The following is a 222,686-nucleotide window of genomic DNA, read 5'->3' on the forward strand; positions in this document are numbered from 1 at the left end:
CCCGCTCGCCACAGGTCATCGAGTTGAAATCTTATTGAACCAGGAGTTTTTTGTGGACGAGAAACAACGTTATGCCGACGGCCTGCAGGTGCGCCGCGAAGTGCTGGGCGATGCCCATGTCGACCGCAGCCTCAACGCGCTGACCGAGTTCAACAGCGAGTTCCAGGACATGATCACCCGCCACGCCTGGGGTGACATCTGGACCCGCCCCGGGCTGCCTCGCCACACCCGCAGCCTGATCACCATCGCCATGCTGATCGGCATGAACCGCAGCGAAGAACTCAAGCTGCACCTGCGCGCCGCCGCCAGCAACGGCGTTACCCGTGCCGAGATCAAGGAAGTGCTGATGCAGAGCGCGATCTATTGCGGGATCCCGGCGGCGAATGCAACGTTCCACCTGGCTGAATCAGTGTGGGATGAACTGGGGGTAGAATCCCGCCCGCCGAAGTAACAGGCTCAGGCCAGCCTTGTCGTGTAGACCCTCTTGCGCAACGGAAGCCCCATCTCTTCTTTCAGGCCGTTTTCGGTGAATTCCCGTGGATTGGTGGTGGTTTTCGCGGTGCTGGGGTCGCCGTCGAAATCAACCGGGGGGACTGCCGTTTGCAGACCGATTGCCTGCCGCTCTATGTTGGGTTCGCGTTCCTGGTGAGTGTCGGGTGTTGCAGTTTCTCCCTTTAGATTTTGACCTGTGGCACCCGCGAATGCGTGTCCCCTCTCATGAGCGAGGCTGGTGATCGGGGGAGATCTGTCGTCATACATATACATCGGGTTGTAATTGATCGTGCCCAGGTCAGCCGTTTCTCCCGGTTCACCCTCCACGATGTAACCCAACTGTGAATCGGTCAGTGATTCGACGTCGCCGCCTGCTTGAAGATACCGTTGAATGGCTTGGGTGTTGAAGCCGTAGGTCATGTCATCACGGGTGTCCAGCTCGCGCAGGGTGACTGGCGCGTTGTTGCGTGCCGCCAATTCGTCCTCTTTCTTCAACGACTGCTGGCCTATGGGCGACATTCTCAATAGCTCCAGATCGTCTTCGACCCGCTGTCTGAACTCGGCGGAACCCTCGACCAGATAGGCTGTTTTGCCGGCGTCACTGGGCGTTACATCAAACCTGCGTGAGCTGAGTGAGCGGATCACATTATCCGAAGGTTTGGCGTAGATAACCGTGTTGTCATGGTGAGACCTCACGTTGTTATGACCTCTGCCGGTGTAAATGACCGAGCTGCCAAGACTGACCATCAGGTTGTCACCACCGCCACCGTGCATCACGGTGTGGCCATTTTTGGCGATCATGAAGTCATGACCACGACCTCCATCCATATGCACGATTCGACCGACAGGTCCTTCCAGAGCCTGCAGACGGTCATTACCATTGCCGCCATAAAGCGCACTGCTACCACTGCCCGCGACCAGCGTGTCGTTGCCTTCTCCGCCCGATGCGACTCCACGGCCCTTGCCCATTTCGATAAAGTCGTCGCCCGCGCCGCCCTTGATTTGGGTGGTACCACCACCGCCACGGGCGTAGTCGTCACCGTCTCCGAGGTCGATCCTGATGGGCGTCGTCACGTCTGGAGCCACCACCACACAGTCGTTGCCGCCGTGGGTCTTGATATACAGGGGCTGGACCATGCCCAGCTCGGGGCGATTGAGCAGCTCAAGGGTGTAGGCTTTATCGTTGACGGTAGCGAGCAGCTTTCCATCGGAGGTACGGGTGATGTTCACCCGGTCTGCACGGTTGCCGGTTTCCAATACGATTTGACTGAATATTGTGCCGACGTCGCCGTTTTGTGCGGCGCTGAATTCAACCTCCTGGGAGATTTTTACGTGTTTGTCCTGAAACAGGACCTCGCTGTTTACGTAGCTTTTGTGTCCCAGGGCGACTTCGGGAGACGGCCGGGAGGAGGGAGTCAGGGCATCGGAGTCAGGGCGTTTGTATTTGATGTGGACGGGGGGTTCTGGCGTTGCCGGTGATGGGCTGTTGGTGTAGTTCGTCAGCACGGGCATGGACGCAGAGATAGCCATGGTTGGACTCGATCGTGGTTGGCGGGCGTTCCTTTGAGTGGCGGGAGGGGAAATGCTGTTCCAAGGAAAAAGCAGTCAAACGCTGTCTTGATATTGCATGCCTTAAGAACGGCCTGGAGTTAATGAGAGTCGGCGTCCCACACCCAATTCCACACGCCCGGCAGATGCACTGCTTCATTCACGTCTTTGACCGTACGCGCCAATGCCGCGCGTTGCAGGGCGGCCGTATCGGTGTAGAACGGTTCGGCTGCGGTCTTCATGCCATTGACTCGTGCGCTGTCCAGCAGGATCTGCAGGTATTCCTGCATGTGCCGGGCGGTATAGCGGTTGATGTCGTGGAAGGTCACCACCACCGGAATCACACCGTCCACCGTCGGTAGCTCCCCCAGCGCGATGCGCTCGCGCACCACCGACAGTTGTCGATACAGGTTGGCGCGGCGCCTTGGGCTGCCATTGAAGCCCCAGATCTTGCCGTCATTGGCGCTCAGGTCGGTCAGCAGGACCTGCATGCCATGGCGCTGGTAGGCGGCGAAGGTGCGCCGGTCGTAGTTCCAGAACGGCGGGCGGACCAGCACGGGCGGTGCGCCGGTGATCGAGGCGATATCGCTCGCGCCCTGGCTGAGGGTGCGTTCCAGCTCGGCATCATTCAGCCAGCGGTGGTTGGTATGAAAGGTCGTGGCAGTGTGAAAAGCCAGCACATGCCCGCCGGCGTATTCACGCTCCATCGTCTTGCGCCCCCGCGAGCTGCCGCCGGAACGCGACGATTCGGTCTGCAGGAAGAACACCGCCTTGATCCCCGGCAGCACCGGGTTGTGCGCCAGGTCGGCGATCACTGAACGGCTGGGGTTGTCGTAGCCCGAGGCGCTGGGGCCGTCATCGAAGGTCAGCAAAAAACGGATCGGCGCCTGGGCTTGCAGGCGTTGCTCGGTCTGCGCGGTCAGGGCAATGGGCGCGCCGATACAGCCGCTGAGGCTCAAGGCCAGGGCCAGCACGGCGGATGCGATGGCAAAGGATTTCATGGTGTGCGCAGGCTCGGATAAGAGGCCGCTGCTGGGCGGATCAGCAGCGGCAGGCGCGCACGATACAGTAAGTGCGGCGCCGGATTACAGCAGACTTATCGGGTAACTGACGATCAACCGGTTTTCATCGAACTCATTGTTGCTGTAGTCGCGGCGCATGCTCGAATTGCGCCAGCGCACCATAAGGTTTTTCACCACGCCGCTCTGTACGGTGTAGCCCAATTCGCTTTCGCGACCCCATTCCTTGCCGTCGGTGATGGTGCCGGTGTGCACGTTGCTGCCGCTGATATAGCGGTTCATCAGGGTCAGGCCCGGTACGCCGAGGGCGGCGAAGTTGTAGTCGTGGCGCACCTGCCAGGATTTTTCCTCGGCGTTGTCGTAACTCGAGTTGTAGCTGTCGTTGGCCAGGGTGCCGCCGCTGGTGCCGTTGACGCGCATCCACGCGCTGTTGCCGGTGAGTTTTTGCAGGCCGACGTAAAAGGTGTTGCCGCCATACTTGGCCGAGAACAGACCGGACCAGGTTTTGTTGTCCAGGTCGCCGGCGCGGGCGCTGCCGTCGTCCTTGCCGTAGAAGAACCCGAGGTTGGCGCCCAGGGTCCAGTCGCCCAGGGGCTGGCTGTGGATCAGGTTGACGAACTGCTGGCTGTAGATGTCCTTGAGCTGGGCGTTCCACACGCCGACCTGGGTGCGTTTGTCGTTGAAGGCGTACTCGCCGCCCTGGAAGTTGAAGCGGTCCGAGGTGAACGCGGTTTTGCCGACCATCGACATGTCCGACATGCTGCTGTCGTCGCGCGGGCTGTTGGCGCGGAACTGGCCGCCGTACAGGGTCAGGCCGTCGATTTCCTTCGAGGTGATCTGCCCGCCGCGCAGGGTTTGCGGCAGGGAGCGGCCATCGTCGGCACGCAGGATCGGCAGCACCGGCATCCATTCGCCGACCTTCACTTCGGTCTTGGAAATACGCGCCTTGAACGCCACGCCGAGACGGCCGAATTCATCTGCAGGGCGGCCATCGTGGTCCAGCGGCAGCAATTGGGTGCCACCGGTACCGCGCCCGCCATCGAGCTTCAACGAGTACAGCCCGAGCACATCCACACCGAAACCGACGGTGCCTTGGGTAAAGCCGGACTTGGCGTCGAGGATGAAACTCTGTGTCCACTCCTGCGCGCCACCCTGGGTTTTGGTGGGGTTGGTGAAATTGCGGTTGAAGAAGAAATTACGCAGGTTGAGGTTGGCGCTGGCGTCCTCCAGAAAACCGTGTTCTTCGGCGACGACGGGCATGGCAAGACTGGCGATAGCGGTGGCCAGCAGGAGCCGGCGCGGGTGAAAAGTGCTCATGGTGGTGGACCTGTTGTTATTGGGTTTATGCAGGTGGCGGCCATGGTGCGGGGCGGTGCGGGGGCGGTTCAATCGGGGCAGGGCGGGTTGTGGGCGATGATCGAACGCAAGTTGCCGGGCGCACAGGCCCGGCCTCGGCATTGCGGGGTTATCGCTTGGGCAGGTCGAAGTGGGTCCAGGGCACAGTCGGCAGGTAGTGTTGCGCAGCTACGATCAGCGCCACCATCACCACCAGGAACACCCCTTGCAGAGGGCTCCAGAAGGCCCAGTGCAGGCCGTTCAGCCAGGGGTAGCCTTCGGCGAACTTCTGGCTCATATGACCGATGCGTTTTTTGTGCAGCAGGTTGATCAGCAGCGCGCCGGCATAGGTCACCGCACCCAGTACACCGAGCATCAAGCCGCAGGCCACCAGCATGATCGCCTGCGGTACGCCGTGGCGAATCACCAGCCAGTAGTCGTTGGGGTTGATTCGCTTGGGGATCAGGTACTGGCTCAGCCACACATCCAGCACCCGATAGGTTGAACTCATCCCGGCCCACATTTGGGTGACGCGAAAGCCAACGGCCGCCGGCACGAACGCCATCAGCATGAAAATGACCAGCGACATCCCGTCCATTCTGTCTGGCTTATCGTGGGCGATGCTCAGGCCAAGCCCCAGGGCGAAGACGGCCCATAGCCGGATAAACACCTGGGTGTAGATCGGCCGGGGCACGAATTTGCGCCAAAAGAACAGGTCTGTTTGAGGCAGGCGCTCGACCAGTTGCGGATAGCGCCAGGTAAGTGTTTGCGCCAGGTGCTGGCAGGCGTTCCACTCGTTCTCGCCAAACCCATCGATCAGGCGTTTGTGTTGCGTGGCGGACATCGGCGTCAGCAGCAGGCGTGCGGCCAGGGCATCGGCTGATGTGCGCCGCGTGTCCTGGGCCTTGTCCTGCAAGTTGGCGTAGAAACTTTCCTGCTCGCAACGCGACACCAATTCGCGCCACATCCACGCCGGTTCCGGGTAGACGCCTTTCTGGTCGTCCCAGCCGAATGCCTGGCACACCCGCTCGAACAGCGGCACGCTCCATTGGGTGTCATGCAGCAGGTGCAGGACGATGCGCTGCCACTGCTGTTGCAGGTCGAACACCCGCAGCCAGGGTTGGTCGTTGTACTGCGTGAGCTGGGTGATGAACTCGCGCTCGGCCTTTTGCTCCAGCAGTTCCTGCAGGGTGCGGCGGTAGTCTTGCAGCAGCTCGCCGGTCAGCGCTTCGTATTGCCAGGACGTCATCGCCACCTGCTGCCAGGGGGTCAGCCATTCCAGGTGTTGCGCGGCCCAAGTGGCGATGGCGCTGCGTTCGCCCGGTGCTTCGAAACAATGGCGCAACAGGCCGGCCTGGAACGCATCGGTGCAGCCCTGTTGCCGAGCCTGGGCCCAGCGCTCGTCGAGGTTACGCGCGTTAAGGCCGTCGAGCAGTGCCTGGGCCGGGTCCGGTGTGGGGGCGTCGAAGGGCGCCGGGCTGACGGGGCTGATGTCCAGCAGTTCGGCCAGGTCATTCAGGTTGGCGTAGGCCGCTTCGGCCACGGGCGCCTGGACGGGTTCTGCCTCTTCGTTATCCGCTCGCCAGCGTGCTTCATTCAGCGCGTGTTCATAGGCCTCGCGCAGGCGTTGGAAGCCTTGGGCGTCGTCGTCCGGGCGGCAGTTTTTCAGCAGACGCGCATAGCTGCGCTTGATGGTGCGCTCGTCGGCGTCCTCCGGCAGTTGCAGTACGGTCCAGCAATCCATCGGTGTGCCCTCAGCGCCAGAACCCGTTGTCGAGTTGCTCAAGTTGACGGCTCAGTTCGCTGCGGGCGTCGCGGATGCGGCGTTCGTCCTGGGTGTCGAGTACCTGCTGGAACTGCGCCGCCCAATGGCCGAGCTGTTCGCGCAGCTCGCCGAGGTTTTCCTGGTAGAGCCGTTCGAGGCGGGCGACGAGCACGGTATTGACCTGCTGGTCGCGTGGGTGGACCTTCAATTGCGCCAGGGCCTGCAGGCGTTGCTGGATCTCCTGCGGGTTGAGCACGCCGGGGTTGTTCTCGATCACCAGCGAATGCTGCTCGCCGGTCAGCGGGATATTCACCTGGGCTTCCAGCAGGCCGTTGTTGTCGTAGGTGAAACGCACGTCCAGGGAGACTTCACCGGCCTTGCGCTTGGGCACTGGAATATCCAGTTGGCCCAGCTCGATGTTGTCTTTGACCAGGCGGCTTTCGCCCTGGTAGATCTTCAGCAGTACGTGGGCCTGGTCGTCGTGCAGGGTGACCACGCTTTTGACCCGGCTGACGGGCACGCTGCTGTTGCGTTCGATCAACGGCAGGTAATGGCCGCTTTCGATATGGCCGCCGTATTGGTTGGAGGTTTCGATGCCCAGGGTGTAGGGGCAGACGTCGGTCAGCACCACTTCTTCGAGGGCCGCGGAACGGGCCTTGAGGGCGGCCTGGATCGCCGCACCGTGGGCGACCACCTGGTCGGGATCGAGGCTGATGGAGGGAAAGCGCCCGAACAGGCCGGCGGCGAGTTTGCGCACCAGCGGCATGCGTGTGGTACCGCCCACCAGCAGGATTTCATCCAGGTCGCCGACCCGAATCCGTGCATCGCGCAGGGCGCGTTCGATCGGCGCGCGCAGGCGTTCCAGCAGCGGCGTGTAGAGCTTGGCCAGTTCCTGTTGGGTGATGGTTTTCAGCCATTGCTGGCCGTCGACACGCAGGGCGAACTCGGCGCTGTCGTCCTGGCCCAGGGCTTTGCGTACGCGCTCGGCTTCGCGGCGCAGGGCTTGCAGCACCGTGCTGGTGGGCGGGAAACCCGTGGCGTTACGTTGGCTGTCGACAAAGTGTTCGAGCAACAGGGTGTCGAAGTCTTCGCCACCGAGAAAGTTGTCGCCGGCGCTGGCACGCACTTCCATTACCCCATCGAACAGCTCGATGATCGACACGTCGAAGGTGCCGCCGCCAAGGTCGAAGACCAGGAATGAGGTTTCTTTATCCCGCTGATGCAGGCCGTAGGCCAAGGCCGCGGCGGTCGGTTCGTTGATCAGTTTCTCAACGCTGAGCCCCGCCAGTTCACCGGCGATGCGTGTGGCCTTGCGTTGGCCGTCGCTGAAATAGGCGGGCACGCTGATCACCGCGTCGGTGACGGTTTGACCGTAGGTACGCTCGATGTCCTCCTTGAGGCTCTTGAGCACCAGGGCAGAGAGTTCTTCGGGGCGGAACGAGCGGTCGCCCAGGCGCACTTCGGTGGCGCTGCCCATGTAGCGCTTGAACAGCGAGGTGGTCAGGTGCGGGTGGGTGTGCAGGCGCTCCTTGGCGGCCTGGCCTACCAGGACACGGCCTTGGTCATCCAGCCCGACCACGCTGGGGGTCAGCAACTGGCCCAGGGCATTGGGCACCATTTCGGCGGCATCGCCGCGCCAGACGGCTGCGAGACTGTTGGTGGTCCCCAGGTCGATTCCTACGATCATTACGACAAGCTCCCTCTGTGGTCTGTAAGAATCTGTTACCAATTTTACCCTGAAAGCTTGAGCGGAAAGCAAGGCGGGAGACTGTTCTTACAAGCGGGCTTATTGTAGTTGGCAGGCTTGTTGTGGTGAGCGGGGCAAGCCCGCTCGCCACAACAATCCCGCTCGCCACGGAGAGTGTCCAACCTGTCAGCCTTATGCTTAACCGCTTCTGCGTCTACTGTCAGGGTTGACAGTAGATGACCCGTTTTTGAAAGCCTATGTTCAAGGCGGTGGCAGTATTTTTGCTGGTGCTCAAGGGAGAAGTGCTCATGAGCTTTGGAACAGAAATGGGTGAGTTTTTAACCTCGTCGAATACGTTCAACGCGGACCTGATCTTTGGGAATAAAAAGAAGATCCCGATTACATTCGACACATTCGAGTTGATCTATATCGAGGGTTCTCAGTTTTTCATTCGTTTAGGGTTTGAGGGCAATCCGGGGTCCAGAAATGAACTGACTCTTGAGGCTAAAGAGTTGAAAGCAGGCCAGACCTATCCGATCCGGCCGCAAGACCCTGGAATCAGGACAACCTTTGCCTTCGGAGCACGCATCGAGTATTTCCCGGCGGAATATTCGGGGTTCCTGACCGTTGACCGTCTTGAATACAAGGACGGCCATCTGGCGCTGAGCATGCAGTTCTCCATCTACTTCGAGCCACAGGGCAAGGGCGATATGGAAGTTGTTTGCCATGCCCTTCAAATCACCTGCGCGTTAGCAAACCACCGCGCAACGGGTAAGTTTGTACCCAAGCACCGAGCGCAAGCGAAGGTTCCAGTTTTTTGTGAGATCGACGCCAGTGTCGATGGTAGTTATGACCCCATCGACCTGGGTGATGTATTTTTCGTGATCTACTCAGACTCGAGTTATTTTATTCAGTGCTTGCCCCGTCATGGAGGTGATCGTGCGTCCCTTGAGTTTGCAGGGAGTGCCTTGAAAACCTTTACTGATTATCCAATCACAGCGCCTGGGGGGGCGCCAGAAAGTGTTGATACGCTTCTTATTATGCGGCCTGAATTCTCATACGGGTTTTCTGATCCGACGGGTACATTCCGCGTAAGGCGCACTGAAGATTCAGAGGAAGGGTTCTGGTTTATCGCTGAGTTTAATTTCTCACTCACTGCCCGCAACGCCGATGGAAGAGAAATCGAATATAAAATTACGAGCCTTAGGTTTCAGGTGCAAGTCAGTGAATTGAGAACTTAACCTTGGCACCCAGCCTTTAAAATATCGCGGGCCATAAAAAACCGCCTCCTGATAAGGGAGGCGGTTTTTGTTTATTGCGGCGCTATCAGAACAACTTCAACGCCGGTGCTTCTTCTTTCAACGGCTCGTTCTTCGCGGTCTGCTCGTTCCAGCCGCCGCCGAGGGCCTTGTACAGGTTGACCTCGCTGGTCAGCTGCGCCAGGCGGTCGGTGATCAGCGATTGCTGGGCACTGAACAGTTGGCGCTGGGCGTCGAGGAAGGTCAGGTTGCTGTCGACACCGATGCGGTAGCGACGCTCGGCCAGGCGGTAGTAATCCTGGTTGGCCGCGACGAAGCCACGCTGGGCCTCCAGCTGCTGCTTGTAGGTCTCACGCGCGGCGAGGCCGTCGGAGACTTCCTGGAAGCCGGTCTGGATCGCCTTCTCGTAGTTCGCCACGTTGATCTCTTTCTGGATCTTCGAATAGTCCAGGCTGGCGCGCAGGCTGCCGGCGTTGAAGATCGGGATGTTGATCTGCGGGGCGAACGACCAGGTGCCCGAACCGCCTTTGAACAGGCCGCCCAGGGTAGGGCTGGCGGTACCGGCGCTGGCGGTCAGGCTGATGCTCGGGAAGAACGCTGCACGGGCCGCACCGATGTTGGCGTTCGCGGCCTTGAGGTTGTACTCGGCCTGCACGATGTCTGGACGACGTTGCAGCAGGTCGGAGGGCAACCCGGCTGGTACGTCGCTGAGCAGGTCATCCGACAGCGGCTTGCTGGCGATATTCGCCGGCAGGCCGGTGCCCAGCAGCAGGGTCAGGCTGTTTTCGTCCTGGGCCACCTGGCGGGTGTAGCGTGCCAGTGCCACGCGGGCATTTTCCACCGAGGTGCGCGCCTGGCTGAGGTCGAGGGCCGAAGCCACGCCGACTTCATTGCTGCGCGAGGTCAGCTTGAAGCTCTGCTCGTACGCGCCGAGGGTGTCCTGGGTCAGCTTGAGCAGTTCCTTGTCGGCCTGCCAGGTCAGGTAGGCATTCGCCACGCTGGCCACCAGGCTGATCTGGGTGCTGCGCCGTGCTTCTTCAGTGGCGAAGTACTTTTGCAGCGCTTCTTCACTCAGGCTGCGCACACGACCGAACAGGTCCAGTTCATAAGAACTGATCCCGAGGCCGGCCGAGTACTGGCTGGTGATGGTCGATTCGCCGGTCTGTGACAGCTTGGCCGGGGTGCGCGAACGGCTGCCGCTGCCCGTGGCCGATACGGCCGGGAACAGGTCGGCACGCTGGATCTGGTACTGCGCCGCATACGCGTCGATGTTCAGGGCCGCGACACGCAGGTCACGGTTGTTCACCAGCGCGGTCTGGATCAGCTGTTGCAGGGCAGGGTCATGGAAAAACTGCTTCCAGCCCTGCTCGGCAGCGGCCTGGCCCGGCGCCTGGGCCGACGAATACGCCGGCCCCTGTGGGAACTGAGCTGCCACCGGCGCTTCAGGGCGCTGGTAGTCAGGGATCAGCGAGCAGCCACTGAGCACGAATGCGGTGACGGCTAAGGAAAGTAGCGACTTGCTCATTGGCCAGCCTCTTGAGGAGTTTGCTTAGGTTCAGTCTTGTTACGTTCGCCCATGGCGGACACGCTCGCGAAGAACAGTGGCACCCAGAAGATCGCCAGCACTGTGGCCGTGATCATACCGCCAATTACACCGGTACCGATTGCGTGCTGGCTGCCTGAGCCGGCGCCCGAGGAGATCGCCAGCGGCAACACGCCGAGGACGAACGCCATGGAGGTCATGATGATTGGCCGCAGGCGCATCCGCGAGGCCTCGATGGCCGCCTCGACGATGCCTTTGCCTTGCTCGTGGAGTTCCTTGGCGAACTCCACGATCAGGATGGCGTTCTTCGCCGCCAGGCCCACCGTCACCAGCAAGCCCACCTGGAAGAACACGTCGTTGGACAAGCCGCGCATGCTGGTGGCGATCAACGCACCCACCACGCCCAGTGGAACCACCAGGATCACTGCGATCGGGATCGACCAGCTTTCGTACAGCGCCGCGAGGCACAGGAACACCACCAGCAGCGACAGCGCATACAGTGCCGGCGCCTGGGAGCCGGACAGGCGTTCTTCATACGACAGGCCCGTCCAGGCGTAGCCCACACCCGCCGGCAGCTCCTTGGCGATGCGTTCGACTTCGGCCATGGCGTCACCGGTACTGTAGCCCGGTGCCGGGGTACCGAGGATTTCCATCGCCGCTACACCGTTATAACGCGAGAGCTTCGGCGAGCCATAGATCCACTTGCCCGAGGCGATGGCCGACAACGGCACCATCTTCCCGGAGTCGCTGCGCACGTACCATTTGTTCAGGTCTTCCGGGGACATCCGGCTGGCGGCTTCACCCTGCACGTAGACTTTCTTCACCCGACCACGGTCGATGAAGTCGTTGACGTAGCTGCCACCCAAGGCAATCGCCAGGGTCTGGTTGATGTTGGACAGCGTGATGCCCTGGGCGCTGGCCTTCTCGTCGTCGACGGTGAGCTCGTATTGCGGCTCATCGTTCACGCCGTTGGGGCGCACACCGGCCAGGATCTTGCTCTGGGCAGCCATGCCCAGGAACTGGTTACGCGCCGCCATCAGCTTTTCATGACCGACACCGCCCTGGTCTTGCAGGAACACGTCGAAACCGGTGGCGTTACCGAGTTCCAGTACAGACGGCGGCACAATGGCAAACACCATGGCGTCCTGGAAGGTCTGCATGAAGTAACCCTGGGCACGCTTGGCAATCTCGAACACCGAGGTGGACGAGTCGCGCTCATCCCACGGCTTGAGCATCACGAAGGCCAGGCCCGAACTCTGGCCACGACCGGCGAAGTTGAAGCCGTTCACGGTAAACACCGATTTCACGCCTTTGCCTTCGCCTGGTTCGCCTTCCTTGTCATTGAGCAGATAGGCGCGCATGTCGTCGATGACTTTTTGCGTGCGTTCAGCCGAAGAACCTACCGGGGTCTGCACCTGGGCAAAGATCACGCCCTGGTCTTCATCGGGCAGGAACGCAGCCGGGATGCGCATGAACAGCCAGATCATGCCGGCGATGATCAGGGCGTACACCAGGAACGCCGGGATCTTGTGCTTGATCATGTTACCCACGCCGCGCTCGTAGCTCAGTACGCCACGGTCGAAGGTGCGGTTGAACCAGCCGAAGAAACCACGCTTGGGTTGGCCGTGTTTTTCCGGGTCGATCGGCTTGAGCATGGTGGCGCACAGGGCCGGGGTGAAGATCAGGGCAACCAGTACCGACAACGCCATGGCCGAAACGATGGTGATGGAGAACTGTTTGTAGATCACACCGGTGGAGCCGCCGAAGAACGCCATCGGCAACAGTACCGCCGACAGTACCAGGGCAATACCCACCAGGGCGCCCTGGATCTGGCCCATGGACTTGACCGTCGCCTCTTTCGGCGACAGGTGCTCCTCGGCCATTACCCGCTCGACGTTTTCCACCACGACGATGGCGTCATCCACCAGCAGGCCGATGGCGAGGATCATGCCGAACATGGTCAATGTGTTGATGGTGAAACCGAACGCCGCGAGGATCCCGAAGGTACCCAGCAGTACCACCGGTACGGTCATGGTGGTGATGATGGTGGCGCGGAAGTTCTGCAGGAACAGGAACATCACCAGGAACACCAGCACGATCGCTTCGATCAGGGTGTGCACCACACCGGAGATCGATTCGGTCACGACCGGGGTGGTGTCATACGGCACCACCGCCTTCATGCCAGGCGGGAAGAACGGTTCCAGGGACGCCACGGTGGCACGGATGGCCTTGGCGGTGTCCAGGGCGTTGGCGCCCGACGCGAGCTTGATCGCCATGCCGGAAGCCGGGTTGCCGTTGAACTGCGCGCTGATGCTGTAGTTCTGGCCGCCGAGTTCGATACGCGCCACGTCACGCAGGCGAACCTGGGAACCGTCGGCATTGACCTTCATCAGGATGTTGCCGAACTGCTCAGCCGTCTGCAGGCGGGTCTTGCCGATGATGGTGGCGTTCAGTTGGTTGCCGGGCAGGGCAGGCAGGCCGCCCAATTGACCGGTGGCCACCTGGACGTTCTGTGCCGAGATGGCCGTGCTGACATCCACCGGCGTGAGCTGGAAGTTGTTCAGCTTGGCCGGGTCCAGCCAGATACGCATGGCGTACTGCGAACCGAACACCTGGAAGTCACCCACACCTGCGGTCCGGGAAATCGGGTCCTGGATGTTGGAAACGATGTAGTTGGACAAGTCATCCTTGGTCATGCTGCCGTCTTCCGACACCAGGCCGATCACCATCAGGAAGTTCTTTACCGACTTGGTTACGCGGATACCCTGTTGCTGCACTTCCTGCGGCAGCAGTGGGGTCGCCAGGTTCAGCTTGTTCTGCACCTGCACCTGGGCGATGTCCGGGTTGGTACCCTGGTTGAACGTCGCGGTGATGGTCATGCTGCCGTCGGAGTTACTGTCCGAGGCCACATAACGCAGGTTGTCGATACCGTTGAGCTGTTGCTCGATGACCTGCACCACGGTGTCCTGCACGGTTTGTGCGGACGCGCCTGGGTAGGTTACCTGGATGTCGATGGCGGTTGGCGCGATGGCCGGGTATTGGTTGATGGGCAACTTCAGGATCGACAGTGCCCCGACCAGCATGATCACCAGGGCAATTACCCAGGCGAAAATGGGACGGTCGATAAAAAATTTCGACATGGATTACTCCCCTTGGCCAGGCGCGGCAGCAGGAGCAGCGGCGGAACCGGCGGGCTTGGCGTTGTCAGCCTCCTTGACCTTGACCTCCACACCCGGCTTGACGTACTGCAGGCCTTCGGTGATCACGCGGTCACCGGCGTTCAGGCCTTTCTCCACCAGCCAATAGGCGCCAGCGGTGCGGTTGGCCACCAGTACACGCTGCTCGACCTTGTTGTCGGCGTTGACCACCAGCGCCGTCGGGATCCCCTTGAGGTCGCGGGTCACGCCTTGCTGTGGCGCGAGGATCGCCTTGCTGTTCACGCCGGCTTGCAGTTGGGCGTGTACGAACATGCCCGGCAGCAGGGTGTGGTCAGGGTTGGGGAACACTGCGCGCAGGGTCACGGAGCCGGTGGTCTGGTCGACCGAGACTTCGGAGAATTCCAGCTTGCCGTCATGGCCGTAGTCGCTGCCGTCTTCCAGGGTCAGCTTGACCTTGGCGGCATTGGCGCCGGCTTTTTCCAGTTGGCCGCTTTCCAGGTCGCGGCGCAGTTTCAGCATTTCAGCCGAAGACTGCGTGACGTCGACGTAGATCGGGTCCAGTTGCTGGATTACCGCCATGGCATCGGTCTGGCCATTGCTGACCAGCGCGCCTTCGGTCACCGAAGAACGACCGATACGCCCGGAGATCGGCGCGAACACCTTGGTGTAGCGCACGTTGATCTGGGCGGTTTGCACGTTTGCTTCCGCAGTCATGCGGTTGGCCACGGCGGTGTCGTATTCCTGGCGGCTGACGGCTTGCTCATCGACCAACTGCTTGTAGCGGTCGGAGATGGACTTGGTCTGGGTCAGGCTGGCTTGTGCGCTTTTCAGCGTGGCTTCATAGACCGACGGATCGATCTGATAGAGCTGCTGGCCTTCCTTCACATCCGCGCCTTCCTTGAACAGGCGCTTGAGGATGATGCCGTTGACCTGCGGGCGAACTTCCGCGATGCGGTAGGCGGTGGTGCGGCCTGGCAGCTCGGACGTCAGGGTATAGGCTTGCGGTTGAATGGTGACCACGCCGACCTGAGGGGCTTGAGCGGGCGGAGCCGCTTCTTCCTTTTTACATCCGCTGAGCAGCGATGCCAGGGCGACGGCAGTGACCAGAGCGGTAACAGCTGGCTTAAGTTGCATGAAGATCCTCGGGTCAGGCGCGCAGGGTGCGCACAAGAAGTGTGGAAGGGTAAAAAACAAGCTGTGAGTGGATAAGTAGCTTGCTACGCAATATACTTACGTTCATGGTTGTTTGTAAACTCTTGACAGGCTTCGCGGATTGTTGACAACGCAGGCCAAAAGTCTCGATTCCATTACGTTCGGCGCCCATGACGGTGTCGTCCCACAAATATTCGGATGATCGTTAACATCTATTAACACTGCGTTAACGATAGTCTCAGGTGTCCTGATTGAGGTTGTACTGCCATGGTTCGTCGCACTAAAGAGGAAGCTCAGGAAACGCGCAGCCAAATTCTCGAAGCCGCCGAGCAAGCCTTTTATGAGCGCGGCGTTGCACGGACTACGCTGGCGGATATCGCTGCGCTGGCCGGTGTCACGCGGGGCGCGATTTATTGGCACTTCAGTAATAAATCCGATCTGTTGCAGGCCCTGCTGGACACGCTGCATGAGCCACTGGACGAATTGGCCAGGGCCAGTGAAAGCGAGGACGAGGTCGACCCGTTGGGGTGCATGCGCAAGCTGCTGATTCATTTGTTTCATCAGGTGGCCCTGGACCCGAAAACCCGGCGCATCAATGAGATTTTGTTTCATAAGTGCGAATTCACCGATGAAATGTGCGACATGCGCCGTCAGCGCCAGACCCACAGCCTGGAATGCAACCTGCGCATCGGCCTGACACTGCGCAACGCGGTCCATCGCGGGCAACTTCCGGAAAACCTCGACACCACCCGTGGCGCAGTGTGCATCCATGCCTACATCAACGGGCTGATTGGCCAGTGGCTGCTGGTACCCGACAGCTTCCAGCTACATCAGGAAGCCGAACGCTGGGTGGATGCAGGGCTCGATATGCTGCGCCTGAGCCCCAGCCTGCGCAATTGAGACAAAATGCGTAATTGCATCAGGTTGTGTCAACAGTAAAGCCTAAGGACCGTCAATCGTCCTTCTGCCTGATGGGTGGGGTGACTTTATATACGGGCTGGCGGGCGGTTGATACATAGCCGCCTAAGTATTTTGTAGGGATTTTGTTGCAAGGCTGTTAAGGAGTGTTTCCCAGGGCAACAATGTGGGAGGGGGCTTGCCCCGATGGCAGTGGTTCAGTCAACACATACAGTGACTGACGCACCGCCATCGGGAGCAAGCCCCCTCCCACATTTGGTTTCGCTTGTCGGGCGATTACAGCGGCAGCGTCGGGTAATCGATGTAGCCCACCGGGCCCTGGCCGTAGAAGGTTTCCGGATGCGCTTCGTTCAGTGGCGCATCGGCTTTCAGGCGTGCTGGCAGGTCCGGGTTGGCAATGAACGGCACACCCCAGGCCACGGCGTCCGCTTTGCCTTCGGCCAGCCAGGCATTGGCACTGTCCTTGGTGAAACGTTCGTTGGCGATGTACACGCCGCCAAAGGCTTTTTTCAATTGAGGACCGAGGCTGTCCGCACCTGCCTTTTCACGGGAGCAGATGAAGGCGATACCACGCTTGCCCAGCTCGCTGGCGACGTAGGTGAAGGTCTCCTTCAGGTTGTCGTCGCCCATGTCGTGGGCATCGGCGCGCGGTGCCAAATGCACACCCACACGGCCAGGGCCCCAGACCTCGATGGCCGCATCGGTCACTTCCAACAGCAGGCGTGCACGGTTTTCCAGGGAGCCACCATAGTTGTCGGTGCGCTTATTGGTGCTGCTTTGCAGGAACTGGTCGAGCAGGTAGCCGTTGGCGCCGTGGATCTCCACGCCATCAAAGCCTGCGGCCTTGGCGTTCTCGGCACCGGTGCGGTAAGCGTCGACGATGTCGGCGATTTCAGCGGTTTCCAGGGCGCGCGGCGTCGGGTAGTCGGCCAATGGGCGCACCAGGCTGACGTGGCCTTTAGCCTGGATCGCGCTCGGCGCCACCGGGGTTTCGCCGTTCAGGTAGGACGCGTGGGAAATGCGGCCGACGTGCCACAGTTGCAGGAAGATCTTGCCCCCTGCGCCATGCACGGCCTTGGTGATATTGGCCCAGCCGCGCACCTGGTCGTTGGACCAGATGCCCGGCGTGTCCGGGTAGCCCACGCCCAGCGGTGTCACCGAAGTGGCTTCGCTGAGGATCAGCCCGGCGGAAGCGCGTTGCACGTAGTACTCGGCCATCAGCGCGTTGGGTACGCGGCCGGCATCGGCACGGCAGCGGGTCAGCGGTGCCATGATGATGCGGTTCGACAGCTCCAGGTCGCCCAGTTTGATCGGATCGAAAATAGTCGTCATGGGAAAACACCCTTCTCTTTGAAGTTGATCAGTGGGTCGCAGGGGCCAGGTCGGCATCGCCGCCCTGACGGAAAGTAATCAGGGTTACCAGCAGCGCCAGGATCGCCAGGGCCGCTGCCGCCAGAGGCACGCTGCTCAGGCCGAAACCGTGGGCAATCACGCTGCCGCCCACCCAGGCGCCGAGGGCGTTGCCGATGTTGAAGGCGCCGATGTTCAGGGTGGACACCAGGTTCGGCGCGGCCTTGCCGAAGGTCACCACGTTGATCTGCAGCGCAGGTACGGCGGCAAATGAAGCGGTGGCCCACAGGAACAGGGTGATCTCGGTCGGGATCACGGCGATGCTGGTCCAGGTCAGCGCGGTGGACACCACCGCCATACTGATAAACACGCCGATCAGGGTGGCTGCCAGGCGTTTGTCCGCCAGCTTGCCGCCGATGATATTGCCCACGGTGAGGCCCAGGCCGATCAGCAGCAGGGTCCAGGTCACGCCTTTGGGCGACACGCCGGTGACATCGCCGAGCAGCGGCGCAACATAGGTGAAGAGGGTGAACATGGACGCGGCGAACAGCGCGGTCATGCTCAGCGACAACCAGATGCCGGCACCCTTGAGGGCGGCCAGTTCGGCGCGCATGTCGAGTTTTTCTTCGTCACGCTTGGCCGGCAGGAAGCGGATCAGGCCGATCAGCGCCACTACGCCAATCACCGTCACCGCCCAGAAGGTCGAGCGCCAGCCGGCTTCCTGGCCCAGCGCGGTGCCCAGTGGCACACCAAGCACGTTGGCCAGGGTCAAACCGGTGAACATCAGGGCCACGGCCGAAGCGCGCTTGTTGGCCGGCACCAGGTTGGCGGCGACCACCGAACCGATGCCGAAGAACGCGCCGTGGCACAACGCGGTGACCACACGGGCAAGCATCAGCACGTTGTAGTCACTGGCCAGGGCGCAGAGCAGATTGCCGATAATGAAGATGCCCATCAACGCTACCAGGGCCGCCTTGCGGGGCAACCTGGCGGTGGCCAGTGCCATAAATGGCGCACCGATGGCCACGCCCAGGGCATAGCCGGTGACCAGCCAGCCGGCGCCGGGAATCGACACGCCGAGGTCCGCCGCCACATCGGGCAGCAGGCCCATGATCACGAACTCGGTAGTGCCGATGGCGAAGGCGCTCAGGGCCAGGATGAGTAGCGAGAGGGGCATTATCGTTTCCTTGTTACAACGTCGCGCTGATTTCAGCGCTGAGTTCAGTGGTAAGCGCCGCGAGGAAGGCTTGGATCACTTCCTCATTGCGCTTGAAAAAGTGCCACTGCCCGGCCTTCTGGCTGCTGATCAATCCCGCCCGTTGCAAGGTGGCCAGGTGGGCCGACACGGTCGACTGGGACAAGCCGCAGCGCTGGTCGATCTGCCCGGCACAGATGCCGTATTCGTGGTTGTGCACTTGCTCGGGGAACTGCACTTTCGGGTCTTTCAGCCAGGTGAGGATGTCTCGTCGTACTGGGTGCGCCAGGGCTTTTATTATTTCGTCGAGGTCGATGGACATGGCAGGTGCTCGGTGTCGTAAAGCGTTATATCGCGATGAGGCGAACTTTAAATCGTTATATCCCGATATACCAATATGAATTTGCTCTGAGCTCAGGCTGAATCGGTATATCGGGTTATAACGATACGTTGGCGCCAGTGCTAGACTGCGCGGCATGAATTATCTCGCACATCTGCACCTGGGCGGCCAACTTCCTGCGCAACTGCTGGGCAGCCTGTACGGCGACTTTGTCAAAGGCCGCCTGCTGGGCCAGTTCAGCCCGCCAATCGAAGCGGCGATCCAGTTGCATCGCTCGATCGACCGCTTCACCGACAGCCACCCGTTGGTGGGCAAGGCGTTGTCGCGCTTCAGCCTGACCCGCCGGCGCTATGCCGGGATTGTCCTTGATGTGTTCTTCGATCACTGCCTGGCGCGGGATTGGGCGCTGTACGCCGACCAGCCCCTGGAGCACTTCACCTCGCAGGTGTACCGCGTGCTGGCGGCCGAACCACAGTTGCCGGGGCGGCTGGCGCAGATAGCGCCGTATATGGCGGCGGATGACTGGTTGGGGTCGTACCGCGAGTTTGCGGTGATGGAGCCGGTGTTGCGCGGGATTTCGCGGCGGCTGACGCAGCCTGAGGCATTGGGGTATGCGATGCAGGAGTTGCGGGTGTTGTATGAGCCGCTGAGTGAGGACTTCCGGATCTTCTACCCCGAACTGCAAGCCTTCGCGCATAACCACCTGACAACACAAAGCTAAAATGTGGGAGGGGCGGTGCGACCCTCCCACATTTGAACTGTGTTCACATCTCAGGCTGCAAAAGCCGGTCGAGCATGCACTTGTTCAGTCTCCGGCACCGGCCCAAACAACGCCTTCTGCACCGCCTGCTGCGCCTGGAACGCCAGCGCCGCACGCTCCTGCCCGGCGCAGGCAATCGGCTTGAGCACATGGATTTCCACATCGCCCTGGTCATTGCCGAACAGGCGCATCAGGTGCGAGAGCAAATCGTCATCGCCAATGAACGGTGCCAGCGGGTCGACCTGCCCATTGCGCAGATAACGGATGGCCACCGGTTGCAGCGACACATCCGCGTCAATCGCACTGGCCAGCAAGCGCCCGTGGAAGGTGCGCAGGCTGCGGCCGTCGGTGGTGGTGCCTTCGGGGAACATCAGCAGCGGGTGCTGTTGTTCCAGGTGGCGGGTCATCTGCTTGCGGATCAACTGGCTGTCGCCCGAACCGCGACGGATAAACAAGCTACCGGCCTTGGCCGCCAACCAGCCGGCCACCGGCCAGGTGCGCACTTCGGCCTTGGACAAAAACGACATCGGCGCCACTGCGCCCAGCAACGGAATATCGGTCCAGGACACGTGGTTGCTCACCCACAGCATGGGCTGGGTCGGCAACTCGCCGTGCACTGTCACGCGAAAGGGCAGGGCGTTGGTCAGCCGCGCCATGAAGAACCGCGACCAGCGTTGGCGCCGCACCATCGAGTTGGCCACGCCCAAGCGTTCGAACACGCCAAACACACTGGCCATGCTCAAGCCCAGCGCCACTACCACCAGCACCCGGGCGATGCGCCCGTACACGCGCAGGCGGCTCATCACATGGCCGCCTTGAAGTGGCGCGCATAGCGCGGGCATAGCTCATCGCGCTTAAGCAGGATGAACACGTCGGCGACCTGGAAATCCTCATCCCAGCACGGTTCGCCGCAGATCTTCGCACCCAGGCGCATATAGGCCTTGAGCAGTGGCGGCATCTCGGCGATTACGTTGGTCGGCAGGTCCAGCGCCGGCAGCGGTTTTTTCGGTTCGGCGCGCAGGTGTTCGTTGCACAGGTAGCGTTCGCGCAGGCGCTGCATGATCGCGTGGGCCTGGATGCCGCCGTCGTGCATCGGGATGCTCGCGCAGCCCATCAGGTAGCTGTAGCCGCCCTGGTTGAGCACTTCGGCCAACTCGCCCCACAACACGGCGATGGTGCCGCCGTTGCGGTAGGCCGGGTCGACGCAGGTGCGGCCGATTTCCAGGATCGGACCCTGCAGATGCAGCAGGCCATGCAGGCTGAATTCTTCTTCGCTGTAGAACCGGCCCAGGGTGCTGGCGGCCTGGTGGTCGAGCAAACGGGTGGTGGCGACGAGTCGACCGCTGTTCAAGTCCCGCACGCCGATGTGGCTGCAGTGAACATCATAGTCATCCATGTCCAGGCCGTGTTCCGCGCCTTTCAGCTTGGCGTTGAACTCGCCGCTGAAGACGTTGAAACGCAGGGCCTGGGCTTCCTGCAAAGCCTTGGCGCCAACCAGGCGTTCGGCTTGCAGACGGCGTTCATTGCCGGTGTCGCTGATGCGGGCGATCTGAGTCATGGCGAATCTCCGAGTGCCAGCCACGTTTCGGCCGGTCGACTTTGTTGTCCAAAGTCAGGCTATGTAGCCCCGGTGTCATCTCCATGAAGTTATGGTGACGCTTGGATGACAGGGTCTCTGTAGCAAATCTGTCATTGCCCTCGGCTAGGCTCGCGGGCTTGAATGCTCCCTTGAGTGTGTGTCCATGGTCAGAGGCCTGCTGTGCGTTTCCCTGCTGTTCGTCACCGTTACCGCCTGCGCTGAAACCTGGCCCGACAAGGAGTGGGCCAAGGGCCCGCCACTCGCAGGGCCCGCCGTCGAAGCCCTTGACGCCTATGCATTCCCGCCCCGTGACGACACTGCCCGCCAAGGCATTCGCACCGACGCGCTGCTGGTGATCCGCGACGGTGTGGTCATCTATGAACGCTACGCCGCACCGACCACGGCCAGCACGCCACACTTGACCTGGTCCATCAGCAAAAGCCTGATGGCCACGGTGCTCGGCGTGGCCTACGGCGAAAACCGTTTCAAACTGACCGACCCCGCAGCACGCTTTTATCCGCCGATGAAACAACACCCCAAGGTGACCATGGCCGACCTGCTGCACTGGGCCTCGGGCCTGGACTGGCAGGAAGACTATGAATACGCGCCGCTGAAGTCCTCGGTGGTGGCGATGCTTTACACCCGTGGTCGCGCCGATATGGCCGAGTTCGCCGCCAGCACTGAGTCCTTCAGCGCACCGGGCCAGGCCTTTCGTTATTCCAGCGGCGACAGCAATATCCTGTCCGCCGCGCTCAAGGGCATGCTCGGGCACAAGGCGTACATGAGTTACCCCTGGGACGCGCTGTTCAAGCCGCTGGGCATTCACAACGCCACCTGGGAAACCGATGCCGACGAAACCTTTGTCGCCTCGTCCTATGCGTTCCTCACCGCGCGTGACCTGGCGCGTGTCGGCCTGCTGATGGCCCGCGACGGGCGCTGGGGGGATCAACAATTGCTGCCCAAGGACTGGGTCGTGTTCAACCGCCAACCCTTCGACAAATACACCGCCGGCCAGGACGAAGCGGTCCCCGGTGGCCAATGGTGGCTCAACCAAGGCGCCCCGAGGCCCTGGCCCGACGCCCCCGCCGATACCTTCGCCGCCCTCGGTCATTGGGGACAGGCGCTGTACGTGATGCCCGACGAACACCTGGTGATCGTGCGCTATGGCGATGACCGCGACGGCAGCTACCGCCACAACGAACTGCTCAAGCGCGTGCTTGCGGCGGTGCAACCATGATGCGTCGTCGGCCGTTTACCAGCCTTTTTCTGGTGCTGTTGCTCGCCCTGTCAGGCTGGGTTTGGCACGAGCGCGTCAACCTGCAAGCCTTCCCCGATATCATCGCGGCGTATACCGCTAAGGAGTACTGCTCGTGCCGCTATGTGGCGAACAATCCGGCCGAGTATTGCCGGGGGTATGTGAAGCAGTACGTGCCCACCAGTGGGTTCAGCGATAACCCGGAACGCAGTGAAGTGACGGCGAGTGGCTTGGGGCGTACGCACAGCGCGCGGTGGTTGGGGGATCGACAGGGCTGTCGTCTGAATCCCTGACACAGCGCAAGCCACCCCGCACATTGGATTTGCGCCGTTCGTGACATTGCGCTTAAGGTTCGTGCAGGTTTTTCGCCCCACGAGTCCTTAATGTTCAACGCGTCTGTTATCAAACCCCTGGCCTTCGCCCTGCTGGCCGCTGCCGTGGTGCCCGCCCATGCTGACTGGTACCTGGACAACGAGTCCTCGCGCCTGTCGTTCGTTACCACCAAAAACACCGAGATCGCTGAAGTCCATCGCTTCCTGGTGCTGCACGGCAAGGTCGACAGCAAGGGCGCGGCGCAATTGGAAGTAGAGCTGGAGTCGGTCAACAGCGGCATCCCGCTGCGCGACGAGCGCATGCGCAACCAGCTGTTCGAGATCAAGACCTTCCCCGAGGCGCTGATCAGCGCACAGATCAACCTGCAACCCATCAATGACCTGGCTCCTGGCGCGCAACTGGAACTGCGCTTGCCCCTGAGCGTCACCCTGCATGGCAAGACCCAGACCTACAGCGCCGAGTTGTTGGCCACGCGCCTGGATGACCGGCGTTTCCAGGTGGTGACCCTGGAACCGGTGGTTTTGCATGCCGAGGATTTCGACCTGGCGCCGGGGGTGGCGATGTTGCGCAAAGCGGCCGGGCTCAAGTCGATCAGTTTGTCGGTGCCGGTGGGTGCGGTGCTGATCTTTACGGCGCGTTGACGTGAGCGGCGCAGTGTTCCCGTGGCGCAGCGCCAACCGTTTCGAGTTGTTGATCGACGGCCCGCAATTTTTTCCGCAGATGCTGGTGGGCATTGCCCGGGCCGAGCGGCAAGTGGAGTTGGAATTGTATCTGGTGGAGGCTGGTGCCTGCGCCGAAGCGATGGTGCAGGCGCTGGTGCTGGCCGCCGAGCGCGGCGTGCGGGTGCGTTGTCTGTTTGATGACTACGGTAGCCTGGCATTTACCCTGGGGCTGCGTAAGCGCCTGACCGACGCCGGTGTGGAGCTGCGTTTCTACAATCGCCTCAGCTGGCGTCGCTGGATGCGCAACCTGTATCGCGACCACCGCAAGCTGTTGCTGATCGATCAGGAAATCGCCGTGGTCGGCGGCACGGGCGTCACCGATGAGTTCTGGACGCCGGGGCAAGACACCGCTGAGTGGCATGAGGTGATGGTGCAGATCCGCGGCCCGCTGGTGCTGGACTGGCAGGCGCTGTTCGAACGGCAATGGCACGCCAATGTCGCGCGCCGGGCGTGGAAGCCCGCCACCCATTTCGGTTTGCCGCGTTTGCCCAAGGTGCCGGCGACTGGGCCAGGCCTGGGCCGAGTGGCCTATGCAGACGCCCGACAGCACCGCGATATCCTGCAATCGCTGATCCGCGCGCTGAACAGCAGCCAGCAACGTATCTGGTTTGCCACGCCGTATTTCCTGCCCACCTGGGGCGTGCGCCGCGCATTGCGTCGGGCCGCAGGGCGTGGGGTGGATGTGCGACTGCTGCTCACCGGCCCGCGCACCGATCACCCGTCCGTGCGCTACGCCGGGCACCGTTATTACCCGCGCTTGCTGCGCGCAGGCGTGCAGATCTTTGAATACCAGCCGTGCTTTTTGCACTTGAAGATGGTGCTGGTGGACGATTGGGTGAGCATTGGTTCGTGCAATTTCGACCACTGGAATCTGCGCTTCAACCTGGAAGCCAACCTCGAAGCGTTGGACCCCGAATTGACGGCGACGGTGGCAGGCAGTTTCGAACGGGATTTTGCCCAGAGCCAGGCGGTGAGCCTGGAGGCGTGGAAGGCGCGGCCGTTATGGCGGCGGGTGAAGCAGCGGGTGTGGGGGTGGATTGATCGGTTGGTGGTGAACCTTCTTGACAGAAGGAGCTAGGAACAGCGGCAAGCTGCAAGCTGCAAGTTAAAAGCAGAACTGCTCTTCCTTGCCGCTTGTAGCTTGCAACTTGAAGCTGCCTCCTATAGCAATTCGAACGTCTGCTGCTGTACGTCCTGGGAGTCCAGCCCGATCTGCACATTGAACTCACCCGGTTCGGCGGCGAATTTGAGCTGGGTGTTGTAGAACTTCAAGTCGTCCTCGGTGATGGTGAAGTGCAGCGTGCGCTCTTCGCCAGCCTTGAGCATGACCTTCTGGAAGTTCTTCAGCTCCTTGATCGGACGGATCATCGAACCCGCCACGTCCTGGATATACAACTGCACCACGGTTTCGCCATCGACCTTGCCGGTGTTCTGCACCGTGACGCTGGCGTCGAGCTTGCCGGTCTTGTTCAGGGTGGTGGACGACAGCGCCATGTCCGACAGGCTGAACGTGGTGTAGCTCAGGCCATAGCCAAACGGGAACAGCGGCCCGGTGGTGTCATCGAAGTACTGTGAGGTGTAGTTGCCCGGCTTGCCTGGGGTGAATGGCCGGCCGATGGTCAGGTGGTTGTAGTAGGTCGGAATCTGCCCCACGGAGCGTGGGAAGGTGATCGGCAGCTTGCCCGATGGGTTGTAGTCACCGAACAGCACGTCGGCGATGGCGTTGCCGCCTTCGGTACCGGCGAACCAGGTTTCCAGGATCGCGTCGGCTTGTTGTTTCTCTTCCAGGATCGACAGCGGGCGGCCGTTCATCAGTACCAGCACCAGCGGTTTGCCGGTGGCTTTCAGGGCCTTGATCAGGTCGCGCTGGCTTTGCGGGATATTCAGGTCGGTGCGGCTGGAGGATTCGTGGGACATGCCACGGGATTCACCCACGGCGGCCACCACCACGTCGGCATCCTTGGCGGCCTTGACCGCTTCATCGATCATCACCTGGGCCGGGCGGGTGTCATCCACCACTTCCGGGGCATCGAAGTTGAGGAAGTTGAGGTAGTCGACCACCGCCTTGTCGTTGGTGATGTTGGCGCCACGGGCGTAGATGATCTTGCCTTTTTCGCCGATAACCGCGTTCAAGCCGTCGAGCAGGGTCACCGATTGTTCCGGTTTGCCGGCCGCAGCCCAACTGCCCATCATGTCGATCGGTGCCTTGGCCAGCGGGCCGACCAGGGCGATGGTCGCGGATTTTTTCAGCGGCAGGGTGTTGTTCTGGTTTTTCAGCAGCACCAGGCTGCGGCGCGCAATATCGCGGGCCTCGGCGCGGTGCAGGCGGCTGTCGGCGTAGGTGTCGACCGGGTCATCCTCGGCCTTGCCGATGCGCAGGTACGGGTCCTTGAACAGGCCCATGTCGTACTTGGCGCCGAGCACTTCGCGCACGGCGTTGTCGATGTCGCTTTGCTCGATCTCTCCGGACTTGAGCAGCCCCGGCAATTCCTTGCCGTACAACGAGTCGTTCATGCTCATGTCGATGCCGGCCTTGATCGCCAGCTTGGCGGCTTCGCGCCCGTCCTTGGCCACGCCGTGCTTGATCAGCTCGAATATCGCGCCGTGGTCGCTGACGGCCAGGCCCTTGAAGCCCCAGTCCTTGCGCAAGAGGTCGTTCATCAGCCAGGTGTTGGCGGTGGCGGGCACGCCATTGATCGAGTTCAGCGCCACCATCACGCCGCCGGAACCGGCCTTGATCGCCGCGTGGTACGGCGGCAGGTAGTCCTGGTACATCTTGACCGGGCTCATGTCGACCACGTTGTAGTCACGCCCGCCTTCCACTGCGCCGTAGAGGGCGAAGTGCTTGACGCTGGCCATGATGCTGTCGGCATTCGCGGGGCTGGCGCCCTGGAAGGCCTTGACCATCACCTCGGCAATGCGCGAGACCAGATAGGTGTCTTCACCGAAGCCTTCGGACGTGCGACCCCAGCGCGGGTCGCGGGAGATATCGACCATCGGTGCAAAGGTGATGTCGAGGCTGTCGGCGGCGGCTTCGTGGGCGGCGATGCGTCCGGAGCGGCCGATGGCGTCCATGTCCCAGCTGGAGGCCAGGGCCAGGCTGATCGGGAAGATCGTGCGGTGGCCGTGGATCACGTCATAGGCGAAGAACATCGGGATCTTCAAGCGGCTGCGCATGGCCGCGTCCTGCATCGGACGGTTTTCCGGGCGGGTGATGGAATTGAACGTGCCACCGATGCGGCCAGCGGCGATTTCCTTGCGGATCAGCTCACGGGGCATTTCCGGGCCGATGCTGATCAGGCGCAACTGGCCGATCTTTTCGTCCAGGGTCATCTGCTTGAGCAGGTCGCTGACGAAAGCGTCCTTGTCCTTAAGCGCAGCAGGCTTTGTTTCTGCCCAGACGGGGTGGGTGGCCAGCGTGGCAACAAGGCCGAGCAAACACAGCTTCTTCATGAATATCCTTTTTCGGCTCACTGCACAGCGCTTGGGCTGATCGGCCAAAATGTGGGGAGCGTCTATTGTTGTTCGGGTGTTGTTCAGATAAATGCAGCACACTCTGAACTCTTTATCGCGCTGGGCATCTTTGTAGCTGATTGGCTCGATGCATTCCAGTGGTGGCGGATTATGCCCCAAGCGTGTGGTTTTTAGGGTTAGTCGTCATATTCCATCCAGTTTGGGCAGGAGAAACACCATGCAAGCAGCACAACATTCCCGCTGGGGCCTCAAGGCCGCGGCTTTGCTATTGATCAGCACAGTATTGAGCGGCTGCGGCATCAATAACATCCCGACCCTGGACGAACAGGCCAAGGCGGCCTGGGGCCAGGTGCAGAACCAGTACCAGCGCCGCGCCGACCTGATCCCCAACCTGGTGGAAGTGGTCAAGGGTTACGCCGCCCATGAGCAAGACACCCTGACCGCCGTGATCGAGGCGCGTGCCAAGGCCACCTCGATCCAGGTGGATGCCAGCACCCTGGACAACCCGGAAAAACTCAAGCAGTTCCAGCAGGCCCAGGACGGTTTGAGCGGTGCCCTCAGCCGCTTGATGGTGGTGTCCGAGCGCTACCCGGACCTGAAGGCCAACCAGAACTTCCTGGCCCTGCAATCCCAGCTCGAGGGCACCGAAAATCGCATCGCCGTGGCCCGTCGTGATTTCATCCAGGCCGTGCAGGCGTACAACACCGAGATCCGCACCTTCCCTGGTCGCCTGTGGCACAGCGTGATGTACAGCGACCTGCCGATCCGCGCCACCTTTGAAGCCACCAGTGCCGATGCCGATAAAGCGCCGCAAGTGAAGTTCAAATAAGGCTGCACTGAGGTGTCGATGCGTTTATTACGGATAGGCCTGGCGCTATGGATGCTGGCCTGCGTGGGTGTGGCCCAGGCGGCGCTGACGTTCCCGGCGTTGAGCGGGCGGGTGGTGGACACCGCCCAGATGATCGACCCGGCCACGCGCGAGCACATCACCCAGCAGTTGCAGGCGCTGGAGCAGACCCGTGGCGACCAGATCGTGGTGGTCACGGTGCCCGACCTGCAGGGCGTGCCCATCGAGGACTACGGTTACCAGCTGGGTCGCCAGTGGGGCATCGGCCAGAAGGGCAAGGACAACGGCGCGTTGCTGATCGTCGCCCGTGACGAGCGCACGTTGCGCATCGAAGTCGGCTATGGCCTTGAAGGCGTGCTCACCGATGCGCAGTCCTGGGTGATCATCAACCAGGTGATTGCCCCCAAGTTCAAGGCCGGCAATTTCAGCCAGGGCATCAGCGACGGCGTGGCGGCGATGGTGCAGGTGGTCGGCGGTGAACCGCTGGCGGTGCCGGCGCATGTGGCGGATGCCAACTTTGCCAAGGATAATCCCGGCTTTTCCATCGGCCTGTTCATCCTGCTGATCGGCGTGTTGTGGCTGTGCAATCGCATGGGCCTGCCGGTGGGCGCGATCCTTTTGGCGATCCTCAGCAGCAGTGGACGCGGCGGCGGTGGCGGGGGAGGTGGCGGCGGTTTCCGAGGCGGCGGTGGTGGCTTCGGCGGCGGCGGCGCGTCGGGCGGCTGGTAATGACAATAACTAGAGAGCAACTACAACCATGGCATTACTGACTGAACACGAGCAGCGCCAAGTCGCCGAAGCGATTGCCCGGGTCGAAAAAACCACCGACGCCGAACTGGTCACCGTGCTGGCGGCCCGCGCCGACGATTACGCCTACATCCCCCTGCTGTGGGCCAGCCTGATCGCCTTGGTGGTACCGGGCGTGGTGCATTACCTGTCGGGCTACCTGACCATGTATACCTTGCTGCTGGCGCAATGGGCGACGTTCATCGTGTTGTGCCTGCTGTTTCGCCTGCCCAAGGTGACCACCCGCCTGATCCCACGCTCGGTACGCCATTGGCGCGCCTCCAACCTCGCGCGCCGGCAGTTCCTGGAGCAGAACCTGCACCACACCCTGGGCAGCACCGGGGTGCTGATTTTTGTCAGCGAGGCGGAGCGTTATGTGGAGATCTTGGTGGACGATGGCATCTCCAGTCGCGTGGATGACAACAGTTGGGATGGGATCGTCAAGGCGTTTACCCAGCAGGTGAAACAGGGGCAGACGCTGGCTGGGTTTATTGCTTGTATCGAGGCGTGTGGTGAGTTGTTGAAGGTGCATGTACCGTTGACACAAACCCGCAATGAATTGCCAAACCGCCTGGTCGTACTCGAATAATCCAGACACCACTGAGCAAAAAATGTGGGAGGGGGCTTGCTCCCGATGGCAGTGGGTCAGTCACGGATGGATTAGCTGACACACCCTCATCGGGAGCAAGCCCCTCCCACATTTGGATCGGTGTTGACCATTGGTCAAATAACTCCGTGCCCTGGTGGGCTATCCCCCCTAAAATGCCCGGCATTCACTGCCCGAGGCGTTTTTGTTCATGTCCGTTACCGCTCAACCTGCCAGCCCCGCGCCGGATCATCACGCCCAGTTCATCGAACTGTTGAGCACAAGCCTTGCGCAGAACGCCTTTATCAAGCTGGTGCTGGCCAAATACGTCGGCGACGAAGCCGAGTTGCAGCGGCTGATCATCAAGGCGGTGACCGTCAAGGAGCAGCCGTGCCTGTCCTTCGTCTACCGCTACAAGACCCGCGACATCACCAAGAACTTGGCGCTGGCCGACGGCGTGGCGGCGATTGCCGCGTTGCTGCCGGGCTCGTTCAAGAACGCGCACCTGCTGTCGCTGACCGACGAAGCCCAATTGGAATACAGCAAGAAGAACAAAAGCTCGCTGTTCAGGAGCAAGACTCAGCAACTGCGCGAGGCGCCATCGGCTGAGCATAACCGTGAGAAGCATCGCTTCCTCGACCTGAGCCGGCCATTCCTCGCCGACCTGGGCGTGACCGACGCCAAGCAGGCGCTGATCCCGTCGATGTCGCGCAAGTGGAAGCAGATCAACAAATTCATCGAAGTGTTCAGCCATGCGCTGACCTCCTCACCGCTGAGGCTGGACCAACCGGTGCGCGTCGCCGATTTCGGTTCGGGCAAGGGCTACCTCACGTTTGCGATCCACGACTACCTGCGCAACACCCTCAAGGCCGAAGGCGAAGTCACCGGCGTCGAGTTGCGCGAAGACATGGTGACCCTGTGCAACACCGCCGCGGCCCGCCTGGAGCACCCCGGGCTGGTGTTCAAATGTGGTGATGTGCGCAGCGTGGCGCCCAGCGAACTGGACGTGATGATCGCCCTGCATGCCTGTGACGTCGCCACCGATTACGCGATCCACACCGGCATTCGTTCCGGCGCATCGATCATCATGTGCTCGCCGTGCTGCCATAAGCAGATTCGCCTGCAGATCCAGAGCCCGGCGCTGCTCAAGCCGATGCTGCAATATGGCCTGCACCTGGGCCAGCAGGCGGAAATGGTCACCGACAGCTTGCGTGCGTTGTTCCTCGAAGCCTGCGGCTACGAGACCAAGGTGTTCGAGTTCATCTCCCTGGAGCACACCAACAAGAACAAGATGATCCTGGCGGTCAAGCGTGCGGAGCCGGTGGACAACGCGCAGTTGCTGGAGAGAATCCAGGAGTTGAAGGCGTTCTATCACATCTGCGAACACTGCCTGGAAACCCTGCTGCGCGCGGATGGCTACTTGATCTGACCGCCGCCCACTGTAGGAGCGAGCTTGCTCGCGAAAAGCCTGAGAGCACCGCAGGCTTTCAGGTTTCCCGCGTTATCGTTAGCGACCTTCGCGAGCAAGCTCGCTCCTACAGGGAGCTGGTGCCGGCTGCACCGCGGTCTTGCGCCCGAGCATCACCGTGACGATGACCCCACAGGCAAACACCCAGGTAATCGGCTCGATATGTTCACCAAAGAACAGCGCCGAAAACGCGATGGTGAAGAAGATCTGCAACAGCTGAATCTGGCTGACCCGCGCAATGCCGCCCATGGCCAACCCCGCGTACCAGGCGAAGAAGCCCAGGAACTGCGAGAACAGCGACACATAACCAAAGGCCCACCAGGCGCGCATCGAGACCGCGCCTTGGTGCTGCGCCGCCAGGTACCACACCGGGCCGATCAACACCGGCGTGGACAGCACCAGCGCCCAGCAGATCACCTGCCAGCCGCCCATCTCCTTGGCCAACCGGCCGCCTTCGGCATAGCCCAGGCCACCCACGGCTATCGCGCCGAGCATCAATAAATCGCCGGCCTGGATACTGCCGGCGCCGGTGATCAATGCATAACTCAACACCAACCCGCTGCCGAGCGCCGCGCAGGCCCAGAAGGCTTTGGACGGCCGCTCATGGGACAGCCACGCCGCATACAGCGCCACGCACAGCGGTTGCAGGCCATTGACCAGTGCGCCATGGGAGGCCGGCAAGGTTTGCATGGCCCACGCCGACAGCACCGGGAAGCCCAGAATCACCCCCGCAATGACCAGGCACAAACCCCGTACCTGGCGCCAGGTCGGCCAGCGCTCGCGGCGCCACAGCAACAGCGCCGCCGCCGGGACCGCCGCGAACAAGGCACGGCCCAGGCCGTTGAGCAACGGGTGGATCTCCTGCACCACGATACGGGTGAAGGGCAGGGTCAGGCTGAAGATGATGACACCCAGCAGGCCGAGGGCCATGCCGGTGTTTTCGCGCGAGCTCATGGGCGGGATCCGAAATCCAGAGGGCTTCAAGGGAAGCCCATCTAGCCACAACCCCCGCCGATTGCGGGCCTACAGCTGGGTGCGGATTTATCCGTACAGTTTTCAGAAGAAGCGCGTGATGCTGATCTTGGCGTTGCGGCCTTCGCTGTAGACACCTTCCCCGCTGAGCGCCGGCTGGTAGCTGCGGTTGAACAGGTTGTCGACAGTGAAGTTGACCTCGGTGCCCTTTAGGCCGGCCTGCTGCGGTTTCCAGTTGGCGAACAGGCCTTGGGTGTCATAGCTGGCGTTCTCAGTCTGGTCGTAGATAAAGTCACCAATGGTCGAATTCAAGCCGCCAGCGTAGATGTCTGTAGGCACGCGGTCGGTCTTGCGCACGAACTGGCCCTGCCAGCCCACCTGTGCATCCCAGCTCGGGATCTTGGTGCCCAGCACTACCACCCATTTGGCCGGTGGAATGTCCCGCGCCCACACGTGTCGGTCGGTTGCCCACGGGTTGGTATAGGGGTTATCGCGTTTGCCCGTAGCCCAGGAGTAAGTCAGGGAGCCGAACACGTACGTTGAGTCGTAGTAGCTTTCCAGCTCCACGCCCTTGATGGTCATGCCGCCCACATTGCGATAGTTGGTCCTGGAGGCCGTGTCGTTGCACACCGTATCGATATTGCCCGGCACCGTCATTTGCCGTTCACAGCCGATGCCGGTGGCCTTCATGATCTCGTCTTCGACGCGGTTGTGAAACAGCGTGGTGCGCAACTGCAGGTCATCGCCGTGGGTTAAGACGCCGGAGAAGTGAGTCACGTTGCCCGCCGTAATCGCAGTGATGCGCTCTGGGTCGAGGTTGAGGCTTGTGGCGCTGCGGGTGCTGGCGGCGCCCTGGACTTCGTACTGTTCATCGATGACCGGCGCACGCCATGTGCGATTCCAGCTGGCGAAGAAGGCCACATCCGGGGTCAGGTTCCAGAACGCGGCCAGGCGCGGCGACCAGCCGGTGTAGGTGCGGTCGCTGTAGTCATGGCCGACGCTCGGGTCCGGGTTGCTGTAGTACGGCGCATCGTTGGCTTCGCCGCGATTGCGCACGTGGTCATAGCGCAGGGACGGGGTGATGGTCAGATCGCCGAGGGTCACGGCGTCCTGGAGGTAGAACGAGTGGGTATCGGCCTTGCCGTGGGGCATGAAATACGGCTGGAAATGCCCGTAGTTGTATCTTGCGGTGTTGTAGGTAGCGCCCGGCATCCAGCTTTCGGTTTCTCGATTGTGCTTGCGAATCTGCACGCCGGCGGTCACCGCATGTTCCAGTGGGCCGGTGGTCAGCAGACTGATATTACGCAGTTCAAGGAGGCGATCGGAGTATGAAGTTTCCATCTTGCGCCCACCGGTGCTCAGGCCAATGACTGCGTTTTCGCCCCGCTCGTCGGTCTGGTCGGTCTTGGACGCCGAGTAGCTAAGCTTCAGGTCAATCAGCGGGTTGTCCAGCGGCTGGTATTCGTACTTGCCCGACCAGGTGGTGTCCACCGTTTCGCGGTCGGCCAGAAAACGTTTCAGTGCGCCTTCGTAGCCATATCGGTTGATGGCCGATTGGTTCGGCGGCGACGGGTAGGATTTCGCTGAGAAGGGCGCCATGCGCTCACTTTTTGCACTGGAGTAGGACAGGCCCATGCTGTGCTCATCCGTAAAATACGCGTTGAATTTGAACAGCTTGCCTTCTACGTCCTGGGCACTGTTGGGCAGGCGCTTGGGGTTGATCGGGTATTCATTGCGCGGGTCGGGCGGTGTGCCGGCGAGCTTCAAGTCGCCGCCGTCGCGCTGTGTGAGGTAGATCAGGCCATTCATGCGACCGTCGTTGGTGCGGCCATACACGGCGCCGCTGTACACCTGTTCATGGGTGTTGCTGGAGTAACCGTATTTGGTCATGGCCCCGGTGTTACGCCCGTCCTTGAGCAGGTCGGGCGCATCCTTGGTGACCATGTTGACCGTGCCACCGAAACCGCCGTTGCCGGTGAAGGGCGAGTAAGGACCTTTCTCCACCTCAATGCTTTTGATCAGTTCAGGCTCGATGAAAACCGTGCCTTGCTGGTAGCGCTCAAAGCCACTTTTGGTTGCGCCATCCACGGTCATCGGCACATCTTCGGCGTCGCCCATGCCGCGAATATTCATGGTCTGCCCCCCCGGCTTGGGAGAGCCGCCCATGAATACCCCCGGCAGCGTCTGCAGCAGCGAAGGAATGTTGTCGGGCTGGTAGCGATCAATATCCGCCTGGCTCAGGGTGGAGCGGCCGACGGTGCTGGAGTCGACCTGATTGCCGGTGCCGATCACGCTCAGGGCGTCCAGCTGGATCGCGCCGCTCTGGGTGGTCTTGGCCTCTTCGGGCTTTACCACGTACGTGCTGCCGACCTTGATCAGGGTGAACGCGCCGTTTTTCAGCAGGCTGCGAATCGCAACTTCCGGTGTGAAGTCACCGTTGAGTGCAGGTGCCTGCACGTTCTTGAGCAGCTCCTCATCGAACAACAGCTGGATCTTCGCCTGCTGCGCTACTTGGCTCAGGGACGTGGCCAGCGCCTGGGCGGGCAGTTGCAAGGTGAATGACTCGGCCTGGGCGCTGAGGCTGAACGTCAGGCAGGTGGCGATGAGGGTCGGTCGAAGATACAGGTGCGAAGCGTGGCAAGGCGCGCGAAACATGGAATCCCCCGGAGCGGCCAAATGGCCAAAAAGGTGTGCTGATCAGATGCAGACCGGAGGAAGACGGGGCAGGCAAAAAAATCCACACCTGCGAATGCAAAATATTCTCAAATAAGATTTTCGCAGGTTATTTGCTCGGTTCAATCCGCACGATGCCATCGGCCGAGACCACGGTTTTCACCGGCAACAGGGCGGGCAGGGCGTTGAGCAGGGCATCCGGATCATTCACGTCCAGATTGCCCGAGACTTTCAGGTGCGCCACCGCGTTGCTGACCTGCAACGGTGCCTGCGGGCGATACAGGCCCAGTTCATCGATCAGGCTGGCCAGTTCACGGTTGCGGAATGACAAGTGCCCGCTGCGCCAATCGGCCACTTCTTCGGCCGTGAGGGTTTGCTGTTGCAAGGTGCCCTTGGCGTAGCTGTAGATGGCGCGTTGCTGGGCGCCGAGCAGGGAAACGGGGCTTTTGGCGGATGGCTCGAAAGCGACCTGGCCGTGGGCGACGCTGACCACCAGTTGCTGCTGGCTGCGGCGCACATCGAAGCCGGTGCCGACCACCCGCACATTTGCTTCGCCGGCTTGAACGAACAACGGCCGCTCTTTGTCGGCCGCCACTTCGATATACACCTGGCCCTTGTCCAGGTGCACGATGCGCTGGTGGGCGCTGAAGTCCACGCGCAGGCGGGTGTTGGCATTCACCGACAGGGTGCTGCCATCGGGCAGGTTCAGGGTGCGCACGCCCTTGGCATGGGCCGCCACCTGGCTGTGATACAACTCGCGGGGCGCACCGATGTGGGGGGCCAATACGGCGCATAGCACGGCGGCGGCTACGGCCAGGGCCGGGCGCAATACCGATGCTTTGCGCTTGGGCAGCGCCACGGGGTTGTTCAGTTGCTGCAACTGGGCCAGGTCGGCCCACAGTTGCTCGAATTCGGCATAGGCGCGGGCATGGGCGGGCGTGGCCTGCCAGGCGGCAAAGGCCTTGCGGTCGGCACGGCCTGTGTCGTTACGGTTGCGCGCAAACCAACTGGCGGCTTGGGCATCGATGGCGTCACTGGCTTCGATATCCAGGCCGTCGGTGTCGCTCAGGCGGTTCATTCTGGCTGCTCCGTGCCGGGGTCGTTTTGAAGGCGTCGCTTGCAATGCAGCAGGGCAAAAGCGATGTGCTTTTCCACCATGCTCGTCGAAATACCCATGCGCTCGGCGATCTGCGCCTGGCTCAGGCCTTCGAAGCGGTGCAGCATAAGGGCTTCTCGCCGGCGGGGCGAGAGTTCGGCGAGGACTTCTTTCAACTGTTCCAGGCGTTGCAAGCGCTGGGCGGCGGCCATGGGGTCGTTTTGCTCGTCGGTGATCGGTTCCGCGTCCCTGTCGGCCTGATCTGGGTGGACGGTCTGCCGTACCTTCTGTTTGCGCCAGTGATCACGCAGCAGGTTGCGTGCCATCTGGAACAAAAATGCCCGTGGCTGTTCGACCTTGGCCCGGTCGCGGTAGTCCAGCCACTGGGTAAAGACGTCCTGGGTCATGTCCGCCGCGTCGCTGGCGTTGTCCGTGCGTCTGCGCAGGAAATACAGAATATCTGCATAGAACCCGCGAAAGGCATCGGCCGACACCGGGTCGGGCTTGGGACGAGACATGGATATCCTTCTTGACGAAGCACGACGTTGAAAAGTCGCGAATGATATCGAGAACTATTGTCATTTGTCTCTATTTTAGACGGGCCCGGATTAAAATATAGGGAGGAGGCAAACCCCTCCCACATAAGGTCGCAGTTTTACCGCAGCAAGGTCTTCAGTTGTTCGATCCCTGCTTCACCCAATGGAAACACCGGCAAGCGAGGCTCGCCCGCCTCCAACCCGGTCAGGCGCAGCCCGGCCTTGATCGTCGCCGGCAACCCGCCCTTGAGGATGAACTCCAGCAACGGCAACTGCTGATAAAACAGCTCGCGCGCCTTGTCCAGGTCATTGGCCAGCACTGCCGCATACAATGCCAGGTTCAGGTGCGGGATCAGGTTGGGCGCCGCCGTGCACCAACCCTTGGCTCCGGCCGCAAAGGCTTCCAGGGCCAGCGGGTTGCAGCCGTTGTAGAACGGCACGTCGCTGTGGCGCCGCAGTTGATGCATGCGTTGAACGTCCCCGGTGCTCTCCTTGACCATCGTCACATTTGCCACCTGCTTGACGATACGCAGGATCAGATCCACCGACATGTCCGTACCGCTGGTGGCCGGGTTGTTGTAGAGCATGATCGGCACGCCGATGCTGTCGCCGATCGCGGCGTAGTGGGCGAGGATTTCCGCCTCGCTGAGCTTCCAATACGAGGCCGGCAGCACCATCACCACATCCGCGCCATTGGCTTCGGCGTAGCGGGCGCGGCGCACGGCCTTGGCGGTGGTCAGGTCGGAGACGCTGACCACCGTGGGCACGCGCCGGGCGATTTTTGCCAGGCTGTAGGCGCTGACTTCGTCCCACTCGGCATCGCTCAAATACGCACCTTCACCGGTGCTGCCCAGGGGCGCGATGGCGTGCACGCCGCTGTCGATCAAACGGTCGATGGAACGACCGAGGGCGTCGAGGTCGATGCGCTGGCCGTCAGCGCTGAACGGGGTGATGGTGTAGCCGATGATGCCGTGAATAGTTGGGCTGGACATGGAAAGTCTCCGGTAGAAAAAGGGCGGGTCAGTTCAGGCAATCGGCGTGCTGGCGCAGGTTCTGCCGCACGTAGTAATTGAACGCGGCGCCGTGGCGCTTGGGGCGGGAAATCCAGGCATGGGCTTCGCGCCCCAGTTGCGGCAGGATCGGCTTGATCGCACCGGCTGCCATGGCGAGCAACTGCAACTTGGCCGCGCGTTCGATCAACTGCGCGATCACGCAGGCTTCCTCGACACTCGCCCCGGTCGACAACTGGCCGTGGTGCGACAGCAGGATCGCGCGCTTGTCGCCCAGGGCCTCGGTGATGATTTCCCCCTCTTCATTGCCCACCGGCACACCCGGCCAGGCCTCCAGGAACGCGCAGTCTTCGTACAACGGGCAAAGGTCCATGTGGGACACCTGCAACGGCACTTCCAACATCGACAGCGCAGCGATATGGGTCGGGTGCGTATGAATAATGCAATTCACATCCGCTCGCCCGCGGTACACCCAGCTGTGAAAGCGGTTGGCCGGGTTGGGGATGCCGTGACCTTCCAGCACCTCAAGATCCTCGTTTACCAGCAACAGGTTGCTGGCCGTGATTTCATCAAAACCCAGGCCCAGTTGCTGGGTGTAGTAGGTGCCCTGTTCAGGCCCGCGCGCGGTGATCTGGCCGGCGAGGCCGGAGTCGTGGCCGTGTTCGAACAGGATTCGGCAAGTGAGCGCCAGCTTTTGCCGGACGGTCCACGTATTATCCGCCAGGGTGTTTTGCATCTGGACCAGCGCTTGCTTGACCAGTTGGTCTTTGGGGAGTGCTAATGTCTTGGCCATATCGGTGTCCTTTGGGTGGTTCAATGGACGTCGGATTTGCTGGTCTCCCTCTGCTCGCAAGGTCGTTGGGTGAGGCAAATGACACTAATGATGCTATATGACACAAAGTGTCATTGGCAAGCGCAGCTTATCGCTTCTGCATGGATTAACCGCAGCACATGTCTATCCGTTTGAAATTATTGAGGAAAAAACTTGGCGTAACCTTGGAGGCCCTGGCTGAAAAATCCGGGATGACCAAGAGTTACCTGTCCAAGGTCGAGCGCGGGCTCAACACGCCGTCGATTGCCGCTGCGTTGAAACTGGCCAAGGCGTTGAACGTGAAGGTCGAAGAGCTGTTCAGCGAAGACCGCGTCAGCCTCGACAGCTACAGCCTGGTGCGCAGCCATGAGCGGCCCGACACCGCGCCGGGTTACGCAGTACTGGCCCATCAGGTCAGTGAGCGCAGCTTGTTGCCGTTCATCATCTACCCGCCGGCGCAATTCTCCGACAAAACCTTCAAAGAGCACCTTGGAGAGGAGTTCTTGTTCGTGCATGAAGGGGCGGTAGAAGTGGATTTCATGAACGAGCGGGTGATTCTGGAGCGCGGCGATGCGCTGCATTTCAATGCCCAGAAGCCGCATCGGCTGCGTTCGGTAGGGCCTGTGCAGGCGCAGCTATTGGTGGTTGTACACAGCTCGCAAGAATGACCGCGCTGACGGTTTGAAATGCGATCGGTATGGGCGGGAACAAGTCCCTCCCACCGGTGGCTCAACGTTCGACAGGTACCGACAGGGCCGGATCACCCAACGGATGCGTGCGCGCGGCAAAAAACTTCAACTGCGCGCCACTGCCATCAAACAACTGCGAATACCGCCGCTTCTGCTGGCGAATAAACCCGTCGCTGCGGCCCGATACCGAGATCGCCAGGGTCGCGGGGCGGGCCTGGCGAATTGCATCCACCACGTGTTGGTCCTGCGGCCCAAGGTCATGGCCAAAGATGCACAGCGCGCCCTCATGGCTCAGCAACTGTTCATAGCAGAACGACAGGTAATCCGAGCTGCGGATGGTCTTGAGCTTCTCTTGCACCGTGCCTTCGTTGATAAACAGCGGCACATCGTCCAGGGTCTTGATCGTGTTGTTGATCGCAAAGCTGCTGAGCAAGGTGCTGTCGGTGCTCGGCAATTTGCGTGCGGTGCCGTCAAGGTTGCGCACCAGGTGCAGGCCGCCGTGCAGGTAGAGGATGCGCGTGGTATCGGTGTGGGTGTTGCGCAGGTCGAAGCTCGAGTCGGCGCTGCGGAACAGGTCGTCGATGCCCGGCGTGTGCAGGCTCGCCCAATAGTTGAGCAGGTCGTAATTGGTGGTGAACACGCTGGTGTAGTTCGCCAGTTCGCGGTTGATCGTCGCCAACGTCGACGGCTGCACCAGCCGCCACGGAATGTGCACGGCGTGGATGGTATTGATCAGCGCTTCCTTGATCGCGTAGTAGCGATTACGCGGTGCCGCCGAGCTGACCGCCAGGGCCTTGTTGACTCGGCTGGTGGTTTTCAATGCCCCCAGGGTCTGCTCGAAGCTGCGGGTCTGCAGGGCGTCGAACACGCTGAGCTCGGATGGGCCCAGGGGTTTTTCTTCGACGGTGCGTGCGTTTTCGAACAGCGAGTCGTAGGCAAAGTCTTCCCAAATCGTGCGGCTCGCGCCATTGCCGATCAGAATCCCACTGAAGACGGTGCTGCTGCGCAGGGTGCTCCAGTCTTCAAGGTGGGCGTCAATATCCTGGAAATCCTTCATTGCTGTGGGTCTACTCGAAATCGGCTGGATGGCGACTTTATCACGAGCCGGCGTTGATCCTGGTCAAGATGCCGCAGGCAAGTGAGGTTGATGCTGTAGGCATACACGTCATCCGAGGATTCGCCATGAGCAGCACCTTCTTCATTCCCGCCGTCAACATCATGGGCACCGATTGCCTCGACGAAGCCATGAATGCCATTCGCAACTACGGTTTTCGCAAAGCGCTGATCGTCACCGACGCAGGCCTGGCCAAGGCGGGCGTGGCCAGCATGATCGCCGAGAAGTTGGCGATGCAGGACATCGATTCGGTGGTCTACGACGGCGCCAAGCCCAACCCCAATGTGGAAAACGTCGAGAAAGGCCTGGCGTTGCTGCAGCAGAGCGCCTGCGATTTCGTAGTGTCCCTGGGCGGCGGTTCGCCCCATGACTGTGCCAAGGGCATCGCCCTGTGCGCCACCAACGGCGGGCATATCAGCGACTACGAAGGCGTCGACCAATCCAGCAAGCCGCAGATGCCCTTGGTGGCGATCAACACCACCGCCGGCACCGCCAGCGAGATGACGCGTTTCTGCATCATCACCGACGAAACCCGCCACGTGAAAATGGCTATCGTCGACCGCAACGTCACGCCACTGCTGTCGGTCAACGACCCGAGTCTGATGGTCGGCATGCCCAAGGGCCTCACCGCCGCCACCGGCATGGACGCCCTGACCCACGCCATCGAAGCCTACGTGTCCACGGCGGCCACTCCGATCACTGACGCCTGCGCGATCAAGGCCATCGAACTGATCAGCGCCAACCTGCGCCTGGCCGTACGCGACGGCAGCGACAAGGCCGCGCGGGAAAACATGGCCTATGCCCAGTTCCTCGCAGGCATGGCGTTCAACAATGCGTCCCTGGGTTTCGTGCATGCCATGGCCCACCAACTCGGCGGTCTCTACGACCTGCCTCACGGCGTGTGCAACGCGGTGCTGCTGCCCCATGTGCAAAGCTTCAATGCCAGCGTCAGTGCCAAGCGCTTGAGCGATGTCGGCCGCGCGCTGGGCGCGGACACCCAGGGTATTACTGTGGAAGAGGGGGCTCAGGCGGCCATCGCGGCTATTCGAGCGTTGTCCCAAGACGTTGAAATCCCCGCCGGCCTGCGCGAACTGGGGGCCAAGTTGCAGGACATTCCGCTGCTGGCTACCAATGCATTGAAGGACGCGTGCGGGCTGACCAACCCACGGCGCGCCGATCAGCGTCAGATTGAGGAGATCTTTCGCAGCGCGTTCTGATCTGTCCGGCAACTGGCGGCACATATAAATGCGCCGCCAGCCAACGCCACGCACAAGAACGCCAATGGCCATGCCTGCTGACTCACCAGCAGGCTTGCTACGCCGCCGATCAACGCCGCCATCAACTGATGCATGAAGCCGCTCAAGGCGATGGCATAGGAACCGCCGACCGGCGACTGATCATTAGCCAGTGACAAACTGATGGGGTAACTCATCGATTGCCCAAATATCGCCAGGCAATAGGGCAGCCACAACAACAGCGCGATCCCGCTGGCAAACACACTGCCCAACAGCATCAGCGCCGCTCCCGTTAACGCCAGCCCCACGCCCCAGCTCATCATCGTCAACCGCCCCATCCGCGCGACGAAGCGGTTGACCATCAACGCCCCCGCCAGATAGGCCCCGCTGATCGGCCACCCCAGCCAGCCGTACTGCGCCGCGCTCCACTCGAAACGCCCTTGCAGTATCAGCGGTGCACAGGTGTTGAAGGCAATGATCACCCCATAGCCCAGCCCACCGGCCAATGCTGCGTGTAGAAAGGGGGGATGACGCACAATCGTGGTGTAGATCCGCCAGGCTGAGTCTGGCGAATCAGCCTTCTTCGCTGACGGAAACACCACGCTTTGCAACACAGCAATCAACGTGACAGCACTTATTGCCAACCCATAGAAAATGGCCTTCCAGCCGAAGGCCACCTGCAACAGCGACCCCATGAACTGGCCGATACCTAGCGCGATCACAAACGTCATCCCCAGCCACGACAACCCCCTGGCCAAAAGCGCCCCGCTGAAACTGTCCCGCACCAACACCCTGGCCATGACCGCGACTCCACCCGCCCCCAAACCCTGAATCAGCCGTAATGACAAAAAAGATTCGACGTTAAATGCCGATGGAATCGCCGCGCTTGCCGAGGCATATATCGCCAGCGCCGCCAACAGGACCGGCTTTCTGCCAAAACGCTCCCCCAGGCTGCCCCAGAGCAACATCGGCAGCGCCATGCCCATCAGGTACACCGCCAGGGCCAGTGCGACGTAGTCCTCGGCGGCGAGCAGGGACTGGGCGATGACCGGCACAGCGGGCAAATAGCTGCTAATGCCGACTTGGGCGAGGAAGGCGGCGCAGCAAGCGAGGGCGAGACGGGTGGTGTTTTTCAAGGGGCGGCGTCCTGCGCCTTAAGTTCTGCGTACGTCATCGTAAATGGCTTCCTCTGTATAGATACGAACAATGATTAAAACTTATGCTCACTGAGATGTAAGAGTGCGTATGTGGCGGTTGGGTATAGTTGATGCGCAATTTAGCTTGCGTCTTTGTGTTCCTGTATTAAGTCTTTCAACTTTGAATAAAGCAATGATCTCCAAATGCTGACAGGTCGTGGCAGTTATCCAGATAAAGGAAGAGTCCGTAACCCGCTTTCAAATAGAGCAGGCTATCAATGTCTGCTAATCCTCTCATGCTGTATGCGCCGTCTGCGAAGTAAGCGAAATTTTTACGTTTTTTGCCTAAGTCTTCGATCCGGCACATGTCATTGTGAGGCGCTATTTTTACTTCTATTTCATCTGCGCACGAGGCTTTAACAGGCCGAGATATGACGTCGTGCAGAAGTGATAGGGTTTTCGCTCATGTTTATCGATAAGTTGGTTGTTGTCTTGAGCTTTTACATTGAGTTCGCAAATTCGACCTGACTGTGATGTCGGCCTGATCTATTGGGTTCTTGTAGTTTGTTGACTGGTTTTTTGATTGCATATTTCTCACTTGCTTTACCTGTCCTTGGGTAAGGCAGGAACAGTAAAGGGAAGTTTTTGATAGGGTAAGTCAGATATTTCCCATGCGGGCTACTCTGGGTGGACATTTTGTTGTGAGTAAGTTCCTACATTTTGTAAGTTCCAATGGGCATCCAGCCGATGGGTAAATGAAAGCAGTGGGGGGCGTTCGCGTTTTGTTGAGGTCGTATCCCGCAGGATTGAGTAAGGTGTCCACTTACCGGCCGGATGTGACGATGGCCTTCAAGGACCTGTCTCTTGGGTAGTCGAAACCAAATGGATGAAGGGAGTACTTGATGAGAGTTCTGTTATTCGGTGCCACCGGCATGGTCGGCCAGGGCGTCCTGCGCGAGTGCCTGCTGGCCGATGACGTACAGGAAGTCGTCGCCGTCGGCCGCACGCCCCTGACCCGGGAACACGGCAAGTTGCATCAGGTGTTGCACAGCGACATGCTGGATTTCCAACCCCTGGAAAACCTGCTGCAAGGGTTTGACGCGTGTTTCTTCTGCCTCGGCGTCTCCTCGGCGGGCCTGAATGAAATCAAGTACACCCACCTCACTTATGACCTGACCCTCGTCGCCGCCAGCACCCTGGCGCGGCTTAATCCGCAAATGACGTTCATCTACGTGTCCGGCGCCGGTACCGACAGCTCCGAGGCGGGCAAGTCGATGTGGGCGCGGGTCAAGGGCAAGACCGAGAATGCCCTGCTGCGCCTGCCGTTCAAGGCGGTGTACCTGTTCCGGCCGGGGATCATTCAGCCGCTGCACGGTGTGCGCTCGAAGACGCCGTTGTATCAAGCCTTCTATTCCGTGCTCGGGCCAGTGCTGTCCTTGGTGCGTCGGGTCAAGCCGGGCTGGGTGGTGAGCACGGAGACTGTCGGCCGGGCGATGCTCGCGGCGGTGCGCCATGGCGCGCCGCAACCGGTGGTGGAACAGGCCGAGATCAATCGCCTGGCGTCCGAGCGCGCCTGATGTTGCACAAGAGCCTGGTGCGTCGCCTTGACTTGATCACCCTGCAGCTGTTCGTCGCGGTGTTCGAAGAGGGCACCCTGACCCGCGCCGCCGCCCGCGAAGCCATCGCCGTGTCGGCAGCCAGCAAGCGTTTGATGGAGCTGGAGCAGGTGCTGGGGGTGAGCCTGTTCGTGCGACGGGCCAAGGGCATGGACCTCACCGCCGCCGGCGAAACCCTGCTGCATCATGCCCGGCAGATGCTGTTCAACGTGGAAAAAATGGGCCTGGAACTGGGCGAACACAGCCACGGCGTGCGCGGTTACGTGCGGATGCTGGCCAATCTCTCGGCGATTATTCAGTTTCTTCCAGAAGACTTGCGGGATTTTTCCGAGCTGCATCCCGAAGTGAAAACCGACCTTGAAGAGCGCCCCAGCAATGGCGTGGTGCAAGGTGTGCTGGATGGGGTGGCGGACCTGGGGATCTGCTCCAGTGATACCGACACCAAGGGCCTGCCCAGCGTGACCTATCGCCACGACAAACTGGTGGTATTGATGCCGGCGGATCACCCGTTGGCGCCGCGCGAAAGCCTGGCCTTCGCCGAGACCCTGGACAGTGACTACGTGGGCCTGCACGCCGCCAGCTCGATCAACATGCGCACCCACGCCGCCGCGCGCGAGGCCGGCAAGACACTGCGCCTGCGTATTCATGTGCCGGGCTTTGATGCGATGTGCCGGATGGTCCAGGCGAACATGGGCATCGGCATCCTGCCGCTGAAGGCCTATGAGTTGTTTGGCCGTGCCCTGGGCCTGCATGCCGTGCCACTGACCGATGCCTGGTCGGACCGCAGTTTGATCCTGGTGGTGCGCGATGAGGCGCAGTTGTCACCCGTGAGCCGGCTGCTGTTCGATTACCTGAGCGTTCGCATTCAGCGAACGCTCCTTGCCAACTGACGGTTGGATTTTTCCTGTCCCTGTCCTCTAGCCTTGGCTGCACATTCCAAGAATAAGAGGTACACCCCATGACGGCTCCCTTGAGCGGTATCAAGGTGATCGAGATCGGCACGCTGATTGCCGCGCCGTTCGCCGCCCGGCTGATGGCCGAGTTCGGTGCCGAGGTGATCAAGATCGAAGCCCTGGGGCAGGGCGATCCACTTCGTAAATGGCGAAAGCTGCATGAAGGCACCTCGCTGTGGTGGTACCTGCAATCGCGCAACAAGAAATCCCTGGCGCTGGACCTCAAGTCCGCTGAAGGCCTGGACCTGATCAAGCAGCTGCTCGGCGACGCCGATGTGCTGATCGAAAACCTGCGCCCCGGTGGCCTGGAAAAACTCGGCCTGGGCTGGGACGTACTGCACGCGCTCAACCCCAAGCTGACCCTGGTGCGTATCTCCGGCTACGGCCAGACCGGCCCGTACCGCGACCGCCCTGGTTTCGGTGCCATCGGCGAAGCCATGGGCGGGATTCGCTACACCACCGGCAACCCCGATTCGCCCCCGGCGCGGGTCGGCGTCAGCCTCGGCGACTCCCTGGCGTCGTTGCATGGCGTGATCGGCGCGCTGATGGCGTTGTTACGGGTCAAGACCGGCCAGGGCGACGGGCAGATTGTCGATGTGTCCCTGGCGGAAAGCGTGTTCAACCTGATGGAAAGCCTGGTGCCCGAATACGACATGCTCGGCCACGTGCGTGAGCGCAGCGGCGGTGCCTTGCCCGGTATCGCACCTTCGAATACCTACCTGACCGCCGACGGTGCCTATGTGGTGATCGCCGGTAACAGCGACCCGATCTACAAGCGCCTGATGAGCACCATCGGCCGTGCCGACCTGGCCGAAGCCGCCGAATTCGCCCACAACGATGGTCGTGCGGCGAAAAGCGCTTTGCTCGATGCCGCCATCACCCACTGGACCAGCAGCCTGCCTATCGAGCAGGTGCTCAGCGCCCTGGAAGCCGCCGAAGTGCCGGCCGGGCGCATCTACTCCGTGGCCGATATCGTCAGCGACCCGCACTACCAGGCGCGCGACATGTTGCTCAATGCCGAGCTGCCGGGCGGTGTGTCGGTGAAGATGCCCGGCATCGTGCCCAAGCTCTCGGAAACCCCCGGCGCCGTGAACTGGCAGGGCCCGAGCCTGGGCCAGCACACTGATGACATCCTCGGCAGCCTGGGCCTTACGGTTGCCGACATTCAACGCCTGAAAACCTCGGGAGTGGTGCAATGATCACTGACTATTGCGACCCGCTGATCGTGCAGGAAGTGTCCCCGCGCGATGGCCTGCAAATCGAACCGACCTGGGTTGAAACCGCTGACAAGATCGCCCTGATCGACCAGCTTTCCCTGGCCGGGTTTTCGCGGATCGAAGCCGGTTCTTTCGTGTCGCCCAAGGCCATCCCTGCATTGCGCGATGGCGAACACGTGTTCCAGGGCATCGAGCGTAAAGCCGGTGTGATCTACGTTGCGCTGATCCCTAACCTCAAGGGCGCCCAGCGCGCCGTCGAGTCGCGCGCCGATGAACTGAATCTGGTGATGTCGGCCAGCCAGACCCACAACCTGGCGAATATGCGCATGCGGTGCGAGGCGTCGTTGGCGGCATTCGACGATATCGTCAGCTTTGCCGCCGGGCACCCGGTACGCCTCAACGGCAGCATCGCCACCACCTTTGGCTGCCCGTTCGAAGGCAGGATCGATGAAGACCGCGTACTGCAACTGGTCGACGCCTATCTGCAACTCGGCATCCAGGGCATCAGCCTTGCCGACACCACTGGCATGGCCAACCCACGCCAGGTGGAACGCCTGGTCAAGCGCGTGTTGCAACGCGTGCCCGCCAGCGACCTGACCCTGCATTTTCATAACACCCGCGGCCTGGGCCTGTGCAATGTGCTGGCCGCCTACGAAGCCGGGGCACGGCGTTTTGACGCGGCGTTGGGTGGCCTGGGTGGGTGCCCGTTTGCGCCGGGGGCGTCGGGCAATATCTGCACCGAAGACCTGGTCAACCTGTGTGAAGAGGTCGGCATTCACACCGGAGTCGACCTGCCGCACCTGCTGAGCCTGTCCCGCCGCTTGCCGGCCTTGCTGGGCCATGAATTACCCGGCCAGGTGGCCAAGGCCGGGCGCAATTGCGACCTGCATCCGCCGCCGGACTACATCGCCGCCTTGTAACGCCATACCAGACAACAAAAACAATCGGACGCCTGTGAGCAGTCCGCTGGAGAGAAACCATGAGCACTAATACGTTGGAGGCCGGCGCGCGCCCGGCCGCTGAAATCGATGCCGAAAAAGCCCTGGTCAGCAAGGTCGCCTGGCGCCTGATGCCGCTGATCATGGTGTGTTACCTGTTCGCGTTTTTTGACCGCATCAACATCAGCTTTGCCAAGTTCCAGCTGCAGGCCGACCTCAGCCTGAGCGATACCGCCTACGGCCTGGGCGCCGGGTTGTTCGTGGTGGGGTATGTGATCTTTGAAGTGCCGAGCAACATGATGCTGTACAAGGTCGGCGCGCGGCGCTGGATCGCGCGGATCATGATGTCGTGGGGCCTGGCCACGGCGGCCATGGTGTTTGTCACCGCCGAATGGCAGTTCTATGGCCTGCGTTTCATCATCGGTGCGATGGAGGCGGGCTTCGCGCCCGGTGTGCTGTATTACCTGACGTTGTGGTTCCCGCAGCACTTCCGCGGGCGCATTACCTCGATGCTGTTCCTGGCGTCCGCCTTTGCCGGCCTGGTAGGTGCGCCGTTCTCCGGCCTGGTGCTGGAACACCTCGACGGCGTGCTGCAGATGCGCGGCTGGCACTGGCTGTTCCTGCTCGGCGGCTTGCCCTGCATCGGCTTGGGCTTGCTGGTGCTGACCTTGCTCAAGGACCGTATCGAAGATGCGCACTGGCTGACGCCGGCGGAGAAGACCCTGCTATCGAGCCGTATTGCCCGGCATGAGCCGAACACACATGGCGGCTCACTGCTGTCGGCGATCCGCATTCCCGGCTTCCTGATGCTCGGGTTTATCTACTTCCTGATCCAGGTGGCGTCTTACGGCCTCAACTTCTGGGCGCCGCAGCTGATCCGCAGCGCCGGCACCCAAAGCCCGGTGATGATCGGCCTGCTCACCGCGATTCCCTATGTGTGCGGCGCGATCAGCATGGTGGTGATCGGGCGGCTGTCGGACGCGACCGGCGAGCGCCGCAAGTTTGTCTGCGGCTTGGTGGTGCTGGGCGCGGTGGGCTTCTTCAGTGCCGGGATCTTTGCCGACCACACCACCTTCCTGATCATCGCCCTAGGCATGTTGGGCGCCGGCATCATCGCGTCGATCCCGACCTTCTGGACCCTGCCGCCCAAGTTGCTGGCCGGTGCCGGCGCAGGCGCGGCGGGCGGGATTGCGGTGATCAATACCCTCGGGCAGTTCGGTGGGATTGTCAGCCCGGTGATGGTGGGGCGGATCAAGGACCTTACCGGCAGCACCACCCCGGCACTCTATGTGATCGGCGTGTGCGCGTTGTTGGCGGCGGCGCTGCTGCTGTGGGGCCTGCCGCAAAAGCTGCGCACCCTCGACAAGGCCTGATCAGCCGGCGTTTGTCAGCGCTCGGGCCGGTGTGGCGCTGAACTGAATCAACGCCACGCCGCCCATCAACAACAACGCGCCAAGGATTCGGGGCGTTGTCAGTGAGCGCTCGGCCAAGCCAAACAGGCCGAAGTGATCCAGCAGCAGCGACGCGAGAATTTGCCCGGCCATGGCCAGGGCGATAAATCCCGACGCGCCCAGCTTGGGCAGCAGCGTCAACGCCAGCGCGATAAAGCACACGCCAAACGCGCCCCCGGCCCACATCCACAGCGGCGCCTTGGTGATAAATGCGAGGCCGGGCAGCGGCAGGCGCAGCGCCACGATCACCGGCAGCAGCACGAGGATGCTCACCAGCAGCGACGCCAGGGTGGCCCACAACGGATGCCCAAGGCCGCGTCCGAGGTTGGCATTGATCGCACTTTGAAACGGCACTACCGCCCCGGCGATCACCGCCAATAACAAAAAACCGGCCCAATGCAACGTCGTCATGGCGAATCTCCCAGAGGTTTTGCTGGACTCTAGGCTATTCGTCACGCAAATTTAAATTCCAAGTTTTTATATAGAACATGCAGCTGATGAATGATCTGCGCCGCATCGACCTTAACCTGTTGGTGGTCCTTGACGCCTTGCTCAGTGAGCAACACGTCACCCGCGCCGCCGACCGTTTGCACCTCAGCCAGCCGGCAGTGAGCCACGCGCTGGCGCGCTTGCGCGATTTATTGGGTGACCCGCTGCTGGTGCGTCAGGGCGGCACATTGGTGCCCACGGCCCGTGCCCTGGAGTTGGCGGCGCCATTGGCTGAAGCCCTGGCCCAGGTGCAGGCGCTGCTGGCGCCGAATCGCTTTGACCCGGCATCGGCCAAGCGCCGGTTTCGCGTGGAGATGTCGGACTACAGTGCGGCGATTTTCCTGCCGGGTCTGGTCCGCGTCCTGCGGCGTGAGGCGCCCGGTATCGACCTGCAAATCATCCAGGCCAGCCGCGAAGGCATGGTCGACGGTGTGCTCAATGGTGATCTGGACCTGGCTGCCGGTGTCTTCCCCGACATGCCCGCCGAGCTGCGCACCGCGCCGTTGTTCGAAGAGCATTACACCTGCCTGCTGGACCGCAACAGCCTGCCGCACAACGGTGCGCTCGACCTGCCCACCTACCTGTCGCGCCCCCACGTACTGCTGGAAATGCGCGGCAGCGGCGCGCCGGAAATCGAACGGGCGCTGACGGCGATTCGTGAACGACGGCACGTGGCGATCAGCCTGCCGCACTGGGGCGTGGCGCCGCAATTGATTGAGGGCACGGACTTGATTCTCACCGTATCGTCGCGAGGCTTGCTGAATATTGATCACCCGCATCTGGTCGCCGTGGCGCCGCCGTTTCATATTCCGTCGTTTACCTTTGAACTGGCGTGGCATGCGCGACGAGGCGGGGATTCGGGGTTGCAGTGGTTGATTGGGCGAGTGCAGGGAGGGTTACAGGGCTGAATGGTTGCTACCAGGATGTCGGTGGCTGGCGACGTGTATGAAAAATTCGCATCACTTGTAATCGTCCATCTCGAATCCGGTAGGGAACGATGTAAGGCCATCGAGGCACTACCCACTCCCGCGTTCCTGGCACTCGACCTTCCTTTCCCACTGCAGGAAATTCAGCGACATGTCCTAGCCCAACCATGATGGCCTGGACGAACTCATGGGCGGCTTTGGGATTTTCCTGCGCAATGTACGCGGCTTCATCATCAAGGTTCTTGAGGGCTGTCCTCAGCCACTCAACCTGCATTGGTGCGCCATTTATCGGCGACGGCTTTTACTTCCGCAGCCGTTGCGAACTCGCCTGCGTCTGCTTCTTTCAATGCTTTTTGAATTTCTTCGATTTGCCACGCTTCGCGCGTCAAATATTCGCGTAATGCATCGACTGCGAGAAAGGATTTGCTGCGCCCGGTCGCCTTGGCGAGACTGGCAAGCGTGGCGGCGATGTCTTCGGGTATGCGTAGGGACATAACAGACATGGGGAGCCTCGATGTAGTGATATGTAGTGCAACATACTACATTGTCATCTCTTCACGATTTACCCCCGTTCGTCAGGGGGGGCCGATAAGGAAAATGCTCATGCTCTCAGGCCTCAATCACTTGACCCTGTCGGTCACCGATTTGCAGCGCAGCGTCGGGTTTTACCATGAGTTGTTGCAACTCAAGCTCGAGGCTACTTGGGACTCCGGCGCCTATTTGTCATTGCCGGGCCTATGGCTATGCCTGTCGCTGGATCCGCTGCGCGAGTCGAAGTCAGGGGCCGATTACACCCACTATGCGTTTACAGTCGCAACGAGTGAGTTCGCTGCGCTGGTCTCGCGTCTGCGCGCCGCCAAGGTGCAAGAGTGGCGCGACAATCGCAGCGAAGGTGCCTCGTTCTATTTCCTCGATCTCGACGGCCATAAGCTCGAAGCCCATGTCGGCGACCTGGCTTCGCGTCTGTTGGCTTGCCGCGACAATCCCTATGCGGGAATGAGGTTTTACCCATAGCGCAGGAACGTGCAGAATCCGTCCACCTTCCTACGTTTTGTCAGAGTCGCGCCCATGACCCCCTCCTTGCTGCTCGCCGTCCTCGCTTCGGGTTTTATCTACGGTATTACGCCTGGCCCCGGCGTATTGGCGGTGTTTGGCATCGGCGCCGCCCGGGGGCGTCGTGCCGGGGCGGGGTTTCTGTGCGGGCACTTGCTCGGCGATGTGCTGTGGTGCAGTACGGCGCTGATCGCGATTGTGGGCGCGCGGGAAGTCGGCAGCAGCGCGTTCGATGTGCTCGGCGTGCTCAGTGGGCTGTACCTGTTCTGGCTCGGCTGGCGCGCGATTCGTACCCAGCGTCGCAGCAGTGAAGCCCCCCAGGGCGCGGCGCGGCATCCGTTCTGGCACGGCATCCTGTTCGGCTTGACCAACCCCAAGGCGTATCCGGTGGCCGTGGCGACATTTACTGCATTGCTGTCCAGCCGCGCCGAATTGCTGACCTGGTCGATGCTGCCGGCGTTGATCTTCCTGAGCTTCGTCGGTGGCCTGTTGGCCTACGCGATCCTGATCGGCGTGGTCGGTGCCCAGCGGGTGCGCACCGTGTATCAGCGCCATGAAATCCTCATCACCAGGCTCTGCGGCGTGATGTTTATCGGCTTCGCCATCAATGCCCTGGCCCATGCGCTGCCAGGCCTGTTCGGCAGCAAACCCGCCTGACGGGCCACGACCGTTCGTCGCACGGGTAAGTTTTTTCTAAACCTTTGCCGCCCGGAAAATTCGAATTCAGGGCGAGGTGTCTTTCCCCGCACCTATTTTTGCCCTGGAGGAACTCATCATGAGCCGCATGGCTATCCGGTTACGCACCGCCAGTTTCGCGATGCTGCTGGGCCTCGGCGCCAGCAATGCTTTCGCCCAGTCGCCTGCTGAATTCATCGAGCAGGCTTCGGCCAAAGGCATGGCCGATATCGAAACCAGTCGCATGGCCCACGCCAAGACCTCGTCCCAGGAAATCAAGGACTACACCATCGAGGTGATCAACGAGCGCACCCTGGCCAACCAGCATTTGGCGGCGATCGCCAAGAAGCTCGACCTGCCAGTGGCCCCACGGGAGAAGATCGTCGACAAGGCCGAAACCCTGATGCCCGAACTCAAGGACGGCGACTCCTTCGACGCGGCCTACACCGCGCAGCAAGTGAAGGAAAACGAAGACGCCATTGCCCTGTTCAAGCGCGAAGGGGCGGCCTCGGATGTGCCGGAAATCAAGGCACTGGTGGATGAGACGCTGCCCAAGCTGGAAGAACGTCTGCAAAAGGCCCGAGCCCTGGCCTCGACCTACGGTAAGGGCCACCAAGGCGACGGTTGAGCCCTTCGCTTGATATGAAAAACGGCGGTTGGATCATGTCCAACCGCCGTTTTTTTACGCCTGGTTCAGGTCGGTTTTGTTCGGGGCCGCGTCATCGGCCGCGTGGCCGCAACTGCTGTTCAGGCTTACGGTGCCGGTGTTGCCGATGCTGCGGTATTCCTGGCGCAGTTTTTCCAGCTCCTTGCGGTCCAGGCCATCCAGGCTCAGCACGGCGTTCTGCGCATCCTTGGAGACCCGCAGCAGTTCATCGATCTTGATGTGCAGGATGTCGTTATCGCGGTTTTGCGTGTTCTGGATCAGGAACACCATCAGGAAGGTGATGATGGTGGTCGAAGTGTTGATGATCAACTGCCAGGTGTCGTTGTAGTGGAAGTACGGACCGCTCAAGCTCCACAGGAAAATCAACGCGACCGCCGCATAGAACGTCCGGGCACTGCCTGCCCAACGGGACAGGGATTGTGAGACTGCAGAGAATTTCATGACCGTTTTCCTTAAAGGTGAGTGATGAAAATACTGACCACAGGCACGCTCTGAAATTTCTTTTTACAACTTAGGGTGTGAACAACATTGTGCGTTTTCTGCAGGGTTCTTAGGAGTGAGCCTACGGCGCTCTGCAGCGATAGGCGCAAGACTGGGTTTTTATGCGGAAATTCCCATGCACGCTGATACCGCCTGCGACCTGCCTACGCTTTATCACCAGACCGAAGATTATTATTTCGCCGCGACGTGCTCGCAGCATCGCCACTACAACGCTTGTATCAACGCTTACTTTACCGGCGAATATTTCGACCCGTGGAACCTGCTGTTTATCCGAGTCGGCAGTGCCCCGATGGGGGGGGCTATGGCAGCGCCCCTGGACCTGCTTCGTCGTATCTTTCTGGATACGCGCGTCGTGATTCATGAGGAAAAGGTCGGTGCGGTAGCCGAGGCCCTCATCGGGCTGGGTTTTCAGCCTGCCGAAAAGACCACTGCGATGGTCCTCGATCTGTCGGGCTTTGTTTCATCTACGGATGACCGCTCGGTGCAGATCAGCTTGACTCGGAACCTGGCCCACTGGGCAGTTCCCCTTGGCAATGCGTTTTCGATGGCGCCCGAGGGTGTTGCACGTTATCAAGCCCGGCACCAGCGGGCTCTTGAAGCGGGCCAATCGCTTCACCACTTCATCCTTTCCACCGAGGGGCAGGTGAGGTGTTCGTTGACTTTATCCATGTGGAATGGGGAGGCACGGCTTAGCGATTTCGGCACGCTCGTGGATTTTCGCGCAAGAGGTTATGGCACGCGATTGCTTCAAGCCGCCCTTCTTCACGCTGCAAGCCTGGGGGCCCGGCGCTGTTTTCTTGAAGCGACGATGGAGGGGATCTCGCTGTATCGCAAGCTGGGTTTCGAAGGCTTATTCGATTACCAGGCTTTTACTCGGGGGCCGGTTGCAATCGCCTGATCAGAAGCTCATTTTCACCTGGCTGCGGTCCTCAAGCGTCAACAGATACTGCTTGGCGTCGAGTCCTCCGGCAAACCCGGTCAAGGTGCCCGAGGCACCAATCACTCGATGGCACGGCGCAATGATCGAGATAGGATTGCGCCCATTGGCAGCGCCCACGGCACGTACGGCTTTCGGGTTGCCGATCTGCCGGGCGATCTGGCTGTAGCTGCGGGTTTCGCCAAAAGGAATAGTCAGCAGCGCCTGCCAGACCTGCTTCTGAAAGGCGGTACCGGTGAAATCCAGTTCCAGGTCGAATGTGTGGCGAGTCCCCGCAAAGTACTCCTTCAACTGGCGCTCGGTTTCCAACAGCACCGGGCTGTCGTTGGCTTCGTGCAATTGACCCAGGCGCACACGGTTGGCGCGCTCGACTTCCCACAGGATGGCACTGAGCTTGCCATCGCGCGCCACCAGGGTGAGCTCACCGACAGGGGAAGGCATGAGCTTGTATTCGTAAGGCATGAGCGGGCTCCTCGAGGGGCAGTTGTTAAACGCTACAGGCCTAGGGTATTGCCATCCGCCGGACTGAACACTACGTTTCTTGCGGTGGAATTCTTACTGGCCCTGGACATTCCAGTAAACCCAGTTGGAATAGTACGGGTACCAGTAGAACCAGGAAATCCTGTAGAGCCCCATGATGACTGAGGCCTCCCCGATGGCGACCAGGGAAATCAGATTGAACAGCGTGACGATTGCAGCGAATACGGTCACGCCTCGGCTGGCATGGCGCCTGGCAAACCCTACGCCGTAGACGGACGCGGCGATCGATCCGAGCGCCAGCCCCAGCCCCAAGGGATACGGAAGCCGCACCAGCGCGACCAGCAGTGGCAACACCAGCACCCAGCCGAGCACTTGGCGCAGTACAGGTGTGGATGTGGGTTGTTTGGGTTCAATCATGGCAATAACCCTGGGGTCGCAAGCTCAATGAAGCGACATCATCACGCTATGGATGCAGTGCCGCATTCAGACTTTGCTCCCGTTGCAGCTACCGATCCTGTTGCAGCACCTTGAGCGCCGCCGACGCGAGGAAGCCGGAGCGGCTTTTTTCCTCCGGGTGGTGCAGTACATATTCATCGATGCGGTTGAGCAGGTAGCCCGGCAATGTGATGTTGAGTTTTTGCGCCTTGCCCAGGTACTTGGTGACATCGATGTCTACAACCGCCCAAGTGCAGCCGGCGTACTGAGGGTTGGCGGCATGCACGGTGACCTTCTGGGCGCTCGGGATCGGCGCGCCGTCTTCCGCGAGGATTTCGAAGTGCCCTTCGATGGCTTCGCGCGCCATGGCCATGGCGTCGTCCAGATCGTCACCGGCAGAGTAGCAACCGGGAATATCCGGGACTTCCACGCCCCAGGCGTGATCGTGGTCACCAGTTGAAATTGCGATGGGGTACAGCATGTTCGTTGTTCTCCAGGGACGATTAACTCAACAGAGCTTGTTTCAAAATGCTCTTGGCGGTCTTGTCCAACAGGTCTTTCTTTGGATGGGGGATCGTCACCAAGCCAGGCTTCGTCGGGTGCTTGAAGTGGTGATGACTGCCTCTGATGCGCACCAGGTACCAGCCGTCTGCGACGATGTGACCTATCAAGTATCGGCTATCCACAGCACCTCCTTGTGGTGTGTGTTGGTGGTGACTATAACCACTGAAAATAAATTATCAACACTCTACCTACCGGTCTTCGATGACCGGCATTTCGGCAGATGGTGAATGCAGTGTAAGAGCGAGTGGGATCGGCGCAGCGGGGAGATATTGCGGGGTTTTTCGGGTCATTGCCGGATGTGTAATGCCTCTTCGATAACGGCAAGAAACGCGTCAATCAACACACTGTGTCTTTCGGTCGGCGTCAACACCAACAACTGCGCACACGCATCCGCCTCCACCAAAGGCCGATAAGTCACGCCCTTGTTCATCAAACTCCGGGTACAGGCCGGTACCAGCGCCACCCCTTGCCCGGCGGCCACCAGTGCAATGATCGAAGTGATCTGCCGTCCGGTCGGCCCGGCATGCAGGGGCACGCCATGGTGGCGGTAAAGCTGCTCGATGGACTGGTTCAGCCCCGAGCCGTAATCGGCTGGAAACAGAATCAAAGGATAGGCACTGAGCTGCGCCAGGCTGATGTCGGCCAGGCTGGCCAACGGGCTGTCACTCGACACCGCTGCCACCAAGGGTTCCTCGCCCAACGACAGCGCTTGCACTGCGTCGTTTTGTGGCAACAGCCGGCTCAACCCAATATCCAGCCGTCCATCGGCCACTTGCGCACCGAGACTGCCGGAGGCGCATTCCACCAGGGTCAGTTGCACATCGGGAAAGCGTTGGGCGAAGGCCTGGATCGATTGGCTGAACAGGTCCGACAGGGCAATCGAGCTGACGTAGCCCAAGGCCAGTTGACCCGCTGTCCCTGCTGCCAACTTCCCGGCAATCACCTGAGCCAACTCCACCTGTTCCAACACGCCACGTGCATAGGGCAAGAACGAGCGTCCCTGTGCGGTGAGGGTCACGGTGCGGCTGGTGCGATCGAACAGCTTGAAACCCAACTCTGCCTCCAGCGCTGAAATATGCCGGGTCAAAGGCGGCTGGGCCAGGTGCAGGCGCAGGGCGGCGCGACCGAAGTGCAATTCTTCGGCGACGGTCAGAAAGTAACGCAGCTTGCGTAGGTCGAGCATCCTGATCCTTGGGTATCAATCGGTCGGAATTCGGTATTGGTTCAAGACCTGCCGGCCATTCTATAAAGACCTTTCAAAATAAAACGAGAGGTTTCATGAAACTGCGCCTGCATTGTGCCCGCCTTGCCCTGTTCCTGTGTGGCTGCGCGGCGTTTCTCAACCTCTATGCGACCCAAAGCATCCTCCAGACGTTCGCCGCGCACTTTCATATCAGTGCCAAGGAGGCGGGCTGGAGCATCACCGTCACCACCCTGGCGGTGGCGATCACGGCACCTTTCGTCAGTCGCCTGACCGGACGTTTTGCACAACGCACGGTGATCTCGGTGGCCGCTGTGCTGCTGGCGGTGCCGGCATTGATGACCGCTTATGCCGACAGCTTTGCCGAAGTGCTGGTGTGGCGCTTTGTCGAGGGCATGCTGATCCCGGTGCTGTTCGCCACCAGTGTGGCCTACATCGGCGACCGCTGGAGCGGCGGCACGGTCACGGAGGTGACGAGTCTCTACGTCGCGGGCACCGTGTTGGGCGGGTTCGCCGGGCGCTTCGTCACCGGAGTCATGACCGAGTATGTGGGCTGGCGTGAGGCCTTTGAAGTGCTCGCGGTGCTGAGCTTGATGGTCGGCGGATTCATCCAGTTTCTGTTGCCGGCCAACCGCCCGCGGACCGTGCAGGTTAAAGCCTCCTCGTCAGGTGTATTTCGCAGGCCGCTGTTGGCGGCATACGCCGTAGGTTTCTGCGTGTTGTTTTCGCAAGTCGCGGCGTTTACCTACGCAGGTTTGTACTTGGGCCTGCCGCCGTTCAACCTTGGGCCTGCAGCGTTGGGGACGCTCTATATGGTGTTCCTGTTGGCGTTGATCGTGATCCCCATCGCTGGACGCCTCAGCAAAGCCCGGCCCCATGCCCAACTGCTGGGTGTCGCCGCCGTGCTGGGCGTCAGTGGTTCGGCGTTGACCCTGATGCCCTCCCTCTGGTGCATCGTAGTCGGCCTGGCGTTCAGTTCCACCGGTGTGTTCCTCGCCCAGGCGGCCGCCAATGGGTTTATCACCGCTACCGCGGGCGATAACAAGACGGGTGCTGTCGGGGTGTATCTCACCTGTTATTACCTGGGCGGCAGTGGCGGCGCCATTGTCCCGGCGCTGATCTGGGAGCGCTGGGGCTGGGTCGGGTGCGTGGTGCTGATCATCGGTTTCCAGCTGCTGACCTTGTTGATCGCCTTGACCGGCTGGAAGCCCCTTAAACCTGAGCTGATTCCTGCACCATGAACGACACCGTCGCTGTGCCTTCGCCCGAATCATCGACGCGCCGTCGCGCCTTGTTCGCCGGTTGCAGCGCCCATGCCGTGCATGATGGGCTCACTGATGTGATCTACGTTTTGCTGCCTGTCTGGCAGGCTCAGTTCGGCTTGTCCTACGCCCAGATCGGCCTTCTGCGGGGTGCCTATTCCGGGATGATGGCTGTGTTCCAATTGCTGGCCAGCCGCGCCGCCAGACGCTGGGGCCGCACACCGATGCTGGTGGGCGGCACGGCGTTGGCGGGTGTCGCCTACCTGTTGGTGGGCCAGGCGACAGGGCTGAGCGTGTTGCTGGTGGCGCTGCTGCTCGGCGGCCTGGGCGCCAGCACCCAGCACCCATTGGCCTCGTCGATGATCACCGACGCTTACGAGGACGGCGGTGGGATCAAGCAGGCGCTGTCCCAGTACAACTTCTCCGGCGATATCGGCAAAACCCTGATTCCTGGTCTGGTCGGGCTGCTGCTAACCGTCATCAGTTGGCGGGCCAGTGCCACGTTGCTGGGCCTGCTTGGCCTGGCGGCGGCGGGGCTGTTGTGGTGGCTGATTCCTGCTCAAGCATCCGAATCCACCGCCACAAAAAAAGCCGAGTTCCTCAGGGGTAGCGGCTCCGCCACGGGCCTGCGCGCGCTGATCCTCACCGGCACCCTCGACAGCGCCGTGCGCATGGGATTTCTTACTTTCCTGCCGTTCCTGCTGCAAGCCAAAGGCGCCGGTACTGCTGGCATCGGCCTCGCCCTGACCTTGCTGTTCATCGGTGGTGCCTTCGGCAAACTGTTCTGCGGCTACCTCGGCGCACGCATCGGCATGATGAAGACCGTGTGGATCACGGAAACCAGCACTGCAGTGCTGATCGTCGCGGCGGTGTACCTGCCGCTCAGCGGGTTGATGGTGATGCTGCCGCTGTTGGGGCTGGTACTGAATGGCACCTCCTCGGTGCTGTACGGCGCCGTGCCCGACCTTGCCGGCGCGGGCAAGCGCGAGCAGGCGTTTGCGCTGTTCTACACCGGCACGATTGGCGGTGGCGCGTTGGCGCCGGTGGTGTTTGGTGCAGTGGGGGATGTGCTGGGCGTGCCGGTGGCGGTGATGGTGTTGGCGGGGATGTTGGGTGTGACGTTGCCGTTGGCGTGGGTGGTGCAGAGGGGGGAGGAAAAGTGAGGTGTCAGAACGTAGAGTTGAACCTTGCGGCATTGCCTACACAACGATCAGACTCGTCCGAGTTGTGCGTCTTGGGCGACCTCTTTAAGGTTCGTCAGCCGCTGCCCATCAGCGGTCGGGTTTAGTAGCCCGATACGATCAACGGCGTACAGCTGCTCTTATGGTGGCTGCACGCAGGGCGTCTTCGGGCGCGCCGGTTTCGTTGATTCGCCGGTCTACTAACCTGCGTACAGCCGCCACCCATTGTTTAGTAGCTCTGGTATGCGGTCCCTAACGAGGATCAACAGATGTGTACTGACTCATGCAATCCATCCGTAAAACTGTTCAGCGTCCGTCCCGAAATCGACACTCAAGCGCTGCTCGCCAACGCCTACGAAACCATCGCCGGTGCAGGTGCCATGACCCACGAGTTCGTCGAAAGCCTGCCCTCTCAACAGCGCTACCTGGCCCTGGCCATTCAGCAAATGATTGAACTGGGCCTGCTGCTGGTCGAGGCTGTTCAGGACCGCGTGGACCGAGCCGCATAGGTCACCCGTACGGTGTAAACGGCTTGCCTTCCCAGGCCGCCCATACCACGGGGGAGGGGAGCCAGGATTTACAGTGTCGCCGCCAGCGAAAACGGAATGCGCAACGCACCGATAGGCCCTTCACGCGTACCGCACATTTCATCGTGAACGCAGTGTTGCACCAGTACGCAAGGAAACGGCGGAACCCGCTGCAACAGGTCGCGTAAATGCGTGGTGGACCCGATGCGCATCGGCTTGCCGTGATCGTCCAGTAACGTCGCCTCGACGTGCTCCAGCCTGACGCGAGCGATATAGAAACCGCCCTCCAGGGACAGCAACTCCAGCTCACGTATTTCGCCTTTCCCGGCCAGATCGGCCAGCATTTGCATATTCATGATTGACCCTCGCTTGGGGCTCATTGGCGACGAAAGAACAAGGTGACCTGACCCCACTCGACACCGAACTTGGACATGCTCGAGCGGTTGATCAAGGTGTCCTCGTCCATCAGGTACATCCAATCGTCAAAGCTGACTTCGTACACCGAGCCATCCACCGGCAGATTGAGCCGGTAGCGCCAACGCAGCGCATTACCCGCCACTTCGCCGATCGCCTCGCCCACCACATCCCCGGCTCGTCCGCGCCAGCGCCCTGGGCCGTCCGGCGTCAGTGTCCACACCCGTTGCTGACGCGTGCCATCGCTGTACAAGAAACGCTCATCCAGAATCAACGCGTCGCCCTCGCGCCGGCTGGCGATATCGACCTCAAAGCGCTTGGCCACTTCCCCCGAACGCTTCTGGAAGATGCCCCAGGCTTTCACGGGTTTACTGAAGAAGCGCTCCAGGTCCAGTTTCGGTTGCTGGTCGGCGTAGTGGTCGACCTCAACGTTGCTGCAACTGGCCAAGCTCACGACCAGCAACAGTGAAAACAGTAGACGTGTCATGGCCTGGCTCTTCGAAGGTGCGGGGCGAAGTGCCGCCGCTCGAAGCATGATACTTGTACAAGAAGTAAAATTTGTACAGCTTTGTGCGCACTCTATTTTTGAATCTCAAATCCCACCCATAAAAAAACCGGCCACCAAGGACCGGTTTTTTATGCATCCCCCGCCAAAACCCTGCCGGCGTGGAATCTATGTCTGAGTGGAGCGGGTGAAGGGAATCGAACCCTCGTTATCAGCTTGGGAAGCTGGAGTAATGCCATTATACGACACCCGCTCAGAGCGGCTGACTTTGTACCAGATGTGCGCCGGGATTTGAAGTTTTTCTTCGGAATTTGTGCAGCTTGCCGTGGCGAGCAGGTCCGTTCGCCACGGCAAGCCTTCATTTCAGATGGCGAATGCATGCTGCGTCTGGCCCTGGTGATAACGCAATCGGCTGGCCTGCCGTTCCGGTTTCAAAAAGCCCACCACCGCGTCCCGGCTGTCCCGGCAGGCGGCCTTGTGCTCCATATCCAGGAAATGCCCCGTCGCCTGGATGGTGCTGAAGCTGCTCTTCGTCACGTACTGCCCGAACTGCCTGGCGTCTTCGGCGCTGGTGTATTCGTCCCATTCGCCGTTCAGAAACAGCACCGGCACATCGATCTGCCGCGCGGCCTTGAGGTAGCACAGGCGGTCGTTGTGCAGTACCTGGCTGATGTGAAAATGCATCTGCCCGTATTCGTGCTCGGCCAGGCTGCTCACATGCTTGTAGTTGAAACGCTTGAACAGCGACGGCAGGTGTTTGCCGATGGTGCTGTTGATCAAGTGCCCGACGCGGTCGCGGTCGAGGTTGCCGAGGTAGTCGACGCCACGCTCGAGGTAGTCGCGCATTGGCGCGTTGATCACTGGCGAGAACGAGCTGATCACCGCCTTTTCCACACGCCGTGGCCGCTGGGCGAGGGCCACCAGGGTGGCGGCGCCGCCCCAGGAGAAGGACAGCACGTGCTCGGCGGCGAAGTGGTCGATCAGCTCCAGGAGGATCTGGCCTTCGACTTCCTTCGTCAGCATTTGCTCATGACGGTTATGGATTTTGGAGCGACCGGCGTAGGGCTGGTCGTACAAAACCACATTGAATTGCGGGTACAGGCTTTTCACGGTTTGGGCGAAGGAGGCCGTGGTGGCCAGCGAGCCGTTGACCAGGATGATGGTCTTTTCAGCAGCATCCGCGCGGTAGAACTCCGTGTAAACCCGATACTGACCCTGTATATCCAACACAGCGATTTCTGGCCTCATGTCGTAAGACTCCTGGCAAGCGGGTAGGGCGCGCAGATCACTCTGCACGAGCTTTGTGACAGGTAGGCATACGCCTGGAAGATGAGAGCCCATGTCGGTCCGATGACGGCTGGCCGACGGCTGTTGTTAGGGCGGGCTGTTTGCCTGGGAGGCCCGTGGATCAAGCGCGGGCGGGGCAAGGTGTTTCTTGGAGGTTATAGGCGACTCGTCAGTCATAATTTGGCTGACGGTTTGATTCAAGCAGTAGACCGGGGATGCCGCAAGTCACACAAATGGGTTTTTGCCATCACCGGCCGAACGGTCGTCAGACCTGTCGGATTTCTTCCTCGGACAGCGCCCGGTACTTGCCGGGCGCCAGGGCCGCATCCAAGCCCAATGGGCCCATTCGCTCACGGTGCAGGCCGATCACTTTGTTGTTGAAGTGCCCGAACATGCGCTTCACCTGGTGATAGCGGCCTTCGGTGATGCTCAGTCGTGCCAGGCGTGGCCCCAGCAGCTCCAGCTCGGCCGGTTGCGTGGTCAGGTCTTCAAAGGCGAAATAAAGGCCCGCTGCAAAGGTTGCCGCGTATTCGGGGCCGATGTCCTGCTCCGTCTCTACCCGATAGACCTTGGGCAACTTGGTCTGCGGTTGCGTCAGGCGCCGCGACCACTGGCCGTCGTTGGTGATCAGCATCAGGCCGGTGGTGTTGAAATCCAGGCGGCCGGCGATATGCAGCTCGCCTTTGTCCGGCTCATCCAGCAGGTCCAGGACAGTCGGGTGTTGTGGGTCCGAGGTCGCGCTGACGCAGCCCTGGGGTTTGTGCAGCATGAAATAGCGCGCCGCTTTACCCACCTGCAGCACGTCATCGTCCACGCACACTCGGCTGAATTCGCGCACTTCATGATGCGGGTCGTTGACTGCCACGCCATCCACCGTCACCCGCCGCTCCACCAGCAACACGCGCACTTGTTGGCGATTGAAACGCGGCAGGTTGCTGAGGAAACGGTCAACGCGCATTGCGAAGCTGCTCATCCACCTGAGCACAGCGCGGGCACAGGCAGGCTGTGTTGCGCAATGCATCGGGCAGCGCTTCAAGCACCGCCGGGTTGATGGTGACGCTGTAGCACCAGCACGGCTGGTCGGCGGTGCGTGGGTCGGCCAGGGTGCAATCGTTGCGGGCACCGCAGGCGGGGCAAAGGGTTGGCGTGGTCATGGTCGCTGGGGCAGGGTCTCGGAAGTCCCTGCACGATACAGCGCCGGTCAGTCCCGTTCCAGCACCACGACCCGTTGGCCGGCGCCAATGCCGCTGCCCGGCTGCACCGGGATTTCCCGCACCACCCCGGCAAAGGGCGCCAGCACCGGGATCTCCATTTTCATCGACTCCAGAATCACCAGCATATCCCCGGCGGCAACCCGCGCACCCACGGCCACCGGCACCTGCCAGAGGTTGCCGGCGATAGGGCTGTCGATGCTGTATTCATTGGCCTTGAGCAGCGTGTCTTGCGCCGCTGGCGCCGCGAGCTCTTCGCTGTCGAAATGCGCCTGGCCGCTGGCGATCCAGCGTTCGCGCTCGGCATTGAAGGCCTGTTGCTGTTGTTCACGAAAAGCACTGATCCCCGAGGCTTCCCGCGCAAGAAATGCCTGGTAATCCGCCAGGTTCAGGGTGCTCTCCTCGATATCCAGCTCGAAGCGTCCCAGGGGGAAATCCCGACGAATCCGTACCAGCTCATTCGCGCTCACGGGATAGAACCGAATCTGATCGAAGAAGCGCAGCAGCCACGGCTTGCCGTCAAACGCCGCCACTTCGCGATAGCGGTTCCACATCTGCAAGGTGCGCCCGACAAACTGATAACCGCCGGGCCCTTCCATGCCGTACACGCACAAATACGCGCCGCCGATGCCCACCGAATTTTCGGCGGTCCAGGTGCGGGCCGGGTTGTATTTGGTGGTCACCAGCCGATGACGCGGGTCCAGCGGCGTGGCCACCGGCGCGCCGAGGTAGACGTCGCCCAGGCCCATCACCAGGTAGCTGGCGTCGAACACGGTGTGGCGCACCTCATCGAGGTTGGCCAGGTCGTTGATGCGACGGATGAACTCCAGGTTGCTCGGGCACCACGGGGCGTCCTTGCGCACGGTGGTCATGTATTTTTCGATGGCCAGCTGGCACGCCGGGTCGTCCCAGGACAGCGGCAGGTGCACGATGCGCGAGGGCACTTGCAGGTTTTGCCGGGTGCACACGGCGGTCCACTCGTGGCTGATCAGTGCCAGCAGGTCGGCCAGGGGCAGTTGTTCGGGCTGGTAGTGGATCTGCAGCGAGCGGATCCCGGGCGTCAGGTCGATCACGCCCTTCAATGCTCGGGTTTCCAGGGCCTGCATCAGGGCATGGGCGCGAAAGCGCAGCACCAGGTCCAGCTCCGGCGCGCCGATTTCCAGCAGCAGGTGGGTGTCGCCGGCGAGGCGCGCGACCAGGCGGGTGTCGGCGTGGCCGATGTCCAGGATGATGGGGGATGCCAATTGCTCGATGCCGGCGACGGACCGAGTTGGTCCCATCGCGAGCAAGCTCTGCTCCCACAGGGTTTCGGCATTCTTTTGATCCCAGTTCAGGGCAAGGTCGCGGGCGGTCTTGAGGTCCACCGGTTCAAAGCGAATCTTGTCACCGGCCTTGAGCTGGCCGAGTTGCCAAAGGTCTGCCTCGATCACCGTCACCGGGCACACAAAACCGCCCAGGCTTGGCCCATCCGGCCCGAGGATCACTGGCATGTCCCCGGTGAAATCCACCGCGCCGATGGCATAGGGGTTGTCATGGATGTTCGATGGATGCAACCCCGCTTCACCGCCATCGGTACGCGCCCACAATGGCTTCGGCCCGATCAGCCGAACACCGGTGCGGCTGGAGTTGAAATGCACTTCCCACTGCGTGGCGAAGAACGTGTCGATATACGCCGGCAGGAAGTATTCCGGCGCGCCGTGGGGGCCATAAATCACCCGCAGTGTGCGGACCTCCGGCAGCGGTTCAGCGACTGATTGTTGCCCGGCGTTCCGGTCTTCCAACGGCAACAGATGCAACACATCGCCCGCCCGCAAGGCGCGCCCGCCATGCCCGCCAAACTGGCCGAGGGTGAAGGTGCTTTTGCTGCCCAGGTAGTCCGGCACTTGCAGCCCGCCACGCAGGCACAGGTAACTGCGCGCCCCGGCGCCGGCGAGGGTGCCCAGGCTCAGGACCGACCCGGCCTCAATCAATAGCGCGGTGTTCATCGGCACGGCTCGATCATTCAACCGCAGCGGGATTTCAGCACCGGTCACGGCGACCACCGCCGCGCAATTGAAGCGTAGCAGCGGCCCGCTCAGGGTGATTTCCAGCGCCGCTGCTCCCTCGTCGTTGCCCAGCAGGCGATTGCCCAGGCGCAGCGAGCGGCTGTCCATCGGCCCCGACGGCGGCACACCCACGGCCCAGTAGCCGAGGCGGCCGGGATAGTCCTGCACACTGGTTTGCGTGCCCGCGCTGATCACTTCAAACGTGTCGGCCACGTAGACCAGGTCTTCCAGGCACCGCGTCCACGGCCGGCCATTGGCAAAGGGCGCGGCCAGCAGGATTTGGCGCAGGTAATCGCGGTTGGTTTCCACGCCGTACAACCGACTGTCACTCAACGCCCGGTGCAGATCCAGGCGCGCCTGTTCGCGGGTGGGCGCCCACGTGATGAGCTTGGCGATCATCGGGTCGAAGTACGGCGGGATCTCGCAACCGGCTTCCACCCAGGTGTCGATCCGCAGGCCTTCGGCCAGCGGGAAATCCACACAGGTCAGCAAGCCGGGACTCGGCTGGAAATCGCGGCCCGGGTCTTCGGCATACAAGCGCGCCTGGATCGCGTGGCCCCGGGGGGTTAACTCGAGTGTGTTCAGCGGCGGCATTTCCCCGGCCGCCAGTTGCACCATCCAGCGCACCAGGTCCACGCCCCATACCTGTTCGGTGACGCCGTGTTCCACCTGCAAGCGCGTGTTCACTTCGAGGAAGTAGAAGCGCCCGTCAGCACTGTCATAGATAAATTCCACGGTGCCGGCGCTGCGGTAGTTCACGGCCTTGGCCAAGGTGATGGCGGCGGCGCACAGGGCCTCGGCCATGCCTTCGGGCAGGTTCGGCGCCGGGGTTTCTTCGAGGACTTTCTGGTTGCGCCGTTGCACCGAGCAGTCGCGCACGCCGAGGGCGATCACTTCACCGGCGCCGTCGCCGAACACCTGCACTTCCAGATGGCGCGCGTGCTCGATGTACTTCTCGATAAACACGCCGGCATCGCTGAAATTGTTCTGCCCCAGGCGTTTGACGGCCTCGAAGGACTCGCTCAACTCCACGCTGCTGCGGCACACGCGCATGCCGATACCGCCGCCACCGGCGGTGCTTTTGAGCATCACCGGGTAGCCCACGACGTCGGCGGCCAGCAACGCGCAGGCGAGGCTGTCGAGCAGTTCGGTGCCTTCCAGCAGCGCAAGCCCGTGTTGCTTGGCCAGGGCGCGGGCGGTGTGCTTGAGGCCAAATACCCGCAGTTGTTGCGGCGTCGGCCCGACAAAGGCGATGCCCGCGTTTTCACAGGCTTCGGCAAACGCTGCGTTCTCCGACAGGAAACCGTAGCCGGGGTGGATCGCCTTGGCCCCACAGGCCTTGGCGGTGGCGAGGATTTTGTCCACCGCCAGGTACGTACCGGCCGCTGCGCCTTCACCGAGGCTGTAGGCCTCGTCGGCTTGCTGGATATGCAGGCTCGCCGCATCGGCCTCGGCGTACACGGCGATGCCCTTGACCTGCAGCTCGCGCAAGGTGCGCAGGATGCGGCAGGCGATGGCGCCACGGTTGGCGATCAACAGTTTTTCGAACATGGCAAAACCCTGCGGGCCGTCCCGCAAAGTGGGGGAGCACTGCGGTCGTCCGCAGTGCGTGCAGTCAGTGTGGATCCCACATTGGCGCGCTATTGTTTGCGGATGCACTGCCCGGCTCGGGATTGGCACAGGGCAAACAGCCAACGGCGCAGGCGCTTGAGTTTCAGTTCCATACCAGCAGCTCCGCAGGGGTGGGGTTGTAGGCGTTGCATGGGTTGTTCAACTGCGGGCAGTTGGAGACCAGCACGATCACATCCATCTCGGCGCGCAGGTCGACGTACTTGCCGGGGGCGGAAATGCCGTCTTCGAAGGTCAGCCCGCCGTCGGCCGTCACCGGCACATTCATGAAGAAATTGATGTTCGGCCCGATGTCGCCTTTGCCCAGGCGGCCGTCGTGGGCACAGGCGCGCAGGTAGTTGTCGCGGCAGCTGTGCATGTAGCGTTTTTCCAGGGCGTAGCGCACGGTGTTGCTCTCTTGGGCGCAGGCGCCGCCGAGGGTATCGTGGCGCCCGCAGGTGTCATCGACGATGGTCAGCATCGGCTGGCCGAGGTTGGAATACAGCACGCTGCCGGTGCCCAGGTACACGCTGTTCTGCCGGCGCAACGTGCGCTGCACGTCGTAGCGTTCACGCGGGTTTTTCACGCTGTAGAACAACGTGTCGACGGCCTGGTTGCCCTCCAGGTCGAGGATGCGCAGGGTCTGCCCGGCCTTGACCTCCATCAGCCACGGTTCGCCGGCGGGGATGGTTGCGCGGTACACGGCCGCGTCCGGTTGTTTCAGTGCGATAGACATGGCAGCTCCTCAGGCGAACAGGCGGTCGGTGTTGATAAAGCCGCGCTCGTTTTCCGGGCGCGAGGTGCGGCAGTGTTCGGCGACGCTTTTGTCGGCGTTCATCCAGCTCAGTTTCAGCGGTTGCGGCGCGTAGTGCGGGTTCGGGTCCATGGGGTGTTGCAGAGCGGTGAGCACCACCAGGGTGTCCATCGGCGCGTAGAGCTCGATGTAGTCGCCAGCCTTGGAATGGCCCGCTACAAAGTGCAGGCCACCGTCGCCATCCACCGCGACTTTGCTGAACAGGTTGAGGGTCATCAGCAGGTCGGACAGGCCCAGCCCCCACTTGCCCAACTCCACAAGCAGGTTGTCGGTGCCGTTGCGGAAGAAGCCGTTGCGCAGCTCCTGATAGCGGCCCTGGCCGTACTTCTCGGCGACTTCGGCGGCGCACAGCACACCGCCGATGCTGTCGCTCCAGCCGCAGGTGTCGGCGGTGATCGCGGCCAGTACGCGGCCCATGTCCGAGTACAGGCAATGGCCGGTGGTGAGCTTGGCGGTGTGTTGGCATTTGAGGCTGTCGGGCAGGTTCAGGCGCTCGGTTTTTTCGTTGGCGTTGAGCAGAGTCAGGCTGACGTTGGCGCCGCCGCGCAGGTCGGTCAGGCGCAGCAGTTGGCCGCGCTTGAGCACGAACGAGCGGTGGCCGCCGCCGGGCAGCATTTCTTCGGCGAAGGGTGGGAACAGTTGGGTGGAATCGGTCATTTGGACGTGGCTCCAAGTTCGGCGGCGAGCGCCTTGCGGCGTTCGCTGTTCAAAGGGATGTCGTAGGTGATGCGCGCGCCATAGGCGCCGGGGGCGTGGGGATCGACGCGAACCTTGTCGAACACCAGCAGGCGCGTGCCGAGGCTGAAGCCTTCGCTCAGGTCATGGGTGACCATGAACACCGTCAGCCGGGTTTCGCGCCACAGTTCCAGCAGCAGCTGGTGCATGTCCTTGCGAATGCCCGGGTCGAGGGCGCCGAAGGGTTCGTCCAGCAGCAACACGCGGGGTTTCATGATCAGGGCCTGGGCGATGGCCAGGCGTTGTTGCATGCCGCCGGAGAGCTGCGCGGGGTACTTGTCCAGGGCGTGGCCGAGGCCGACCTTGTGCAGCAGCGCGGCAGCCTGTTCGCGGGCGTCCTTCCTGGCTTTACCGAACAGCCGGCCCAGCAGGCGAGAATGTGGCAGTTCCAGGCCGAGGGCGACGTTGTCGAGCACAGTCAGATGTGGGAACACCGAATAGCGCTGGAACACCACGCCACGGCTGGCATCCGGCTCGGCGGCGAGGGCCTGGCCGTCCAGCAGGATCTGGCCCTTGCTCGCGGTTTCCTGGCCCAGCAGCAGGCGCAGGAAGGTCGACTTGCCACACCCGGACGTACCCACCAGCGTGCAAAACTCACCCTCGGCGACGTGCAGGTTGAGGCCTTCGAGCACCACCTGATCGCCATAGCGCTGCCACACATTATTGACGCTGATAAAGCTCATGCCCGCGCTCCTTCGTACCAGGGGAACGCACGCCGGGTCAGGGCCTTGAGGCCCCAGTCCATCAGCCACGCCAGCAGCGTGATCCACACCACGTAAGGCAGGATCACGTCCATCGCCAGGTAGCGTCGTACCAGGAAGATCCGGTAGCCCAAACCGTCGGTGGAGGCGATGGCTTCGGCGGCGATCAAAAACAACCACGCCGAGCCGAGCATCAGCCGCAGCGAGATCAACAGGCGCGGCAGCAATTGCGGCAATACCACACGCAGCATCAGGGTCCAGGTGGAGGCGCCGAGGGTCTGCGCCTTCACCAGCAGCTCGAGCGGAATTTCCCGCGCGCGCTGTTCCAGGTCGCGGGCCAGGCAGGGGGTGACGCCGATGACGATCAGCATCACCTTGGACAATTCCCCCAGCCCGAACACGATGAACAGAATCGGCAGGATCGCCAGCGGCGGCACCATCGACAGCACCGTCAGCAACGGTGACAACGGCGCGCCAAACAGCGGCAGCGTGCCGGCGGCGATCCCCAGGCACAGGCCGGCGAGGGCGCTGATCCCCAGACCGATGGCGAGGCGCCGCAGGCTGGCAGCGCTGTCCTGCCACAGCACGTATTCGCCGGTGCGGGTGTCGGCGTTGAAGGCCAGGCGCTTTACCGCGTCAAGCATTTGCCCGGCACCGGGCAGCAGCTTGTCGTTGGGGTTGTCCGCCAGGCGCTCGGCCGAGCCCACGAAGTAGGCGAACAGCAGCAGGGCGAACGGCAGCAGCACCAGCAACAGGCGGCTGGAACGGTCCGGGTGACGGTTGATCAGGCGCATGGCCGGGTCCTCTTACAGCTTGCCGTCGGCGGCCATCTGTACGTAGCTGGGGTCGAACTGCAGCTTGAGGTTGGCCTTGTCGCCGCTGGTCACACCGTTGGCGAAGCGCATGCCCACGGCGCTGCTGTCCTTGGCGCCTTCACCCAGCAGGCCGTGTTTAAACGAGAACTCGGCGACTTTGCCCATGGTGGCGGGCAACTGTGGGCTGGTGGCGAAGGCCAGGGCTTCCTGGGGCGTGGCGAACAACTGGGTGGTGTCCAGTTGCGACTGGAAGCCCGCAAGGTCAGTGCCCGAGGCCTTGGCCATATGTTCGAGGGCTGCGGTGCTGGCGGGGCCCTTGGCGTTCATCAGCGCGACCACTTCGAACCAGGCGCCGGTCAGCGCTTTGCCCAGCTTGGGGTTGTCTTTGAGGACCTGGGTGTTGACCACCATCATGTCCATGATTTCGCCGGGTACTTTGCTCGAGTCGAACACTTGGCTCACCCCAGGCTTGGCCTTGATCTCCGAGAGCATCGGGTTCCAGGTGGTGACGGCCTGGACCTGGTCGGTGTTGAAGGCCGCCGCGATGTCGGCATCGGAGGTGTTGACCACCTTCAGGTCTTTTTCCGTCAAGTCCGCCGACTCCAGCGCGCGGGCCAGCAGGTAGTGAGACACCGAGAGTTCCACCAGGTTGACGTTCATGCCCTTGAGGTCGGCCACGGTCTTGCCGGTGCCCTTGATTACCACGCCGTCGTTGCCGTTGGAGAAGTCGCTGACCACCAGCGCGGTGCTGTCCACGCCACCGGCGGCGGGGATGGTCAGGGCGTCCATGTTGGTCATGGTGCAGCCGTCGAACTGGCCGGCGGTGTACTGGTTGATGGATTCGACGTAGTCATTGAGCTGCACCATGTCGATGGTGATGCCGTACTTCTTCGCCCACTTGTCGAGGATGCCTTGGCTGCCGGCGTACTCCCATGGCATCCAGCCGGCGTAGATCGTCCAGCACACGCTGAAGTGGTTTTTCGTGGCGGCTTGGGCCTGGACGCTCAGCACGGCGGCAAAGACGGCGGCGAGCAGGGCGGGTAAACGGATTGAGGGCATGGGGCTTCTCCAGTTGATCAAGGGCGAGCAGGAGCAACGCGGCACCGTGAACGGTGGCTTGTCTCCCGGGCTTTTATCCCGCCGTGTAACCTCAACTGGAGGTCGCCAACTCTCGGACCAGCCACTCGCTTTCGGCGAGCCGGAACCCTAGTCGGCCATTGCAAATTGTGGTGCCGCGAACCTGTTATCAATCCTGCACGCAAGAGACAAAGCGAGAGTCGTGCCAAGTGGCTTCGATGCCCGGCGGTTCAGCCGGGCGAGCGGGAGAGGAGGGTGTAGACGAGGGCGGTGTGCGCCACGCAGGTGCGCCGGCGCACTGTGATGAGGCGCTTACAGCTGGAACTTGCTGACCAGCATAGTGAACGAGGTGGCCAGGCGCGACAGGTCCTGGCTGGAGGCGTTGGTCTGGTGGGCACCGGCGGCGGTCTGGGTCGACAGGTCCTGAATGTTGAGCAGGTTGCGATCCACTTCGCGGGCCACCTGGGCCTGTTCCTCGGACGCCGAGGCGATCACCAGGTTGCGCTCGTTGATACTGGCCACGCTGGCGGTGATGCGCTCCAGCGCCTGGCCGGCGTTTTGCGCCAGGGTCTGGGTGTTGTTGGCCCAGTTCAGGCTCTTGTTCATGGCGGCCACGGCGCCATCGGCGCCTGCCTGCACTTCACCGATCATTTTCTCGATGTCGACCGTGGAGGTCTGGGTGCGATGGGCCAGCGCGCGCACCTCATCGGCCACCACCGCAAAACCGCGACCTTGCTCACCGGCACGGGCGGCTTCGATGGCGGCATTGAGGGCCAGCAGGTTGGTCTGGTCGGCAATGCCGCGGATCACATCAATCACCTTGCCGATTTCGCGCACCTGGTTGGCGAGGTCAGCGACCGATTGGGTCGAATCGTTGATCTCCACCACCATCGACGACATGCCCGACACTGCCTGCTCCACCTGCTGGCGGCCGTCCTCGGCTTCGGCGGTGGCCTGGCGCGACGCCTCGGAGGTCGACACGGCGTTGCTCGCCACTTCGTCGACCGCTGCGGTCATCTGGTTGACGGCGGTGGCCGCTTGCTGGATTTCGTCGTTCTGGCGGGTCAGGCCACGGGTGCTTTCATCGGTGACCGCGCTCAGCTCTTCGGCTGCCGACGCGAGCTGGTCGGAAGCGTTGGCGATTTCCATCAGCGTGCTTTTCAGGCCGCCCTGCATATCGGACAACGCCATCAGCAGTTGCCCGGCTTCGTCGGTGCGGTCGGTCGTGATGGCTTGGGTCAGGTCACCCTTGGCAATGCGCTGTGCGTTCTCAACCGCTTGTGCGATAGGACGGGTGATCAGGCGCGTGATCAGCACACCGATGATAATCGCAATGATGAAGGCCAGGACAATGCCGCTGATCATCCAGGTCAATGCGCTGCTGCGAAGGTCCTCGGCGGCGAGGGCGCCTTCCTTGATCTGGCGGTTATTGGACTCGATCATCACACGGATCAACTCGCGCGCCTGGCGGAACAGTTCATTGTTGGTGCTGTTGAGCTGGGCACGGGCCTGCTCGACCTGGCCACTGTCGAGCATCGACATGATGCGTTCGGAGCTGCTGGTGTAAGTTGGCCAGATCTGGTCGAGCTTGTCGCCTGCTGCCCGTTCGTCGTCTTCCTGAGGCGTGGCGCGGTAGGTGGCGTAGGCGCTCTGGCTGCGTTTGAGTTCGTTGGCGATGTCCTGGCGTACACGGTCGCGGTCTTGTTGGGATACGTCGCCGTTGCTCGCATCCATCAAACGGTACAAACCACGGTTGTGGGCGACCAGGCTGTTGAGGGTGGCGGCCGTGGTGCTGACGGACACCAGGTTATTGGAGAACGTCAGTTCCAATGCATTGGCGAGGCGGACCACGCTTTTGATACCCAGCAGGCCGACCCCGAGGGTGACCAGTGCACACAATAGAAATGAAAGCAGCAGTTTGGTTGAGATTTTCATGGCTCGGATCCGGCGAAAGTGGCGAAGGGCGCACGTTAGAGCCTCCCTGGCTTGCGCGATGTCATAGTGACATCATCGCAATCGGGAAAGTTTCGAGCCAGAAAAATTTACTGAATCGATAAACTTGGGGGTTGTTAAGTGCTATACCGCAGTGCGTCTGACGGGATGTGGCTGCCCTTGGCATTGATGTATCAAGTTGTTACCAAAACGCACCAGATTCGGTTTTTGATGTCAGATGTTTCGTCATTCAGTGAAAGCTGAATGCCGCCCCCCAGCGTCGCTGGAGGTGCTCTTCCGCGGTCCAGGAGGCCGCCATGTATCGACGACTGCTGCTCAGCGCTTTACTCGGTCTGACCCTTTGTGCTTGTGTGCCCTACTACGATGGAGGCCAGAGCTACTACCGTTCCGAGGTCTACACCTCACCGGCGCCGGCTTATTACTATGGCGGCGGCACGGCGTATCAATATCGCCGTGATTACTACCCGTCGCCGCGTTACTACGCTCCGGCACCGCGTTACTACTCGGCACCGCGTTATTACCAGCCGGCGCCTCGCTATTACCCGTCAGGGCCAAGGGCCGGTTACCGGCCTTACCCGAACCAGGGCTGGGGGGATCGTTGGAACAATGGCGGGCATGGACGCGGTGGTGATCATGACCGTGGAGGTGGCCGTGGCGGTCACCGTTGACCGGCCTGTATGACAAGCGGCGCATGAAGCGCCGCTTTTTTATGGGCGCAAAACCTCAGTAATCGGACAAGTCCGCCAGCGGGTGCCGGCCTTCCCACGCCTTGGTGAAGTGCGCCTGCACCACGGCGTCCGGGACCGTATTGATGTCTGGCCAATGCCAATGGGGCTTCTGGTCCTTGTCGATCAACCGCGCGCGCACCCCCTCGCTGAATTCCGGATGGCGGCAGCAGTTCAGGCTCAGGGTGTATTCCATCTGGAACACCTCGGCCAGGGACAGGTGGCGGGCCCGCTGGATCTGTTCCCACACCAGGTGCGCGGTCAGCGGGCAGCCTTCGCTCAATGTCTTGCCGGCGCGATTGAACAGTGGGTCCGCGTGGTCACGCAGCGGGCTCAAGGCGCGCCAGGCGCTGCGCACATCGCCGGCGTCCAGCCATTCGTCGATCTGTGCCCGGCGTGGCAGCCATTGCGCCTCGGGTTGCTGAGCCACGGCTTCCTGGGCCATGGCCTTGAGCAGGCTGTTGAGCTGTATCGCGGTCTGCTCCTGCCAGTTCAGTTGCAGCAAGCCATCGAGCAACTCGTCTTGTTGATCGTCACGCAGGAAACGGTCGGCCAGGCCCAGGTCCAGGGCGTCACGGCCGTTGATATGGGCGCCGGTGAGGCCAAGGAATAAGCCCAGCTTGCCGGGCAGGCGCGACAGGAACCAGCTGGCACCCACGTCCGGGTAAAGGCCGATGCTGATCTCGGGCATGGCCAGGCGGCTGCTCGGCGTGACAATCCGTATGGCCGCGCTTTGCAGCAGGCCCATGCCTCCGCCCAGCACGTAACCGTGGCCCCAGCAGATCAGCGGCTTAGGGTAAGTGTGCAAGCGGTAGTCGAGGCGGTATTCCGCGGCAAAAAACTGTGCGGCCAGGGCCGGCACTTCACCTGGCTGCTCGCGGCAGGCTTGGGCCAGGCTGCGCACTTCGCCCCCGGCGCAAAACGCCTTGGGCCCGTTGCCACGCAGCAGCACACAGACGATGTTCGGGTCTTTGGCCCAGGCCTCCAGGCGATCAGTCAGGGCCAGGATCATCGGCAAAGAGAGGGCGTTGAGGGACTTTTCAGCGTCGAGGCTGGCGATGCCGACGCGGGCGCCGCCACTGCCGGTCAGTTCTTCGAAGTGCAGATTCATCGTGACCTCAATCGAGAAGGTGAAGGATCAGTATGATCGCTTCGTGGGAAAGTGCCGGTGGTGTGTCAGATCAATTGACAAGCAGGGCCGGCTTTCCTAGGGTTCGCCTCATTCTTTTCTACAAGACATTTCAACTATGACCGAAGGCGACCGTATCAAACTCGAACCCAGCTGGAAACACGCCCTGCGTGATGAGTTCGATAAGCCCTACATGGGCCAGTTACGCGAGTTCCTGCGCCAGGAACATGCCGCCGGCAAAGAGATCTACCCGCCCGGCCCGCTGATCTTCAATGCGCTTAACTCAACGCCGCTGGACAAGGTCAAGGTGGTGATCCTCGGCCAGGACCCGTACCACGGCCCCGGCCAGGCCCACGGCCTGTGCTTCTCGGTACAACCGGGTGTGCCGGCGCCGCCGTCCCTGGTCAATATCTACAAAGAGCTCAAGCGCGACCTGAACATCGACATCCCCAACCACGGCTGCCTGCAGAGCTGGGCCGACCAGGGCGTATTGCTGCTCAACACCACCATGACCGTGGAACGCGCCAACGCCAATGCCCATGCGGGCAAGGGCTGGCAATTCTTTACCGATCGGATTATCGAAGTGGTCAGCGAACACCAGCCGCATTTGGTGTTCCTGTTGTGGGGCGCCCATGCCCAGGGCAAGCAGAAGCTGGTCGATGCCACCAAGCATTTGGTGCTGACGTCGGTGCATCCGTCGCCGTTGTCGGCGTATCGCGGGTTCCTGGGGTGCGGGCATTTCAGCCGCACCAACAAGTTTCTTGAGCAGAACGGCGAGACGCCGATTGAGTGGCGGTTGCCGCCGCTCTAAGGCCAGGCACATTCAAATGTGGGAGGGACAAGCCCCCCACAGGTTGAACTGTGCCGAAGGTTTAGATTTTTTCCGGCTGACGGTTCCAATGCCGAAACAACGGCTCCGCCAGAAACAGCACAAACAACAAGCGCATCACCTGCATCGCCGTCACCAACGGCACCGACAGTTGCAGGGTCTCGGCCGTAAGGCTCATCTCGGCAATCCCGCCGGGCATCATGCCCAGGGTCAGCGAGCGCAGGTCCAGGTGGGTGAGGGCGCTCAAGCCCACCGCCGCCAACGTTGCCAACGCCATGGTCAAGGCCGTGCCGATCAAGGTGCGGCCCATGAACGACGGTGCTCGACGAAAGAACTGCCGGTTGAAGTGGCAGCCCAACCCGCTGCCGATCAACCACTGGCCGATCTGGCTGCCGCCTTCGGGCAGGCCGATATGCAGGTCCCACACCACGCTGGCCGTCGCACTGACCAGCAAGGGGCCGAACAACCACGGGTTAGGCTGGCGCAAGCGCTGCCAGCCCCAGGCCACCAGTGCACCGAGTGGAAACAGCAGCGCCAGCCACGCCCAACTGACAGGCGCCGGATGAAACTGCGGCGCACCGCCGCCCAACAGATACTTGAAGATCGCCGGCACACACAGCACCACCACCAGCACGCGCAGACTTTGCCCAGCCGCGACACGGCTGAGTACCGCGCCATTGCGCGAGCCGAGGTTGACCATTTCCCCGGAACCGCCCGGCATGCTCGAGAAGAACGCGGTGGCGCGGTCTTCACCACTGCGGCGCATCAACCACACGCCCACCACGCTCGACAGGCTGGTGACCAGCGCCCCGAAGAAAATCAGGCCGAAGTGGCTCATCACCTGTTCGATCACCACCGGGGTGAAGTGCAGGCCGATGCCGATGCCCACCACCCATTGGCCGCATTTGCGCCCGCCGGGAATCTCCGCTAACTGCCAGGGCGTTAGGCAACGCACGAGGATGATCGCCAGTAAGGAGCCGACCATGTACGGCAAAGGCCAGCCAACCAGGCTGGCCAGGTAACCGCCGGCCAGGCCGACCAGCGGTGTTCCCCACCAATGTTTAAAGGTGACCTCAGACATCGGCCACGGCACGACGCTGTTGGGCACGTTTACGCCAGATACGCAGCAACGGTACAAACAGCATGATGGCGGTCAGCACCCAGACGCCAAAGGTAATCGGGCTCGACCACAGGATTTCCAGCGCACCGTTGGAGATCGACAGCGCACGGCGCAGGTTTTGTTCCATCAGCCCACCGAGGATAAAGCCCAGCAGCACCGGCGACAGCGGGAAGTCCAGCTTGCGCAGGATGTAGCCGAAGATGCCGATACCGACCATCAGGAACAGGTCGAAGGTGGTGGCGTGCACCGCGTACACACCGATCGCGGTGATGATCGCGATCACCGGCACCAGCGCCCAGTTCGGCACGGCGAGGATGCGCGTGAAGATGCGGATCATCGGGATGTTGAGGATCACCAGCATGATGTTGGCGATAAACAACGAGGCGATCAGGCCCCAGACGATGTCCGGTTGCTGTTGGAACAGCAGCGGGCCGGGGGTGATGTTGTACAGCGACAGGGCGCCGATCATCACGGCGGTGGTGCCCGACCCGGGAACGCCGAGGGTCAGCATCGGTACCAGGGCACCGCAGGCGGACGCGCCGATGGCGGTTTCCGGTGCAGCCAGGCCGCGCATGTCGCCCTGGCCGAATTTGCCGCTGGCACCGGCCAGGCGTTTCTCGGTCATGTAGGCCACCGCCGAGGCCAGGGTCGCGCCCGCGCCGGGCAGCACGCCCATGATGAAACCGAGCAGGCCGCAACGAATGTTCACCACGAACACCGAACCTGCTTCTTTCAGGTTGAACATCATCCGCCCGGTGGCTTTTACCGCTTCCTGGCCACGGTGGGTTTTTTCCAGCAGCAACAGGATCTCGCTGATGGAGAACAAGCCCAGCACCAACACCACAAACTGGATGCCGTCGGTGAGGTGGATGTTATCGCCGGTGAACCGGTACACGCCGCTGTTGGCGTCGATGCCCACGGCGGAAAGGAACAGGCCGATCAGCGCCGCCACAAAGGTCTTCAACGGTTTGTCACCGGCCATGCCGCCCAGGCAGACAATCGCGAACACCATCAGCACGAAATATTCCGCCGGGCCGAAGGCAATCGCCCATTTGGCCAGCAGCGGCGCGAACAGCACCATGCCGCAGGTGGCGATAAACGCGCCGATGAACGAACTCCACGCGGACAACGACAGCGCCACACCGGCCAAGCCTTTGCGGGCCATCGGGTAGCCGTCGAGGGTGGTCATCACGGTGGAGGCTTCGCCCGGGATATTCAGCAGGATCGAGCTGATACGCCCGCCGTATTCGCAGCCCAGGTACACGGCGGCCAGCAGGATCAGCGCCGATTCCGGCGGCAGGCCCAGGGCGAACGCGATGGGGATCAACAGCGCCACGCCGTTGATCGGGCCCAGGCCCGGCAACAGCCCGACCACGGTGCCGATCAAGGTGCCGCACAGGGCGGTCACCAGGTTGTAGGGGGACAGTGCAACGCCGAAGCCCTGGCCCAAATAGCCGAAAGTATCCATATCAGTTCTCCAGAACGTCGAGCAGGCCGAGGGGCAGCGGAACATCCATGGCTTTATCGAACAGCAGATAAAGACCGATGGCCATCAGGCTGACGATCACCACACTGGGCACCCAGCGGCCGCCATACAGGCGCGCCATGGGGATGCCGATCAGCATGCTGCTGAGGATGAAACCCAGGGGCTCGAAGGTGCCGGCAAACACGATCAACAGCGCCACGCAGATGCTGATCTTGACCAGTGTCTGGCGGTCCAGCGGCGGTTCTTCTTCGGTGTGTTGGGTGGGTTGCGGGCGGAACAGCATGTAGAGCAGCGCCAGGCTCATCAGCCCGAGCATCAGCAATGGGTAGGCCCGAGGCCCCACGGGCTCGTAGGAAAACGCCGCCTGATACGGCCAGGCCATCAGTGCCAGGCCGGCGCAGGCCAGCAACAGCACAGCGGCAAAAACGCGTTGTAAGAGCATAGGAAACTCCAAGGCCCCTCTTGTAGGAGCGAGCTTGCTCGCGAAAAACGTCAACGATAACGCGTGCTGTCTGGATGCACGTGGATGTCCTTGGGTTCTTCGCGAGCAAGCTCGCTCCTACAGGGGCATTACACAAAAGAGGGGCGATTACTGGATCAGGCCGAACTCTTTGGCCAGCACTTTGTAGTCAGCCACCTGTTTCTTCACGTAGGTGTCCAGCTCCGGGCCAGTCATGGCGAACGGGAACAGCTCGCGCTGGTCACGCAGCTTGGCGAACTCGTCGGAGGCCAGCAGTTTATCGAAGGCCTCCTTCCACCAGGCGTAGTCGGCATCGCTGACTTTTGGCCCGAGGTAGAAGCCACGCACCACCGGCCAGACGATGTCGTAGCCTTGCTCTTTGGCGGTCGGAATATTCTTCATTTCCGGCTCGTCCAGGCGCTCCTCGGAGAACACCGCCAGCAGGCGCATGTCACCGCTGAGGATGTGCGGCATGGAGTCGGAGATGTCGGTACTGCCGACCTGGATATGCCCGCCGAGCAGGGCGGTGGCGATTTCACCGCCGCCTTCGAGCGCCACATAGCGCAGCTCGCGCGGGTTGATCCCGGCGGCCTTGGCGATCAGGGCGGTTTGCATCCAGTCCTGGCTGCCGACGGTGCCGCCGGAACCGATCACCACGCTGCCCGGATCTTTCTTCAGGGCTTTGACGAGATCGTCGAGGGTCTTGTAGGGCGAATCGGCTTTAACGGCGATGGCACCGTAGCTGGTACCCACGGCGGCCAGCCAGCGTACGGCGCTCTCATCGAAGCGTCCGAACTTGCCCTGGGCCAGGTTCAGCAGCGAACCGCTGGACCAGGCCACCAACGTACCGCCGTCCGCAGGACGCTGGGCCACCACGGCATTATAGGCCACCGCGCCCACGCCGCCCGGCATGTAGGTCACGCGCATTGGTTTGCTCAGCAGTTTCTCGTTGACCAGCGCGCTTTGCGCCAGTTTGCAGGTCAGGTCAAAACCACCGCCGGGGGAGGCCGGGGCGATGCATTCCGGGCGCTTGGGTTCGTCGGCGGCCAGCAGTTGGCCGGCGAACAGCATGCAGCCGGCGGCGAGGGCCAATTTACGCAATGAAGGGGTCATGGTGATCTCCGTCTTTGTTGTTATGAGTGGCTTACCAGAGCGCAACGCTGTAGCTGACCAGCAGGCGCATTTCATCCGCATCACGGGCTGAATAGTTGGAACGGTAGGTGGCATTGCGCAGACGCACGGCGACATCCTTGAATGTGCCGCTTTGCACCACGTACTTGATCTCGCTGTTGCGCTCCCATTCCTTGCCGGTGTCGCCGTTCCTGAGCTTGATATTGTCACCCGAGAGGTAACGGCTCATGAAACTCAGGCCGGGAATGCCCAGCTTGGCGAAGTCGTAGTCGTAGCGCGCCTGCCAGGAGCGCTCTTCGGCGCCGGCAAAGTCGTTGATCTGCACGAAGTTGACCAGGTACGGGTCGCTGCCATCCACATAGGGAAAGGCGCTGTCGCCGGACATATGCTGGTAGCCGGCGCTGAGCTTATGGCCATTGAGGGCATAGCTGAACAGGCCGTTGAGGGAGGTGTTGTCGATCTTGCCGCCACGGGCTGCGCCTGCGTCATCGCTGATCGCCAGGCGCAGGTCGGTGGCGAAGGTGCCGGGGCCCATCGGGCGTGCGGCGACCAGGCCGAGGAAGTGCTGGCGGTACACGTCGTCGAGTTGGGCGAAGTGGTAGCTGCCGGTGATCTTGTCGGCGAACTTGTAGTCGACCCCGCCGAAGTTGAAATGCTTGCCGGTGGCACCGCTGAGGAAGCGGCTGTTCTTGTTGTTGAGGGCGATGTCCTCGTAGTTGCTGTCGTCGCGGTCCTTGGCTTTGTCGAGACGGCCGCCGGTGAAGACCAGGTTCTTGAATTCCTTGGAGGTGATCAGGCCACCGTTGAAGGTCTGCGGCAGGATACGACCGTCGTTGGGCTTGAGGATCGGCAGCTCGGGCATCAGCGAACCGATCTTCAGCTCGGTAGCGGAAATCTTCACTTTGCCGGTCAGGCCCAGCTTGGAGTACTCGTTGGCGGCGCGGCCATCGTCGTGGGTAGGCAGCAGGCCGGTGCCGGTGCGGTCGGGGCTGGAGTCGAGCTTGACCCCGAGCATGCCCAGCGCATCCACGCCAAAGCCGACGGTGCCGTCTGTGTAGCCCGATTGCAGGTTGAGCATGAAGCCCTGGGCCCACTCGTCGCGCTTGGACTGCTGGGCGCTGGTGCCGTCGCGAAAGTCGCGGTTGAAGTACATGTTGCGGGTTTCCAGGGTCGCGCTGCTGTCTTCGAAGAAGGCAGCCTGGCCAAGCGGCGAAAAGCCGGCAAGGGCAGCGGCACTGGCAAGGGCGGTGTGGGTCAGGCGGGAAATACGAACAGGCGGGCAAGCCTGGGGCTGTGTCGACAGCATCGTGGTGCACTCCGTTATTGTTCTTATTTTGGCGAAAACGCTTCGAGGCGTTTTTCGGGCGCGACCCATCAGGTCGCTCGGCAGGCATGACCTACCGTGGCTGGATGCTAAAGGGCGAAGCTTTCACTAACCTTTCAGCTGTCTTTCAATGTTTTCAGGCTTCACAGGGCAGTCGGCGCCTGTAAACTGCCCGGCAAAGCGTGGCGCCGACCACGTCCGAATAAGGTGGAAATCCATGCGTGTCCTTCTGGTTGAAGACCATCTGCAACTCGCCGAAAGCGTCGCCCAAGCGCTCAAGAGCACAGGTTTGACCGTTGACGTATTGCATGACGGCGTGGCCGCCGACCTGGCCTTGAGCAGCGAGGATTACGCGGTGGCCATCCTCGATGTGGGCCTGCCGCGCATGGACGGTTTCGAGGTACTGGCGCGCTTGCGGGCGCGTGGGAAAAACCTGCCGGTGCTGATGTTGACCGCGCGCAGCGATGTGAAGGACCGCGTGCATGGCCTGAACCTGGGCGCCGATGACTACCTGGCCAAACCGTTCGAACTGACCGAGCTGGAAGCCCGGGTCAAGGCGCTGCTGCGCCGCAGTGTGTTGGGCGGCGAGCGTCAGCAGGCGTGTGGTGTGCTGGTTTATGACCTCGACACCCGTCGTTTCACCGTGGGCGGCGAGTTGATGACGTTGACCTCCCGCGAGCAAGCCGTGCTTGAAGCGCTGATTGCCCGCCCAGGCCGGGTGATGAGCAAGGAGCAACTGGCTTCACAGGTGTTCGGCCTGGACGAAGAGGCCAGCCCCGACGCCATCGAAATCTACGTGCACCGCCTGCGCAAGAAGCTCGATGGCCAACCCATCGCCATCGTGACGTTCCGCGGTCTCGGCTACCTGCTGGAAGCCCGCGATGCATAAGCCCAGCAGCCTGCGCTGGCGCCTGCTGTGGAACCTGGCGCTGCTGCTGGTGCTGTTGATGCTCGCCAGTGGCATGAGCGCCTACTGGAACGGTCGCGAAGCGGCCGACACCGCCTATGACCGCACGTTGCTGGCGTCGGCGCGTACCATTGCCGCCGGCCTGACCCAGGTGGACGGCACCCTCAGCGCCAACGTGCCCTATGTCGCCCTCGACACCTTTGCCTACGACAGCGCCGGGCGCATCTATTACCAGGTCAATGACATTGATCAGAAGCTGATTTCCGGCTACGAAAACCTCCCCGGCCCGCCCCCCGGCACTCCGCGCACCGACGACTACCCGGCGCTGGCGCGCTTCTACAACGCCAAGTACCAGGGCCAGGAAGTGCGGGTGGTCAGCCTGCTCAAGGCGGTCTCCGAACCGAACATGAACGGCATGGCGGAAATCCGCGTGGCCGAAACCGATGAGGCACGGGTGAGCATGGCCCGCAGCCTGATGGCCGACACCTTGCTGCGCCTGGGCATGCTCGCCATCGGTGCCTTGTTGCTGGTGTGGTTTGCCGTCAGCGCCGCATTGCGCCCGCTGGAGCGCCTGCGCACCGCGGTGGAAGAGCGCCAGCCCGACGACTTGCGGCCGTTGCCGTTGGTGGAAGTGCAGCATGAGTTCGGCCCGCTGGTGCGTTCCCTCAACCACTTCACCGAACGCCTGCGCGGCCAGTTCGAGCGTCAGGCGCAGTTTATTGCCGATGCATCCCATGAACTGCGTACCCCGTTGGCGGCGCTCAAGGCACGCCTGGAGCTGGGCCTGCGTGCCGAAGACCCCGCGACCTGGCGCAGTACCCTGGAAACCGCCGCCCAAGGCACCGATCGGTTGACCCACCTGGCCAATCAGTTGCTGTCCCTGGCGCGCATCGAAAACGGTGCCCGGGCGATTGCCGAAGGCGGCGCGCAGTTGCTCGACCTCAGCCAATTGGCCCGTGAGCTGGGCATGGCCATGGCGCCGTTGGCCCATGCGCGTGGCGTGGCACTGGCGCTGGAGGCGGATGAACCGGTGTGGTTGCGTGGCGAGCCGACGCTGCTCAACGAACTGTTGAGCAACCTGGTGGACAACGCCCTGGCGCACACGCCACCGGGCGGCAACGTGATCCTGCGGGTCACGGCGCCGGCGGTACTGGAGGTGGAAGATGATGGCCCAGGTATTCCGCAGGAGGAGCGCGACCGGGTGTTCGAGCGCTTCTACCGCCGTAGCCAGCAAGGCATGGGCTCAGGCCTGGGGTTGGCGATCGTGGGCGAAATCTGTCGTGCGCATCTGGCCCAGATCAGCCTGCATGACGGCGAGCACGCGGGGTTGAAGGTGCGTGTGAGTTTTATCGCCGGTTGATCAATCGAACATGGCGCGCGCTTCATCCAGCTCTGCGCGCAGTTTTTCGCTGTAGGGATCAACCCGCAGTTTTTTCATCGCAGGCACGCTGGAGACGTCCACCTTGGCCAGGGGGTGATCGGTGCCGTGATGGCAATACAGCATGGCAATCTGCACCACGTCGATGTAGTCGAGGCAGGCTGAGTCCCGGTCCAGGTTCAGGTACTGGCCCGGCAGTTTCGCCAGCATTTCCGGGAAGTCCCAACCACTCAGCAACTTGTCGCCCAGCACCGGGTGGATGCTGTCGATCACGTGGTTGAGGCTGACCGGATCTGACAACAGCTCGTAGTGGTCTTCGGCGTAGGTCAGGATCGGCAGCACGCCGATCTGGTGCACCAGGCCGCCCAGCGCTGCCTGGTCCGGCTTGAGCTGGCTGTGGTTGCGGCACAGGGCGTAGCTGACGCCCGCCACTTCCAGGCTGCGGCGCCACACATCGCGCATTTTCTGTTCGACCACTTCGGAACGGGCGTGGAAGATCTGTTCCATCACCAGGCCGATGGCCAGGTTGCTGCTGTAGTTGGTGCCCAGCCGGGTGATGGCGGTGTGCAGGTCGGTGACTTCCTGGGTGGCGCGCAACAGCGGGCTGTTGACCACTTTGATCAGGCGCGCCGACAACGCAGTGTCGCGGCCGATCACTTTACTCAAGTGGCTGATGCTGATTTCCGGGTCTTCAGCGGCCTGACGGATGTTCAGGGCCACTTCCGGCAATGTCGGCAGAACCAGGTCATCGTTGTCGATGGCCTTAACCAACGCCTGTTGGACTTTTTCCGCCAGTTTGTTCATTCATGCTCTCTAGGGTGTTGCAGGAAAATACGGCGACTAACGCTGGATCTCACGATCGCGGTCAAGGGTGTAAGGCAGGTCAAGCAGTTGCAAACCGGGGCCTTCCAGCGTGCCTAGGTGCACATCGCCACTATCGGCAGCTTCGGCTTGCAATACCGCCAGAAGTTCAATCACCTGGTCAGCTTTTGCTGCAATCACCACTTCGCCGATCGAGCTGTTGTGGCTGGGGGAAAACAACGGGGTGCCTGGCTCGGGCATTTCAGCCGCGTTCAGGCTCAAGCGGTACAGGCGACGCTTGAGTTTGCCCAGGTACTGCATGCGCGCGACGATTTCCTGGCCGGTGTAGCAGCCTTTCTTGAAGCTGACGCCGCCCACGGCCTGCAGGTTGAGCATCTGCGGGATGAACAGTTCGCGGGTCTGGGGCATGACCTGGCCGATACCGGCGCGGATCTGGCCCAGTAGCCAGTGATTCAAGTCGGTTTGTGTCAACTGTGCGGCCAATTGGCCGCGCACGCCGTCGGCTTGCTCGGCAGGTACCCAGAGTTCGGCGCGGGCGGGAGACACGCGGACGGCGATCAGGTGTTCGGTACGGGCAACGCTGTCCGTTTCGGTGGGCAGCTCAAGGCCAAGGCCGGTCAGTGCCTGATCGCCATCGATCACACCGAAACGCACCCAGGCGGCGCTTTCGTCGGTGAGCTTGGACTTGGAGAACACTGCATATTTCTTCAGGTCCGCCAGTTGCGGTTCGAGCAGCTCGGTGGCCATGGCCAGGAGTACGCCGTCGCCCTGCAACAGGATGCGGAAGCTCGACTGCATGCGGCCTTTTTGTGTGCAGCGCGCACCGAGGCTGGCCTGGGTGTCGCTCAGGTAATTGAGGTTGCAGGTGAGTTGTCCCTGCAGGAACTTGGCAGCGTCGGAGCCGCGGACGGCGAGAACGCCTTCGTGGGACAGGGGGCAGAAGAAAGCAGAGTCAGCCATGGGTCATCGCAGGTCAAAAAGTCATGGGTGCATCATAGAGGGGCGCCCGGCAAATGGATAGTTTCCGTAGGGGCGACCAAAGCCGACTGTTCCGGTGCCGTCGGGCCTGTATACTTGCGCTCTATTTGAGGAGCGCTCCATGGTCGAAGATGTAGAAATCAATCGTCTCTACTGGCACAGCCGTCGTGGCATGCTTGAGCTTGATGTGTTGCTGGTGCCTTTTACCAAAGAGGTGTATGCGACGCTCAATAAGGAAGATCGCGATCTCTACGTCAGGCTGCTGACTTGCGAAGATCAGGACATGTTCGGCTGGTTCATGGAGCGGGCCGAATCCGAAGATCCTGAACTGCAGCGCATGGTCCGGATGATCCTGGATCGTGTCCAGCCCAAGTAATCGTTTCGAATGCCGCTGGCAGGCCTCACGGCTGCTGCTGGCGGCGTATCTCCTCGCCCAGCTGTTCGCGCTGGGTGCGCTGATGGTCCTCGACTCTCCCTTTGCTGTCCTCGGCGTGCTGGCGTGCCTGGCCCATGCTGCCTGGGTATTGCCGCGTTATGTCCTGCTGACTCACCGTTCGTCGATTCGTGGCCTGCGACGGGATGAAGAGGGCTGGCAATTATTCAGCAGTGAGCGCGGCTGGCATCGCGTGCAGCTGCGGCCCGACAGCCTGGCGTTGCCGCTGATTGTGGTGTTGCGCTATCGCGTACCGGGGGAATGGCGGGTGCGCTCGGTCTGCGTGCCGACGGATTCGCAGGCCGCCGATGTGCACCGGCGCCTGCGGGTTCGCTTGAAGTTCAGCCGCCGTAGGTGGTTGGCACCAGAATAGTGTCGCGGGCCTCGGGCAACATCTGCGGGTAGTCGAGGGTGTAGTGCAGGCCCCGGCTTTCCTTGCGTTCCATGGCTGAACGGATCATCAACTCCGCGACTTGGGCAAGGTTGCGCAGTTCGATCAGGTCACGGCTGACCTTATAGTTGCTGTAGAACTCGACCCTATGAGGCTAAACCCAATGGATACAGGGGTTTCAGCCGATGACCGTCAACCACCGCTCCCAAAGTGGGACAAACCTGTTACAAACTGCGCTCGCCAAGCCGTACCACTATCGCCGGTCTGGTCGCTATTACCTTCGCCTTCGCCCTCAAGGAACCGTTAAGGGCTTCTTCACGCTGTCACTCAGGACTACCGACAAGGCCACCGCAATGACCATCTCAGAAGACATCCTCTCGACCCTCAAGGCCTACCACTTGGACAACCCTGAGGCGTCATGGGACGAACTTCGTGAGCGCTTGATTGAGTTCGCTGAGTACAACCTGACGATGGCACACGGTGACAGCTCACTGGTCGCTTACGAGATGATCAACGATGAGCATCACTTGGCGCTTCGTAAGGCCTCCGCAAAGCTACCCCTGAGCATCAATCAGCAACGGGCAGTGAGTAAGGCACTGGAGATCCTTGAGGCCTCACAGGAGCGTATGCGGGGTCGGTCGGGGAAGCTGGTCGAGATCGTGAAGGACCTCAATGGGGAACCTTGTGGCACGCCTTTGGCCCTCTCCCTGCCTATATCTGTAAACGCTTCCCCAGCTTTGACCTTCAAGTCCCTTTCTGCGCTGTACATGGAGGAACGCAAAGACAGCATTGAGGCCAGCACCATGCGTGACGTGAAGTCATCGTGTGAGGCTATCAGCGTGATCCTGGGCGACTTGGACATGCGGGGTCACACTCGGGAGGACATGAAGAACCTTCGGGACAAGCTCCTTGAGGACCGCAAAGGTTCCACTGTGAACAAGCTAATGACCCGGCTATCAACGGTTATGGATTGGGCTGTTAATAACGGCTACCTCACCAAGGGCTTCGATAAGGGATTGAAGCTATCCAAGGATGCTGACAGCTCGCGTGAGGCGTTCTCTACGGATCAAGTTAAGGCCCTGATGGCTCACGCCAATTCGCTACCAGTGGACGCTTGGCAGCGCTGGGCATTGTCCCTTGGGGTGATCACTGGGACCCGTATTGAAGAGCTCAGGCAGTTGACCAAGGCTGACGTTAAGCAGGTTGGGGGCGTGTGGGTCATCGACATCAATAGGAACGATGGCAAGACGGCCAAGACCAAGAATGCTCTGCGTGTCATACCGCTAACTGACGGTGCCTATGGCTTCGACCTTCAGGCCTTCCGCGAGTTTGTCGATAGCTCAGACTCCCGGCTGTTCACGTTGGGCGCTGGTCAGTTCTCAAACGTGCTTAATGGGGCCCTACGAGATGTCCTGAGCTTGAACGCTGATCGGACCCAGACCTTCCACTCATTGCGTCACTCTCTGGCCGGTGCCTTGAAGGCCGCTGAGGTGCCTGTAGGGACCGCTGAGTCCATCTTGGGGCACGCTTCGGGGTCCATCAGTTATGACCTTTATGGGGCGGGCAGTGGTGTGGCTATTGAACGGATGGCGGAAGCTCTGGTAAAGGCATTGAGGCATGTGCATTAAACGTCAAGCAATTCCGGAAGGCTTGTTTGATGGCTTATTGACATGTGTTGGTAGGGTCATGGAGACTGCAAAGGCGATAGATTCTCAACTAACTTATTTTAGTGGGTGTGTTGGGGTTTGGATTTATATATTTTAGGAAGATAAAATGCACAAGTACGTTGCCCCTTGCTTTCGTTTGAGCGCTTTCAGTTGCCCACTTTGTAATGCTTATGCGACATTTGAATGGTCTCCGACAAAAAGTAATATTTGGATTGATGATAGCTATGTAACAGCGATTGAGTTAGCCCAGTGCAACCATTGTCAGGCGCAGACTTATTGGGAAGTTACTGAGCGCGCGAGCGAATATGAACCTTTGGCTGGACGTATGCTAATACCCAATCACTCTATCGCTCCACTTCCACATTTGGAAATGCCGCAAGCAGTTATGAAGGACTACATGGAGGCGAGAAGTATTATAAACTACTCTACTCGCGGTGCAGCCGCTTTGCTACGTCTGGCTGTGCAAAGGCTCTGTGGTGAATTGGGTGAAAAATCTAAGGATATTAACGCGGATATTGCCAGTCTGGTAAGTAAGGGTCTGCCTTTGCCCATAAAAAACTCTTTGGATGTTGTAAGAGTTATTGGTAATAACGCTGTCCACCCCGGGAAACTGAGTGATGAAGATATGGCCGAGGTCGCGGTTTCCCTCTTCCATTTAGTTAATGCTATCGTCGAGGACCGCATTGCACGGCCTAAGGCTCTTGAAGAGTTGTATATGCGCTTACCTGAAGGTGCTCGGAAAGCGATAGAAGAGCGTGATGCTAAAAAACCTGCGTGATTGAAAGCGCCTTTGCATCTGGGCAACGATAAACGCTTAGTGGCTAATTTTTGAGCGGGATTAAAAACCCTCACAATAACAGGGAGAGACCACATCAACGTGGTTTCCCATCCAAGATGCCGTAAGGTCACCTCAAAGGTGGCCCTCTGCGGGCAAGGCGTGCACGTCCAGTGACCAACGCTACCTCTCTCAGGTAGCCCAATATCCAAGACGCCATGACCACCAAGCGCAGCCCTAACGGGATCTGCGGGACCAGCATCAGGTCCACTGTAGCGATTCTGTCTGTTCACTTCGTGTGAGTAGACCCTTGATAGGTTTGGGCCTCCTATCTCTGATCGCACAGTACAGGGGCCTTTTAACTTAAAGACCTCTAAGAGCTTAAAGATGACTTAGAGTTAATATTCTTTATAGATTAAACTAATAAGAAATAATACTTAAAGAGAATACTCTAAGAGTTACCTTAAAGTTGATCGCTAAGGCCCTGGGTCTACCGTCGATGTCGAGGTGACAGAAGCGTGACCGTAACGGCTCATTGAGTCTCCGATATGACCAGATTAAAAACCCTCACAATAACAGACACAGACCGCTCCGCTAATGGGTCTGCCTGAATTCCTCTGCGCCCGTCGCTGGGCTTATATCAACGTCAAGTCTTTCTGAATGCTTCTTGAGCCATAGTCGATGCCCGTAGTGGGGCCTTGACGGTCGGCCTGTGGGAGCGAACTCAGGGAGCATTCAAAAAGGACACCACTACTATGCTAACCACCAACCAACCTGACCTGCTGCCCATTGTGATTGAGGGTCAAACCTTCAAGCCGAATGACGATGGAATGTGGAATCTAAACGAGATCGCTAAGACCTTGAATGTTCGGGAGCCGGGTCAGTGGCGTAATGCTGTTCAAGCTGCCCTGATCAAAGATGCAAATTTGCATGTCTCCCACGGTAACGGGACCCTCGCTACAGAAGAGGGCGCAATTGCCTACGCCATGTGGGTTTCGACTGATTTTTATCTCATGGTCATCCGTGCGTTCATCGCCATGCGTAACGATTCTATCCTCAGTGCCCGTATGGCTCTTCTTGCAGCCGCTGATGCAAAGTCACAGCTCGCTACGGCGGCACCCAAAGTTGACCTTGTTGACCGCCGCTTGCTTGGCATTGGAGTTCCGTGGAATGAAGCCTGCCGTATGGCCGGGGTGACCAAGCCCCAACTGGCTAAGCGTTATCTGGTCCAAACTAAGGCGTTTGTCTGCCGCGATCATCCCACCGAGTACCGCCAAATCCTTAAACCCAGTGCGAGAGGGTTCGACGGTGGCTGGTTCAAATACTGCTCGACTCAACACGGGAACGATGATGGTTTTCGGGTCACCGCCAAAGGCCTCTCCTGGCTCCAGGGGAAAGCAATGGAAATCAACACCGCTATTGCTGAGCGAGCCCGTAAAAAGTCTTCTGATGCCCGTGCTAAGAAGCTGATGAAGAAGGCGGTCGAATGAGTAACCGCCAGCGTCACCTACTTTGCCTGACTCTGAAACTAATGCTGGCCGGGGTCCCTGAAGAGGAACGCCGTGCCATCGTAGAGCGCAGGCTTCATTACTATCGCGAGGCTCGCAAGCGTCAGCGCTACCCGTATCACCAGCGGGAGCCACACCCGTGACCTTTGCCGACCAGCTCAACGCATTCTTTATGTCTCCAGCAAGTCGAACCAAGCTGATCACCCTGCGCACCATCTGGCGTGATTGGCATGTCCGAGAACAGGTCATTACCCGTGATGAACATGGTGTGGACTACGAAAAACTTGCCGAGTACCTGAGGTCTACCAATCCGGCCATGGTCGCATTCATTGAGGCCATCGCCACCACAACCAGCATGAATCTTGACGCCGTTATGCGAGCGCCCATGCGCATCCCACTAACCCGCCAACCGATCACTTCCCCGCTTTAACTTTCCGCCGTCCGCCATCGGCACCCGGATCACACCCGCCAAGCTACAGACCCGTGATCGCACTAACTAACCCAAACCCAGAAGATATTGATCATGACCTTGAGAGGCCCGTGCGGCTACTCCTTGCCATCTGGTCACGTTGCCTCTATGCGGCAAGGCCATGAATCAATGTCTCGATGTAGGAGACCCAACACCATGCAACTGAATATCCAAAACGTAACCCCTGAAACTGTCGAAGTACAAGGTCAGGTCGTGGCCCGTGCTTACGCTGAGGGCGTGATGCTGGCTACCTTGATTGCCACAGCGGGAACCAATAAGCCCGCCCAGGAAGTCATCGTAAGCCAGTATCTGGACGCTGGTCTGAGCGCTGCTGCCTTCCCTCAAGTCATTCGAGCCATCCAGGTCCGTAAGGCCCGTGAAGCGCAGGAAGCTGAGAGTCGCCAGCGCGAGGCTCGTGAGCATGAAGAGCGCGTCAGGTCCTACGAGACCTCCCCTTTGGACGAAGCGCGTCGCCGTGCCAAGCGCCACGCCCGTGAAGACCAATACCGAGCTATGGGTAATGCCATTCGTAGCGCCAATGGTCGTAGCGACTTCTCGTCTGCTAATTGGCTTGAGAACAGCTAAGTCTCGCCGTCACGTCGCCCACCTACCTCTACTTCATTCTATTTCAGGAGACCAATTTCATGTCCAAATCTACCGATCACCGCGACCAACGCGACCGCTACACCACGCCGACCTCCTATGAGGCTGCCGTATGGGGCAATGGCGGTAACCTTCAGTTCTCCACCGAGGCCTCTATGGGAGCCCAGGCGACTGACTCCAGTGTTCTGGCCCAGGTCATCACCCAAGCCATGGACGAATTCTTCAATGGTGGCGAGTGGCACGACAACGCTGCCGATGCTATTCCCTGTGAGTTCCGCCCGAAAGGAACCGAGCCGACCCCTGTGCAATTGGTCAACATGGTCAATCGTAACCTTGAGTTCGATCCTCGCCAGTCGATCTACGACACCTCGACCATTGCCAAGGGCGAAGCGGTTGCCGGTGACTTCATCTTCACTGAGCCGACCAATACCGCTGCGTTCTTCTCGCACCGCTTCACCCTTCTGGATGCCCACGTTGTTGCTGGCTTCACTGGCAACGGCATGGAGCAGATGATGGACAAGATGCTGGCCGACTTCGAGAAAGCCTGTGGTTCTACCGTTGTGGACATCCTCATTAAGTCCCCAAGCACCGAAGCCAAGGAGGTCACCATTGCGGGCACCACGCCACGTGATCGTGCTGAGGACTGGATCGACGCTTTGACCATGAGCATTAACCAGTCTGTAGGTAACTCTCTGAGCGACTTCGTGTTGCTGATGCACATGACCGAGCAGGCAATGCTTGAGCGTGCTGCCCAGCGTGCCGGTGTCGAATCCATTGAGGACCTGTTGGGTTGCCGTACTCAGTTCTACTCTGGGTCTGACCGTGGTGTCTTCATGCTGCCTAAGGGCTTTGCCTCGCTGTCGTTCCGCCATGATCAAGAGGGCGACGTATGGAAGATCCATGCGAGCCGCAACGCTGGCGTACAGGGTTGGGACTTTGAGGTAAGCGGCATCGCTGACGTAATGGCTCAGGCCAAGGTCAGGATCAAGCTGGCAAACCCTGAAGACCCAACTGAGAAACTGCAAGTAGAGGTCGTGGACTTCCCGCTGATCACCCGTGTGGTCGTCAAGCCGTAACACCCGCTGTATCCATGAGGTCCGTAATGGGCCTCGTGGGTTGATCTGAGCGTCTATCTAAATGGTGGACCTTCAGATGAACCCATGTGAAATGCGTTGCTATGCAAAATGTGCAGGGCAATGCCCCACATTCTTTATCAGACTTCACGTAGGAGACCGCTATGGCCGCCAAGAAACAATGGTTGGCCGTCCTCAAGGCTATCGCTATGTCGAAAGCCACATGGAAGCTGGTCGGCATCGTAGCGGTTCTTTATGGCTGCGCTCATGGCGAGCTAATCGCTGGACTGGTCGGAGAGGTCATAGCGGATGCGTCTGGAGCCCTTTAAGGATCTGACAGAAATTTCTGAGTGACCACCTGTAACTACTAACCTGCGCGCTTACCCCCGTAGGCCCTCGCACGCTCGCTCAGGCGCACGATAAGGACCCTTGCGGGCAGGCGATAAGGACCCCAGCGTTGGGACAAATGTGCGCCAAAGCTGTTACAAAACGGGGTCCTATGGTGCTACGCTAAGGGCTCTTAACGTGCCTCATTAGGTCGGTGTAAGGATCGTATCCTTCGCCTCTGGCAGCATCCCTGGATAGTCCAGCGTGTAGTGCAGACCCCGAGATTCCTTACGTTCCATGGCAGACCTGATCATCAGTTCCGCTACCTGGGCAAGGTTCCTCAGTTCAATCAGGTCTCTGCTTACTCGGTAGTTGCTGTAGAACTCATCAATCTCATCCAGCAGCAGTCGCACCCGGTGTTGCGCCCGTTGCAGGCGCTTGTTGGTGCGCACGATCCCCACGTAGTCCCACATGAAGCGCCGCAGCTCGTCCCAGTTGTGGGCGATGATCACGTCTTCGTCCGAATCGGTAACCTGGCTGGCATCCCAGCGGGGCAGGGCGGCCGGCACCGGGATGCGCGGCAGTTGTTCGAGAATGTCGGCTGCGGCCGAGCGGGCGTAGACGAAGCATTCGAGCAGTGAGTTGCTGGCCATGCGGTTGGCGCCGTGCAGGCCGGTGAAGCTGGTTTCGCCAATCGCGTACAGGCCGGGTACATCGGTACGCCCATGCTGGTCGACCATCACACCGCCGCAGGTGTAGTGCGCCGCCGGCACCACCGGGATCGGGCCTTTGGTGATGTCGATGTTGAACGCCAGGCAGCGCTCGTAGACGGTCGGGAAGTGGGTCTTGATGAACGCTTCGGGCTTGTGGCTGATGTCCAGGTAGACGCAGTCGATGCCCAGGCGCTTCATTTCATGGTCGATGGCGCGGGCGACAATATCCCGTGGAGCCAGCTCGGCGCGCGGGTCGAAACGCTGCATGAAGCGCTCACCGTTCGGCAGCTTGAGGTGTGCACCTTCGCCGCGCAGGGCTTCGGTGATCAGGAAGCTCTTGGCCTGTGGGTGATACAGGCAGGTGGGGTGGAACTGGTTGAATTCCAGGTTGGCCACCCGGCAGCCCGAGCGCCATGCCATGGCAATGCCGTCGCCGCAGGCGCCGTCGGGGTTGCTGGTATAGAGGTAGACCTTGGCGGCGCCGCCTGAGGCGAGGATGGTGAAGCGCGCACCATAAGTATCCACCTCGCCGCTGGCGCGGTTGAGCACATAGGCGCCGAGGCAGCGTTCGCCCGGCAGGCCCAGGCGCTTTTCGGTGATCAGGTCGACAGCGACGCGTTGTTCCAGCAGTTCGATGTTGGGGCGTTGGCGGGCCTGGTCGAGCAAGGTCCTGAAGATCGCGGCACCGGTGGCATCGGCGGCGTGGATGATACGCCGATGGCTGTGGCCGCCTTCGCGGGTCAGATGGAACTCGAAGCCGCCGTCATCGCTGCCTGCGTGTTCGTCGCGGGTGAAGGGCACGCCCTGGTCGATCAGCCATTGGATTGCCTCGCGGCTATGCTCGACGGTGAAGCGCACCGCGTCTTCGTTGCACAGGCCACCGCCGGCGTTGAGGGTGTCTTCAACGTGGGATTGCACCGTATCGGTGTCGTCCAGCACCGCGGCGACACCGCCCTGGGCCCAGAATGTCGAACCGTTGGCCAGGTCGCCTTTGCTCAGGACGGCAATGCGCAGGTGGCTGGGAAGGGTCAGCGCAAGGCTCAAGCCGGCCGCGCCGCTACCGATCACCAGGACATCGTGTTGAAACTGTTGGCTCATTTGAAGGATTCCGCAAAAAGCGATCCACAGGGCTGGCGCAAACAGGACGCCTGGATCGGCGAATCAAAGGGTCACACGGGCCACTAGTATATAGAGGGGGGGAGCGGCACAATAGCCGGGCATTCGTGGCAATGTGAGATTACGGTGCACGGCTCGGGTAAAATCGGCAGGTTATTGAGGTGGGAACTTTTTGCATAAGCCTCGACTCAATAGCAGGTTGCCCGAAAGCTGGGAAACGTTGAGTTTATTGGCCCGTCGGGAGCATTGGACGCGTCAGAAAACCGACGACAAGATTATTCGCGCAGCCGGCGTTGCCCGCGCTGCGTTTTTCGTGTGTGCCAAATCAGTGCGTGCCGGAAACTTGCTTGAAGGGGGAGAACTTTTGCGAAAAGTCCGAGTCTATGTTTGCAAGCCTGATCGTTTAGTTATGCAAGCCTCCTTCAAGTACAACGAGGAGTGTTCATGCTAACCCAGGAAGAGGATCAGCAGCTGGTCGAGCGCGTTCAACGCGGTGACAAGCGAGCATTTGATCTGCTAGTGCTGAAATACCAGCACAAAATTCTCGGGTTGATCGTGCGGTTTGTGCACGACACCCATGAAGCGCAGGACGTTGCACAGGAAGCCTTTATCAAGGCGTACCGTGCACTGGGCAATTTCCGCGGTGATAGTGCGTTTTACACGTGGCTCTACCGCATCGCCATCAACACGGCGAAGAACTATCTGGTGTCTCGCGGACGCCGCCCACCGGATAGTGATGTAAGTTCAGAAGATGCAGAATTTTACGATGGTGATCACGGCCTCAAAGATCTCGAGTCGCCGGAGCGTGCATTGCTGCGCGACGAGATCGAAGGCACCGTTCATCGCACAATTCAGCAACTGCCAGAAGATTTGCGTACGGCGTTAACTTTACGTGAATTCGATGGTCTGAGTTACGAAGACATTGCGAGCGTCATGCAGTGTCCGGTGGGGACTGTAAGGTCACGGATTTTCCGGGCCCGGGAAGCCATCGATAAAGCCTTGCAACCGTTGTTGCAGGAAAACTAAAGACAGCGGCGACAGCCAAGAGAGGAACCGCCATGAGTCGTGATGCCCTGCAGGAATCGCTGTCCGCAGTGATGGATAACGAAGCGGATGAACTGGAACTTCGTCGAGTGCTCAACGCATTTGATGATGCCGAAACCCGTGATACCTGGTCTCGTTACCAAGTCGCTCGGGCGGTGATGCACAAGGATCTTCTAATCCCTCGTCTGGATATTGCTGCGGCCGTTTCTGCCGCGCTGGCTGATGAAGCCGTTCCGGCAAAAGCTGCTCGTGGCCCTTGGCGCAGCCTGGGTCGCCTGGCAGTGGCTGCCTCGGTGACTGTTGCAGTGCTGGCCGGTGTTCGCCTGTACAACCAGGACGAAATCGCCGGGGCCGAACTGGCCCAGCAGACTCAGCAACCGGTCATGGCCGGTCCGCAAGTCAAAGGCCCAGCGGTACTGGCCGGCTACAAGGAAAGCTCCGACACCACCGGCCCTATGGCCAACGGTGTGCTGCAAGGGCAATCCGGCTGGCAGGACCAGCGTCTTCCAGGCTACCTGCGCCAACACGCACAGGAATCCGCCTTGAAAGGCACTGAAAGCGCTCTGCCATACGCTCGCGCTGCAAGCCTGGAAAACCGCTGATCCGTTAAGGAGCCCTATGCGCGCCATACCGCTCCTTACGTTATTGCTCAGTGGTTGGTTTGCACTCCCCGCCCATGCCGACGAAGCCCAAGACTGGCTGACTCGACTTGGGCGTGCAGAGCAGCAGCAAAGTTTCCAAGGTACGTTTGTCTACGAACGTAATGGCAGTTTTTCTACCCACGACATCTGGCATCGCGCCCAGAATGGCCAGGTCCGTGAGCGGCTCTTGCAGCTTGATGGTTCTGCCCAGGAAGTCGTTCGCGTAGATGGCCGCACTCAGTGCGTCAGCGGCACTCTTGTCGCCGGCCTGGGCAATTCGCGTGATGCGCCCTCGCGCGCCCTCGATCCGCAAAGACTCAATCAATTCTACGAACTGGCCGTTATCGGAAAGTCTCGCGTGGCCGGTCGTAATGCAGTGATTGTGTCTATTACACCCCGTGATCAATACCGCTACGGTTTTGAGCTGCACCTTGATCGTGAAACCGCGCTGCCGCTCAAGTCCTTGTTGCTGAATGATCAAGGGCAGTTGCTGGAGCGCTTTCAGTTCACTCGATTGGACACCTCCACCACGCCTAATGATCGCGACTTGCAGCCTAGCGGCGAATGCACCTCCATCGCCGTCGGCGATACCAAGGCAGCGGCCGTAGAGGCCACCGAGGCGTGGCACTTGGAGTGGTTGCCGCCAGGCTTTCAGCTGACCAATAGCAGTGCCCGCAAGGATCCCCATACCAAGGCCACGGTCGACAGCCTGATGTATGAAGATGGACTGGCGCGCTTCTCGGTGTTTCTCGAACCGATCAGCGATGTGAGCGTGACCGAGACTCGCACCCAATTAGGCCCTACGGTTGCTGTATCTCGTCGCTTGAATACGGTAGATGGCGAAATGATGGTGACTGTGGTCGGCGAAATACCTATTGGCACTGCCGAACGCATCGCACTGTCGGTGCGCGGTGAAAAAAAGGCCACCCCCAAGCCGTGAGTCGTTAATCCTATGTTCATCCAGATCTTTCACAGTACGTCCATGCCAGGTTGGCTGCCGAGAGCATGAAATGTCTGGATCAGCATTTTCACTTGCAAAAATCTCCCATGTTTTTTATAGGTCAGGGCTTGTTGGCCCTGGCCTTGTTTAGTTCGCGGAACAAAGATGTCGTTCGCAGTTTTCGGCGTTTCTTGAACCCTGTCGCTCAACCCTGCTCGTCGTAACGGGAGCTGTATGTCGATACCACGTTTGAAGTCTTACCTATCCATAGTCGCCACGGTATTGGTGCTGGGTCAGGCCGTGCCCGCGCAAGCGGTCGAGTTGCCTGACTTCACCCAATTGGTTGAGCAAGCCTCGCCTGCCGTGGTGAACATCAGTACCACCCAGAAGCTGCCGGATCGCAAAGTCTCCAACCAGCAGATGCCTGACCTGGAAGGCCTGCCGCCGATGCTGCGCGAGTTCTTCGAGCGTGGCATGCCACAACCTCGTACTCCGCGTGGCGGCGGTGGTCAGCGTGAAGCGCAGTCCCTGGGTTCGGGCTTCATCATCTCGCCAGATGGCTACATCCTCACCAATAACCATGTGATTGCCGACGCCGACGAGATCCTTGTGCGCCTGGCTGATCGCAGTGAGCTGAAAGCCAAATTGGTCGGCACCGATCCGCGTTCCGACGTGGCCTTGCTGAAGATCGAGGGCAAGGACCTGCCGGTGCTGAAGCTGGGCAAGTCCCAGGACCTGAAGGCGGGGCAGTGGGTGGTAGCCATAGGCTCGCCGTTTGGTTTTGACCATACCGTTACCCAGGGTATCGTCAGTGCCATTGGTCGCAGCCTGCCGAACGAGAACTATGTGCCGTTCATCCAGACCGACGTGCCGATCAACCCGGGCAACTCCGGTGGCCCGTTGTTCAACCTGGCGGGCGAAGTGGTGGGGATCAACTCGCAGATCTACACCCGTTCCGGTGGCTTCATGGGGGTCTCGTTCGCCATTCCTATCGACGTGGCCATGGATGTTTCCAATCAGCTGAAAAGTGGTGGCAAGGTCAGCCGTGGCTGGTTGGGTGTGGTCATCCAGGAAGTGAACAAGGACCTGGCTGAATCCTTCGGCCTCGACAAGCCGGCGGGCGCCCTGGTCGCGCAAATCCAGGATGACGGCCCGGCTGCCAAAGGCGGTCTGCAAGTGGGCGACGTGATCCTGAGCATGAACGGTCAACCGATCGTTATGTCGGCCGACCTGCCGCACCTGGTTGGCGCACTCAAGGCCGGCAGCAAGGCCAAGCTGGAAGTGATTCGTGATGGCAAGCGCCAGAATGTCGAGCTGACCGTGGGTGCGATCCCTGAAGAGGGCGCGACCCTGGATGCCCTGGGTAACACCAAACCGGGCGCCGAGCGCAGCAGCAATCGCCTGGGCATTGCGGTGGCCGAGCTGACTGACGAGCAGAAGAAAGCCTTCGATCTCAAGAGCGGCGTGGTGATCAAGGAAGTGCAGGACGGCCCGGCAGCGTTGATCGGCCTGCAGCCTGGCGACGTGATCACTCACCTGAACAATCAGGCGATTGAGACTACCAAGCAGTTCACCGACATCGCCAAGGCGTTGCCGAAGAACCGCTCGGTATCGATGCGCGTGCTTCGCCAGGGGCGTGCCAGCTTCATTACCTTCAAGCTGGCCGAGTAACCCACCCGGCCAATAAAAAGCCCCGCCTTCGTTTTACGAGGGCGGGGCTTTTTTGTGGGCGATGGGTTTAGCCCATCATGCCTTTAACCAGGCGCTCCTGTTCGATCAACTCACGCTGACGTGCATCGATACGTGACGACAACGGGAAATTGCTGCCGGCGCGACGTTTGGCAAAGTCCAACTGCTGAATCGCCTGCTGGAAGTCGCCCACCAAAGCAAAGTATTCGGCGCGAGCCTGATGCAGGCCGATGATATTGCCCGACAAGCCACGGGTCTCGGCGACCTGGTACCACACATCCGGATCGTCCGGGCGAGACTTGAGCAAGCCATCCAGGGCCTTTTCCGCATCGGCGGTGCGATTCTGTTTAAGCAGCAGATCTACCCGAATCTGATTCAGCGGGTAGTTGCCGGGGTATTGGGTCAGCATCCGATCCGTGCGTTGCTGGGCATCGGGCAGGTGGTTGTTGTCGATGTCCAACTGGATTTGCGCCAGGTTGTAGGTGATGTCGTTGGGCGCCTTGGCCAGCAAGGGTTGCAGGCTTTCCCTTGCCTGCTTGAACTGGGAGGCTTTGATCTGGGCGATGGCCAGGCCATAGCGCGCCACGTCGTTTTTAGGATTTTCGTCCAGTTGCGCCTGGAAGCGCTTGGCGGCGAGTCCGGAGGTGTCTTCGTATTGCAACTGTACCCGCGCGCGAATCAATTGGTAGCGCAGGCTGTCTTCCTTGCCGCCGGCCTTGGCTTGTTCCGCGCGGTTGCGGGTGTCGGCGATACGCGATTCGGTCACCGGGTGAGTCAGCAGGAATTCCGGCGGCTTGGCGTCGAAGCGATACTGACGCATCAGGCGTTCGAACATGGTTGGCATGGAGCGCGGGTCGTAGCCGGCTTTCTCCAGGTTGACGATGCCGATACGGTCCGCCTCCTGTTCATTCTGGCGAGAGAATCGTCGTTGTTCCTGGATGGCCGCGGCCTGTGTGCCGGCGATTGCGGCGATCCCGGCATCCCCGGCACCGGCGGCGGCCGCAATGATGCCGCCGAGGAGGGCGGCCATCATCGGGATCTGCATGCGCTGCTGCGCCTCGACACCACGGGCGAAGTGACGCTGGGACAAGTGAGCCAGTTCGTGGGCCAGCACCGACGCGTATTCCCCTTCGGTCTGGGCATTGAGAAACAGGCCGCCGTTCACGCCGACGATACCGCCGGGTGCGGCGAAGGCGTTCAGTTGCGGGCTGTTGATCAGGATGAATTCCAGGCGCCGGTCATTCACCTGGCTGGTTTCCACCAGCTTGTACACGCTGGTTTCGACGTAATCCTTGAGCTGCGGGTCGTTCAACTGCGAGACCTGGCCCCGTAGGTAGGCCAGCCAGGCGCGGCCCAGCTGATATTCCTGTTGCGGCGAGACAATGGCAGAACTGGCGTCGCCAAGTGACGGCAGGTCGTCAGCGAAGCCTGGGGAGGCCAGCAGGCAAGCCAGCGTCAGCAGGGTAGGGCGCAAAAAAGTCATGCACAGAGCCTTTCGACAAAGAGCTTACTGTAGCCGGACACTGAGCTTCGGACCAGATATTCTAAGCACCCCGAATGCGTGCCCGGAGTAAAACCATGACCGACGCTGTAGCCTTTGATGCCGAACTCGATGCCAGCGGCCTCAATTGCCCGTTGCCTCTGCTCAAGGCCAAGCTGGAACTCAATCGATTGGCCAGTGGCGCTGTGCTCAAGGTGATCGCCACCGACGCAGGTTCCCAGCGTGATTTTCGTACCTTCGCCAAGCTGGCCGGCCATACCCTGCTGCATGAAGAAGACGCCGCCGGTGTGTACCGTTACTGGTTGCGCAAGGCCTGAACCGTTTGCCCCTACCACCCGAGGTTGATTGATGTTCAAAGTGTTACGAGACTGGATCCAGCGCTACTTCTCCGATGAAGAAGCCGTGGTGCTGGCGGTCCTGCTGTTTCTGGCCTTTACGGCCGTACTCACCTTGGGAGGCATGCTGGCGCCGGTACTGGCGGGGATGGTGCTGGCTTACCTGATGCAGGGCCTGGTCACCACCCTGGAGCGTTTACGCTTGCCGGGCGGCGCAGCTGTGGGCCTGGTATTTGCCTTGTTCATGGGGCTGCTGGTGGTGTTTATTGTCGTGGTGTTACCGCTGCTGTGGCACCAACTGATCACGTTGTTCAACGAGTTGCCGGGCATGCTCGCCAAGTGGCAGTCGCTGTTGCTGCTGCTGCCGGAGCGCTACCCGCATCTGGTGTCGGACGAGCAAGTGCTGCAGGCGATAGAAGTGGCACGGGGCGAAATCGGAAAGTTCGGGCAATGGGCGCTGACCTTTTCCCTGTCCAGCCTGCCGCTGCTGGTCAACATCATGATCTACCTGGTGCTCGTACCGATCCTGGTGTTCTTCTTCCTCAAGGACCGCGCCATGATCGGGCGTTGGGTGAGCGGCTATCTGCCGCGCGAACGAGCGCTGATCACCCGGGTGGCCGAAGAAATGAACCGACAGATCGCCAACTACATTCGTGGCAAGGTCATCGAGATCATTATCTGCGGGGGCGTTACCTACATTGCGTTTATCGCACTGGACCTCAACTACGCCGCCTTGCTGGCACTGCTGGTGGGGATTTCGGTGGTGGTGCCGTATGTCGGTGCCGTGGTGGTGACGGTGCCGGTGACCTTGATCGCCTTGTTCCAGTGGGGCTGGAGCGACCAGTTCATCTACTTGATGGCGGTCTACGGCATCATCCAGACCCTGGATGGCAACGTGCTGGTGCCGCTGCTGTTCTCGGAGGCGGTCAACCTGCACCCGGTGGCGATCATCTGTGCAGTGCTGTTGTTTGGTGGACTGTGGGGATTCTGGGGGGTGTTCTTTGCGATTCCCCTGGCGACGCTGTTCAAGGCCGTGCTGGATGCGTGGCCGCGGCAGGAGCCGGTGGTGGCACCTTTGTTGTAAGGGTAGGCGCGAATCACTGCTTCATCGCTGCAGTGATCCGCGCTACAGATCAGGCCTTGTTCAATGCCTGGGCTGCGGCCAGAACGGCGTCCACATGGCCCGGCACTTTCACGCCGCGCCATTCCTGGCGCAGCACACCGTCCTTGTCGATCAGGAAGGTGCTGCGATCCACACCCAGGTATTCCTTGCCGTACAGCTTCTTCAGCTTGATGACGTCGAACAGTTGGCAGACCGCCTCATCCTTGTCGCTGATCAGCTCGAACGGGAATTCCTGCTTGCCCTTGAAGTTCTCATGGGACTTCACGCTGTCGCGCGACACGCCAAACACTTCGGTGTTGGCGGCCTTGAATGCTGCGTACTGGTCACGGAAACCCTGGCCTTCGGTGGTGCAGCCCGGGGTGCTGTCCTTCGGGTAGAAGTAGATCACCACTTGCTTGCCCTTGAGGGCGGCAAGGCTGAAGGTCTGGCCGCTGGTGGCCTGGGCTTCGAAATCGGCGACCGGTTTATCGATGACTACCGCCATGATGACTTCCTTACATTGGGTTCTGTGGGCGCCACGGCTCGATCAGCGCGTCGAGGTTCAGGGCATCGGCGAAATCCAGGAACTGGTCGCGCAGCCAACTGATCTGCACGCCGGCCGGCAGGGTCACGGTGAAGGTGGCGTTGAGCATGGTGCCGCCGGTTTGCGGGGCCTGGTAGGTGTCGCAGGTCAGGTTCTCCAGTTCGACGTTATGGTCGATGAAGAACTGGCACAGCTCATTGACGATGTCCGAGCGGTAGGCCGAGCTGACATACGCCACATAAGGAAGCGCCTGCGGGCGATTTTCCAGGGCGGCGCTGCGCACCACGTTGACGGTGAAGTCGTGCTTCTTGGCCAGGCCCGGCAGGCCGGTCTCCAGGCGCGCCAGGGCATCCCAGGTGCCGGAAATCTGCAGGACCAGCGCACTGCACTCGCCATGGCGGGTCAGGCGGGAGGTCACCACGGCACAGCGGTTTTCATGGCTGGCGCGGCACAGGACGTTGGTCAGCTCCATGGGGTTGGCGCCGAGGGCACTGATAACAAGGAATTGTTCGCGAACTGTGGGGGTGGACATGCAGCCTTCCTAAAACGATGAGCGGTCGATACTGTGAGGGCTGTATCGATCAAAGCATGAAGGGTAGCGAAAAGCGTCGCCAAGGGATAGGAGGTGGCGTTTTCATTGCGTGATCCGCCTGATTTTGCCCAGCCTCAACCCGTGCTTTGGCCCAATGATGGCATTGCCCGTCGTTTAGTTGCGCCAGAACGCATCCTCAGGCGGTACTTCGCTTGTACAAGCATCTTGGCGCCAGTACCATTACGGCTCTCTTTTTCCGGCAGGAGCGGTTGCATGATTGCGGGCAGTATGGTGGCACTGGTCACACCCATGGATGCACAAGGTCATCTCGACTGGGACAGCCTGGGCAAACTGGTGGACTTCCACCTGCAAGAAGGCACCAACGCCATCGTGGCGGTCGGCACCACAGGTGAATCGGCCACCCTCGATGTGGAAGAACACATCCAAGTGATCGAATTCGTGGTCAAGCGTGTCGCGGGGCGTATTGCCGTGATCGCCGGCACGGGCGCCAACTCGACGCGCGAAGCCATCGAGCTGACCCGAAACGCCAAGAAAGCCGGCGCCGACGCTTGCCTGCTGGTGACCCCGTACTACAACAAGCCGACCCAGGAAGGCCTGTACCAGCACTTCCGCACCATTGCCGAAGCCGTCGACATCCCGCAGATCCTCTATAACGTGCCGGGTCGTACCGCGTGCGACATGAAGGCCGAGACCGTGATCCGCCTCTCTACCGTGCCGAACATCATCGGCATCAAGGAAGCCACCGGCGACCTGCAGCGCGCCAAGGACATCCTGGCCGGGGTGAGCAGCGACTTCCTGCTGTATTCCGGTGACGACGCCACGGCTGTCGAGCTGATCCTGCTGGGCGGCAAGGGCAATATCTCCGTGACCGCCAACGTGGCCCCGCGCGCCATGAGCGACCTGTGTGCCGCCGCCATCGCTGGCGACGCCGTGACCGCCCGTGCGATCCACGAGAAGCTGATGCCGCTCAACAAGACACTGTTTATCGAATCCAACCCTATTCCCGTGAAGTGGGCGCTGTTCGAGATGGGCCTGATGCCGGACGGTATCCGTCTGCCGCTCACCCGCCTCAGCGAAGCCTGTCACGAACCGCTGCGACAGGCCCTGCGCCAGTCCGGCGTCCTGGTTTAATTGAGGAAGCACTACGCATGAAGCGATTGGCCGGACTTTCCGCACTTGCCTTGATTATCTCCAGCACCAGTGGCTGCGGTTGGATCTGGGGCCCGGAAGGCTACTTCCGTGACCGCGGCAGCGATTACCTGGAAGCACAAGCAACCAAACCGATGCAACTGCCGCCGGACGTCAACGTCGCCAAGCGCCTTGACCCGTTGCTGCCGATTCCACGCAACGTTGCCGACGACACCACCAAGGGTGAATACGTCGTGCCACGTCCACAGCCGATCTCGGCCGTGGCGGATGCCAGCGACTACAGCCTGCAGAAGAGCGGTGATTCGCGTTGGATCGTGGCGCAGCGTCCACCTGCCGAAGTCTGGCCGGTAGCGGTGCAGTTCTTCCAGGACAACGGTTTCCGCATCGACGAGCAGCGCCCGCAGACCGGTGAATTCACCACGGCATGGCAGCAAGGCAGCGAGCTGTCCGCCACTATGGCCAAGCGCCTGCAGGCCGGCGGTGTCGCCGCCGACAGCGAAGCCCGTGTGCGTGTGCGCATCGAGCCGGGCGTGCAGCGCAACACCAGTGAAGTCTACGTGGTCAGCGCCGAGCGTCCTGCCGGCAGCACCGCCAACGTCGACTTCACCAACCGCTCGGTCAACACCGGTGTCGACTCGGCATTGGTCGACGAGATGCTGGCCAGCATGAGCCGTATCTCCGAGAAGGGCGGTTCCGTTTCCCTGCTCGCCGCCCGTGATTACGACACCCCGAGCCGCGTCAGCCTCACCGAGGACGGCAGCGGCAACGTGGTGCTGAACCTGGGTGAAGACCTGGATCGCGCCTGGGCCAGCGTCGGCCGCGCGTTGGAGCAAGGCCCTTGGCGTGTTGAAGACATCAACCGGAGCCTGGGCCTGTACTACATCAACGTGGCTGAAAAGGCCGAGCGCAAAGACGAAGAGCCTGGTTTCTTCGGCAAACTGTTCGGCAGCAAGCCGACCAAGGAAGAAATCGAGACCCGCGCCGAGCGTTATCAGGTGCGTTTGAGCAAGGTTGGCGAGACTGTGCAGGTCACCGTCGAGAAGAACATCAACACCGTGGCGCCGGCTGAAACAGCGCGCAAGGTGTTGGGCGTGATTCAGGACAACCTGGGCTGATCCGATGCGTTTTGCCGTTCTCGGCAGCGGTAGCCAAGGGAACGGCACGCTGGTCGCCCATGACGACACGTACGTGCTGGTGGATTGTGGTTTCTCGTTAAAGGAAACCGAGCGGCGCCTGCTGCGCCTGGGGGTTCACCCCTCGCAGCTGAGCGCGATTCTGGTGACCCACGAACATGCCGACCACGTGCATGGCGTGGGTTTGCTGTCTCGGCGCTACAATCTTCCGGTGTACCTCAGTCGCGGCACACTGCGCGGGATGCGCAAACCTATAGAACCCGCAGGTTTCCTGGCCGGTGGCGAGCAGCTGCAAATCGGTGCCCTGAGCATCGATGTGATTGCCGTGGCGCACGACGCCCAGGAACCGACGCAGTATGTATTCAGTGACGGAGAGCGGCGTTTCGGCGTGCTCACCGACCTGGGCTCCTACTGCGCCAAGGTACTGGACGGATACCGGAACCTCGATGCCTTGATGATCGAGTCCAACCACTGCCGGGACCTGTTGGCTCGCGGTCACTATCCGTACTTTCTCAAGCAACGGGTCGGCGGCGAACTGGGACATTTGAACAACCATCAGGCGGCGTATCTGGTGTATGAGTTGGGCTGGCAAGACCTGCAACACCTGGTCCTGGCCCACTTGAGCAGCAAGAACAACCTGCCGACGCTTGCCCGGCAATGTTTTGTCGACACCCTCGGGTGCGACCCGGACTGGCTGCAACTGGCCGATCAAGATTCAGGGCTCGACTGGCGACATATCGCCTAGCCCACCTCACTCAAAGCGGAGCCCATCATGGAAAAACGTGAAGAACTCTACCGCGGCAAAGCCAAGTCGGTTTACAAGACCGACGACGCCAACCGCCTGATCCTGCTGTTTCGCAACGACACCTCGGCGTTCGACGGCAAGCGCATCGAACAACTTGATCGCAAGGGCATGGTGAACAACAAGTTCAACGCCTTCATCATGCAGAAACTCGAAGCGGCCGGTATTCCGACCCAATTCGACCAACTGCTGGGCGACAACGAGTGCCTGGTGAAGAAGCTGGACATGATCCCGGTGGAATGCGTCGTGCGTAACTACGCCGCCGGCAGCCTGGTCAAGCGCCTGGGCGTGGAAGAGGGCCTCAAGCTCAATCCTTACACGTTCGAACTGTTCCTGAAGGACGACGCCAAGGGCGACCCGTTCATCAACGAATCCCACGTGGTGGCATTCGGCTGGGGCACCGCCGAGCAACTGGCACGCATGAAGGAGTTGTCCCTCAAGGTCAACGACGTGCTGAGCAAGCTGTTCGACGACGCAGGCCTGCTGTTGGTGGACTTCAAGCTGGAGTTCGGCGTGTTCCACGATGGCTCCATCGTCCTGGGCGACGAATTCAGCCCGGACGGTTGCCGCCTGTGGGACAAGGACACCAAGAAGAAGATGGACAAGGACCGCTTCCGCCAAGGCCTCGGTGATGTGATCGAAGCCTACGAAGAAGTCGCCAAACGTCTCGGCGTACCGCTTTAATCGACGCAAGCATCTGATAGCACGGAAAAAAATCGCTTCTGCGCTTTGCTTCCACGAAACAGGCTGTTATGATGCGCGCCGTTGGAGAGATGCCAGAGTGGCCGAATGGGACGGATTCGAAATCCGTTGTACCTTCACCGGTACCTAGGGTTCGAATCCCTATCTCTCCGCCATTACATAGAAAAAGCCCCGTAGCTTATTCAGCTACGGGGCTTTTTCGTTTCTGAGATTTGGGGGCAAGCTACTCGTTCCTAGCAGCAAAAAGGGCCGCAGTGGTTGTTTCCAGCAGGCACAACCAACCGTATTCCATCTTCAAGCATGCCTTACTGGCTTGATCAGGCTTTCTGCTGGAATTCCAAACATCTCATGCAGCTTCCAAATCATTGGCAAGGTCAGCGCTCGTTTTCCATTCAGCACTTCATAAACACGATTCTGGCGACCAATGGCGGGAATAAGATCAGCCGCTGACAGGCCAGACTGTTCCATTCTGAAGCGAATGGCATCGATTGGGAACGTGTTTGGCTTCATAGGCCTCGATCAGCGTGATCATTACGTCAAAGTAATCACCTTCCGCGGCGCCGGGTTCTGGTTCGTTGTCGAACAGCGCGGAGACAGACTTGAGCGCGTCCTTGTAATCCTGTTCGGTGTGGATAGGTCGGATGTTCATGGGTTACTCCGTTTCGTCATCTTTGATGTGTTCCCAGTATTCTCGTGGGCATCATGCTCGGCGACGCTGCAAATAACTCACTGATATTTATAACTTCCCATTTCCTGGGTGTACGTCCCTCAAGTCTTTATCCAAACGGCCGAAACACTCTCGTACGACATCGTATCCCCAATAAGAGAGTCCCCCCTAATGTCCCTTCGCAGCCTGTCCATCGCCCGCCGTGCGGGTCTGGGTTTTGCCCTGATTGCTTTGCTCGTGGCCCTGCTGGGTTTTTTTGCACTGTCGAACATGGCAAGCATCCGCGCCAGCGCGGTGCAGGTGGAAAGCGGGCTGGTGCCGAAGATGCGGCTGGTGGCGGACATTCGTGAAATCATGCTGCGCATTCGTACGATCTCTTTGCGCATGGCCCTGGACCCGAACCCGGCGAGCATCCCGCAATACCGTAGCCAGATGGACACTCGCAGCCAGGACCTGAGCAAACGGCTGGCCGACCTCGATGCAGTGATCGACACCCCCGAAGTACGCACGCTCTATGATCAGTTCCAGGTCTCGCTGCGCCAATACCAGCAAGGGCTGGCGCAGTCGTTCATCCTCGCCGACAAGCAGCAGGGCGCTGAACTCAACAAGCTGTTGCTGGTGGATATGAAAACCGTGGTCGATGGCTCCGGGGCCCAACTCAATGCCCTGGCCGACTACTACAACGCCCAGATCAACCAGCAAGGCCAGGCGGCCGAGTCGCAGTACGGCCGTTCGCGCACCATGGTGTTCGGCTTTGTGATCGTGGCCGGGTTGAGCACCGTGCTGCTGGCCTGGTTGCTCACGCGCAGCATTGTCGGCCCGCTCAGTCATGCCGTACGGGCTGCCGAGAACGTTGCCCAGGGTGACCTGACCCAAACGGTGGACGTGAGCGGCGACGACGAAGTGACGCGCCTGCTCGTGGCACTCAAGACCATGCAGGCCAACCTGCGCGGGACCTTGCAACTGATTCGCCAGTCGGCCGGGCAGATGGCGTCATCGGCCACCGACCTCAACGGCGTCACCGACCAGAGCAGCCGCAGCCTGCAAAAGCAGACCGCTGAAATCGAGCAGGCCGCCACCGCCGTCAACGAGATGACCTCGGCGGCGGATGAGGTAGCGCGCAATGCGGTGTCCACCTCCGAGTCCACTCGCCTTTCCAATGAAACCGCGCGCGAAGGCCAGCACCGTGTGGGTGAAACGGTCAGCGCCATTCAAGCCCTGAGCACCAACATCGGCGAAACCTCGACCCTGGTGCAGCACCTCGCCGAGCAATCGCGGGATATCGGCAAGGTGCTCGATGTGATCCGCTCCATCGCCGAGCAGACCAACCTGCTGGCACTCAACGCTGCGATCGAGGCGGCGCGGGCTGGGGAGTCCGGGCGTGGCTTTGCGGTGGTGGCTGACGAAGTCCGTGCACTGGCCCACCGTACCCAGCAATCGACCCTGGAAATCGACCAGATGGTGACCGCGATGCGCACGGGGTCCAACGAGGCGTTGAGCTCGATGCAGTCGAGTACCCAGCGTGCCACCGACACCCTGGCCCTGGCTGAGGGGGCGGGGGGCGCATTGAGCCAGATCACCGACTCCATCGACCAGATCCACCAGCGCAACCTGGTCATCGCCAGCGCCGCCGAGGAGCAGGCCCAGGTGGCCAAGGAAGTCGATCGCAACATCGTCAATATTCGCGACCTGTCTGCGCAATCCTCTTCCGGCGCCGGGCAGATCAATGGATCAAGCCGCGAACTGGCGCAATTGGCGGTCTCGCTGAACGAGGCGGTTGCGCGGTTTCAGCTGTAGTGCAGCGCGCTTATTCCTGCGCGATAACGGGCTGGGGCGGGGTCAGCTCCAGCACGCGATCACGCCCACCTTCGGCCAGCAGATAAGTCCCACGCCCGGTCGGCACAATCGACTGTGGCGCCTTCAAGAACGACAAAATCGTCTGCTGGCGCCCCTGTTTATCGATCAGCAACAACCGCGCGCGGTGGGTGGCGTCTTCGTTGATCCATAACCCGCGCTCATCGCACATCAAAAAGGTCGGCTGGTTCAGCTTGGCCAGTACCACCGGGTCGCTGCCGTCTTCGGTCAGCTCACGGACCATGCCTTCTTTCTTCTTCGTGTAGAGCATGCGGCCATCGGTGCAGCGGATGATCGATTCGCCCTCGTCGAGGCCTTTGCGAACGACGCTTAAGGTCTGGTCGCTCCAGCGATAACGCAGGATGCGCCCCTCGTCGCGACGGTCCTCCATGGCATAGAGGTAGTCACCGTCGTCCCACAGGCCTTGCACGTTTTCGCCCCTGAACAATTCGGTGACGGTACCGTCCTTGAGGAAGCTGACGGGGGAGTCGAGTGCTTCTTGGCTGAACACCCAGCCGCCACGGGTGGCGAACATACCGTCGGGTTTGGACAGGTTGCCCACCACCACTTCGCGTGTTCCGTCCGGATGAATGCGCACGATGCTGCCCTTGGCGTCGTCGAGCTCCAGGCTGACCATCAGCGCGCCGTCCGGCAACGGCATCAGCGAGGCGGCTTTTGGCACGTCGCGGTGTACGACCTGAACGCTCCAGCCGGCAGCGGCGCTCACCGGGTAGAAGCTTTGCCAGGTGAAGAAACCCAGCGCGGCGAGGCAAGGCAGGCCCACCAGGCAGGCCGCCCATTTCAGCGCGCGGTGAAGCGTTTTTCTGTCAGATGCCTTGCTCATTGAACTCTCAGTCGAAAAGGGGCGGCTAGCAGGCACTTGTTTTTTCAAGGCTGGTTGGCCTGCCATTGTTTATAGAGTTTGCGGGCGACTTCCATTCGCGCGATCAGGATCACCAGGTAAATCATCCATGCCATCGACACGAGCACCAGCGAGAACAGCAGCCCGCGTTGTTGGCCCAGGCCTTCTCGTACGTATTTGTTGTAGGTCTTGTCGAGGAAGAATGAGCAAATGATGTCGAGTTTATCTTCCGGTAATCCTGGGCGCAGGAACGCCTGGAGCGACTCGGACGAGCGACAGTGCTCGACCTTGAGGACGGTGTCAGACCAGATACCGAACTTCACGTTATCTTCCGATAAATAGAACGAGGGGGCATCCGGGGCGTTTTTGAGGGACACCATCAGATACTTGGATTCAATCAGCGGAACCGCAATGGCTACGCCCGCCAGAAGCGCGATGGCAAGAAAGAAAAAGCAGTTGATACGCCACTGTGCGAACCGCTTGGTGATGAAGCTCAGTGCTGTAAAGTCGCTCCACTCGATGTAGCGCTTCACGCGACCGAAGTCGCGTGGGGTGAAGTCATTGCTGTACATCCAATCCTCAGCCAAGTCGGCCTCGCGCAGCGTATTGGCGGGGATGTTGAATTCATAGCGATAATATTCCAGCTCGCGCAAGTCCTTGCGCATGCGTTCAAAACGGTCTGTTTCGAAGCGCGTTTTGCCACCAAAAAACCGCCATATCCAATCCCGTAGAAACAGCAGCGATCCAGAGCGCCGGTAGATAAATATCAACAGCCCCGCGATAGCGAGAAAGGTGAAAGCCCCGCTGAAGACGGCGAAATGCTCCACATACCAGGTCAGCGGTGTGCTTTTTACGATCGGTTCGGCCATGCCTGGGTCCTTAGTCATAGAGTCGAACGCGGGATTCTAGGGAACCCGAGCAACCGTGTCTTTACGTCAGGAAAAACAAGAAGCAACTGACTGGCCTCTCGGAAACAGGCTAAGCCTCAGCGGCAGTTTTTCTGGCAGTTCTACTCCATAGCTTCCCACTGGCGCTTGTACGATATTGCTCTACATCCCGCTATTCACGATGGGCACCAGCAACGTCGCGTCCATGCGCATGGGCAACGTCACCATTGCGATGGGGGCTTGAATGAACAAGCGCCGCGGGCGGACTTTGCCGCCGGCGGCGCTGGAATTGGAGTGGTGGGTGCGGGAGACGCTGTTTAGATCAGCGTGCCACCGAGTCCAGGCCGGTGGATTGCACCACCGGTTGTGCCTGGGGCGAGGCCAGGAACTGCAACAGCGCCCTGGCCTGCGCAGGGTGTTCGGCATTGACCGGAATGCCCGCCGCAAAGCGCGTCACCGATTGCACGTCTTCCGGGATCTTGCCGACGTACGTCACACCCGCCACCTGCAATAACTCCGCCACCTGCTGCAAGCCCACTTCGTAATCGCCCTTGGCGACCTGTTCGGCCACCGGCAGGCGTTCGATCATGGTGCCTTTGGCGGGCATGCCGAGCTTCTTGAACAGCTCTTTCTCGACATACACACCGCTGGCGCTGTCCGAATACGCCACGGACTTGGCCTTGCTCAGTACGGCCTTGAGTTCGGCATCGGTGCCGATCGCGGGTTTGGTCGCACCTACCTTCACCACCAGGCCGATGCGCGAATCCGCCAGTTCCACGCGGGACGCCGGGTCGACCTTGCCTTGTTTGATCAAGTCATCCAGGGCATAGCCGACCATGATCACCACGTCGGCATGTTCGCCACGGGCCAGACGGTTGGGAATCGCTTCCGGCGCCTTGCCCATGGAGGGGCCGAGGACGGTATCGAGGGTGTCGCCGCTGTACTGCGCGTATTGCGGGCCCAGCAGTTTATAGGCGGCGGTGAAGCCACCGGAGGTCATCACCTTGAGTTCCTCGGCCTGGGCCGTCAGCGCCAGTGCGCCGAGGGCCAGGGCCGTCAGGGTCTTGAACAAAGGCCCCATCACGCCGCCCCCTGCATCACCTGCCCGCGTGCGTTGGCGCGACGATACAGCGCCAGGGTCGAACACAGCGCGCACAACGCAGCGAACATCATCCAGTAGGCCGGCGAGGCCTTGTCTTCGGTGATGTGGATGAACCAGGTGGAGATCGCCGGGGTAAACCCACCGAAGATCGCGGTCGCCAGGCTGTAGGCCAGGGAGAAGCCCGCCACGCGCACTTCCACCGGCATGATTTCCGTGAGCGCCGGGATCATCGCGCCGTTGTACATGCCGTACAGGAACGAGAACCACAGCAGCGTCTCCAGCATATGGGCGAAGCTCGGTGCATTCACCACGTAGGACAGTGCCGGATAAGCCGTGAGCACCGTCAACGCGGTCATGGCGATCAGCACCGGCTTGCGGCCGAAGCGGTCGCTCAGGGTGCCGCCGATCGGCAGCCAGACAAAGTTCGACACCGCCACCAGCAAGGTCACCAGCAGCGCGTCGGAGGTGCTCAGTTGCAGCACGGTCTTGCCGAAGGTCGGCGCGTACACGGTGATCAGGTAGAACGCGGTGGTGGTCATGGCCACCATCAGCATGCCGCCGATGACCACGGTCCAGTTTTTCACCAGTGTGGCCAGCACCTCGCGCATGGTCGGGCGATGCTTGCGGTTGGCGAATTCTTCGGTTTCCTGCAGGTTGCGGCGCAGCACAAAGATGAACGGGATGATCACGCAACCAATGGCGAACGGAATGCGCCAGCCCCAGTCGGCAACCACCGCTGGTTCCATCCACACGTTCAAGCCATAGCCCAGGGCGGCGGCGACCACGATGGAGATCTGTTGGCTGCCGGATTGCCAGCTGGTGTAGAACCCCTTGCGGCCTGGGGTGGCCATTTCAGACAGGTATACCGACACACCGCCCAGCTCCGCGCCGGCCGAGAAACCTTGCAACAGGCGACCCAGCAGCACCAGCAGCGGCGCCCACAGGCCAATGGTGTGATAACCCGGCACCAGCACGATCAACAGTGTGCCGCTGGCCATGATCGACAGGGTCACGATCAACCCTTTGCGGCGACCGACGTCATCGATATAAGCGCCGAGGATGATGGCGCCCAGTGGGCGCATCAGGAAGCCCGCGCCGAACACGGCGAAGGTCATCATTAATGAGGCAAATTCATTGGCGGCAGGGAAGAACGCGGCAGCAATGTAGGTGGCGTAGAAGCCGAACAGAAAGAAGTCGAACTGTTCAAGGAAGTTGCCCGAAGTAACGCGGAATACCGCACCTACTTTCGAACGGGCAGAATCGGGCCGGGAAGGGCTAGTCATGGTTTTGTGTCTCCAGCGTTCTTTTAAGTGCTTGTTTCGCGTAAGACCGAGGATAGTGGCTGACACATTTAGAAATGATAAGTGAAAAATTTGGATTGATTAATTTTAATTGGCTATCACTCTCCGGGTCCGTCAAAAATCCTGCGCTGTTCTATTCTGGTAGATGTGACCAATTCTTACGGAGGGGAGGTGGCTATGGGCAACGAACAGAAGCGCCAGGATGAGCCGCAGCGCGAGCAGACCCGGCAACGGGAAGAGGAAAAACCGCAAACCTGGAAACACCCGGACGACGGTACGGAGCTTTCCGAACGAGATCAGGAGCGCCCGTTGAAGCCTTGATTCATGCCCGGGCTAAGTTTGGCCAAGGCGCGATCCCCGTGGGAGCTGTCGATGTGAGATTCGACAGCTCCCTTTTTTCACCGGGAAACTATTTGACATATTTGATTTGTGATCACATATTGGAGCCATAAGAACGACAACACAGGTTTTGACTCATGACAGACGGTCCGCTGCTCCTGCCCACCCTGCGCCAGGTCTCCCGCGATACTTTGCAAGACCAGGTCTATCGCCAGATCCGTGAAGCCTTGATGAGTGGCCGTTTCCAGCCCGGCCAGAAACTCACCATCCGTGGCCTCGCCGAAGCGCTCGGCTCCAGCCCCATGCCGGTACGCGAAGCGCTGCAACGCCTCAGCGCCGAAAACGCCTTTGAAGTCACCGAGACCTCCCGTCTGCGCGTACGCCTGATGACCGTCGAACGCCTGCGCGAAATTCGTGATGCGCGGGTCGCCCTCGAAGGGTTGCTGGCGGAAAAAGCCGTGCTGCTCCTGCAAAAAACCGACCTCGACGAAATCACCGACCTGTGCCAGCAGATGCAGCATGCCGCCGATGAAGTCGACGTGTCCCGCTACCTGTGGACCAACTTCGCTTTCCACCGGCGCATCTATGCGGTGGCCCAGGCCGAATTGACCATGGCGGCGGTGGAAAACTTCTGGCTGCACATGGGCCCGTGCTTTGCCTTGGTCGCCCCGGATAAAGCTCACCTGCAACGCTCGATGGAAGCGCACACGCGCATCGTCGAAGCCCTGGCCGCCCGTGATGGCGCCGGAGCCCGCGCGGCGGTGACCGATGACATCATGCAGGCCGCCGACTCCCTGGCGCGCCTGCTCGTCAAGAGCGACCGTGCGCGGTCGTCTGTTTCAGGAGGTAAACGTGCATGAGTGTCCTACAACGGCTGCAGCCCTATCCTGGGTTACGTGTGTTGATTTCCGGCGGGGCTGCCGGGATTGGTGAAGTGTTGGCAGCGGCGTATCTGGAAGCCGGCGCCCAGGTGCATGTGTGTGATGTGAGCGAACCGGCCCTGGCGGCGTTCCGTGACAAGTATCCGGGCAGCATCGCCACCCGTGCCGACGTCAGCGATGCCGCGCAGATCGAGGCGGTCTTCAAGGTGCAGCGCGAGCATTTCGGCGGTCTTGATGTGCTGGTCAACAACGCCGGGATCGCTGGGCCCACCGGCGGTATCGATGCGATCAGCGACGCCGAGTGGCAAGCCACCATCAATATCAACCTGACGGCGCAGTACCGATTTGCCCACCATGCAGTGCCGATGCTCAGGGAATCGTCCCACGGCCACTTGCTGCATATCGCCTCGGTGGCAGGACGCCTCGGCTACGCCTGGCGTACGCCGTATGCGGCGACCAAGTGGGCCATTGTCGGCCTGATGAAATCCCTGGCGTCGGAGCTGGGCGAGAGCGACATCCGCGTCAACGCCTTGCTGCCCGGTATCGTCGAAGGCCCGCGCATGGACGGGGTGATCCGTGCCCGTGCCGAACAGGTCGGCGTGCCCGAAGCCGAGATGCGCCAGGAATACCTCAACAAGATCTCCCTCAAGCGCATGGTCACCGCCGAAGACGTCGCGGCCATGGCCTTGTTCCTCTGTTCGCCCGCCGCCCGCAACGTGACCGGCCAGGCGATCAGCGTCGACGGTAACGTCGAGTACCTGTAAGCCACGGAAGAACACACAGCGCTGGACCCAGGATTTTTTTCATAAGAATAAAAGTCGGAGAATCGTCATGTCCAAAAAACGCCCCGTCATCATTACCTGCGCCGTCACCGGTGCGATTCATACACCGTCGATGTCGCCGCATTTGCCCATCACCGCCCAGGAAATTGCCGCTGCCGCCATTGGCGCCGCCGAAGCCGGCGCGGCCATTGTTCACCTGCACGCCCGTGACCCGATTGACGGCCGCCCCAGCCAGGCCCCGGCGTTGTTCGCCGAATTCCTGCCGCACATCAAGGCCGCCAGTGACGTGGTGATCAACATCACCACCGGCGGCGCACCCACGATGGGTGTGGAAGAACGCCTGCAACCGGTGATGCAGTTCAAGCCGGAACTGGCCTCGCTGAACATGGGCTCGATGAACTTCGGCCTGTACGAAATGCTTAACCGCTTTACCGAGTTCAAGCACGACTGGGAGCGCCCTTACCTGGAAGAGAGCGACGACCGGATCTTTCGCAATACCTTCCGCGACATCACCCACATCCTCAATGCCTGCGCCGAGAACCGCACCCGCTTTGAAATCGAGTGCTACGACATCGGCCACCTCTACACCGCGGCACATTTCCTGGAGCGCGGCCTGCTCAAGCCGCCGTTGTTTATCCAGTCGGTGTTCGGCCTGCGCGGCGGCATCGGCAGCCACCCCGAAGACCTGGCGCACATGCGGCGCACCGCCGACCGCCTGTTTGGCGACGACTACGTGTGGTCGATCCTCGGTGCGGGGCGTGGGCAAATTCCGCTGGCGACCATGGGCTTGTCCATGGGCAGTAACGCCCGTGTCGGTCTGGAGGATTCATTGTGGGACGGCCCAGGCAAGCTGGCGGCCTCGAATGCCGACCAGGTGCGGCGCATTCGTACGGTGATCGAAGCCCTCGGCCATCGTGTCGCCACACCGGATGAGGCGCGGGAAATCCTCGGGCTCAAGGGGCGTGACCAGGTCAACTTCTAATCAGCGAAAGGTCGCGTGATCGCGCGGCCTGCATCCCGCACAACAACAATAAGGGGATCACACCATGCGTATCGAAGTGCTTGTGGACGTCAAGACCACCCTGGGCGAAGGCCCGGTGTGGGACGTCGAACAACAACGGTTGTACTGGATCGACAGTGCCGACGGCCGCATCCTGCGTTGCACCGACGACGGTCGCGAGCTGCGTGCCTGGGACGTGGGCCAGAAGATCGGCTCCATGGCCCTGCGCCATAACGGCGAGGCGGCCATCGTCGCCCTGCAAAACGGCGTGCACACCCTGGACCTGGCCAGCGGCGAACTGGCGCTGATCCAGGACCCGGAGCCGAACCTGCCAAGCAACCGCCTCAATGACGGTAAGGTCGACCGCCAGGGCCGCTTTGTGTTTGGCTCCATGGACACTCTGGAAGACAGCGCCAGCGCCAAACTCTACCGTCTCGACGCTGACTTGAGCCTGCACACCCTGGACGAAGGCATCATCGTCTCCAACGGGCCGTGCTGGAGCCCGTCGGGGGAGACCTTCTACTTTTGCGACACCTGGTCCGGCGAGATCTGGGCATATGACTACGACCTCACCACCGGCGCCGTGAGCAACCGACGCACTTTCGCCAAGGTTGATACCGCCAGTGGCGGCGCGGCGGACGGTTGCACCGTGGACGCCGAAGGTTGCCTGTGGCAGGCGCTGGTCTACGCCGGGAAACTGGTGCGCTACACGCCGGACGGCGACGTCGACCGCATCATTGAAATGCCGGTGAAAAAGGTCACCAGCCTGACCTTCGGCGGGCCGAACCTCGACACCCTGTTTGTGACCTCCATGGCCAAGCCGCCGCTGCCGCGTTTTCCGGCCGACGGCCAGCAGCGCGGGGCGCTGTTCGCCATTACCGGGTTGGGCGTGCAAGGAATAGCTGAGCGACGATTCGCCAGCTAGCGCGTTGGATTAATACGGCACCTTCCTTTGCAACCTTGTGTCAGTGCGCGCCCTCGCGCGCCTGGAGAGGCCCATGGCAACTTTAAAAAAAGCGTCGCTGCGCAGCATTCACCGGCATTCCTGGGTATCGCTGCTGGTCTGCTGGCTGATCTGGATCCTCAACGCCTACGACCGTGAGATCGTATTGCGCCTGGGGCCGACCATCTCCAAGCATTTCGATTTATCCGCCGATCAATGGGGCACCGTGGCCACGGTGGTCATGCTCGCGCTGGCCCTGCTGGATATTCCCGGTTCGATGTGGAGTGACCGCTACGGCGGCGGCTGGAAACGTGCACGGTTCCAGGTGCCATTGGTGCTCGGCTACACGGCGATCTCGTTTCTGTCCGGCTTCAAAGCCTTGAGCGGCAACCTCGCGACCTTTATCGCCCTGCGCGTCGGCGTCAACCTCGGTGCCGGCTGGGGCGAACCGGTGGGCGTGAGCAACACCGCCGAGTGGTGGCCGGTGGAGCGTCGCGGGTTCGCCTTGGGGGCGCACCATACCGGTTACCCGATTGGCGCAATGCTCAGCGGCATCGTCGCCAGTTTTGTCATCACCGTGTTCGGCGAGGACAACTGGCGCTATGTGTTCTTCTTCGCCTTCGTGGTGGCGCTGCCGCTGATGATCTTCTGGGCGCGTTACTCCACGGCCGAGCGCATCACCGCGCTGTACGTCGACATCGCCGCCAAGGGCATGACCCCACCGGACAACGCCCCGGCCAGCACCGTGAAGGGCGAGGCCTGGCGCACGTTTGTCGCCACCTTGCGCAACCGCAATATTGCCCTCACGGCGGGCAATACGATGCTCACCCAAGTGGTGTACATGGGCGTCAACATCGTGCTGCCGGCCTACCTCTACAACATCGCCGGGCTGTCGCTGGCGGAGTCGGCGGGGATGAGCGTGGTGTTCACCCTCACCGGCATTCTCGGGCAACTGGTGTGGCCGTCGCTGTCGGACATCATCGGCCGGCGCACCACCCTGATCATCTGCGGGCTGTGGATGGCGGTGAGTGTCGGCGCGTTCTACTTCGCCAACACCCTGACGTTGATCGTCGTCGTGCAACTGCTGTTCGGCCTGGTGGCCAACGCGGTGTGGCCGATCTACTACGCGGTGGCCTGCGACTCGGCCGAGCCGTCGGCGACGTCCACCGCCAACGGCATCATCACCACCGCGATGTTTATCGGCGGCGGCCTGGCGCCGGTACTGATGGGCAGCCTGATCGCCATGGGGGGCGGCTGGACCACCTTGCATGGCTACACCGTGTGTTTCTTCGTGATGGCCGGCTGCGCCCTGGGCGGCGCGCTGCTGCAACTGTTTTCCCATCGCCCGCAGGCCCTGGTTGTGCAACTCGAACCCTAGAACAACAGTGATGCGTCCCCCAGCCAGGCTGGCGGGGCGCCAAGAGGAATTGCCCGATGACTACCGCCACTTCGGCCCGCGATCCGCAGGCGCTGAATAAACTGATGTTCGCCAAGTTGATGCCCTTGCTGATCATCGCCTACATCCTGAGTTTTCTGGACCGTACCAACATCGCCCTGGCCAAGCATCACCTGGATGTCGACCTGGGCATTTCCGCTGCGGCCTACGGGCTGGGTGCGGGGCTGTTTTTCCTCACGTATGCACTGTCGGAAATCCCTAGCAACCTGATCATGCACAAGGTCGGCGCGCGGTTCTGGATCGCCCGCATCATGGTGACTTGGGGCCTGATCTCGGCGGCCATGGCGTTTGTGCAGGGCGATACGTCGTTCTACGTGTTGCGCCTGCTGCTGGGCATCGCCGAGGCTGGGTTGTTTCCCGGCGTCATGCTCTATCTGACTTATTGGTTCAACCGTGAACAGCGGGCGCGGGCCACTGGCTATTTCCTGCTCGGCGTGTGCTTTGCCAACATCATCGGCGGCCCGGTGGGCGCGGCCTTGATGCGCATGGACGGCATGCTCGGCTGGCACGGCTGGCAGTGGATGTTCCTGCTCGAAGGCCTGCCGGCCGTGGCGTTTGCCTGGGTGGTATGGCGCAAGTTGCCGGACCGCCCGAGCAAGGCGCCGTGGCTGACGGCTGAAGAGGCACGCGGCATCGAACAGCGCATCGCGGTGGAAACCGAGGAAGGTGCCGGGGAGGGCGGTCACGCGTTGAAAAACTGGCTGACCCCGCAAATCCTGCTGGCGATCTTTGTGTACTTTTGCCATCAGATCACCGTCTACACCGTGATTTTTTTCCTGCCGAGCATCATCAGCAAGTATGGCGAACTGAGCACCATGAGCGTCGGTTTGCTGACCTCATTGCCGTGGATCGCGGCGGCACTCGGTGCGGTACTGATCCCGCGTTTTGCCACGACGCCCGAGCGTTGTCGTCGACTGTTGGTCACGGGGTTGCTGACCATGGCGCTGGGCTTGGGCATTGCGTCGGTGTCGGGGCCGGTGTTCAGTCTGTTGGGCTTTTGCCTGTCGGCGGTGATGTTCTTTGTGGTGCAGTCGATCATTTTTCTGTACCCGGCCTCGCGCCTCAAAGGCGTGGCGCTGGCGGGTGGCTTGGGCTTCGTTAACGCCTGCGGGCTGTTGGGTGGGTTTGTCGGCCCTTCGGTGATGGGTGCGATTGAAATGAGCACCGGCAATGCCATGAACGGCTTGAAAGTCATCGCCGTGGTGCTGGTGGTCGCCGCGCTGGCGGCGTTGCGATTGCGTCAGGGCCAGGAGCAGGTACCTGCCACTCAGGGGGTGATGAAACCGGCGACGAAATAGGCAGCCCCATGCGTCCACCGGCATAGACGCAGCCCTATTGCCTTTCTAAACTGCGGCTTGTCTTGGGCTAGGGGCAGGCGCCGATGAATCGCAATGAATTACGCAAGGCCGACATCAACCTGATGGTGGTCTTCGAAGCACTGATGCTCGAGCGCAATGTGACGCGAGTGGCCGAGAAGCTGTTTCTCGGCCAGCCGACCATCAGTTCGGCCCTCAACCGTCTGCGTACCTTGTTCAACGACCCGCTGTTCATTCGCGTCGGCCATCGCATGGAACCTACCGCGCGCGCCGAGGAAATCATCCAGCACCTGTCGCCCGCCCTGGACTCACTGTCGTCGGCCTTGAGCCTGACCCACGATTTCGACCCGTCCGTCAGCACCATGACCTTTCGCATCGGACTGTCCGACGACGTCGAGTTCGGCCTGTTGCCACCGTTGCTGCGCGCCTTGCGCCAGGAAGCGCCGCAGGTGGTGTTCGTGGTGCAGCACGTGGACTATTGGCGGATTCCCGATCTGCTGGCGTCCGGCGATATTACCGTCGGCATCACCCAGACCCGTGGCCTGCCGGCGAATGCCAAGCGCAAGTTGCTGCGCCACATTCGTCCGCGACTGCTGCGCGCCGATGCCTCGGACACCCCGCTGACCCTCGATGAATATTGCTCGCGCCCCCATGTGCTGGTGTCCCACACCGCCAACGTGTCCGGGTTTGCCGATGAGTGGCTGGCGGAAATCGGCCGCAAGCGCCATGTGGTGTTGTCGGTGCCGCAATACAGCGCATTGCCCGCGCTGCTGGCCGGGACCGACTTGATTGCCAGCCTGCCGGACTACACGGCCGAGGCCATGGCGGTGTCGGGCAACCTGTTCTGCGAGCCGTTTCCGTTCGAGACGCCGACCCTGGATTTGTCCATGGTCTGGCTCAGTCATGTGGACACCGACCCGGCCGAACGCTGGGTGCGTTCGCGGCTGGAAGCGTTCATGAGCGATCGAGGTCAGGCGAACAAGGCCTGAGGCTTTTATCCGTGCTATATCTACAGACTTTCCTACGAATGACTCGGAGTCATCCATGCCACACCTGCACTTGGAATACACCGCCAACCTGACAAGCCTGGCCGTCGAGAAAACCCTGTTGCGGCTCAACAATGTGCTGATGGCGTCCGGGCAGTTCGGTTCCGAGTTCGATATCAAAAGCCGCGCTGTGAAGCTCGAGAGTTTTCAGGTGGGCACCTCCCTCAACCCACGCGGTTTCATCGCGGTGAAGCTGTCACTGCTCAGCGGGCGGTCGCCGCAGGTCAAGCAACAATTGTCGCAAAGCCTGCTGGCAGCGTTGCAGGATCTGGGCGACTGGCCGGCGGATCTACAGGTTCAGCTCAGCGTCCAGCTGGTCGACATGGATCGCGACTCCTACAGCAAAGTCGCCATCGGCTAATCCTCGCCACAGAAGTTAGAGTAATCCCTGATCCGCACACACCTTCACCACCTGTTCACGAAACCAGGTATTGGCACTGTCCTGTTCACTGCTTTCATTCCACTGCATATCCAGGGTGAACCCCGGCAATCCGTTGGGGGCCTCGCAGTGGCCGAACACCGTCGACGGTGCCAGCAGTTTCTGCACGCGGCGCGGCAGGGTGACGATGAAGTCGGTGCCGGTGATCATCTTCAGCGCCGCGCTGTAGCTGTTGGCGCGGGCGATCACCTGGCGCTTGTGGGCCTGGCGCGCCAGCCAGCCGTCGATCATGTTGGTGTCGGAGGTCCATGGCGTGGGGAACACGTGGCGCCGCTCGACGAACGATTGCAGGCTGAATGCCGGCTCGCGCGGTGCCGAGCGTTTATCGAAGACGCACACCAGATCGTCCTCCAGCAGCATCTGGGTCTTGAAGTCTTTATGGGCGCGGTGAAAGTGCGGTCCGAAGCAGATCACCAGATCCAGACGGCCCTCGCGCAGGTCGTCGGCGGGGATGTCGGCTTCCAGTTTCTGCACATTGACGATCACCGGCAGGTCGGCGCGGTCGAAATGCTTCAACAGGCGCGGCAGGATCAGTTGTTCGAAGTACTCCGGCGCGCAGACATTGAAGGTCACGGCCTTCTGGGTCGGGTCGAAGGCCTGGCCACCGGCATGGCACAGGTTGATGCTTTCGAGGATCTTCTGCACATGGGCGTACATGGTGGTGGCCTTGTACGTAGGCCGCATGCCCGCCCGCGTGTTGATAAACAGCTCGTCTTCAAAACTGGTCCGCAGTTTCTTCAGGCTGTAGCTCACGGTGGACTGGCTGACGAACAGCGTTTCTGACACGTCGGTAACGCTGCTCTGGTCATAGACGGCGATAAACACCATCAAGTCCTGCATATCGAGTTTTCTGAGCAAGTTACTGTTTAACATCGGTTTCGTCCGTAAACCCCATGTACCGAAGTCAGTACAAGACAGCGCGAAAGCTTAACGGAACGGCCGTGCCAATAGAAAGCTCTGTAGGGCGTTTCAATGTTTTGCGTGGGACAAATACTGTTTGCAACACGACGTCAGCGAATATGTTGTGCGTAATGCCTTGGGTTGAAGCGCGTGACGATCAGCAGCATCACCACGACCACCGCCGTCAACGACCACCAGGCCCATTCGAAGCTGCCCAGCTGGTCACGGATCATCCCGGCGATCAGCGGCGACAGGCCGGCAATCAGGTAGCCGATGCCCTGCACGAATGCGGTAAGGCTCCCCGCGCGACGCGGGTTGTCGAGGTGGTCGAGGGACAGGATCAGGCTCATCGGGAACAACCCGCCGATACCCAGCCCCAGCAGGCACGGCCACAGCAAACTGAGGTGTTGCGGGCTGAGGATCAGGCCGCAGAACCCGAGGATGATCAGCCCCAGCAACACCGCCACCACCCCGCGTTTATCCCGGCGGCGGTTGGCGATGGCCGGCGCGACCAGGCCGGACACCACCTCCATCGCGGTCAGGAAACCCAGCAACAAACCGGCATTCTGTTCGCTCCAGCCTTGCTCCACGTAGTACGGCGCCAGCCACGCCAGCACGCAGGTGTAGGACGCCGTACCGAGGCCGAAAAAGATCGCCAGCAACCAGGCGCGGCCGTTGCCGAAAAACGATTCCTGAGGGCCGGCGGCGGCTTGGGGCAACGGTGGCAACACCGAGCGCTGGGCGTACCAGAACACCAGGGCCAGCAGCGCCAGAAACGCCCAGATCGCCAGGCCGATGCGCCAGCTGCCGGTCTGCACCTGCACGAAGGGGGAGAACGCTGCCGCCAGCGCCGCGCCGCCCATGATAGCGGTGACGTAGAGGCCCATGAACAACGACACGTTGTCGCTGAACCGCGACTTGATCAGCGCCGGCATCAACGCCTGGATCATGGCGATGCCCACACCGGCGGCAATCGCGCTGACGATCAATTCCAGGGCCGAATCCAGGAACAATCGCGACAGCGTCGCCACGCCAATCACCAGCAGTGACAGCACAATGCTGCGGTGCTCGCCAACGCGCTTGGCCAGGCCCATGCCAAAGAACATCGCCAGGCCCATGGCCATGACCGGCAACATGGTCAGCAACGCCGCGCTGCTGAAACTCAACGGCACCTCGCCGCGAATCGACGACAACAACGGCCCCACGGCGGCCATCGACGGCCGCAGGTTAAGGGCGACCAGCACGACGCTGATCATCAGCCACACGGCGGTGGTGGGTTTTGCCTGAACGTTTTCCATGGGCCTGCCTTGAATGAACAAGGGCGAATCAGGCCACGCATGGGGGAGGGGGGCAAATGAGAAAGTCGCAGGGGCTATCTAAAAATTGCGGTTAACTGAAACACCGCAAGTCAAAGTGTGAGAGCGGGCAAGCCCGCTCACCACAGTTACAGTGTTCCTCCTTAACTGACTGGCATTAGGTGCAAGCTCCCTCCCATATTTGTTCTGCGTCGTCAGTTGGACCGGATCACGTGCTTGATTTCCTGAAACGCCGCCAGGCCCCACGGCCCCAGCTCACGGCCGATACTGCTCTGCTTGTAACCACCCCACGCCGTCTGCGGGAAGATCACCTGCGGGGCGTTGATCCACACCAACCCGGCCTGCAAGGCATTCGCCACGCGTTCGGTGGTCTCGACGCTACGGCTGACCACGCTGGCCACCAGGCCGAAATCGCTGTCGTTGGCCAGGGCAATGGCCTCTTCCTCAGTGGCAAAAGGTCGTACACACAGCACCGGGCCGAAGATTTCTTCGTTCCACAATGCACTGTCCAATGGCACGTCGGTAAACACGGTTGGGCGAATGAAGTAGCCCTTCGCCAGGTTCGCCGGGCGTTCGCCGCCACACACCAATCGCGCGCCAGCCTCGACGCCCCGTTGGATATGCCCCAGCACCCCCTGATACTGCACGCGGTTGATCAACGCGCCCATTTCCACGTCATCGGCAAATGGGTCGGCGACGCGAATGCCTTCAGCCCGTGCCTGCAAACGCTGCAGGAATTCATCCGCCAGGCTGTCGGCCACCAGCACGCGGCTGGTGGCGGAACACATTTGCCCGGCGTTGAAAAAACCACCGCCACACGCCAGCTCCACCGCCAGGTCGAGGTCGGCATCCGCCAGTACCAGCAGCGAAGATTTACCGCCTAATTCCAGGCTCACGCCCTTGATGGTTTCCGCTGCACGTTGCATCACCTGCACCCCCACGGCGTTGCTGCCGGTGAAGGAAATCTTCGCCACGCGACGGTCTGCCGCCAGCGGTGCACCAACGGCCAAGCCGGTGCCGCAGACCAGGTTGAACACCCCCGCCGGGCAGCCCGCGTCAGCGATGATTTGCGCCAGCTGCAACTCCGCCAAGGGCGTGACTTCCGAGGGCTTGAGCACTATGCAGCAACCGGCGGCGAGGGCCGGGGCGAGTTTCCAGGCGGTGGTGACCATCGGGAAATTCCACGGCACGATCAACCCCACCACGCCGCACGGCTCACGGCGCAGGCGCGCGCTGAAGTCATCGCTGGGCAGCGCCACCGGACGATCCTTTCCGGCGTCCATGTCGTCGGCGATACCGGCGTAGTACTCGAACGTGGCGATCACGTCGTCCACATCGATGCCGGCTTCAAACAGCGGCTTGCCGTTGTTGCTCGATTGCAGGTGCATCAACTGTTCGCGCTGCGCGCTGACGCCTTGGGCGATTTTGCGCAGCAGGCTGGCGCGATCACGGCCGCTACTTTTCGACCAGTCGATAAAGGCCGCGCTGGCTGCATCCACGGCCTGGGTCACGGCCTGCCCATCGCCGACGCTGACACGGGCCAGGGTCGCCTCGGTGGCCGGGTTGATCACCTCCAGCACGTCATGGCCGGCACGCCATGCGCCGTCGATATACACACCGTTCATTACTGCGCTCATACCGCTGGCTCCTGCATCCATAGGTCCTGGTCGATCTCAATCAGCGTCGGCCCCGGGCGATCGGCGGCGGCGCGCAAGGCGTTGCGCAGCTGTGCAACGCTGTGAGCGCTGTCGGCAGCACTGCCGAGGGCCTTGGCCACGCCGATAAAATCCGGGGTGTAGATGTCTACGCCGACCGGTTCGATGGCGCGGTTGAGCATGTATTTCTTGATCTCTTCATATCCCTGGTTATTCCACAGCAGCACGATGATCGGCGTGCGCGCTTCCACTGCGCTGGCCAGTTCCGGCAGGGTGAATTGCAGCCCGCCGTCACCAATCAAACACACCACCGGTTGCCCATCGCCACGGCCCAACCAGGCGCCGATGGCGGCCGGCAGGGCGTAGCCCAAGGTGCCGTAGCCGGTGGAGGAATTGAACCAGCGGCGCGGGTGATCGAGGTTCAGGGTCAGGTTGCCGCTGTACACCGGTTGGGTCGAATCGCCCACCAGCACGGCGCCCGGCAGTGCCTCCAGCACCGTATTGAGGAACAGGGTTTGCGCGCGGGTGGCGGCGTCCCAGGTGGTGGCCAGTTCGGCCCACAACCGGGCGACGCGCTGAGCGCCCCAGTCGATGTGGCGGGGGCCCAGCGGCGTGCGGTTCAAGTCGGCCAGCAAGGCATCGGCGGCGATCCTTGCGTCGGCCACCAAGGCGAGATGCGGCGGGTAGTTGCGCACGGTCTGGTCGGGGTCGATATCGACGCGCAGCAGCGCACCGGGTATCTCGAAGCCACCGGCGAAGGTCACGTCGTAGTCGGTCTCGGCCAGCTCGGTGCCGATGGCCAGTACCACATCGGCCTCGGCCACCAGCGCGCGGGTAGCGACCAGGGACTGAGTCGAGCCTATCAGCAGCGGATGCTCGGAAGGCAGCATGCCCTTCGCATTGATGGTCAGGGCCACCGGCGCGCCGAGGGCTTCGGCCAGGCGGGTCAATTCGGCGGCCGCTTCAATCGCGCCGCCACCGGCCAGGATCAGCGGGCGTTTGGCGGCGGCGAGCAACTGGCTCATCTGCTTGACCGCCGCCGGTGCCGCACCGGCACGGGCGATGCTGACCGGTTGACTGCCGAGCAGTGCATCGGCGTTTTCCACCAGCACATCCAATGGAATCTCGATATGCACCGGGCGCGGCCTGCCGGCCTGGAACAACGCAAACGCCCGCGCCAGCACGGCGGGCAACTCCGCTGCCGACATCAAGGTATGGGAGAACGCCGCCACGCCGGCCATCATCGCGCCCTGGTTCGGCAGCTCATGCAACTTGCCGCGCCCGCCGCCCAACTGGCTGCGCGATTGCACGCTGGAAATCACCAGCATCGGGATCGAGTCGGCGTAGGCCTGGCCCATGGCGGTGGTGATATTGGTCATGCCCGGGCCGGTGATGATGAAACACACGCCCGGTTTGCCACGGGTGCGCGCGTAGCCGTCGGCCATAAAGCCGGCGCCCTGTTCGTGGCGCGGGGTGACGTGGCGGATGCTCGAGCGGGCCAGGCCGCGATACAGCTCCACGGTGTGCACGCCGGGAATACCAAACACCTGGTCCACGCCGTAGCTTTCCAGGAGGTTGACCAATACTTCGCCACAGGTCGCCATAGGTGTCGCTCTTGTTATGGATTCGTGGCGGTATTGGAACGGCTGGCCCGTAGCGGCAACAATCGATAAAAAGTCATACTAGCCATGTCCTCACGTCATGGCTGCGCCCTTATGAAACGCCTTCCGCCCCTGCCCGCGCTGCATACCTTCTGGGTCACGGCCCAGTGCTGCAACTTCACCCGCGCCGCCGAGCAACTGCATATCACACAAGGTGCGGTGAGCCGGCAGATCGCCGGGCTGGAGAGCCATTTGGGCTACGCCTTGTTCCAGCGCCAGGCACGGGGGTTGAGCCTGACCGAAGAAGGTCGCGAGTGGTCGCAACGGGTGCAGCAGGTGTTTGGCCTGCTCGGTGACGCGGTGGAGCAGATCGGCAATCGCCGCCATACCCTGCAAATCAAGGCCTCCACCTGCGTAATGCGCTGGTTGTTGCCGCGCCTGATGCAATGGCAGCGGGAGCGCCCGGACGTTCCGGTGGAACTCACCACCACCGTGGCCTACAGCGTGGATTTTCGTCGCGAGCAATTCGACGCGGCGGTGATCTATGCGCCCATCGCCGAGCAATCGGCCGAGGCGCGGCATTTGTTCGATGAGCAACTCACCCCGGTCTGCGCACCGGCGCTGCTCGCCGGTTTGCACACCCCGGCGGACTTGCAGCAACAGGTGCTGTTGCACCCCACACGGGATGAGCGCGATTGGGCGCGCTGGCTCCAGGCGGCGGATACGCGGTTGAGCAACGTGAGCCAGGGGCATCATTTCGAGACGTTGGACTTGGCGATGAACGTGGCCTCCCAGGGCTCCGGGGTGGCGATGGGCGACAGTGCGTTGATGGGCGAGGATCTCAAGGCGGGGCGCTTGGCGATGCCGTTTGAACTGCGGGTACCGACGGGGAAGGGGTACTACCTGGTGTATCCGCCGGGGACGGTGCCGTCGGCAGGGCTTGAAGCGCTGATGAACTGGCTGGTTGATCAGGCAACCTCCGCGAAAATCCCGTAGCAGCTGCCGAGCGCAAGCGAGGCTGCGTTGCGGTGTGTCAGGTACACCGCTGACGCAGCCTCGCTTGCGCTCGGCAGCTGCTACGGGAGTGGGAGGGAGGTCAGTAACCGACGGTGAAGCGCTGGCGCGAGTGCTTCGGTGTTTCCACTTCATCGAGCATGGCGATGGCGTAGTCGGCAAAGCTGATCGAGCTGCTACCGTCACTGCTCACCAGCAAGTCATCCTGGCCCAGACGGAATTTACCGGTGCGCTGGGTGCCATCGAACAAGGCCGACGGCGACAGGAACGTCCAATCCAGGTCCTTTTCCTGACGCAGCACGTCGAGAAACGCGGCCCCTGCACTGGCTTCGGCTTTGTATTCCGCCGGGAAGCCCTCGCTGTCGATTACACGTCCGCCACCGGGCAGCAGCAACGAACCGGCGCCGCCCACCACCAGCAGGCGTTTCACCCCGGCTTTTTTTACCGGGCCGATCACGGCGCTGGCGGGCAGGGTGGCGAAATGTGCCGCGCTGATCACCACATCGCTGCCGCTGATGGCTTGTTCCAGGGCATTGGCATCCAGTGCATCAACCTGCTTGACGGTGACGCCGGGGCGTACAGCCAGCTTGTCGGTGTTACGCGCGATAGCCACCACGCTATGCCCACGACGCAGGGCTTCTTCCAGCAATTGGCTGCCGGCACGGCCGGTGGCCCCAATGATTGCGATCTTGCTCATGATGTTCTCCAGTACGGTCAGGGTTTAAAGGCATTCACCACTTCATTTCGCCCTTGGCGACTTTGGCGCTCAGTTCCAGCGAGCTTTCGTCGGCGAGGGTGGGGTAGCGCTTTTTCATGGCCGCGATCAGGGCGGCGGCGTCCTTGGCCTTGGCGGTTTCTACGTCGAAGGCTTTGATGTAGTCGGCAGTAAAGGCCACGGCTTGCAGTGACGGCGTGCCCAGGTAGTGGCCAGGAATCACCGTGTGTGGCTTCAACTGTTCGATGCGTTGCAGGGTCGCAAGCCAGTCTTTATGGGATTGCGCGCTTTGAGTGTCGGCCATCCACAGGTGAATGTTTTGCGCGACCACCACGCCCCCGACCACGGCCTTGATCGACGGGATCCACACGAAGCTGCGGTCCGGCTGCGGGCCATCCAGGCCGATCACCTCCAGTTGCTGCCCTTCAAGGGTCAGGCTATGGCCTTGCAGCACCTGGGGCACGATGGTTTTGCCCGGTTTGTCGGCACCCATTTTCGGGCCCCAGAACTCAAGTTTGCCGGCCACGGTGGCGTTGATATGGTCGACCACCGGTTGCGGCGCCAGCACCTTGGCGTCGGGGAACGCGGCCGTCAGGGTGTCGAGGCCGAAGTAGTAATCCGGGTCGCCATGGCTGATGTAGATGGTGGTCAGGTGTTTGCCGCTGGCGCGGATCTTCTGCACCAGTTGCTCGGCCTGGCCCTTGCCGAATTGCGCGTCCACCAGGATCGCGTCTTTGGCACCGCTGACCAGCACCGAGCTGACCGGGAAGATCGCCGCCTCGCCCGGGTTGTAGACATCCAGGGTCAGGTCGGCCGCCGCTGCATGGCCGGCAAACGCCAAGGCAGCGGTGAAGGTCAAGCGCTTGAGGGTTGAGAACATCGGGCAGCTCCAGCAGTGGATTCAAAGGATGCACAGAGCTTAGTTGCACTAAACCGAACTAAAAATGCGATGCTGGGACATAGTTTGTTTCTGAAATCGGGCAAATCATGGATCGTCTTCAAGCAATGCGCGTGTTTGTCACGGTGGTGGACCTGGGCAGTCAGTCCGCCGCCGCCGACCATCTGGACCTGTCGCGCCCGGTGGTGTCGCGTTACCTGGCCGAGCTGGAAGACTGGGTCGGCGCGCGCCTGTTGCACCGCACCACCCGCAAGCTCAGCCTCACGGCGGCCGGTGGCGAAACCCTGCCACGCTGTCGGCAACTCCTGGAGTTGTGCGGTGATATGCAGGCCGCCGTCAGTGAGCCCGATAAGGCGCCCCGTGGCCTGTTGCGCCTGAGTGTCAGCACCTCGTTCGGCCAGGCGCAATTGGCCGAGGCCATTGCCGAGTACGTCAAGCGCTATCCCCTGGTGACCATTGACCTGCAAATGCTCGACCGCACGGTGAACCTGGTGGACGAGCGCATCGACCTGGCCATCCGCACCAGCAACGACCTGGACCCCAACCTGATCGCCCGGCGCCTGACAGTCTGTCGCTCCGTGGTGTGCGCAACCCCGGCCTACCTGTTGGAGCACCCGGCGCCGCAGAAAGTCGAGGACCTGGCCCGGCACAACTGCCTGACCCATTCGTACTTCGGCAAAAGCCTGTGGCATTTCGAGGAGCACGGCGAGCACGTCTCGGTGCCGGTGCACGGCAATATCACCGCTAACGAAGCCAGTACGTTGTTACGCGTGACGCTGGCCGGCGCGGGTGTGGCGATGCTGCCCAGCTACCAGGCCGGCGATCACATCCGCCGTGGTGAACTGGTACGTCTGCTACCCGAGGCCGAACCCCGGCAGATGAACATCTACGCGGTCTATGCGTCACGCAAACACATGCCTTCGGCGCTGCGCAGCCTGCTGGATTTCCTGGTGGTGAGGTTCCCCGAGGAGCCGGTGTGGGATAGGTGTCTTTAGGGCGACATAACCCTGTTGAATGTCGCCCAATAATGGCAACTCGCCCTGGTTGACCTATGCTTTAAACAGCACCCTGTAGATCCGCTCAGAGGTCTGTGCCATGAGCATTAAAACCCGCAAATACCTGATGATTTTCTTCCTCTGCGCCTTGGCGACCGGCCTGTATGGCACCGCCGCCTACCGCGTGGAGCAGACCCGGATGCAGCCGACCTTTGCGATCAGCTGCCATCAGGACCAATGCGTTCCCCACACCGGCAGTTTCAGTGCACTCAGGTAGACGGCTGTTCGGCCTTGAGTTGCTCGCGAAACGCCTTGGGTGAGAACCCGACCCGTCGGCGGAACAGCCGAGAGAAGTTGGTCGGGTCGGAAAAACCCAGTACTTCCGACATTTCGTTGATGGTCATGCTGGTGTAGGTCAGCAGGCGCTTGGCCTCGAGTAATTGACGGTCATGCATGATCTGCAAGGCAGGCTGCCCGCCCAGTTCCCGACACGTCCCATTCAGGTGTGAGACCGAGATACCCAGTTTGTGGGCCAGATCCTCAATCTTCGGGTGTTCCCGATAGTGCTGTTCAACCAATTGCGTAAAGCGCCGGAAATACTCGCGGCCCCTTGGCGCGCGCGGGTGGCGACGCTGGATGGCCTGGCGGCTGATCCACACCAGCAGCACACTGACCAGCGCGTGCATCAGCATGTCCCGGGCCGGTTGGTCGTCGGCGTATTCGTCCTGCAGGCGGGCGAACTGGCTGTTGAGGTAATCACTGTCCTTGCCCGCCGGGTAGCTGCCCAGGGTCTGCAAACCGCCTGCCGTTGCGCCCAGTTGGGCTTGCAAGTGGCTGACCAGCGGTGCCGCCAGGGTGACTACATAGCCTTCCACATCTTCGGCAAAGCGAAACCCATGCACGCACAACGGCGGCAATACCTGCAGCGTGGCTTCGTTGAGGGTGGTGCGCTGGCCTTCGATTTCCAACTCGGCCTGGCCTTTGTGCACGTACAGCAGTTGGCACAGATCCGCGTGCCGGTGGGGCTGGATTTCCCACTGGTATTCCCGACTGCGCCGGGAAATGGTTTCGCAGTGCAACAAATCGGGGGTCGGCCATTGCTGGCTTTCTCCGTAAAGCTTGAAGACCGGAATCGCGGTGTTGGTCATGGTTTCAATCCGATACTCAGGACAGTGGTGCGGTAATCGCCCAAATTGGCAAAAAGCGCAGGTTTTGTCGCAGTTTTCACCTTCTTATACTGCGCACTCAAGTGAAAACTGTCAGCCACAAGATCAATGACAACTCTTTCACTCGATCCGTTCGGGTGGAACTTGCGGGCGATAAAAATAATGAAAACCCTGAAAACCCAAGTCGCCATTATCGGCGCCGGTCCCTCCGGACTCTTGCTCGGCCAGCTGTTGCACAACGCCGGTATCCAGACCCTGATCCTGGAGCGCCAGAGTGCCGACTACGTACAAGGCCGTATCCGCGCCGGGGTGCTGGAACAAGGCATGGTCAACCTGCTGCGCGAGGCGGGCGTGAGCCAGCGCATGGATGCCGAAGGCCTGGTACATGATGGCTTCGAGCTGGCGCTGGACGGTCAACTGACCCACATCGACCTCAAGGCGCTGACCGGCGGCCAATCGGTGATGATCTACGGCCAGACCGAAGTCACCCGCGACCTCATGGCCGCCCGCGCCGCCGCTGGCGCCACCACGCTGTATGAAGCGCGCGACGTGCAGCCCCATGATCTTAAAAGTGATCGACCCTGGCTGACGTTCGAGCATCAGGGCCAGGCGTTTCGCCTGGAGTGCGACTACATCGCCGGTTGTGATGGGTTCCACGGTGTGGCGCGCCAGTCGATCCCGGCTGAATCGCTGAAGGTGTTCGAGCGTGTCTACCCCTTCGGTTGGCTGGGCATCCTTGCCGACACCCCGCCGGTGCACGCGGAACTGGTGTACGCCAAGCATTCACGGGGCTTTGCGCTGTGCAGCATGCGTTCACCGACGCGCAGCCGCTATTACCTGCAAGTGCCGGCCGAGGAGCCGGTAGGCGAATGGTCGGACGAACGCTTCTGGGCGGAACTGAAAACCCGGCTGCCCAACGCTTTGGCTGAACAACTGGTCACCGGCCCCTCCATCGAAAAAAGCATCGCGCCCCTGCGCAGTTTTGTGGTGGAACCGATGCAGTACGGGCGCCTGTTCCTACTCGGCGATGCGGCCCATATCGTGCCGCCCACCGGGGCCAAGGGCTTGAACCTGGCGGCCAGCGACGTGAGCACCCTGTTCCGGATTTTGCTCAAGGTGTATGGCGAGGGGCGCGTGGACTTGCTCGAACGTTATTCCGCCATCTGCCTGCGCCGGGTGTGGAAGGCCGAACGGTTTTCCTGGTGGATGACCTCGATGTTGCATCAATTCCCTGAGTCCGACGGATTCAGCCAGCGCATTGCCCAGAGCGAGCTGGAGTACTTCATCCACTCCGAAGCCGGGCGCCAGACCATCGCGGAAAATTACGTCGGACTTCCTTACGAGCCTATCGAATAGCCTGCTATCGTATCGAGCATTCCCGCGGGCTGCCTTTTCCCGCGGGCCCTGCTCGAAGGTTCTGCCGTGACTCAGCTCAATCAGCCCGCGCCACCGCTCCCCGCGGTGCGCAGTATTCTCGCCTCGTTGATGATGGCGATCTTCCTCGGTGCCCTGGACCAGACCATTGTCGCCGTGTCCATGCCCGCCATCTCCGCGCAATTCCACGACGTCAACCTGCTGGCCTGGGTCATCTCCGGTTATATGGTGGCGATGACGGTGGCGGTGCCGATCTACGGCAAGCTCGGCGACCTCTACGGGCGGCGGCCGATGATGCTGATCGGCATGGGCCTGTTCACCGTCGCTTCGTTGTTCTGCGGCATGGCCCAGAGCATGGAGCAACTGGTGCTGGCGCGGGTGCTGCAGGGCATCGGCGCCGGCGGAATGATCTCGGTGAGCCAGGCGATCATCGGCGACATCATCCCGCCCCGTGAGCGCGGGCGCTATCAGGGCTATTTCAGCAGCATGTACGCAGTGGCCAGCGTGGCCGGGCCGGTGTTGGGCGGCTACATGACCGAGTATTTATCCTGGCGCTGGGTGTTCCTGATCAACCTGCCGCTGGGCGCCGGTGCCTGGTACGTGGCCCATCGCACCCTGGTGGGGCTGCCGGCGCCGCAACGCAAGCCGATCATCGATTACCTCGGCACGGTGCTGATGATCATCGGCCTCACCGCCTTGCTGTTGGGCATCACCGAAATCGGCCAGGGCCATCATTGGCGTGACAGCCAGGTGCTGGGGCTGCTGGCCTGTGCCCTGGTGGCATTGACCCTGTTCGTCTGGCACGAGCGCCGCGCCCGCGAGCCCTTGCTGCCGATGCACCTGTTTGCCAACCGCAGCGCGGTGCTGTGCTGGTGCACGATTTTCTTCACCAGCTTCCAGGCGATCTCCCTGACGGTGCTGATGCCCCTGCGCTTTCAGACAGTGACCGGCGGCGGTGCCGACAGCGCCGCCTTGCATTTGCTGCCCCTGGCGATGGGCCTGCCCATCGGCGCCTATTGCGCCGGGCGCATGACCTCGGTGACAGGGCGTTACAAACCGATGATTCTCAGCGGCGCGCTGTTAAGCCCGCTGGCGATCCTGGGCATGGCCTACAGTGCGCCCCAGGATATGCTGCTGACCGGCGTATTCATGTTGCTGTGCGGGATCGCCGCCGGCATGCAGTTTCCCACCTCCCTGGTGGGGGCGCAGAACTCGGTGGAGCAACGGGACATCGGCGTTGCTACCAGCACCACCAACCTGTTCCGCTCCCTGGGCGGCGCGGTGGGGGTGGCGTGCATGTCGGCGTTGCTGCTGGCGTTGTTGCAGGACTCCAGCTTCGCCAATCTGGCCAGCGGTGCGCTGGTGGCCGAAGGCGGTTCCGGCAACGTGCTGCTTGACGGCCTGAACGCCGCGCCAGGCCCGGCGCAGGATGCCCTGCGCGGGGAGCTGGGGGTGACGTTCCGGCATTTGCTGCTGATGAGTGCGGGGGTGTCGCTGCTGGGGTTGGCGGCGGCGATCGCGATGCCCAATCGCGTGCTGCGCGGGCGGGAAGACAAAACTCGCTGACTGACACAATAGAGACCTAATGTGGGAGGGGGCTTGCCCCCGGAGGCCATGGGTATCTACACAACTTTTCAGCCCCTGACAAATCTCCTTGTGGCTAGCGGGCTTGTCTCTGAAAATTGTGTAGATACCCATGCCCTGATGGCGGTGGTTCAGTTGGAACATCTTCGACTGACACACTGCCATCGGGGGCAAGTCGAATCGTCGCACCGGCCCTCCCACATTTGAATGCATTCCAGTTCAGATCAGGGGCTGTAGTAACCCACCGCAACCATGAAATGCCCGCTCTTGCGGATATACGCATGCTTGTTCTCGACCTTGCCCGTCACCGGGTTCTTCCAACGGTATTTGTATTCTCCCTGGTCCTGCTCGGCCATCAGCTTGAGGATCGGCTCGCCCACCGGCTTGCCGTCGGGGTCCTTGATCTTGCTGAAATCGGTGTTGATCAGGCGCAGGTTGGTGCCATGGGCCACGTAGCGCTGGGTGTTCAAGTCCACCACAAACACATAGAGGTCATCCTGCAGGAAACCGCCCTGCAATGAGTTGATGGCCTTGAGCGTGCCGGCTTCATCCTTCACCAACGCGTTCACCGCCTTGTTGCGCAGGGCCCGGGCCTGTTCCGGGGTGGCGCGCGGCAGGTAATAACCCACAGCGAGGATGCGCTGGCCGACGCGCTGGTAAAACACATGCTTGTGCTCGACCTTGCCGTCGTTCCAGTTCTGCCAGCGGTAGTCGGCCTGTTGGATACCCTGGCCTTCCGGCACCTTGAGCGCGTCCTTGAATGACTGGCGCAACTCCGGCCCGAGTACCTCGGACACATCGCGGCCGATCAGGGCGGAGGAGGGCCCGCCACTGGCCAGCAGCACGCCCTGGGTATCGACCACGAACACATAGCGGTCGTGGTCGATGAACTCGCCCTGGCGGCTGAACGCCGCAAAGGCCTTGTCACCGTTGGTCTGGTAGTAGGCCAGGGCTTTTCCCAGCAAGGCCTTGGCGGCCTGGGCGTCCTCACCCGGCGTGTCGGCGTGCACCTGGCTGAAACACAACAGCAGCAGCCAGGTGGCGCGGAGCAATCCCTTCATGTTCCGTCCCTCGTTCTTATTGATGTGACCACAGCGTAGACGGCCATGGCTCAGGGCGCCGCCAACCATTGGCTGACGATGCCGTCGTAGACGCCGGTGGCCACGCTCAGGTGCAACCACTGGTCGACATAGCTCTTCCACGCCACATCATCGCGGGGCAGCAGGAAGGCTTTTTCGCTGTACTGCATCTGCCGCTCCGGGTTGACCGCGCACAACCCGGGCTTTTGCTTCTGCTGGTAACGCGCCTCGCTGGCGTCGGTGATCATCACGTCGGCCTTGCCGGCCAGCAGTTCGTCGAAGATGGTCACGTTGTCGTGCAGGCGGATTTGCGCCTGGCCCAGATGGGCGCGAGCGAAGACTTCGTTGGTGCCGCCCGCCGGTTCGATCACGCGCACCTGGGGCTGGTTGATCTGCTCCACGGTCTGGTAACGCTTGACGTCGGCGCAACGCACCAGCGGAATCTTGCCGTCGACCCCGAGGGACTGGCTGAAGAAGGCTTTTTTCTGGCGTTCCAGGGACACCGAAATCCCGCCCACGGCAATGTCGCAGCGCTGGGCGAGGAAGTCCGGCATCAGGGTTTTCCAGGTGGTGGGCACCCACTGGATCCTGGCATTAAGGCTCTTGGCCAGGGACTCGGCCATGGCAATGTCGATGCCTTCATAGCCGCCATCGGCGCGCAACGAGGTGTAGGGCTTGTAGTCGCCGGTGGTGCAGACGCTGAGGGTGCCGCGCTCAAGCACCTGGTCAAGGCGCGAGGGGGCGGTGTCGGCCAGGGCGGAGGTGGCCAGGCTTGCCAGTACGCACAGGGTTATCGTTGTTTTCATGCGATCGAGTCCTTGGGGCATGCTCGGGGGCGGTCATTATTTCCAGCAGCAAGGCCAGGTAGCAAGGGGCGTTGAATGTTTAGCCAAGTCGCAACCAAACTCCATCAACCCTGAATTTAAACACCTATGCGGGCGTGTGACGCTGGGCGCATCTCTATCATTGTGATCCACCCATGGGCGGCTCTTCCGACACTCACCCTGCGACACTGCCCTCCGAGCTCGCCTTCTGGGCCCTGTTCCACTGCCGCCACGCGCGCCCGCCAGACCCCCTTCTCCTACGCTGATTTACCCCACGGATGACGCACCCTTGTGCGCGCCTGCCTGAAACAAACGTACGAGAACCCCCCATGAGTGTTTTTGCCAGCCTGCACGAAGCCCACGCCTTCCTTGAACAGCATCCGGACATCGAGATGTTCGAGCTGTTTATCCTCGACAACAACGGCGTGCCGCGCGGCAAGTTGCTGCACCGCGACGAATTGCTGGCGGTGTATGAAAGCGGGCGGCCGCTGCCCAGCACCATCCTCGGCCTGACCATCAATGGCGACGATGTGGAAAATTCCGGGCTGGTGTGGGAAGTGGGCGATATCGACTGCCGCGCCTACCCGATCAGCGGCAGTTTGCAGCGCATGCCGTGGCGGCTGATCCCGACCGCTGCGGTGCAGGTCAGCATGCACCCCACCGAAGGCCTGCCCGCCACCGTGGCCGACCCCCGGCATTTGCTGGCCAAGGTGATCGAGGGCCTGAACGCCGACGGTTATTACCCGGTAATGGCGGCGGAGCTGGAGTTCTACCTGCTCGACCAGAAGCCCGACGGCAATGGCCGCCCGCAACCCGCACGGGACGTGGACGGCGGGCGCCCACGCGCAACCCAGGTCTACGGCCTGCGTGAGCTGGAGCAGATCGAACCGTTCCTCGCCGACCTTTACAGCGCCTGCAAACTGCAAGGCATTCCGGCGCGCACGGCGATCTCCGAATACGCCCCGGGCCAGGTGGAAATCACCCTGGAACACCGCGCCGACGCCCTGCAAGCCATGGACGAAGCGGTGCGCTACAAGCGCCTGGTCAAGGGCGTGGCGCACAAACACGGCATGGCTGCGTGCTTCATGGCCAAGCCGTTCGATGACCTGGCGGGCACCGGCATGCACATGCACGTCAGCCTGGCCGACGCCGAGGGCAACAACCTGTTCGCCAGTGAAGCCGCCGACGGCACGCCACTGCTGCGCCACGCAGTGGGGGGCATGCTCAGCACCCTGCTCGATTCACTGCTGATGTTCTGCCCCAACGCCAACTCCTATCGCCGTTTCCAAACCAACAGCTATGCGCCGCTGGCCGCCACCTGGGGCGTGGACAACCGCACCGTCAGCCTGCGGGTGCCCGGTGGTCCGGCCCATTCCCGGCATATCGAACACCGCATTTGCGGCGCCGATGCCAACCCTTACCTGGCGGCGGCCGCGATCCTGGCGGGCATCCACCGTGGCCTTCGCGAACAACTCGACCCCGGTGCCCCGGTGGAAGGCAACGGCTACGCCCAGGCCAAGGAATTGCTGCCCACCGATTGGCTTACCACCCTGCGCGCACTGGAGGCTTCAAGCTGGGCGCGGGAGGCGTTCGGCAGCGAGTTCCTGGGCGTGTACCTGGCGGTGAAACATGCTGAATACCGCCAGTTCATGGGCGAGGTGGGCGAGCAGGACTGGCGTTGGTATCTGCATCAGGTGTGATGGTTTTTACGCTGGTGAGGGCTTCGACCTTTTTTTCACGTTGCAAGGGTTAAGCTGCGAATCAAGGTCGTTCACTACCGTTTCAGTCACATGAGCCTGCGATGTCGCCACAACCTCCTTCTTCCATCGAGATCGAATACGCCGAACGCTGTGGCCTTGAGCACGCCAGGGTCTGCGGTGACACGCGCCCGCCCGGTCTGCGCCAGCGCCTGGCGTCATGGCGCGACGAGTGGTTGGTGCGCCAGGCGCTCAAGGTCGCTGGCGAGCCGGGGCTCATCCTGGACCTGGCCTGCGGCTCGGGGCGCTTCTGGCCGGTGTTGGCCGAGCACGTCAACCGGGTGATCCTGGCCTCGGACAATTCCCAGGACATGCTCGACCACGCCCGTAGCCACCATCCGCCGTCATTGCTCAAGCGCGTCAAGACCTTTCAGGGCTCGGCATTTTCCATCGGTTTGTCGGCGAATGCGGTGGATTGCATTTTCTGCCTGGAGTTGTTTCGTCATGTGCCCAGCAGCGAGGGGCGCATGGCGTTGCTGCGCGAGTTTCACCGGGTCAGCCGCGACACGGTGATTGTGTCGGTACCCTCGCGTACCGCCGTGGAAGAGGAATTTCGCCAGGCCGGGTTCAAGGTCTTGAGTCAGCAGGAATTCATGCCGGGCTCCAGCCTGTGGCGGGTCTACGTTCTTCGTAAGAAAGGATAACTCCCACTTGTCGGACTATTCTTCATCTCCTGTCTGAGTTTTCATGGTTGCCTGTGCACTGCGGATGCTCGCTAGCCCCGTTCGCGATATATACTGCGCGCCATTCTTCAAGGGAGAGCCGTGTGGCCATCGATATTCACTGGATCTGCGACAACGATAGCCTCGGCCAGCATTGCGCCGAATGGCAGCAGTTGCCATTCGTCGCCCTCGACACCGAATTCATGCGGGTCGACACCTTTTATCCCATTGCCGGGCTGATCCAGATCGGTGATGGCGTACGCGCTTACCTGATCGATCCCCTGACCATCGACAACTGGCAACCCCTGGCCGCGTTGCTGGAGAACCCGACGGTGATCAAGGTGGTGCACGCCTGCAGCGAAGACCTTGAGGTGTTGCTGCGCCTGACCGGCAGCCTGCCGGTGCCGTTGTTCGACACCCAATTGGCCGCCGCCTACCTGAACCTCGGCTTCTCCATGGGCTACTCGCGCCTGGTGCAAGCCGTGCTCGATATCGAGTTGCCCAAGGGCGAGACCCGCTCGGACTGGCTGCAGCGGCCATTGTCCGAGACCCAGGTGAGCTACGCCGCCGAAGACGCCGTGCACCTGGCCGAGGTCTACATTCGCCTGCGCCCGCGCTTGTCGGATGATAAATACGCCTGGGTCCTGGAAGACGGCGCCGAACTGGTTGCCAACCTGCGCCGCGAAGTCGACCCGTACGAGGTCTACCGTGACGCCAAGCTGGCGTGGAAACTCTCCCGTGCCCAGCTTGCCGTATTGCGTGAACTCTGCGCCTGGCGCGAGCAGCAGGCCCGCGCCCGCGACCTGCCGCGCAACCGCATCATTCGCGAACACTCGCTGTGGCCCCTGGCCAAGTCCCAGCCGGACAACCTCGCCGCCCTGGGCAAGATCGAAGACATGCACCCGCGTACCGTGCGCCAGGATGGCCAGTTCCTGTTGGACCTGATCAAGCGTGCCGGCAGCGTGTCCATGGACCAGTGGCCGCCGGCCGTGGCTGAACCGCTGCCGGTGGACGCCGCCACGTTGATCAAGCAACTGCGCGCCCTCGGCCAGACATTCGCCGAGCGCCTGGAGATGGCGCCGGAACTGATGCTGCGCAAGAAAACCCTCGAAGCCCTGGTTAAAAGTGGCTTCCCCGATGGGCCTTACCAATTGCCAGACTCGCTGCGTGGCTGGCGCCGCGAGTTGATGGGCCAGGCGCTGCTCGACAGCCTGGCCCCTGCCGGAGAACAGCCTTGAAACGTATTTGCTCGATCTATCGCAGCCTGAAAAAAGACGGCATGTACCTCTACGTGCTCAAAAGCGACGCCCTGGAGCGCGTGCCGGAGCCCTTGATGGCGGCGTTCGGCAAACCGCACCACGCCTTCGACATGGTGCTGACGCCGGAGCGCAAGTTGTCCCGCGAAGACATCATCGTGGTGCTGGAAAACCTCGACAAGCAGGGCTATCACCTGCAAATGCCGCCGGCCGAGGACGAGTACATCGAGCACCTGCCCGAAGAGCTGCTGCGTCGCAACGACCCGATGTGATCGGGCAGTGCCTCGCCCGGGGCACAGGTTTCAATGGAATCGTATTAGTGGGCGGTGGCCGTAGGGAAGCGGGCGGCCGTCTGCACTGTTTTTGAAAGGTTTGAACCATGCGTGTTCTGATTGCTGAACAGGATCACCCGCTCTACGCCCAATTGCTCAATGACGCGGCGCCGGACCTGGAGGTGCTCACCAGCGGCGACTCGGCCGAGCTGTCGCGCCTGGCCGCCGATTGCCCGGTATGGCTGGGCCAGCCGGACCTGTTGGCGACGCTGTTGCGCCAGGGACACCAGCCGCAGTGGCTGCAATCGACCTGGGCCGGCATTACGCCGCTGCTGGCCGAAGGCTTGCCCCGCGACTATCGCCTGACCCGCGCCGTCGGTATTTTTGGCCAGGTCATGGCCGAATTTGTCCTCACCTACATGCTGGGCCACGAGCGCGAAGTACTGGCGCGACTGGTCAGCCAGGTCGAGCGCAAGTGGGACAGCCGCACCGGCCAGAGCCTGGCGGGGCGCAAGGCGTTGATCGTGGGTACCGGTGACATCGGCCAGCGTGTCGCCGAGTTTCTCGTGCCGTTCGGCGTCAAGCTGTACGGCATCGCCAGCACTGCGCGAGAACAAGCGCCGTTTATCGAAGTGGCCGGGCTCGACCAACTGGGCCGGTTGGTGGGGGAGGTGGACTACGTGATCAACCTGCTGCCCAACACACCGAACACCCATGACCTGTACGACGCAGCGCTGTTCAAGCAGTTCAAGCCGACCGGTTTGTTCATCAACGTCGGGCGCGGTGTGGCGGTGGTGGATGCCGATCTGGTCGAGGCCCTGAAAGAAGGGCACCTGGCCGGCGCGGTGATCGACGTGTGCCGCCAGGAACCGTTGCCGCAGCGCCACCCGTTCTGGACCGCCTGGGGCCTGCTGTTGACCGGGCACAGCTCCGCGCCGACCTCGCCGCCGATGATGGTGGAGCTGTTCCTGGAAAACCTGCGCGCGTACAAGGCCAAGCAAGCCTTGCGCGGGGAAGTGGATTTCGAGCGCGGTTACTGAGGCGGCGCTGGGAGAAAATGTGGGAGGGTGCAAGCCCCCTCCCACATTTTGAGATTGCGTCAGTTTCAGAGGCTGAAATCACCTTCTGACACCAGCTCGCTCAGCGGCTTGCGCGGGCTTGGCGCTTCACGGCCTTGCAGGTACTCCGGCAAGGTCGATTTGTCGCCCAGCTTGCCCACCGCAACGGCGGCATGCAGCGCATAACCCTGTGGAATCTTCAGCTCCTTGCGCGTCAGCTCCTGATCGAAGCCGGCCATGCCGTGGGTGTGCCAGCCGCTGAGGCTGGCTTGCAGCGCCAGGTGGCCCCAGGCCGAGCCGGTGTCGAAGGTGTGCCAGAGTGCCGGGGTTTCTTCCGTGGCACCGGGGGCGATGAAGTCGGTTTTCGAGGCAATGATCACCAGGGCCGACGCATGCTGTGCCCAACCACGATTGAATTCATTCAGCAGGCCCAGGAAGCGCTCCCAGTCCGGCGTGTCACGGCGTGCATAGAGAAAACGCCAAGGCTGCGAGTTGTAGGCCGACGGTGCCCAGCGTGCGGCTTCGAAGAAGCTCAGCAGGGTTTCCTGCGGGATGCTCTCGCCGGTAAAGGCACGGGGCGACCAGCGTTCGGTGAACTGGGTATGGATCGGGTAATCGGCAACGCGTGTCATGGGCAGCTCCTGATCGTCAATTCGGCGCTCAAAGCTACTGCGCCCCCGCTAGACTGACAAGTCTTGTCATACCGACAGTCGTAAGCGCTTGGCCCCAGGGGCCTTGGGCACTAGACTGGCGGCCTTTTAACCTACCGATACCGATGTGGAGCCATGGCCGCCAAAGTCGAACCTTTCTGGATACGCAAAACCCTTGAACACCTCGACCAGGAGGAGTGGGAGTCGTTGTGCGACGGCTGTGGCCTGTGCTGCCTGCAAAAGCTTGAGGATGAAGACGATAACAGCGTCTATTACACGCGCATCGCCTGCAAGCTGCTGGACCTGAAAACCTGCCAGTGCACCGACTACCCCAACCGCCGTGCCTCGGTACCCGACTGCATCCAGCTCACCCCGGGCCAGGCCGACCAGTTCAAATGGCTGCCGCCCACCTGCGGCTACCGCCTGGTCAGCGAGCGCAAGGACCTGCCGTTGTGGCACCACCTGGTCTGCGGCGACCGCGATGCCGTGCACCACGAACGCATTTCCCAGTCCGGGCGCATGCTCAGCGAAGGCAGCGTGCCCGAGGACGACTGGGAGGATTACCTGATCTTCCGCGCGGGCTGAACAAGGAGTGTGTATGAGGGCGGGAACCAAGCTGGCGGCAAGCCTGGTGTTGCTGGCGTTGAGCATGCCTGCGTGGTGCGCGAAGAAAGTCGACCTGGATTATCACGTCAAGCTGCTGCCCCAGGACGATCAGGCCGAGGTGCGGGTGAGCCTGTCCCAGGGTTCGGCGGTGCGCAGCCTTAACTTCGACCTGGGCCGCGCCGGCGACTACAGCGACTTCAAGGCCGATGGCCAGTGGAGTGTCAATGACCACCGTGGCCTGTGGCAACCCAGCGCCAACAAGGCCAGCCTGACCTATCGGGTGCGCCTGAGCCACGCGCGCAAACCGGGTATTTACGAAGCTCGGATGACCCCGAGCTGGGCGCTGTTTCGCGGCGAAGACCTGGTGCCGCCCGCACGCCTCGACCAGCAGGACGGCGTCGAACTGGTCTCGCGCCTGGTGTTCGAACTGCCGGCCGGCTGGAAAAGCATCGAAACCGCCTGGCCGCGCATCGGCAAGAACAAGTTCCGCATCGACAACGTCTCGCGCCTGTTTGACCGGCCCACCGGCTGGATGCTCGCCGGCACCCTGGGCAGCCGCCGCGTGCGCCTGGGCGAGACCGAAGTGACCATCGCCTCGCCCAAGGGCCAAGCCATGCGACGGATGGATGTGCTGACACTGCTGACCTTTGTCTGGCCGCAGGTGGAAGCGGCGTTCCCACGTCATCCGGCCAAGCTGCTGGTGGTGGGCGCCAGCGATCCGATGCGCCGTGGTGCGGTCTCGGCGCGCGACTCGATCTACCTCAACAGCCGCACGCCGCTGGTCAGCGAGAACGGCAGCAGCCCGTTGATCCGTGAAGTGGTGCAGGCGATTGGCCGCTTCAACGACCACGACACCAGCGACTGGATCAGCGAGGGGCTGGCGGAGTACTACGCCATTGAGCTGGTGCGCCGTGCCGGCGGGGTGACCGATGAGCGCTATCAGGCGATACAGGCGCGCTTGGCCAAGGAAGGCAAGGACGTGACCAGCCTGCGCGGCGACCACGTCAGCGGTGCGACGGTGTCACGGGCGGTGGTGGTGTTGCAGGAGCTGGATCGCGAGATCCGCGTAAAGACTCACAACAAGCGCTCCCTGGATGACCTCGCGCAGGCGGTGATGCGCGCCAACAGCATCACTACTGCGGAGTTTGTGCAGTTGGCCGAGAGCATCATTGGGGAATCGTCGGTGGTACTGGACAGCAAGCTGCTGCGCTGAGCCCTCGCCATACACAAAACAAAAGGTGGGAGGGGGCAAGCTCTAATGCCATGTAGGAGCGAGCTTGCTCGCGAAAAACGTCAACGATAACGCGTGCTTCCTGAATGAACGCGGCGCCTGTGAGTTTTTCGCGAGCAAGCTCGCTCCTACATGATGGCATTAGGACTTGCCCCCTCCCACATTTGAATCTAACCAGTGGTCTTAACGGCCTTCTCAGCCGCCACTTCCGCCTTGGTCTTCAGGTTTTTCAGCTCTGCACCGGCACGTTCGATCTTCGTGCGTACGCTGTTCATTTCCTGGCGGCCCTGTTCCAGCTTGTCTTTAAGCGCACTGTGCCCGGTAAACCCGCGCGCCAGCGCCACGCCGCCGATCGCCACCTGAATCAGGCCGAAAATCCCGCCACGGCGCAGGCCTTTGCCCACCATCATCACGCCACCGGCCACTGAGCCGATACGTTCCCAGCCGTGCACGTTCTGGGTGGGCTGATTCTGGAAGGGGGTGTGTTCGATGATAGGTCGCAAGGTTGTGCTGTCGCTCATGATCTGTCTCCAACAAGGTCAAGTGTATGCAGCTGACTGCGCGCAGGCGCCGGATGTTCCCAAAAGATCAGTACTTGGGGCCCGAACGGGTGTTATTGCCCTTGGCCATGCGGTCGTAGAGCACCACGTTGACGGTGGCGGCCAGGTTCATGCAGCCGGTGGTGGGGATGTACACGACGTCTTCGCACCAATCGCGGATGTCTTTATCCAGGGACCCGTCTTCAGGGCCGAAGATATACAGCGCGCGGTCGGGGTGAGTGTATTCGGGCAGCGGGCGGGCACCGTCCACCAGCTCCACGGCGACCGGGATGCAGCCCAGGGGCAGGATCTTCTTCAGGTCATCGATGCCGATCAGCGGAATGTCGTGGTGGACCTTCTTGGTGTCGGTGATGAAGTCCCGGGCACGCTCGTAGCGCACGCCGGTGTAGAACACCGAGGCCACGCCGTAGCAGCCGGCGGCACGCATGACCGAGCCAACGTTTTCGGGGGATTTGGGGTTATACAGACCGATGCAGCTGTAGCGTTTATTGGCCACGGGGAAGGGTGCCTTGGAGAAAAGCGGCGATTATACGGCCTCAAGGCGGTGTATTGCTTGGGCTAACGCTATCGGGAGCAAGCCCCCTCCCACATTTGAAAGTGTTCACAACTCAAAATGTGGGAGGGGGCTTGCTCCCGATGAGGCCAGGACAGGCGACGACACTCTTCAGTCGTCTTTCTTCATCAACCCCGCCAACGCCGCAAACGGGTTATGCGTGGCCTTGGCGATCGTCGGGCTGCTGGTGGAGCCTTCGCCGAAGTACTGCTGGTCGGTGTAGCGCGAGTGTTCGTTGTCGTGGCAGTACAGGCACAGCAACTCCCAGTTCGAGCCGTCCTGGGGATTGTCATCATGATTGTGGTTACGGTGGTGTACGGTGAGTTCGCTCAAGCGCTTGCCGGCGAACTCACGGGCGCAGCGGCCGCACACGTGGGGGTACATCTTCAGGGCTTTGTCGCGGTAGCCCATTTCCCGGTCGCGCTGGGCATCGGCAAGGATGCGGTCCAGCTTGGCGGTGTGGGAGGGCGGGTTGGTCGAGCTCATCATGGCTCCTGGCTGTTTGGTGGTCACGGATAGCGTTGATTCTAGCCGCTTGCGTCGCAAATGACTGCTGGGATCGATTTACTTTACTCATAAGGATCTGAAAAACATGCGTCTGCTTTCATGGACTGTTGCACTGCTGCTGTGTGTCGTTACCCTTCAGGCCCAGGCGTTCTCGACGCCCAAGCCCGGACAGGTGATCGAGGTTGCCCTTGAACAGTTGCATCCGACCCAGGCGGTGGTGGGCTTCGACCAGATCTACTACAGCCTGGGCCTGTTCGCCGACAAACCCGCCAAGGTCTTCGATGAATACTGCGAAACCAACGGCCAGGGTGAGGCCGGCAAAGTGCCCGACAAGGCTGACCTGCACCAGCCCGACAGCTTCACCTGCAAGGACCCGGTGGGCACCCATCCCGAGGACATGAAAACCGTGGTGGTCGGCCCTGCCGGCCAGCTGTACCTGACCGACGGTCACCACAGTTTCACCACCTTGTGGGAAGTGCCCGGCGGCGGCCCGCGCTTGAAGATGTGGGTCAAGGTCACCGACGACTTCAGCAACAGCCCGAACATGGCGAGCTTCTGGCAGCGCATGGAAGCGGCCCGCAAGGTCTGGCTCAAGGACAACCAGGGCCAGGCCCTGCCGCCGGAACAACTGCCGGCGCACCTGGGCTTCAAGAACCTGCAGGACGACACCTTCCGCAGCCTGGTGTATTTCACCCGCAAGGCCGCCTATGGCAAGCCGAATGACGGGCAGATCGCCCCGGAGTTCCTGGAGTTCTATTGGGGTAACTGGCTGCGCACGCAGATTGATCTGGGCCAGTACAACTTGAACAAGAAAGGCGGCTACAAGGATGCTATCGAAGCGGTCGCCAAGCGCATGGTCAGCCTGGCGCCGGGCTCGCAGGTGGGGGACAGCGGTTTTACCGCCCATCAACTGGGCGGCATGACCCGGCTGGACCGCGATGAGCTGGAGAAGACCTTCGACAAAAAAATGCCGTACGTGATCGACTACCGCAAATCCCACAACTGACAGGGATCAACATGTGGGAGGGGCGTCTTGGGAAGCGTGCTCAGCCCTTGAGCTTCTCCGCTATCCAGATGGTATGCCGGGTGCCCTTGTTGCCATGGGCAAACACCTGCACTTCCTCGGCCTTGAAACCGGCCTTGCGCAGTTTGTCGCTGAACAGTTTGTCGGCGCTGGCGGACCACACCGCCAGCACGCCCTTGGGCCGCAAGGCCTTGGCGCAGGCAGCCAGGCCACCGGCGGAATAGAGCCAGCTGTTGGCCTTCTGCGTCAGGCCTTCGGGGCCGTTGTCGACGTCGAGCATGATCGCGTCAAAGCCCTGGGGCTCGGCCTGCAGCACCTTGGCCACGTCTTCCATGCGGATCACCGTGCGCGGGTCCAGCAGTGGGCGGCCGGACTTTTCCCCCAGTGGCCCCCGGTTCCATTCCACGACACCGGGCACCAGTTCCGCCACCACCACTTCGGCGCTCTTGCCCAGGTGCTTGAGCGCCGACGCCAGGGTAAAGCCCATGCCCAACCCACCGATCAATACCCGTGAGCCCGGGCGCCCCGCGACCTTGCGGCAAGGGATTTGCGCCAGCGCGTCTTCGGAGCCGTGCATGCGCGTGTTCATCAACTGGCCGCCGTCACCGCCCTGGATCTTGATGACAAAGTCTTCACCGTATTCGAACAGGCACAAGGCACCGCCGTTGTCGGGGATCGGGGTGGTGTCCAGCAGAACGAAACGTTTCATGGAAATCTCATTGGGAAGGGCATTCTTGCGCGGTTGGGAGTAGCCTTACGACATTCCGGTCAGGCCATGGAGCCATCGATGAAGTGCAGCATTCTAACGGTCATTGTGTTGAGCGCGCTCGCATTGGGTGCGGCGCAGGCTCAGGAGTTGCAAACCGTACCGGTGGCGCCGGCACCTAGCCCCGGCGCACCGGGCACGCCAACGCCGACGCTGTATCCGCAGATCACCCCGCCGGCCGTGCCGAAGACGAACGGTTCACCGCCGTTGGTGCCCATCGTATTGCCGACGCCGCCGAAGGACCAGACGGTGCCTGGCCTGCAGCAGAACGACAGCAAGCCGAAGACGCCCGGCGGTTAAAACTGTTGGGAGAGTAATTGCCCATCGGCCATGCGCAGGCGCTTGGACAACGCGATGGCGATTGCGCGGATGATCTTCGCCGCCACACGCGGCGTTTCATTGAGCATCTTTTCCAGGGCGTCCTTGCCCAGGTTCAACAACACACAGTCGCTGGCGGCCACGCAACTGGCGGAGCGTCGCTCGCCGTCAAGCACGGCCATCTCCCCAAAGGCCCGGCCGCTGCGCAGGGTGGCGATGGTCAGGCGCTGGCCGGTGTGGTTGGTTTTCTGCACCGCCACCTGGCCGCTGTGGATGATGCACATGAAGGTGCCGGCATCGCCCTCGAGGAAAATCACCTCGCCCTCGGCAATGCTGCTGATATTGAAGTAGCCGGCGGCGACGTAAAAGTCTTCCGGCAACAACGGGTCGAACAGGCCGCAGTCCATGAGCATGTCGCGGATTTCGGTATTCATTAAAGTCGGGAGTGCCATGGCTGCAATCTTGGTCCATCAATCAGGAGGCGGTCTGAATGTTCAGACAGGACCGCCCCGCTAAGTTCCTTAAACCAGCCCCAGCGCCTTGAACACAAATGCATATTCGAGTGCTACGTCACGTAATCCCTGGTAGCGACCGCTCATCCCGCCGTGGCCGGCACCCAGTTCGGTCTTGAGCAACAGCAGGTTGTCGTCCGTCTTGGTTGCGCGCAACTTGGCCACCCACTTGGCCGCTTCCCAGTACTGCACGCGGCTGTCGTTGTAGCCGGCGATCACCAGGGTGGCCGGGTAGGCCTGGGCGCTGACGTTTTCGTACGGCGCGTAGGCCTTGATGCGTTCATACACCGCAGGCTCTTCGGGGTTGCCCCACTCGTCGTACTCGGTGATGGTCAGCGGCAATTCCGGGTCGAGCATGGTGTTGAGCACGTCGACAAACGGCACTTCGGCAATCGCCGCCTGGAACAACTCCGGACGCTGGTTGAGCACCGCGCCGATCAACAGGCCGCCGGCACTGCCGCCGCTGATGACCAGTTGCCTGGAGGTGGTCAGGCCCTCGGCGATCAGGTGTTCGGCACACGCGATAAAGTCGCTGAAGGTGTTCTGCTTGTGTTCCTGCTTGCCATTGCGATACCAGGCTTCACCCAGTTCGCCACCGCCGCGCACATGCGCAATGGCGAAGGCCACGCCACGGTCCAGCAGGCTCAGGCGTGCATGGGAGAACCACGGGTCGAGGCTTGAGCCATAGGCGCCGTAGCCATACAGGTACAACGGTGTTGGCTTGCCGAGCTGGTCGCGCTTGACCACCAGGCTGATCGGCACCTGGGTGCCATCGGCGGAGGTGGCCCACAGGCGCTGGCTGACGTAGTCATCGGCATTGAACACGCCGAGTACCGGGGTTTCCTTGAGCACCTGTTGCGCGCCGCTGGCCAGTTCCAGCTGGCGCACCTGGGCCGGGCGGTTCAGGGCTTCATAGCGCAGGCGGATCTTGTCGCTGACGAATTCCAGGCTGTTTTGCACGTAGAGGCTGTAGGCGGCATCGGGCAACTCCACGCGATACGGCGGCAAGCCCTGGGGGTGTACTTCGATCACCGGCAGGCCGCCGATGCGCAGGCTCAGGGTCATGGCACCGGTGTTCAGGCTGACGCCGTCGAGCATCACGTCATCGCTGTGGGGGATCAGGTTCTGCCACTCATCCTCGGTTGGCACGTCGCCAATGTCGGTCGCCACAAACAGGGCGTAGTTGATGCCATCACGGTTGCTACGGATAAACCAGGTCCATGCGCCATTCAGTTGGCCGTGGTCGACATCGTATTCATGGTCCTCGACCCGTGGCGCCAGGCAGGTGAAGTCCAGGTGCGGCTGGTCGGCATCCAGCGCCCAGACCTCGCTGGTGGTCTTGCTGCCGAGCGAGAGCAGCAACTGGCGCTCGGAGCTGGAGCGGTAGCAGTGCAGGAAGAAGCGCCCGTCGGGCTCGTGGAACACTTCCTGCGCCGCCGTGCCATCCAGGCGGTAGCGATACAGCTTGTGCGGGCGGTGGGTGTCGTCCAGCTCGCCGAAGAACAGGGTCAGGCTGTCATTGGCCCAGGTCATGCTGCCGTCGCAGTTCTCGAACGCCAGTTCGCTGACTTTGTCGGTGGCCAATTCCTTCACGAACAGGGTATAGATCTCTTCGCCACTGGTATCGAGGCTGTAGGCCAGGCGCTGGTGATCGGGGCTGATGCTGAATGCGCCGAGGGAAAAGAAGCCGCCGTTGGCCAGCACGTTCGGGTCCAGCAACAGCTCTTCGCTGCTGTCGTCCACCTGGTTGCCGTCGTCGGCCGGGCGGCGGCAGCGGTAGTGGCGGGCGTATTCGTCACCGGCGGTGGTGCGCGTGTAATACAGATACGGGCCCCAGGGAGAGGGCAGGGACAGGTCGGTTTCGAGGATGCGGCCCTTGATCTCCTCGAACAGGGTTTCGCGCAGGGCCTGCTGGTCGGCGAGCTGGGCTTCCTGGAAGGCATTTTCGGCCTTCAGGTAATCAAGGACTTCAACGCTGTCGCGCTCTTGCAGCCAGGCGTACGGGTCCTGGCCTGGGGCTTTACGGGCAATCGGGGCGGTCGATGAAGGCATGGAGCACTCTCTGTCTGGCGGAAGGTGGCAGGCATTGCAGCCGCGACACGCAAAAGCCGTTATCATAGCCGCCTGTTTGCCTACCTTGCCATGGACACCATGACCGAGAACGACTATCTGACCGCTTGGGGCCTTTACGCCTTCGCTGCCTTGGGCTGCCTGTTGGTGTGGTGGCGCATGACCCGCTGGATCTGGCGCTGGCTGCGCGAACCGCTGCAATTGCTGATGGCCGTGCTGTTGTTGAGCCCGACCATCGTCGACCCGGTCAAGACTCAGTTTGCGCCGGCCGTGGCCATCACGGCCCTGGACCTGGTGCTCAAGGTCGGCAATAACGCCTGGCGGGCGATTTCCGATTTGTTCATGTACACCCTGATCGCCTTTGGTGTGTACCTCGTGTTTGTGCTGATCCGCTGGCCCATCGAGCGCGCCGCCAACGCCCGCCGTGAGCGCAAGGCCGCCACCGACGCCGCCTTGGCCGCCGAGCCTGTGGATGAAGACGACGAGCCGTTCCGTCGTCCTGCACCGGTGAGCGGTATGCGGGTCGAACCGCGCCTTTAACGTTGTCCGCCCTGCAGCGAGAGCCCTGGCATGTGTGAATTATTGGGCATGAGTGCCAACGTCCCCACCGATATCGTGTTCAGCTTTACCGGGCTGATGCAGCGCGGTGGACGTACGGGCCCCCACCGCGACGGTTGGGGCATCGCCTTCTACGAAGGTCGTGGCCTGCGCCTGTTCCAGGACCCGGCCGCCAGCAGTGAGTCGGAAGTCGCCCTGCTGGTGCAGCGTTACCCCATCAAGAGTGAAGTGGTGATCGGCCATATCCGCCAGGCCAACGTCGGCAAGGTGAGCCTGGCCAACACCCACCCGTTCGTGCGCGAACTGTGGGGCCGCAACTGGTGTTTCGCCCACAACGGCCAGTTGGCAGACTTCCACCCCCGCGCCACGTTCTATCGGCCAGTCGGCGATACCGACAGCGAAGCGGCCTTCTGCGACCTGCTCAACCGCGTGCGCGAGGCCTTCCCCGAGCCGGTGGACATCGAACAGATGCTGCCGGACCTGATCGCCGCCTGTGCCGAATACCGCAGCAAAGGTGTGTTCAACTGCCTGCTCAGCGACGGTGACTGGCTGTTTTGCTATTGCTCGACCAAACTGGCGCAGATCACCCGGCGTGCGCCGTTTGGTCCGGCGCGCCTGAAGGATGTCGACGTGATCGTCGATTTTCAGGCCGAAACCACCCCCAACGATGTGGTGACGGTGATCGCCACCGAGCCGTTGACCGACAACGAAAACTGGACCCGCTACGAACCGGGCCAATGGAGCCTGTGGCGACGCGGTGAATGCGTCAGCCAGGGCGTTACCGAGTAAGGATATCGACCATGTTGCTCAGCTATCTGCGGTTGGTGCTGTTTGCCATTGGCCTGTTGGTCGGCGTGCAAGTGCCGGGGTTTATCAACGACTACGCCAAGCGCGTCGAAGCCCACCTGATCGAGGCGCAGACCGGCCTGAGCGGGTTTGAAACCACCGCACGACAGTTCTTCAACGGTGACTTGAAGGCCTTGGTGGCGCATTACCGCGCCAGCGACGACCCGGTGTTCCAGAGCGACGCCAACAGCCTGGGCGCCATGCTTGACCGCCAGGTGGCGTTGGACAAGCAATTCCAGGCCATGCAAGGCCCGTGGTACATCCGTACCCTGCAAGTGGCGGTGGCCGCCGACCCGGATATCCGCCTGGAGACCTGGAACGGCTACAGCTACCAGATCCTGCTGACCCCCGAAGCCATGGGCTGGGGCCTGGGCGGTGCGATGCTGCTGTCGTTTGGCCTGGAGTGTCTGTTCCGCCTGATCGACTGGGTGGTGCTGGGTGGCAAGCGCTTGCGCCAGAGCCGGCCAATCGAAGAGCGGGACCTGAAAGGTCTCTAACCCACACCTCGGTCTAATGTGGGAGGGGCTTGCCTCCTCCCACATTTGTACCGGTTTATTCAGTTGCTCAGCACCATCCGCTCTTCGCCGACTTCCTCGGCATAGCGGGCGACGACCTGTTGGCACAACCCCACGATCTCCTCCACCAATTCCACCCCCACGCGCCACGACACCACCACCTGCAGGTTCGGCAGTTTCTGCGCCATCGGCAACATCACCAATTCGCCCCGCGCCAGTTCTTCCCTGACCAGCACCGGCGGCAACGCACCAATCCCGAAGCCATCGCGCAACAACCGGGTAATCGCCGACACCGAGTTCACGCAGTTCATCCGTGGCGCGGCCACGCCGTTGGCCTGCATCAGGCTGATGACGTCCTGGTGCGGGTGGGAGTTTTTCGAGTAGGTGATGATGCGCTCCTGGGCCAGTTCGGCGAGGGAGGCGTAGTCGCGGTTGTAGATCGACTGGCTGGCGACGATCCAGGCCATGGGGTGGCTGGCCAGCTCCAGGCTGCGCACGGTTTCCAGGCGCAGCAGGTCGGTTTGCAGGATCAGGTCGAGAAAGCCTTTTTGCAGCTGATCGCTGAGGTTAAGCGCGGTGTCGGCGATCAATTCGATTTCCACCAGGGGGAAATGATCCATCAGTTCCGCCACCAACGGGCTGAGCCAGGTATGGATCACCGTGTCCATCGCACCGATGCGAATGCGCCCGACCTTGCTGCTGGTGGTTTCCAGGGACTGTTTCAGGCCCTGCATGGTCACCATCATCTGCTCGGCGTAATCGAGCACCTTCAAGCCTTCCGGGGTCAGGCTGACGCCCCGGGAGTCGCGCAGGAACAGCTTTACCCCCAGCTCGCTTTCCAGCACGGCGATGCGGCTGGAAATCGAGGCCTGGGTGGTGAACAGCTTCTCCGCAGTCAGGCGGAAGCTCTTGAGCTTGGCCACCCAGACGAAGGTTTCGAGGAACTTCAAATTCATGGGATCAACTTTTTCTTATGCATGGATCGGTTTTTATTAGTTGGACGCCGCACCGGGCAAACGCCAAAAATCAGGCTATTCCACGATAAGCGCCGTTGGGGTATCAGGACAAGTTGCGAGTTCTGCGTAAAAAATCCCACACTACAAAAAACAAAGCCTACAGGAGCAACCACCGTGAGCCGTCTGCTATTGAATTGCGACATCGGCGAGAGCTTTGGCAACTGGACCATGGGTCTGGACGCCGAGGTGATGCCGTTCATCGATTGCGCCAACGTGGCCTGCGGCTTTCATGCCGGCGATCCGAGCATCATGCGCAAGACCGTCAGCCTGGCCCTCAAGCACGGTGTACAGGTGGGCGCACACCCGGCGTACCAGGACCTGCAAGGCTTCGGCCGCCGCTCCATGGCCTACACCCCCCAGGAAATCCAGGACCTGCTGCATTACCAGATCGGCGCCCTCGACGGCATCTGCCGTGCCCAGGGCGGACGTGTCAGTTACGTCAAACCCCATGGCGCGATGTACAACGACATGATGGCCAACCCGGCGCAACTGCGTGCGGTGATCGAGGCCGTGGCCGCGTATGGCGACCTGCCGCTGATGCTGTTGGCGACCCGCGACAACAGCGCGGCCCAGGCACTGGGCGACGAATACGGGGTGATCCTGTGGTTCGAGGCCTTTGCCGACCGTGCCTACGACGCCAACGGCCATCTGGTTTCACGTCAATTGCCGGGGGCGGTGCACCATGATCCAGAGGTCATCGTCCAACAGTCCTTGACCCTTTCCCGTGGCCAACCCCTGACCGCCAGCGACGGCAGCCCGCTGCTATTGCGCGCCAATACCCTGTGCGTGCATGGCGACAATGCCAGCTCGGTCGCCGCCGTAAAGCGTATCCGCGAGGCATTGAAGCCAGCATGAAGCCGCGGATTGAAGTGGTGGCGATCGACTGCCTGATGGTGCGTCTGTTCGAGGTGATCGCCGAAGCCAATATGCCGTGGATGCTCGCCGCCACCCATCGCTTGCGCAGCGGTTTTGGCGCAGCCTTGGTGGATCTGGTGCCGTCCTACACCACCTTGATGGTGCATTACGACCTCACGGCGTTGAGCCCGGCCCAGGCGCGGGAATTGATCGACCAGGCCCTGACCGACCTGCAACCCCAGGCCCAGGGCAGCGGCCAGTGCCATGTGCTGCCGGTGTGGTACGACCTGAGTGTCGGCCCTGAACTGACATTACTCGCCCAGCGCAGTGGCCTGGCCGTCGACGACGTGATCCGCCGCCACAGCGCCCACGAATACCAGGTATTCGCCCTCGGCTTCGCCCCCGGTTTTGCCTTTATGGGGCTGGTGGATGAAATCCTCGCCACACCGCGCCTGAGCACCCCGCGCCAGCGCGTGGCGGCCGGCAGTGTCGGTATCGCCGAGCGACAGACCGCTGCCTATCCGGTGGTGTCCCCCGGTGGCTGGAATCTCATTGGCCGTACCCCGGCCAAGCTGTTTGATCGCGAGCGCGACGGCTACAGCCTGATGCAGCCTGGCGACACGGTACGCTTTGAGTCAGTCAGCCACGCCGAATTTATCAATCTGGGTGGCGATGACACGCCGTTGGAGGCGCAGGCATGAGCCGCTTGATCATCCAGGCCAGCACGCCGCTGTGCCTGTTGCAGGACGTCGGTCGTTTTGGCGTGCGTCACCTGGGCGTGACCCAGGGCGGCGCGCTGGATTGGGTGTCGATGTCCTGGGCCAACTGGCTGCTGGGCAATGCGCTGAACGCGCCGGTGGTGGAAATCACCCTCGGCGGCTTTACTGTGCAGGCCGAGGAGTATTGCCTGCTGGCGTTGGCCGGTGCGGATCTGGGCGCGTATATCGACGAGCGCGCCCTCAGCCCCGGGCGCAGTTTTATCCTGCAAAAGGGCCAGCGCCTGCGCTTCACCCAGCCGTTCAGCGGCGCGCGGGCTTACCTGGCGGCGCCCGGCGGGTTTGATGCGCCGGATGTGCTGGGCAGCTGCGCCACGGTGGTACGTGAGGCGCTGGGCGGGCCGGACGGTTTCGGCAAGGCCTTGGCCGAAGGCGGGCGCTTGGCCTATTCCGGTACCGGCGGTGCGATGAAAGTGCTGAGCGAACAGGCGTTGCCGGCCAAGGTGCCGCTGGAGGTGATCGTCGGCGCCCAAATTGGTCGGTTCAGCGGCCAGAGCCTGTTCGATGCCTTCAACACCGACTGGGCCCTGGACAGCCGCGCCGACCGTATGGGCATGCGCTTGCTCGGTACGCCGTTGCAGTACCAGGGGCCCTCGCTGATTTCCGAAGGGATCCCGTTGGGTGGCATCCAAGTGCCGCCGGATGGGCAGCCGATTGTGTTGCTCAATGATCGCCAGACCATTGGCGGGTACCCGCGTCTAGGGGCGTTGACGCCATTGGCGCTGGCGCGGCTGGCGCAGTGTTTGCCGGGAGAAAAGGTGAGGTTGGCGCCGGTGGTGCAGGAAACGGCGCATCGGCAGCATGTCGAGTATTTGCGCCGCTTTACATAACACCGCAATTTAAAATGTGGGAGGGGCGGTGCGACGCACCGCCCCTCCCACATTAGATTTCCTACATGATTGGGACCGGCGTTTATTTCGAAAGGAAGCGCATCCCTTCCTCAAGCCCGCGCAACGTCAGCGGGTACATCTGATCCTCCACCAACTCCCGCACAATCCCCGTCGAGGCCGTATAACCCCAGGTATCCTTGGGATACGGGTTAATCCAGATCAGTTTCTTGTACTTGGCCATGAAGCGCTGCATCCACACATACCCCGGCTCTTCATTCCAGTGCTCGACGCTGCCGCCGGCCTGGGTGATTTCATAGGGCGCCATCGACGCATCGCCGATAAAGATCACTTTGTAATCGGCACCGTACTTGTGCAGCAGGTCCTGGGTGGAGGTGCGCTCGGAGGTGCGGCGCTGGTTGTTCTTCCACACCGACTCGTACACGAAGTTGTGGAAGTAGAAGTACTCCAGGTGCTTGAACTCGGTCTTGCAGGCCGAGAACAGTTCTTCGCAGATCTTCACGTGGGCATCCATCGAGCCGCCGATATCGAACAGCAACAGCAGCTTGATGGTGTTGCGCCGTTCCGGGCGCATCTGGATATTCAGCAGCCCGGCATCGCGAGCGGTGTGGTCGATGGTGCCGTCGATGTCCAACTCTTCGGCCGCACCCTGGCGGGCGAACTTGCGCAGGCGGCGCAGGGCGATCTTGATATTGCGGGTGCCCAGTTCCACCTGGTCATCGAGGTTCTTGTATTCGCGCTGGTCCCAGACTTTTACCGCCTTGCCCTGGCGTTTGCCGGCGTCGCCGACGCGAATGCCTTCGGGGTTGTAGCCGCCGGAGCCAAACGGGCTGGTACCGCCGGTGCCGATCCACTTATTGCCGCCGGCGTGGCGTTCCTTCTGTTCTTCCAGGCGTTTCTTGAATGCCTCGATCAGCTTGTCGAGGCCGCCCAGGGACTGGATCTGTGCGCGCTCTTCATCGCTCAGCGAGCGCTCGAATTCCTTGCGCAGCCAGTCTTCGGGGATCAGCGCCTGCAGGTGATCGTCGAGCTTTTCCAGGCCATTGAAGTAGGCGCTGAAGGCGCGGTCGAACTTGTCGAAATGCCGTTCGTCCTTGACCAGGATCGCCCGGGCCAAGTAGTAGAACTCGTCCATGTCGGCAAAGGTCACGCGCTGTTTCAGCGCGTTGATCAGGTCGAGCAGCTCGCGCACCGACACCGGGACCTTGGCTGCGCGCATTTCATTGAACAGGTTGAGCAACATTATCGATTACCGCGACGGCTCATGAATGCCAGGCGTTCGAGCAACTGCACGTCTTGCTCGTTCTTGACCAAGGCACCGGCCAGAGGCGGGATGGCCTTGGTGGGGTCGCGCTCGCGCAGCACCGCTTCGCCGATATTGTCGGCCATCAGCAACTTGAGCCAGTCAACCAGCTCGGAGGTGGACGGTTTTTTCTTCAGGCCGGGGACTTTGCGCACGTCGAAAAACACGTCCAGCGCCTCGCTGACCAGCTCCTTCTTGATGTCCGGGTAGTGCACATCGACGATTTTTTGCAGGGTGGTGCGGTCGGGGAAGGCGATGTAGTGGAAGAAGCAGCGGCGCAGGAACGCGTCCGGCAGCTCTTTTTCGTTGTTGGAGGTAATGATGATGATCGGGCGCTTCCTGGCCTTGATGGTCTCGTCGATTTCGTAGACGTAGAACTCCATCTTGTCGAGCTCTTGCAGCAGGTCGTTGGGGAACTCGATGTCGGCCTTGTCGATTTCATCGATCAGCAGGATCACCCGCTCCTCGGACTCGAATGCTTCCCAGAGCTTGCCCTTCTTCAGGTAGTTGCGCACGTCGTGCACCTTGTCCACTCCCAGTTGCGAGTCGCGCAGGCGGCTGACCGCGTCGTACTCGTACAGGCCCTGGTGGGCCTTGGTAGTGGACTTGATGTGCCAGGTAATCAGCCTGGCGCCGAAGGACTCGGCCAGTTGTTCGGCGAGCATGGTCTTGCCGGTGCCGGGCTCACCCTTGACCAGCAGCGGACGCTCCAGGGTGATGGCAGCGTTGACGGCCAGTTTCAGGTCATCAGTGGCAACGTAGGCCTGGGTGCCTTCGAACTTCATCGGTCATTCCTCGAATTCATCAATGCCCGGACTATACCGCGCGGCCCCGGCGACTGTGAACGCAGACGGGTTATTCAGTCTCTGAATGACCAATGTGGGAGGGGGCTTGCTCCCGATGACGGCGGATCAGCCAATGAATCTGTTGGCTGAAACATTGCCATCGGGAGCAAGCCCCCCTCCCACATTTTAATCTGCGCTGGGCTTGGGCTGCTCATAGCGCGCATTGAACGCCTGGATAAAACCATTACGCAAAATCGCCAAAAATGCGGAGAACGCGCTGACATTTTGCTGGTGCACGCTGCCACTGAGTTCCACGCGGGTGGCGAACTGGTTCTTTGCCTGGTTCTTCAATACGGTCTCGCTGGCGCCCACCACGGCCTCCCAGATCGAACGAAAGATGTTCTTGTCCTTGTTCTCCACGTCCTGCTGCCAGTCGAAGACTTCCACGTCGCGCAGCAGCGGCTTGATGTACCCGGTCAATTGACCTTTTTCCGCCTGGGCTTCGATCACCACGTCCCCGGTGCCGGCCTTGAAGTCGAACTTGCCATAGGCGGCGGCGAAGTCGTTCATGCGCTTGAGCTGCAAGTCCCTGGCGCGGAAGCGAAACTCGAAGTTCTCGAAATTGCTCAGCGGGTCGAAGGTGGCGGTGGCTTCCAGCGGGGCCTGGCCTTGCAGCAGGGCCTTGCCGTCGAAGCGCGCGTCGCGCCGGCCTTTGACGTCGACCACATTGGTCAGGTTGTAGAAGCTGGCGTTGACGTCGGTCGCGTCGATCTTCACCACGGGCTTGGAGCTGAAGTTGTGGAAGGCGATCTTGCCGTCTTCGATGCGTACTTCGTCGAGGGTGATGGGGGCCAACTTACTCAACTGCTCGCGCCAGTCGGTACCCTTACCGGTCTGGGAGGCTTGTTTGTTGGCGCCGCCGTCGACGAAGTTAACCTCAGGCTGGATAAACAGCACTTTGGCCACCACCGCGTGGTCGTACCAAAGAGAGTGCCAGCTCACCGCCAGGTCGATCAGCGGCGCCTTGACGAACGGGACGGGCACCTTGCCGTCGACCTTGACGATCTCCAGGCCGTTGATCCGGTACGCACCCCGCCACAGCGCGAGGTCCACGTCGGTCACCTGGCCACGGTAATCGCCCATGTCGGCGAGCTTGTCATTCAGGTAGTTACGCACCAGGTAAGGGAGCGCGATGCTCACGGCGACCAGGACCACCAGCAATCCGGCAATGGTCCATAGTGGCCAGCTGTAGCGACGTTTCATGGGGAGAGTCCTCTGTCCATACTGGTGCGGTGGACCCCTGCGGCAGGTGCAACGTTCCTTCGACTGGACGCTTTGCAGCACGAGGCATACCCTTGGAGCCTTTCTGAAAACCGCCTAATAGGACCCGCCATGAGCCGCATTTTTGCAGACAACGCGCACTCCATCGGTAACACGCCCCTGGTTCAGATCAACCGTATCGCACCGCGTGGCGTGACCATCCTGGCCAAGATCGAGGGGCGTAACCCGGGTTATTCGGTGAAGTGCCGCATTGGCGCAAACATGATCTGGGACGCCGAAGGCACCGGCAAGCTCAAGCCGGGCATGACCATCGTGGAACCGACTTCCGGCAATACCGGTATCGGCCTGGCCTTTGTCGCCGCCGCCCGTGGCTACAAGTTGCTGCTGACCATGCCGGCGTCCATGAGTATCGAACGCCGCAAGGTGCTCAAGGCCCTCGGCGCCGAATTGGTCCTCACCGAGCCGGCCAAGGGCATGAAGGGTGCCATCGACAAGGCCGGCGAAATCGTTGCCAGTGACCCGGCCACCTACTTTATGCCGGCCCAGTTCGAAAACCCGGCCAACCCGGCCATCCACGAAAAAACCACCGGCCCGGAAATCTGGAACGACACCGATGGCGCCGTGGACGTGCTGGTGGCGGGCGTGGGCACGGGGGGCACCATCACCGGTGTGTCGCGCTACATCAAGAACACTGCAGGCAAGCCGATCCTGTCGGTGGCTGTCGAGCCGATGGTGTCGCCGGTGATCACCCAGGCCCTGGCCGGTGCAGAGATCAAGCCCAGCCCCCACAAGATCCAGGGGATTGGCGCCGGGTTCGTGCCGAAAAACCTCGACCTGTCGATGGTCGACCGCGTGGAACTGGTGACCGACGAGGAATCCAAGGCCATGGCCCTGCGCCTGATGCAGGAAGAGGGCATCCTGTGCGGTATCTCCTGCGGTGCCGCCATGGCCGTGGCCGTACGCCTGGCCGAGAAGCCGGAAATGCAGGGCAAGACCATTGTGGTGATCCTGCCGGACTCCGGTGAACGCTACCTGTCGAGCATGCTGTTCAGCGATTTGTTTACCGAGCAGGAAAACCAGGCTTGATTTATGTCAGCCGGTCAGCCTGGGCCTTCTGCATAATGGCCCAACTGTTTATCATGGCCGGCTGTCACGTCTGGTCTCCCGTCGCCGGGAGGCTGTTGGCCAGGCGCTTATTTCCAGGAGTTGCTGCATGACCTTTTCTTTGGCCGCCAAACTGTCGGTGTTGTTGCTGTTTATCGGCAGCACGCTGTATGTGCACCTGCGCGGCAAGGCCCGTTTGCCGATGTTGCGCCAGTTCGTCAACCATTCGGCGCTGTTCGCCCCCTATAACGCCTTGATGTACCTGTTTTCGGCCGTGCCGTCCAAGCCGTACCTGGACCGCAGCAAGTTCCCGGAACTGGACGTGCTCAAGGACAACTGGGAGGTGATCCGCGAAGAGGCCATGCACCTGTTCGACGAGGGTTACATCCGCGCCGCCGAAAAGAACAACGACGCCGGTTTCGGTTCGTTCTTCAAGAAGGGCTGGAAGCGTTTCTACCTCAAGTGGTACGACAAACCCCTGCCATCGGCCGAGGTGCTGTGCCCGAAAACCGTGGCCTTGGTGAGCAGCCTCCCCAACGTCAAGGGCGCGATGTTCGCGCTGTTGCCGGGCGGCAGCCACCTCAACCCGCACCGTGACCCGTTTGCCGGTTCCCTGCGTTATCACCTGGGCTTGTCCACGCCGAACTCCGACGACTGCCGCATCTTCGTCGACGGCCAGGTGTATGCCTGGCGCGACGGTGAAGACGTGATGTTCGACGAAACCTATGTGCACTGGGTGAAGAACGAAACCGAGAAGACCCGCGTGATCCTGTTCTGCGACATCGAGCGTCCGCTGAGCAACCGCCTGATGACCCGCGTCAACCGCTGGGTCAGCAAGCAGTTGGGCCGCGCCACCGCACCGCAGAACCTGGATGACGAGCGCGTCGGCGGCATCAACCAGGCGTATGCCTGGAGCAAGACCTTCAGCGACAAGTTCAGCGGCGTGGTCAAGCAGTGGAAGCGCAAGCATCCGAAGGCTTACCGCATTGCGCGGCCGGTGCTGGCGGTAGTGGTGCTGGTACTGCTGTGGAAGTGGTTGTTCGGCTGATCTGAAGCGTTAGACGCGGTCAAAATGTGGGAGGGGGCAAGCCCCCTCCCACATTTGATCTCCATTGCTTTTGAGATCGCCTTAAGAGGCAATCAACTGCCGCAGCACATAGTGCAGAATCCCCCCCGACTTGAAGTACTCCACTTCATTCAAGGTATCGATCCGGCACAGCACCTCGACCTTCTCGCTGCTGCCATCCTCGCGGGTAATCACCAGCGTCAGGTTCATCCGCGGCACGATCTCTACCTCGGTCAGGCCGAGAATATCGATCTTCTCCTTGCCCGTAAGCTTCAGCGCCTTGCGGTTCTGATCCAGCCTGAACTGCAGCGGCAGCACGCCCATGCCCACCAGGTTGGAACGGTGAATCCGCTCGAAACTCTCGGCGATCACCGCCTTGACCCCCAGCAGGTTGGTGCCCTTGGCGGCCCAGTCGCGGCTGGAGCCGGTGCCGTACTCCTGACCGGCGATCACCACCAGCGGTGTGCCCGAGGCCTGGTACTTCATGGCCGCATCGTAGATCGGCATTTTCTCGCCGGTGGGGATGTACAGCGTATTGCCGCCTTCCTCGCCGCCAAGCATTTCGTTGCGAATGCGTATATTGGCGAAGGTGCCGCGCATCATAACTTCATGGTTGCCCCGACGTGAGCCGTAGGAGTTGAAGTCACGCGGCTCCACGCCTTGCTCGCGCAGGTAGCGGCCGGCGGGGCTGTCGGTCTTGATGTTGCCGGCGGGGGAAATGTGGTCGGTGGTCACCGAGTCCCCCAGCAACGCCAGTACGTGGGCGCCCTTGACGTCTTTGATCACCGGCAGAGGCCCGGCGATGTCGTCGAAGAATGGCGGGTGCTGGATGTAGGTGGAGTCTTTCTGCCACACATAGGTCGCGGCCTGTGGCACTTCAATGGCTTGCCACTGTTCGTCACCGGCAAACACCTCGGCGTATTCCTTGTGGAACATTCCGGTGCTGACCTGCGCAACGGCGTCGGCGATCTCCTGGCTGCTCGGCCAGATGTCCTTCAAATACACCGGATTACCCTGTTGATCGTTACCCAGCGGTTCGCTGCTGATATCGATGCGTACGGTCCCCGCCAAAGCGTAGGCCACCACCAGCGGCGGCGAGGCCAGCCAGTTGGTTTTCACCAGGGGGTGCACGCGGCCTTCAAAGTTGCGGTTGCCGGACAGCACCGACGCTACGGCGAGGTCGGCCTTCTGGATGGCTTTTTCAATCGGCTCGGGCAACGGCCCGGAGTTGCCGATGCAGGTGGTGCAGCCATAGCCCACGAGGTCGAAGCCAATTTTATCCAGATACTGGGTGAGGCCCGCGGCCTTGTAGTAGTCGGTGACCACTTTGGAGCCAGGCGCCAGGGAGGTTTTCACCCAGGGTTTGCGCGTGAGGCCTTTCTCCACGGCTTTTTTCGCCACCAGCCCGGCGGCCATCATCACGCTGGGGTTGGACGTGTTGGTACAGGAGGTGATGGCGGCGATCACCACGGCGCCGTTTTTCAGGCGATAGGTCTGGCCTTCGTATTCATAGTCGGTTTCGCCCACCAGGTCGGCGTTGCCCACGGCCACACCGCCGCCGCCTTCACTTTCCAGGCGGCCTTCTTCCTTGGTGGTGGGTTTGAACTGCAGGTCGAGGAAGTCGCTGAACGCCTGGCCGACATTGGGCAGGGACACACGGTCCTGTGGGCGTTTCGGCCCGGCGAGGCTGGCTTCGACGCTGCCCATGTCGAGGGCCAGGCTGTCGGTGAACACCGGTTCCTGGCCAGCGTGGCGCCACAGGCCCTGGGCCTTGGTGTAGGCCTCGACCAGCTTCACGGTTGCAGCCGGGCGACCGGACAGGCGTAGGTAGTCCAGCGTCACCTCATCCACCGGGAAAAAGCCGCAGGTGGCGCCGTATTCCGGGGCCATGTTGGCGATGGTCGCGCGGTCCGCCAGGGGCAGGTCGGCCAGGCCGTCGCCGTAGAACTCGACGAACTTACCCACCACGCCTTTCTTGCGCAGCATCTGGGTGACGGTCAGCACCAGGTCGGTGGCGGTGATGCCTTCTTTCAATTTGCCGGTGAGCTTGAAGCCGATCACTTCCGGGATCAGCATCGACACCGGTTGGCCGAGCATCGCCGCTTCCGCTTCGATCCCGCCCACGCCCCAGCCGAGCACGCCGAGGCCGTTGATCATGGTGGTGTGGGAGTCGGTGCCCACCAGGGTGTCTGGGAAGGCGTAGGTGCGGCCGTCCTCGTCCTTGGTCCACACGGTGCGGCCCAGGTATTCGAGGTTGACCTGGTGGCAGATGCCGGTGCCCGGCGGTACCACACTGAAGTTGTCGAAGGCGCTCTGTCCCCAGCGCAGGAAGGCGTAGCGTTCGCCGTTGCGCTGCATTTCGATGTCGACGTTCTGCTCGAAGGCGTCGGCGTTGCCGAACTTGTCGACCATCACCGAGTGGTCGATCACCAGGTCCACGGGCGAGAGCGGGTTGATGCGCTGCGGGTCGCCGCCGGCCTTGGCCACGGCGGCGCGCATGGCGGCCAGGTCGACCACGGCGGGTACGCCGGTAAAGTCCTGCATCAGGACGCGGGCGGGGCGGTACTGGATCTCGCGGTCGGACTGGCGCTCTTTGAGCCAGGCGGCAATGGCCTTGAGGTCGGCGCCGGTGACGGTCTTGTTGTCTTCCCAGCGCAGCAGGTTCTCCAGCAGCACCTTGAGGGACATCGGCAGCTTATCCAGGTCACCCAGGCGCTTGGCGGCTTCGGGCAGGCTGAAATAGTGGTAGGTCTTGTCGTCGATTTCTAAAGTTTTAAGGGTTCTCAGGCTATCAAGGGATGACATTACATGACTCCTTATGGTCCGCACGGCTACGGACCTGACGGGACGAACAGAGCTTTCAAACTAGCGCTGTTTTCAGTAGCTGGCTAATTACTGGACTCTATGGACAGAACCAAGGTTCCGAACTCGGCTATCATGCGCGCGTTTTCATGACAGGCATTGCGATAGCGCAACGTCAGTTGAGTCACCAGGAGAGTCGATGAACACCCTTTTTATGCACTGCCGCCCGGGGTTTGAGGGCGAAGTCTGTTCCGAGATCGCGGAACACGCCGCGCGCCTGAACGTTTCCGGCTACGCCAAGGCCAAGACCGGCAGCGCCTGCGCCGAATTTGTCTGCACCGAAGAAGACGGCGCCCAGCGCCTGATGCACGGCCAGCGCTTTGCCGAGCTGATCTTCCCGCGGCAGTGGGCGCGCGGGGTGTTTATCGACCTGCCGGAAACCGACCGTATCAGCGTGATCCTCGCTCACCTGCGTGAATTCCCGGTGTGCGGCAGCCTGTGGCTGGAGATGGTCGACACCAATGACGGCAAGGAACTCTCGAACTTCTGCAAGAAATTCGAAGTGCACCTGCGCAAAGCCTTGTTGAACGCCGGCAAGCTGGTGGACGACCCGAGCAAGCCGCGCCTGCTGCTGACCTTCAAAAGCGGCCGCGAAGTGTTCATGGGCCTGGCCGAGTCGAATAACTCGGCGATGTGGCCGATGGGCATCCCGCGGTTGAAATTCCCCCGGGACGCGCCCAGCCGCTCGACCCTGAAGCTGGAAGAGGCCTGGCACCACTTTATCCCCCGCGACCAGTGGGACGAGCGCCTGCATGGCGACATGACCGGTGTCGATCTGGGGGCGGCCCCTGGCGGCTGGACCTGGCAACTGGTCAACCGTGGCATGCTGGTGACCGCCATCGACAACGGCCCCATGGCCGAAAGCCTGATGGACACCGGCCTGGTGCAGCACCTGATGGCCGACGGCTTTACTTTCGTGCCCAAGCAGCCGGTGGACTGGATGGTGTGTGACATCGTCGAAAAGCCGGCGCGCAACGCGGCATTGCTGGAGACCTGGATCGGCGAAGGGCATTGCCGCGAGGCGGTGGTGAACCTGAAATTGCCGATGAAACAGCGTTACGCCGAGGTCAAGCGCCTGCTGGAACGTATCGAGGACGGTTTCAAGGCGCGCGGCATTCGGGTGGAGATCGGCTGCAAGCAGCTGTATCACGACCGTGAAGAAGTGACCTGCCACCTGCGTCGGCTGGTGGATGTGAAGAAAACCAAGGCCCGCTAAACTGAGCGCCGGTTTCAGGAGTAGACAATGAGCGATATTTTCGACACCGCCGTGGATGGCACCCTCGACGCAACGGGCCTCAACTGCCCTGAGCCGGTGATGATGCTGCACCAGCACATCCGCGACCTGCCGCCCGGCGGCTTGCTCAAGGTGATCGCGACCGACCCGTCGACGCGCCGCGATATCCCCAAGTTCTGCGTGTTCCTTGACCATGAACTGGTGGATCAACAGGAGCAGGCCGGTACCTATCTGTACTGGATCCGCAAAAAACTCGACTAACACCGGTCCCTGTAGGAGCGAGCTTGCTCGCGAAGGGCGTTAACGATGATGCGGGTATCCTGAAGGAACGCGGCGCTCTCGGGTTTTTCGCGAGCAAGCTCGCTCCTACAGGGGTACGCGTTGTGCTTATGCCTTGTTGGCGCGAATGCGCCGGCGTGCACTGCGCGCCAGGCGCACCAGCAGCATCCCCGCCGCACAGCTCAAGCCCACGATCAGCCCTTGCCACAAACCGCTCGGGCCGCTGGGTTCGCCCAGCCAGTTGCTCAGCCCCAGGGCGTACCCCACCGGCAGCCCCACGCCCCAATAGGCAAACAGGGTCAGCACCATGGTGACACGGGTGTCCTGGTAGCCACGCAGGGCGCCGGCGGCGGTGACCTGGATCGAGTCACTGAACTGAAACAGCGCTGAAAACACGATCAGCGTCGAGGCCAGGTGTATGACGATGGGGTCCGGGGTGTAGATCGCCGCAATCTGCTCGCGAAACACCAGCATCAGGTTGCACGACAGACAGGCGTACGCCAGCGCCGTGCCCATGCCGACCCCGGCGGCGAAGCGTGCTTCACGCGCCTCGCCACGCCCCAGGGCCTGGCCGACGCGCACGGTGACGGCCATGCTCAGGGAGTAGGGGATCATGAACACCAGTGAGCTGACGTTCAGCGCGATCTGGTGCCCCGACACAACGGTGGCGCCCAGGCTGCCGAGCAGCAGGGCGATGACGGCAAAGATGCTCGATTCGGCAAAGATCGCGATGCCGATCGGCAGGCCAATCCCCAGTACGCGCTTGATCACCGACCACTGCGGCCAGTCGAAGCGCTTGAACAGTTCGCTGCTCTGGTAGGCCGCCCCCCAGCGGGTCCAGGCGGCCATGCCGAGCATCATCACCCACATCGCAATGGCCGTGGCCCAGCCGCAGCCTACGCCGCCCATGGCCGGCACGCCCAGGTGGCCGTAGATGAAGATGTAGTTCAGTGGAATATTCAGCGCTAACCCGCACAGGCCCATGGCCATGCTGGGCAGGGTGCGGCCCAGGCCATCACTGAAACAGCGCAGCACGTAGTAGAGGGCGATGGCCGGCATCCCGGCGGCGATGCCATGCAGGTAGCCCATGGTGGGGGCGATAAGGTCCGGCTCGACCTTCATGGCATGCAGGATCGGCTCGGCGCAAAGCAACAGCAGTGCGCCGATGATGCCGACCACCACCGCCAGCCACAGTGACTGACGCACCAACGGCCCGATTTCGCCGTAGTGGCCCGCACCGTAGCGCTGGGCGACTTTCGGCGTGGTGGCCAGCAGCGTACCGGTCATCAGCAGGTACACCGGAATCCAGATCGAATTGCCCAGGCCCACCGCCGCCAGGTCCTGGGGGCTGACGCGCCCGGCCATCACCGCATCGACGAAGCTCATGGCCGTGGTTGCCAGTTGGCCGATCATGATCGGCAGCGCGAGCGTCAGCAGGCCACCCACTTCCCGGCTGATGCGGGCGGGGCGGGTGAGGGGGGCAGTGGCAGTGTTCACGTACGCAAGTCCAGTCAAGAGGGTGCAAGGCCGCGGATTCTACGCCTTGACGTAACGGTCAGGAAAAAACCTGTGTTAGGGATTTGTAAGCGACCTGCCAGCCCCCTCCCACATTGAAGATCGCATCCCTGTACACTGCTGATCCGCCAAAGGAGCCTGCCATGCTGATTGTTGCCGACGAAAATATCCCGCTGCTCGATGAGTTCTTCCAAGGATTTGGCGAGATTCGCCGAGTGTCCGGCCGTTCCATCGACCGCGCCACCGTCGAACAGGCCGATGTGCTGCTGGTGCGCTCGGTGACCAACGTCAACCGCGCCCTGCTGGACGGCACGCAGGTGCGTTTTGTCGGCACCTGCACCATCGGCACCGACCACCTCGACCTCGATTACTTCAAGCAGGCCGGTATCCAGTGGTCCAGCGCCCCCGGCTGCAATGCGCGTGGCGTGGTGGACTATGTGCTGGGCAGCCTGCAAACCCTGGCCGAGATCGAAGGCGCCGACCTCAATCAGCGTACCTATGGCGTGGTCGGCGCCGGTGAAGTGGGCGGGCGGCTGATCGAAGTGCTCAAGGGCCTGGGCTGGAACGTGCTGGTCTGCGACCCGCCGCGGCAGATCGCCGAAGACGGCGATTACGTCAGCCTCGAGCAGATCATCGAGCAATGCGATGTGATCAGCCTGCACACGCCGCTGACCAAGTCCGGCCATGGTTCCACCTGGCACCTGTTTGATCGCGACCGCCTCAACCGCCTCAAGCCCGGCGCCTGGCTGATCAACGCCAGCCGTGGCCCGGTGGTGGACAACGCGGCCCTGCGCGATGTGCTGCTGGCGCGTGAAGACCTGCAAGCGGTGCTGGACGTTTGGGAAGGCGAGCCCGAGGTGGACGTCGACCTGGCCGACCTGTGTGTGTTGGCCACCCCGCATATTGCCGGTTACAGCCTGGACGGCAAGCAGCGCGGTACGGCGCAGATCTATCAGGCGTTCTGCGGGCACCTGGGCCAGGAGCCGAGCATTCAGTTGGGCGACTTGTTGCCGCAACCGTGGCTGGCCGAAGTGCACTTGAACGCATCGACCGATCCGGCCTGGGCGCTGGCGACGTTGTGCCGCAGCGTGTACGACCCGCGCCGTGATGATGCGGATTTCCGCCGCAGCCTGGTGGGTACCGTCGAAGAACAACGCAAGGCGTTCGACGTGCTGCGCAAGCATTATCCGGAGCGTCGTGAAATCGACGGCTTGAAGGTGCGCATTGTGAATGGGGAGTCAGCGGTGTTGGCGCGCATCGTGTCCGCATTGGGCGCGGCAACCGTTTAAACACCGAATAAAAAACCCGGCCACCGGGGCCGGGTTTGAAAGAGCGTAGGCCCTTCAGCCTTGCTGGGCAGGCTTGACCAGTCGCTGTTCCAGCTCGCGGCACGCTTGCTGGATCATCTCTTCGGTAATCTGCACTTCGCGGCCCTGGGCGTCGATCACGGAGCAAGGCAAGTGCTGCGGTTGGCGGATCACTTCAATCTTGGCATCGCTGCTGTTTTGCAAGGTCATGGCCTGTCTCCTCATCAGGTTGTGTACCTACTGTATAACCCCCGAGTGACCGCGCTGTTACAACTCCTTACGAGATCACCGGTTCGAACACCCAGTCCACCAGAAACCGCTGTGGATTTCCAGCCGGGTGTTAGACCGATAGCCTCTAGGGGCCAGCATCGGCGGGCATAATTAACCTGACTCATTGTTATTCGCGCAAGTTCCCCCCATGTAAGCAGGCAGGTACCAACCCTTTCCGATCAGGTGATGCCCTCCATGCTCTCAGTCCGTCAACGCCGTGCAATTCGCCTGGCCAGTCGTTTCATCGCGCCCTACCGCTGGCAGGCCCTCGGTGCTCTGGTCGCGCTGATCGTCACCGCCGGCATCACCTTGTCCATGGGGCAGGGCATTCGCCTGCTGGTGGACCAGGGCTTCATGACCCAGTCACCGCACCTGCTCAACCAGTCCATCGGCCTGTTCATGGTGTTGGTGCTGGGCTTGGCCGTGGGCACGTTTGCGCGGTTTTACCTGGTGTCGTGGATCGGTGAGCGGGTGGTGGCGGACATTCGCCGGCAGGTCTTCAACCACCTGATCTACCTGCACCCGGGTTTCTACGAGAACAACCGCAGCTCGGAAATCCAATCGCGGCTGACCACCGACACCACCTTGCTGCAATCGGTGATCGGCTCGTCGTTGTCGCTGTTCCTGCGCAATGCCTTGATGGTGATCGGCGGCATCGTGCTGTTGTTCATCACCAACCCCAAGCTCACCAGCATCGTGGTGGTGGCGCTGCCGCTGGTGCTGGCGCCGATCCTGATCTTCGGCCGTCGCGTGCGCAGCCTGTCGCGCCTGAGCCAGGACCGTATTGCTGATGTGGGCAGCTACGTGTCCGAGACCCTTGGCCAGATCAAGACCGTGCAAGCCTATAACCACCAGGTCCAGGACGAGCAACGCTTTGCCGTGACCGTGGAAGAGGCGTTCACCACCGCACGCAAACGCATCGCCCAGCGCGCCTGGTTGATTACCCTGGTGATCATGCTGGTGCTGGGTGCGGTGGGCGTGATGCTGTGGGTCGGCGGCATGGATGTGATCAGCGGGCGCATTTCCGGCGGCGAGCTGGCTGCGTTCGTGTTCTACAGCCTGATCGTCGGCAGCGCCGTCGGTACCCTGAGCGAAGTCCTCGGTGAACTGCAACGTGCCGCCGGTGCAGCGGAGCGCATTGGTGAGCTGTTGCAGTCGAGCAACGAGATCCAGGCGCCGGCCACGGGTAAAGTGCAGTTGCCCGAGCGCGTCAGCGGCCGTATGGAGCTGCAGGACCTGCGTTTTTCCTACCCTTCGCGGCCGGACAGCTACGCCATCGACGGCCTGAACCTGACCATCAACTCCGGCGAAACCCTGGCACTGGTGGGGCCGTCCGGCGCGGGCAAATCGACGCTTTTCGACCTGCTGCTGCGCTTCTACGATCCCCAGCAAGGCCGCATCCTGATTGAAGGCCAGGCGCTGACCGATCTGGACCCCCTGGACCTGCGTCGCCACTTCGCCCTGGTGTCCCAGAGCCCGGCGCTGTTTTTCGGCAGCGTCGAGGAGAACATCCGCTACGGCAACCCAGCGGCCACTCGCGAGCAAGTCGAAGCCGCCGCCCGCATCGCCCATGCCCACGATTTCATCCTGCAAATGCCCGACGGCTACCAGACCCACCTCGGCGACGGCGGCATGGGCCTCTCCGGCGGCCAGCGCCAACGATTGGCGATTGCTCGTGCGTTGCTGGTGGACGCGCCGATCCTGCTGCTGGACGAAGCCACCAGTGCCCTGGATGCCCAGAGTGAACACCTGATCCAGCAAGCGTTGCCGCAATTGATGCAAGGGCGTACCACGCTGGTTATCGCCCATCGACTGGCGACGGTGAAGAACGCTGACCGTATCGCGGTGATGGATCAGGGTAGGCTGGTGGCGGTGGGCACGCATCAGCAGTTGATTGCGAGCAATCCGTTATATGCGCGATTGGCGGCGTTGCAGTTCAGTGATGGGGTTGAGGAGAGCAGCGAACACTGAGTTGCGGTGCGCATAAAAAATGCCCGCATCTCTCAATGCGGGCATTTTCATTTCTGCTTCAAACCTTATTGATCATCAAAGTAGCGCTCATGCCAGTCCACCAACGGCTGTGGCGAGTTGAGCTTCTGCCCGTAGATCACCGAATAAGACAGCACGTTCTGCACATACTGGCGGGTTTCGTCGAACGGGATGCTTTCCACCCATACGTCGAAACTCAGGTGGTCGGCGCCACGTAGCCACTGGCGCACGCGGCCGGGACCGGCGTTGTAGGCGGCGGAGGCGAGGACACGGTTGCCGTTGAACTGACTGTGCACCTGGCTCAGGTAAGCCGCGCCGAGCTGGATGTTTTTGTCCGGGTCCAGCACCTGGGCGGGTGAGGCCAGGGGGATGCTGAACTTGCGCGCAGTGTCCTTGGCGGTGCCGGGCATCAGTTGCATCAGGCCGCTGGCGCCGACCCCGGAGCGGGCGTCGTCCATGAATGCGCTTTCCTGGCGGGTGATGGCGAATACCCAGCTGGAATGCAGGCCACGGACCTTTGCTTCGCGCACCAGGGTGTCGCGGTGGGCCATCGGGAAGCGGATGTCCAGGTCATCCCAGTACTGGGCCTGGCTGATGGTGCGGATCGCTGGGAAGTACCACTTCATGTCGTAGGCCAGCTTGGCCTGGGCGACCATTTCGTCACGGTTGAAATGGCGGCTGACGTGGTACCACTCGCGGCGGCCATCCACGATCTGGCCACGGGCGTAGAACTCAAGGGCACGGCGCACACCCGGGGTGTTACGCACTTTGTTGACCAGCGCCTGGCTCATCAGCAGCGGCTTGTTCTTCAGCTGGTACGGAGCCTTGGAGCGATCGGCGGCCAGGAAGCCATAGAAGTCCCGCTCCTGTGCGAGATTCTTGTACAGCACCAGGGCTTGCGGGTTTTTCGGCTCGGCCAGTTCCAGGCTGCGGGCCTGCCAGTAGCGCCAGCGGTTGGTGGTGGCCAAATCCTGCGGGAGTTTGCGCGTCAGTTGGTAGGCATCTTCCCAGCGGGCCAGGCGCAACAGCAGGCGCAGGCGCCATTCGGACACGGTGTTGTCGCGCAACTCGGGGTCGTACTTGGTCATCACCTCAAGCGCTCGCGGGTCGAAGCGCTTGGCCAGGGTCAGGCCGATTTCACGGGCGATTGCCACTTTTTCGTCACGGGAGAAGTGCATGCTGCTGGCGTAACCGTCGAGCAGTGCCATGGCCTTGTCCGGATCCTGGCGTGCCAGGCGGCGCAGGCCCAGGCCGACGGCGTCAGACATCGCCTCGGTGGCCGGCAGGAAGCGCGACGGGTCGCCGAGCATGTCGGGCTTCTGTGCTACGTCCACCATCAGGCGGCCCTGGGCGCCCAGGGTCGGCAGGGTTTTTACCAGGCTGTTGGCCAGCGGGTAATTGCGTGCTTCGGCGGCGAGTTTGGCGCGGTCCCAGATTTTTTGTTCAGTGAGTTGGCCGTCGGCGGCCCATTGGCTGAAGGTGGCATCACAGGCGGCCGGCTGGGATTTGCCGGTCATCCAGAGTTTTTCCGTGGTTTTGTAGCCTTCAGCCTTCAAGTTGTGGGTCAGTTGGAACTGGCCATGCAGGCAGTCCAGCTCGACGAAATTGAGCTTGGGGTCGTAGTACTTTTCAAAGGTCTGCCAGTCGCCACGCTCGGCCAACCAGCGCAACCAGCGCAGCTTCATCCAGTTGGCCTGGGGCAGGTCGCCGTTTTTGGCAAGGAATTGTTCGATTTCCTCGTTGCTGGCGGTCTTCAGCCGGGCGGTCAGTTCGTCGTAGGCCAGGTAAGGCGTCAGCGGGTAGTCGGCCAGGGCCTGGCTGTATTGCATGTAGGGGCCGGTATCGCCCTTGGCCAGGGCGCGTTTGGCTTCATCGTAATATTGACGTTGGGTGGTGAGGTCCACGGCCTGGGCGGATTGAACGGCGGTGGCGGAAAAAAGCAGACAAGATAAAAAGTTGAAAAGGCGACTGCGCATGAGACGTCCGTGCAGAGAAATCACGACTAGCACCGGCACCGCCGACACTGATTGCCCCTAGCTTAGCCTTTTGCCAGCGGCCGGCGAAAGCTTTGCCGGGTGGTTCGTTCAAGTTCTCCGGAAATGTCCTACAGAACGTGTCGGTAGCGAAAATGCTGGCCGCATCCCACCCTCAAGTCAGGTAGAATGCGCGCCCAGTTTTTGGAGAAGCGTATGACCCTGCTCAAATTCAGCGATGTGTCCCTTGCTTTCGGCGCTATGCCGTTGTTGGACAAGGTGTCCTGGCAGATCGCCCGTGGTGAGCGGGTGTGCATCATCGGCCGCAACGGCACCGGCAAGTCCAGCATGATGAAGCTGGTAAAGGGCGACCAGAAGCCCGATGACGGCTCTGTCTGGCGCGCCCCAGGCCTCAAGATTGGCGAATTGCCGCAGGAATTGCCGGTTGCCGACGGACGGACTGTGTTCGACGTGGTTGCCGAAGGCCTGGACGGTGTCGGTGAGTTGCTTGCGCAATACCATCACCTGGCCCAGAACTGCGTCACCGAAGCCGACCTGGACAAGCTGATGCACGTCCAGCAGGACCTCGAAGCCCGTGACGGCTGGCGCCTGCAGCAACTGGTGGACAGCACCTTGAGCCGCCTGCAGCTGCCGGCCGACAAGACCCTCGCCGAGTTGTCCGGCGGCTGGCGTCGTCGTGTGCTGCTGGCCCAGGCCCTGGTGTCCGAGCCCGACCTGCTGCTGCTTGACGAGCCAACCAACCACCTGGACATCGGCGCCATCGCCTGGCTGGAAGAAGCCCTCAAGGATTTCCAGGGCGCCGTGCTGTTCATCACGCACGACCGTTCCTTCCTGCAAAACCTGGCGACGCGCATCCTTGAGCTGGATCGTGGCGGCCTGATCGACTGGAACGGCGACTACGCCAGCTTCCTGGTGCACAAGGAAGCTGCGCTGTCCGCCGAAGAAACCGCCAACGCCCTGTTCGACAAGAAACTGGCCCAGGAAGAAGTCTGGATCCGCCAGGGCATCAAGGCGCGCCGTACCCGTAACGAAGGCCGCGTGCGTGCCCTCAAGGCCCTGCGCGTCGAGCGCAGCGAACGTCGCGAGCGCACCGGCAAGGCCAATATCCAGCTGGATACCGCCGATAAGTCGGGCAAGCAGGTCATGGTGCTCGAGAACGTCAGCTTCCATCACCCGGATGGCCCGTTCCTGATCAAGGACTTCTCCATGGTCCTGCAACGCGGCGACCGTATCGGCCTGTTGGGTGCCAACGGTACCGGCAAGACCACCTTGCTCAAGCTGATGCTCAATGGTCTGCAACCGACCAGCGGCACGGTGGAAGAGGGCACGCGCATCGACGTGGCCTACTTCGACCAGTTGCGCCATCAGTTGGACCTGGAAAAGACCGTGATCGACAACGTCGCCGAAGGCCGCGACTTTATCGATATCGACGGCCAGAGCCGCCACGTACTCAGCTACCTGGGTGATTTCCTGTTCAGCCCGCAACGTGCGCGTACGCCCGTGAAGGCCTTGTCCGGTGGCGAGCGTGCGCGCCTGCTGCTGGCCAAGTTGTTCAGCAAGCCGGCCAACCTGCTGGTGCTCGACGAACCGACCAACGACCTCGACGTGGAAACCCTCGAGCTGCTGGAAGAGGTCCTGCTGACCTTCAACGGCACTGTGCTGATGGTCAGCCACGACCGGGCATTCCTCGACAACGTGGTCACCAGCACCCTGGTCTTCGAAGGTGAAGGCAAGGTGCGCGAATACGTCGGTGGTTACCAGGACTGGCTGCGTCAGGGCGGCTCGCCGCGCCTGTTGGGCGTGACCGAGAGCAAGTCCGGCAAGGCCGACCTGACCTCCGCTGTGGTGGCTCCGGTGGAAGCGGCTGCACCGGCCCAGGAAGCGGCACCGGCGGCCAAGAAGAAACTCAGCTACAAGCTGCAGCGTGAGCTGGAAGCCTTGCCGGGTGATATCGACGCCAAGGAACAGCAGATCGCCGCAGTAGAAGCGGAAATGGCTGACGCGGGTTTCTACCTGCGTCCGGCAGCGGAAACCGCCAAGGTCATCGCCTCCCTGGAGACGTTGAACCAGGAGCTGGAAGTGCTGGTCGAGCGTTGGGCCGAGCTGGATGCCTGAGTGACCTTCGTGCAATAAAAAAGCCCGGCGCCCTAATATGGGCGCCGGGCTTTTTCATATGAAATGCGGTTCAAATGTGGCCTTAAGAGGTTTTTACCAGTCTGACGGCCAATACATCGCACGGCGCACCGTGCAGCACATCATTGGCAGTAGAACCCAGCAGCAACGCCAAACCATGACGGCCATGGCTGCCGACCACGATCAGGTCGCAATGCTGCTCCTTGGCCAGGTGGTGGATTTCCTGGCGCGGTTGGCCGTAGGTGAGGTGGGAGTTTTCCTTGGTCACTTCGGGGTATTTGACGATCAGGCGGTCAAGGCGCTCCTTGGCCTGGTCGAACTGTTGTTGCTGCAATTGGGAAAGGTCCATGGGCACGTCGCCGCCAAAGGCCATCGCCATGGGCTCGACGATATGCACCAGTGACAGTTTTGCGCCACTGGCAACGGCAAACGCTCGGGCGCGCTTGATCACTGGATCGCACTCTTCGGTCAGGTCTACGGCGACCAGAATATGTTCGTAGGACATGGGGCGTTCCTCCAGGGGACTGCAATAGATTCAGTATGGCTGCTTTCAAGCGGATAGGGTTGCGTCAGGTCAAATCCGCTCATCAGAAAAATCGGGAGTACACATATGACGGTCTGGATAGTGGTGTCAATCCTTGTCGTGGTTCTGAGCCCCCTGGCATGGCTGCGCCCATCACGCCATCAGAGCGGGCGCATGGCCCTGCGCATGGAGGCACGCCGCATCGGCCTGGCCATGCAACTGGCGCCCCAGGAGTGGCCGCACTGGCTCAAGCAAGAGCCGCCGAGCCCGTGTGCGCAGTACTGCCGACCCCGGCGCGGCAGTATGCCGGCCGTTTGGAGCTACTGGCAGCTGGAGCCTGGCGTGTGGGTCAATCAGTGGCGCGAAGTGTGTGTCGATGAGAAGTTGTTGCCGCATTTTGCAACGCTGCCGGCGAATGTCTACAAGGTCGAGGCCGACAAGCAAATGATCGCCCTTTACTGGGGCGAGAAGGGCGAGGCGAGCGACCTGCTCGCCATTGATACATTGCTCAAGGCCCTGGCCTGATGCTGCCCTCTGCCGCTCTCTGTAGGAACGAGCTTGCTCGCGAAAATCGTCAACGATAACGCGGGTATTCAGGTTATACGCGGCGCCCTTGAATTTTTCGCGAGCAAGCTCGCTCCTACAAAAATACCAAACGCCAGGCAATAAAAAGCCCGAAAGCATCATCGGGCTGGAGTTGGCCAGGCAGGCCGGTAAATCTGGGTTTTCCGCGTCGGATGTTCATCCAGGCGCGTTACGGTTGTCGCTAGCCTAGCGGCATATCCGGTTCTGTACAGCGGTTTTCCCTATCTTTTTCATTATTGATTTCGTGAATAGTTGAATATTGACGAATCGCGGGCCTGGCCCCGGGGTTCTGAAATGACTGGAAAGTCGCGTTTTTCCTAGCCTTTCGAGCGATTGACAATTGCTCGGAATTGGATGAAGGTGGCGTACCCAAATCAAACGGGCGTATGAATTGAGCGTTTGTCTGTCAGACCGCTCATACAGAAACCCGACTATCGCATTGGCGGGTGTGCCTGGCGGATTGGCCTGAGCATTGACGAAATTATCAATGTCCAAGCATAGGCCAGCGTCCAATGTGTACTGTTCAGCTTCCATATCGTGGAGATCAGTTGATGATTTACGAAGGTAAAGCCATCACGGTTAAGGCTCTTGAAAGTGGCATCGTCGAACTGAAGTTCGACCTCAAGGGTGAGTCCGTCAACAAGTTCAACCGTCTAACCCTGAACGAACTGCGTCAGGCCGTAGACACCATCAAGGCTGATGCATCGATCAAAGGTGTGATCGTCTCCAGCGGCAAGGACGTGTTTATCGTCGGCGCTGACATCACCGAATTCGTCGACAACTTCAAGCTGCCCGATGCCGAGCTGGTGGCTGGCAACCTCGAAGCCAACAAGATTTTCAGCGATTTCGAAGACCTCAACGTACCGACCGTTGCCGCGATCAATGGCATCGCGCTGGGCGGCGGCCTGGAAATGTGCCTGGCGGCGGACTTCCGCGTCATGGCGGCCACCGCCAAGATCGGCCTGCCTGAAGTCAAGCTGGGCATCTACCCAGGCTTCGGCGGCACCGTGCGCCTGCCGCGCATCATTGGTGCCGACAACGCCATCGAGTGGATTGCCGCCGGCAAGGAAAACCGTGCCGAAGACGCACTGAAAGTCGGTGCCGTCGACGCCGTGGTGGCTCCGGACAAGCTGGCCGAAGCCGCGTTGAACCTGATCAAGGGCGCCATCAGCGGCGAATTTGACTACAAGGCCAAGCGTCAGCCGAAGCTGGAAAAACTCAAGCTCAACGCCATCGAACAAATGATGTCGTTCGAAACCGCCAAGGGTTTCGTGGCTGGCCAGGCCGGCCCGAACTACCCGGCGCCGGTTGAAGCGATCAAGACCATCCAGAAGGCCGCGAACTTCGGTCGCGACAAAGCCCTGGAAGTGGAAGCAGCAGGCTTCGTCAAACTGGCCAAGACCTCGGCGGCCCAGAGCCTGATCGGCCTGTTCCTGAACGACCAGGAGCTGAAGAAAAAGGCCAAGGCCTACGACGAAATCGCCAAGGACGTGAAACAGGCTGCCGTGCTCGGCGCCGGTATCATGGGCGGCGGTATCGCCTATCAGTCGGCGTCCAAAGGCACGCCGATCCTGATGAAGGACATCAACGAACACGGTATCGAGCAGGGCCTGGCCGAAGCCGCCAAACTGCTGGTCGGCCGCGTTGATAAAGGTCGTATGACTGCGGCGAAGATGGCTGAAGTGCTTAACGGTATTCGTCCTACGCTGTCCTACGGCGATTTCGGCCATGTCGACCTGGTGGTCGAAGCGGTTGTCGAGAATCCGAAGGTCAAGCAGGCGGTACTGGCTGAAGTTGAAGGCCACGTCAAAGACGACACCATCCTGGCCTCGAACACCTCGACCATTTCCATTTCGCTGCTGGCCAAGGCCCTCAAGCGTCCGGAAAACTTCGTCGGCATGCACTTCTTCAACCCGGTGCACATGATGCCGCTGGTGGAAGTGATCCGTGGCGAGAAGTCCAGCGAGCTGGCGATTGCCACCACCGTTGCCTACGCCAAGAAAATGGGCAAGAACCCGATCGTGGTCAACGACTGCCCGGGCTTCCTGGTCAACCGCGTGCTGTTCCCGTACTTCGGTGGTTTCGCCAAGCTGGTGAGTGCCGGTGTGGACTTCGTGCGCATCGACAAGGTCATGGAAAAATTCGGCTGGCCAATGGGCCCGGCGTACCTGATGGACGTGGTCGGCATCGACACCGGCCACCACGGTCGTGACGTGATGGCTGAAGGCTTCCCGGACCGCATGAAAGACGACCGCCGCTCGGCGATCGACGCGCTCTACGAGGCCAAGCGCCTGGGCCAGAAGAACGGCAAGGGTTTCTACGCCTACGAGGCGGACAAGAAGGGCAAGCAGAAGAAAGTGGCCGACCCGTCGGTGCACGAAGTGCTGGCTCCGGTCATCTACGAACAGCGTGAGGTGTCGGATGAGGACATCATCAACTGGATGATGATCGCCCTGTGCCTGGAAACCGTGCGTTGCCTGGAAGACGGCATCGTTGAAACCGCCGCCGAGGCCGATATGGGCCTGGTGTACGGTATTGGCTTCCCTCCATTCCGTGGTGGTGCGCTGCGTTACATCGACTCGATCGGTGTGGCCGAGTTCGTTGCCCTGGCTGATCAATACGCTGATCTGGGCCCGCTGTACCACCCGACCGCGAAGCTGCGTGAGATGGCCAAGAACGGCCAGCGCTTCTTCGGTTAAGTGCCCAGACGACTAGAGCGAGAATATTTATGAGCTTGAATCCAAGAGACGTCGTGATTGTCGACTTCGGTCGTACGCCGATGGGCCGCTCCAAGGGCGGCATGCACCGCAACACCCGCGCTGAAGACATGTCGGCGCACCTGATCAGCAAGCTGCTGGAACGCAACGTCAAGGTCGACCCGAACGAAGTCGAGGACGTGATCTGGGGCTGCGTCAACCAGACCCTGGAGCAGGGCTGGAACATCGCGCGCATGGCGTCGCTGATGACGCAGATCCCGCACACGGCAGCCGGCCAGACCGTCAGCCGCCTGTGTGGCTCGTCCATGAGTGCGCTGCACACCGCCGCCCAGGCGATCATGACCGGCAACGGTGATGTATTCGTGGTTGGTGGCGTGGAGCACATGGGCCACGTCAGCATGATGCACGGCGTCGATCCTAACCCGCACATGTCGCTGTACGCGGCAAAAGCCTCGGGCATGATGGGCCTGACCGCGGAAATGCTCGGCAAGATGCACGGCATTACCCGTGAAGCCCAGGACGCGTTCGGCGTGCGTTCCCACCAGCTCGCCCACAAGGCGACCGTGGAAGGCAAGTTCAAGGATGAAATCATCCCGATGAACGGCTACGACGAGAACGGTTTCCTCAAGCTGTTCGACTACGACGAAACCATTCGTCCGGATACCACCCTGGAAAGCCTGGCGGCCCTCAAGCCTGCCTTCAATCCAAAGGGCGGCACCGTGACGGCGGGTACTTCGTCGCAAATCACCGACGGCGCCTCGTGCATGATCGTGATGTCGGCGCAGCGTGCCCAGGACCTCGGCATCCAGCCGCTGGCAGTGATTCGTTCGATGGCGGTGGCGGGTGTGGACCCGGCAATCATGGGCTATGGTCCAGTACCGGCGACACAAAAAGCCTTGAAGCGCGCGGGCCTGACCATCTCCGATATCGACTTCTTCGAACTCAACGAAGCTTTCGCTGCACAGGCCCTGCCGGTGCTGAAAGATTTGAAAGTGCTCGACAAGATGAACGAGAAGGTTAACCTGCACGGCGGTGCGATTGCCCTGGGCCACCCATTCGGTTGCTCCGGTGCGCGTATTTCCGGCACTTTGCTTAACGTGATGAAGCAAAATGGCGGTAACCTTGGGGTTGCAACCATGTGCATTGGTCTCGGCCAAGGCATCTCCACCGTCTTCGAACGCGTCTAAGCGTTGAGTCGACGGAAGCCGGGGCCCAGTGCCCCGGTTTTTGTTTTTTGGAATTTTTAATATTTTTTTCAACAAATTTTGTAAGGGGGTCAGAGCATGAAAGTCGAACCAGGGCTCTACCAACATTATAAAGGTCCGCAGTACCGCGTTTTCAGCGTGGCACGGCATTCCGAGACCGAAGAAGAAGTGGTGTTCTACCAAGCACTGTATGGCGATTACGGCTTTTGGGTGCGCCCCTTGAGCATGTTCCTGGAGACCGTCGAAGTTGACGGCGAGCAGGTCCCGCGCTTTGCTTTGGTCCAGGTCGAACCCAGTCTTTTTTCAGGGCAATAACGGCAGGTCGCGCAGAATGCTGCGCTTGACCTCACCTTGTTGCCACTATATATAGCGTTGCCGCGTCAGGCGCCAACTGCCTTTCACTTCTCGAATTCAGGAATTTTCCGATCCATGGGCAAATCGCTGGTCATTGTGGAATCCCCGGCTAAGGCCAAGACCATCAACAAGTACTTGGGCAACGAGTACGTGGTGAAGTCGAGTATCGGCCATATCCGAGACCTGCCCACCAGCGGTTCGGCTAGCGCCAGCAAGGAGCCTGCCGCCAAGCGCGGCAAGGCGGCTGCGGGCGAAGGTCCGGTGCTCACGCCTAAAGAGAAAGCGCGCAAGCAGCTGGTCTCGCGCATGGGTGTGGACCCGGATCATGGCTGGAAGGCCAAGTACGAAATCCTTCCGGGCAAGGAAAAGGTCATCGAAGAGCTGCGCCGGCTCGCCAAGGATGCCGACACCATCTATCTCGCAACGGACTTGGACCGCGAAGGGGAAGCCATTGCCTGGCACCTGCGGGAAGCCATCGGCGGTGATGACAGCCGCTACAAGCGTGTGGTGTTCAACGAAATCACCAAGAAAGCCATCCAGGAAGCCTTCTCCAAGCCGGGCGAGCTGGACATCGATCGTGTCAACGCCCAGCAGGCCCGTCGTTTCCTCGACCGCGTGGTGGGTTACATGGTCTCGCCGCTGCTGTGGGCCAAGATCGCCCGTGGCCTGTCCGCCGGCCGTGTGCAATCGGTAGCGGTCAAGCTGGTGGTGGAGCGCGAGCGTGAGATCCGTGCGTTCAACCCCGAGGAATACTGGGAAGTCCACGCCGACCTGGGCACCGCCAAGGGCGCCAACGTGCGCTTCGAAGTGGCCCGTGAGAAAGGCGAGGCGTTCAAGCCGCTGAACGAAGCCCAGGCCATGGCCGCGCTGGAGAAGCTCAAGGCCTCCAGCTACAGCATCGTCAAGCGTGAAGACAAACCGACCAGCAGCAAGCCGTCGGCGCCGTTCATCACCTCCACCCTGCAACAGGCCGCGAGCAACCGCCTGGGCTTCGGGGTGAAGAAAACCATGATGATGGCCCAGCGTCTGTACGAAGCCGGCTACATCACTTATATGCGTACCGACTCCACCAACCTGTCGCAAGACGCGGTGGCGATGGCGCGTACCTATATTGAAAGCGAATTCGGCAAGAAGTACCTGCCGGAGAAGCCGAACGTCTACAGCAGCAAAGAAGGCGCCCAGGAGGCTCACGAAGCGATTCGTCCTTCCGATGCCAACACCGAGCCAAGCAAGCTGAGTGGCATGGAGCGCGACGCTGAGCGCCTCTACGAGCTGATCTGGCGCCAGTTCCTGGCTTGCCAGATGCTGCCGGCGCAATACCTGTCCACTACTGTCAGCGTGGGTGCGGGCGATTTCGAGTTGCGTGCCAAGGGCCGTATCCTCAAGTTCGACGGCTACACCCGTGTGATGCCGCAGATCGCCAAGCCTGGCGATGACGATGTGCTGCCGGACATGGCCCAGGGCGACACGCTGAAGCTGATCAAGCTCGACCCGTCCCAACACTTCACCAAGCCGCCGGCGCGTTATTCGGAAGCCAGCCTGGTGAAAGAGATGGAGAAGCGCGGTATCGGTCGTCCGTCGACCTACGCGGCGATCATCTCCACCATCCAGGACCGTGGCTACGTCGCGCTGCACAACCGTCGTTTCTATTCGGAAAAGATGGGCGATATCGTTACCGAGCGCCTGTCCGAGAGCTTCTCCAACCTGATGGACTACGGCTTTACCGCCGGTATGGAAGAGAACCTCGATGACGTGGCCCAGGGCGAGCGCGACTGGAAAAACGTGCTCGACGAGTTCTACGGCGACTTCAAGAAAAAACTCGAAGTGGCTGAAAGCCCCGAGAGCGGCATGCGTGCCAACCAGCCGGTGATGACCGACATCCCGTGCCTGACCTGTGGCCGTCCGATGCAGATTCGTACCGCATCCACCGGCGTGTTCCTCGGTTGCTCGGGCTACAGCCTGCCGCCGAAAGAACGCTGCAAGGCCACCGTCAACCTGGTGCCGGGTGATGAAATCGCCGCCGACGACGAGGGTGAATCCGAGTCGCTGGTACTGCGGGGCAAGCACCGCTGCCCCATCTGCAGCACGGCGATGGACGCCTACCTGCTGGACGAGAAGCACAAGCTGCACATCTGCGGTAACAACCCGGATTGCGACGGCTACGAGATCGAAGAGGGCAGCTACCGCATCAAGGGCTATGAAGGCCCGAGCCTGGAATGCGACAAGTGCGGCAGCGAGATGCAGCTCAAGACCGGTCGCTTCGGCAAGTTTTTCGGTTGCACCAACCCGACCTGCAAGAACACGCGCAAACTGCTGAAAAGCGGTGACGCGGCGCCGCCGAAGATGGACCCGGTGAAGATGCCGGAACTCAAGTGCGAGAAGGTCAACGACACCTACATCCTGCGTGACGGCGCCTCGGGCCTGTTCCTGGCGGCCAGCCAGTTCCCGAAAAATCGCGAGACCCGAGCGCCGTTGGTGCTGGAGATCGTGCCGCACAAGGACGAGATCGATCCGAAGTACCACTTCCTGTGTGACGCGCCGAAGAAGGACCCGGATGGTCGCCCAGCCGTGATCCGCTACAGCCGCAAGACCAAGGAGCAGTACGTGCAGACCGAAGTGGACGGCAAGCCAACCGGCTGGAAAGCGTTCTACGACGGTGGCAAGTGGAAGGTCGAGGACAAGCGCCAGGGCGCTTGACCCGCTAGTCTGTTAACGTTAGAAGCCGTCTGTATAGACGGCTTTTGCTTGCTGTGGGAACGAGGAGGACGCCTGGTCCTCGCTCGCGAAGGTTGTTAACGATTACGCGAAAAACCTGGCACCGAACGGTGCTCTGAAGTTTTTCGCGAGCAAGCTCGCTCCTACATAGCCAGCATCACGCTTATTCGTTGTGGAGATTGCCGTTATGGCCAACGAGCTCTATACCCGTACCAATCAGAAAATTTATTTTGCGGGTTTGTCCCTGGAAGCCCTTGGCCGTGCCGAGGAGGGGAAGGAGATGAACGCGATTGCGCTGGTCCAGGCCGGGCGTGAAGCCGCGTTGTTCCACCTGTATGGTGCGTTACTGGGCTTGTGTCATGAGATCGCCGGGTTCTACCGCTTGCCCCAGGCCGGTTCGCCCCGTGCGGAAATGATCATGAATCGTGAGGTGCTGGAAAGCATGGCGATCCCTGAGCTGGCCGAGTTGGTGGAAATGGCGCAGAGCCCTGACAGCTGGGTCGCGCGTCTGCTTAAGGCCCATGCGGATATGTTTCAGCCGCCCCGTGTTCCCCATGTGCCCAAGGGCGATGTGACCCAGCCCTTGATCGTGGCGGTGGCGCTGGAAGAGGAAGAGCCCGAGCCACTGAGTCGCGAAGAGTTGGAAGGCTGGCGTCAGGCGCTGAAAAAGATGGCATTGCGCTTTCGTGAAGGTTTGAACGAGTGCTGAACGTTGGTCGGATTCACATGGCACCGTTCATCAAGCCGTAAAGAAACCTCTTCAGATCCTCAGCGAGGCCGGGCGGATGACTGATATAATCCCGGCCTTTCGTGGAGAACAGACTTTTATGCCGACGTCCTTTCTGGAAATTGTTGAGTTGCCTGACGGCCGAATCGAGCTGCGCCGGGCCGAGGACGAAGGTTCTCTGGTTATCCTGGATTTTTCCGAGGACGCCAAGGTGTTCCTGCAGGGCCAGCACGTGGAAGTGGCAAAAGCCATGTTGAGCGTTGGTGTGCAGATGGCCGGTCGCCTGGCAGAAGGCGAGCCCGAGAAAGAAGACGGCCCGCGCGTTCTTCACTGAGTGTGGCAAGTGGGTTCGCTGTTGTGGCAAGCCCGCTCACCACAACAGGCCCCCTCCACAGGGATAGCCTGCGGCACACAGAATTAACCCAATCGAATATTCAAGCTCTGTGCATCGCCGGTACGCGCTGCGCTGATCAGCTGTGCCTTGGCAGTGGCATTCAGCGGGTTGAGCCAGCTCACCACGGTGTGGCTACGGCCCAGGCGCAAGGCTTCACAGGTCAACTGCTGAGCACTTTGCGCACCGCGCGGTTGCAGCAGCAGGATGCGCTCGCGATTAAGGCCGGCATCCCGCAGCCAGGCCTGGGTCAGGCTGGCGGGCGGGGCGATCAGCGTCAACCAGCGTGCATCCTGTTCCTCGCTCAGTTCACGAAGGATCGGCGCCAGCAGGCTCAGGCAGCTCCCGGCCGCACCGCGCAACGACAGTTCACTGAACGCCTCAGGTTCGGCGCTCCAGGGCGCCTCGACCGTTTCCTTGAGGATGGGCGCAAGGGGTTGGGCCATAAAGGCCTCGAACAGCGACAGTTGTGTGTGTTGGGGGGTGTGCACGAGCTGCATGATGCCTCCTTTAGCGGCGAATGACGCCGACGCTCAGGCCTTCGATCACCAGGTCCTGATCTTTCAGGTTCACTTCAATCGGGGCGAACTCAGGGTTCTCGGCCAGGAGCCAGACCTTGCTGCCTTCGCGCTTGAAGCGTTTGACGGTGACTTCATCGCCGATACGGGCGACGACGATCTGGCCGTTACGGGCTTCTCGGGTGGTGTGGACGGCCAGCAGGTCGCCATCGAAGATACCCACGTCCTTCATGCTCATGCCATGTACCCGCAACAGGTAGTCGGCGCGAGGGTGGAAGAAGGTCGGGTTGATGTTGCAGGATTCCTCGACGTGCTGCTGCGCCAGGATGGGCGCGCCGGCGGCGACGCGACCGATGATCGGCAGTGTCGATTCGTCGGCCTTGGCTTCGAAGCCAGGGATGCGAATACCCCGTGAAGCACCGGGGGTCATCTCGATCGCGCCTTTGCGAGCGAGGGCCTTGAGGTGTTCTTCGGCGGCGTTGGGGGACTTGAACCCCAGTTCCAGCGCAATTTCGGCTCGTGTCGGCGGGTAGCCGTTGTCATCGAGGCAGCGCTTGATAAAAGCCAGAATCTCAGCTTGGCGTGGCGTCAGTTTTAGCATGTTGATCGCTCTGTCTTTTTATACAGTGACTGGGATTATATACAGTGGACTGCGCTTGGCAATCATCCTTTTCTACGCCTCCGCTGGACGGTCATTCGTTAACTGTCCTACAAGGCAGAGATAGCGCTGCCTACAGACCTGGGAGTATGTGATTAAATAGCGATGAAATAGATGACTGCCCGGCCGGAAAGCGAACTTGCAGGCTTGACAAGACACACCCTGAAACGTATGTTTCAAACAAGTGTTTGTCAGGCGGAGTATCCATGGCCCAGTCGGAAACCGTTGAACGCATTCTCGATGCTGCCGAGCAATTGTTCGCGGAAAAAGGATTTGCTGAAACTTCATTGCGGCTGATCACCAGCAAGGCCGGGGTCAACCTCGCCGCGGTGAACTACCATTTCGGCTCGAAAAAGGCCCTGATCCAGGCGGTATTCTCGCGCTTCCTGGGGCCGTTCTGTGCCAGCCTCGACCGTGAACTCGAGCGCCGCCAGGCCAAGGCCGACCACAAGCCGACCCTGGAAGACCTGCTGGAAATACTCGTGGAGCAGGCGCTGGTGGTTCAGCCACGCAGCGGCAATGACCTGTCGATCTTCATGCGCCTGTTGGGCCTGGCATTCAGCCAGAGCCAGGGCCACTTGCGCCGTTACCTGGAAGACATGTACGGCAAGGTATTCCGCCGCTATATGTTGCTGGTCAACGAAGCCGCCCCGCGTATTCCGCCGATCGAACTGTTCTGGCGCGTGCACTTCATGCTCGGTGCGGCCGCATTCAGCATGTCCGGGATCAAGGCGTTGCGTGCGATTGCCGAGACCGATTTCGGCGTGAACACTTCCATTGAGCAGGTCATGCGCCTGATGGTGCCATTCCTTGCCGCCGGTATGCGCGCTGAAACCGGCGTGACCGACTCGGCCATGGCTGCCGCCCAGTTGCGCCCACGCAGCAAATCCACGCCAGCTGCCGCCAAGGTTTGACCGCTCCGGGTGTGCGCGGCCGCTTGCATCCGCTAAGCTAGCCGCCCATGCCGAATTCAGCTATTTACTCGCAACCTGTTGTCCTCACTGCGCCTGGTGAGGACAACGGGTTGCGTGCGTTATTTAAGGAAGGTTTATGACTGCTGCCCTGCAAGGTTCTTTGATGGTCGACGTGGCCGGTACTTGGCTGACGGCCGAGGATCGCCACCTGTTGCGCCAGCCTGAGGTCGGTGGCCTGATCATTTTTGCGCGCAATATCGAGCATCCGCGCCAGGTGCGGGAATTGAGCGCGGCGATTCGTGCGGTGCGCCCGGACCTGCTGCTGGCGGTCGACCAGGAAGGCGGTCGCGTACAGCGCCTGCGCCAAGGCTTTGTGCGCCTGCCGGCCATGCGCGCGTTGGCGGACAACCCCAACGCCGAGTACCTGGCCGAGCAGTGCGGCTGGATCATGGCCACTGAAGTGCTGGCGGTCGGCCTCGACCTGAGCTTCGCCCCGGTACTGGACCTGGACTACCAGCGCAGCGCCGTGGTCGGCACCCGTTCCTTCGAGGGCGATCCCGAGCGCGCCGCCGTGCTTGCCGGTGCCTTTATCCGTGGCATGAACAGCGCCGGCATGGCTGCCACCGGTAAGCACTTCCCGGGCCATGGCTGGGCCGAGGCCGACTCTCACGTCGCGATTCCCAATGACGAACGCAGCCTGGAACAGATTCGCGCCAATGACCTGGTGCCTTTCGCACGCCTGAGCAAGCAGTTGGCGGCAGTGATGCCGGCGCATGTTATCTACCCGCAGGTGGATGCGCAGCCTGCCGGCTTCTCACGCCGCTGGTTGCAGGACATCCTGCGCGGCGAGTTGCAGTTCGATGGGGTGATTTTCAGCGATGACCTGTCGATGGCCGGTGCCCATGTGGTCGGCGACGCGGCCAGTCGGATCGAGGCGGCGCTGACCGCAGGTTGCGACATGGGGCTGGTGTGCAACGACCGTGCGGCGGCTGAGCTGGCGCTGAGTGCGGCGCAGCGCATGAAGGTCACGCCGTCGGCCCGCATCGCGCGTATGCGTGGGCAGGCGATTGCTTCGACTGACTACAAGCAGGATCCGCGCTGGCTCACCGCACTTGGCGCTTTGCGGGATGCACAGCTGATCTAGCGCTTTTCCTGCTTATTGGGCAACGGCGCAAACAACGCCTCGATATCGTCGTTGCCCAACTGCCAATCCCCCGTGGTACGCCCATCCAGCACACCCGCTGCCAGGTCGGATTTTTCCTTTTGCAGGTGCTGGATTTTCTCCTCCACCGTGCCCCGCGCGATCATCTTGTACACGAACACCGGCTTCTCCTGGCCAATGCGGTATGCGCGGTCGGTGGCCTGGTTTTCCGTGGCCGGGTTCCACCAAGGGTCGTAGTGAATCACGGTATCGGCTTCGGTCAGGTTCAGCCCTACACCGCCGGCCTTCAGGCTGATAAGGAAAATCTGCAACTTGCCGCTCTGGAAATCCTTCACCGGTGTGCGCCGGTCGCGGGTCTGGCCCGTCAACAGGGCGTAGGCGACACCGCGCTTTTTCAGCTCCACTTCGATCAGGCTCAACATCGAGGTGAACTGGGAAAACAACAGGATCCGGCGACCTTCCTCAAACAGCTCTTCGAGCATTTCCATCAGGCTGTCGAGCTTGCCCGAGCTGCTGCCACGGGTGGGCAGGGTCGCATCGTTGACCAGGCGCAGATCGCAGCACACCTGGCGTAGCTTCAGCAGTGCTTCAAGGATGATGATCTGGCTGCGCGCCACGCCTTTGCGGGTGATTTCGTCGCGGACCTTTTTGTCCATGGCCAGGCGCATGGTCTCGTACACATCGCGCTGGGCCTCATTGAGGTCGACCCAGTGAATGATCTCGGTCTTGGGCGGCAGCTCCGTGGCCACCTGCTCCTTGGTGCGGCGCAGCAGGAAGGGTTTGATCCGACCGTTGAGGTGCTGCAGTCGTACTTCGCTGGCGCGCTTTTCGATGGGGACGCGGTAGTCGCGGTTGAAGCTTTTGACGTCGCCCAGCCAGCCCGGCAGCAGGAAGTGGAACAGCGACCACAACTCGCCCAGGTGATTTTCCAGCGGTGTGCCGCTCAGGCACAGGCGCTGCCGGGCATTCAGCTCGCGCGCGGCCTGGGCAGCCTTGCTGGAAGGGTTCTTGATGTACTGGGCTTCATCGAGGATCAGCACATGCAAGGGCAGGGCGGCCAGGTGCTCGATGTCCTTGGGCAGCAGCGCGTAGGTGGTCAACAGCAGGTCGTAGTCCTGCAGGCTGGCGAAGTGTTTTTTGCGCGTGGCCCCGTACAGCGCCAGCACCTTGAGTTGCGGGGTGAAGTGCGCCGCTTCGTCCAACCAGTTGGGGATCAGGCTGGTGGGCATCACCACCATGCACGGCCGGTCCAGGCGTCCGGCGATCTTTTCACTGAGGATATGCGCCAGGGTCTGCAGGGTTTTGCCCAGGCCCATGTCATCCGCAAGAATGCCGCCCACCTCCAGCTGGCGCAGCGACTGCATCCAGCTCAACCCTTCCAGTTGATAAGGCCGCAAGGTCGCGTTCAGGCCTTCGGGTGCCACACAGGTGAAGTCCTTGATGTCCCGCAGGCGCTGGGCAAAGTTGCGGATCTTCTCGCCGCCCTCCCATTGCAGGGGCAGGTCTTCCAGCGGGTTGAGGCGAATCGCATCGGCCTTGGCCAGGCGCAGCGCGGTGGTGCCCGGCTCCTGCAGGTAAAACTCACCGAGGGTGGCCAGTACCGGTTTCAGGCGGCCGTAGGGCAGGGCCACTTGCAGCGGGCCATGACCGCCATTGGGCAGGCCGGGGATATTCACCAGGATCAGCTCGTCATCGCGGCGCCGCGCGAGTTTTTCCGGGTTGAGGATCTCGGTGTGGGAGCGCATCAGGTTGAGCAGGATCGGCAGCAGGCTCAGGCGCTCACCGTTGACGATAATCCCCAGTTCCAGGTCGAACCAGTCGCGCTCGGGGCCTTCATCGACAGTGGCGTACCAGTCGTCGACCGCGCTCAGGTCAAACCCGAAGTCTTCGTCGATCTGCAACTCCCAACCCTCGGCCCGCAGGGTCGGCGAGGCATTGAGTGTGAAGTTCAGCCAGGCACTGTCATTAACCATCTCGAACAGCTCGCCGGCGCTTTCCGGCAAGGCCTTGCTCTGGCGCGTGGCGATCTTGAAACCGAGCAGGCGCAGTTGTTCGCGATAGGGCTGCTCCAGCTCGGGATGGCGCTTGATGCGCAGGCTGTGGGTTTCCTGGCGCACGATGATATCGGCGTTCTTTTGCCCGCTGACATAGTTGCCCAGGTAGTTGAACGACAACGCCGCACGGTGCTGGATATAGCGTTGCATCTTGCCGTTGCGCGGTTCAAATGCGCTGAACTCGACGCTGGCCAGCCACAGGCGCGGCACGGGCACCACATCCTCCATCACCACCTGCGGCAACACCGCACGGTTATCCAGCACGGCCTGGAGTTTTTCCAGCAACTCGGCATCCTGGGCCGCCGCCGGGTAGGCCAGGGTTTCCTGGACCTTGAGCAGCACCGCCGCGATGTGTTTGCAGTTGGTGTGCACCGGGCAGGTACAGCGGCTGTCCACCAGGATCAGCGCGCCCTTGGCCGATTCGCGCAAGGAGATGGTCTGCCGGTAAACGTTGCCCCCCGAGCCTTCGCAACTGGCGACGATGGTGCTGTCGCCGGATTCGACGATGCGCACGCGGTTCTCCAGGGCATAGCGCCGCCCGCGCTCCAGGCTTTGCTCTTTGAAGCGATTGGCCCATGAAGGGGCCAGGGGTTTGGTCAACGGCGACGTCAGGGGCATGGCGCTGGATCAGTCCTGAATGTCGGGCGGGGGGGCGCTGGGTGGCTTGGCGGTCAGCGAAGTGATCTTGATCAGCAGTGCCAGATGGCCGCCATCCAGGTAGTTGAGCTGGTTGTTCTTGGTGCGCACGTCTTTCTGGCTCAGGTGTTCGCTGGCCACCACGCTGCCGTTGCTGTCGAACGTGTTGAGCCAGAAGTCCGCATCGATATCCGTGAAACGCCCCAGTTGCAGGCTTAACACGCCCTCGATGGGGAACTGGCCGAACTGCTCCTGGCCGTCGGTGATCGCGATCCTGACCGGCTGCTCGCCGAGGTTCTGTTCCCAGGCCTTGTGCGCCAGCACGGTGAAGCTGTTATCGGCGTTGAGTTTGTCGACGATATTGTTCAGGCGCGGCGGGCTCAGCCTGTCGCCCAACCGCTGCGCGCCCGCATCCCAGTTTTCCGGCGCCGCGCGGCTGTTGAGCGCCGGCTCCGCGTTCTGGCGTACCAGGATCATTTCCACCTGGTACGGACTGTCGGCAAATGCCGAAGGCGCGAGTACCACCAACAACAGGCTCAGAATGCGGAACAGGCGCATTGGGGCGTCCTTCAAGCAGATTTCGGGATGAGGCGCTCGAACAACGCCTCCAATGTATTAAAGCGTTCTTCGGCACGTTCCATCGGCACCATGAACTTGAACAGCGTAGCCCCTTCGAACTTGTAGCGATTGGGCTGGCCCTGGATCAGCTTGATCAGCACCAGTGGGTCCACCGGTGTCTGCGCTTCGAACTCGATACGCCCGCCTTGCGGCCCGGCGTCGACTTTCTTGATCCCAAGCTGCTCGGCCTGCAATTTGAGCAGGGTCAGGCGCACCAGGTTCTTGGTCGGCTCGGGCAGCAGGCCGAAGCGGTCGATCATCTCCACCTGCAGGTCCTTGAGGCCCTCTTCGTCGGTGGCCGAGGCGATGCGCTTGTACAGGATCAACCGTGCATGCACATCCGGCAGGTAGTCTTCGGGGATCAACGCCGGCAAGCGCAGGTTGATTTCCGGACCGCCGCCCAGGGGCTGGTCGAGGTTTGGCTGCTCGCCCTTGCGGATGGCTTTCACCGCGCGTTCGAGCATCTCCATATACAGGGTGAAGCCGACGGCCTGGATCTGCCCGCTCTGGCCATCGCCCAGCAGTTCGCCGGCACCGCGGATTTCCAGGTCGTTGGTGGCCAGCACAAAACCGGCGCCCAGGTCCTGGGTGTTGGCGATCGCTTCCAGGCGCTTTTCGGCGTCCCCGGTGATCTGCTGGCGGGGCGGCGTCAGCAGGTAGGCATACGCCTGGTGGTGACTGCGCCCAACCCGGCCGCGCAGCTGATGCAGCTGGGCCAGGCCGAACTTGTCCGCCCGCTCGATGATGATGGTGTTGGCGCTTGGCACGTCGATACCGGTCTCGATGATGGTCGAGGCGATCAGCACGTTGAAGCGCTTGTGGTAGAAGTCGCTCATCACCTGTTCGAGATCGCGTTCGCGCATCTGCCCGTGGCCGATGGCGATGCGTGCTTCCGGCACCAGTTCGGCGAGGTCGGCGGCGCATTTCTCGATGGTTTTTACGTCGTTGTGCAGGTAGTACACCTGGCCGCCACGCAGCAATTCCCGCAGCAGCGCTTCCTTGACTGTGCTTTTGTTCTGCTCCATCACGAACGTGCGCACCGACAGGCGCCGCGCCGGCGGTGTGGCGATGATCGACAGGTCGCGCATGCCCGACACCGCCATGTTCAGCGTACGCGGAATCGGCGTGGCGGTGAGGGTAAGGATGTCGACCTCGCTGCGCAGGGCCTTGAGCTGTTCTTTCTGACGCACACCGAAGCGGTGTTCTTCGTCGATGATCACCAGGCCCAGGTTCTTGATCTTTACATCGTCCGACAGCAACTTGTGCGTGCCGATCACGATGTCGATCTTGCCTTCGGCGAGGTCGGCGACGGCGGCATTCACTTCCTTGGCGGACTTGAAGCGGCTCATCACTTCCACGGTCACCGGCCAGTCGGCAAAGCGGTCGCGGAAGCTGTTGTAGTGTTGTTGGGCGAGCAGGGTAGTCGGCACCAGGATCGCCACTTGCTTGCCGCCGTGTACCGCAATAAAGGCCGCGCGCATGGCCACTTCGGTCTTGCCGAAGCCCACGTCGCCGCACACCAGGCGGTCCATCGGCTTGGGCGCGAGCATGTCGGCGCGCACCGCTTCGATGGTGGTTTGCTGGTCCGGGGTTTCTTCGAAGGCGAAGCCGGCACTGAAGGTGGCGTAGTCGGCTTTCGGGTCGGCGAAGGCATACCCTTCGCGCGCCGCACGACGGGCATAGATGTCGAGCAGTTCGGCGGCGACATCGCGCACCTGTTCGGCGGCCTTGCGCTTGGCTTTCTGCCAGGTCTCGGAGCCCAGGCGGTGCAACGGCGCCAGGGCGTCGTCGCTGCCGGTGTAGCGGGCGATCAGGTGCAGGTTGGCCACCGGCACGTAGAGCTTGGCGCCCTCGGCGTATTCCATGGTGAGGAATTCGGCGGCCTGGTTGTCGATCTCCAGGGTCTGCAGGCCCAGGTAGCGGCCGACACCGTGGTCGATATGCACCACCGGCGCGCCTTCGCGCAGTTCCGTGAGGTTTTTGATCACCGCATCGTTGTTGGCGTCGGCGCGTTTTTCACGGCGGCGACGCTGCATCACGCGCTGGCCGAACAGCGGGCTTTCGGCGATCAGCGCGAGCGCCGGGTCATCCAGCAGCAGGCCTTCGTCCAGTGGCGCGATGGTGATCGCCAGGCGCTCTTTGCTGGCGACAAAATCCGGCCAGCTGTCGACGGTTTTCGGCCGCAGCTTCAGGCGTTCCAGCAGCTCCAGCAGCACTTCACGGCGCCCGGCGGACTCTGCGGTGAACAGCACGCGGCCGGGGAAGTCGCCGAGGAAGTTCGAGAGTGCTTCCAGGGGTTGCGTGGCTTTGGCCTGGATCGCCAGGTCCGGCAGCGTCGCCGCCGGGAAACGCTCGCGACCGCTGCCGGTATCCACATCCTGTTGGCTGGCGACCACGCGCGGCCAGTTTTTCAGGCGGGCGAAGCAGTCTTCCACCGGCAGGAACAGCTCGGCGGGCGGCAATAAAGGCCGGGCAGGATCGACGCGGCGCTCTTCATAGCGGTTGCGCACGTCGTTCCAGAAGTTTTCCGCCGCCTGTTCGATGCCCGGCAACGAGAACACCTGGGTGTCCTGGGGCAGGTAGTCGAACAGGGTCGAGGTTTCGTCGAAGAACAGCGGCAGGTAGTACTCGATACCGGCCGGGGTAATCCCGCTGCTCAAGTCCTGGAAGATCGGGCAGCGGCGGAAGTCCACATCAAAGCGTTCACGGAAGCGCGCCTTGAAGCGCGTGACCGCGTCCTTTTGCAGCGGGAACTCCCGCGCCGGCAGCAGCTTGATCGACTCGACCTTGTCGATGGACCGCTGGTTTTCCGGATCGAAGGTGCGCAGGGTCTCGATTTCGTCATCGAACAGGTCGATGCGGTACGGCAACTTGCTGCCCATGGGGAACAGGTCGATCAGCGCACCACGCACGGCGAATTCACCGTGCTCATACACCGTGTCGACACAGCGGTAGCCGCTGGCTTCGAGGCGCGTGCGCATCTGTTCCACGTCGAGTTTCTGGCCGATATCCAGCACCAGGCTGCTGCCCAGCAGGAACTTGGTCGGCGCCAGGCGGTGCAGGGCGGTGGTGATCGGCACCACCAATACACCGTGGGCCAGTTCCGGCAGGCGGTACAGGCTGGCGATGCGCTGGGAGATGATGTCCTGGTGCGGCGAGAACAGGTCGTAGGGCAGGGTTTCCCAGTCGGGAAAATGCAGCACCGGCAAATCGGGGGCGAAGAAGCTCAGCTCCTGCTCCAACCGTTCGGCGCTTTGGCTGTCGGCGGTAAGCAGCAGGGTAAAGCGCTTGGCTGCGCTGGCAGCCTCGGCAATGGCCAGGCTCAGGGCGGCACCGGGCAGGTTGCCCCAGTGCTGTTTACCTGCCGCGGCAGGGAGAAGCGGTAGACGCAGAACGGGCACGGAAGGTTGAGCTCCAAGCGTTGCGACAAAGTCGGTAATTGTAACGGCCCGAGGTGCCGCCTGTCAGTTGCTGACTGAGCCTATTACGGTTTGTAGGAAATGTAGTGGCTAAGACAAACAAAGCAGCCTTTTGACTCATTATGTAGTGCCGTTTTGCACGGATGTTTCGGAGAGTTACGGACAAGTTGGCGGCACTGCGCCATTGGTGGCCTTCTGAAACCCGCGTGTTTCCTGGCCTGTAGCGGGGTGGTATTTTTTTGCAAGGGCTTTTTGTTGTGGTTGGCGCATTGCTCAACGGGCGGTCGGACGACATAATGTAGCCCCTTTTTTCAGCCCCTACATGTGGAAGGTTCCCGTGACTCAGAAGCCCGACCAGTGTCTTGGTGAATGGATCGACCGTGAAGCACTCGCAGAAGCGATGATCCCGCTTATCGGTCAGCTGTACCGCAATAACAATGTGGTGAGCTCGATCTATGGCCGCAGCCTGATCAACCAATCAGTCATCGCGATTCTCAAGGCGCATCGCTTTGCTCGCCATCGTTCCGCCGACGACAGCGAACTCTCCGTCCACGAAACATTCCCCCTGCTCAAGGCCATGAGCGAGCTCAAGCTCGGCGCGGCTTCGGTAGACCTGGGCAAGCTGGCCTACAAATTCCGCAAGGAAGGTGCCGGCCGCAGCGCCGAGCAGTTCGTGCGTGAAGAAATGGCCGATGTGGTGGGCCAGCAAAACGCCGCTGCCCGCAAAGGCACCGACGTTGTCCTGTACGGTTTCGGTCGTATCGGCCGCCTGCTGGCGCGCATCCTGATCGAAAAAACCGGTGGCGGCGACGGCCTGCGCCTGCGTGCCATCGTGGTGCGCAAAGGCGCCGAGAACGACCTGACCAAACGCGCCAGCCTGCTGCGTCGCGATTCGGTACACGGTTCGTTCAACGGCACCATCACCATCGACGAAGAAAACAACACCATCACCGCCAACGGTAACCTGATCCAGGTGATCTACGCGAAGAACCCGACCGAGGTGGATTACACCCAGTACGGCATCAAGGACGCCCTGCTGGTGGACAACACCGGCGTATGGCGTGATGCCGAAGGCCTGGGCCAGCACCTGGCCTGCCCGGGTATCGACCGCGTCGTGCTGACCGCGCCTGGCAAAGGCAAGCTCAAGAACATCGTGCACGGCATCAACCACGGTGAAATCACCGCTGACGACAAGATCGTGTCCGCCGCCTCCTGCACCACCAACGCCATCGTGCCGGTGCTCAAGGCTGTGAATGACAAGTTCGGCATCGTCAACGGCCACGTTGAAACCGTTCACTCGTACACCAACGACCAGAACCTGATCGACAACTTCCACAAGGGCGATCGCCGTGGCCGCAGCGCCGCGCTGAACATGGTCATCACCGAGACCGGTGCCGCCACCGCCGCTGCCAAGGCCCTGCCGGAGCTGGCCGGCAAGCTGACCGGTAACGCGATCCGTGTGCCGACGCCGAACGTGTCGATGGCCATTCTCAACCTGAACCTTGAGAAAGCCGCTACCCGTGAAGAGATGAACGAGTACCTGCGCTACATGGCGCTGCACTCCGACCTGCATAAGCAAATCGACTTCGTCAATTCCCAGGAAGTGGTGTCCACCGACTTCGTTGGCTCGCGCCACGCCGGTGTGGTGGACGCTGAAGCGACCATTACCCAGGACAACCGCGTTGTGCTGTACGTCTGGTACGACAACGAGTTCGGCTACAGCTGTCAGGTGGTTCGCGTGATGGAAGACATGGCCGGGGTCAACCCGCCTGCGTTCCCGCGCTAAGCCTTAGCACTGCATGAAAAAGCCCCGACTGGTTCGGGGCTTTTTCATGGCAGCGGGTTTTGTGTTGTCGAGCTGGGCCTCATCGGCAGCAGGCTCCCTCCCACATTTGAATGTATTCACAAGTCGACGTGTGGGAGGGGGCTAATGCCAGTCAGTTAAGGCTTTTTGTAGGAGCGAGCTTGCTCGCGAAAAACTCACAGGCGCCGCGTTCATTCAGGAAGCACGCGTTATCGTTGGCGTTTTTCGCGAGCAAGCTCGCTCCTACAGGAGGCGATGTACGCTTAACTGACTGGCATTAGGGCTTGCCCCCGATAGCGATCGTTCAGAGGATGCATACTCATTTCAGCAGTTTGCCGCGCAAATCATCGGACAAACCCTTGGGCGCCAGCCAAATACCCAGGTAGGCCCTTGCCAGCGCATCATTGCGGCTGCTGAACACCACCTGCCCATTGATCTCCAGATTCAGGCCACGGCCGGGGCGAAAGTCCAGGGCGTAGCGATCACCGCTGCGGATGTTACGAAAGCTGGCGTGCAACTGGTCGACTTCAATCCTCAGGCGAGGGCTGGCTTGCTGGCGCTCCAAGGTGGCCGTCGCCGCCTTGATCACATCGTTGCGGTCGATGTCGCGAAAGTAATACAGCACAAGGCGCAGCGGCTGTTGCGAGTCCCATGCCTGCCTGGCGCTCACAGTCTGCGGGGCATACAGCGCAGCCGCGTACACATCCGCCCAGAGGTAGGTGAACACCGTCTGGTTTTTCAGCGCCAGTCCATGGGCTTGCGCAGGAAAATCGGCTTGCCGGAGCCGGTCTGCCTCACTTGCATGCACCACAACCGAAAAAATCATCATTAAACAGAAAACGACATGCCGCATAATGGCCCGTCCTGCAAAGGTGCGTGTCAGCAGTGTAATGCCCGTTTCCTGTTCCTGTAGTAAAGGCAAAACTGGCCTACGACGCGACCAAGGGTTAATGTGCGCGGCGTTGAGCCTTATATAGACTGTGCCCCGGTTCACACACTTGAGCCAAATTGTCCTTCATGACCGCTGGCCGCGGCATGATTTAGCCAGGCGTCCAACCGTGCGCCTGGCCTGTTCTGAGGAGTACGCATGGCTGTCTACAACTACGACGTGGTGGTACTGGGTTCCGGCCCGGCTGGAGAAGGTGCGGCGATGAACGCCGCGAAGGCAGGGCGCAAGGTGGCGATGGTCGATAGCCGTCGCCAGGTCGGCGGTAACTGCACCCACCTGGGTACCATCCCGTCCAAGGCTTTGCGTCACTCGGTGCGCCAGATCATGCAGTTCAACACCAACCCGATGTTCCGGGCCATTGGTGAGCCGCGCTGGTTCTCGTTCCCGGACGTGTTGAAAAGCGCCGAGAAGGTCATCTCCAAGCAAGTCGCTTCGCGCACCGGCTACTACGCCCGTAACCGTGTCGACCTGTTCTTCGGCACCGGCAGCTTCGCCGACGAGCAAACCGTCGAAGTGGTGTGCGCCAACGGCGTGGTCGAGAAGCTGGTGGCCAAGCACATCATCATCGCCACCGGTTCGCGCCCGTATCGCCCGGCGGATATCGATTTCCACCACCCGCGTATCTACGATAGCGACACCATCCTCAGCCTGGGCCATACCCCGCGCAAGTTGATCATCTACGGCGCCGGCGTGATCGGCTGTGAATACGCCTCGATCTTCAGCGGCCTGGGCGTGCTGGTGGAGCTGGTGGACAACCGCGACCAGTTGCTGAGCTTCCTCGACTCGGAAATTTCCCAGGCGTTGAGCTACCACTTCAGCAACAACAACATCACCGTGCGTCACAACGAAGAATACGAGCGGGTCGAAGGCCTGGACAACGGCGTGATCCTGCACCTCAAGTCCGGCAAGAAGATCAAGGCCGATGCCTTGCTTTGGTGCAACGGCCGTACCGGCAACACCGACAAGCTCGGCATGGAAAACATCGGGGTCAAGGTCAACAGCCGTGGCCAGATCGAAGTGGACGAGAACTATCGCACCTGCGTGACCAACATCTACGGTGCCGGTGACGTGATCGGCTGGCCAAGCCTGGCCAGTGCGGCGCATGACCAGGGCCGTTCGGCCGCCGGCAGCATTGTCGACAACGGCAGCTGGCGTTATGTGAACGACGTGCCGACCGGGATCTACACGATTCCCGAGATCAGCTCGATCGGCAAGAACGAGCACGAACTGACCAAGGCTAAGGTGCCTTACGAAGTGGGCAAGGCGTTCTTCAAGAGCATGGCGCGTGCGCAGATTGCCGGTGAGCCGCAAGGCATGCTCAAGATCCTGTTCCACCGCGAAACCCTGGAAGTCCTCGGCGTGCATTGCTTCGGCTACCAGGCTTCGGAGATCGTGCACATCGGCCAGGCGATCATGAACCAGCCGGGTGAGCAAAATACCCTCAAGTATTTCGTCAACACCACGTTCAACTACCCGACCATGGCCGAAGCCTATCGGGTAGCGGCCTACGACGGCCTCAACCGGCTTTTTTGAGCGGCTCCGGCCGGTGGCCTGAGCCGGCCGGGGAGACCGATTTCAGTAATTCTCGAGGGTGGCAGTGGCCAAACCGGGAAAGTCTGTAATCAGGCTATCTACGCCGAAGTCGGCGAGCCTGCGCATCAGCGCAGGTTCGTTGACTGTCCACACGGACACGTGCAGGCCCTGGCGCTGGGCTTTTTCCAGGCGTTCGGGGGTGCACAACGTCCAGTTCAACGCCAGCATCTCACAGCCGTAGTTTTGCGCGACCTTCAGCGGGTCGAGCCACGCATATTCGGCGACCAGCCCGCGTGACAGGTCGGGGGTGAGTTCAACCGCCGCCTTCAACACTTCCCGCGAGCTTGAGGTCACGGTGACCTTGTCCATCAGGCCGAAACGCACGGCCATCTCACGAATGGCCAGCACGGTGGTCGCGGCGCGGGTGCGCGAGGCGCTTTTGACTTCCAGTTGCCAGTGATCGAAGTCGCACTGTTCGAACAGCTCTTCCAGGCGCGGAATCGGGCAAGGCTTGACCCAGCCCGGGCCGCCTTTGCGCGCGTCCATCTTCACCAGGTCTGCCGCCGAATACTCGACGACTTTGCCGCGCCGGTCGGTGGTGCGCTTGAGGGTCGGGTCGTGGATGACCATCAGTTCGCCGTCCATGGACAGGTGCAAATCCAGTTCGCAGCGGCGTACACCGTGCTTGAGACACGCCTGGAAGCTGGTCAGGGTGTTTTCCGGTGCTTCGCCTTTGGCACCGCGGTGGCCGTAGATCAGGGTCACAGTTGCTCCTTTACGCCAGGTTGTCTGGCAGGGTAAATACGAATTCAGGTGTCTTGGGCGTCGCTCTGTTCCCGTGCCAGGCGCCGTTCCTGCGCCTGTTTCTGCAGGATGTAGCGCGCCAGGAGCTGGCGTTGGGCATCGGTCATGGCTTCGAATTCCGTGCCGACGTCGAAGCCTGTGCCCTTGGAATCGCAATGGGTGACCCGCGCGCGCAGCAGCAGGCCGAGCGCCTGGGGCATCAGCACCAGCTTGACCGCCAGGTGCGCACCCACCGTCAGGGGGGAGGGGTGTTGGAAATCGATGCCGCCTTCGGAAATGATCACCGGCTGCGGGGCGCCGACCTCATCCAGCAGGCCGCGGGCCATGATTTGGCTGAGCAAATCCAGGCGTTTGTTCTGCACGCGGAGAAAGGCGACGAGGGTGCGATCCTTCTCGCTGAGCTGGCGCAGCAGGTGCTGGGCTTCAAATTCGCTCAGGTGCAGTTCACTGAGCAGATTGAACAGCGGTGAATCATCCAGCAACACTTCCTTGCTCGCCGCTTCGGGGGCAGACAGGCTTTTGATTTGGAGTGCGATCATGTCGTCGATACGGTAGTATTCGCGGCGCTCTTCTTCATCTAATGTCGACATGGCGAACCCCAGGTAACGGTAATGGTCTGAGTGTAAAGCTGCTTACCAGACCCCGCCACCGGGACGTCTTCTTTTCCTCCGAACAAGCCCCGACATGTTCAGACCTCTCTTCGTATTTATTGGCACGCGTTATACCCGTGCAAAGCGTCGCAATCATTTTGTGTCGTTCATTTCCTTGACCTCGATGATCGGTCTCGCCCTTGGTGTGGTCGTGATGATCGTGGTGCTGTCGGTGATGAACGGCTTCGATCATGAAATGCGCACCCGCGTGCTGGGCATGGTGCCCCACGCGACCATCGAGGGCGATGCGCCCATCAGCGACTGGCAAAGCCTGGCCGCCAAGGTCAAGCAGAACCCCAAGGTAGTGGCCGTGGCGCCGTTTACCCAGATGCAGGGGCTGCTGACCAACGACGGCAAGGTGCAGAAAATCCTGCTCAATGCCATCGATCCGGCCCAGGAACGCAACGTCTCGATCATCGACAAGTTCATGTTGCAGGGCAAGCTCGACGATCTGGCCCCCGGCAGTTTTGGCATTGTCATCGGTGACAAGGCGGCGGCCAAGCTCGGCGTAGGCATCGGCGACAAACTGACCTTCGTCGCGCCGGAAGTCACCGTGACGCCGGCCGGCATGTTCCCGCGCATGAAGCGCTTTACCGTGGTCGGCACCTTCCACGTCGGCGCCGGCGAGATCGACGGCTACCTCGGCCTGACCAACCTCACCGACCTGGCCCGCCTGCATCGCTGGCAGCCGGACCAGGTGCAAGGCCTGCGCCTGAAGTTCAACGACCTGTTCGATGCCCCGCGTGGCGCCTGGGAAATCGCCCAGCACCTGGGTGAAAGCCAGTACTACGCCCGCGACTGGACCCGCACCCACGGCAACCTGTACCAGGCCATCCGCATGGAAAAAGCCATGATCGGCCTGCTGTTGCTGCTGATCGTCGCGGTCGCGGCCTTCAACATCATCTCCACGCTGGTGATGGTGGTGAATGACAAGAAGGGCGACATCGCCATCCTGCGCACCCTCGGCGCCACGCCGGGGCAGATCATGGCGATCTTCATGGTGCAGGGCACCGTGATCGGCGTGGTCGGCACCTTGATCGGCACTGCGGTAGGCATTTTGGCCGCGCTGAACGTCAGTGCCGCCATCGCCTTGCTTGAAAAGGTGATCGGCCACAAGTTCCTCAACGCCGACGTCTACTTCATCGATTACCTGCCGTCCCAGGTGCAAGCCCAGGACGTGCTGATGGTGGGCGGCGCGGCGTTGGTCCTGAGTTTCCTTGCCACCCTGTATCCAGCCTGGCGCGCGGCGCGTACCCAGCCAGCACAGGCCTTACGTTATGAGTGAATCGGGCATGAGTGAAAAAGCAATCCTGAGCTGCCGCAACCTGGGCAAATCCTACGAGGAAGGCCCGGAGTCGGTCGTGGTGCTGTCCAACCTGCAACTGGAACTGCATCCCGGCGAGCGCGTGGCGATCGTCGGCAGTTCCGGTTCCGGCAAAAGTACCTTGCTCAACCTGTTGGGCGGCCTCGATACGCCGTCCCAGGGCAGCGTATGGCTGGCCGGTGAAGAACTGTCGGCCCTGAATGAAAAGGCCCGTGGCCAGTTGCGCAACCGCTCGTTGGGCTTTGTGTACCAGTTCCACCACCTGTTGCCGGAATTCACCGCCCTGGAAAACGTGTGCATGCCGCTGTTGATCGGCAAGACCGCGATCCCGGAAGCGCGCCAGCGTGCCAAGGCGTTGCTCGAGCGCGTCGGCCTCGGCCATCGCCTGGAACACAAGCCGGCCGAACTGTCCGGCGGTGAGCGCCAGCGTGTGGCGATTGCCCGTGCCCTGGTGAACAACCCGGGCCTGGTGATGCTCGACGAGCCCACCGGCAACCTCGACTCCCACACCGCCCAGGGCATCAAGGACTTGATGCTGGAACTGAGCACCCAGATGCGCACCGCGTTCCTGGTGGTGACCCATGACATGAGCATGGCCCGCCAGATGGACCGCGTGCTGCACCTGCAGGAAGGTCATCTGGTCGCCATCTGACCTGTTTCAAGCCCGGTGCCTGACGCCGGGTTTTCTATTTTTCCAACGGTGCCCGCGAATGTTCAGACCGTTATCGATTTTCATCGGCACGCGCTATACCCGCGCCAAGCGCCGCAACCGTTTTGTTTCGTTCATCTCGATGACCTCGATGATTGGCCTCGCCCTGGGCGTGCTGGCGATGATCGTGGTGCTGTCGGTGATGAACGGCTTCCAGCGTGAAATGAGCTCGCGCATCCTTGGCATGGTGCCCCACGCCACTATCGTCGGGGTGAACCCGATCGACGATTGGCAGCCGCTGGCCGCTGCGGCGATGAAAAATCCGCAAGTGACTGCCGCCGTACCGTTCACGCAGATGGACGGCATGTTCTCCTACAAGGGCGCGATGCAGCCGATTGAGATCAGCGGTGTTGACCCGGCCCAGGAAGGCAAGGTGTCGATCGTGGCCCAGCATATCGTGCAGGGCAAACTGGAAGACCTGAAGCCCGGTGAGTTCGGCGTGGTGGTCGGCGAAATCACCGCCCGGCGTTTTCGCCTGAATGTGGGCGACAAATTGACCCTGATCGTCCCGGAGATCAGCAGTGCACCCGGTGGTATCACCCCGCGCATGCAGCGTCTGAACGTAGTGGGTATCTTCAAGGTCGGCGCCGAGCTGGATGGCTCCATGGCCTTGATCCACATGGCTGACGCCGCCGAGATACAGCATTGGCAGCCGAACCAGGTGCAGAGCGTGCGCCTGGCGTTGAAAGACCTGTACGCAGCGCCCAAGGTCTCGGCGGACATCGCCGCCAGCCTCGGCAGCGGCTACAAGCCCGATGACTGGACCCACACCCAGGGCAGCCTGTTCAGCGCGATGAAGATGGAAAAGACCATGATCGGCCTGTTGTTGCTGATGATCGTCGCCGTCGCGGCGTTCAACATCATCGCCACGCTGATCATGGTGGTGAACGACAAGGGCGCGGACATCGCGATCCTGCGTACCATCGGCGCCACGCCACGGCAGATCATGGCGATCTTCATGGTGCAGGGTACGGTGATCGGCATTGTCGGCACCTTGATCGGCGGTGTGCTGGGGGTGATTGCGGCGCTGAACGTGAGTGAGCTGGTGGGCTGGCTGGAACGGGTGAGCGGGCAGCATATCTTCAGTTCGGATGTGTACTTCGTCAGCAACCTGCCTTCCGAGCTGCAAAGTGGCGATGTGGTGCTGATTTGTACGGCCGGGTTTGTGTTGAGCTTCCTGGCGACGATTTACCCGGCGTATCGGGCGGCGAAGATTGAGCCGGCGCATGCCCTTAGGTATTCGTAGTCTTTAAGACCGCTATCGGGGGCAAGCCCCCGATAGGGCCGGCCCGGCTTGCATCAATTTCCCCTGGGCAACTCAATCACAAACCTTGTCCACCCCGCCGCGGATTCACAAAAAATCCTCCCCCCATGGGCTCGCACAATCGACTGGGTAATCGCCAATCCCAGCCCCGCATGCTCGCTGCTGCCCTCATGGCGCGCCGGGTCGGCTCGGTAGAACCGGTCGAACAGCCTCGGCAACACGTGCGCTGGAATACCTTCCCCGCTGTTTTCTACCGTCAGTGTCACGCCCCGTGCGCCTTCAACCATCCGCACGCGCACTTGGCCGCCGGCCGGGGTGAACCTGAGGGCGTTATCCAGCAGGTTCGACAGGGCCCGGCGCAGCATGCCGCAATCGCCGGCGGTTTGCGCGCCGCCTTCGCGTACCAGCGAGACCTGTGCGTCTTCTGCCAGCAACGCGAAAAACTCCAGCAACGTCTCCACTTCATCCGCCAGTACCAACGGCTCGCGCTTGGGCACCAGCAAGCCGTGGTCCGCCTTGGCCAGGTACAGCATGTCATTCACCAACTGCGCCATCCATTGCAGCTCTTCCAGGTTGCTGTGCAGCGCTTCGCGGTAATCCTCCAGGGGGCGCGGTTGGGTCAGGATGACCTGGGTCTGGGTCAGCAGGTTCGACAGGGGCGTGCGCAGTTCATGGGCAATGTCGGCGGAGAAGGCCGACAGGCGTTGGAAGGCGTCGTCCAATCGCCCGAGCATGGCATTGAAGGCCTGGGCCAATTCGGCCAGTTCCGCCGGCATTTGCTGTTGAGGCAGGCGTTGGGTCAAGGAGTGGGCCGATACACTGGCAGCCACTTCGCCCATGCGCCGCAACGGCCGCAAGCCACTGCGTGCAGCCCAGGCGCCCAGCAGCGCGGTGGCCAGGGCCGACAGGCCGACGGTGAGCCAGATCAAATGTTGCATGCGTTGCAGGAAGTGCTGGTGATGGGTGATGTCGAGCATCAGGGTCAGTTGCGGTGAGGCGGGCTGGCCGGGCCTCAAGGGGGCGTTGTAGACGCGGTAGTCGGTGCCGGCGTTCTGCAGGGTGTGCAGGCCAGGCGCCTCGGGCAGGCTGACGCTTGGCGCATCGTCCAGCCAGCGCTGGCCGGCGGCGGTGATGCGCAATGTCAGATCAGGCTGGCGATTGAGTTCGGCTCGCAGCTGCGCTTCGCGTTGAGCGAATGAGTCCAGTGATTCGACGCCCTGCAAGGTGCTGCGCAGCGCCACCAGCTTGCTGTCGAGTTGCTGTTGGTCCAGCTCAATGAAGTGCGCCTCGCTGGCACGGTTGAACAGCACGCCCGCGAACAACGAGACCACCGCGGTGCACGCCGCAAACAGCAGGGCCAGGCGGCTGGCCAGGGACAGACGCTGGATCAATGGCTGCGCTCCTCCAGCACATAACCCATGCCGCGCACGGTATGGATCAGCTTGGTGGGGAAAGGATCGTCGACTTTCAGGCGCAGGCGCCGGATCGCGACTTCGATGATGTTGGTGTCACTGTCGAAATTCATGTCCCACACCTGGGAGGCAATCAGCGACTTGGGCAGGACTTCGCCCTGGCGGCGCAGCAGCAGTTCCAGCAGGGAGAATTCCTTGGCGGTGAGGTCGATGCGCTGGCCGTCCCGTTCGACGCGGCGGCGGAGCAGGTCCAGGCGCAGGTCGGCCAGTTGCAGGGCGGTTTCCTGCGGCGTGCTGCTGCCACGGCGCAACAGGCTGCGTACCCGCGCCAGCAGTTCGGAGAAGGCAAAGGGCTTGACCAGGTAATCGTCGGCACCCAGTTCCAGGCCGTGCACCCGGTCTTCCACGGCATCCCGGGCGGTCAGAAACAGCACCGGGATCTCCAGGCCGGCACTGCGCACCGCTTGCAGGATTTGCCAACCGTCGCGACCGGGCAGCATCACATCCAGGATCAACAGGTCATAATCGCCGGTCAGCGCCAGGTGCTGGCCGCTGGTACCGTCGGCCACCAGTTCGGTGGTAAAGCCCGCCTCGGCCAGGCCTTGGCGCAGATAGTGGCCGGTTTTCGGTTGGTCTTCGACGATCAGCAATTTCATGGGCGGCTCTTGGCAACAGTTCACGAGGGGCTTTATACCCTGGGTGCCAGGGGAAGGGCGCAACCTGACAAAGTTGTAATCTAGCAGTCAGCTGGCTGGCAGCGGCGCACTCTTAGAGTGCTGTCCAAGCAGGTTGCACACTTTTTGGAGAATCGAGATGGCATTGCGTACACCCCTGTTGTTGGCGGGCTGCCTGTTGGCGTTGAGTTTCAATGCAATGGCGGATGCGGCCCATACCTACGCGTTCGGCCAGCCGGCACCGGCGGATAAGGCCACACGCACCGTGGAAGTGACGCTGCAGGACATTTCCTTTTCGCCCAAGTCGCTGGACGTCAAGGCCGGTGAGACGGTGCGCTTTGTACTGGTCAACAAAGGCCAGTTGCTGCATGAATTCAACCTCGGTGACGCGGCGATGCACGCCGAACACCAGAAGGAAATGCTGCAGATGCAGGCCAGCGGCATGCTCACCTCCACGGGTATGGGCAAGATGGATCACAGCGCCATGGGCCACGGTGAAATGGGCGACATGAAACACGACGATCCCAACAGCGTGCTGGTGGAACCCGGCAAGACTGCTGAGCTGACCTGGACGTTCACCAAGGCCACCGGCCTGGAGTTTGCCTGCAACCTCCCCGGGCATTACCAGGCGGGCATGGTCGGCAAGCTGACCGTTGAGTAAGGCGTTTCTTAAGGGCGGGGGCAAAGGCTGGTAGACTGGCGCGGTTTATTTAGCCAGGTTTTCCGCCATGCATCCCGCAGCCGAACATTCGCCGCTGGGCAAGTCCAGTGAATACATTTCCACCTACACCCCTTCGTTGCTGTTCCCGATTCCACGCGCCGCCAAGTGGGCCGAGCTGGGCCTGAGCGCCGAGACCCTGCCGTACAAGGGCGTGGACTTCTGGAACTGCTTCGAGTTGTCCTGGCTGCTGCCGTCGGGCAAGCCGGTGGTGGCCATCGGTGAGTTCAGCATCCCGGCCGACTCGCCGAACATCATCGAGTCCAAGTCGTTCAAGCTGTACCTCAACTCGCTCAACCAGACAGCGTTTGCCGATGTGCAAAGCCTGGAAGCGACCCTGCGCACCGACCTCAGCGCCGCCGCCGGCAAGCCTGTTACCGTGCGTATCCGCAGCTTGGCCGACATTGAGGCCGAAGGCGTGATGGCGTTGCCGGGCACGTGCATTGACGATCTGGATATCAGTGTCAGCAACTACGAACACCCGCGCCCGGAGCTGCTGCGTTGCGATGACTCGCGCATTGTCGAGGAGAGCGTGCACAGCCACCTGCTCAAGTCCAACTGCCCGGTGACCAGCCAGCCCGACTGGGGCAGCGTGGTGGTGGAGTACCGTGGTTCGGCGTTGGATCACGGGAGTTTGCTGGAATACCTGGTGAGCTTTCGCCAGCACTCGGATTTCCATGAACAGTGCGTGGAGCGCATCTTCCTTGACCTGCAGCGTTTGCTGAAGCCGGAAAAGTTGACGGTGTATGCGCGCTATGTGCGGCGCGGCGGGTTGGATATCAACCCTTACCGCAGCACTGAAGATGTGGCGTTCCAGAACGTGCGCCTGGCCCGTCAGTAAACAAAGATGGGAGGGGGCGAGCCCTCTCCTACCTTTTGGTTCTGCGCCTGGCTTGGGCTCGGGTCAGATCCCCATATTGCCCAAGGTGATCATGATATTGCGCAGTGTCCCGGAAATCACCGGGTGCTCAGCGTCGAACTCTATGGCAGCTTGGCTCACATCGTCGGAAATACTCGGCGTCTGAGTGGCCGGTTCAAGTTCAAGTTGCAATTCAAACTTGGCAATCAAGGCTTGCAGCGCTTCACGTTTTTCTTCCGACAGCGGCGGTTCCTGTTCCAGCTGCCCGCGCAGGATCTCGACCTGTTCTTCCAGTTTTTTGCGATCAGGCATGACGTTCTTCCTTTTATCGATAGGCACTGGCATAGACCACGGCACGCCGTGAAAGGTCTACGGACTGGCCTGTAGATTAATCCACGGGCGCCGACTGTGCATGATCTCGATCAGGGCTTCTCGCCTTTGAGCTGACGCAGGCTGATGTCGGCCAGGCAGGTGCCGAGTTCACCGAGGTGATCGATCACCGAGTGGACCCCCAGGCCATAGAGCTCAACGGTGGCTTTGCCGCGCTTGTGCTCGCGTTCCTTGTCGCTCAGCGCCTGCCACTGCTCAGGCGCCAGGCCGCACAATGAACCACAGGAGGCCAGGCCAATGGTCCACAAGCCGGCATTCAGGCCCGATTGCAACAGGCGCGGCTCGCCGCTGACCAGTACGCAACCTTCCAGGCGTTCAATGTTGAGTTCCATCAAGGCTTGCCAGCAGGCATGAGGGGCGGGCCAGCGGATGGAGGAGGGGGATGCGGCCTTGAGCCAGTTGGGCAGTACGGCGGCCAGTGGTGTGGTTACCGAAGGCGGCAGTTCATCCAGCCAGGCACAGGGGACGCCTTGTTCCTTGAGGCTGCGCAGGATTTTCAGGGCGCCGGGTGTGGCTTGGGAGTCCGGGGAGGGGGAATCGGTGCGCGCCCGGGAACCAAAGTCCACCAGGCAACCACTCAGGCCAAACAGAACAGCAGTCAAGGCGGGCGCGTTGGCGATGGCTATCTCGGCGTGAGGCATGTCGACATCCCTGAAATAGCTGTGACGCTATCGGGGCAGGATGACAAGCAGATGACAGCGGGGTAATTGTAGGAAAATTGTCCATTTGGGTTAGGACTATTCCTAGCAGCTGCCTAATTGGACACTTCCGTCATATACTGACGGCCTTATTCAGGGCATAGCGCCCATGACAGACCATTCAAGGAGCAAAAGCTATGCGCTGGAGCCACTACTTCGCTCAGCTATCGGTGTGTGCCACTGTCCTGCTGGCGCCTTTCGCTGCACAGGCTGCATCGGAAGATGATCCATGGGAAAGCGTCAACCGCCCGATCTTCACCTTCAACGACACCGTTGATACCTACGCCCTCAAGCCATTGGCCCAAGGCTATCAGTGGATCACCCCGCAATTTGTCGAAGATGGTATCCATAACTTCTTCCGCAATATCGGTGACGTCGGCAACCTGGCCAACAACGTGCTGCAGCTCAAACCCCACAATGCCGGGGTCGACACTGCGCGCTTGCTGGTTAACACCACGTTCGGCGTGCTGGGCTTTATCGACGTCGGCACCAAAATGGGGCTGCAACGCAGTGATGAAGACTTTGGCCAGACCCTCGGTTACTGGGGCGTGGGCAGCGGTCCCTACGTGATGATCCCGCTGCTGGGCCCGAGCACCTTGCGTGATGCACCGTCCAAATACGTGGACAGCTACACCCAACCGTACCGCTATATGAACGATATCGGCTGGCGCAACAGCACCATGGGCCTGAACATCGTTGACACCCGTGCCAGCCTGCTCGACAGCGAGAAACTGATCACCGGCGACAAGTACACCTTTATCCGCAATGCCTACCTGCAGAACCGCGAGTTCAAGGTCAAGGACGGCAAGGTCGTCGACGACTTTTAAGCTGTGATGTTTTGAAATGAAAAAAAGGCGACCCTGGCGGTCGCCTTTTTTGTGCGCGGGTTTCAGCGCATTTTCAGGATCCTAAGCCCGAGTTGTTGCTCGTCGCCCACGGTTTTGGTCCAGACCACTTCCGTGTCAGCCTCCAGGCCCTTGAGCGCCGCGTGCTCTGAATCAATGCGTACGGTGAGCAGGTCTCCCACGGCGAACTGGCGCGGTGCCTGCACCTGCATCCCGGAGCTGGAAAGGTCCACGCAAACGCCGGCAAACTCCTGGCCTTCGTGGAGCAAAGATACTTCGGCATCCACCCGCATGCGGATGAAATCGCGTTTTTCGGCGTAGTCGCGCTCGTGTTCGCCCATCGGTTCCATCCTTACTTTGTGTTGTGGTCTTGGCTGTTCTTATAACTCCCGGTGATTTGCGATGTAAAGACGCCCGGCGACCATCGGCATGAGCTTGAAACCCCCGGCGGATGGGAGTACCGTCTGCGCCTTAGAAGGGCACCTCTGCTTTACAGTTGTGCATGGGAAAAATCCCATTGCGTTGTAGTACAGAGAGGCTAGAAAGCGAATCCAGTACGTGAGCCCGGCCATTGCCGAGCCACCTACGCCAACCTAATTCTGGCGCCGTTTGCCCACATGCAAAAAACCAGTGCCACGCTGCTGATAATCGATGACGACGAAGTAGTGCGCGCGAGCCTTGCGGCCTATTTGGAAGACAGTGGCTTCAGCGTCCTGCAGGCCAGTAATGGCCAACAGGGTCTCCAGGTATTCGAGCGCGACCAGCCCGACCTCGTGATCTGCGACCTGCGCATGCCCCAGATGGGCGGCCTGGAGCTGATTCGCCAGGTGACCGAGCTTGCCCCGCAGACGCCGGTGATTGTCGTGTCCGGTGCCGGCGTCATGAACGATGCCGTCGAGGCCTTGCGTCTGGGCGCTGCCGACTACCTGATCAAGCCCCTCGAAGACCTGGCGGTACTGGAGCACTCTGTGCGCCGCGCCTTGGATCGTGCGCGCCTGCTGGTCGAGAACCAGCGCTACCGCGAAAAGCTCGAAACCGCCAACCGCGAACTCGAAGCCAGCCTTAACCTGCTCCAGGAAGACCAGAACGCCGGTCGCCAGGTGCAGATGAACATGCTGCCGGTCAGCCCCTGGACCATCGACGAATTCCAGTTTGCCCACCAGATCATCCCGTCGCTGTACCTGTCGGGTGATTTTGTCGACTATTTCCGCGTAGACGAGCGGCGTGTCGCGTTCTACCTGGCCGATGTCTCCGGCCATGGTGCTTCCTCTGCTTTTGTCACCGTGTTGTTGAAGTTCATGACCACACGGCTGTTGTTCGAATCCAAGCGCAATGGCACCTTGCCGGAGTTCACCCCCTCCGAGGTGCTGGGTCACATCAACCGTGGCTTGATCAGCTGCAAGCTGGGCAAGCACGTGACGATGGTGGGTGGCGTGATTGATGAAGAAACCGGTCTTTTGACCTACAGCATCGGCGGCCACCTGCCGATGCCTGTTTTATACACTCCCGACAGTGTGCGTTACCTGGAAGGGCGTGGCCTACCCGTAGGCTTGTTCAATGAAGCCACCTACGAAGACCACATCCTGGAGCTGCCGCCGACGTTCAGCCTGACGCTGATGTCCGACGGCATCCTGGACCTTCTTCCAGAGCCTACACTCAAAGAGAAAGAAGCCGCCTTGCCCCAGAAGGTCAAGTCGGCGGGCGGCAGCCTGGATGGCCTGCGGCAGGTTTTTGGATTGGCCACGCTAGGGGAGATGCCGGATGATATCGCCCTATTGGTGTTGAGCAGGAATCTTTGATGAGTACCGGAAGAATCCAATTCGCCGAGCAAGACGGGACCTTCGTCCTGAAGTTTGTCGGTGAAGTGCGCCTGACCTTGTGTTCGGCGCTGGATGCGACGATTGAGCGGATTTTCACGGCGTTGAATTTCTCGGCGATCGTGATCGATCTGACCGAAACCCGCAGCATCGATAGCACCACCCTTGGGCTGTTGGCCAAGTTGTCCATTCTGTCCCGGCAGAAGGTCGGCCTGTTGCCGACCGTCGTCACCACCCACGAAGACATCACCCGTCTGTTGCAGTCCATGGGCTTCGACCAGGTGTTCAACATCGTTGATCGCCCGATCCCGTGCCCGGAATGCCTCACCGACCTGCCGTCCCAGGACCAGTCCGAGGAAATCGTACGGGTCAAGGTGCTGGAAGCGCACAAGATCCTGATGGGCCTCAACGAGTCCAACCGCGAAGCCTTCCACGACCTCGTCAACGCCCTCGAGCGTCACTGATCCCAGGGATCGCCTGCACGTAGGGGACAACAGAGCAAAAAAAGGGCGGTACCCTCACAGGTACCGCCCTTTTTGCCGCCTGCGCCGTTTACAGCTTGGCGGACAACAGTGCCTCAAGCTTCTCCTGGTCCCGGGCAAACTGACGAATCCCCTCCGCCAGCTTCTCAGTCGCCATCGCATCCTCGTTGGACTCCCAACGGAACTGCGCTTCAGTCAGATGCACTCGCGCTTCCCCGGCGTGCCCTGGCGACAACTTGCGTTCCAGCTTGCCGTCATCCGCCGCCAGCTTCTCCAGCAGGTCCGGGCTGATGGTCAGGCGATCACAGCCGGCCAGCTCTTCAATCTGGCTCAGGTTGCGGAAACTCGCACCCATCACCACGGTCTTGTAGCCATTAGCCTTGTAGTAGTTGTAGATGCGCGTCACCGACTGCACGCCCGGATCATCAGCGCCGGTGTAGTCGTTGCCATTGGCTTTCTTGTACCAGTCGTAGATACGGCCTACGAACGGTGAAATCAGGAACACGCCGGCTTCTGCGCACGCCACCGCCTGGGCAAATGAGAACAGCAGGGTCAGGTTGGTCTGGATGCCTTCTTTTTCCAGCTTCTCCGCCGCGCGGATGCCTTCCCAGGTGGACGCGATCTTGATCAGCACGCGGTCACGGCTAACCCCAGCTTTGTCGTACAGGTCGATCAGACGGTGCGCACGCTTGAGTACGGCGTCAGTGTCGAACGACAGGCGGGCATCCACCTCGGTGGAGATGCGTCCTGGCACGACCTTAAGGATCTCCTGGCCCACGGCCACTGCGAAACGGTCGCTGGCCAGGCCGACATCACCGTTGCAATCCTGCACGCACTCATCCAGCAGCTTGGCATAGCCTGGAATCGACGCGGCCTTGAGCAGGAGGGAAGGGTTGGTAGTGGCGTCTTGGGGCTTGAGCTTGGCGAGGGTAGAAAAATCGCCGGTATCGGCTACGACAGTAGTGAATTGCTTGAGTTGTTCCAGCTTGGAAGTCATGGGCGTGCTCTGTCCTATGGGTCTGATGACATTACCCGAGCGCTGGCAGGCGCTCAAGGGCGCAAATGCGTTCGATCGTTTGCGAGGGCAACAACCTGAAAACAGCCGTTTGAATGCCCGGCGGTACTGCTGAATAGGAGGCCAAAACCGCCAGCAGGTTCAACCCAATTGCCCCATGACTGGACACTCAGCGTCCTTCTAACAAAGCGCCGGCTTGATCCAGCAACGCCAGCGGATCACTGGCCTTGTGAATATCCACTGACAATAACTGCCGAAACTTCCTCGCCCCCGGAAACCCCGTCCCCAATCCCAGCACGTGGCGGGTTATATGGTGCATCGTCCCGCCGTTCGCCAAATGCTCCGCAATATAGGGTCGCAACTGCGCCAACGCCTCCGCCCGACTGATCACAGGCTGCGCGCTACCAAACAACTGCTGATCCACCTTCGCCAGCAGATACGGATTGTGATAAGCCTCACGGCCCAGCATCACCCCGTCAAACGTCTGTAAATGCTCATGGCATTGCTCCAACGTCTTGATCCCGCCATTGAGAATAAACTCCAGCTCAGGGAAATCCTGCTTCAACTGCGCCGCCACGTCATACCGCAACGGCGGAATGTCGCGGTTTTCCTTCGGCGACAAGCCCTCAAGAATCGCAATTCGCGCATGCACGGTGAAACTGGTGCAGCCGGCGTCCTTCACCGTCCCGACGAAATCACACAACTGGGCATAACTGTCCCTGCCGTTGATGCCGATACGGTGCTTCACCGTCACCGGAAGCGACACCGCATCACGCATCGCCTTCACACAATCGGCCACCAGGGCCGGGTGAGCCATCAGGATCGCGCCGATCATGTTGTTCTGGACGCGGTCACTGGGGCAGCCGACGTTCAGGTTCACTTCGTCGTAACCGGCAGCCTCGGCCATACGGGCGCAGGCGGCCAGGTCTGCGGGGACACTGCCGCCGAGCTGGAGCGCGAGCGGGTGCTCGGCTTCGTTGTGGCGCAGGAAGCGGTCATGGTCGCCGTGGAGGATTGCGCCGGTGGTGACCATCTCGGTGTAGAGCAGGGCGCGTTTGGAGAGCAGGCGCAGGAAGAACCGGCAGTGGCGGTCGGTCCAATCCATCATCGGGGCGACGGAGAAGCGGCGGGAGAAAGTAGCAGTGTGTAGGGACATTGGGGATCTGAGTCAACGAGGCGAATTGGGCGCAGTTTATCAGGGATGGATCTAGGCTGTGGGAGACGCTTGTTTTGCGGTATTCACCACTTCGAACGCGGACATTGCCGTGTATGGAATATGCCGAGGATTTACAGGCGATCACTGCGAGCCCGACATGCGATCAGGTAGGACCAGTTGGCTACTGCCCATTCGCGGTTGTGTTTGACCCGGCCTCCGTCGATCAACCAGCCGGCAACCTGAACCCTCCCTGTCCCCCAGCAAAGTTTCATAATTCCTTCCGCCGTTGAGGTCTACGATCTTTCTCAAGAGAAGCCCCCACGGTCCAGTCCACAGGGAACTGAAAAAATGATTTCGAACCTCGTCAAAGTCGTGATGATTACGAGCACGTTGCTGTTGGGCGCTTGTTCTTCGGGTGCGCCGGGCATGAGTGGCGACCCTTGCTTTTCAGGCGGATGCCAGGCGTTTGGTGACCACAGCTCCAGCAAGGCTGCCAAAACCAATTTTGGCGGCAGTGGCCTGGGGAGTAGTTATGGGGAATATGGGACGGGGTTGTTGCATGATGATTGATGGCGCATATGGCCCGGCGTGGGAGGTGAGTCAGCTCGTTACCACAACCCCATTATGGAAAATCTCGCGCCTGGCGCGGCGGCTGATGTTCTCATGTTTGCTTGAGGTGTAGATTTCGTCAAAACGACGGCGATCAATGCCGTCGTAGTTGCCAAGTTCTTGCAGCACCCTCCGGTCGTAATCCTCTTCGATCATGAACCGGAAAATTTCCCGCCGATAATAGAACCCAAATTGAAACGCCAGTACCTCGGTCAAGTAGTCCGTTGGCGTGAGAAAGCAGTTTTCCAGGTCGATGGCCTTGGCGTGCGTCGGCTGCTCCAGGTTGATCATCACATTGTTTGCCCAGAAGTCCATATGCACCACGCCTTTGCTGTGCAGGCAGTGCAACAGTTTGAACGACGCGGTGATCAGGCTCTGGATGTCACGCTCCTGCTTGAGCCATTCCAGGCCATTGAGGTGGCCCTCCAGCATCTCGGTAAAGATGAAGAATTCCTGGATCAGGCCAAGCGCTGACTTTCGATAACCGAACCCATATAAGCCAGCAACCGGCGCACCGCGTTTCTGGGCGCCGAGGGTGTTGATGACTTCTTCGACCGGCCAGTCAAACGCACCGTCCCGCTTGGCGCGCCCGAAGGTCACGCGCAATTTGGGCCTGAGGCTGTCCAGCGGCTGGGATTTAGCGAACAGGTTGGCTTCCATCCCTTTGAGCGGTGCGCTGATGCGATCTGTCAGTTGGTGGCGCGTGTCGATCAGGTCCTGAATCGCCTGTTGCGTTTTGTGGTCGGTGGTGTCGGTGGTGAAGATCGTCGCATTGCGATGAGTGAGGGTCGTCGGAAAACTTTGCAATACACCTGTGTCAGGAAAGCTCAAAACACGTCCTTGTCATTGGGAATAAATATGACGGATATGTTACAGCTTGTGCTTATTGGATCCAACCTGAACTTTACCTGAACGGAAATGAAATAGTCTCATTGCGCCGATTATTCACTGTTCATGGCGATTGAAATGTGCTGATAGCCCTGGGGCTTGAGCTTAATGCCCTCCCTGCATCCGCCGTGCTATCAGATAAATGCCCAGCCCGACCAGTGCCGTCGCCGCGCCGATGTAGCCGGTGCTGGTCCAGCCAAACCCAGCCGTAATCGCCATCCCGCCAAACCATGGTCCCAGCGCATTGGCCAGGTTGAACGCCGCATGGTTGGACGCTGCCGCCAGGCTCGGTGCTTCGTGGGCGATGTCCATCAGGCGGATCTGCAGCGGTGCGGCCAACGAGACCATGGTGCCGACCAGGCCCATGCTCAGCAGCACGCCCCATAGCGAGGCCGCCGCGAAGGGGAAGAACAGCAACACGGCCATCGACCACACCAATATCCAGCCCACGGCGCGAAACTGCATGCGATCAAACAGCTTGCCGCCGGCGATGTTGCCGATAATCCCGCCCACGCCGAATGCTGCCAGCCCAAATGGAATCCACTGCGGGGATACCTTGGTTACTTCCAGCATGGTCGGTGCCAGGTAGCTGAACACGCAGAACATACCGGCAAAGCCGATGGCGCCAATGGACAGCGCCATCCACACCTGGGGTTTGGTGAAGGCGCGCAGTTCCTTGCGCGGGTCGCTGCGTTGTTCGTCGTGGCGATGGGGCACAAATTGCCAGACCAGGGCGATGGTGCACAGGGCGATCACGCTCACCAGTGCAAACGCCGAGCGCCAGCCCAGGTGCTGGCCGAGGAAGGTGGCGATGGGGTTGCCCAGCAGCATGGCCAGGGTCAGGCCCATCATTACCCGCGCCACGGCGCCGGCGCGTTTGTCGTTGGGCACCATGCTCGAGGCGACCACGGCGGCAATCCCGAAGTAGGCGCCGTGGGGCAGGCCGCTGATAAAGCGGAACGCCACCAACGAGCCGAAGGTCGGGGTGAACGCAGTGGCAAGGTTGCCCAGGGCATACAGGCCCATCAGCAACAGCAGCATGTGTTTGCGCAGCAGCTTGGCGCCGAGGATGGCCAGCAGTGGGGCGCCGACCATGACGCCGAGGGCATAGGCGCTGATGGCGTGGCCAACCTGGGGTTCGCTTAAACCCAGGTTTTGCGCGATGTCGGGCATCAGGCCCATGATGGCGAATTCGCCGGTACCGATCGCGAAGGCGCCCACGGCCATGGCGGCTTCCATTTTGGCGGCGCTGCGCGCGGGCAGTACGTGCCCGGGAGTTTGGTGGATAGACATGGATCGCTCTGTGATGAAAGGTGGTACGAGGGAGTGCGTCGATGCTACGCAAGCAGCGACGAAGGAGTCTAGAACAGCCTTTTGCCCGAGAGTTCCTGCCCTGTGACCTCAGGTCGCGCTTGCCACACTTGACACTCGCGCGTTAAAACCGGCGATTTAGAGTTGTCAATTGGTCAAACGACGCATAAACGCCGTGTGGCGTGATATTCTGCGCGCCGTCTTGGTCTGGTCTTTCCCCGGTACGTACACCCGTATACGTCCCGGCGTTTGGCTGTCGCCCAGGTAGCTGAAGCCAATAATGATAAGAAGTCAGCGCAGAAGGGACATAAAAGTGAGGTCGATACGTCGGCCTTGTGTGCCCACCCTGCGGTCCCCGAGTGAATGTGCAAACCCCGCGGTGCGTTGCCTGGCGCAGCGTGATTGAGGGTTGCCCATGATCAGGGGCGGTGGGGCGGATGGCGTTTTATCATAGGTGCTACTGATGTTTAAAAAAGTAAACACTGCCCTGCTGGGGCTGGCTTTGTCGATGGGGATCACGTCCGTTCACGCGGAAGAGACAAAGAAAGTCGATGTGCTGCTGATCGGCGGCGGCATCATGAGTGCAACCCTGGGTGTCTGGCTCAATGAGCTGGAGCCGGGCTGGTCGATGGAAATGGTCGAGCGCCTCGATGGCGTCGCCGAAGAAAGCTCCAACGGCTGGAACAACGCCGGTACCGGTCACTCGGCCCTGGCTGAGCTGAACTACACCCCGGAAGACAAGAACGGCAACGTTGAGATCCCGAAAGCGGTCGAGATCAACGAAGCGTTCCAGATCTCCCGTCAGTTCTGGTCCTGGCAGGTCCAGCAGGGCGTGCTGAAGAACCCGCGTTCGTTCATCAACTCCACGCCGCACATGAGCTTTGTGTGGGGCGATGACAACATCAAGTTCCTCAAGAAGCGCTACGAAGCCCTGCAAGCGAGCCCGCTGTTCGCCGGCATGCAGTACTCCGAAGACCCGGCGCAGATCGCCAAGTGGGTTCCGCTGATGATGGAAGGGCGTGACCCGAACCAGAAAATCGCGGCCACCTGGAGCCCGCTGGGTACCGACATGAACTTCGGCGAGATCACCCGCCAGTTCGTCGCTCACCTGCAAACCACGCCTAAGTTCGACCTGAAACTGTCGAGCGAAGTGCAGGACATCACCAAGAACGCCGACGGTTCGTGGCGTGTCAGCTACAAAAACCTGAAAGACGGCACCAAGACTGAAACCGACGCCAAGTTCGTGTTCATCGGCGCGGGCGGCGGTGCACTGCACCTGCTGCAAAAGTCGGGCATTCCTGAAGCCAAGGAATACGCTGGCTTCCCGGTCGGCGGCTCGTTCCTGGTGACCGATAACCCAACCGTCGCCGAGCAGCACCTGGCCAAGGCCTACGGCAAGGCTTCGGTTGGCGCGCCACCGATGTCGGTTCCGCACCTGGACACCCGCGTGCTGGATGGCAAGCGCGTGATTCTGTTTGGCCCATTCGCCACCTTCTCGACCAAGTTCCTGAAAGAAGGCTCGTACCTGGACCTGCTGACCAGCACCACCACCCACAACATCTGGCCAATGACCAAAGTCGGTATTCGTGAATACCCACTGGTCGAGTACCTCGCCGGCCAACTGATGCTGTCGGATGACGACCGCTTCAAGGCGCTGCAGGAGTACTTCCCGAACGCCAAGCAATCCGACTGGCGCCTGTGGCAGGCCGGCCAGCGCGTGCAGATCATCAAGCGTGACGAAGAGCAGGGCGGCGTCCTGAAACTCGGTACCGAGGTGGTCAGCTCCGCCGACAACACCATTGCAGGCCTGTTGGGTGCATCGCCAGGCGCGTCCACCGCGGCTCCGATCATGCTGACCGTGCTGCAGAAAGTGTTCAAGGACAAGGTTGCGACCCCTGAGTGGCAGGCAAAACTGCACCAGATCGTGCCTAGCTACGGCACCAAGCTGAACGACAGTCCTGAGGCTGTTGCCAAGGAATGGGCCTACACCGCCAATATCCTGCAACTGCCTGCACCGCCTGTGATTCCGCAAAAGGCTGCTGTCAAGGCGCCCGAGGCTGCCAAGCCTGCGGCTGAGCCGAGCAAGCCGGCGTCTGACCTGGCGCTGTAAGCCGCTGGGGAGGTCCTGGGTCAGGACCTTGCCGGTAACAAAAAGCCCGCTGAACCGGTAACGGTCAGCGGGCTTTTTTGTGCGTGTCTAACGGCGGGTGCGTTCGACAGGCGGCAGTTCAACCGTACGCTCGGCGGCGGCCAGCGCTGCTTTCAAGCCAGCCTGGTCCAGCGGGACGCAATAGGCAGGCTTGCCGCGTTCCAGCCGCCAGCTGTCATCCAGGCTGCCGGCATCCACGGCGTCGAAACCCAATTCGTCGAGTAGCGTGATGACGCGTGCCTTCGCTACGGCGTCATCCGCTGCCACCGGCAACGCCCGGCGGTCGGGGGCACCGTGGGGGCGCGCGTCCTGCGTCAGGTCGGGAGCGAAGATCGCGTTGAACACTTTCACTACATGTGAATGGGGCAGATGCTCGGCGAGCAACCGGCTGGTGGTGGATTCGAAGCGATCCAGTACCGGGATATGGCCGTCGCGGTTCGGGTAGTAATTATTCGCATCCATCACAGTCTTGCCCTCCAGCCATTGCGCCGGGACGCTGCGGTAATGCTCCAGGGGGATCGCCACGAGCACCACATCGCCGAATTTGGCGGCGTCGTCGGCACTGCCCACCTGCACGCCGAGTATGCCGCTCACTACGCTGCTCATGGTGTGGGGGCCACGGGAGTTGCTCAACATCACTTCGTGCCCGGCCGCCAGCGCCAGTTGGGCCACGGCGCGCCCGATAAAGCCTGCTCCAATAACACCAATCTTCATGGTCTTGCTCCAATGAATGGGGGAGCGGTTATGATGATTGGCAACCAATCGGCGATAAATCGTCGTTTTAGTGTGGATGTTGTTACTGGGAGTAGGGAGTGATGGATCGCCTGTCGAGCATGAATGCCTTTGTGATAGCTGCTGAGTTGGGCTCGTACGCGCGGGCTGCCGAGCGCTTGGGCATGTCGCCGCAGATGGTGGCCAAACATGTCACCGCGCTGGAGCAGCGCCTGGGCGCTCGCTTGCTTAACCGCACCACACGAAGGCAAAGCCTGACGGAGCTGGGGAGCGCGTACTACGAGCGTTGCAAACATATCCTGGTAGAAGCCGAGGCTGCCGATTCACTGGCGCAGATCATGAACGACACGCCGCGCGGCAAGCTGAAAATCACCGCGCCCGTCACCTTCGGATCCTACAGCCTGATGCCGTTGATTACCGGGTTCCTGCGCGACAACCCGGATGTGGAAATCGACCTGCACTTGACCGACCGTTTCGTGGACCTGGTGGAGGAGGGCTATGAAGCCGCTTTTCGTATCGGCCCCCTGGCGACCACCGGCCTGACAGCCAGGCCACTGGCACCTTACCGCCTGGTGGTCTGCGCGTCGCCGGAGTACCTGGCGGCACGCGGTACCCCGCAGGCCCCGGCGGACCTTGAACATCACGAATGTCTCGGCTACGCCTTCTGGTCGCGGCCGGCGGATCGCGAGTGGGTGTTCTACCAGGCTTCGACGCCTTATAAGGTGCAGGTTGCCAGTCGCTTGCAGATCAATGAAAGCAGGGCCTTGATGTCCGCCGCGCTGGATGGTTTTGGCATCGTGCTCGGTCCGGAAGACTTCTTGCGCCGGGCATTGGCCGGGGGCGAATTGGTGAGAGTGCTGCCGAACTTTGAAGCGCCGAGCCGGCCGATGCACCTTGTCTACACGGCGAACCGCCAGCGTACGGCCAAGTTGAGACGCTTTGTCGAAGCGGTGTTGGGACGCTTCGGTCACCCTTGATGCGTGCTGCTTCAGCAATCCGACAGACACAACCTGTTAAAAAAGTACCCAGGCCTGAGCAGGAGCACGGCTGAAACACGGGGGCATTTTTACCGGTGCAGGTGTTGGGCGATAACGCCCGAGGGGGTTGTATGTTGTTACGTTACGCGGCATTAGCGGCCGTTGTGGTCGCGGCGTCCGGGTGTGTGCAGGAGCGCGTGGTGCATGAGCGCCGGCCTGTACAGCGTGAATATGTCGAGGTGGTTGCGCCACAACCGCCGCCGACCCAGGTCATCGAAGTCGAGCCTGCCGTACGTGAAGGTTACATATGGTCACGTGGTTACTGGCGCTGGGAAGGCGGGCGCTACGTTGCCGTACACGGCCATTGGGAGCCGGTGCGAGAAGGCTATCGTTATGTGCATCCGCATTGGGTGCAGCGCAATGATGGCTACCACTGGCAGGTGGGGGGCTGGGTTCGTTGAACCCCGACTAGGAAGGCTTCTTTGTACCCAGGAGCCGTACTTCCCGCAGCAGCGCGGCACCGAGTTGATCGGTGCCCAGTTCCTTGTATCCCACGGCCTTGACCTCTCCGTTCTCTTCGGCCTGGATGATGATCACCGGTGTCTCTTTGCCGCTGGCTTCGTCGATGTGAAAAGCATATTGGGGAATATCCACCTTGATCGGCGTACCTGCGGCCTTGCCTTGCACATTGATCAGGAACGCTGCGCAGCCGGCGTCCACATCCACACTAGTGGCAGAACGCCCACTGACGAAGCAGCTCTTTGGCAGGTCGGGCCAGATGATCTCGGCCAGGGCGAGGGACGGCGTCAGGGCCAGGGCAGCAAGAAGAAGCGTGCGCACGTGGGGCGTTCTCTCGTTCAGGGATTAGCGACTTTTACCAAAGCCTGCCCCTTGCCGCAATGTCGCCGCTCAGCCCAGACGCTTCATACCCGCTGCCTTGGCCGCACCGAGGTCAAAGGTAGCGGTGTATTCGCACCCGGCCGCGTGGGCGCAGCGCTCTATCAGGCAATCGGCAAAATCGGCGTTGTTGGCCGTGAACCGTCGAAGTGCCTGCCAGATGACCTCGGCATGTTCGACGGTCAATTCACGGGTGCGCAGCAGGGTTTCCAGAACGACGACAATGTCATTTTTGGCACATTGGTAGCAGCTCTGTAATACCCATACCAACTCCACCACGGACACCAGGCTGACAAACCCTGGCGAAAGCGTGGTGAGGGATTCGATCAATTCGCAGGCCTTGGGGGATTGAACGGGATCATCCTGGGTGACGTAGCGCACCAGTACATTGGTATCCAGCCCGATCATCCAGCCTTCGCTCCCTGTGCTGCGATGGCGCGGTTCATGTCGTCAATGGACACGACCCTTGCAGGCTTCCGGACCAGCCCCTTGAGGTCATGGACAGTCTTGCTCGCTGCAATGATGGAAAACTTGCCATCTTCCGTTTCGACGAACTCGACGCGGTCGCCTGTTTCCAGGCCAAGTGCGGTCCTGACTTGGACGGGGATGGTGATTTGCCCTTTTGAGGTAAGTGTGGCGGTCGCCATGGTAAAGATCTCCAACATGATGCTCCTTACCTTAGGGTAAGGAGTGGTGGAGGACAATATCCGTTGGTCCATAGGTCGCTCTTCAGGTGGAGGATGAGTCGGGGTCATGAAAACCTAGTCCGAACTCAGCCCTCCCGCACGCTTACTCATGCCGCAAAGAGATACAAACTATGACCGACCGCCAGTAAAGCCTGGCGGCTGTAAGCAAATTACCTGGCGAGCTCACTGCACTACGCGATAACACGGCACATACGCCGCGCCACCCGGCAACTTCATGCGATGCTGGGCAACGAACGCCTGCAACAGCTCATCCAGTGGCTTCATGATGGCCGGGTCGCCGTGGATCTCGTACGGGCCATGTTCTTCGATCAGGCGAATGCCCTTGTCCTTCACGTTACCCGCCACGATCCCCGAAAACGCACGGCGCAGGTTGGCTGCCAGTTCATGGGGCGGCAGTGCGTGGCTCAGTTGCAGGCTGGCCATGTTTTCGTGGGTCGGGTCGAACGGGCGCTGGAAGCCTTCGTCGATCTTCAGCAGCCAGTTGAAGTGAAACGCGTCGTTGCGCTCACGGCGGAACTGCTTCACCGCCTTGAGGCCGACAGTCATCTGGCGGGCCACTTCGGCCGGGTCGTCGATGATGATCTGGTAGTGCGCCTGCGCGGCTTCGCCGAGGGTGGCGCCGACGAAGGCATGCAACTGTTGCAGGTACGGCGCGGCTTGTTTCGGCCCGGTGAGAATGACCGGGAAGGGCACGTCGCGGTTGTCCGGGTGCATCAGGATGCCCAGCAGGTACAGGAACTCTTCGGCCGTACCGGCGCCGCCGGGGAAGATGATGATGCCGTGGCCCACGCGCACGAAGGCTTCAAGGCGTTTTTCGATGTCCGGCAGGATCACCAGTTCGTTGACGATCGGGTTCGGCGCTTCGGCGGCGATGATGCCCGGCTCGGTCAGGCCCAGGTAGCGCCCGCCGGTAATGCGTTGTTTGGCGTGGGAAATGGTCGCGCCCTTCATCGGGCCTTTCATCACGCCCGGGCCGCAACCGGTGCACACGTCGAGGCTGCGCAGGCCGAGTTCGTGGCCGACTTTCTTGGTGTATTTGTACTCTTCGGTATTGATCGAATGCCCGCCCCAGCACACCACGATCTTCGGTTCCACGCCCGGACGCAGGGTGCGGGCATTGCGCAGCAGGTGGAATACGTAGTCGGTGATGCCCTGGGAGTTGCTCAGGTCGATGCGCTGGCTGTCCAGCTCGTTCTCGGTGTAGACGATGTCCCGCAGGGCGCTGAACAGCATTTCGCGGGTGCTGGCAATCATTTCGCCATCGACGAAAGCATCGGCGGGGGCGTTCAACAGCTCCAGGCGCACGCCACGGTCCTGCTGGTGGATGCGCACTTCAAAGTTCTTGTAGGCGTCGAGGATGGTCTTGGCGTTATCGATATGGGCGCCGGTGTTGAGGATCGCCAGGGCGCACTGGCGAAACAGGGTGTAGATGCTGCCGGTACCGGCTTCGCTCAGTTGCTGGACTTCACGTTGGGACAGGGTTTCGAGGCTGCCCTTGGGGCTGACGGAGGCATTGATGACTTGGCGTTGGGGCATTCTGATTCCTTGAAAACGCAGCCACCGCACCTGTCGAGGTGCGATGACGTGAGAATGGTGGGCGCAGGTTAGGGCGCACGAGCCGGATATTTACCTCAGGCGCAGGGCCGAGCGCAAATACCGTCCAACACCATCATGCCGCAGAACTTACTCAATCAGCTTCCAGTTTTTGTAGAAAACCCGACGCAGGGTAAAGACCAGCCCGGCAAAACCCGCGATGACGGCGTTAAGCACCGACGGCAGCGGCGTTGGCCGTACGATGTCGATAAACAGGCAGTAGCGCTTGGCGTCGTTCTTGTTGAAGGACGCATGCATCAGCGTGTCATCAAAGATAAACAGCGGGTCGTCGTGCCAGTAGTGCTTGTGCTTGCCGACCTGGATGTACACGCCATCGTGATGGGGCGCCGGTGCCATGTTGTAGAGCACGCGGAACATCATGCGCAGGGGGCCGAAGTGAAAGGACGTCGAGCGGTTCTCGTTGAACACCGACACGCCGATGGTTTTCACGAACGGCAGTTTTTTGCGCAGTTCAGGAATATCCAGGGTGGTTTCGATCGGTCGCCCGTACCACTGGAAAAACAACATGCCGCGCTTCTTCTCGGCCATGCGTTCATCCAGGTAGCCGATGATTTCATCCTTGTGGGCCATGGCGTCATCGAGCACCTGT

General features: G+C 61.3%; 217 protein-coding genes, 2 tRNA genes, 4 pseudogenes and 1 riboswitch (1 of these 224 cut by a window edge). Of the genes and pseudogenes, 112 read left to right on the forward strand and 111 right to left on the reverse strand.

The window, feature by feature from the left end:
* Nucleotides 1-52 precede the first annotated feature (52 nt).
* Complete coding sequence (gene pcaC / locus BFP99_RS12165; protein WP_065928295.1) at nt 53-451, forward strand: 4-carboxymuconolactone decarboxylase; 399 nt, start codon at nt 53-55, stop codon at nt 449-451.
* Nucleotides 452-456: 5 nt separating this feature from the next.
* Here the strand turns inward: pcaC and BFP99_RS12170 are convergent, their stop codons facing one another.
* The 5 genes from BFP99_RS12170 to BFP99_RS12190 all read right to left on the reverse strand — a co-directional run bounded on the left by BFP99_RS12170 (nt 457) and on the right by BFP99_RS12190 (nt 7,846).
* Nucleotides 457-2,022 (reverse strand): M91 family zinc metallopeptidase, encoded by a 1,566-nt coding sequence (locus tag BFP99_RS12170; RefSeq protein ID WP_083221167.1) that lies wholly within the window; start codon nt 2,020-2,022, stop codon nt 457-459.
* A 119-nt stretch (nt 2,023-2,141) separates the two neighbouring features.
* Nucleotides 2,142-3,041, reverse strand: coding sequence for a polysaccharide deacetylase family protein (locus BFP99_RS12175; RefSeq protein WP_065947334.1), 900 nt, complete (start codon nt 3,039-3,041; stop codon nt 2,142-2,144).
* A gap of 84 nt (nt 3,042-3,125) precedes the next feature.
* Complete coding sequence (locus BFP99_RS12180) at nt 3,126-4,376, reverse strand: OprD family porin (RefSeq protein ID WP_065928275.1); 1,251 nt, start codon at nt 4,374-4,376, stop codon at nt 3,126-3,128.
* Between the two features lie 148 nt (nt 4,377-4,524).
* Nucleotides 4,525-6,138, reverse strand: a complete 1,614-nt coding sequence (locus tag BFP99_RS12185) for a J domain-containing protein (protein ID WP_065947335.1) — start codon at nt 6,136-6,138, stop codon at nt 4,525-4,527.
* A 10-nt stretch (nt 6,139-6,148) separates the two neighbouring features.
* On the reverse strand, nt 6,149-7,846 hold the full coding sequence (locus BFP99_RS12190) for a molecular chaperone HscC (RefSeq protein WP_065928273.1): 1,698 nt from the start codon (nt 7,844-7,846) through the stop codon (nt 6,149-6,151).
* Between the two features lie 257 nt (nt 7,847-8,103).
* Here BFP99_RS12190 and BFP99_RS12195 point away from each other — a divergent pair, with 257 nt between their 5' ends.
* On the forward strand, nt 8,104-9,087 hold the full coding sequence (locus BFP99_RS12195) for a hypothetical protein (protein WP_065947336.1): 984 nt from the start codon (nt 8,104-8,106) through the stop codon (nt 9,085-9,087).
* Between the two features lie 85 nt (nt 9,088-9,172).
* Here the strand turns inward: BFP99_RS12195 and adeC are convergent, their stop codons facing one another.
* Genes adeC through BFP99_RS12210 form a run of 3 tightly spaced genes read right to left on the reverse strand, consistent with a single transcriptional unit; the run spans nt 9,173 to nt 14,940 of the window.
* A complete protein-coding gene (adeC, locus tag BFP99_RS12200; RefSeq protein WP_065928271.1) occupies nt 9,173-10,630 on the reverse strand; it encodes an AdeC/AdeK/OprM family multidrug efflux complex outer membrane factor in 1,458 nt (485 codons plus the stop codon).
* Nucleotides 10,627-13,788, reverse strand: coding sequence for an efflux RND transporter permease subunit (locus BFP99_RS12205; RefSeq protein WP_065928270.1), 3,162 nt, complete (start codon nt 13,786-13,788; stop codon nt 10,627-10,629). The genes adeC and BFP99_RS12205 overlap by 4 nt, the downstream gene beginning before the upstream one ends.
* Nucleotides 13,789-13,791: 3 nt before the next feature.
* Nucleotides 13,792-14,940: an efflux RND transporter periplasmic adaptor subunit gene (locus tag BFP99_RS12210; RefSeq protein ID WP_065947337.1), complete on the reverse strand. Its 1,149-nt coding sequence runs from the start codon at nt 14,938-14,940 to the stop codon at nt 13,792-13,794.
* A gap of 285 nt (nt 14,941-15,225) precedes the next feature.
* On the opposite strand from BFP99_RS12210, the gene BFP99_RS12215 reads away from it, so the two are divergent.
* The gene (locus BFP99_RS12215) at nt 15,226-15,858 is read left to right on the forward strand and encodes a TetR family transcriptional regulator (protein WP_027604391.1); all 633 of its coding nucleotides are present in this window, start codon (nt 15,226-15,228) and stop codon (nt 15,856-15,858) included.
* Between the two features lie 294 nt (nt 15,859-16,152).
* Here BFP99_RS12215 and BFP99_RS12220 read toward each other — a convergent pair whose 3' ends face one another.
* The 3 genes from BFP99_RS12220 to BFP99_RS12230 are packed head-to-tail and all read right to left on the reverse strand — an operon-like array spanning nt 16,153 to nt 18,743.
* Nucleotides 16,153-17,208 carry an alkene reductase gene (locus tag BFP99_RS12220; RefSeq protein WP_027604390.1) on the reverse strand — a complete coding sequence of 352 codons (1,056 nt, stop codon included), beginning with the start codon at nt 17,206-17,208 and terminating at the stop codon, nt 16,153-16,155.
* A gap of 28 nt (nt 17,209-17,236) precedes the next feature.
* Nucleotides 17,237-18,403 (reverse strand): MFS transporter, encoded by a 1,167-nt coding sequence (locus BFP99_RS12225; protein ID WP_065947338.1) that lies wholly within the window; start codon nt 18,401-18,403, stop codon nt 17,237-17,239.
* A 13-nt stretch (nt 18,404-18,416) separates the two neighbouring features.
* A complete protein-coding gene (locus tag BFP99_RS12230) occupies nt 18,417-18,743 on the reverse strand; it encodes an ArsR/SmtB family transcription factor (RefSeq protein ID WP_027604388.1) in 327 nt (108 codons plus the stop codon).
* Nucleotides 18,744-18,897: 154 nt separating this feature from the next.
* On the opposite strand from BFP99_RS12230, the gene BFP99_RS12235 reads away from it, so the two are divergent.
* Nucleotides 18,898-19,482, forward strand: coding sequence for an acyl carrier protein phosphodiesterase (locus BFP99_RS12235; RefSeq protein WP_065928267.1), 585 nt, complete (start codon nt 18,898-18,900; stop codon nt 19,480-19,482).
* 50 nt (nt 19,483-19,532) lie between these two features.
* Here the strand turns inward: BFP99_RS12235 and BFP99_RS12240 are convergent, their stop codons facing one another.
* Nucleotides 19,533-20,324 carry a lysophospholipid acyltransferase family protein gene (locus BFP99_RS12240; protein WP_065928266.1) on the reverse strand — a complete coding sequence of 264 codons (792 nt, stop codon included), beginning with the start codon at nt 20,322-20,324 and terminating at the stop codon, nt 19,533-19,535.
* Nucleotides 20,324-21,079, reverse strand: a complete 756-nt coding sequence (gene olsB, locus BFP99_RS12245; protein ID WP_027604385.1) for an L-ornithine N(alpha)-acyltransferase — start codon at nt 21,077-21,079, stop codon at nt 20,324-20,326. The genes BFP99_RS12240 and olsB overlap by 1 nt, the downstream gene beginning before the upstream one ends.
* A gap of 184 nt (nt 21,080-21,263) precedes the next feature.
* Here olsB and BFP99_RS12250 point away from each other — a divergent pair, with 184 nt between their 5' ends.
* From BFP99_RS12250 to BFP99_RS12265, 4 genes are all read left to right on the forward strand, one after another.
* Complete coding sequence (locus BFP99_RS12250) at nt 21,264-22,337, forward strand: serine hydrolase domain-containing protein (RefSeq protein WP_065928265.1); 1,074 nt, start codon at nt 21,264-21,266, stop codon at nt 22,335-22,337.
* Nucleotides 22,334-22,648, forward strand: coding sequence for an amidase (locus tag BFP99_RS12255; protein ID WP_065928264.1), 315 nt, complete (start codon nt 22,334-22,336; stop codon nt 22,646-22,648). Before BFP99_RS12250 ends, BFP99_RS12255 begins: the two co-directional genes overlap by 4 nt.
* A gap of 90 nt (nt 22,649-22,738) precedes the next feature.
* Nucleotides 22,739-23,329 (forward strand): YceI family protein, encoded by a 591-nt coding sequence (locus BFP99_RS12260; protein WP_065947339.1) that lies wholly within the window; start codon nt 22,739-22,741, stop codon nt 23,327-23,329.
* Nucleotide 23,330: 1 nt separating this feature from the next.
* Nucleotides 23,331-24,488 (forward strand): phospholipase D-like domain-containing protein, encoded by a 1,158-nt coding sequence (locus BFP99_RS12265; protein WP_065947340.1) that lies wholly within the window; start codon nt 23,331-23,333, stop codon nt 24,486-24,488.
* 83 nt (nt 24,489-24,571) lie between these two features.
* Here BFP99_RS12265 and bglX read toward each other — a convergent pair whose 3' ends face one another.
* Nucleotides 24,572-26,863 carry a beta-glucosidase BglX gene (gene bglX, locus BFP99_RS12270; RefSeq protein ID WP_065947341.1) on the reverse strand — a complete coding sequence of 764 codons (2,292 nt, stop codon included), beginning with the start codon at nt 26,861-26,863 and terminating at the stop codon, nt 24,572-24,574.
* Nucleotides 26,864-27,101: 238 nt separating this feature from the next.
* Between bglX and BFP99_RS12275 the strand changes: the two genes are divergently transcribed.
* The 4 genes from BFP99_RS12275 to BFP99_RS12290 all read left to right on the forward strand — a co-directional run bounded on the left by BFP99_RS12275 (nt 27,102) and on the right by BFP99_RS12290 (nt 30,532).
* A complete protein-coding gene (locus BFP99_RS12275) occupies nt 27,102-27,713 on the forward strand; it encodes a LemA family protein (protein WP_065928260.1) in 612 nt (203 codons plus the stop codon).
* 18 nt (nt 27,714-27,731) lie between these two features.
* Nucleotides 27,732-28,460, forward strand: a complete 729-nt coding sequence (locus BFP99_RS33875; protein ID WP_065947342.1) for a TPM domain-containing protein — start codon at nt 27,732-27,734, stop codon at nt 28,458-28,460.
* 28 nt (nt 28,461-28,488) lie between these two features.
* On the forward strand, nt 28,489-29,106 hold the full coding sequence (locus tag BFP99_RS12285; protein ID WP_065928258.1) for a TPM domain-containing protein: 618 nt from the start codon (nt 28,489-28,491) through the stop codon (nt 29,104-29,106).
* Nucleotides 29,107-29,314: 208 nt separating this feature from the next.
* Entirely contained in the window at nt 29,315-30,532 is a 1,218-nt protein-coding gene (locus BFP99_RS12290; RefSeq protein ID WP_065928257.1) for a class I SAM-dependent methyltransferase, read from the forward strand.
* A gap of 8 nt (nt 30,533-30,540) precedes the next feature.
* Here BFP99_RS12290 and BFP99_RS33600 read toward each other — a convergent pair.
* From BFP99_RS33600 to BFP99_RS12320, 7 genes and pseudogenes are all read right to left on the reverse strand, one after another.
* Nucleotides 30,541-30,630: pseudogene (locus BFP99_RS33600) on the reverse strand (outer membrane lipoprotein carrier protein LolA); the annotation flags it as partial.
* Nucleotides 30,611-31,525 (reverse strand): DMT family transporter, encoded by a 915-nt coding sequence (locus BFP99_RS12295; RefSeq protein ID WP_065928256.1) that lies wholly within the window; start codon nt 31,523-31,525, stop codon nt 30,611-30,613. The gene BFP99_RS12295 and the pseudogene BFP99_RS33600, both read right to left, overlap by 20 nt.
* Before the next feature lie 102 nt (nt 31,526-31,627).
* Complete coding sequence (locus tag BFP99_RS12300) at nt 31,628-34,198, reverse strand: TonB-dependent receptor (protein WP_065947343.1); 2,571 nt, start codon at nt 34,196-34,198, stop codon at nt 31,628-31,630.
* Nucleotides 34,199-34,325: 127 nt separating this feature from the next.
* On the reverse strand, nt 34,326-35,294 hold the full coding sequence (locus BFP99_RS12305; RefSeq protein WP_065947344.1) for a FecR family protein: 969 nt from the start codon (nt 35,292-35,294) through the stop codon (nt 34,326-34,328).
* Nucleotides 35,291-35,830: an RNA polymerase sigma factor gene (locus BFP99_RS12310; protein WP_027604372.1), complete on the reverse strand. Its 540-nt coding sequence runs from the start codon at nt 35,828-35,830 to the stop codon at nt 35,291-35,293. Before BFP99_RS12310 ends, BFP99_RS12305 begins: the two co-directional genes overlap by 4 nt.
* A 137-nt stretch (nt 35,831-35,967) precedes the next feature.
* Nucleotides 35,968-36,840, reverse strand: coding sequence for a dihydrodipicolinate synthase family protein (locus BFP99_RS12315; protein ID WP_065928253.1), 873 nt, complete (start codon nt 36,838-36,840; stop codon nt 35,968-35,970).
* A 28-nt stretch (nt 36,841-36,868) separates the two neighbouring features.
* Nucleotides 36,869-37,651, reverse strand: coding sequence for an aldolase (locus tag BFP99_RS12320; protein WP_065928252.1), 783 nt, complete (start codon nt 37,649-37,651; stop codon nt 36,869-36,871).
* Between the two features lie 158 nt (nt 37,652-37,809).
* Between BFP99_RS12320 and BFP99_RS12325 the strand changes: the two genes are divergently transcribed.
* Nucleotides 37,810-38,337 (forward strand): helix-turn-helix domain-containing protein, encoded by a 528-nt coding sequence (locus tag BFP99_RS12325; protein WP_027604369.1) that lies wholly within the window; start codon nt 37,810-37,812, stop codon nt 38,335-38,337.
* Between the two features lie 61 nt (nt 38,338-38,398).
* Here BFP99_RS12325 and BFP99_RS12330 read toward each other — a convergent pair whose 3' ends face one another.
* Nucleotides 38,399-39,415 carry a DUF4917 family protein gene (locus BFP99_RS12330; RefSeq protein WP_065947345.1) on the reverse strand — a complete coding sequence of 339 codons (1,017 nt, stop codon included), beginning with the start codon at nt 39,413-39,415 and terminating at the stop codon, nt 38,399-38,401.
* A 125-nt stretch (nt 39,416-39,540) separates the two neighbouring features.
* Here BFP99_RS12330 and yiaY point away from each other — a divergent pair, with 125 nt between their 5' ends.
* Nucleotides 39,541-40,689, forward strand: a complete 1,149-nt coding sequence (gene yiaY, locus BFP99_RS12335; RefSeq protein WP_065928250.1) for an L-threonine dehydrogenase — start codon at nt 39,541-39,543, stop codon at nt 40,687-40,689.
* Here the strand turns inward: yiaY and BFP99_RS12340 are convergent.
* Complete coding sequence (locus BFP99_RS12340) at nt 40,656-41,843, reverse strand: MFS transporter (RefSeq protein ID WP_065947346.1); 1,188 nt, start codon at nt 41,841-41,843, stop codon at nt 40,656-40,658. The two genes, yiaY and BFP99_RS12340, sit on opposite strands and share 34 nt — an antisense overlap.
* 902 nt (nt 41,844-42,745) lie before the next feature.
* Here BFP99_RS12340 and BFP99_RS12345 point away from each other — a divergent pair.
* The 5 genes from BFP99_RS12345 (at nt 42,746) to BFP99_RS12365 (ending at nt 47,940) form a co-directional block, all read left to right on the forward strand.
* Nucleotides 42,746-43,420 carry an NAD(P)H-binding protein gene (locus BFP99_RS12345; protein ID WP_065947347.1) on the forward strand — a complete coding sequence of 225 codons (675 nt, stop codon included), beginning with the start codon at nt 42,746-42,748 and terminating at the stop codon, nt 43,418-43,420.
* A complete protein-coding gene (locus tag BFP99_RS12350) occupies nt 43,420-44,349 on the forward strand; it encodes a LysR family transcriptional regulator (protein ID WP_065928247.1) in 930 nt (309 codons plus the stop codon). The genes BFP99_RS12345 and BFP99_RS12350 overlap by 1 nt, the downstream gene beginning before the upstream one ends.
* Before the next feature lie 68 nt (nt 44,350-44,417).
* A complete protein-coding gene (locus tag BFP99_RS12355) occupies nt 44,418-45,611 on the forward strand; it encodes a CaiB/BaiF CoA transferase family protein (RefSeq protein ID WP_065947348.1) in 1,194 nt (397 codons plus the stop codon).
* Nucleotides 45,608-46,549 (forward strand): hydroxymethylglutaryl-CoA lyase, encoded by a 942-nt coding sequence (locus tag BFP99_RS12360; RefSeq protein ID WP_065947349.1) that lies wholly within the window; start codon nt 45,608-45,610, stop codon nt 46,547-46,549. Before BFP99_RS12355 ends, BFP99_RS12360 begins: the two co-directional genes overlap by 4 nt.
* Nucleotides 46,550-46,608: 59 nt before the next feature.
* Complete coding sequence (locus BFP99_RS12365; protein ID WP_027604361.1) at nt 46,609-47,940, forward strand: MFS transporter; 1,332 nt, start codon at nt 46,609-46,611, stop codon at nt 47,938-47,940.
* Here BFP99_RS12365 and BFP99_RS12370 read toward each other — a convergent pair whose 3' ends face one another.
* A complete protein-coding gene (locus tag BFP99_RS12370) occupies nt 47,941-48,429 on the reverse strand; it encodes a DMT family transporter (protein ID WP_065947350.1) in 489 nt (162 codons plus the stop codon).
* An 86-nt stretch (nt 48,430-48,515) separates the two neighbouring features.
* On the opposite strand from BFP99_RS12370, the gene BFP99_RS12375 reads away from it, so the two are divergent.
* Entirely contained in the window at nt 48,516-49,415 is a 900-nt protein-coding gene (locus BFP99_RS12375) for a LysR family transcriptional regulator (protein WP_065947444.1), read from the forward strand.
* A 7-nt stretch (nt 49,416-49,422) separates the two neighbouring features.
* Here BFP99_RS12375 and BFP99_RS31900 read toward each other — a convergent pair whose 3' ends face one another.
* Both BFP99_RS31900 and BFP99_RS12380 read right to left on the reverse strand, forming a co-directional pair.
* Complete coding sequence (locus tag BFP99_RS31900) at nt 49,423-49,707, reverse strand: type II toxin-antitoxin system RelE/ParE family toxin (RefSeq protein WP_074844384.1); 285 nt, start codon at nt 49,705-49,707, stop codon at nt 49,423-49,425.
* Nucleotides 49,697-49,936: a CopG family ribbon-helix-helix protein gene (locus tag BFP99_RS12380; protein ID WP_065928241.1), complete on the reverse strand. Its 240-nt coding sequence runs from the start codon at nt 49,934-49,936 to the stop codon at nt 49,697-49,699. Before BFP99_RS12380 ends, BFP99_RS31900 begins: the two co-directional genes overlap by 11 nt.
* A gap of 100 nt (nt 49,937-50,036) precedes the next feature.
* Here BFP99_RS12380 and fos point away from each other — a divergent pair, with 100 nt between their 5' ends.
* The 3 genes from fos (at nt 50,037) to BFP99_RS12395 (ending at nt 51,789) form a co-directional block, all read left to right on the forward strand.
* Nucleotides 50,037-50,447, forward strand: coding sequence for a fosfomycin resistance glutathione transferase (gene fos, locus BFP99_RS12385; RefSeq protein WP_065947351.1), 411 nt, complete (start codon nt 50,037-50,039; stop codon nt 50,445-50,447).
* 54 nt (nt 50,448-50,501) lie between these two features.
* On the forward strand, nt 50,502-51,143 hold the full coding sequence (locus BFP99_RS12390) for a LysE family translocator (protein ID WP_027604357.1): 642 nt from the start codon (nt 50,502-50,504) through the stop codon (nt 51,141-51,143).
* 118 nt (nt 51,144-51,261) lie between these two features.
* Nucleotides 51,262-51,789, forward strand: a complete 528-nt coding sequence (locus BFP99_RS12395; RefSeq protein WP_027604356.1) for a DUF4142 domain-containing protein — start codon at nt 51,262-51,264, stop codon at nt 51,787-51,789.
* Between the two features lie 54 nt (nt 51,790-51,843).
* On the opposite strand, the gene BFP99_RS12400 is transcribed toward BFP99_RS12395, so the two are convergent.
* A complete protein-coding gene (locus BFP99_RS12400; RefSeq protein ID WP_027604355.1) occupies nt 51,844-52,269 on the reverse strand; it encodes a low affinity iron permease family protein in 426 nt (141 codons plus the stop codon).
* Between the two features lie 175 nt (nt 52,270-52,444).
* Here BFP99_RS12400 and BFP99_RS12405 point away from each other — a divergent pair, with 175 nt between their 5' ends.
* Nucleotides 52,445-53,227 (forward strand): GNAT family N-acetyltransferase, encoded by a 783-nt coding sequence (locus BFP99_RS12405; protein WP_065947352.1) that lies wholly within the window; start codon nt 52,445-52,447, stop codon nt 53,225-53,227.
* On the opposite strand, the gene BFP99_RS12410 is transcribed toward BFP99_RS12405, so the two are convergent.
* The 5 genes from BFP99_RS12410 to BFP99_RS12430 form a co-directional block, all read right to left on the reverse strand.
* The gene (locus tag BFP99_RS12410) at nt 53,228-53,728 is read right to left on the reverse strand and encodes a methylated-DNA--[protein]-cysteine S-methyltransferase (RefSeq protein WP_065928237.1); all 501 of its coding nucleotides are present in this window, start codon (nt 53,726-53,728) and stop codon (nt 53,228-53,230) included.
* Between the two features lie 93 nt (nt 53,729-53,821).
* Nucleotides 53,822-54,163 (reverse strand): hypothetical protein, encoded by a 342-nt coding sequence (locus tag BFP99_RS12415; RefSeq protein ID WP_065928236.1) that lies wholly within the window; start codon nt 54,161-54,163, stop codon nt 53,822-53,824.
* A gap of 88 nt (nt 54,164-54,251) precedes the next feature.
* Nucleotides 54,252-54,662, reverse strand: a complete 411-nt coding sequence (locus tag BFP99_RS12420; protein ID WP_027604351.1) for a type II toxin-antitoxin system HicB family antitoxin — start codon at nt 54,660-54,662, stop codon at nt 54,252-54,254.
* A 22-nt stretch (nt 54,663-54,684) separates the two neighbouring features.
* Entirely contained in the window at nt 54,685-54,867 is a 183-nt protein-coding gene (locus BFP99_RS12425; protein WP_003189411.1) for a type II toxin-antitoxin system HicA family toxin, read from the reverse strand.
* 164 nt (nt 54,868-55,031) lie between these two features.
* Nucleotides 55,032-55,928, reverse strand: coding sequence for a LysR family transcriptional regulator (locus tag BFP99_RS12430; RefSeq protein WP_065928235.1), 897 nt, complete (start codon nt 55,926-55,928; stop codon nt 55,032-55,034).
* Nucleotides 55,929-56,023: 95 nt separating this feature from the next.
* Between BFP99_RS12430 and BFP99_RS12435 the strand changes: the two genes are divergently transcribed.
* The 3 genes from BFP99_RS12435 (at nt 56,024) to BFP99_RS12445 (ending at nt 58,898) form a co-directional block, all read left to right on the forward strand.
* Entirely contained in the window at nt 56,024-57,187 is a 1,164-nt protein-coding gene (locus BFP99_RS12435) for an MFS transporter (protein ID WP_065928234.1), read from the forward strand.
* Entirely contained in the window at nt 57,184-58,371 is a 1,188-nt protein-coding gene (locus BFP99_RS12440) for an MFS transporter (RefSeq protein ID WP_065928233.1), read from the forward strand. Before BFP99_RS12435 ends, BFP99_RS12440 begins: the two co-directional genes overlap by 4 nt.
* Before the next feature lie 287 nt (nt 58,372-58,658).
* Nucleotides 58,659-58,898 (forward strand): DUF6124 family protein, encoded by a 240-nt coding sequence (locus BFP99_RS12445; RefSeq protein ID WP_027604347.1) that lies wholly within the window; start codon nt 58,659-58,661, stop codon nt 58,896-58,898.
* Between the two features lie 68 nt (nt 58,899-58,966).
* Here the strand turns inward: BFP99_RS12445 and BFP99_RS12450 are convergent, their stop codons facing one another.
* From BFP99_RS12450 to BFP99_RS12510, 13 genes are all read right to left on the reverse strand, one after another.
* Nucleotides 58,967-59,272: a DUF6482 family protein gene (locus BFP99_RS12450; RefSeq protein ID WP_065947353.1), complete on the reverse strand. Its 306-nt coding sequence runs from the start codon at nt 59,270-59,272 to the stop codon at nt 58,967-58,969.
* Between the two features lie 20 nt (nt 59,273-59,292).
* The gene (locus BFP99_RS12455) at nt 59,293-59,817 is read right to left on the reverse strand and encodes a DUF3833 domain-containing protein (protein ID WP_065928232.1); all 525 of its coding nucleotides are present in this window, start codon (nt 59,815-59,817) and stop codon (nt 59,293-59,295) included.
* A 197-nt stretch (nt 59,818-60,014) separates the two neighbouring features.
* A tRNA-Gly gene (locus BFP99_RS12460) sits at nt 60,015-60,088 on the reverse strand.
* A 110-nt stretch (nt 60,089-60,198) separates the two neighbouring features.
* Nucleotides 60,199-61,083: an alpha/beta fold hydrolase gene (locus BFP99_RS12465; RefSeq protein ID WP_027604342.1), complete on the reverse strand. Its 885-nt coding sequence runs from the start codon at nt 61,081-61,083 to the stop codon at nt 60,199-60,201.
* 304 nt (nt 61,084-61,387) lie between these two features.
* Entirely contained in the window at nt 61,388-62,080 is a 693-nt protein-coding gene (locus tag BFP99_RS12470) for a 16S rRNA pseudouridine(516) synthase (RefSeq protein ID WP_065928230.1), read from the reverse strand.
* Nucleotides 62,070-62,276: a cysteine-rich CWC family protein gene (locus tag BFP99_RS12475; protein WP_065947354.1), complete on the reverse strand. Its 207-nt coding sequence runs from the start codon at nt 62,274-62,276 to the stop codon at nt 62,070-62,072. The genes BFP99_RS12470 and BFP99_RS12475 overlap by 11 nt, the downstream gene beginning before the upstream one ends.
* A gap of 47 nt (nt 62,277-62,323) precedes the next feature.
* Nucleotides 62,324-65,929 carry an urea carboxylase gene (gene uca, locus BFP99_RS12480; RefSeq protein ID WP_065947355.1) on the reverse strand — a complete coding sequence of 1,202 codons (3,606 nt, stop codon included), beginning with the start codon at nt 65,927-65,929 and terminating at the stop codon, nt 62,324-62,326.
* Between the two features lie 163 nt (nt 65,930-66,092).
* Nucleotides 66,093-66,722, reverse strand: coding sequence for an urea amidolyase associated protein UAAP2 (locus BFP99_RS12485; RefSeq protein ID WP_065947356.1), 630 nt, complete (start codon nt 66,720-66,722; stop codon nt 66,093-66,095).
* A gap of 9 nt (nt 66,723-66,731) precedes the next feature.
* Entirely contained in the window at nt 66,732-67,457 is a 726-nt protein-coding gene (locus BFP99_RS12490) for an urea amidolyase associated protein UAAP1 (protein WP_065928226.1), read from the reverse strand.
* Nucleotides 67,454-68,218: an ABC transporter ATP-binding protein gene (locus BFP99_RS12495; protein ID WP_065928225.1), complete on the reverse strand. Its 765-nt coding sequence runs from the start codon at nt 68,216-68,218 to the stop codon at nt 67,454-67,456. Before BFP99_RS12495 ends, BFP99_RS12490 begins: the two co-directional genes overlap by 4 nt.
* On the reverse strand, nt 68,215-69,030 hold the full coding sequence (locus BFP99_RS12500; RefSeq protein ID WP_065928224.1) for an ABC transporter permease: 816 nt from the start codon (nt 69,028-69,030) through the stop codon (nt 68,215-68,217). Before BFP99_RS12500 ends, BFP99_RS12495 begins: the two co-directional genes overlap by 4 nt.
* A 12-nt stretch (nt 69,031-69,042) precedes the next feature.
* Nucleotides 69,043-70,110, reverse strand: a complete 1,068-nt coding sequence (locus BFP99_RS12505; protein WP_065928223.1) for a putative urea ABC transporter substrate-binding protein — start codon at nt 70,108-70,110, stop codon at nt 69,043-69,045.
* 60 nt (nt 70,111-70,170) lie between these two features.
* Nucleotides 70,171-70,272, reverse strand: a riboswitch (guanidine-I (ykkC/yxkD leader).
* Nucleotides 70,273-70,440: 168 nt separating this feature from the next.
* A complete protein-coding gene (locus BFP99_RS12510; RefSeq protein WP_065928222.1) occupies nt 70,441-72,063 on the reverse strand; it encodes a methyl-accepting chemotaxis protein in 1,623 nt (540 codons plus the stop codon).
* Nucleotides 72,064-72,377: 314 nt separating this feature from the next.
* Here BFP99_RS12510 and BFP99_RS31910 point away from each other — a divergent pair, with 314 nt between their 5' ends.
* The gene (locus tag BFP99_RS31910; RefSeq protein WP_074844425.1) at nt 72,378-72,749 is read left to right on the forward strand and encodes a hypothetical protein; all 372 of its coding nucleotides are present in this window, start codon (nt 72,378-72,380) and stop codon (nt 72,747-72,749) included.
* Between the two features lie 55 nt (nt 72,750-72,804).
* Here the strand turns inward: BFP99_RS31910 and BFP99_RS12515 are convergent, their stop codons facing one another.
* On the reverse strand, nt 72,805-73,917 hold the full coding sequence (locus tag BFP99_RS12515; RefSeq protein WP_065947357.1) for an enoyl-CoA hydratase/isomerase family protein: 1,113 nt from the start codon (nt 73,915-73,917) through the stop codon (nt 72,805-72,807).
* A 136-nt stretch (nt 73,918-74,053) separates the two neighbouring features.
* Between BFP99_RS12515 and ung the strand changes: the two genes are divergently transcribed.
* Nucleotides 74,054-74,746: a uracil-DNA glycosylase gene (ung, locus tag BFP99_RS12520; RefSeq protein WP_027604331.1), complete on the forward strand. Its 693-nt coding sequence runs from the start codon at nt 74,054-74,056 to the stop codon at nt 74,744-74,746.
* Between the two features lie 61 nt (nt 74,747-74,807).
* On the opposite strand, the gene BFP99_RS12525 is transcribed toward ung, so the two are convergent.
* From BFP99_RS12525 to BFP99_RS12545, 5 genes are all read right to left on the reverse strand, one after another.
* The gene (locus BFP99_RS12525) at nt 74,808-75,845 is read right to left on the reverse strand and encodes an AbrB family transcriptional regulator (protein ID WP_065947445.1); all 1,038 of its coding nucleotides are present in this window, start codon (nt 75,843-75,845) and stop codon (nt 74,808-74,810) included.
* Entirely contained in the window at nt 75,838-77,352 is a 1,515-nt protein-coding gene (locus BFP99_RS12530) for a tripartite tricarboxylate transporter permease (protein WP_032888527.1), read from the reverse strand. The genes BFP99_RS12525 and BFP99_RS12530 overlap by 8 nt, the downstream gene beginning before the upstream one ends.
* 1 nt (nt 77,353) lies before the next feature.
* Nucleotides 77,354-77,812: a tripartite tricarboxylate transporter TctB family protein gene (locus BFP99_RS12535; RefSeq protein WP_065947358.1), complete on the reverse strand. Its 459-nt coding sequence runs from the start codon at nt 77,810-77,812 to the stop codon at nt 77,354-77,356.
* Nucleotides 77,813-77,959: 147 nt separating this feature from the next.
* Complete coding sequence (locus tag BFP99_RS12540) at nt 77,960-78,943, reverse strand: Bug family tripartite tricarboxylate transporter substrate binding protein (RefSeq protein ID WP_027604327.1); 984 nt, start codon at nt 78,941-78,943, stop codon at nt 77,960-77,962.
* Between the two features lie 31 nt (nt 78,944-78,974).
* Nucleotides 78,975-80,267 (reverse strand): OprD family porin, encoded by a 1,293-nt coding sequence (locus BFP99_RS12545; RefSeq protein WP_065947359.1) that lies wholly within the window; start codon nt 80,265-80,267, stop codon nt 78,975-78,977.
* Between the two features lie 235 nt (nt 80,268-80,502).
* Here BFP99_RS12545 and BFP99_RS12550 point away from each other — a divergent pair, with 235 nt between their 5' ends.
* Together BFP99_RS12550 and BFP99_RS12555 are read left to right on the forward strand one after the other, a co-directional pair.
* Nucleotides 80,503-81,174: a response regulator gene (locus BFP99_RS12550; RefSeq protein ID WP_027604325.1), complete on the forward strand. Its 672-nt coding sequence runs from the start codon at nt 80,503-80,505 to the stop codon at nt 81,172-81,174.
* Nucleotides 81,167-82,552: a sensor histidine kinase gene (locus BFP99_RS12555; RefSeq protein ID WP_065928218.1), complete on the forward strand. Its 1,386-nt coding sequence runs from the start codon at nt 81,167-81,169 to the stop codon at nt 82,550-82,552. Before BFP99_RS12550 ends, BFP99_RS12555 begins: the two co-directional genes overlap by 8 nt.
* On the opposite strand, the gene BFP99_RS12560 is transcribed toward BFP99_RS12555, so the two are convergent.
* Complete coding sequence (locus BFP99_RS12560; RefSeq protein ID WP_065928217.1) at nt 82,553-83,374, reverse strand: HDOD domain-containing protein; 822 nt, start codon at nt 83,372-83,374, stop codon at nt 82,553-82,555.
* Between the two features lie 36 nt (nt 83,375-83,410).
* Nucleotides 83,411-84,352 carry a CAF17-like 4Fe-4S cluster assembly/insertion protein YgfZ gene (locus tag BFP99_RS12565; protein WP_065928216.1) on the reverse strand — a complete coding sequence of 314 codons (942 nt, stop codon included), beginning with the start codon at nt 84,350-84,352 and terminating at the stop codon, nt 83,411-83,413.
* Between the two features lie 139 nt (nt 84,353-84,491).
* Between BFP99_RS12565 and BFP99_RS12570 the strand changes: the two genes are divergently transcribed.
* Nucleotides 84,492-84,746 (forward strand): FAD assembly factor SdhE, encoded by a 255-nt coding sequence (locus BFP99_RS12570; RefSeq protein WP_027604321.1) that lies wholly within the window; start codon nt 84,492-84,494, stop codon nt 84,744-84,746.
* Nucleotides 84,730-85,176: a protein YgfX gene (locus BFP99_RS12575; RefSeq protein ID WP_065928215.1), complete on the forward strand. Its 447-nt coding sequence runs from the start codon at nt 84,730-84,732 to the stop codon at nt 85,174-85,176. Before BFP99_RS12570 ends, BFP99_RS12575 begins: the two co-directional genes overlap by 17 nt.
* Here BFP99_RS12575 and BFP99_RS31915 read toward each other — a convergent pair.
* Nucleotides 85,145-85,336, reverse strand: a pseudogene (locus tag BFP99_RS31915) (L-aspartate oxidase); the annotation flags it as partial. The gene BFP99_RS12575 and the pseudogene BFP99_RS31915 overlap by 32 nt on opposite strands.
* Before the next feature lie 43 nt (nt 85,337-85,379).
* On the opposite strand from BFP99_RS31915, the gene BFP99_RS12580 reads away from it, so the two are divergent.
* From BFP99_RS12580 to BFP99_RS33260, 7 genes are all read left to right on the forward strand, one after another.
* Entirely contained in the window at nt 85,380-86,822 is a 1,443-nt protein-coding gene (locus BFP99_RS12580; protein WP_065947360.1) for a tyrosine-type recombinase/integrase, read from the forward strand.
* Nucleotides 86,823-86,967: 145 nt separating this feature from the next.
* The gene (locus BFP99_RS33605; protein WP_065947361.1) at nt 86,968-87,639 is read left to right on the forward strand and encodes a DUF4145 domain-containing protein; all 672 of its coding nucleotides are present in this window, start codon (nt 86,968-86,970) and stop codon (nt 87,637-87,639) included.
* 752 nt (nt 87,640-88,391) lie between these two features.
* Entirely contained in the window at nt 88,392-89,126 is a 735-nt protein-coding gene (locus BFP99_RS12590; RefSeq protein WP_065947362.1) for a hypothetical protein, read from the forward strand.
* A gap of 157 nt (nt 89,127-89,283) precedes the next feature.
* The gene (locus BFP99_RS12595; protein ID WP_065947363.1) at nt 89,284-89,574 is read left to right on the forward strand and encodes a hypothetical protein; all 291 of its coding nucleotides are present in this window, start codon (nt 89,284-89,286) and stop codon (nt 89,572-89,574) included.
* A 195-nt stretch (nt 89,575-89,769) separates the two neighbouring features.
* The gene (locus tag BFP99_RS12600) at nt 89,770-90,198 is read left to right on the forward strand and encodes a hypothetical protein (RefSeq protein ID WP_065947364.1); all 429 of its coding nucleotides are present in this window, start codon (nt 89,770-89,772) and stop codon (nt 90,196-90,198) included.
* A 59-nt stretch (nt 90,199-90,257) separates the two neighbouring features.
* Nucleotides 90,258-91,292 carry a hypothetical protein gene (locus BFP99_RS12605; RefSeq protein WP_065947365.1) on the forward strand — a complete coding sequence of 345 codons (1,035 nt, stop codon included), beginning with the start codon at nt 90,258-90,260 and terminating at the stop codon, nt 91,290-91,292.
* A gap of 161 nt (nt 91,293-91,453) precedes the next feature.
* On the forward strand, nt 91,454-91,618 hold the full coding sequence (locus BFP99_RS33260; RefSeq protein ID WP_161985710.1) for a hypothetical protein: 165 nt from the start codon (nt 91,454-91,456) through the stop codon (nt 91,616-91,618).
* A gap of 204 nt (nt 91,619-91,822) precedes the next feature.
* Here BFP99_RS33260 and nadB read toward each other — a convergent pair whose 3' ends face one another.
* Nucleotides 91,823-93,427, reverse strand: a complete 1,605-nt coding sequence (gene nadB / locus BFP99_RS12610) for an L-aspartate oxidase (RefSeq protein ID WP_065947366.1) — start codon at nt 93,425-93,427, stop codon at nt 91,823-91,825.
* Nucleotides 93,428-93,889: 462 nt separating this feature from the next.
* On the opposite strand from nadB, the gene rpoE reads away from it, so the two are divergent.
* The 4 genes from rpoE (at nt 93,890) to BFP99_RS12630 (ending at nt 97,741) form a co-directional block, all read left to right on the forward strand.
* The gene (gene rpoE, locus BFP99_RS12615) at nt 93,890-94,471 is read left to right on the forward strand and encodes an RNA polymerase sigma factor RpoE (RefSeq protein ID WP_003172477.1); all 582 of its coding nucleotides are present in this window, start codon (nt 93,890-93,892) and stop codon (nt 94,469-94,471) included.
* Between the two features lie 32 nt (nt 94,472-94,503).
* Nucleotides 94,504-95,091, forward strand: coding sequence for a sigma-E factor negative regulatory protein (locus BFP99_RS12620; RefSeq protein ID WP_003172479.1), 588 nt, complete (start codon nt 94,504-94,506; stop codon nt 95,089-95,091).
* 16 nt (nt 95,092-95,107) lie between these two features.
* Complete coding sequence (locus tag BFP99_RS12625) at nt 95,108-96,070, forward strand: MucB/RseB C-terminal domain-containing protein (protein WP_065928213.1); 963 nt, start codon at nt 95,108-95,110, stop codon at nt 96,068-96,070.
* Nucleotides 96,071-96,304: 234 nt separating this feature from the next.
* Complete coding sequence (locus BFP99_RS12630) at nt 96,305-97,741, forward strand: DegQ family serine endoprotease (protein WP_065928212.1); 1,437 nt, start codon at nt 96,305-96,307, stop codon at nt 97,739-97,741.
* A gap of 67 nt (nt 97,742-97,808) precedes the next feature.
* On the opposite strand, the gene BFP99_RS12635 is transcribed toward BFP99_RS12630, so the two are convergent.
* The gene (locus BFP99_RS12635; protein ID WP_027604315.1) at nt 97,809-99,242 is read right to left on the reverse strand and encodes a M48 family metalloprotease; all 1,434 of its coding nucleotides are present in this window, start codon (nt 99,240-99,242) and stop codon (nt 97,809-97,811) included.
* A gap of 95 nt (nt 99,243-99,337) precedes the next feature.
* On the opposite strand from BFP99_RS12635, the gene BFP99_RS12640 reads away from it, so the two are divergent.
* Both BFP99_RS12640 and BFP99_RS12645 read left to right on the forward strand, forming a co-directional pair.
* Entirely contained in the window at nt 99,338-99,577 is a 240-nt protein-coding gene (locus BFP99_RS12640; protein ID WP_010212198.1) for a sulfurtransferase TusA family protein, read from the forward strand.
* 31 nt (nt 99,578-99,608) lie between these two features.
* Nucleotides 99,609-100,679: an AI-2E family transporter gene (locus BFP99_RS12645; protein ID WP_032888556.1), complete on the forward strand. Its 1,071-nt coding sequence runs from the start codon at nt 99,609-99,611 to the stop codon at nt 100,677-100,679.
* A gap of 49 nt (nt 100,680-100,728) precedes the next feature.
* Here BFP99_RS12645 and BFP99_RS12650 read toward each other — a convergent pair whose 3' ends face one another.
* The gene (locus tag BFP99_RS12650; RefSeq protein ID WP_065928211.1) at nt 100,729-101,202 is read right to left on the reverse strand and encodes a peroxiredoxin; all 474 of its coding nucleotides are present in this window, start codon (nt 101,200-101,202) and stop codon (nt 100,729-100,731) included.
* Nucleotides 101,203-101,212: 10 nt separating this feature from the next.
* A complete protein-coding gene (locus BFP99_RS12655; RefSeq protein WP_003172487.1) occupies nt 101,213-101,773 on the reverse strand; it encodes a glycine cleavage system protein R in 561 nt (186 codons plus the stop codon).
* Nucleotides 101,774-102,046: 273 nt separating this feature from the next.
* On the opposite strand from BFP99_RS12655, the gene dapA reads away from it, so the two are divergent.
* The 5 genes from dapA to BFP99_RS12680 all read left to right on the forward strand — a co-directional run bounded on the left by dapA (nt 102,047) and on the right by BFP99_RS12680 (nt 105,735).
* The gene (dapA, locus tag BFP99_RS12660) at nt 102,047-102,925 is read left to right on the forward strand and encodes a 4-hydroxy-tetrahydrodipicolinate synthase (RefSeq protein WP_065928210.1); all 879 of its coding nucleotides are present in this window, start codon (nt 102,047-102,049) and stop codon (nt 102,923-102,925) included.
* Nucleotides 102,926-102,942: 17 nt separating this feature from the next.
* Entirely contained in the window at nt 102,943-104,058 is a 1,116-nt protein-coding gene (gene bamC, locus BFP99_RS12665; RefSeq protein ID WP_027604311.1) for an outer membrane protein assembly factor BamC, read from the forward strand.
* 4 nt (nt 104,059-104,062) lie between these two features.
* Nucleotides 104,063-104,821 (forward strand): MBL fold metallo-hydrolase, encoded by a 759-nt coding sequence (locus tag BFP99_RS12670; RefSeq protein ID WP_027604310.1) that lies wholly within the window; start codon nt 104,063-104,065, stop codon nt 104,819-104,821.
* 27 nt (nt 104,822-104,848) lie between these two features.
* Complete coding sequence (gene purC, locus BFP99_RS12675; protein ID WP_065928209.1) at nt 104,849-105,562, forward strand: phosphoribosylaminoimidazolesuccinocarboxamide synthase; 714 nt, start codon at nt 104,849-104,851, stop codon at nt 105,560-105,562.
* Nucleotides 105,563-105,645: 83 nt separating this feature from the next.
* Nucleotides 105,646-105,735: transfer RNA gene (locus BFP99_RS12680), tRNA-Ser, on the forward strand.
* Between the two features lie 139 nt (nt 105,736-105,874).
* On the opposite strand, the pseudogene BFP99_RS12685 reads toward BFP99_RS12680, so the two are convergent.
* Nucleotides 105,875-106,229 (reverse strand): annotated as a pseudogene (locus tag BFP99_RS12685) (type II toxin-antitoxin system HigA family antitoxin).
* 189 nt (nt 106,230-106,418) lie between these two features.
* On the opposite strand from BFP99_RS12685, the pseudogene BFP99_RS34080 reads away from it, so the two are divergent.
* Nucleotides 106,419-107,186: pseudogene (locus tag BFP99_RS34080) on the forward strand (MCP four helix bundle domain-containing protein); the annotation flags it as partial.
* Nucleotides 107,187-107,234: 48 nt separating this feature from the next.
* On the forward strand, nt 107,235-108,044 hold the full coding sequence (locus BFP99_RS34085) for a methyl-accepting chemotaxis protein (protein WP_370737666.1): 810 nt from the start codon (nt 107,235-107,237) through the stop codon (nt 108,042-108,044).
* A 10-nt stretch (nt 108,045-108,054) separates the two neighbouring features.
* On the opposite strand, the gene BFP99_RS12695 is transcribed toward BFP99_RS34085, so the two are convergent.
* The 4 genes from BFP99_RS12695 to BFP99_RS12710 form a co-directional block, all read right to left on the reverse strand.
* On the reverse strand, nt 108,055-108,945 hold the full coding sequence (locus BFP99_RS12695; protein WP_256098131.1) for a hypothetical protein: 891 nt from the start codon (nt 108,943-108,945) through the stop codon (nt 108,055-108,057).
* Nucleotides 108,946-108,989: 44 nt separating this feature from the next.
* A complete protein-coding gene (locus BFP99_RS12700; RefSeq protein WP_065928206.1) occupies nt 108,990-109,832 on the reverse strand; it encodes a DUF6216 family protein in 843 nt (280 codons plus the stop codon).
* 340 nt (nt 109,833-110,172) lie between these two features.
* Entirely contained in the window at nt 110,173-110,931 is a 759-nt protein-coding gene (locus BFP99_RS12705; RefSeq protein ID WP_065947368.1) for a substrate-binding domain-containing protein, read from the reverse strand.
* The gene (locus BFP99_RS12710) at nt 110,931-112,235 is read right to left on the reverse strand and encodes an MFS transporter (RefSeq protein WP_065928204.1); all 1,305 of its coding nucleotides are present in this window, start codon (nt 112,233-112,235) and stop codon (nt 110,931-110,933) included. Before BFP99_RS12710 ends, BFP99_RS12705 begins: the two co-directional genes overlap by 1 nt.
* Before the next feature lie 195 nt (nt 112,236-112,430).
* Between BFP99_RS12710 and BFP99_RS33265 the strand changes: the two genes are divergently transcribed.
* The 9 genes from BFP99_RS33265 (at nt 112,431) to BFP99_RS12750 (ending at nt 120,377) form a co-directional block, all read left to right on the forward strand.
* Nucleotides 112,431-112,574: a hypothetical protein gene (locus BFP99_RS33265; protein WP_176719690.1), complete on the forward strand. Its 144-nt coding sequence runs from the start codon at nt 112,431-112,433 to the stop codon at nt 112,572-112,574.
* 155 nt (nt 112,575-112,729) lie between these two features.
* Nucleotides 112,730-113,452, forward strand: coding sequence for a GntR family transcriptional regulator (locus BFP99_RS12715; RefSeq protein ID WP_065947369.1), 723 nt, complete (start codon nt 112,730-112,732; stop codon nt 113,450-113,452).
* Nucleotides 113,449-114,237 (forward strand): SDR family oxidoreductase, encoded by a 789-nt coding sequence (locus BFP99_RS12720; RefSeq protein WP_065947370.1) that lies wholly within the window; start codon nt 113,449-113,451, stop codon nt 114,235-114,237. The genes BFP99_RS12715 and BFP99_RS12720 overlap by 4 nt, the downstream gene beginning before the upstream one ends.
* 67 nt (nt 114,238-114,304) lie before the next feature.
* The gene (locus BFP99_RS12725) at nt 114,305-115,237 is read left to right on the forward strand and encodes a 3-keto-5-aminohexanoate cleavage protein (RefSeq protein WP_065947371.1); all 933 of its coding nucleotides are present in this window, start codon (nt 114,305-114,307) and stop codon (nt 115,235-115,237) included.
* A gap of 64 nt (nt 115,238-115,301) precedes the next feature.
* On the forward strand, nt 115,302-116,180 hold the full coding sequence (locus tag BFP99_RS12730; protein ID WP_065947372.1) for an SMP-30/gluconolactonase/LRE family protein: 879 nt from the start codon (nt 115,302-115,304) through the stop codon (nt 116,178-116,180).
* Between the two features lie 73 nt (nt 116,181-116,253).
* Nucleotides 116,254-117,576 (forward strand): MFS transporter, encoded by a 1,323-nt coding sequence (locus BFP99_RS12735; protein WP_065947373.1) that lies wholly within the window; start codon nt 116,254-116,256, stop codon nt 117,574-117,576.
* A 56-nt stretch (nt 117,577-117,632) separates the two neighbouring features.
* The gene (locus tag BFP99_RS12740) at nt 117,633-118,952 is read left to right on the forward strand and encodes an MFS transporter (protein ID WP_065947374.1); all 1,320 of its coding nucleotides are present in this window, start codon (nt 117,633-117,635) and stop codon (nt 118,950-118,952) included.
* An 83-nt stretch (nt 118,953-119,035) separates the two neighbouring features.
* Nucleotides 119,036-119,959, forward strand: a complete 924-nt coding sequence (locus BFP99_RS12745) for a LysR substrate-binding domain-containing protein (RefSeq protein ID WP_065928200.1) — start codon at nt 119,036-119,038, stop codon at nt 119,957-119,959.
* A gap of 55 nt (nt 119,960-120,014) precedes the next feature.
* A complete protein-coding gene (locus BFP99_RS12750) occupies nt 120,015-120,377 on the forward strand; it encodes a 5-carboxymethyl-2-hydroxymuconate Delta-isomerase (RefSeq protein ID WP_065928199.1) in 363 nt (120 codons plus the stop codon).
* A gap of 15 nt (nt 120,378-120,392) precedes the next feature.
* Here BFP99_RS12750 and BFP99_RS12755 read toward each other — a convergent pair whose 3' ends face one another.
* From BFP99_RS12755 to BFP99_RS12770, 4 genes are all read right to left on the reverse strand, one after another.
* Nucleotides 120,393-121,328 (reverse strand): LysR family transcriptional regulator, encoded by a 936-nt coding sequence (locus tag BFP99_RS12755; protein WP_065947375.1) that lies wholly within the window; start codon nt 121,326-121,328, stop codon nt 120,393-120,395.
* 137 nt (nt 121,329-121,465) lie between these two features.
* Nucleotides 121,466-122,653 (reverse strand): cyanate transporter, encoded by a 1,188-nt coding sequence (locus BFP99_RS12760; protein WP_065947376.1) that lies wholly within the window; start codon nt 122,651-122,653, stop codon nt 121,466-121,468.
* A gap of 212 nt (nt 122,654-122,865) precedes the next feature.
* Entirely contained in the window at nt 122,866-124,308 is a 1,443-nt protein-coding gene (locus BFP99_RS12765) for an aldehyde dehydrogenase family protein (RefSeq protein ID WP_065947377.1), read from the reverse strand.
* Complete coding sequence (locus BFP99_RS12770; RefSeq protein ID WP_065947378.1) at nt 124,305-125,930, reverse strand: 5-guanidino-2-oxopentanoate decarboxylase; 1,626 nt, start codon at nt 125,928-125,930, stop codon at nt 124,305-124,307. Before BFP99_RS12770 ends, BFP99_RS12765 begins: the two co-directional genes overlap by 4 nt.
* Nucleotides 125,931-126,041: 111 nt before the next feature.
* Here BFP99_RS12770 and BFP99_RS12775 point away from each other — a divergent pair, with 111 nt between their 5' ends.
* Nucleotides 126,042-126,923 (forward strand): LysR substrate-binding domain-containing protein, encoded by an 882-nt coding sequence (locus BFP99_RS12775; protein ID WP_065947379.1) that lies wholly within the window; start codon nt 126,042-126,044, stop codon nt 126,921-126,923.
* Between the two features lie 100 nt (nt 126,924-127,023).
* On the opposite strand, the gene BFP99_RS12780 is transcribed toward BFP99_RS12775, so the two are convergent.
* Together BFP99_RS12780 and BFP99_RS12785 are read right to left on the reverse strand one after the other, a co-directional pair.
* On the reverse strand, nt 127,024-127,638 hold the full coding sequence (locus BFP99_RS12780) for an NAD(P)-dependent oxidoreductase (RefSeq protein WP_065947380.1): 615 nt from the start codon (nt 127,636-127,638) through the stop codon (nt 127,024-127,026).
* A 34-nt stretch (nt 127,639-127,672) separates the two neighbouring features.
* Nucleotides 127,673-128,536: an MBL fold metallo-hydrolase gene (locus BFP99_RS12785; RefSeq protein WP_065947381.1), complete on the reverse strand. Its 864-nt coding sequence runs from the start codon at nt 128,534-128,536 to the stop codon at nt 127,673-127,675.
* Between the two features lie 107 nt (nt 128,537-128,643).
* On the opposite strand from BFP99_RS12785, the gene BFP99_RS12790 reads away from it, so the two are divergent.
* Both BFP99_RS12790 and BFP99_RS33270 read left to right on the forward strand, forming a co-directional pair.
* Nucleotides 128,644-129,549, forward strand: a complete 906-nt coding sequence (locus tag BFP99_RS12790; RefSeq protein ID WP_065928191.1) for a LysR family transcriptional regulator — start codon at nt 128,644-128,646, stop codon at nt 129,547-129,549.
* A 100-nt stretch (nt 129,550-129,649) separates the two neighbouring features.
* Nucleotides 129,650-129,826, forward strand: coding sequence for a hypothetical protein (locus BFP99_RS33270; protein WP_162844255.1), 177 nt, complete (start codon nt 129,650-129,652; stop codon nt 129,824-129,826).
* Here BFP99_RS33270 and BFP99_RS12795 read toward each other — a convergent pair.
* Nucleotides 129,819-130,697: a helix-turn-helix domain-containing protein gene (locus BFP99_RS12795; RefSeq protein ID WP_065947382.1), complete on the reverse strand. Its 879-nt coding sequence runs from the start codon at nt 130,695-130,697 to the stop codon at nt 129,819-129,821. The genes BFP99_RS33270 and BFP99_RS12795 overlap by 8 nt on opposite strands.
* A 189-nt stretch (nt 130,698-130,886) precedes the next feature.
* Between BFP99_RS12795 and pobA the strand changes: the two genes are divergently transcribed.
* Together pobA and BFP99_RS12805 are read left to right on the forward strand one after the other, a co-directional pair.
* Nucleotides 130,887-132,071 carry a 4-hydroxybenzoate 3-monooxygenase gene (gene pobA, locus BFP99_RS12800; protein ID WP_174562733.1) on the forward strand — a complete coding sequence of 395 codons (1,185 nt, stop codon included), beginning with the start codon at nt 130,887-130,889 and terminating at the stop codon, nt 132,069-132,071.
* 66 nt (nt 132,072-132,137) lie between these two features.
* Nucleotides 132,138-133,655, forward strand: coding sequence for an MDR family MFS transporter (locus BFP99_RS12805; protein WP_065947383.1), 1,518 nt, complete (start codon nt 132,138-132,140; stop codon nt 133,653-133,655).
* A 242-nt stretch (nt 133,656-133,897) separates the two neighbouring features.
* Here the strand turns inward: BFP99_RS12805 and BFP99_RS12810 are convergent, their stop codons facing one another.
* On the reverse strand, nt 133,898-134,734 hold the full coding sequence (locus tag BFP99_RS12810) for a cache domain-containing protein (RefSeq protein WP_065928187.1): 837 nt from the start codon (nt 134,732-134,734) through the stop codon (nt 133,898-133,900).
* Nucleotides 134,735-134,784: 50 nt separating this feature from the next.
* Nucleotides 134,785-135,558: a transporter substrate-binding domain-containing protein gene (locus BFP99_RS12815; RefSeq protein WP_065947384.1), complete on the reverse strand. Its 774-nt coding sequence runs from the start codon at nt 135,556-135,558 to the stop codon at nt 134,785-134,787.
* 347 nt (nt 135,559-135,905) lie between these two features.
* Between BFP99_RS12815 and BFP99_RS12820 the strand changes: the two genes are divergently transcribed.
* The 5 genes from BFP99_RS12820 to BFP99_RS12840 all read left to right on the forward strand — a co-directional run bounded on the left by BFP99_RS12820 (nt 135,906) and on the right by BFP99_RS12840 (nt 140,563).
* Nucleotides 135,906-137,276: a glutamine synthetase family protein gene (locus BFP99_RS12820; RefSeq protein ID WP_065947385.1), complete on the forward strand. Its 1,371-nt coding sequence runs from the start codon at nt 135,906-135,908 to the stop codon at nt 137,274-137,276.
* A gap of 101 nt (nt 137,277-137,377) precedes the next feature.
* Entirely contained in the window at nt 137,378-137,977 is a 600-nt protein-coding gene (locus tag BFP99_RS12825; protein WP_027604278.1) for a class I SAM-dependent methyltransferase, read from the forward strand.
* A gap of 122 nt (nt 137,978-138,099) precedes the next feature.
* Nucleotides 138,100-139,233: a ribonuclease D gene (rnd, locus tag BFP99_RS12830; protein WP_065947386.1), complete on the forward strand. Its 1,134-nt coding sequence runs from the start codon at nt 138,100-138,102 to the stop codon at nt 139,231-139,233.
* Complete coding sequence (locus BFP99_RS12835) at nt 139,230-139,523, forward strand: YcgL domain-containing protein (protein WP_027604276.1); 294 nt, start codon at nt 139,230-139,232, stop codon at nt 139,521-139,523. Before rnd ends, BFP99_RS12835 begins: the two co-directional genes overlap by 4 nt.
* A gap of 107 nt (nt 139,524-139,630) precedes the next feature.
* Nucleotides 139,631-140,563, forward strand: coding sequence for a D-2-hydroxyacid dehydrogenase (locus BFP99_RS12840; protein ID WP_027604275.1), 933 nt, complete (start codon nt 139,631-139,633; stop codon nt 140,561-140,563).
* Between the two features lie 65 nt (nt 140,564-140,628).
* On the opposite strand, the gene BFP99_RS12845 is transcribed toward BFP99_RS12840, so the two are convergent.
* Nucleotides 140,629-141,213 carry a nitroreductase family protein gene (locus tag BFP99_RS12845; RefSeq protein WP_027604274.1) on the reverse strand — a complete coding sequence of 195 codons (585 nt, stop codon included), beginning with the start codon at nt 141,211-141,213 and terminating at the stop codon, nt 140,629-140,631.
* Between the two features lie 153 nt (nt 141,214-141,366).
* Between BFP99_RS12845 and BFP99_RS12850 the strand changes: the two genes are divergently transcribed.
* Together BFP99_RS12850 and BFP99_RS12855 are read left to right on the forward strand one after the other, a co-directional pair.
* Nucleotides 141,367-141,816: a YcgN family cysteine cluster protein gene (locus tag BFP99_RS12850; RefSeq protein WP_003172524.1), complete on the forward strand. Its 450-nt coding sequence runs from the start codon at nt 141,367-141,369 to the stop codon at nt 141,814-141,816.
* A 13-nt stretch (nt 141,817-141,829) separates the two neighbouring features.
* A complete protein-coding gene (locus tag BFP99_RS12855; protein ID WP_065947387.1) occupies nt 141,830-143,050 on the forward strand; it encodes a hypothetical protein in 1,221 nt (406 codons plus the stop codon).
* A gap of 188 nt (nt 143,051-143,238) precedes the next feature.
* Here BFP99_RS12855 and BFP99_RS12860 read toward each other — a convergent pair whose 3' ends face one another.
* The 3 genes from BFP99_RS12860 to BFP99_RS12870 all read right to left on the reverse strand — a co-directional run bounded on the left by BFP99_RS12860 (nt 143,239) and on the right by BFP99_RS12870 (nt 144,667).
* Nucleotides 143,239-143,589: a YgaP family membrane protein gene (locus BFP99_RS12860; RefSeq protein WP_027604272.1), complete on the reverse strand. Its 351-nt coding sequence runs from the start codon at nt 143,587-143,589 to the stop codon at nt 143,239-143,241.
* A gap of 67 nt (nt 143,590-143,656) precedes the next feature.
* Nucleotides 143,657-144,124 carry an RNA methyltransferase gene (locus BFP99_RS12865; RefSeq protein WP_065928181.1) on the reverse strand — a complete coding sequence of 156 codons (468 nt, stop codon included), beginning with the start codon at nt 144,122-144,124 and terminating at the stop codon, nt 143,657-143,659.
* Between the two features lie 168 nt (nt 144,125-144,292).
* Nucleotides 144,293-144,667 carry a YajD family HNH nuclease gene (locus BFP99_RS12870; protein WP_003210675.1) on the reverse strand — a complete coding sequence of 125 codons (375 nt, stop codon included), beginning with the start codon at nt 144,665-144,667 and terminating at the stop codon, nt 144,293-144,295.
* Nucleotides 144,668-144,773: 106 nt separating this feature from the next.
* Here BFP99_RS12870 and BFP99_RS12875 point away from each other — a divergent pair, with 106 nt between their 5' ends.
* Entirely contained in the window at nt 144,774-145,694 is a 921-nt protein-coding gene (locus BFP99_RS12875; protein ID WP_065947388.1) for a ParB/Srx family N-terminal domain-containing protein, read from the forward strand.
* Between the two features lie 40 nt (nt 145,695-145,734).
* Here the strand turns inward: BFP99_RS12875 and BFP99_RS12880 are convergent, their stop codons facing one another.
* The gene (locus BFP99_RS12880) at nt 145,735-146,421 is read right to left on the reverse strand and encodes a spermidine synthase (RefSeq protein WP_065928179.1); all 687 of its coding nucleotides are present in this window, start codon (nt 146,419-146,421) and stop codon (nt 145,735-145,737) included.
* Between the two features lie 78 nt (nt 146,422-146,499).
* On the opposite strand from BFP99_RS12880, the gene BFP99_RS12885 reads away from it, so the two are divergent.
* Nucleotides 146,500-146,778 (forward strand): hypothetical protein, encoded by a 279-nt coding sequence (locus tag BFP99_RS12885; protein ID WP_027604268.1) that lies wholly within the window; start codon nt 146,500-146,502, stop codon nt 146,776-146,778.
* Here BFP99_RS12885 and BFP99_RS12890 read toward each other — a convergent pair.
* Both BFP99_RS12890 and BFP99_RS12895 read right to left on the reverse strand, forming a co-directional pair.
* Nucleotides 146,775-147,248: a cyclic nucleotide-binding domain-containing protein gene (locus tag BFP99_RS12890; protein WP_027604267.1), complete on the reverse strand. Its 474-nt coding sequence runs from the start codon at nt 147,246-147,248 to the stop codon at nt 146,775-146,777. The genes BFP99_RS12885 and BFP99_RS12890 overlap by 4 nt on opposite strands.
* Nucleotides 147,249-147,317: 69 nt before the next feature.
* Complete coding sequence (locus tag BFP99_RS12895; protein WP_065928178.1) at nt 147,318-149,360, reverse strand: S9 family peptidase; 2,043 nt, start codon at nt 149,358-149,360, stop codon at nt 147,318-147,320.
* Between the two features lie 24 nt (nt 149,361-149,384).
* On the opposite strand from BFP99_RS12895, the gene BFP99_RS12900 reads away from it, so the two are divergent.
* From BFP99_RS12900 to BFP99_RS12910, 3 genes are read left to right on the forward strand one after another with little or no spacing between them, the layout of a single operon-like run.
* A complete protein-coding gene (locus tag BFP99_RS12900) occupies nt 149,385-149,918 on the forward strand; it encodes a hypothetical protein (RefSeq protein ID WP_027604265.1) in 534 nt (177 codons plus the stop codon).
* A gap of 30 nt (nt 149,919-149,948) precedes the next feature.
* Nucleotides 149,949-150,725 carry a class II glutamine amidotransferase gene (locus BFP99_RS12905; protein ID WP_065928175.1) on the forward strand — a complete coding sequence of 259 codons (777 nt, stop codon included), beginning with the start codon at nt 149,949-149,951 and terminating at the stop codon, nt 150,723-150,725.
* Nucleotides 150,726-150,736: 11 nt separating this feature from the next.
* Nucleotides 150,737-151,279, forward strand: coding sequence for a DUF2937 family protein (locus BFP99_RS12910; RefSeq protein ID WP_065947389.1), 543 nt, complete (start codon nt 150,737-150,739; stop codon nt 151,277-151,279).
* Between the two features lie 59 nt (nt 151,280-151,338).
* On the opposite strand, the gene BFP99_RS12915 is transcribed toward BFP99_RS12910, so the two are convergent.
* Entirely contained in the window at nt 151,339-152,253 is a 915-nt protein-coding gene (locus BFP99_RS12915) for a LysR family transcriptional regulator (RefSeq protein WP_065928174.1), read from the reverse strand.
* Nucleotides 152,254-152,427: 174 nt separating this feature from the next.
* Here BFP99_RS12915 and BFP99_RS12920 point away from each other — a divergent pair, with 174 nt between their 5' ends.
* The 3 genes from BFP99_RS12920 to BFP99_RS12930 are packed head-to-tail and all read left to right on the forward strand — an operon-like array spanning nt 152,428 to nt 154,774.
* On the forward strand, nt 152,428-153,168 hold the full coding sequence (locus BFP99_RS12920; protein WP_065928173.1) for a 5-oxoprolinase subunit PxpA: 741 nt from the start codon (nt 152,428-152,430) through the stop codon (nt 153,166-153,168).
* The gene (pxpB, locus tag BFP99_RS12925) at nt 153,165-153,869 is read left to right on the forward strand and encodes a 5-oxoprolinase subunit PxpB (protein ID WP_065928172.1); all 705 of its coding nucleotides are present in this window, start codon (nt 153,165-153,167) and stop codon (nt 153,867-153,869) included. The genes BFP99_RS12920 and pxpB overlap by 4 nt, the downstream gene beginning before the upstream one ends.
* Nucleotides 153,866-154,774 (forward strand): 5-oxoprolinase subunit C family protein, encoded by a 909-nt coding sequence (locus BFP99_RS12930; protein ID WP_065947390.1) that lies wholly within the window; start codon nt 153,866-153,868, stop codon nt 154,772-154,774. The genes pxpB and BFP99_RS12930 overlap by 4 nt, the downstream gene beginning before the upstream one ends.
* A gap of 82 nt (nt 154,775-154,856) precedes the next feature.
* Here the strand turns inward: BFP99_RS12930 and BFP99_RS12935 are convergent, their stop codons facing one another.
* From BFP99_RS12935 to BFP99_RS12945, 3 genes are all read right to left on the reverse strand, one after another.
* Nucleotides 154,857-156,035, reverse strand: a complete 1,179-nt coding sequence (locus BFP99_RS12935; protein WP_024074064.1) for a vWA domain-containing protein — start codon at nt 156,033-156,035, stop codon at nt 154,857-154,859.
* The gene (locus tag BFP99_RS12940) at nt 156,035-156,880 is read right to left on the reverse strand and encodes an AAA family ATPase (RefSeq protein WP_027604257.1); all 846 of its coding nucleotides are present in this window, start codon (nt 156,878-156,880) and stop codon (nt 156,035-156,037) included. Before BFP99_RS12940 ends, BFP99_RS12935 begins: the two co-directional genes overlap by 1 nt.
* A 186-nt stretch (nt 156,881-157,066) precedes the next feature.
* Nucleotides 157,067-158,143, reverse strand: a complete 1,077-nt coding sequence (locus BFP99_RS12945) for a DUF748 domain-containing protein (protein WP_065928170.1) — start codon at nt 158,141-158,143, stop codon at nt 157,067-157,069.
* Nucleotides 158,144-158,272: 129 nt separating this feature from the next.
* Here BFP99_RS12945 and cysK point away from each other — a divergent pair, with 129 nt between their 5' ends.
* Nucleotides 158,273-159,247, forward strand: coding sequence for a cysteine synthase A (gene cysK / locus BFP99_RS12950; RefSeq protein ID WP_027604255.1), 975 nt, complete (start codon nt 158,273-158,275; stop codon nt 159,245-159,247).
* 127 nt (nt 159,248-159,374) lie between these two features.
* Entirely contained in the window at nt 159,375-160,313 is a 939-nt protein-coding gene (locus BFP99_RS12955; protein WP_065947391.1) for an aspartyl/asparaginyl beta-hydroxylase domain-containing protein, read from the forward strand.
* 81 nt (nt 160,314-160,394) lie between these two features.
* On the opposite strand, the gene acnA is transcribed toward BFP99_RS12955, so the two are convergent.
* A complete protein-coding gene (gene acnA, locus BFP99_RS12960; RefSeq protein WP_065947392.1) occupies nt 160,395-163,136 on the reverse strand; it encodes an aconitate hydratase AcnA in 2,742 nt (913 codons plus the stop codon).
* A 196-nt stretch (nt 163,137-163,332) separates the two neighbouring features.
* On the opposite strand from acnA, the gene rlmM reads away from it, so the two are divergent.
* Nucleotides 163,333-164,409 (forward strand): 23S rRNA (cytidine(2498)-2'-O)-methyltransferase RlmM, encoded by a 1,077-nt coding sequence (gene rlmM, locus BFP99_RS12965; protein WP_053136601.1) that lies wholly within the window; start codon nt 163,333-163,335, stop codon nt 164,407-164,409.
* A 27-nt stretch (nt 164,410-164,436) separates the two neighbouring features.
* Nucleotides 164,437-164,688, forward strand: a complete 252-nt coding sequence (tusA, locus tag BFP99_RS12970; RefSeq protein ID WP_065928166.1) for a sulfurtransferase TusA — start codon at nt 164,437-164,439, stop codon at nt 164,686-164,688.
* A gap of 126 nt (nt 164,689-164,814) precedes the next feature.
* Here the strand turns inward: tusA and BFP99_RS12975 are convergent, their stop codons facing one another.
* Nucleotides 164,815-166,203, reverse strand: coding sequence for an MATE family efflux transporter (locus BFP99_RS12975; RefSeq protein WP_065947393.1), 1,389 nt, complete (start codon nt 166,201-166,203; stop codon nt 164,815-164,817).
* Nucleotides 166,204-166,364: 161 nt separating this feature from the next.
* Here BFP99_RS12975 and pdxB point away from each other — a divergent pair, with 161 nt between their 5' ends.
* Nucleotides 166,365-167,510 (forward strand): 4-phosphoerythronate dehydrogenase PdxB, encoded by a 1,146-nt coding sequence (pdxB, locus tag BFP99_RS12980; protein ID WP_065947394.1) that lies wholly within the window; start codon nt 166,365-166,367, stop codon nt 167,508-167,510.
* A gap of 54 nt (nt 167,511-167,564) precedes the next feature.
* Here the strand turns inward: pdxB and BFP99_RS33275 are convergent, their stop codons facing one another.
* On the reverse strand, nt 167,565-167,738 hold the full coding sequence (locus BFP99_RS33275) for a PA1571 family protein (RefSeq protein WP_027604248.1): 174 nt from the start codon (nt 167,736-167,738) through the stop codon (nt 167,565-167,567).
* Nucleotides 167,739-167,984: 246 nt separating this feature from the next.
* On the opposite strand from BFP99_RS33275, the gene BFP99_RS12985 reads away from it, so the two are divergent.
* A complete protein-coding gene (locus BFP99_RS12985) occupies nt 167,985-169,769 on the forward strand; it encodes an ABC transporter transmembrane domain-containing protein (protein ID WP_176719691.1) in 1,785 nt (594 codons plus the stop codon).
* 65 nt (nt 169,770-169,834) lie between these two features.
* On the opposite strand, the gene BFP99_RS12990 is transcribed toward BFP99_RS12985, so the two are convergent.
* On the reverse strand, nt 169,835-171,763 hold the full coding sequence (locus BFP99_RS12990; RefSeq protein ID WP_065928162.1) for a transglycosylase SLT domain-containing protein: 1,929 nt from the start codon (nt 171,761-171,763) through the stop codon (nt 169,835-169,837).
* Between the two features lie 213 nt (nt 171,764-171,976).
* Between BFP99_RS12990 and BFP99_RS12995 the strand changes: the two genes are divergently transcribed.
* Nucleotides 171,977-173,896: an ATP-binding cassette domain-containing protein gene (locus BFP99_RS12995; protein WP_065947396.1), complete on the forward strand. Its 1,920-nt coding sequence runs from the start codon at nt 171,977-171,979 to the stop codon at nt 173,894-173,896.
* Nucleotides 173,897-173,978: 82 nt separating this feature from the next.
* On the opposite strand, the gene BFP99_RS13000 is transcribed toward BFP99_RS12995, so the two are convergent.
* Nucleotides 173,979-174,419: a universal stress protein gene (locus BFP99_RS13000; RefSeq protein ID WP_027604244.1), complete on the reverse strand. Its 441-nt coding sequence runs from the start codon at nt 174,417-174,419 to the stop codon at nt 173,979-173,981.
* Between the two features lie 105 nt (nt 174,420-174,524).
* On the opposite strand from BFP99_RS13000, the gene BFP99_RS13005 reads away from it, so the two are divergent.
* The 7 genes from BFP99_RS13005 to BFP99_RS13035 all read left to right on the forward strand — a co-directional run bounded on the left by BFP99_RS13005 (nt 174,525) and on the right by BFP99_RS13035 (nt 183,074).
* Nucleotides 174,525-174,962: a hypothetical protein gene (locus BFP99_RS13005; RefSeq protein ID WP_027604243.1), complete on the forward strand. Its 438-nt coding sequence runs from the start codon at nt 174,525-174,527 to the stop codon at nt 174,960-174,962.
* 611 nt (nt 174,963-175,573) lie between these two features.
* Nucleotides 175,574-177,721, forward strand: a complete 2,148-nt coding sequence (fadB, locus tag BFP99_RS13010; protein WP_065947397.1) for a fatty acid oxidation complex subunit alpha FadB — start codon at nt 175,574-175,576, stop codon at nt 177,719-177,721.
* 29 nt (nt 177,722-177,750) lie between these two features.
* On the forward strand, nt 177,751-178,926 hold the full coding sequence (fadA, locus tag BFP99_RS13015; RefSeq protein WP_026136849.1) for an acetyl-CoA C-acyltransferase FadA: 1,176 nt from the start codon (nt 177,751-177,753) through the stop codon (nt 178,924-178,926).
* Nucleotides 178,927-179,022: 96 nt separating this feature from the next.
* Entirely contained in the window at nt 179,023-179,259 is a 237-nt protein-coding gene (locus BFP99_RS13020; protein ID WP_027604241.1) for a DUF1653 domain-containing protein, read from the forward strand.
* A 114-nt stretch (nt 179,260-179,373) separates the two neighbouring features.
* Nucleotides 179,374-181,995 carry a type I DNA topoisomerase gene (topA, locus tag BFP99_RS13025; RefSeq protein WP_065928159.1) on the forward strand — a complete coding sequence of 874 codons (2,622 nt, stop codon included), beginning with the start codon at nt 179,374-179,376 and terminating at the stop codon, nt 181,993-181,995.
* A gap of 205 nt (nt 181,996-182,200) precedes the next feature.
* On the forward strand, nt 182,201-182,722 hold the full coding sequence (locus BFP99_RS13030; protein ID WP_027604239.1) for a DUF6586 family protein: 522 nt from the start codon (nt 182,201-182,203) through the stop codon (nt 182,720-182,722).
* Between the two features lie 118 nt (nt 182,723-182,840).
* Nucleotides 182,841-183,074, forward strand: coding sequence for a hypothetical protein (locus tag BFP99_RS13035; protein WP_010212068.1), 234 nt, complete (start codon nt 182,841-182,843; stop codon nt 183,072-183,074).
* Between the two features lie 83 nt (nt 183,075-183,157).
* Here BFP99_RS13035 and sulA read toward each other — a convergent pair whose 3' ends face one another.
* Both sulA and lexA read right to left on the reverse strand, forming a co-directional pair.
* A complete protein-coding gene (sulA, locus tag BFP99_RS13040) occupies nt 183,158-183,631 on the reverse strand; it encodes an SOS-induced cell division inhibitor SulA (protein WP_027604238.1) in 474 nt (157 codons plus the stop codon).
* A gap of 10 nt (nt 183,632-183,641) precedes the next feature.
* Entirely contained in the window at nt 183,642-184,250 is a 609-nt protein-coding gene (gene lexA, locus BFP99_RS13045) for a transcriptional repressor LexA (RefSeq protein WP_003172575.1), read from the reverse strand.
* Nucleotides 184,251-184,513: 263 nt separating this feature from the next.
* Here lexA and BFP99_RS13050 point away from each other — a divergent pair, with 263 nt between their 5' ends.
* Together BFP99_RS13050 and nagZ are read left to right on the forward strand one after the other, a co-directional pair.
* The gene (locus BFP99_RS13050; RefSeq protein WP_065947398.1) at nt 184,514-185,221 is read left to right on the forward strand and encodes a TetR/AcrR family transcriptional regulator; all 708 of its coding nucleotides are present in this window, start codon (nt 184,514-184,516) and stop codon (nt 185,219-185,221) included.
* A gap of 136 nt (nt 185,222-185,357) precedes the next feature.
* On the forward strand, nt 185,358-186,365 hold the full coding sequence (nagZ, locus tag BFP99_RS13055) for a beta-N-acetylhexosaminidase (protein WP_065947399.1): 1,008 nt from the start codon (nt 185,358-185,360) through the stop codon (nt 186,363-186,365).
* Here the strand turns inward: nagZ and BFP99_RS13060 are convergent.
* Genes BFP99_RS13060 through mfd form a run of 3 tightly spaced genes read right to left on the reverse strand, consistent with a single transcriptional unit; the run spans nt 186,362 to nt 193,092 of the window.
* Nucleotides 186,362-189,055: a DEAD/DEAH box helicase gene (locus BFP99_RS13060; RefSeq protein WP_065947400.1), complete on the reverse strand. Its 2,694-nt coding sequence runs from the start codon at nt 189,053-189,055 to the stop codon at nt 186,362-186,364. The two genes, nagZ and BFP99_RS13060, sit on opposite strands and share 4 nt — an antisense overlap.
* 9 nt (nt 189,056-189,064) lie before the next feature.
* Entirely contained in the window at nt 189,065-189,631 is a 567-nt protein-coding gene (locus BFP99_RS13065; RefSeq protein WP_065928156.1) for a CsiV family protein, read from the reverse strand.
* 11 nt (nt 189,632-189,642) lie between these two features.
* A complete protein-coding gene (gene mfd / locus BFP99_RS13070) occupies nt 189,643-193,092 on the reverse strand; it encodes a transcription-repair coupling factor (protein ID WP_065947401.1) in 3,450 nt (1,149 codons plus the stop codon).
* A gap of 340 nt (nt 193,093-193,432) precedes the next feature.
* Between mfd and BFP99_RS13075 the strand changes: the two genes are divergently transcribed.
* A complete protein-coding gene (locus tag BFP99_RS13075) occupies nt 193,433-194,896 on the forward strand; it encodes a glyceraldehyde-3-phosphate dehydrogenase (RefSeq protein WP_027604232.1) in 1,464 nt (487 codons plus the stop codon).
* Nucleotides 194,897-195,233: 337 nt separating this feature from the next.
* On the opposite strand, the gene BFP99_RS13080 is transcribed toward BFP99_RS13075, so the two are convergent.
* On the reverse strand, nt 195,234-195,767 hold the full coding sequence (locus tag BFP99_RS13080) for a chalcone isomerase family protein (RefSeq protein WP_065928154.1): 534 nt from the start codon (nt 195,765-195,767) through the stop codon (nt 195,234-195,236).
* Between the two features lie 234 nt (nt 195,768-196,001).
* Here BFP99_RS13080 and sthA point away from each other — a divergent pair, with 234 nt between their 5' ends.
* A complete protein-coding gene (gene sthA / locus BFP99_RS13085; protein WP_005786183.1) occupies nt 196,002-197,396 on the forward strand; it encodes a Si-specific NAD(P)(+) transhydrogenase in 1,395 nt (464 codons plus the stop codon).
* Between the two features lie 42 nt (nt 197,397-197,438).
* Here sthA and BFP99_RS13090 read toward each other — a convergent pair whose 3' ends face one another.
* Complete coding sequence (locus BFP99_RS13090) at nt 197,439-198,161, reverse strand: glycerophosphodiester phosphodiesterase (protein ID WP_027604230.1); 723 nt, start codon at nt 198,159-198,161, stop codon at nt 197,439-197,441.
* A gap of 44 nt (nt 198,162-198,205) precedes the next feature.
* The gene (locus tag BFP99_RS13095; RefSeq protein ID WP_065928153.1) at nt 198,206-198,790 is read right to left on the reverse strand and encodes a PilZ domain-containing protein; all 585 of its coding nucleotides are present in this window, start codon (nt 198,788-198,790) and stop codon (nt 198,206-198,208) included.
* Between the two features lie 94 nt (nt 198,791-198,884).
* Between BFP99_RS13095 and BFP99_RS13100 the strand changes: the two genes are divergently transcribed.
* The 3 genes from BFP99_RS13100 to BFP99_RS13110 are packed head-to-tail and all read left to right on the forward strand — an operon-like array spanning nt 198,885 to nt 202,129.
* A complete protein-coding gene (locus BFP99_RS13100) occupies nt 198,885-200,135 on the forward strand; it encodes a lipoprotein-releasing ABC transporter permease subunit (RefSeq protein ID WP_027604228.1) in 1,251 nt (416 codons plus the stop codon).
* Between the two features lie 7 nt (nt 200,136-200,142).
* Nucleotides 200,143-200,826, forward strand: coding sequence for a lipoprotein-releasing ABC transporter ATP-binding protein LolD (lolD, locus tag BFP99_RS13105; protein ID WP_024074097.1), 684 nt, complete (start codon nt 200,143-200,145; stop codon nt 200,824-200,826).
* A gap of 58 nt (nt 200,827-200,884) precedes the next feature.
* Nucleotides 200,885-202,129: a lipoprotein-releasing ABC transporter permease subunit gene (locus BFP99_RS13110; RefSeq protein ID WP_065928151.1), complete on the forward strand. Its 1,245-nt coding sequence runs from the start codon at nt 200,885-200,887 to the stop codon at nt 202,127-202,129.
* 53 nt (nt 202,130-202,182) lie between these two features.
* Here the strand turns inward: BFP99_RS13110 and BFP99_RS13115 are convergent, their stop codons facing one another.
* Together BFP99_RS13115 and BFP99_RS13120 are read right to left on the reverse strand one after the other, a co-directional pair.
* Nucleotides 202,183-203,538: a heavy metal sensor histidine kinase gene (locus BFP99_RS13115; RefSeq protein WP_065947402.1), complete on the reverse strand. Its 1,356-nt coding sequence runs from the start codon at nt 203,536-203,538 to the stop codon at nt 202,183-202,185.
* On the reverse strand, nt 203,535-204,215 hold the full coding sequence (locus BFP99_RS13120) for a heavy metal response regulator transcription factor (protein WP_027604224.1): 681 nt from the start codon (nt 204,213-204,215) through the stop codon (nt 203,535-203,537). Before BFP99_RS13120 ends, BFP99_RS13115 begins: the two co-directional genes overlap by 4 nt.
* Before the next feature lie 157 nt (nt 204,216-204,372).
* Between BFP99_RS13120 and BFP99_RS13125 the strand changes: the two genes are divergently transcribed.
* Nucleotides 204,373-204,894 carry a copper-resistant cuproprotein CopI gene (locus tag BFP99_RS13125; RefSeq protein WP_065947403.1) on the forward strand — a complete coding sequence of 174 codons (522 nt, stop codon included), beginning with the start codon at nt 204,373-204,375 and terminating at the stop codon, nt 204,892-204,894.
* 67 nt (nt 204,895-204,961) lie between these two features.
* Complete coding sequence (gene queF / locus BFP99_RS13130) at nt 204,962-205,792, forward strand: NADPH-dependent 7-cyano-7-deazaguanine reductase QueF (protein WP_065947404.1); 831 nt, start codon at nt 204,962-204,964, stop codon at nt 205,790-205,792.
* A gap of 63 nt (nt 205,793-205,855) precedes the next feature.
* Here queF and BFP99_RS13135 read toward each other — a convergent pair whose 3' ends face one another.
* Nucleotides 205,856-206,122 (reverse strand): DUF4404 family protein, encoded by a 267-nt coding sequence (locus BFP99_RS13135; protein ID WP_065928147.1) that lies wholly within the window; start codon nt 206,120-206,122, stop codon nt 205,856-205,858.
* A 110-nt stretch (nt 206,123-206,232) separates the two neighbouring features.
* Nucleotides 206,233-206,841, reverse strand: coding sequence for a phosphatase (locus BFP99_RS13140; RefSeq protein WP_065928146.1), 609 nt, complete (start codon nt 206,839-206,841; stop codon nt 206,233-206,235).
* Between the two features lie 194 nt (nt 206,842-207,035).
* On the opposite strand from BFP99_RS13140, the gene BFP99_RS13145 reads away from it, so the two are divergent.
* Nucleotides 207,036-207,725, forward strand: coding sequence for an MlaA family lipoprotein (locus BFP99_RS13145; RefSeq protein ID WP_027604219.1), 690 nt, complete (start codon nt 207,036-207,038; stop codon nt 207,723-207,725).
* Between the two features lie 62 nt (nt 207,726-207,787).
* Here BFP99_RS13145 and BFP99_RS13150 read toward each other — a convergent pair whose 3' ends face one another.
* Complete coding sequence (locus BFP99_RS13150; protein ID WP_065947405.1) at nt 207,788-208,084, reverse strand: PilZ domain-containing protein; 297 nt, start codon at nt 208,082-208,084, stop codon at nt 207,788-207,790.
* Between the two features lie 276 nt (nt 208,085-208,360).
* Between BFP99_RS13150 and rssB the strand changes: the two genes are divergently transcribed.
* On the forward strand, nt 208,361-209,542 hold the full coding sequence (rssB, locus tag BFP99_RS13155) for a two-component system response regulator RssB (RefSeq protein ID WP_027604216.1): 1,182 nt from the start codon (nt 208,361-208,363) through the stop codon (nt 209,540-209,542).
* Nucleotides 209,542-210,024 carry an anti-sigma factor antagonist RssC gene (rssC, locus tag BFP99_RS13160; protein ID WP_010212025.1) on the forward strand — a complete coding sequence of 161 codons (483 nt, stop codon included), beginning with the start codon at nt 209,542-209,544 and terminating at the stop codon, nt 210,022-210,024. Before rssB ends, rssC begins: the two co-directional genes overlap by 1 nt.
* Nucleotides 210,025-210,112: 88 nt before the next feature.
* On the opposite strand, the gene tal is transcribed toward rssC, so the two are convergent.
* Complete coding sequence (gene tal / locus BFP99_RS13165) at nt 210,113-211,039, reverse strand: transaldolase (RefSeq protein WP_027604215.1); 927 nt, start codon at nt 211,037-211,039, stop codon at nt 210,113-210,115.
* 187 nt (nt 211,040-211,226) lie between these two features.
* Nucleotides 211,227-212,213: a tRNA dihydrouridine(20/20a) synthase DusA gene (gene dusA / locus BFP99_RS13170; protein ID WP_065947406.1), complete on the reverse strand. Its 987-nt coding sequence runs from the start codon at nt 212,211-212,213 to the stop codon at nt 211,227-211,229.
* Between the two features lie 348 nt (nt 212,214-212,561).
* Between dusA and BFP99_RS31930 the strand changes: the two genes are divergently transcribed.
* Complete coding sequence (locus BFP99_RS31930) at nt 212,562-212,783, forward strand: hypothetical protein (RefSeq protein ID WP_083221170.1); 222 nt, start codon at nt 212,562-212,564, stop codon at nt 212,781-212,783.
* 30 nt (nt 212,784-212,813) lie between these two features.
* Here the strand turns inward: BFP99_RS31930 and BFP99_RS13175 are convergent, their stop codons facing one another.
* The gene (locus tag BFP99_RS13175) at nt 212,814-213,653 is read right to left on the reverse strand and encodes a lipopolysaccharide kinase InaA family protein (RefSeq protein WP_065947407.1); all 840 of its coding nucleotides are present in this window, start codon (nt 213,651-213,653) and stop codon (nt 212,814-212,816) included.
* A gap of 162 nt (nt 213,654-213,815) precedes the next feature.
* On the reverse strand, nt 213,816-215,003 hold the full coding sequence (locus BFP99_RS13180) for an MFS transporter (protein ID WP_065928141.1): 1,188 nt from the start codon (nt 215,001-215,003) through the stop codon (nt 213,816-213,818).
* Nucleotides 215,004-215,484: 481 nt separating this feature from the next.
* Between BFP99_RS13180 and mqo the strand changes: the two genes are divergently transcribed.
* The gene (gene mqo / locus BFP99_RS13185) at nt 215,485-217,131 is read left to right on the forward strand and encodes a malate dehydrogenase (quinone) (protein WP_065928140.1); all 1,647 of its coding nucleotides are present in this window, start codon (nt 215,485-215,487) and stop codon (nt 217,129-217,131) included.
* A gap of 87 nt (nt 217,132-217,218) precedes the next feature.
* Here mqo and BFP99_RS13190 read toward each other — a convergent pair whose 3' ends face one another.
* The gene (locus BFP99_RS13190; protein WP_256098132.1) at nt 217,219-217,932 is read right to left on the reverse strand and encodes an NADPH-dependent F420 reductase; all 714 of its coding nucleotides are present in this window, start codon (nt 217,930-217,932) and stop codon (nt 217,219-217,221) included.
* 71 nt (nt 217,933-218,003) lie between these two features.
* Here BFP99_RS13190 and BFP99_RS13195 point away from each other — a divergent pair, with 71 nt between their 5' ends.
* On the forward strand, nt 218,004-218,879 hold the full coding sequence (locus tag BFP99_RS13195) for a LysR family transcriptional regulator (RefSeq protein ID WP_065947447.1): 876 nt from the start codon (nt 218,004-218,006) through the stop codon (nt 218,877-218,879).
* A 131-nt stretch (nt 218,880-219,010) separates the two neighbouring features.
* Nucleotides 219,011-219,340, forward strand: a complete 330-nt coding sequence (locus tag BFP99_RS13200) for a YXWGXW repeat-containing protein (RefSeq protein WP_043293388.1) — start codon at nt 219,011-219,013, stop codon at nt 219,338-219,340.
* Nucleotides 219,341-219,347: 7 nt separating this feature from the next.
* On the opposite strand, the gene BFP99_RS13205 is transcribed toward BFP99_RS13200, so the two are convergent.
* From BFP99_RS13205 to BFP99_RS13225, 5 genes are all read right to left on the reverse strand, one after another.
* Nucleotides 219,348-219,719 carry a hypothetical protein gene (locus BFP99_RS13205; RefSeq protein WP_065928137.1) on the reverse strand — a complete coding sequence of 124 codons (372 nt, stop codon included), beginning with the start codon at nt 219,717-219,719 and terminating at the stop codon, nt 219,348-219,350.
* 69 nt (nt 219,720-219,788) lie between these two features.
* A complete protein-coding gene (locus tag BFP99_RS13210) occupies nt 219,789-220,184 on the reverse strand; it encodes a PIN domain-containing protein (protein ID WP_053132385.1) in 396 nt (131 codons plus the stop codon).
* Nucleotides 220,181-220,438, reverse strand: a complete 258-nt coding sequence (locus BFP99_RS13215) for an AbrB/MazE/SpoVT family DNA-binding domain-containing protein (RefSeq protein WP_074845160.1) — start codon at nt 220,436-220,438, stop codon at nt 220,181-220,183. The genes BFP99_RS13210 and BFP99_RS13215 overlap by 4 nt, the downstream gene beginning before the upstream one ends.
* Nucleotides 220,439-220,645: 207 nt before the next feature.
* A complete protein-coding gene (ppnN, locus tag BFP99_RS13220) occupies nt 220,646-222,019 on the reverse strand; it encodes a nucleotide 5'-monophosphate nucleosidase PpnN (protein ID WP_065928136.1) in 1,374 nt (457 codons plus the stop codon).
* Nucleotides 222,020-222,166: 147 nt separating this feature from the next.
* Nucleotides 222,167-222,686 carry the 3' portion of an aspartyl/asparaginyl beta-hydroxylase domain-containing protein gene (locus BFP99_RS13225; protein WP_065947409.1) on the reverse strand. Its footprint extends 305 nt past the window's final position, so 520 of the gene's 825 nt are visible here — the last part of the coding sequence; its start codon lies off the right edge, out of view; its stop codon occupies nt 222,167-222,169.

Source organism: Pseudomonas sp. 1 R 17 (genome assembly GCF_900067035.1).
GTDB classification, from domain to species: domain Bacteria; phylum Pseudomonadota; class Gammaproteobacteria; order Pseudomonadales; family Pseudomonadaceae; genus Aquipseudomonas; species Aquipseudomonas marginalis.

What these genes read in the sequence shown, in the direction of transcription:
- BFP99_RS12170 (WP_083221167.1), bottom strand. Translation starts at nt 2,022, where the DNA reads ATGGCTATCTCTGCGTCCATGCCCGTGCTGACGAACTACACCAACAGC.
- BFP99_RS12175 (WP_065947334.1), bottom strand. Translation starts at nt 3,041, where the DNA reads ATGAAATCCTTTGCCATCGCATCCGCCGTGCTGGCCCTGGCCTTGAGC.
- BFP99_RS12180 (WP_065928275.1), bottom strand. Translation starts at nt 4,376, where the DNA reads ATGAGCACTTTTCACCCGCGCCGGCTCCTGCTGGCCACCGCTATCGCC.
- BFP99_RS12185 (WP_065947335.1), bottom strand. Translation starts at nt 6,138, where the DNA reads ATGGATTGCTGGACCGTACTGCAACTGCCGGAGGACGCCGACGAGCGC.
- BFP99_RS12190 (WP_065928273.1), bottom strand. Translation starts at nt 7,846, where the DNA reads ATGATCGTAGGAATCGACCTGGGGACCACCAACAGTCTCGCAGCCGTC.
- BFP99_RS12195 (WP_065947336.1), top strand. Translation starts at nt 8,104, where the DNA reads ATGTTCAAGGCGGTGGCAGTATTTTTGCTGGTGCTCAAGGGAGAAGTG.
- adeC (WP_065928271.1), bottom strand. Translation starts at nt 10,630, where the DNA reads ATGAGCAAGTCGCTACTTTCCTTAGCCGTCACCGCATTCGTGCTCAGT.
- BFP99_RS12205 (WP_065928270.1), bottom strand. Translation starts at nt 13,788, where the DNA reads ATGTCGAAATTTTTTATCGACCGTCCCATTTTCGCCTGGGTAATTGCC.
- BFP99_RS12210 (WP_065947337.1), bottom strand. Translation starts at nt 14,940, where the DNA reads ATGCAACTTAAGCCAGCTGTTACCGCTCTGGTCACTGCCGTCGCCCTG.
- BFP99_RS12215 (WP_027604391.1), top strand. Translation starts at nt 15,226, where the DNA reads ATGGTTCGTCGCACTAAAGAGGAAGCTCAGGAAACGCGCAGCCAAATT.
- BFP99_RS12220 (WP_027604390.1), bottom strand. Translation starts at nt 17,208, where the DNA reads ATGACGACTATTTTCGATCCGATCAAACTGGGCGACCTGGAGCTGTCG.
- BFP99_RS12225 (WP_065947338.1), bottom strand. Translation starts at nt 18,403, where the DNA reads ATGCCCCTCTCGCTACTCATCCTGGCCCTGAGCGCCTTCGCCATCGGC.
- BFP99_RS12230 (WP_027604388.1), bottom strand. Translation starts at nt 18,743, where the DNA reads ATGTCCATCGACCTCGACGAAATAATAAAAGCCCTGGCGCACCCAGTA.
- BFP99_RS12235 (WP_065928267.1), top strand. Translation starts at nt 18,898, where the DNA reads ATGAATTATCTCGCACATCTGCACCTGGGCGGCCAACTTCCTGCGCAA.
- BFP99_RS12240 (WP_065928266.1), bottom strand. Translation starts at nt 20,324, where the DNA reads ATGAGCCGCCTGCGCGTGTACGGGCGCATCGCCCGGGTGCTGGTGGTA.
- olsB (WP_027604385.1), bottom strand. Translation starts at nt 21,079, where the DNA reads ATGACTCAGATCGCCCGCATCAGCGACACCGGCAATGAACGCCGTCTG.
- BFP99_RS12250 (WP_065928265.1), top strand. Translation starts at nt 21,264, where the DNA reads ATGGTCAGAGGCCTGCTGTGCGTTTCCCTGCTGTTCGTCACCGTTACC.
- BFP99_RS12255 (WP_065928264.1), top strand. Translation starts at nt 22,334, where the DNA reads ATGATGCGTCGTCGGCCGTTTACCAGCCTTTTTCTGGTGCTGTTGCTC.
- BFP99_RS12260 (WP_065947339.1), top strand. Translation starts at nt 22,739, where the DNA reads ATGTTCAACGCGTCTGTTATCAAACCCCTGGCCTTCGCCCTGCTGGCC.
- bglX (WP_065947341.1), bottom strand. Translation starts at nt 26,863, where the DNA reads ATGAAGAAGCTGTGTTTGCTCGGCCTTGTTGCCACGCTGGCCACCCAC.
- BFP99_RS12275 (WP_065928260.1), top strand. Translation starts at nt 27,102, where the DNA reads ATGCAAGCAGCACAACATTCCCGCTGGGGCCTCAAGGCCGCGGCTTTG.
- BFP99_RS33875 (WP_065947342.1), top strand. Translation starts at nt 27,732, where the DNA reads ATGCGTTTATTACGGATAGGCCTGGCGCTATGGATGCTGGCCTGCGTG.
- BFP99_RS12285 (WP_065928258.1), top strand. Translation starts at nt 28,489, where the DNA reads ATGGCATTACTGACTGAACACGAGCAGCGCCAAGTCGCCGAAGCGATT.
- BFP99_RS12290 (WP_065928257.1), top strand. Translation starts at nt 29,315, where the DNA reads ATGTCCGTTACCGCTCAACCTGCCAGCCCCGCGCCGGATCATCACGCC.
- BFP99_RS12295 (WP_065928256.1), bottom strand. Translation starts at nt 31,525, where the DNA reads ATGAGCTCGCGCGAAAACACCGGCATGGCCCTCGGCCTGCTGGGTGTC.
- BFP99_RS12300 (WP_065947343.1), bottom strand. Translation starts at nt 34,198, where the DNA reads ATGTTTCGCGCGCCTTGCCACGCTTCGCACCTGTATCTTCGACCGACC.
- BFP99_RS12305 (WP_065947344.1), bottom strand. Translation starts at nt 35,294, where the DNA reads ATGAACCGCCTGAGCGACACCGACGGCCTGGATATCGAAGCCAGTGAC.
- BFP99_RS12310 (WP_027604372.1), bottom strand. Translation starts at nt 35,830, where the DNA reads ATGTCTCGTCCCAAGCCCGACCCGGTGTCGGCCGATGCCTTTCGCGGG.
- BFP99_RS12315 (WP_065928253.1), bottom strand. Translation starts at nt 36,840, where the DNA reads ATGTCCAGCCCAACTATTCACGGCATCATCGGCTACACCATCACCCCG.
- BFP99_RS12320 (WP_065928252.1), bottom strand. Translation starts at nt 37,651, where the DNA reads ATGGCCAAGACATTAGCACTCCCCAAAGACCAACTGGTCAAGCAAGCG.
- BFP99_RS12325 (WP_027604369.1), top strand. Translation starts at nt 37,810, where the DNA reads ATGTCTATCCGTTTGAAATTATTGAGGAAAAAACTTGGCGTAACCTTG.
- BFP99_RS12330 (WP_065947345.1), bottom strand. Translation starts at nt 39,415, where the DNA reads ATGAAGGATTTCCAGGATATTGACGCCCACCTTGAAGACTGGAGCACC.
- yiaY (WP_065928250.1), top strand. Translation starts at nt 39,541, where the DNA reads ATGAGCAGCACCTTCTTCATTCCCGCCGTCAACATCATGGGCACCGAT.
- BFP99_RS12345 (WP_065947347.1), top strand. Translation starts at nt 42,746, where the DNA reads ATGAGAGTTCTGTTATTCGGTGCCACCGGCATGGTCGGCCAGGGCGTC.
- BFP99_RS12350 (WP_065928247.1), top strand. Translation starts at nt 43,420, where the DNA reads ATGTTGCACAAGAGCCTGGTGCGTCGCCTTGACTTGATCACCCTGCAG.
- BFP99_RS12355 (WP_065947348.1), top strand. Translation starts at nt 44,418, where the DNA reads ATGACGGCTCCCTTGAGCGGTATCAAGGTGATCGAGATCGGCACGCTG.
- BFP99_RS12360 (WP_065947349.1), top strand. Translation starts at nt 45,608, where the DNA reads ATGATCACTGACTATTGCGACCCGCTGATCGTGCAGGAAGTGTCCCCG.
- BFP99_RS12365 (WP_027604361.1), top strand. Translation starts at nt 46,609, where the DNA reads ATGAGCACTAATACGTTGGAGGCCGGCGCGCGCCCGGCCGCTGAAATC.
- BFP99_RS12370 (WP_065947350.1), bottom strand. Translation starts at nt 48,429, where the DNA reads ATGACGACGTTGCATTGGGCCGGTTTTTTGTTATTGGCGGTGATCGCC.
- BFP99_RS12375 (WP_065947444.1), top strand. Translation starts at nt 48,516, where the DNA reads ATGAATGATCTGCGCCGCATCGACCTTAACCTGTTGGTGGTCCTTGAC.
- BFP99_RS31900 (WP_074844384.1), bottom strand. Translation starts at nt 49,707, where the DNA reads ATGCAGGTTGAGTGGCTGAGGACAGCCCTCAAGAACCTTGATGATGAA.
- BFP99_RS12380 (WP_065928241.1), bottom strand. Translation starts at nt 49,936, where the DNA reads ATGTCTGTTATGTCCCTACGCATACCCGAAGACATCGCCGCCACGCTT.
- fos (WP_065947351.1), top strand. Translation starts at nt 50,037, where the DNA reads ATGCTCTCAGGCCTCAATCACTTGACCCTGTCGGTCACCGATTTGCAG.
- BFP99_RS12390 (WP_027604357.1), top strand. Translation starts at nt 50,502, where the DNA reads ATGACCCCCTCCTTGCTGCTCGCCGTCCTCGCTTCGGGTTTTATCTAC.
- BFP99_RS12395 (WP_027604356.1), top strand. Translation starts at nt 51,262, where the DNA reads ATGAGCCGCATGGCTATCCGGTTACGCACCGCCAGTTTCGCGATGCTG.
- BFP99_RS12400 (WP_027604355.1), bottom strand. Translation starts at nt 52,269, where the DNA reads ATGAAATTCTCTGCAGTCTCACAATCCCTGTCCCGTTGGGCAGGCAGT.
- BFP99_RS12405 (WP_065947352.1), top strand. Translation starts at nt 52,445, where the DNA reads ATGCACGCTGATACCGCCTGCGACCTGCCTACGCTTTATCACCAGACC.
- BFP99_RS12410 (WP_065928237.1), bottom strand. Translation starts at nt 53,728, where the DNA reads ATGCCTTACGAATACAAGCTCATGCCTTCCCCTGTCGGTGAGCTCACC.
- BFP99_RS12415 (WP_065928236.1), bottom strand. Translation starts at nt 54,163, where the DNA reads ATGATTGAACCCAAACAACCCACATCCACACCTGTACTGCGCCAAGTG.
- BFP99_RS12420 (WP_027604351.1), bottom strand. Translation starts at nt 54,662, where the DNA reads ATGCTGTACCCCATCGCAATTTCAACTGGTGACCACGATCACGCCTGG.
- BFP99_RS12430 (WP_065928235.1), bottom strand. Translation starts at nt 55,928, where the DNA reads ATGCTCGACCTACGCAAGCTGCGTTACTTTCTGACCGTCGCCGAAGAA.
- BFP99_RS12435 (WP_065928234.1), top strand. Translation starts at nt 56,024, where the DNA reads ATGAAACTGCGCCTGCATTGTGCCCGCCTTGCCCTGTTCCTGTGTGGC.
- BFP99_RS12440 (WP_065928233.1), top strand. Translation starts at nt 57,184, where the DNA reads ATGAACGACACCGTCGCTGTGCCTTCGCCCGAATCATCGACGCGCCGT.
- BFP99_RS12445 (WP_027604347.1), top strand. Translation starts at nt 58,659, where the DNA reads ATGTGTACTGACTCATGCAATCCATCCGTAAAACTGTTCAGCGTCCGT.
- BFP99_RS12450 (WP_065947353.1), bottom strand. Translation starts at nt 59,272, where the DNA reads ATGAATATGCAAATGCTGGCCGATCTGGCCGGGAAAGGCGAAATACGT.
- BFP99_RS12455 (WP_065928232.1), bottom strand. Translation starts at nt 59,817, where the DNA reads ATGACACGTCTACTGTTTTCACTGTTGCTGGTCGTGAGCTTGGCCAGT.
- BFP99_RS12465 (WP_027604342.1), bottom strand. Translation starts at nt 61,083, where the DNA reads ATGAGGCCAGAAATCGCTGTGTTGGATATACAGGGTCAGTATCGGGTT.
- BFP99_RS12470 (WP_065928230.1), bottom strand. Translation starts at nt 62,080, where the DNA reads ATGCGCGTTGACCGTTTCCTCAGCAACCTGCCGCGTTTCAATCGCCAA.
- BFP99_RS12475 (WP_065947354.1), bottom strand. Translation starts at nt 62,276, where the DNA reads ATGACCACGCCAACCCTTTGCCCCGCCTGCGGTGCCCGCAACGATTGC.
- uca (WP_065947355.1), bottom strand. Translation starts at nt 65,929, where the DNA reads ATGTTCGAAAAACTGTTGATCGCCAACCGTGGCGCCATCGCCTGCCGC.
- BFP99_RS12485 (WP_065947356.1), bottom strand. Translation starts at nt 66,722, where the DNA reads ATGTCTATCGCACTGAAACAACCGGACGCGGCCGTGTACCGCGCAACC.
- BFP99_RS12490 (WP_065928226.1), bottom strand. Translation starts at nt 67,457, where the DNA reads ATGACCGATTCCACCCAACTGTTCCCACCCTTCGCCGAAGAAATGCTG.
- BFP99_RS12495 (WP_065928225.1), bottom strand. Translation starts at nt 68,218, where the DNA reads ATGAGCTTTATCAGCGTCAATAATGTGTGGCAGCGCTATGGCGATCAG.
- BFP99_RS12500 (WP_065928224.1), bottom strand. Translation starts at nt 69,030, where the DNA reads ATGCGCCTGATCAACCGTCACCCGGACCGTTCCAGCCGCCTGTTGCTG.
- BFP99_RS12505 (WP_065928223.1), bottom strand. Translation starts at nt 70,110, where the DNA reads ATGCCCTCAATCCGTTTACCCGCCCTGCTCGCCGCCGTCTTTGCCGCC.
- BFP99_RS12510 (WP_065928222.1), bottom strand. Translation starts at nt 72,063, where the DNA reads ATGAAAATCTCAACCAAACTGCTGCTTTCATTTCTATTGTGTGCACTG.
- BFP99_RS31910 (WP_074844425.1), top strand. Translation starts at nt 72,378, where the DNA reads ATGTATCGACGACTGCTGCTCAGCGCTTTACTCGGTCTGACCCTTTGT.
- BFP99_RS12515 (WP_065947357.1), bottom strand. Translation starts at nt 73,917, where the DNA reads ATGAATCTGCACTTCGAAGAACTGACCGGCAGTGGCGGCGCCCGCGTC.
- ung (WP_027604331.1), top strand. Translation starts at nt 74,054, where the DNA reads ATGACCGAAGGCGACCGTATCAAACTCGAACCCAGCTGGAAACACGCC.
- BFP99_RS12525 (WP_065947445.1), bottom strand. Translation starts at nt 75,845, where the DNA reads ATGTCTGAGGTCACCTTTAAACATTGGTGGGGAACACCGCTGGTCGGC.
- BFP99_RS12530 (WP_032888527.1), bottom strand. Translation starts at nt 77,352, where the DNA reads ATGGATACTTTCGGCTATTTGGGCCAGGGCTTCGGCGTTGCACTGTCC.
- BFP99_RS12535 (WP_065947358.1), bottom strand. Translation starts at nt 77,812, where the DNA reads ATGCTCTTACAACGCGTTTTTGCCGCTGTGCTGTTGCTGGCCTGCGCC.
- BFP99_RS12540 (WP_027604327.1), bottom strand. Translation starts at nt 78,943, where the DNA reads ATGACCCCTTCATTGCGTAAATTGGCCCTCGCCGCCGGCTGCATGCTG.
- BFP99_RS12545 (WP_065947359.1), bottom strand. Translation starts at nt 80,267, where the DNA reads ATGCTGTCGACACAGCCCCAGGCTTGCCCGCCTGTTCGTATTTCCCGC.
- BFP99_RS12550 (WP_027604325.1), top strand. Translation starts at nt 80,503, where the DNA reads ATGCGTGTCCTTCTGGTTGAAGACCATCTGCAACTCGCCGAAAGCGTC.
- BFP99_RS12555 (WP_065928218.1), top strand. Translation starts at nt 81,167, where the DNA reads ATGCATAAGCCCAGCAGCCTGCGCTGGCGCCTGCTGTGGAACCTGGCG.
- BFP99_RS12560 (WP_065928217.1), bottom strand. Translation starts at nt 83,374, where the DNA reads ATGAACAAACTGGCGGAAAAAGTCCAACAGGCGTTGGTTAAGGCCATC.
- BFP99_RS12565 (WP_065928216.1), bottom strand. Translation starts at nt 84,352, where the DNA reads ATGGCTGACTCTGCTTTCTTCTGCCCCCTGTCCCACGAAGGCGTTCTC.
- BFP99_RS12570 (WP_027604321.1), top strand. Translation starts at nt 84,492, where the DNA reads ATGGTCGAAGATGTAGAAATCAATCGTCTCTACTGGCACAGCCGTCGT.
- BFP99_RS12580 (WP_065947360.1), top strand. Translation starts at nt 85,380, where the DNA reads ATGACCGTCAACCACCGCTCCCAAAGTGGGACAAACCTGTTACAAACT.
- BFP99_RS33605 (WP_065947361.1), top strand. Translation starts at nt 86,968, where the DNA reads ATGCACAAGTACGTTGCCCCTTGCTTTCGTTTGAGCGCTTTCAGTTGC.
- BFP99_RS12590 (WP_065947362.1), top strand. Translation starts at nt 88,392, where the DNA reads ATGCTAACCACCAACCAACCTGACCTGCTGCCCATTGTGATTGAGGGT.
- BFP99_RS12600 (WP_065947364.1), top strand. Translation starts at nt 89,770, where the DNA reads ATGCAACTGAATATCCAAAACGTAACCCCTGAAACTGTCGAAGTACAA.
- BFP99_RS12605 (WP_065947365.1), top strand. Translation starts at nt 90,258, where the DNA reads ATGTCCAAATCTACCGATCACCGCGACCAACGCGACCGCTACACCACG.
- BFP99_RS33260 (WP_161985710.1), top strand. Translation starts at nt 91,454, where the DNA reads ATGGCCGCCAAGAAACAATGGTTGGCCGTCCTCAAGGCTATCGCTATG.
- nadB (WP_065947366.1), bottom strand. Translation starts at nt 93,427, where the DNA reads ATGAGCCAACAGTTTCAACACGATGTCCTGGTGATCGGTAGCGGCGCG.
- rpoE (WP_003172477.1), top strand. Translation starts at nt 93,890, where the DNA reads ATGCTAACCCAGGAAGAGGATCAGCAGCTGGTCGAGCGCGTTCAACGC.
- BFP99_RS12620 (WP_003172479.1), top strand. Translation starts at nt 94,504, where the DNA reads ATGAGTCGTGATGCCCTGCAGGAATCGCTGTCCGCAGTGATGGATAAC.
- BFP99_RS12625 (WP_065928213.1), top strand. Translation starts at nt 95,108, where the DNA reads ATGCGCGCCATACCGCTCCTTACGTTATTGCTCAGTGGTTGGTTTGCA.
- BFP99_RS12630 (WP_065928212.1), top strand. Translation starts at nt 96,305, where the DNA reads ATGTCGATACCACGTTTGAAGTCTTACCTATCCATAGTCGCCACGGTA.
- BFP99_RS12635 (WP_027604315.1), bottom strand. Translation starts at nt 99,242, where the DNA reads ATGACTTTTTTGCGCCCTACCCTGCTGACGCTGGCTTGCCTGCTGGCC.
- BFP99_RS12640 (WP_010212198.1), top strand. Translation starts at nt 99,338, where the DNA reads ATGACCGACGCTGTAGCCTTTGATGCCGAACTCGATGCCAGCGGCCTC.
- BFP99_RS12645 (WP_032888556.1), top strand. Translation starts at nt 99,609, where the DNA reads ATGTTCAAAGTGTTACGAGACTGGATCCAGCGCTACTTCTCCGATGAA.
- BFP99_RS12650 (WP_065928211.1), bottom strand. Translation starts at nt 101,202, where the DNA reads ATGGCGGTAGTCATCGATAAACCGGTCGCCGATTTCGAAGCCCAGGCC.
- BFP99_RS12655 (WP_003172487.1), bottom strand. Translation starts at nt 101,773, where the DNA reads ATGTCCACCCCCACAGTTCGCGAACAATTCCTTGTTATCAGTGCCCTC.
- dapA (WP_065928210.1), top strand. Translation starts at nt 102,047, where the DNA reads ATGATTGCGGGCAGTATGGTGGCACTGGTCACACCCATGGATGCACAA.
- bamC (WP_027604311.1), top strand. Translation starts at nt 102,943, where the DNA reads ATGAAGCGATTGGCCGGACTTTCCGCACTTGCCTTGATTATCTCCAGC.
- BFP99_RS12670 (WP_027604310.1), top strand. Translation starts at nt 104,063, where the DNA reads ATGCGTTTTGCCGTTCTCGGCAGCGGTAGCCAAGGGAACGGCACGCTG.
- purC (WP_065928209.1), top strand. Translation starts at nt 104,849, where the DNA reads ATGGAAAAACGTGAAGAACTCTACCGCGGCAAAGCCAAGTCGGTTTAC.
- BFP99_RS34085 (WP_370737666.1), top strand. Translation starts at nt 107,235, where the DNA reads ATGGCGTCATCGGCCACCGACCTCAACGGCGTCACCGACCAGAGCAGC.
- BFP99_RS12695 (WP_256098131.1), bottom strand. Translation starts at nt 108,945, where the DNA reads ATGAGCAAGGCATCTGACAGAAAAACGCTTCACCGCGCGCTGAAATGG.
- BFP99_RS12700 (WP_065928206.1), bottom strand. Translation starts at nt 109,832, where the DNA reads ATGGCCGAACCGATCGTAAAAAGCACACCGCTGACCTGGTATGTGGAG.
- BFP99_RS12705 (WP_065947368.1), bottom strand. Translation starts at nt 110,931, where the DNA reads ATGGGGCCTTTGTTCAAGACCCTGACGGCCCTGGCCCTCGGCGCACTG.
- BFP99_RS12710 (WP_065928204.1), bottom strand. Translation starts at nt 112,235, where the DNA reads ATGACTAGCCCTTCCCGGCCCGATTCTGCCCGTTCGAAAGTAGGTGCG.
- BFP99_RS33265 (WP_176719690.1), top strand. Translation starts at nt 112,431, where the DNA reads ATGGGCAACGAACAGAAGCGCCAGGATGAGCCGCAGCGCGAGCAGACC.
- BFP99_RS12715 (WP_065947369.1), top strand. Translation starts at nt 112,730, where the DNA reads ATGACAGACGGTCCGCTGCTCCTGCCCACCCTGCGCCAGGTCTCCCGC.
- BFP99_RS12720 (WP_065947370.1), top strand. Translation starts at nt 113,449, where the DNA reads ATGAGTGTCCTACAACGGCTGCAGCCCTATCCTGGGTTACGTGTGTTG.
- BFP99_RS12725 (WP_065947371.1), top strand. Translation starts at nt 114,305, where the DNA reads ATGTCCAAAAAACGCCCCGTCATCATTACCTGCGCCGTCACCGGTGCG.
- BFP99_RS12730 (WP_065947372.1), top strand. Translation starts at nt 115,302, where the DNA reads ATGCGTATCGAAGTGCTTGTGGACGTCAAGACCACCCTGGGCGAAGGC.
- BFP99_RS12735 (WP_065947373.1), top strand. Translation starts at nt 116,254, where the DNA reads ATGGCAACTTTAAAAAAAGCGTCGCTGCGCAGCATTCACCGGCATTCC.
- BFP99_RS12740 (WP_065947374.1), top strand. Translation starts at nt 117,633, where the DNA reads ATGACTACCGCCACTTCGGCCCGCGATCCGCAGGCGCTGAATAAACTG.
- BFP99_RS12745 (WP_065928200.1), top strand. Translation starts at nt 119,036, where the DNA reads ATGAATCGCAATGAATTACGCAAGGCCGACATCAACCTGATGGTGGTC.
- BFP99_RS12750 (WP_065928199.1), top strand. Translation starts at nt 120,015, where the DNA reads ATGCCACACCTGCACTTGGAATACACCGCCAACCTGACAAGCCTGGCC.
- BFP99_RS12755 (WP_065947375.1), bottom strand. Translation starts at nt 121,328, where the DNA reads ATGTTAAACAGTAACTTGCTCAGAAAACTCGATATGCAGGACTTGATG.
- BFP99_RS12760 (WP_065947376.1), bottom strand. Translation starts at nt 122,653, where the DNA reads ATGGAAAACGTTCAGGCAAAACCCACCACCGCCGTGTGGCTGATGATC.
- BFP99_RS12765 (WP_065947377.1), bottom strand. Translation starts at nt 124,308, where the DNA reads ATGAGCGCAGTAATGAACGGTGTGTATATCGACGGCGCATGGCGTGCC.
- BFP99_RS12770 (WP_065947378.1), bottom strand. Translation starts at nt 125,930, where the DNA reads ATGGCGACCTGTGGCGAAGTATTGGTCAACCTCCTGGAAAGCTACGGC.
- BFP99_RS12775 (WP_065947379.1), top strand. Translation starts at nt 126,042, where the DNA reads ATGAAACGCCTTCCGCCCCTGCCCGCGCTGCATACCTTCTGGGTCACG.
- BFP99_RS12780 (WP_065947380.1), bottom strand. Translation starts at nt 127,638, where the DNA reads ATGAGCAAGATCGCAATCATTGGGGCCACCGGCCGTGCCGGCAGCCAA.
- BFP99_RS12785 (WP_065947381.1), bottom strand. Translation starts at nt 128,536, where the DNA reads ATGTTCTCAACCCTCAAGCGCTTGACCTTCACCGCTGCCTTGGCGTTT.
- BFP99_RS12790 (WP_065928191.1), top strand. Translation starts at nt 128,644, where the DNA reads ATGGATCGTCTTCAAGCAATGCGCGTGTTTGTCACGGTGGTGGACCTG.
- BFP99_RS33270 (WP_162844255.1), top strand. Translation starts at nt 129,650, where the DNA reads ATGAGCATTAAAACCCGCAAATACCTGATGATTTTCTTCCTCTGCGCC.
- BFP99_RS12795 (WP_065947382.1), bottom strand. Translation starts at nt 130,697, where the DNA reads ATGACCAACACCGCGATTCCGGTCTTCAAGCTTTACGGAGAAAGCCAG.
- BFP99_RS12810 (WP_065928187.1), bottom strand. Translation starts at nt 134,734, where the DNA reads ATGAAGGGATTGCTCCGCGCCACCTGGCTGCTGCTGTTGTGTTTCAGC.
- BFP99_RS12815 (WP_065947384.1), bottom strand. Translation starts at nt 135,558, where the DNA reads ATGAAAACAACGATAACCCTGTGCGTACTGGCAAGCCTGGCCACCTCC.
- BFP99_RS12820 (WP_065947385.1), top strand. Translation starts at nt 135,906, where the DNA reads ATGAGTGTTTTTGCCAGCCTGCACGAAGCCCACGCCTTCCTTGAACAG.
- BFP99_RS12825 (WP_027604278.1), top strand. Translation starts at nt 137,378, where the DNA reads ATGTCGCCACAACCTCCTTCTTCCATCGAGATCGAATACGCCGAACGC.
- BFP99_RS12840 (WP_027604275.1), top strand. Translation starts at nt 139,631, where the DNA reads ATGCGTGTTCTGATTGCTGAACAGGATCACCCGCTCTACGCCCAATTG.
- BFP99_RS12845 (WP_027604274.1), bottom strand. Translation starts at nt 141,213, where the DNA reads ATGACACGCGTTGCCGATTACCCGATCCATACCCAGTTCACCGAACGC.
- BFP99_RS12850 (WP_003172524.1), top strand. Translation starts at nt 141,367, where the DNA reads ATGGCCGCCAAAGTCGAACCTTTCTGGATACGCAAAACCCTTGAACAC.
- BFP99_RS12855 (WP_065947387.1), top strand. Translation starts at nt 141,830, where the DNA reads ATGAGGGCGGGAACCAAGCTGGCGGCAAGCCTGGTGTTGCTGGCGTTG.
- BFP99_RS12860 (WP_027604272.1), bottom strand. Translation starts at nt 143,589, where the DNA reads ATGAGCGACAGCACAACCTTGCGACCTATCATCGAACACACCCCCTTC.
- BFP99_RS12870 (WP_003210675.1), bottom strand. Translation starts at nt 144,667, where the DNA reads ATGAGCTCGACCAACCCGCCCTCCCACACCGCCAAGCTGGACCGCATC.
- BFP99_RS12875 (WP_065947388.1), top strand. Translation starts at nt 144,774, where the DNA reads ATGCGTCTGCTTTCATGGACTGTTGCACTGCTGCTGTGTGTCGTTACC.
- BFP99_RS12880 (WP_065928179.1), bottom strand. Translation starts at nt 146,421, where the DNA reads ATGAAACGTTTCGTTCTGCTGGACACCACCCCGATCCCCGACAACGGC.
- BFP99_RS12885 (WP_027604268.1), top strand. Translation starts at nt 146,500, where the DNA reads ATGAAGTGCAGCATTCTAACGGTCATTGTGTTGAGCGCGCTCGCATTG.
- BFP99_RS12890 (WP_027604267.1), bottom strand. Translation starts at nt 147,248, where the DNA reads ATGGCACTCCCGACTTTAATGAATACCGAAATCCGCGACATGCTCATG.
- BFP99_RS12895 (WP_065928178.1), bottom strand. Translation starts at nt 149,360, where the DNA reads ATGCCTTCATCGACCGCCCCGATTGCCCGTAAAGCCCCAGGCCAGGAC.
- BFP99_RS12905 (WP_065928175.1), top strand. Translation starts at nt 149,949, where the DNA reads ATGTGTGAATTATTGGGCATGAGTGCCAACGTCCCCACCGATATCGTG.
- BFP99_RS12910 (WP_065947389.1), top strand. Translation starts at nt 150,737, where the DNA reads ATGTTGCTCAGCTATCTGCGGTTGGTGCTGTTTGCCATTGGCCTGTTG.
- BFP99_RS12915 (WP_065928174.1), bottom strand. Translation starts at nt 152,253, where the DNA reads ATGAATTTGAAGTTCCTCGAAACCTTCGTCTGGGTGGCCAAGCTCAAG.
- pxpB (WP_065928172.1), top strand. Translation starts at nt 153,165, where the DNA reads ATGAAGCCGCGGATTGAAGTGGTGGCGATCGACTGCCTGATGGTGCGT.
- BFP99_RS12930 (WP_065947390.1), top strand. Translation starts at nt 153,866, where the DNA reads ATGAGCCGCTTGATCATCCAGGCCAGCACGCCGCTGTGCCTGTTGCAG.
- BFP99_RS12935 (WP_024074064.1), bottom strand. Translation starts at nt 156,035, where the DNA reads ATGTTGCTCAACCTGTTCAATGAAATGCGCGCAGCCAAGGTCCCGGTG.
- BFP99_RS12940 (WP_027604257.1), bottom strand. Translation starts at nt 156,880, where the DNA reads ATGAAGTTCGAAGGCACCCAGGCCTACGTTGCCACTGATGACCTGAAA.
- BFP99_RS12945 (WP_065928170.1), bottom strand. Translation starts at nt 158,143, where the DNA reads ATGAAACGTCGCTACAGCTGGCCACTATGGACCATTGCCGGATTGCTG.
- cysK (WP_027604255.1), top strand. Translation starts at nt 158,273, where the DNA reads ATGAGCCGCATTTTTGCAGACAACGCGCACTCCATCGGTAACACGCCC.
- BFP99_RS12955 (WP_065947391.1), top strand. Translation starts at nt 159,375, where the DNA reads ATGACCTTTTCTTTGGCCGCCAAACTGTCGGTGTTGTTGCTGTTTATC.
- acnA (WP_065947392.1), bottom strand. Translation starts at nt 163,136, where the DNA reads ATGTCATCCCTTGATAGCCTGAGAACCCTTAAAACTTTAGAAATCGAC.
- rlmM (WP_053136601.1), top strand. Translation starts at nt 163,333, where the DNA reads ATGAACACCCTTTTTATGCACTGCCGCCCGGGGTTTGAGGGCGAAGTC.
- tusA (WP_065928166.1), top strand. Translation starts at nt 164,437, where the DNA reads ATGAGCGATATTTTCGACACCGCCGTGGATGGCACCCTCGACGCAACG.
- pdxB (WP_065947394.1), top strand. Translation starts at nt 166,365, where the DNA reads ATGCTGATTGTTGCCGACGAAAATATCCCGCTGCTCGATGAGTTCTTC.
- BFP99_RS33275 (WP_027604248.1), bottom strand. Translation starts at nt 167,738, where the DNA reads ATGACCTTGCAAAACAGCAGCGATGCCAAGATTGAAGTGATCCGCCAA.
- BFP99_RS12985 (WP_176719691.1), top strand. Translation starts at nt 167,985, where the DNA reads ATGCCCTCCATGCTCTCAGTCCGTCAACGCCGTGCAATTCGCCTGGCC.
- BFP99_RS12990 (WP_065928162.1), bottom strand. Translation starts at nt 171,763, where the DNA reads ATGCGCAGTCGCCTTTTCAACTTTTTATCTTGTCTGCTTTTTTCCGCC.
- BFP99_RS12995 (WP_065947396.1), top strand. Translation starts at nt 171,977, where the DNA reads ATGACCCTGCTCAAATTCAGCGATGTGTCCCTTGCTTTCGGCGCTATG.
- BFP99_RS13000 (WP_027604244.1), bottom strand. Translation starts at nt 174,419, where the DNA reads ATGTCCTACGAACATATTCTGGTCGCCGTAGACCTGACCGAAGAGTGC.
- BFP99_RS13005 (WP_027604243.1), top strand. Translation starts at nt 174,525, where the DNA reads ATGACGGTCTGGATAGTGGTGTCAATCCTTGTCGTGGTTCTGAGCCCC.
- fadB (WP_065947397.1), top strand. Translation starts at nt 175,574, where the DNA reads ATGATTTACGAAGGTAAAGCCATCACGGTTAAGGCTCTTGAAAGTGGC.
- fadA (WP_026136849.1), top strand. Translation starts at nt 177,751, where the DNA reads ATGAGCTTGAATCCAAGAGACGTCGTGATTGTCGACTTCGGTCGTACG.
- BFP99_RS13020 (WP_027604241.1), top strand. Translation starts at nt 179,023, where the DNA reads ATGAAAGTCGAACCAGGGCTCTACCAACATTATAAAGGTCCGCAGTAC.
- topA (WP_065928159.1), top strand. Translation starts at nt 179,374, where the DNA reads ATGGGCAAATCGCTGGTCATTGTGGAATCCCCGGCTAAGGCCAAGACC.
- BFP99_RS13030 (WP_027604239.1), top strand. Translation starts at nt 182,201, where the DNA reads ATGGCCAACGAGCTCTATACCCGTACCAATCAGAAAATTTATTTTGCG.
- BFP99_RS13035 (WP_010212068.1), top strand. Translation starts at nt 182,841, where the DNA reads ATGCCGACGTCCTTTCTGGAAATTGTTGAGTTGCCTGACGGCCGAATC.
- sulA (WP_027604238.1), bottom strand. Translation starts at nt 183,631, where the DNA reads ATGCAGCTCGTGCACACCCCCCAACACACACAACTGTCGCTGTTCGAG.
- lexA (WP_003172575.1), bottom strand. Translation starts at nt 184,250, where the DNA reads ATGCTAAAACTGACGCCACGCCAAGCTGAGATTCTGGCTTTTATCAAG.
- BFP99_RS13050 (WP_065947398.1), top strand. Translation starts at nt 184,514, where the DNA reads ATGGCCCAGTCGGAAACCGTTGAACGCATTCTCGATGCTGCCGAGCAA.
- nagZ (WP_065947399.1), top strand. Translation starts at nt 185,358, where the DNA reads ATGACTGCTGCCCTGCAAGGTTCTTTGATGGTCGACGTGGCCGGTACT.
- BFP99_RS13060 (WP_065947400.1), bottom strand. Translation starts at nt 189,055, where the DNA reads ATGCCCCTGACGTCGCCGTTGACCAAACCCCTGGCCCCTTCATGGGCC.
- BFP99_RS13065 (WP_065928156.1), bottom strand. Translation starts at nt 189,631, where the DNA reads ATGCGCCTGTTCCGCATTCTGAGCCTGTTGTTGGTGGTACTCGCGCCT.
- BFP99_RS13075 (WP_027604232.1), top strand. Translation starts at nt 193,433, where the DNA reads ATGTGGAAGGTTCCCGTGACTCAGAAGCCCGACCAGTGTCTTGGTGAA.
- BFP99_RS13080 (WP_065928154.1), bottom strand. Translation starts at nt 195,767, where the DNA reads ATGCGGCATGTCGTTTTCTGTTTAATGATGATTTTTTCGGTTGTGGTG.
- sthA (WP_005786183.1), top strand. Translation starts at nt 196,002, where the DNA reads ATGGCTGTCTACAACTACGACGTGGTGGTACTGGGTTCCGGCCCGGCT.
- BFP99_RS13095 (WP_065928153.1), bottom strand. Translation starts at nt 198,790, where the DNA reads ATGTCGACATTAGATGAAGAAGAGCGCCGCGAATACTACCGTATCGAC.
- BFP99_RS13100 (WP_027604228.1), top strand. Translation starts at nt 198,885, where the DNA reads ATGTTCAGACCTCTCTTCGTATTTATTGGCACGCGTTATACCCGTGCA.
- lolD (WP_024074097.1), top strand. Translation starts at nt 200,143, where the DNA reads ATGAGTGAAAAAGCAATCCTGAGCTGCCGCAACCTGGGCAAATCCTAC.
- BFP99_RS13110 (WP_065928151.1), top strand. Translation starts at nt 200,885, where the DNA reads ATGTTCAGACCGTTATCGATTTTCATCGGCACGCGCTATACCCGCGCC.
- BFP99_RS13120 (WP_027604224.1), bottom strand. Translation starts at nt 204,215, where the DNA reads ATGAAATTGCTGATCGTCGAAGACCAACCGAAAACCGGCCACTATCTG.
- BFP99_RS13125 (WP_065947403.1), top strand. Translation starts at nt 204,373, where the DNA reads ATGGCATTGCGTACACCCCTGTTGTTGGCGGGCTGCCTGTTGGCGTTG.
- queF (WP_065947404.1), top strand. Translation starts at nt 204,962, where the DNA reads ATGCATCCCGCAGCCGAACATTCGCCGCTGGGCAAGTCCAGTGAATAC.
- BFP99_RS13135 (WP_065928147.1), bottom strand. Translation starts at nt 206,122, where the DNA reads ATGCCTGATCGCAAAAAACTGGAAGAACAGGTCGAGATCCTGCGCGGG.
- BFP99_RS13140 (WP_065928146.1), bottom strand. Translation starts at nt 206,841, where the DNA reads ATGCCTCACGCCGAGATAGCCATCGCCAACGCGCCCGCCTTGACTGCT.
- BFP99_RS13145 (WP_027604219.1), top strand. Translation starts at nt 207,036, where the DNA reads ATGCGCTGGAGCCACTACTTCGCTCAGCTATCGGTGTGTGCCACTGTC.
- BFP99_RS13150 (WP_065947405.1), bottom strand. Translation starts at nt 208,084, where the DNA reads ATGGGCGAACACGAGCGCGACTACGCCGAAAAACGCGATTTCATCCGC.
- rssB (WP_027604216.1), top strand. Translation starts at nt 208,361, where the DNA reads ATGCAAAAAACCAGTGCCACGCTGCTGATAATCGATGACGACGAAGTA.
- rssC (WP_010212025.1), top strand. Translation starts at nt 209,542, where the DNA reads ATGAGTACCGGAAGAATCCAATTCGCCGAGCAAGACGGGACCTTCGTC.
- tal (WP_027604215.1), bottom strand. Translation starts at nt 211,039, where the DNA reads ATGACTTCCAAGCTGGAACAACTCAAGCAATTCACTACTGTCGTAGCC.
- dusA (WP_065947406.1), bottom strand. Translation starts at nt 212,213, where the DNA reads ATGTCCCTACACACTGCTACTTTCTCCCGCCGCTTCTCCGTCGCCCCG.
- BFP99_RS31930 (WP_083221170.1), top strand. Translation starts at nt 212,562, where the DNA reads ATGATTTCGAACCTCGTCAAAGTCGTGATGATTACGAGCACGTTGCTG.
- BFP99_RS13180 (WP_065928141.1), bottom strand. Translation starts at nt 215,003, where the DNA reads ATGTCTATCCACCAAACTCCCGGGCACGTACTGCCCGCGCGCAGCGCC.
- mqo (WP_065928140.1), top strand. Translation starts at nt 215,485, where the DNA reads ATGTTTAAAAAAGTAAACACTGCCCTGCTGGGGCTGGCTTTGTCGATG.
- BFP99_RS13195 (WP_065947447.1), top strand. Translation starts at nt 218,004, where the DNA reads ATGAATGCCTTTGTGATAGCTGCTGAGTTGGGCTCGTACGCGCGGGCT.
- BFP99_RS13200 (WP_043293388.1), top strand. Translation starts at nt 219,011, where the DNA reads ATGTTGTTACGTTACGCGGCATTAGCGGCCGTTGTGGTCGCGGCGTCC.
- BFP99_RS13210 (WP_053132385.1), bottom strand. Translation starts at nt 220,184, where the DNA reads ATGATCGGGCTGGATACCAATGTACTGGTGCGCTACGTCACCCAGGAT.
- ppnN (WP_065928136.1), bottom strand. Translation starts at nt 222,019, where the DNA reads ATGCCCCAACGCCAAGTCATCAATGCCTCCGTCAGCCCCAAGGGCAGC.